The 225432-nt window shown below is 68.9% G+C and carries 207 protein-coding genes, 5 tRNA genes and 1 pseudogene (1 of these 213 cut by a window edge); 114 read left to right on the forward strand and 99 right to left on the reverse strand.

The annotated features are described in order from the left end of the window. Positions 1–82: 82 nt before the first annotated feature. From BLTE_RS13560 to BLTE_RS13570, 3 genes are all read right to left on the reverse strand, one after another. Positions 83–1306, reverse strand: a complete 1224-nt coding sequence (locus tag BLTE_RS13560) for an O-antigen ligase family protein (RefSeq protein WP_160140615.1) — start codon at positions 1304–1306, stop codon at positions 83–85. A 115-nt stretch (positions 1307–1421) separates the two neighbouring features. Continuing rightward, positions 1422–2735: a nucleotide sugar dehydrogenase gene (locus tag BLTE_RS13565; protein ID WP_126401200.1), complete on the reverse strand. Its 1314-nt coding sequence runs from the start codon at positions 2733–2735 to the stop codon at positions 1422–1424. Positions 2736–2765: 30 nt separating this feature from the next. Further along, complete coding sequence (locus BLTE_RS13570; RefSeq protein WP_126401201.1) at positions 2766–3917, reverse strand: glycosyltransferase family 4 protein; 1152 nt, start codon at positions 3915–3917, stop codon at positions 2766–2768. Between the two features lie 229 nt (positions 3918–4146). Here BLTE_RS13570 and BLTE_RS13575 point away from each other — a divergent pair, with 229 nt between their 5' ends. From BLTE_RS13575 to BLTE_RS13605, 7 genes are all read left to right on the forward strand, one after another. Further along, on the forward strand, positions 4147–5439 hold the full coding sequence (locus BLTE_RS13575; protein WP_126401202.1) for an isochorismate synthase: 1293 nt from the start codon (positions 4147–4149) through the stop codon (positions 5437–5439). Continuing rightward, a complete protein-coding gene (menD, locus tag BLTE_RS13580; protein WP_126401203.1) occupies positions 5436–7232 on the forward strand; it encodes a 2-succinyl-5-enolpyruvyl-6-hydroxy-3-cyclohexene-1-carboxylic-acid synthase in 1797 nt (598 codons plus the stop codon). Before BLTE_RS13575 ends, menD begins: the two co-directional genes overlap by 4 nt. After that, the gene (locus BLTE_RS13585; protein WP_126401204.1) at positions 7229–8017 is read left to right on the forward strand and encodes an alpha/beta fold hydrolase; all 789 of its coding nucleotides are present in this window, start codon (positions 7229–7231) and stop codon (positions 8015–8017) included. Before menD ends, BLTE_RS13585 begins: the two co-directional genes overlap by 4 nt. Beyond that, entirely contained in the window at positions 8017–8841 is an 825-nt protein-coding gene (gene menB, locus BLTE_RS13590; protein ID WP_126401205.1) for a 1,4-dihydroxy-2-naphthoyl-CoA synthase, read from the forward strand. The genes BLTE_RS13585 and menB overlap by 1 nt, the downstream gene beginning before the upstream one ends. 405 nt (positions 8842–9246) lie before the next feature. Next, positions 9247–10347, forward strand: coding sequence for an enolase C-terminal domain-like protein (locus BLTE_RS13595; protein WP_160140616.1), 1101 nt, complete (start codon positions 9247–9249; stop codon positions 10345–10347). Beyond that, positions 10344–11846 (forward strand): class I adenylate-forming enzyme family protein, encoded by a 1503-nt coding sequence (locus tag BLTE_RS13600; protein ID WP_126401207.1) that lies wholly within the window; start codon positions 10344–10346, stop codon positions 11844–11846. The genes BLTE_RS13595 and BLTE_RS13600 overlap by 4 nt, the downstream gene beginning before the upstream one ends. Positions 11847–12152: 306 nt before the next feature. After that, a tRNA-Thr gene (locus BLTE_RS13605) sits at positions 12153–12227 on the forward strand. Between the two features lie 118 nt (positions 12228–12345). On the opposite strand, the gene BLTE_RS13610 is transcribed toward BLTE_RS13605, so the two are convergent. From BLTE_RS13610 to BLTE_RS13620, 3 genes are all read right to left on the reverse strand, one after another. After that, positions 12346–12738, reverse strand: a complete 393-nt coding sequence (locus BLTE_RS13610) for a NifB/NifX family molybdenum-iron cluster-binding protein (RefSeq protein WP_126401208.1) — start codon at positions 12736–12738, stop codon at positions 12346–12348. Between the two features lie 210 nt (positions 12739–12948). After that, a complete protein-coding gene (locus tag BLTE_RS13615) occupies positions 12949–14145 on the reverse strand; it encodes an EAL domain-containing response regulator (RefSeq protein WP_126401209.1) in 1197 nt (398 codons plus the stop codon). Positions 14146–14294: 149 nt separating this feature from the next. Further along, on the reverse strand, positions 14295–14516 hold the full coding sequence (locus BLTE_RS13620) for an alkylphosphonate utilization protein (protein WP_126401210.1): 222 nt from the start codon (positions 14514–14516) through the stop codon (positions 14295–14297). Positions 14517–14878: 362 nt separating this feature from the next. On the opposite strand from BLTE_RS13620, the gene BLTE_RS13625 reads away from it, so the two are divergent. Continuing rightward, positions 14879–17662, forward strand: a complete 2784-nt coding sequence (locus tag BLTE_RS13625) for an endo alpha-1,4 polygalactosaminidase (protein WP_244600232.1) — start codon at positions 14879–14881, stop codon at positions 17660–17662. Between the two features lie 293 nt (positions 17663–17955). Here BLTE_RS13625 and BLTE_RS13630 read toward each other — a convergent pair. From BLTE_RS13630 to BLTE_RS13660, 8 genes and pseudogenes are all read right to left on the reverse strand, one after another. Beyond that, a tRNA-Val gene (locus BLTE_RS13630) sits at positions 17956–18030 on the reverse strand. A gap of 207 nt (positions 18031–18237) precedes the next feature. Next, a pseudogene (locus tag BLTE_RS18600) lies at positions 18238–18345 on the reverse strand (BRO-N domain-containing protein); the annotation flags it as partial. Positions 18346–18374: 29 nt separating this feature from the next. Next, positions 18375–18851 (reverse strand): BRO-N domain-containing protein, encoded by a 477-nt coding sequence (locus BLTE_RS18145; RefSeq protein ID WP_244599996.1) that lies wholly within the window; start codon positions 18849–18851, stop codon positions 18375–18377. A gap of 248 nt (positions 18852–19099) precedes the next feature. Continuing rightward, entirely contained in the window at positions 19100–20773 is a 1674-nt protein-coding gene (locus BLTE_RS13645; protein WP_197723237.1) for a DUF262 domain-containing protein, read from the reverse strand. Positions 20774–21537: 764 nt separating this feature from the next. Further along, entirely contained in the window at positions 21538–23490 is a 1953-nt protein-coding gene (locus BLTE_RS13650) for a DEAD/DEAH box helicase family protein (protein WP_126401215.1), read from the reverse strand. Positions 23491–23670: 180 nt separating this feature from the next. Beyond that, positions 23671–23799 carry a hypothetical protein gene (locus BLTE_RS18705; RefSeq protein WP_280177354.1) on the reverse strand — a complete coding sequence of 43 codons (129 nt, stop codon included), beginning with the start codon at positions 23797–23799 and terminating at the stop codon, positions 23671–23673. Positions 23800–24225: 426 nt separating this feature from the next. Next, the gene (locus BLTE_RS13655; RefSeq protein ID WP_126401216.1) at positions 24226–25482 is read right to left on the reverse strand and encodes a DUF4268 domain-containing protein; all 1257 of its coding nucleotides are present in this window, start codon (positions 25480–25482) and stop codon (positions 24226–24228) included. A 204-nt stretch (positions 25483–25686) separates the two neighbouring features. Continuing rightward, positions 25687–26319 carry a recombinase family protein gene (locus BLTE_RS13660; RefSeq protein ID WP_126401217.1) on the reverse strand — a complete coding sequence of 211 codons (633 nt, stop codon included), beginning with the start codon at positions 26317–26319 and terminating at the stop codon, positions 25687–25689. 613 nt (positions 26320–26932) lie between these two features. Between BLTE_RS13660 and BLTE_RS13665 the strand changes: the two genes are divergently transcribed. Further along, positions 26933–27124: a BRO-N domain-containing protein gene (locus tag BLTE_RS13665; protein WP_160140618.1), complete on the forward strand. Its 192-nt coding sequence runs from the start codon at positions 26933–26935 to the stop codon at positions 27122–27124. 694 nt (positions 27125–27818) lie between these two features. Here BLTE_RS13665 and BLTE_RS13670 read toward each other — a convergent pair. The 3 genes from BLTE_RS13670 to cpdR all read right to left on the reverse strand — a co-directional run bounded on the left by BLTE_RS13670 (position 27819) and on the right by cpdR (position 29501). Further along, a complete protein-coding gene (locus BLTE_RS13670; protein WP_126401219.1) occupies positions 27819–28841 on the reverse strand; it encodes a tyrosine-type recombinase/integrase in 1023 nt (340 codons plus the stop codon). A 143-nt stretch (positions 28842–28984) separates the two neighbouring features. After that, positions 28985–29059: transfer RNA gene (locus tag BLTE_RS13675), tRNA-Val, on the reverse strand. Positions 29060–29138: 79 nt separating this feature from the next. Beyond that, complete coding sequence (gene cpdR, locus BLTE_RS13680) at positions 29139–29501, reverse strand: cell cycle two-component system response regulator CpdR (RefSeq protein WP_126401220.1); 363 nt, start codon at positions 29499–29501, stop codon at positions 29139–29141. 273 nt (positions 29502–29774) lie between these two features. On the opposite strand from cpdR, the gene BLTE_RS13685 reads away from it, so the two are divergent. Next, positions 29775–30662 (forward strand): N-formylglutamate amidohydrolase, encoded by an 888-nt coding sequence (locus tag BLTE_RS13685; RefSeq protein ID WP_126401221.1) that lies wholly within the window; start codon positions 29775–29777, stop codon positions 30660–30662. 859 nt (positions 30663–31521) lie between these two features. Here the strand turns inward: BLTE_RS13685 and BLTE_RS13690 are convergent. Further along, on the reverse strand, positions 31522–32355 hold the full coding sequence (locus BLTE_RS13690; RefSeq protein WP_126401222.1) for a hypothetical protein: 834 nt from the start codon (positions 32353–32355) through the stop codon (positions 31522–31524). Next, on the reverse strand, positions 32352–32576 hold the full coding sequence (locus BLTE_RS13695; RefSeq protein ID WP_126401223.1) for a hypothetical protein: 225 nt from the start codon (positions 32574–32576) through the stop codon (positions 32352–32354). Before BLTE_RS13695 ends, BLTE_RS13690 begins: the two co-directional genes overlap by 4 nt. A 223-nt stretch (positions 32577–32799) precedes the next feature. Here BLTE_RS13695 and BLTE_RS13700 point away from each other — a divergent pair, with 223 nt between their 5' ends. Continuing rightward, on the forward strand, positions 32800–33858 hold the full coding sequence (locus BLTE_RS13700; protein ID WP_126401224.1) for a DUF2336 domain-containing protein: 1059 nt from the start codon (positions 32800–32802) through the stop codon (positions 33856–33858). A 6-nt stretch (positions 33859–33864) separates the two neighbouring features. Here BLTE_RS13700 and BLTE_RS13705 read toward each other — a convergent pair whose 3' ends face one another. The 3 genes from BLTE_RS13705 to BLTE_RS13715 are packed head-to-tail and all read right to left on the reverse strand — an operon-like array spanning position 33865 to position 36879. After that, a complete protein-coding gene (locus BLTE_RS13705) occupies positions 33865–34215 on the reverse strand; it encodes a DUF1491 family protein (protein WP_126401225.1) in 351 nt (116 codons plus the stop codon). Continuing rightward, the gene (locus BLTE_RS18605; protein ID WP_244599997.1) at positions 34212–35057 is read right to left on the reverse strand and encodes a peptidoglycan-binding domain-containing protein; all 846 of its coding nucleotides are present in this window, start codon (positions 35055–35057) and stop codon (positions 34212–34214) included. Before BLTE_RS18605 ends, BLTE_RS13705 begins: the two co-directional genes overlap by 4 nt. Next, on the reverse strand, positions 35050–36879 hold the full coding sequence (locus BLTE_RS13715; RefSeq protein WP_126401226.1) for a PAS domain-containing sensor histidine kinase: 1830 nt from the start codon (positions 36877–36879) through the stop codon (positions 35050–35052). Before BLTE_RS13715 ends, BLTE_RS18605 begins: the two co-directional genes overlap by 8 nt. Positions 36880–37280: 401 nt before the next feature. On the opposite strand from BLTE_RS13715, the gene BLTE_RS13720 reads away from it, so the two are divergent. Continuing rightward, complete coding sequence (locus BLTE_RS13720; RefSeq protein WP_126401227.1) at positions 37281–37682, forward strand: DUF5330 domain-containing protein; 402 nt, start codon at positions 37281–37283, stop codon at positions 37680–37682. Between the two features lie 87 nt (positions 37683–37769). After that, positions 37770–38189, forward strand: coding sequence for a SufE family protein (locus tag BLTE_RS13725; protein ID WP_126401228.1), 420 nt, complete (start codon positions 37770–37772; stop codon positions 38187–38189). A gap of 2 nt (positions 38190–38191) precedes the next feature. Here the strand turns inward: BLTE_RS13725 and BLTE_RS13730 are convergent, their stop codons facing one another. Then, positions 38192–38806, reverse strand: coding sequence for a DUF6456 domain-containing protein (locus BLTE_RS13730; RefSeq protein WP_244599998.1), 615 nt, complete (start codon positions 38804–38806; stop codon positions 38192–38194). Then, positions 38803–39249, reverse strand: coding sequence for a hypothetical protein (locus BLTE_RS13735; RefSeq protein ID WP_160140619.1), 447 nt, complete (start codon positions 39247–39249; stop codon positions 38803–38805). Before BLTE_RS13735 ends, BLTE_RS13730 begins: the two co-directional genes overlap by 4 nt. Before the next feature lie 350 nt (positions 39250–39599). Between BLTE_RS13735 and BLTE_RS13740 the strand changes: the two genes are divergently transcribed. Both BLTE_RS13740 and BLTE_RS13745 read left to right on the forward strand, forming a co-directional pair. After that, positions 39600–40556 carry an IS481 family transposase gene (locus BLTE_RS13740; RefSeq protein ID WP_126396489.1) on the forward strand — a complete coding sequence of 319 codons (957 nt, stop codon included), beginning with the start codon at positions 39600–39602 and terminating at the stop codon, positions 40554–40556. A gap of 121 nt (positions 40557–40677) precedes the next feature. Then, positions 40678–42042, forward strand: coding sequence for an esterase-like activity of phytase family protein (locus BLTE_RS13745; RefSeq protein WP_126401230.1), 1365 nt, complete (start codon positions 40678–40680; stop codon positions 42040–42042). Positions 42043–42265: 223 nt separating this feature from the next. Here the strand turns inward: BLTE_RS13745 and BLTE_RS13750 are convergent, their stop codons facing one another. After that, positions 42266–42877, reverse strand: a complete 612-nt coding sequence (locus tag BLTE_RS13750) for a hypothetical protein (protein ID WP_126401231.1) — start codon at positions 42875–42877, stop codon at positions 42266–42268. Positions 42878–43470: 593 nt separating this feature from the next. Here BLTE_RS13750 and BLTE_RS13755 point away from each other — a divergent pair. The 11 genes from BLTE_RS13755 to BLTE_RS13805 all read left to right on the forward strand — a co-directional run bounded on the left by BLTE_RS13755 (position 43471) and on the right by BLTE_RS13805 (position 52889). Next, on the forward strand, positions 43471–43728 hold the full coding sequence (locus BLTE_RS13755; RefSeq protein WP_126401232.1) for a DUF4212 domain-containing protein: 258 nt from the start codon (positions 43471–43473) through the stop codon (positions 43726–43728). Between the two features lie 11 nt (positions 43729–43739). After that, positions 43740–45719, forward strand: coding sequence for a sodium:solute symporter family protein (locus BLTE_RS13760; RefSeq protein ID WP_126401233.1), 1980 nt, complete (start codon positions 43740–43742; stop codon positions 45717–45719). Between the two features lie 186 nt (positions 45720–45905). After that, complete coding sequence (locus tag BLTE_RS13765) at positions 45906–46220, forward strand: YggT family protein (RefSeq protein WP_126401234.1); 315 nt, start codon at positions 45906–45908, stop codon at positions 46218–46220. 11 nt (positions 46221–46231) lie between these two features. After that, positions 46232–46555: a hypothetical protein gene (locus BLTE_RS13770; protein ID WP_126401235.1), complete on the forward strand. Its 324-nt coding sequence runs from the start codon at positions 46232–46234 to the stop codon at positions 46553–46555. A 668-nt stretch (positions 46556–47223) separates the two neighbouring features. After that, positions 47224–47595: a hypothetical protein gene (locus tag BLTE_RS13775; protein WP_126401236.1), complete on the forward strand. Its 372-nt coding sequence runs from the start codon at positions 47224–47226 to the stop codon at positions 47593–47595. 216 nt (positions 47596–47811) lie between these two features. Beyond that, positions 47812–48198, forward strand: a complete 387-nt coding sequence (locus BLTE_RS13780; RefSeq protein ID WP_126401237.1) for a hypothetical protein — start codon at positions 47812–47814, stop codon at positions 48196–48198. Beyond that, complete coding sequence (locus tag BLTE_RS13785; protein WP_126401238.1) at positions 48185–48433, forward strand: hypothetical protein; 249 nt, start codon at positions 48185–48187, stop codon at positions 48431–48433. Before BLTE_RS13780 ends, BLTE_RS13785 begins: the two co-directional genes overlap by 14 nt. Next, entirely contained in the window at positions 48433–48828 is a 396-nt protein-coding gene (locus BLTE_RS13790; RefSeq protein ID WP_126401239.1) for a magnetosome protein MamC family protein, read from the forward strand. The genes BLTE_RS13785 and BLTE_RS13790 overlap by 1 nt, the downstream gene beginning before the upstream one ends. Before the next feature lie 14 nt (positions 48829–48842). Next, on the forward strand, positions 48843–49505 hold the full coding sequence (locus tag BLTE_RS13795; protein ID WP_126401240.1) for a hypothetical protein: 663 nt from the start codon (positions 48843–48845) through the stop codon (positions 49503–49505). Positions 49506–49535: 30 nt separating this feature from the next. After that, positions 49536–51620, forward strand: coding sequence for a heavy metal translocating P-type ATPase (locus tag BLTE_RS13800; protein WP_126401241.1), 2085 nt, complete (start codon positions 49536–49538; stop codon positions 51618–51620). Between the two features lie 72 nt (positions 51621–51692). Further along, the gene (locus BLTE_RS13805) at positions 51693–52889 is read left to right on the forward strand and encodes an adenosylcobinamide amidohydrolase (RefSeq protein WP_126401242.1); all 1197 of its coding nucleotides are present in this window, start codon (positions 51693–51695) and stop codon (positions 52887–52889) included. A gap of 22 nt (positions 52890–52911) precedes the next feature. On the opposite strand, the gene BLTE_RS13810 is transcribed toward BLTE_RS13805, so the two are convergent. After that, entirely contained in the window at positions 52912–53577 is a 666-nt protein-coding gene (locus BLTE_RS13810; RefSeq protein ID WP_126401243.1) for a haloacid dehalogenase type II, read from the reverse strand. A gap of 291 nt (positions 53578–53868) precedes the next feature. Between BLTE_RS13810 and BLTE_RS13815 the strand changes: the two genes are divergently transcribed. Next, positions 53869–54093: a hypothetical protein gene (locus tag BLTE_RS13815; RefSeq protein ID WP_126401244.1), complete on the forward strand. Its 225-nt coding sequence runs from the start codon at positions 53869–53871 to the stop codon at positions 54091–54093. A 64-nt stretch (positions 54094–54157) separates the two neighbouring features. Here BLTE_RS13815 and BLTE_RS13820 read toward each other — a convergent pair whose 3' ends face one another. Further along, positions 54158–54577 carry a Ros/MucR family transcriptional regulator gene (locus tag BLTE_RS13820; RefSeq protein ID WP_126401245.1) on the reverse strand — a complete coding sequence of 140 codons (420 nt, stop codon included), beginning with the start codon at positions 54575–54577 and terminating at the stop codon, positions 54158–54160. Between the two features lie 402 nt (positions 54578–54979). Here BLTE_RS13820 and msrB point away from each other — a divergent pair, with 402 nt between their 5' ends. Both msrB and BLTE_RS13830 read left to right on the forward strand, forming a co-directional pair. Beyond that, positions 54980–55417, forward strand: coding sequence for a peptide-methionine (R)-S-oxide reductase MsrB (gene msrB, locus BLTE_RS13825; RefSeq protein ID WP_244599999.1), 438 nt, complete (start codon positions 54980–54982; stop codon positions 55415–55417). Continuing rightward, the gene (locus BLTE_RS13830; protein ID WP_126401246.1) at positions 55407–57527 is read left to right on the forward strand and encodes a S9 family peptidase; all 2121 of its coding nucleotides are present in this window, start codon (positions 55407–55409) and stop codon (positions 57525–57527) included. Before msrB ends, BLTE_RS13830 begins: the two co-directional genes overlap by 11 nt. Here the strand turns inward: BLTE_RS13830 and BLTE_RS18710 are convergent. Further along, positions 57515–59227, reverse strand: a complete 1713-nt coding sequence (locus BLTE_RS18710; protein ID WP_126401247.1) for a hypothetical protein — start codon at positions 59225–59227, stop codon at positions 57515–57517. The two genes, BLTE_RS13830 and BLTE_RS18710, sit on opposite strands and share 13 nt — an antisense overlap. 258 nt (positions 59228–59485) lie before the next feature. Between BLTE_RS18710 and BLTE_RS13840 the strand changes: the two genes are divergently transcribed. The 4 genes from BLTE_RS13840 (at position 59486) to BLTE_RS13855 (ending at position 63380) form a co-directional block, all read left to right on the forward strand. Next, positions 59486–60088 (forward strand): superoxide dismutase, encoded by a 603-nt coding sequence (locus BLTE_RS13840; RefSeq protein ID WP_126402214.1) that lies wholly within the window; start codon positions 59486–59488, stop codon positions 60086–60088. A 232-nt stretch (positions 60089–60320) separates the two neighbouring features. Further along, entirely contained in the window at positions 60321–62117 is a 1797-nt protein-coding gene (locus BLTE_RS13845) for a glycosyltransferase family 39 protein (protein ID WP_244600000.1), read from the forward strand. A gap of 245 nt (positions 62118–62362) precedes the next feature. Beyond that, positions 62363–63034 carry a Crp/Fnr family transcriptional regulator gene (locus BLTE_RS13850; protein ID WP_126401248.1) on the forward strand — a complete coding sequence of 224 codons (672 nt, stop codon included), beginning with the start codon at positions 62363–62365 and terminating at the stop codon, positions 63032–63034. Between the two features lie 151 nt (positions 63035–63185). Beyond that, complete coding sequence (locus BLTE_RS13855; RefSeq protein ID WP_126401249.1) at positions 63186–63380, forward strand: YgaP family membrane protein; 195 nt, start codon at positions 63186–63188, stop codon at positions 63378–63380. Positions 63381–63550: 170 nt separating this feature from the next. On the opposite strand, the gene BLTE_RS13860 is transcribed toward BLTE_RS13855, so the two are convergent. Then, positions 63551–65008: a 3'-5' exonuclease gene (locus BLTE_RS13860; protein ID WP_160140620.1), complete on the reverse strand. Its 1458-nt coding sequence runs from the start codon at positions 65006–65008 to the stop codon at positions 63551–63553. 111 nt (positions 65009–65119) lie between these two features. Between BLTE_RS13860 and BLTE_RS13865 the strand changes: the two genes are divergently transcribed. Then, complete coding sequence (locus BLTE_RS13865; protein WP_126401251.1) at positions 65120–67249, forward strand: DUF294 nucleotidyltransferase-like domain-containing protein; 2130 nt, start codon at positions 65120–65122, stop codon at positions 67247–67249. A 43-nt stretch (positions 67250–67292) separates the two neighbouring features. Here the strand turns inward: BLTE_RS13865 and BLTE_RS13870 are convergent, their stop codons facing one another. After that, positions 67293–68324, reverse strand: coding sequence for an SLAC1 anion channel family protein (locus BLTE_RS13870; protein ID WP_160140621.1), 1032 nt, complete (start codon positions 68322–68324; stop codon positions 67293–67295). Positions 68325–68691: 367 nt separating this feature from the next. Here BLTE_RS13870 and BLTE_RS13875 point away from each other — a divergent pair, with 367 nt between their 5' ends. Continuing rightward, the gene (locus tag BLTE_RS13875; protein ID WP_126401253.1) at positions 68692–69054 is read left to right on the forward strand and encodes an ArsR/SmtB family transcription factor; all 363 of its coding nucleotides are present in this window, start codon (positions 68692–68694) and stop codon (positions 69052–69054) included. 220 nt (positions 69055–69274) lie between these two features. After that, a complete protein-coding gene (locus BLTE_RS13880; protein WP_126401254.1) occupies positions 69275–70189 on the forward strand; it encodes a DMT family transporter in 915 nt (304 codons plus the stop codon). 45 nt (positions 70190–70234) lie between these two features. Here BLTE_RS13880 and BLTE_RS13885 read toward each other — a convergent pair whose 3' ends face one another. Both BLTE_RS13885 and BLTE_RS13890 read right to left on the reverse strand, forming a co-directional pair. Then, a complete protein-coding gene (locus tag BLTE_RS13885) occupies positions 70235–71440 on the reverse strand; it encodes a multidrug effflux MFS transporter (RefSeq protein WP_126401255.1) in 1206 nt (401 codons plus the stop codon). 150 nt (positions 71441–71590) lie between these two features. Further along, positions 71591–72361 (reverse strand): alpha/beta hydrolase, encoded by a 771-nt coding sequence (locus tag BLTE_RS13890; protein WP_126401256.1) that lies wholly within the window; start codon positions 72359–72361, stop codon positions 71591–71593. Between the two features lie 136 nt (positions 72362–72497). Here BLTE_RS13890 and BLTE_RS13895 point away from each other — a divergent pair, with 136 nt between their 5' ends. Both BLTE_RS13895 and infC read left to right on the forward strand, forming a co-directional pair. Beyond that, positions 72498–73727 (forward strand): glycosyltransferase family 4 protein, encoded by a 1230-nt coding sequence (locus BLTE_RS13895; RefSeq protein WP_160140622.1) that lies wholly within the window; start codon positions 72498–72500, stop codon positions 73725–73727. 139 nt (positions 73728–73866) lie between these two features. Then, entirely contained in the window at positions 73867–74394 is a 528-nt protein-coding gene (infC, locus tag BLTE_RS13900) for a translation initiation factor IF-3 (protein ID WP_126401258.1), read from the forward strand. A 203-nt stretch (positions 74395–74597) separates the two neighbouring features. On the opposite strand, the gene BLTE_RS13905 is transcribed toward infC, so the two are convergent. Next, positions 74598–74822, reverse strand: coding sequence for a hypothetical protein (locus BLTE_RS13905; protein WP_126401259.1), 225 nt, complete (start codon positions 74820–74822; stop codon positions 74598–74600). A 249-nt stretch (positions 74823–75071) separates the two neighbouring features. Here BLTE_RS13905 and rpmI point away from each other — a divergent pair, with 249 nt between their 5' ends. The 5 genes from rpmI (at position 75072) to pheT (ending at position 79922) form a co-directional block, all read left to right on the forward strand. Beyond that, positions 75072–75272 carry a 50S ribosomal protein L35 gene (rpmI, locus tag BLTE_RS13910; RefSeq protein ID WP_126401260.1) on the forward strand — a complete coding sequence of 67 codons (201 nt, stop codon included), beginning with the start codon at positions 75072–75074 and terminating at the stop codon, positions 75270–75272. A gap of 38 nt (positions 75273–75310) precedes the next feature. Further along, complete coding sequence (gene rplT, locus BLTE_RS13915; protein WP_126401261.1) at positions 75311–75676, forward strand: 50S ribosomal protein L20; 366 nt, start codon at positions 75311–75313, stop codon at positions 75674–75676. 172 nt (positions 75677–75848) lie between these two features. Beyond that, positions 75849–76952, forward strand: coding sequence for a phenylalanine--tRNA ligase subunit alpha (pheS, locus tag BLTE_RS13920; protein WP_126401262.1), 1104 nt, complete (start codon positions 75849–75851; stop codon positions 76950–76952). A gap of 46 nt (positions 76953–76998) precedes the next feature. Beyond that, positions 76999–77484 carry a hypothetical protein gene (locus BLTE_RS13925; protein ID WP_126401263.1) on the forward strand — a complete coding sequence of 162 codons (486 nt, stop codon included), beginning with the start codon at positions 76999–77001 and terminating at the stop codon, positions 77482–77484. Positions 77485–77513: 29 nt separating this feature from the next. Beyond that, a complete protein-coding gene (gene pheT / locus BLTE_RS13930) occupies positions 77514–79922 on the forward strand; it encodes a phenylalanine--tRNA ligase subunit beta (RefSeq protein ID WP_126401264.1) in 2409 nt (802 codons plus the stop codon). A gap of 32 nt (positions 79923–79954) precedes the next feature. Here the strand turns inward: pheT and BLTE_RS13935 are convergent, their stop codons facing one another. From BLTE_RS13935 to BLTE_RS13945, 3 genes are all read right to left on the reverse strand, one after another. Continuing rightward, positions 79955–80650 (reverse strand): TIGR04283 family arsenosugar biosynthesis glycosyltransferase, encoded by a 696-nt coding sequence (locus BLTE_RS13935; RefSeq protein WP_126401265.1) that lies wholly within the window; start codon positions 80648–80650, stop codon positions 79955–79957. Positions 80651–80723: 73 nt separating this feature from the next. Continuing rightward, positions 80724–81479, reverse strand: coding sequence for a transaldolase (locus BLTE_RS13940; RefSeq protein WP_126401266.1), 756 nt, complete (start codon positions 81477–81479; stop codon positions 80724–80726). Between the two features lie 37 nt (positions 81480–81516). Further along, complete coding sequence (locus tag BLTE_RS13945; RefSeq protein ID WP_126401267.1) at positions 81517–83352, reverse strand: ABC transporter ATP-binding protein; 1836 nt, start codon at positions 83350–83352, stop codon at positions 81517–81519. Positions 83353–83409: 57 nt separating this feature from the next. Between BLTE_RS13945 and BLTE_RS13950 the strand changes: the two genes are divergently transcribed. Then, positions 83410–84504, forward strand: coding sequence for a glycosyltransferase family 4 protein (locus BLTE_RS13950; RefSeq protein WP_126401268.1), 1095 nt, complete (start codon positions 83410–83412; stop codon positions 84502–84504). A 27-nt stretch (positions 84505–84531) separates the two neighbouring features. Here the strand turns inward: BLTE_RS13950 and BLTE_RS13955 are convergent, their stop codons facing one another. Next, positions 84532–85959: a flavin monoamine oxidase family protein gene (locus BLTE_RS13955; protein ID WP_160140623.1), complete on the reverse strand. Its 1428-nt coding sequence runs from the start codon at positions 85957–85959 to the stop codon at positions 84532–84534. A 98-nt stretch (positions 85960–86057) separates the two neighbouring features. Between BLTE_RS13955 and BLTE_RS13960 the strand changes: the two genes are divergently transcribed. Beyond that, the gene (locus tag BLTE_RS13960) at positions 86058–86780 is read left to right on the forward strand and encodes a sulfate transporter family protein (protein WP_244600001.1); all 723 of its coding nucleotides are present in this window, start codon (positions 86058–86060) and stop codon (positions 86778–86780) included. Positions 86781–86807: 27 nt separating this feature from the next. Here BLTE_RS13960 and dapE read toward each other — a convergent pair whose 3' ends face one another. The 3 genes from dapE to BLTE_RS13975 form a co-directional block, all read right to left on the reverse strand. Then, positions 86808–87965 (reverse strand): succinyl-diaminopimelate desuccinylase, encoded by a 1158-nt coding sequence (gene dapE, locus BLTE_RS13965; protein ID WP_126401270.1) that lies wholly within the window; start codon positions 87963–87965, stop codon positions 86808–86810. 169 nt (positions 87966–88134) lie between these two features. Continuing rightward, the gene (dapD, locus tag BLTE_RS13970; RefSeq protein WP_126401271.1) at positions 88135–88980 is read right to left on the reverse strand and encodes a 2,3,4,5-tetrahydropyridine-2,6-dicarboxylate N-succinyltransferase; all 846 of its coding nucleotides are present in this window, start codon (positions 88978–88980) and stop codon (positions 88135–88137) included. 40 nt (positions 88981–89020) lie between these two features. Continuing rightward, positions 89021–89752, reverse strand: coding sequence for a pyrimidine 5'-nucleotidase (locus tag BLTE_RS13975; protein WP_126401272.1), 732 nt, complete (start codon positions 89750–89752; stop codon positions 89021–89023). A 109-nt stretch (positions 89753–89861) separates the two neighbouring features. On the opposite strand from BLTE_RS13975, the gene argB reads away from it, so the two are divergent. Further along, positions 89862–90761 carry an acetylglutamate kinase gene (gene argB, locus BLTE_RS13980; RefSeq protein WP_126401273.1) on the forward strand — a complete coding sequence of 300 codons (900 nt, stop codon included), beginning with the start codon at positions 89862–89864 and terminating at the stop codon, positions 90759–90761. A 76-nt stretch (positions 90762–90837) separates the two neighbouring features. Here argB and BLTE_RS13985 read toward each other — a convergent pair whose 3' ends face one another. After that, on the reverse strand, positions 90838–91794 hold the full coding sequence (locus tag BLTE_RS13985; RefSeq protein WP_126400165.1) for an IS481 family transposase: 957 nt from the start codon (positions 91792–91794) through the stop codon (positions 90838–90840). 583 nt (positions 91795–92377) lie between these two features. On the opposite strand from BLTE_RS13985, the gene BLTE_RS13990 reads away from it, so the two are divergent. From BLTE_RS13990 to ptsN, 11 genes are all read left to right on the forward strand, one after another. After that, positions 92378–93172 carry a helix-turn-helix transcriptional regulator gene (locus BLTE_RS13990; protein WP_126401274.1) on the forward strand — a complete coding sequence of 265 codons (795 nt, stop codon included), beginning with the start codon at positions 92378–92380 and terminating at the stop codon, positions 93170–93172. A gap of 434 nt (positions 93173–93606) precedes the next feature. Next, complete coding sequence (locus tag BLTE_RS13995) at positions 93607–94386, forward strand: hypothetical protein (RefSeq protein ID WP_126401275.1); 780 nt, start codon at positions 93607–93609, stop codon at positions 94384–94386. A 333-nt stretch (positions 94387–94719) separates the two neighbouring features. Continuing rightward, complete coding sequence (gyrB, locus tag BLTE_RS14000) at positions 94720–97146, forward strand: DNA topoisomerase (ATP-hydrolyzing) subunit B (RefSeq protein ID WP_126401276.1); 2427 nt, start codon at positions 94720–94722, stop codon at positions 97144–97146. Between the two features lie 77 nt (positions 97147–97223). Next, complete coding sequence (locus BLTE_RS14005) at positions 97224–98093, forward strand: alpha/beta hydrolase (protein ID WP_126401277.1); 870 nt, start codon at positions 97224–97226, stop codon at positions 98091–98093. Between the two features lie 184 nt (positions 98094–98277). Further along, positions 98278–98892 (forward strand): ribonuclease D, encoded by a 615-nt coding sequence (locus BLTE_RS14010; RefSeq protein ID WP_126401278.1) that lies wholly within the window; start codon positions 98278–98280, stop codon positions 98890–98892. 240 nt (positions 98893–99132) lie between these two features. After that, on the forward strand, positions 99133–99852 hold the full coding sequence (gene lptC, locus BLTE_RS14015; protein ID WP_126401279.1) for an LPS export ABC transporter periplasmic protein LptC: 720 nt from the start codon (positions 99133–99135) through the stop codon (positions 99850–99852). Next, the gene (locus BLTE_RS14020; protein ID WP_126401280.1) at positions 99852–100613 is read left to right on the forward strand and encodes an LptA/OstA family protein; all 762 of its coding nucleotides are present in this window, start codon (positions 99852–99854) and stop codon (positions 100611–100613) included. Before lptC ends, BLTE_RS14020 begins: the two co-directional genes overlap by 1 nt. Positions 100614–100695: 82 nt before the next feature. Further along, positions 100696–101772 carry an LPS export ABC transporter ATP-binding protein gene (gene lptB, locus BLTE_RS14025; protein ID WP_126401281.1) on the forward strand — a complete coding sequence of 359 codons (1077 nt, stop codon included), beginning with the start codon at positions 100696–100698 and terminating at the stop codon, positions 101770–101772. A gap of 77 nt (positions 101773–101849) precedes the next feature. Continuing rightward, positions 101850–103385 carry an RNA polymerase factor sigma-54 gene (rpoN, locus tag BLTE_RS14030; RefSeq protein WP_126401282.1) on the forward strand — a complete coding sequence of 512 codons (1536 nt, stop codon included), beginning with the start codon at positions 101850–101852 and terminating at the stop codon, positions 103383–103385. A gap of 193 nt (positions 103386–103578) precedes the next feature. After that, positions 103579–104160, forward strand: coding sequence for a ribosome hibernation-promoting factor, HPF/YfiA family (hpf, locus tag BLTE_RS14035; RefSeq protein WP_126401283.1), 582 nt, complete (start codon positions 103579–103581; stop codon positions 104158–104160). A gap of 85 nt (positions 104161–104245) precedes the next feature. Continuing rightward, positions 104246–104707, forward strand: coding sequence for a PTS IIA-like nitrogen regulatory protein PtsN (ptsN, locus tag BLTE_RS14040; protein WP_126401284.1), 462 nt, complete (start codon positions 104246–104248; stop codon positions 104705–104707). Between the two features lie 28 nt (positions 104708–104735). Here the strand turns inward: ptsN and BLTE_RS14045 are convergent, their stop codons facing one another. From BLTE_RS14045 to BLTE_RS14055, 3 genes are all read right to left on the reverse strand, one after another. Then, positions 104736–105620 (reverse strand): S49 family peptidase, encoded by an 885-nt coding sequence (locus tag BLTE_RS14045; RefSeq protein ID WP_126401285.1) that lies wholly within the window; start codon positions 105618–105620, stop codon positions 104736–104738. Between the two features lie 58 nt (positions 105621–105678). Beyond that, positions 105679–106443, reverse strand: coding sequence for a tRNA1(Val) (adenine(37)-N6)-methyltransferase (locus BLTE_RS14050; RefSeq protein ID WP_126401286.1), 765 nt, complete (start codon positions 106441–106443; stop codon positions 105679–105681). A 174-nt stretch (positions 106444–106617) separates the two neighbouring features. After that, positions 106618–107202 carry a glycosyltransferase gene (locus BLTE_RS14055; protein ID WP_126401287.1) on the reverse strand — a complete coding sequence of 195 codons (585 nt, stop codon included), beginning with the start codon at positions 107200–107202 and terminating at the stop codon, positions 106618–106620. A 166-nt stretch (positions 107203–107368) separates the two neighbouring features. Between BLTE_RS14055 and BLTE_RS14060 the strand changes: the two genes are divergently transcribed. Together BLTE_RS14060 and BLTE_RS14065 are read left to right on the forward strand one after the other, a co-directional pair. Further along, positions 107369–108520 carry a PA0069 family radical SAM protein gene (locus BLTE_RS14060; protein ID WP_126401288.1) on the forward strand — a complete coding sequence of 384 codons (1152 nt, stop codon included), beginning with the start codon at positions 107369–107371 and terminating at the stop codon, positions 108518–108520. Positions 108521–108803: 283 nt separating this feature from the next. Then, positions 108804–109949 (forward strand): site-specific DNA-methyltransferase, encoded by a 1146-nt coding sequence (locus tag BLTE_RS14065; RefSeq protein ID WP_126401289.1) that lies wholly within the window; start codon positions 108804–108806, stop codon positions 109947–109949. A 107-nt stretch (positions 109950–110056) separates the two neighbouring features. On the opposite strand, the gene ccoG is transcribed toward BLTE_RS14065, so the two are convergent. Continuing rightward, positions 110057–111508 (reverse strand): cytochrome c oxidase accessory protein CcoG, encoded by a 1452-nt coding sequence (gene ccoG, locus BLTE_RS14070; RefSeq protein ID WP_126401290.1) that lies wholly within the window; start codon positions 111506–111508, stop codon positions 110057–110059. Positions 111509–111717: 209 nt separating this feature from the next. Here ccoG and BLTE_RS14075 point away from each other — a divergent pair, with 209 nt between their 5' ends. Then, entirely contained in the window at positions 111718–112299 is a 582-nt protein-coding gene (locus tag BLTE_RS14075; protein ID WP_126401291.1) for a DUF4142 domain-containing protein, read from the forward strand. 340 nt (positions 112300–112639) lie between these two features. Here BLTE_RS14075 and ccoP read toward each other — a convergent pair whose 3' ends face one another. Genes ccoP through ccoN form a run of 4 tightly spaced genes read right to left on the reverse strand, consistent with a single transcriptional unit; the run spans position 112640 to position 115951 of the window. Continuing rightward, positions 112640–113509 (reverse strand): cytochrome-c oxidase, cbb3-type subunit III, encoded by an 870-nt coding sequence (gene ccoP, locus BLTE_RS14080; RefSeq protein ID WP_126401292.1) that lies wholly within the window; start codon positions 113507–113509, stop codon positions 112640–112642. Between the two features lie 3 nt (positions 113510–113512). Further along, on the reverse strand, positions 113513–113665 hold the full coding sequence (locus BLTE_RS14085; RefSeq protein ID WP_126401293.1) for a cbb3-type cytochrome c oxidase subunit 3: 153 nt from the start codon (positions 113663–113665) through the stop codon (positions 113513–113515). 5 nt (positions 113666–113670) lie between these two features. Then, positions 113671–114405 (reverse strand): cytochrome-c oxidase, cbb3-type subunit II, encoded by a 735-nt coding sequence (gene ccoO / locus BLTE_RS14090; RefSeq protein ID WP_126401294.1) that lies wholly within the window; start codon positions 114403–114405, stop codon positions 113671–113673. 10 nt (positions 114406–114415) lie between these two features. Beyond that, positions 114416–115951 carry a cytochrome-c oxidase, cbb3-type subunit I gene (ccoN, locus tag BLTE_RS14095; protein WP_425290302.1) on the reverse strand — a complete coding sequence of 512 codons (1536 nt, stop codon included), beginning with the start codon at positions 115949–115951 and terminating at the stop codon, positions 114416–114418. A gap of 459 nt (positions 115952–116410) precedes the next feature. Here ccoN and hemN point away from each other — a divergent pair, with 459 nt between their 5' ends. Continuing rightward, positions 116411–117757 carry an oxygen-independent coproporphyrinogen III oxidase gene (gene hemN, locus BLTE_RS14100; RefSeq protein ID WP_126401296.1) on the forward strand — a complete coding sequence of 449 codons (1347 nt, stop codon included), beginning with the start codon at positions 116411–116413 and terminating at the stop codon, positions 117755–117757. 33 nt (positions 117758–117790) lie between these two features. On the opposite strand, the gene BLTE_RS14105 is transcribed toward hemN, so the two are convergent. After that, positions 117791–118402 carry an SCO family protein gene (locus BLTE_RS14105; RefSeq protein ID WP_126401297.1) on the reverse strand — a complete coding sequence of 204 codons (612 nt, stop codon included), beginning with the start codon at positions 118400–118402 and terminating at the stop codon, positions 117791–117793. Positions 118403–118421: 19 nt separating this feature from the next. Beyond that, on the reverse strand, positions 118422–118598 hold the full coding sequence (locus BLTE_RS18150) for a hypothetical protein (protein ID WP_160140624.1): 177 nt from the start codon (positions 118596–118598) through the stop codon (positions 118422–118424). A gap of 167 nt (positions 118599–118765) precedes the next feature. Here BLTE_RS18150 and BLTE_RS14110 point away from each other — a divergent pair, with 167 nt between their 5' ends. After that, a complete protein-coding gene (locus tag BLTE_RS14110; protein WP_126401298.1) occupies positions 118766–118963 on the forward strand; it encodes a hypothetical protein in 198 nt (65 codons plus the stop codon). 167 nt (positions 118964–119130) lie between these two features. Beyond that, positions 119131–119919, forward strand: a complete 789-nt coding sequence (locus tag BLTE_RS14115) for a LuxR family transcriptional regulator (RefSeq protein ID WP_160140625.1) — start codon at positions 119131–119133, stop codon at positions 119917–119919. 156 nt (positions 119920–120075) lie between these two features. On the opposite strand, the gene BLTE_RS14120 is transcribed toward BLTE_RS14115, so the two are convergent. Together BLTE_RS14120 and BLTE_RS14125 are read right to left on the reverse strand one after the other, a co-directional pair. Continuing rightward, positions 120076–120150, reverse strand: a tRNA-Gly gene (locus BLTE_RS14120). A gap of 230 nt (positions 120151–120380) precedes the next feature. Further along, positions 120381–121499, reverse strand: coding sequence for a 2'-deoxycytidine 5'-triphosphate deaminase (locus BLTE_RS14125; protein WP_126401300.1), 1119 nt, complete (start codon positions 121497–121499; stop codon positions 120381–120383). Positions 121500–121801: 302 nt separating this feature from the next. Here BLTE_RS14125 and BLTE_RS14130 point away from each other — a divergent pair, with 302 nt between their 5' ends. Then, positions 121802–122326, forward strand: a complete 525-nt coding sequence (locus tag BLTE_RS14130; protein ID WP_126401301.1) for a hypothetical protein — start codon at positions 121802–121804, stop codon at positions 122324–122326. Between the two features lie 281 nt (positions 122327–122607). Here the strand turns inward: BLTE_RS14130 and BLTE_RS14135 are convergent, their stop codons facing one another. Then, on the reverse strand, positions 122608–123783 hold the full coding sequence (locus BLTE_RS14135) for a polysaccharide biosynthesis/export family protein (protein WP_126401302.1): 1176 nt from the start codon (positions 123781–123783) through the stop codon (positions 122608–122610). A 545-nt stretch (positions 123784–124328) separates the two neighbouring features. Between BLTE_RS14135 and BLTE_RS14140 the strand changes: the two genes are divergently transcribed. Then, positions 124329–124901, forward strand: a complete 573-nt coding sequence (locus BLTE_RS14140) for a hypothetical protein (protein WP_126401303.1) — start codon at positions 124329–124331, stop codon at positions 124899–124901. On the opposite strand, the gene BLTE_RS14145 is transcribed toward BLTE_RS14140, so the two are convergent. The 5 genes from BLTE_RS14145 to BLTE_RS14165 all read right to left on the reverse strand — a co-directional run bounded on the left by BLTE_RS14145 (position 124895) and on the right by BLTE_RS14165 (position 133307). Beyond that, positions 124895–126361, reverse strand: a complete 1467-nt coding sequence (locus BLTE_RS14145; RefSeq protein ID WP_160140626.1) for an undecaprenyl-phosphate glucose phosphotransferase — start codon at positions 126359–126361, stop codon at positions 124895–124897. The two genes, BLTE_RS14140 and BLTE_RS14145, sit on opposite strands and share 7 nt — an antisense overlap. A gap of 448 nt (positions 126362–126809) precedes the next feature. Then, a complete protein-coding gene (locus BLTE_RS14150) occupies positions 126810–127922 on the reverse strand; it encodes an extracellular catalytic domain type 1 short-chain-length polyhydroxyalkanoate depolymerase (RefSeq protein WP_126401305.1) in 1113 nt (370 codons plus the stop codon). Between the two features lie 243 nt (positions 127923–128165). Continuing rightward, positions 128166–130568, reverse strand: coding sequence for a PAS domain-containing protein (locus BLTE_RS14155; protein ID WP_126401306.1), 2403 nt, complete (start codon positions 130566–130568; stop codon positions 128166–128168). 435 nt (positions 130569–131003) lie between these two features. Then, positions 131004–132815: an ABC-F family ATP-binding cassette domain-containing protein gene (locus BLTE_RS14160; RefSeq protein WP_126401307.1), complete on the reverse strand. Its 1812-nt coding sequence runs from the start codon at positions 132813–132815 to the stop codon at positions 131004–131006. A 3-nt stretch (positions 132816–132818) separates the two neighbouring features. Further along, complete coding sequence (locus BLTE_RS14165; protein WP_126401308.1) at positions 132819–133307, reverse strand: YaiI/YqxD family protein; 489 nt, start codon at positions 133305–133307, stop codon at positions 132819–132821. Between the two features lie 449 nt (positions 133308–133756). On the opposite strand from BLTE_RS14165, the gene panB reads away from it, so the two are divergent. The 5 genes from panB to der all read left to right on the forward strand — a co-directional run bounded on the left by panB (position 133757) and on the right by der (position 138085). Next, entirely contained in the window at positions 133757–134605 is an 849-nt protein-coding gene (gene panB, locus BLTE_RS14170; protein WP_126401309.1) for a 3-methyl-2-oxobutanoate hydroxymethyltransferase, read from the forward strand. 157 nt (positions 134606–134762) lie between these two features. Further along, positions 134763–135356 (forward strand): NnrU family protein, encoded by a 594-nt coding sequence (locus BLTE_RS14175; protein WP_126401310.1) that lies wholly within the window; start codon positions 134763–134765, stop codon positions 135354–135356. Between the two features lie 79 nt (positions 135357–135435). Beyond that, positions 135436–136167: a tetratricopeptide repeat protein gene (locus BLTE_RS14180; RefSeq protein WP_126401311.1), complete on the forward strand. Its 732-nt coding sequence runs from the start codon at positions 135436–135438 to the stop codon at positions 136165–136167. Between the two features lie 4 nt (positions 136168–136171). After that, a complete protein-coding gene (locus tag BLTE_RS14185) occupies positions 136172–136510 on the forward strand; it encodes a hypothetical protein (RefSeq protein WP_126401312.1) in 339 nt (112 codons plus the stop codon). 207 nt (positions 136511–136717) lie between these two features. Further along, positions 136718–138085, forward strand: a complete 1368-nt coding sequence (der, locus tag BLTE_RS14190; protein WP_126401313.1) for a ribosome biogenesis GTPase Der — start codon at positions 136718–136720, stop codon at positions 138083–138085. Between the two features lie 212 nt (positions 138086–138297). On the opposite strand, the gene BLTE_RS14195 is transcribed toward der, so the two are convergent. Further along, complete coding sequence (locus tag BLTE_RS14195) at positions 138298–139797, reverse strand: UbiD family decarboxylase (protein ID WP_244600002.1); 1500 nt, start codon at positions 139795–139797, stop codon at positions 138298–138300. A gap of 193 nt (positions 139798–139990) precedes the next feature. On the opposite strand from BLTE_RS14195, the gene ubiT reads away from it, so the two are divergent. The 8 genes from ubiT (at position 139991) to BLTE_RS14240 (ending at position 146262) form a co-directional block, all read left to right on the forward strand. After that, a complete protein-coding gene (ubiT, locus tag BLTE_RS14200) occupies positions 139991–140548 on the forward strand; it encodes a ubiquinone anaerobic biosynthesis accessory factor UbiT (RefSeq protein ID WP_126401315.1) in 558 nt (185 codons plus the stop codon). Then, the gene (gene ubiU, locus BLTE_RS14205) at positions 140545–141543 is read left to right on the forward strand and encodes a ubiquinone anaerobic biosynthesis protein UbiU (protein ID WP_126401316.1); all 999 of its coding nucleotides are present in this window, start codon (positions 140545–140547) and stop codon (positions 141541–141543) included. The genes ubiT and ubiU overlap by 4 nt, the downstream gene beginning before the upstream one ends. 26 nt (positions 141544–141569) lie before the next feature. Beyond that, entirely contained in the window at positions 141570–142475 is a 906-nt protein-coding gene (ubiV, locus tag BLTE_RS14210; RefSeq protein ID WP_126402217.1) for a ubiquinone anaerobic biosynthesis protein UbiV, read from the forward strand. Positions 142476–142618: 143 nt separating this feature from the next. Continuing rightward, complete coding sequence (locus BLTE_RS14215; protein ID WP_126401317.1) at positions 142619–142807, forward strand: type II toxin-antitoxin system HicA family toxin; 189 nt, start codon at positions 142619–142621, stop codon at positions 142805–142807. Continuing rightward, positions 142804–143229 (forward strand): type II toxin-antitoxin system HicB family antitoxin, encoded by a 426-nt coding sequence (locus tag BLTE_RS14220; protein WP_244600004.1) that lies wholly within the window; start codon positions 142804–142806, stop codon positions 143227–143229. The genes BLTE_RS14215 and BLTE_RS14220 overlap by 4 nt, the downstream gene beginning before the upstream one ends. Positions 143230–143409: 180 nt before the next feature. After that, the gene (locus BLTE_RS14225) at positions 143410–143970 is read left to right on the forward strand and encodes a sigma-70 family RNA polymerase sigma factor (protein ID WP_126401318.1); all 561 of its coding nucleotides are present in this window, start codon (positions 143410–143412) and stop codon (positions 143968–143970) included. After that, the gene (locus BLTE_RS14230; protein WP_126401319.1) at positions 143967–144635 is read left to right on the forward strand and encodes a hypothetical protein; all 669 of its coding nucleotides are present in this window, start codon (positions 143967–143969) and stop codon (positions 144633–144635) included. The genes BLTE_RS14225 and BLTE_RS14230 overlap by 4 nt, the downstream gene beginning before the upstream one ends. 73 nt (positions 144636–144708) lie before the next feature. Continuing rightward, on the forward strand, positions 144709–146262 hold the full coding sequence (locus tag BLTE_RS14240; protein WP_160140627.1) for a S8 family serine peptidase: 1554 nt from the start codon (positions 144709–144711) through the stop codon (positions 146260–146262). A 1-nt stretch (position 146263) separates the two neighbouring features. Here the strand turns inward: BLTE_RS14240 and folK are convergent, their stop codons facing one another. The 3 genes from folK to folP are packed head-to-tail and all read right to left on the reverse strand — an operon-like array spanning position 146264 to position 148015. After that, positions 146264–146767, reverse strand: coding sequence for a 2-amino-4-hydroxy-6-hydroxymethyldihydropteridine diphosphokinase (gene folK, locus BLTE_RS14245; protein WP_126401322.1), 504 nt, complete (start codon positions 146765–146767; stop codon positions 146264–146266). A gap of 1 nt (position 146768) precedes the next feature. Next, a complete protein-coding gene (folB, locus tag BLTE_RS14250; RefSeq protein ID WP_126401323.1) occupies positions 146769–147152 on the reverse strand; it encodes a dihydroneopterin aldolase in 384 nt (127 codons plus the stop codon). Further along, positions 147149–148015 carry a dihydropteroate synthase gene (gene folP, locus BLTE_RS14255; RefSeq protein WP_126401324.1) on the reverse strand — a complete coding sequence of 289 codons (867 nt, stop codon included), beginning with the start codon at positions 148013–148015 and terminating at the stop codon, positions 147149–147151. Before folP ends, folB begins: the two co-directional genes overlap by 4 nt. A 127-nt stretch (positions 148016–148142) precedes the next feature. Between folP and meaB the strand changes: the two genes are divergently transcribed. Beyond that, positions 148143–149144, forward strand: a complete 1002-nt coding sequence (gene meaB, locus BLTE_RS14260; protein WP_126401325.1) for a methylmalonyl Co-A mutase-associated GTPase MeaB — start codon at positions 148143–148145, stop codon at positions 149142–149144. 160 nt (positions 149145–149304) lie between these two features. On the opposite strand, the gene BLTE_RS14265 is transcribed toward meaB, so the two are convergent. Then, positions 149305–150423, reverse strand: a complete 1119-nt coding sequence (locus BLTE_RS14265; RefSeq protein WP_126401326.1) for a DUF2336 domain-containing protein — start codon at positions 150421–150423, stop codon at positions 149305–149307. Between the two features lie 334 nt (positions 150424–150757). Between BLTE_RS14265 and BLTE_RS14270 the strand changes: the two genes are divergently transcribed. The 5 genes from BLTE_RS14270 to BLTE_RS14290 all read left to right on the forward strand — a co-directional run bounded on the left by BLTE_RS14270 (position 150758) and on the right by BLTE_RS14290 (position 159540). Further along, positions 150758–151762 carry a Gfo/Idh/MocA family protein gene (locus BLTE_RS14270; RefSeq protein ID WP_126402219.1) on the forward strand — a complete coding sequence of 335 codons (1005 nt, stop codon included), beginning with the start codon at positions 150758–150760 and terminating at the stop codon, positions 151760–151762. Between the two features lie 167 nt (positions 151763–151929). Further along, positions 151930–153066 (forward strand): DegT/DnrJ/EryC1/StrS family aminotransferase, encoded by a 1137-nt coding sequence (locus BLTE_RS14275; RefSeq protein WP_425290276.1) that lies wholly within the window; start codon positions 151930–151932, stop codon positions 153064–153066. Between the two features lie 28 nt (positions 153067–153094). Then, the gene (murJ, locus tag BLTE_RS14280; protein WP_126401328.1) at positions 153095–154657 is read left to right on the forward strand and encodes a murein biosynthesis integral membrane protein MurJ; all 1563 of its coding nucleotides are present in this window, start codon (positions 153095–153097) and stop codon (positions 154655–154657) included. A gap of 381 nt (positions 154658–155038) precedes the next feature. Continuing rightward, a complete protein-coding gene (locus BLTE_RS14285; RefSeq protein ID WP_126401329.1) occupies positions 155039–156232 on the forward strand; it encodes an efflux RND transporter periplasmic adaptor subunit in 1194 nt (397 codons plus the stop codon). A gap of 134 nt (positions 156233–156366) precedes the next feature. After that, positions 156367–159540, forward strand: a complete 3174-nt coding sequence (locus BLTE_RS14290) for an efflux RND transporter permease subunit (protein WP_126401330.1) — start codon at positions 156367–156369, stop codon at positions 159538–159540. Between the two features lie 194 nt (positions 159541–159734). On the opposite strand, the gene BLTE_RS18155 is transcribed toward BLTE_RS14290, so the two are convergent. Next, a complete protein-coding gene (locus tag BLTE_RS18155; RefSeq protein WP_160140628.1) occupies positions 159735–159956 on the reverse strand; it encodes a DUF2283 domain-containing protein in 222 nt (73 codons plus the stop codon). A 130-nt stretch (positions 159957–160086) separates the two neighbouring features. Between BLTE_RS18155 and BLTE_RS14300 the strand changes: the two genes are divergently transcribed. After that, on the forward strand, positions 160087–160392 hold the full coding sequence (locus BLTE_RS14300; RefSeq protein ID WP_342211495.1) for a GIY-YIG nuclease family protein: 306 nt from the start codon (positions 160087–160089) through the stop codon (positions 160390–160392). Positions 160393–160471: 79 nt separating this feature from the next. On the opposite strand, the gene BLTE_RS14305 is transcribed toward BLTE_RS14300, so the two are convergent. Both BLTE_RS14305 and lepA read right to left on the reverse strand, forming a co-directional pair. Further along, the gene (locus BLTE_RS14305; RefSeq protein WP_126401332.1) at positions 160472–161344 is read right to left on the reverse strand and encodes a hypothetical protein; all 873 of its coding nucleotides are present in this window, start codon (positions 161342–161344) and stop codon (positions 160472–160474) included. 3 nt (positions 161345–161347) lie between these two features. Next, on the reverse strand, positions 161348–163153 hold the full coding sequence (gene lepA / locus BLTE_RS14310) for a translation elongation factor 4 (RefSeq protein ID WP_126401333.1): 1806 nt from the start codon (positions 163151–163153) through the stop codon (positions 161348–161350). Between the two features lie 134 nt (positions 163154–163287). On the opposite strand from lepA, the gene fmt reads away from it, so the two are divergent. Then, positions 163288–164202 (forward strand): methionyl-tRNA formyltransferase, encoded by a 915-nt coding sequence (gene fmt, locus BLTE_RS14315; protein WP_126402221.1) that lies wholly within the window; start codon positions 163288–163290, stop codon positions 164200–164202. 138 nt (positions 164203–164340) lie between these two features. On the opposite strand, the gene BLTE_RS14320 is transcribed toward fmt, so the two are convergent. Further along, the gene (locus BLTE_RS14320) at positions 164341–165540 is read right to left on the reverse strand and encodes a D-alanine--D-alanine ligase (RefSeq protein WP_126401334.1); all 1200 of its coding nucleotides are present in this window, start codon (positions 165538–165540) and stop codon (positions 164341–164343) included. 154 nt (positions 165541–165694) lie between these two features. Here BLTE_RS14320 and BLTE_RS14325 point away from each other — a divergent pair, with 154 nt between their 5' ends. From BLTE_RS14325 to BLTE_RS14335, 3 genes are read left to right on the forward strand one after another with little or no spacing between them, the layout of a single operon-like run. Then, the gene (locus BLTE_RS14325) at positions 165695–166501 is read left to right on the forward strand and encodes a M15 family metallopeptidase (protein ID WP_126401335.1); all 807 of its coding nucleotides are present in this window, start codon (positions 165695–165697) and stop codon (positions 166499–166501) included. A 14-nt stretch (positions 166502–166515) separates the two neighbouring features. Next, positions 166516–167304, forward strand: a complete 789-nt coding sequence (locus BLTE_RS14330) for an alpha/beta fold hydrolase (protein ID WP_160140629.1) — start codon at positions 166516–166518, stop codon at positions 167302–167304. Beyond that, a complete protein-coding gene (locus BLTE_RS14335) occupies positions 167292–168899 on the forward strand; it encodes a Mur ligase family protein (RefSeq protein WP_197723238.1) in 1608 nt (535 codons plus the stop codon). The genes BLTE_RS14330 and BLTE_RS14335 overlap by 13 nt, the downstream gene beginning before the upstream one ends. A 322-nt stretch (positions 168900–169221) precedes the next feature. Here BLTE_RS14335 and modA read toward each other — a convergent pair whose 3' ends face one another. The 6 genes from modA to BLTE_RS18160 form a co-directional block, all read right to left on the reverse strand. After that, entirely contained in the window at positions 169222–170178 is a 957-nt protein-coding gene (gene modA / locus BLTE_RS14340) for a molybdate ABC transporter substrate-binding protein (protein ID WP_126401337.1), read from the reverse strand. Positions 170179–170447: 269 nt separating this feature from the next. Further along, entirely contained in the window at positions 170448–171395 is a 948-nt protein-coding gene (gene mepA, locus BLTE_RS14345; protein WP_126401338.1) for a penicillin-insensitive murein endopeptidase, read from the reverse strand. 628 nt (positions 171396–172023) lie between these two features. After that, the gene (locus BLTE_RS18800) at positions 172024–172632 is read right to left on the reverse strand and encodes a YegP family protein (protein ID WP_197723239.1); all 609 of its coding nucleotides are present in this window, start codon (positions 172630–172632) and stop codon (positions 172024–172026) included. Between the two features lie 134 nt (positions 172633–172766). Beyond that, a complete protein-coding gene (locus tag BLTE_RS14355) occupies positions 172767–174269 on the reverse strand; it encodes a sensor histidine kinase (RefSeq protein WP_126401339.1) in 1503 nt (500 codons plus the stop codon). Between the two features lie 24 nt (positions 174270–174293). Then, on the reverse strand, positions 174294–175718 hold the full coding sequence (locus BLTE_RS14360) for a dihydrolipoyl dehydrogenase family protein (protein ID WP_126401340.1): 1425 nt from the start codon (positions 175716–175718) through the stop codon (positions 174294–174296). A 26-nt stretch (positions 175719–175744) separates the two neighbouring features. Beyond that, positions 175745–176548, reverse strand: coding sequence for a TVP38/TMEM64 family protein (locus BLTE_RS18160; RefSeq protein WP_160140630.1), 804 nt, complete (start codon positions 176546–176548; stop codon positions 175745–175747). Positions 176549–177125: 577 nt separating this feature from the next. Between BLTE_RS18160 and BLTE_RS14370 the strand changes: the two genes are divergently transcribed. Beyond that, a tRNA-Ala gene (locus tag BLTE_RS14370) sits at positions 177126–177201 on the forward strand. A gap of 229 nt (positions 177202–177430) precedes the next feature. On the opposite strand, the gene BLTE_RS14375 is transcribed toward BLTE_RS14370, so the two are convergent. After that, complete coding sequence (locus tag BLTE_RS14375; protein WP_126401342.1) at positions 177431–177886, reverse strand: hypothetical protein; 456 nt, start codon at positions 177884–177886, stop codon at positions 177431–177433. 312 nt (positions 177887–178198) lie between these two features. Between BLTE_RS14375 and BLTE_RS18165 the strand changes: the two genes are divergently transcribed. Further along, positions 178199–178363 (forward strand): hypothetical protein, encoded by a 165-nt coding sequence (locus BLTE_RS18165; RefSeq protein WP_160140631.1) that lies wholly within the window; start codon positions 178199–178201, stop codon positions 178361–178363. A gap of 176 nt (positions 178364–178539) precedes the next feature. Here BLTE_RS18165 and BLTE_RS14380 read toward each other — a convergent pair whose 3' ends face one another. Both BLTE_RS14380 and BLTE_RS18170 read right to left on the reverse strand, forming a co-directional pair. Then, entirely contained in the window at positions 178540–179616 is a 1077-nt protein-coding gene (locus tag BLTE_RS14380; RefSeq protein WP_160140632.1) for an AAA family ATPase, read from the reverse strand. Positions 179617–179821: 205 nt separating this feature from the next. Further along, positions 179822–179989, reverse strand: a complete 168-nt coding sequence (locus BLTE_RS18170; RefSeq protein WP_160140633.1) for a ribbon-helix-helix domain-containing protein — start codon at positions 179987–179989, stop codon at positions 179822–179824. Positions 179990–180056: 67 nt separating this feature from the next. On the opposite strand from BLTE_RS18170, the gene BLTE_RS14385 reads away from it, so the two are divergent. Together BLTE_RS14385 and BLTE_RS14390 are read left to right on the forward strand one after the other, a co-directional pair. Then, complete coding sequence (locus BLTE_RS14385; protein ID WP_126401344.1) at positions 180057–180380, forward strand: hypothetical protein; 324 nt, start codon at positions 180057–180059, stop codon at positions 180378–180380. 338 nt (positions 180381–180718) lie between these two features. Continuing rightward, the gene (locus tag BLTE_RS14390) at positions 180719–181270 is read left to right on the forward strand and encodes a recombinase family protein (protein ID WP_126401345.1); all 552 of its coding nucleotides are present in this window, start codon (positions 180719–180721) and stop codon (positions 181268–181270) included. A 98-nt stretch (positions 181271–181368) separates the two neighbouring features. Here the strand turns inward: BLTE_RS14390 and BLTE_RS14395 are convergent, their stop codons facing one another. From BLTE_RS14395 to BLTE_RS18715, 5 genes are all read right to left on the reverse strand, one after another. Next, positions 181369–182757, reverse strand: coding sequence for a hypothetical protein (locus BLTE_RS14395; protein WP_126401346.1), 1389 nt, complete (start codon positions 182755–182757; stop codon positions 181369–181371). A gap of 584 nt (positions 182758–183341) precedes the next feature. After that, a complete protein-coding gene (locus tag BLTE_RS14400) occupies positions 183342–183671 on the reverse strand; it encodes a hypothetical protein (RefSeq protein WP_126401347.1) in 330 nt (109 codons plus the stop codon). An 11-nt stretch (positions 183672–183682) separates the two neighbouring features. Further along, positions 183683–185089: a tyrosine-type recombinase/integrase gene (locus BLTE_RS14405; RefSeq protein WP_126401348.1), complete on the reverse strand. Its 1407-nt coding sequence runs from the start codon at positions 185087–185089 to the stop codon at positions 183683–183685. Between the two features lie 271 nt (positions 185090–185360). Beyond that, entirely contained in the window at positions 185361–186002 is a 642-nt protein-coding gene (locus BLTE_RS14410; RefSeq protein WP_126401349.1) for an NUDIX domain-containing protein, read from the reverse strand. 35 nt (positions 186003–186037) lie between these two features. Beyond that, positions 186038–187279: a GumC domain-containing protein gene (locus BLTE_RS18715; RefSeq protein WP_126401350.1), complete on the reverse strand. Its 1242-nt coding sequence runs from the start codon at positions 187277–187279 to the stop codon at positions 186038–186040. A gap of 274 nt (positions 187280–187553) precedes the next feature. On the opposite strand from BLTE_RS18715, the gene BLTE_RS14420 reads away from it, so the two are divergent. Both BLTE_RS14420 and BLTE_RS14425 read left to right on the forward strand, forming a co-directional pair. Continuing rightward, positions 187554–187982, forward strand: coding sequence for an Hsp20 family protein (locus BLTE_RS14420; RefSeq protein ID WP_126401351.1), 429 nt, complete (start codon positions 187554–187556; stop codon positions 187980–187982). Between the two features lie 30 nt (positions 187983–188012). Then, positions 188013–188285: a BQ00720 family protein gene (locus tag BLTE_RS14425; RefSeq protein WP_126401352.1), complete on the forward strand. Its 273-nt coding sequence runs from the start codon at positions 188013–188015 to the stop codon at positions 188283–188285. Between the two features lie 51 nt (positions 188286–188336). Here BLTE_RS14425 and BLTE_RS14430 read toward each other — a convergent pair whose 3' ends face one another. The 5 genes from BLTE_RS14430 to murJ (BLTE_RS14450) form a co-directional block, all read right to left on the reverse strand. Next, entirely contained in the window at positions 188337–189083 is a 747-nt protein-coding gene (locus tag BLTE_RS14430) for a glucose 1-dehydrogenase (RefSeq protein WP_126401353.1), read from the reverse strand. 215 nt (positions 189084–189298) lie between these two features. Next, positions 189299–189568, reverse strand: coding sequence for a glycine zipper domain-containing protein (locus BLTE_RS14435; RefSeq protein ID WP_244600005.1), 270 nt, complete (start codon positions 189566–189568; stop codon positions 189299–189301). Between the two features lie 281 nt (positions 189569–189849). Continuing rightward, a complete protein-coding gene (truA, locus tag BLTE_RS14440; protein ID WP_126401354.1) occupies positions 189850–190587 on the reverse strand; it encodes a tRNA pseudouridine(38-40) synthase TruA in 738 nt (245 codons plus the stop codon). Between the two features lie 304 nt (positions 190588–190891). After that, complete coding sequence (locus tag BLTE_RS14445) at positions 190892–192226, reverse strand: NAD(P)/FAD-dependent oxidoreductase (RefSeq protein ID WP_126401355.1); 1335 nt, start codon at positions 192224–192226, stop codon at positions 190892–190894. A gap of 381 nt (positions 192227–192607) precedes the next feature. Next, positions 192608–194167 carry a murein biosynthesis integral membrane protein MurJ gene (murJ, locus tag BLTE_RS14450; RefSeq protein ID WP_126401356.1) on the reverse strand — a complete coding sequence of 520 codons (1560 nt, stop codon included), beginning with the start codon at positions 194165–194167 and terminating at the stop codon, positions 192608–192610. A 135-nt stretch (positions 194168–194302) separates the two neighbouring features. Between murJ (BLTE_RS14450) and BLTE_RS14455 the strand changes: the two genes are divergently transcribed. The 8 genes from BLTE_RS14455 to BLTE_RS14490 all read left to right on the forward strand — a co-directional run bounded on the left by BLTE_RS14455 (position 194303) and on the right by BLTE_RS14490 (position 202451). Beyond that, positions 194303–195301, forward strand: coding sequence for an adenosine kinase (locus BLTE_RS14455; RefSeq protein ID WP_126401357.1), 999 nt, complete (start codon positions 194303–194305; stop codon positions 195299–195301). 384 nt (positions 195302–195685) lie between these two features. Continuing rightward, positions 195686–197608: a molecular chaperone DnaK gene (gene dnaK / locus BLTE_RS14460; RefSeq protein ID WP_126401358.1), complete on the forward strand. Its 1923-nt coding sequence runs from the start codon at positions 195686–195688 to the stop codon at positions 197606–197608. A 165-nt stretch (positions 197609–197773) separates the two neighbouring features. Then, a complete protein-coding gene (dnaJ, locus tag BLTE_RS14465; RefSeq protein ID WP_126402225.1) occupies positions 197774–198907 on the forward strand; it encodes a molecular chaperone DnaJ in 1134 nt (377 codons plus the stop codon). A gap of 88 nt (positions 198908–198995) precedes the next feature. After that, a complete protein-coding gene (locus tag BLTE_RS14470; protein ID WP_126401359.1) occupies positions 198996–199592 on the forward strand; it encodes a class I SAM-dependent methyltransferase in 597 nt (198 codons plus the stop codon). Between the two features lie 169 nt (positions 199593–199761). After that, positions 199762–200466, forward strand: coding sequence for an orotidine-5'-phosphate decarboxylase (gene pyrF / locus BLTE_RS14475; RefSeq protein WP_126401360.1), 705 nt, complete (start codon positions 199762–199764; stop codon positions 200464–200466). Between the two features lie 154 nt (positions 200467–200620). After that, a complete protein-coding gene (locus BLTE_RS14480) occupies positions 200621–200923 on the forward strand; it encodes a DUF1330 domain-containing protein (protein WP_126401361.1) in 303 nt (100 codons plus the stop codon). A gap of 70 nt (positions 200924–200993) precedes the next feature. Continuing rightward, positions 200994–201809 carry a 4-hydroxy-tetrahydrodipicolinate reductase gene (gene dapB, locus BLTE_RS14485; RefSeq protein ID WP_126401362.1) on the forward strand — a complete coding sequence of 272 codons (816 nt, stop codon included), beginning with the start codon at positions 200994–200996 and terminating at the stop codon, positions 201807–201809. 18 nt (positions 201810–201827) lie between these two features. Further along, a complete protein-coding gene (locus BLTE_RS14490) occupies positions 201828–202451 on the forward strand; it encodes a 2,3-bisphosphoglycerate-dependent phosphoglycerate mutase (protein WP_126401363.1) in 624 nt (207 codons plus the stop codon). A gap of 98 nt (positions 202452–202549) precedes the next feature. Here BLTE_RS14490 and BLTE_RS14495 read toward each other — a convergent pair whose 3' ends face one another. Beyond that, positions 202550–203455: a methylated-DNA--[protein]-cysteine S-methyltransferase gene (locus tag BLTE_RS14495; RefSeq protein WP_244600236.1), complete on the reverse strand. Its 906-nt coding sequence runs from the start codon at positions 203453–203455 to the stop codon at positions 202550–202552. A 131-nt stretch (positions 203456–203586) separates the two neighbouring features. Here BLTE_RS14495 and nth point away from each other — a divergent pair, with 131 nt between their 5' ends. After that, entirely contained in the window at positions 203587–204291 is a 705-nt protein-coding gene (gene nth, locus BLTE_RS14500; RefSeq protein WP_126401365.1) for an endonuclease III, read from the forward strand. A gap of 148 nt (positions 204292–204439) precedes the next feature. Here the strand turns inward: nth and BLTE_RS14505 are convergent, their stop codons facing one another. The 8 genes from BLTE_RS14505 to ubiE form a co-directional block, all read right to left on the reverse strand. After that, complete coding sequence (locus BLTE_RS14505; RefSeq protein WP_126401366.1) at positions 204440–205021, reverse strand: YqaA family protein; 582 nt, start codon at positions 205019–205021, stop codon at positions 204440–204442. Between the two features lie 149 nt (positions 205022–205170). Beyond that, positions 205171–205608, reverse strand: a complete 438-nt coding sequence (locus BLTE_RS14510) for an RrF2 family transcriptional regulator (RefSeq protein WP_126401367.1) — start codon at positions 205606–205608, stop codon at positions 205171–205173. A gap of 10 nt (positions 205609–205618) precedes the next feature. Then, positions 205619–206086 (reverse strand): dUTP diphosphatase, encoded by a 468-nt coding sequence (gene dut, locus BLTE_RS14515; RefSeq protein WP_126401368.1) that lies wholly within the window; start codon positions 206084–206086, stop codon positions 205619–205621. Then, positions 206083–207306 carry a bifunctional phosphopantothenoylcysteine decarboxylase/phosphopantothenate--cysteine ligase CoaBC gene (coaBC, locus tag BLTE_RS14520; protein WP_126401369.1) on the reverse strand — a complete coding sequence of 408 codons (1224 nt, stop codon included), beginning with the start codon at positions 207304–207306 and terminating at the stop codon, positions 206083–206085. Before coaBC ends, dut begins: the two co-directional genes overlap by 4 nt. 15 nt (positions 207307–207321) lie before the next feature. After that, positions 207322–207741, reverse strand: coding sequence for a type II toxin-antitoxin system VapC family toxin (locus tag BLTE_RS14525; protein WP_126401370.1), 420 nt, complete (start codon positions 207739–207741; stop codon positions 207322–207324). Beyond that, complete coding sequence (locus BLTE_RS14530; protein ID WP_425290277.1) at positions 207741–208067, reverse strand: FitA-like ribbon-helix-helix domain-containing protein; 327 nt, start codon at positions 208065–208067, stop codon at positions 207741–207743. Before BLTE_RS14530 ends, BLTE_RS14525 begins: the two co-directional genes overlap by 1 nt. A gap of 40 nt (positions 208068–208107) precedes the next feature. After that, the gene (gene ubiB / locus BLTE_RS14535; RefSeq protein ID WP_126401371.1) at positions 208108–209694 is read right to left on the reverse strand and encodes a 2-polyprenylphenol 6-hydroxylase; all 1587 of its coding nucleotides are present in this window, start codon (positions 209692–209694) and stop codon (positions 208108–208110) included. A 30-nt stretch (positions 209695–209724) separates the two neighbouring features. After that, entirely contained in the window at positions 209725–210501 is a 777-nt protein-coding gene (gene ubiE / locus BLTE_RS14540; RefSeq protein WP_126401372.1) for a bifunctional demethylmenaquinone methyltransferase/2-methoxy-6-polyprenyl-1,4-benzoquinol methylase UbiE, read from the reverse strand. A gap of 268 nt (positions 210502–210769) precedes the next feature. On the opposite strand from ubiE, the gene mutM reads away from it, so the two are divergent. Both mutM and BLTE_RS14550 read left to right on the forward strand, forming a co-directional pair. Further along, positions 210770–211648: a bifunctional DNA-formamidopyrimidine glycosylase/DNA-(apurinic or apyrimidinic site) lyase gene (gene mutM, locus BLTE_RS14545; protein ID WP_126401373.1), complete on the forward strand. Its 879-nt coding sequence runs from the start codon at positions 210770–210772 to the stop codon at positions 211646–211648. Between the two features lie 122 nt (positions 211649–211770). Next, positions 211771–212541, forward strand: coding sequence for an enoyl-CoA hydratase (locus BLTE_RS14550; protein ID WP_126401374.1), 771 nt, complete (start codon positions 211771–211773; stop codon positions 212539–212541). Between the two features lie 60 nt (positions 212542–212601). On the opposite strand, the gene BLTE_RS18265 is transcribed toward BLTE_RS14550, so the two are convergent. After that, positions 212602–212766, reverse strand: coding sequence for a hypothetical protein (locus tag BLTE_RS18265; protein WP_165439200.1), 165 nt, complete (start codon positions 212764–212766; stop codon positions 212602–212604). A 222-nt stretch (positions 212767–212988) separates the two neighbouring features. On the opposite strand from BLTE_RS18265, the gene BLTE_RS14555 reads away from it, so the two are divergent. The 5 genes from BLTE_RS14555 (at position 212989) to scpA (ending at position 217651) form a co-directional block, all read left to right on the forward strand. Next, positions 212989–213654, forward strand: coding sequence for a hypothetical protein (locus BLTE_RS14555; RefSeq protein ID WP_126401375.1), 666 nt, complete (start codon positions 212989–212991; stop codon positions 213652–213654). Between the two features lie 103 nt (positions 213655–213757). Then, a complete protein-coding gene (locus tag BLTE_RS14560; RefSeq protein WP_126401376.1) occupies positions 213758–214207 on the forward strand; it encodes a hypothetical protein in 450 nt (149 codons plus the stop codon). 78 nt (positions 214208–214285) lie between these two features. After that, entirely contained in the window at positions 214286–214636 is a 351-nt protein-coding gene (locus BLTE_RS14565; protein WP_126401377.1) for a hypothetical protein, read from the forward strand. A gap of 317 nt (positions 214637–214953) precedes the next feature. Beyond that, the gene (locus BLTE_RS14570; RefSeq protein WP_126402227.1) at positions 214954–215202 is read left to right on the forward strand and encodes a PilZ domain-containing protein; all 249 of its coding nucleotides are present in this window, start codon (positions 214954–214956) and stop codon (positions 215200–215202) included. Between the two features lie 283 nt (positions 215203–215485). Beyond that, complete coding sequence (scpA, locus tag BLTE_RS14575) at positions 215486–217651, forward strand: methylmalonyl-CoA mutase (protein ID WP_126401378.1); 2166 nt, start codon at positions 215486–215488, stop codon at positions 217649–217651. A gap of 56 nt (positions 217652–217707) precedes the next feature. On the opposite strand, the gene BLTE_RS14580 is transcribed toward scpA, so the two are convergent. Continuing rightward, positions 217708–219891: an SGNH/GDSL hydrolase family protein gene (locus BLTE_RS14580; protein WP_126401379.1), complete on the reverse strand. Its 2184-nt coding sequence runs from the start codon at positions 219889–219891 to the stop codon at positions 217708–217710. Positions 219892–220119: 228 nt separating this feature from the next. On the opposite strand from BLTE_RS14580, the gene BLTE_RS14585 reads away from it, so the two are divergent. From BLTE_RS14585 to BLTE_RS14595, 3 genes are all read left to right on the forward strand, one after another. Further along, entirely contained in the window at positions 220120–221736 is a 1617-nt protein-coding gene (locus BLTE_RS14585; RefSeq protein ID WP_126401380.1) for a helicase HerA-like domain-containing protein, read from the forward strand. Positions 221737–221908: 172 nt separating this feature from the next. Beyond that, complete coding sequence (locus BLTE_RS14590) at positions 221909–222385, forward strand: ANTAR domain-containing protein (RefSeq protein ID WP_126401381.1); 477 nt, start codon at positions 221909–221911, stop codon at positions 222383–222385. A gap of 151 nt (positions 222386–222536) precedes the next feature. Further along, positions 222537–223919 (forward strand): dipeptidase, encoded by a 1383-nt coding sequence (locus BLTE_RS14595; RefSeq protein WP_126401382.1) that lies wholly within the window; start codon positions 222537–222539, stop codon positions 223917–223919. Positions 223920–223943: 24 nt separating this feature from the next. Here BLTE_RS14595 and BLTE_RS14600 read toward each other — a convergent pair whose 3' ends face one another. Continuing rightward, positions 223944–225432: the 3' portion of a bifunctional diguanylate cyclase/phosphodiesterase gene (locus tag BLTE_RS14600; RefSeq protein WP_126401383.1), read on the reverse strand. 1190 nt of this gene lie beyond the right edge of the window; the window shows 1489 of its 2679 coding nt (coding positions 1191–2679); its start codon lies off the right edge, out of view; the stop codon is at positions 223944–223946.

Genomic DNA, 225432 nt, shown 5'->3' on the forward strand with positions numbered 1-225432 from the left:
CTTCTCCCCTCCCCCCATTTCTCCCCAACCAATAAACGCAGTGAATGGTGGGGAGGGGTCGGGGGTGGGGGGCTTCTTCTGTTCAGTCTGACCGGCCGGCCGGCAGCTCCATCTCCGCCACCGCCCGCATCCACACCGCGCCGAGCGCGATCGCCGCCAGCCACCAGATCTGCCACGCGCCGTGGCTGACATAGGCGATGGCGAACAGGCTGGCGAAGGTGGCGAGCGCAAAGCCGCGCGATGCGGTCGGCAGGCGGGCGATGCGGCCGGCGATCAGCACCAGCAGGATGGCGAGCAGCGCCGCCCCCACCGCGCCGAGTTCCACCCACACCTGCAGCACGGCATTGTGGGTGTGGCCGGCGCTGAGCGGGTTGAAACGCTCGGCCGGCAGAAGCTGGATCGGCCGGATGTCGGCGAAGTCGCGCGACGCCTGAATGCCATGGCCGGCGAACCAGCGGTCGGGCACCGCCTCGGCGAAACGGTGCCAGATCTGGATGCGCTCCCAGGCGCTGCGCTTGAGGATGCCGTGCATCGCCGCCGGCACCAGATCGCCCGCCCGCGCCATCAGCAGCGGCGTCGCCGCCACCAGCGCCACCATGGCGCCGGCGCTCGCCCACACCGCCCAGCGGCCGAACAGCCAGGCCAACCCCAGCGCCGCGCCGCCGGCCAGGACGCCGAGCACCGAGGCCTGCGCCTCCGACGACAGCGCCGCCGCCGCGACCAGCGCGACGAGGGCCGCCGCCAGCCACCGTTGGCCGCACAGCGCCAGCGCTGCCGCCGCCGGCCACGCCAGCACCGCCAGCGTGATGGCGGCGTGGTTGAGCCGGAATTCCTTCGACTTGGCGCCGATGAGCGCGCGGATCGGCGTGCCGAACCTGAGTTCGATCAGCGCCAGCACGGCGGCGAGCGCCACGCCGGCCACGAGCCACCGCCATCCGCCCCTGGGCAGCGCCGCCGGCACCGCGGCAAGGCCGAGAACGCCGGTCGCCGCCACCAGGGCGATCTGGCCGGCGACGCCGAGGCTGTAGCCGGGCCGAGGCGCCCAGGCCGTGCTCGTCAGGATCCAGGCGAGGAAGAGACCGAGCGCGAGGCCGAGCGGTGCGAAGGCCTCCGCCCGCAGCGCCTCGCCCAGCGCCGGCCCGCGCCCGGTCGCCGCCAGAATGCCGGCGGCGAGCGCGAAACCCAGCGGCGCGGTGATTTGGGTCGACTGGCTGGCAATGACCAGCAGCCCCGGCGCCAGCACGCCGAGAATGAGGGCCAGCACGATCGCCGACCGGCCTTCCAGGCTTGTTGCGGGCTGGATCATCTGCATTTCAGCTTGCTCGTCCTGATTCTTTACGTCTTCCGAGAAGCCGCGCGGCTCTTCTCTTCCCTCTCCCGCAAGAGCTTGCGCGCGCCCGGGTGGGAGAGGGAAGGCCCCGTCACAGCCGCCACAGATCGACATCGGCCGGCTGCGCCGCCGGATCGAGGCAGGATTTGACGTCCATCACCACGCCGGCCCCGTCGTGCAGCAGGCCGGCGACCATCGGCCAGCCCTGGGCGAGATAGTCGGCGTGGGCCACCGCCAGCACCACCGCCTCGGCCGGCGCCAAGTCCTCGAACGGCGTCAGGGCGATGCCGTATTCGTGCCCGGCCTCGGCCGGATCGGCGAACGGATCGTGCACCTGCACCTCGAGCCCGAACGCGGCAAGCCCGCGCACGATGTCGGCGACCTTCGAGTTGCGCAGGTCGGGCACGTTCTCCTTGAAGGTCAGGCCGAGCACGGTGACCCGGCCGTTCGCCACGCCGCGCCGCATCAGCAGGCGGGCGCATTCGCGGGCGATGCGCTCGCCCACGCCGTCATTGATGCGGCGGCCGGCGAGGATGACTTCGGGATGGTAGCCGGCGATCTCGGCGCGGTGGGTGAGGTAATAGGGATCGACGCCGATGCAGTGGCCGCCGACCAGCCCCGGCGTGAAGCGCAGGAAGTTCCATTTGGTGCCGGCCGCGGCCAGCACGTCGGCGGTGTCGATGTTCAAGTGGTGGAAGATCACCGACAGCTCGTTCATCAGCGCGATATTGAGGTCGCGCTGGGTGTTCTCGATCACCTTGGCGGCCTCGGCCACCTTGATGGTGGGCGCGCGGTGGACGCCGGCGGTGACCACCGCGCCATAGACGGCGGCAACGATGTCGAGCGTCCTGGCATCCTGGCCGGAGACCACCTTCCTGATGGTCTCGAACCGGTGCTCGCGGTCGCCGGGATTGATGCGCTCGGGACTGTAGCCGACCGTGAAATCGGCCGGCGCCGAAAGGCCCGAGACCCGCTCCAGGATCGGCAGGCAGTGCTCCTCGGTGGCGCCGGGATAGACCGTCGATTCATAGACGACGATGTCGCCGCGCTTGAGCACCCGGCCGACCGTCTCCGACGCCTTGCTCAGCGCCGTGAGATCCGGCCGGTGCGCCTCGTCGATCGGGGTCGGTACCGTGACGATGAAGAAGTCGCAGGCGGCCAGATGCTGCGGGTCGGCGGTGTAGGCCACGCGGGCGGCGGCGAGGTCGGCGGCCTCGACCTCGTTGGTGCGGTCGTGCCCAGCCTGCAGCTCGGCCACCCGCTCGGGATTGATGTCGAAGCCGACGGTCGGCTGGCCGGCGCGGCCGAACGCCACCGCCACCGGCAGCCCGACATAGCCCAGGCCGATGACGCCGATGCGGCGGCCATGGGCGGGCGGCGATTCCGCCGTTGCTGACACCGTCATGATTTCACCCAGCTCCCACCGGCGCGCCGCCTATGCCGCCCCCGCGCCCGGTCTATCAATCCTCGCGGGCTCCGCACACAACCTTTCGTAGAGGGAGACGATATCCCGGCCGACGCGCTCGGCCGAGAACTCCACCTCGGCGAGGCGCCGGCTCTCGGCGGCGAAACGGCGGCGCAGCGCGGCGTCGCCGGCCAGCCGGTCGATGGCGGCGGCCAGCGCCGCGGCATCGTCCACCGGAAAGGTCAAGGCGTTGACGCCGTCGCGCGCCACCTCGCGGCAGCCCGGCGCGTCGGTGGCGATCATCGCCCGGCCGCAGGCCGCGGCCTCCAGCAGGCTCAGCGGCAGCCCCTCGCGGCGCGACGCCAGCACGGCGATGTGCGCCTGCCGCCAGACGCTGGCGATGTCGCCGACATGGCCGAGCCACTGGATTCCAGGCTCGCCGGCCCAGGCTCCAAGCTCGGCCTCCGGGATGCTCGCCGGATTGGATGGATCGGGCGTGCCGGCCAGCAGCAGCCGCGGCGCCGATCCCGCCGCCCGCAGCCGGCGGTGGGCCTCGATCAGCGTGCGCACGCCCTTGTCCTCCAGCATCCGGCCGACATAGGCGAGCGTCACCTCGCCCGCGGGTTCCGGCAGCGGCTGGAAGCGGCGGACATCGACACCCGAGCCCGGCACCAGCACGATGCGGCCGTCATCCACCCCCATATCCAGCAGCAGCGCCCGGTCGTCCGGGTTCTGCACCAACGCCGCGGTCTCCGGGCGCGCCAGCAGTCGCGGCAGCAGCCACAGCAGCGCGCGCTTGGCCGGGCTCGCCTTCGACAGGAACACCGCGCCGAGCCCGGTGAGGGCGTTGACGGCGGGAAGCTTGAGCCCGGTCGCCGCCAGCGAGCCGATCACCACGCCCTGCAGCGCGACATGGTGGGCCAAAGCCGGGCGGATGCGGCGGTAGAGCGCGCGCACCGCGGCGACGCTGGCCAGCAGGTGGTCCGGCCGGGTGCTGCCGCGCTTGAGATCGACCGGGTGCAGCACGAAGCCCTCGGCCAGAATCGCCGGGCCGTGGCGGTCCACCCGGGTGATCACATGCACCTCGAAGCCCGCGACCTTCGCCGCCCGGGCCATCGGCAGCCGGTGCGAGACGAAGTACCAGTCTTCGGTGACGAGATAGACGAGGCGCGGTGTGGACATGCGGCAAGGTTGGGCGGCTTGGCACGGGATCCGGCCGCCGGGACGGCGGGGCAGCCTTTCGAGGCGCGCCCTTCATAGAAGGCTGGCCGGGGTCCGGCAAACGCCGTTTGCGTCGGCAACCCCGGCCGTGCCATGTCAGGGGCCGACCATGAGAGTTTCGCGCGGCCGCCAGGGATCGGCTCCGGCCCGGCCGCAAGGTTCACGAACGTCCTGCCCCGGCTGACTGCGCATGAGTGTCGCTCTTTCGTCGGAGTATCCGCTGCGGCTGCACAGCGCGGCGATCGAGATCGCGCCGCTGCCGCCCGAGCGCCTGCTGGCGCTGGCGGGCGAGCCGGCGGCGGCCTTCCTCGCCCCGGACGGCGAGGGAGGCGTGGGAGATTCCTGGGTCGGAATCGGCGCGGCGCATTGGCTGGGCGAGGCGCCCGACGCCGCCTCTGCGCTCTGGGCCGGCCTGCGCGACACCAGTCCGGACGCCCCGGCGCCGACCCTGCTCGGCGCCCTGCCGTTCCGCCCCGGCGAGACGCCCGACACGCTGTGGCAGGGGCTGATGCCGGGCGGGCTGATGCTGCCCGAGCGGCTCTATGTGCAGCGGGGCGGGCGGGCGTGGCTGCGGCTGACCCTGCCGGCGCACGAGGCGGGCTCGCTTGCGGCCCGGCTGGCCCGCGCCCGCGCCGCGCTGGCGGCGCTCGCCGCCGCCGAGACCGAGCCACTGCCGCCGCTCCAAGCTCTGGAGGAAGGCAACGCCCCCGGCCGCTATGCGCGGGCGGTGACCGAGGCGGTGGCGCGCATCCGGGCCGGCGAGTTGGTCAAGGTGGTGCTGGCGCGCCGCGCCGCGGTGGCGTTCGAGACGGCGCCGGAGCCGGCCGCGGTGCTGGCGCGGCTGTCGGCGCACCATCCCGGCAGCGTGCGCTACGCATGGCGCTGCGGCGGCAAGACCTGGCTCGGCGCCACCCCCGAATCGCTGGTGCGCCAGGACGGCCGCCGCCTGCGCACCGAGGCGCTGGCCGGCACCCGCACGCTGGAGCGGGCGGCCGAGCTTCTGACCTCGGTGAAGGAGCGCCACGAGCACGCCATCGTCGTCGATGCCGTCCGCCAGGCCATCGCGCCGCTGGTCGAGGGCCTGCCCGAGCCCTGCGATCCGGTGATCCGGCCGCTGCGGGGGCTCGCCCACCTGCACACGCCGATCGAGGCGACGCTGCGCGCCGACGCCGATTTCCTCAGCCTGGTGCGGGCGCTGCACCCGACGCCGGCCGTGTGCGGCCTGCCGACCGGCCGCGCCGCCGACCTGCTGGCGGCGCTGGAGCCCGAGCCGCGCGGCCTCTATGCCGGGCCGGTGGTGCGGATGTCGGCCGACGGCACCGGCCACGCGGTGGTGGCGCTGCGCGGCGCGGTGCTGGAGGGGCGCATCGCCACCGTGCCGGCCGGCGCCGGCATCGTCGAGGGCTCGGACGGCGAGGAGGAGCTGGCCGAGACCCGCACCAAGCAGCGCACCGTGCTCGACGCGTTCCGGGGCGGTTCGTGAGCGGCGACCTGCACACCGAATGGGCGCGGCTGTTCGCCGCCTCCCTGAAGGACAGCGGCGTCGGCCATGCGGTGATCAGCCCCGGCTCGCGCTCGACGCCGCTGGCGCTGGCCTTGGCGCGGGTGCTGCCGGCGACCGTGCTGCACGACGAGCGGGTGGCCGCCTTCTTCGCGCTCGGCCAGGGGCGGGCGAGCGGCCGGCCCTCGGTGGTGCTGGCCACCAGCGGCACCGCCCCGGGCCACTGGCTGCCGGCGGCGATGGAGGCGCGCGAGGCCGGCATTCCGCTGCTGCTGGTCTCGGCCGACCGGCCGTGGGAGGTGCAGGAGGCCCAGGCGTCGCAGACCGTCGACCAGATCCGGCTGTTCGGCGCCCACGCCCGCGCCTTCTTCGACCTCGGCCTGCCCGATGCCCACCCCGCCGCCCTGGCGGCCGTGCCGCGCATCGCCGCCCAGGCGGTGCTGGCGACCCGCTGGCCGCTGGCCGGCGCGGTGCACATCAATGCCCGCTTCCGCAAGCCGCTGGAGCCACTGCCGACCGACCGCGGCGAGCCGTGGCGGCCGAAGCTCGCAGCCATCGCCAAGGCCGGGGCGCCGCGCCTCTTCCCGCCCAAGCCCGCGCCCGATCCCGCGGCGGTGGCGCATCTGGTCGAGGCGGTGCGCGCCAACCCGCGCGGCGTGATGGTGGCCGGGCCGCTGCCGGCGCTCGACGCCCCCGCGATGCGCAAGGCGGTCGCGCGGTTCGTGAGGGCCAGCGGCTACACGCTGCTGGCCGAGGCGACGAGCCAGCTTCGCTTCGGGCTTGAGGCGGTCCGCCCGATCGGCGCGTTCGATGCGCTGCTGCGGGCACCCGATTTGCGCGCGGCGCTGCGGCCGGATCTCGCCATCGAGATCGGCGCGCCGGCGGTGTCCGCGCAGTGGCTGGCGTGGATCAGCGGCGCCGAGGCGCCACGCCGCATCGTGCTGCCCGGCGAGCGCCCGGCCGACCCGGCGGGCGGGGCCGCTGCCATGCTGCTCGGACCGATCGCGGCGCTGCTGGAGGCCGCCGCGGTAGACCTCGAAGCCGCACCGCCCGGGGCTGACACCGCCTCTGCCGCGTCCTGCTATGCCGCATCCTGGCAGGCCGCCGAAGCCGCCGCCTGGGCGGCGCGCGAGGCGGCGGCGGGGCCGCAGGACGGACCGCTCCACGAACATCATGTTGCACCCATGCTGCGCAGCATTCTGCAGCATGGCGGCACGCTGATGGTCGGCAATTCCAACCCCATCCGCGATCTCGACCACGATGTGCCGCCCGATGCCGCGCCGCTGGAAATCCTGCACCAGCGCGGCGCCGCGGGCATCGACGGGCTGGTTTCGGGCACGGCCGGCGCCCGCACCGTGCTCGACGGGCCGCTGGTTTTGCTGACCGGCGACGTCGCTCTGCTGCACGATGCCGGCGGGCTCGCGGCGGCCGCCGCCGTGGGCGGGCCGCTGGCTATTGTTGCGGTGCACAATGACGGCGGCCGCATCTTCGAGCGCCTGCCGCTCGGCCGCGATGCAGCGCTGGCTGACGACTGCGAGATGCTGTTCGTCGCCAGCCATGGCCGCGCCTTCGACGGCCTCGCCGCCACGTTCGGCCTGGGCTATGCCCGCGTCGAGACGGAAGAGGCGCTGCGCGATGCGGTGGCCGCGGCATTGGCCGGTGACCGGCCGGTGCTGATCGAGGCCCGCGTGGTTGCCGGCGGCAGCGCCACCCGCGCCGCGCTGCTCGCCGCCATGGCCAAGGCCGCCGTCGCCGCCGTGAGCGCGGCAAAATGATCCCCGGCCGCCACCCCGGCGCGCTGCACCCCGCCAAGGGCAAAGGCGGGGCGCCGCTGGTGCTGCTGCACGGCTTCCTCGGCAGTCCGGCGGCGTGGGACGATGTGCTGTCCGCGCTGCCCGACCACGGTGAGGCGTGGTGTCCCTGGCTGCCCGGCCACGGGCCGGCGGCGCCAACGCCTGCGAGCTTCGAGGCCACGGCGGACTGGATCGCCGCCGCGCTGCCAAAGGGCGCGATCCTTGCCGGCTATTCGCTGGGCGCCCGGCTCGCGCTCGGCGCGGCGCTCGCACCCTTGGCCGCCCGCCCGGATGCGCCCCGCGCCACCCTTCTCGTCAGCGGCCATGTCGGCCTCGCCACCCAACAGGAGCGCGTCGAGCGCGACGCGCTCGACGCAAAGCGCACGGCCGACCTGCGCCGCGACCTCGCATCCTTCGTCGCGGCCTGGGAGACGCTGCCGCTGTTCGCGAGCCAGCAACGCCTTCCCGCCGAGACATTGGGGCACCAGCGCGCGGCGCGGCTGGCGCACGACCCGGAATCGCTCGCCTGGGCGTTCGAGGTGGCGGGCCTCGCCCGCATGCCGGACTATCGCGCCGCCATCGCCGCCAGCCGGCGCCCCTTGTGCTTTCTCACCGGCGCGCGCGATACAAGGTTTTCCGCGCTCGCCGCCGCGCTGGTCCGGCCCCCGGTGGTGACCCACGACACCATCGCCGAGGCCGGCCACAATCTGCTGCTCGAGGCGCCGGCCGCCGTCGCGGCCGCGCTGCGCCATCTGATGGAGACGTGATGACTGATATCGTCTGGACCCCGGTCGACCACGGCTACACCGACATCGTCTATGAGAAGGCCGAGGGCATCGCCCGCGTCACCATCAACCGGCCGGAGGTGCGCAACGCCTTCCGGCCGCTGACCGTGCAGGAGATGCTGCACGCCTTCACCGACGCGCGCGACGATGCCGAGATCGGCGTGGTGATCCTGCGCGGGGCCGGCGATCTCGCCTTCTGCTCGGGCGGCGACCAGCGGGTGCGCGGCGAGGGCGGCTATGTCGGCGACGACGGCGTGCCGCGGCTCAACGTGCTCGACCTGCAGCGGCTGATCCGCACTTTGCCCAAGCCGGTAATCGCGTCGGTTGCCGGCTATGCGATCGGCGGCGGCCACGTGCTGCATTTGATCTGCGACCTCACGATCGCCGCCGACAATGCCCGCTTCGGCCAGACCGGGCCGAAGGTCGGCAGCTTCGATGGCGGCTATGGCGCGAGCTACATGGCGCGCATCGTCGGCCAGAAGAAGGCGCGCGAGATCTGGTTCCTGTGCCGGCAATATGACGCGCAGCAAGCGCTCGACATGGGCCTCGTCAACACCGTGGTGCCGCTGGCCGAGCTTGAGGCCGAGACCGTCAAGTGGGCGCGCGAAATTCTCGCCAATTCGCCGACCGCGCTGCGCTTCCTCAAGGCCGCCCTCAACGCCGATTGCGACGGCCAGGCCGGCCTGCAGGAACTCGCCGGCAGCGCCACGCTGTTGTTCTACCTCTCCGAGGAGGGCAAGGAGGGCAAGCAGGCGTTCCTGGAAAAGCGGCCGCCGGACTTCAAGAAATTCAAGCGGTTCCCGTAAGGGCATTCCGCGGACCCCCCACCCCCGACCCTCCCCACCGCTCGCGAAGCTCGCGGGGGGAGGGGAGAAAAGGGGCGCCTCTTCTCCCCTCCCCCCATGAACGCAGTGAATGGTGGGGAGGGGTCGGGGGTGGGGGGCTTCGAGGAGGCGAGGCGCAGCCCGAAACCAGAGATTGGCTGGGAAACCGTCTCGGTCGGCCACCGGAAACCCGACCCACCGGGGATGAAAACCCCTCGACGCCGGGAACTGTTGGAGCGGGGTTGGCCCGGACACTTTCGGTTCAGACGACGGGTGCCGGGGCGTTCCGCCCCCCACCCCCGACCCCTCCCCACCGCTCGCGAAGCTCGCGGGGGGAGGGGAGAAGAGGGGTTTCGACTGGAGCATGCTCCAACCGCGAGGGAGGCCATGGGCGTGCTGGTGCTCGATGTCGCCCCACCGTGCCGGCGCCCCGCCGGCACGCTGATGGTGCGCGGGGTGCCGCGCCCGCGCGAAGCGGTGCGGTTCTCGCTCCTCGACCGCGACGGGCTGACCGGCCGGGGCGAGGCGCTGCCGCTGCCCGGCTTCACCCCCGACAGCGCCGAGGCGGCCGCATGCGCGCTTGAGGCGGTGGCGGCCCGCGCGGCGGCGGCCGGCGGGCTCGCGGTGCCGGAGACCGGGGCCCCGGCCGAGCGGATCGCCGCGGCGCTCGCGCCATTCGACGCGCTGCTGGCCCCCTCGCCCAGCGCCCGCTTCGCCCTGGAATGCGCGCTGCTCGACATCCTCTCCCGCCGCGCCGGGCTCGCCGCCGCGGCGTGGCTCGCCAAGGGCCAGCCGCTGCAATGCGTGCCGGTGAGCGTGCTGCTGCCCGACGACGAAACGGCCATTGACGCCGCGGCCGAGGCCGCCGCCCGCGGCCACGGCGTGCTGAAGCTGAAGATCGCGCTGCCCCATCGCAGCCCGGCCGAGGAAGACGCGCATATCGCCGCGGTGCGGGCCGCCATCGAGGCCGTCCGCCCGGGATCGGTGCGCCTGCGGCTCGATGCCAATGGCGCCCTGCCCGCGAGCGAGGTGACGGCGCGGCTCGCCGCCCTTGCCCGCTTCGGCATCGAGATCGTCGAGGAGCCGTGCGCCGGCCCGGCGCTGCTCGCGCTGCCCGCTCTGCCGCTGCCCTGGGCGGCTGATGAGTCGCTGGCCGACCCCATGCTCGCCGAAAGACTCATGAATCTGCCGCCCAGCCGCGGCCCGGCGGCGCTGGTGCTGAAGCCCGCTTTGCTCGGCCTCTGCCGCTGCCTCGAACTGGCCGAGGCGGCAACCGCGCGCGGGCTCGGCCTGATCGTCACCCACGCCTTCGACGGCGATCTCGGCTTCGCCGCGGCGTGCGCGCTCGCCGCCGCCCTGCCGGCCGCGCCCTGGCCGTGCGGCCTCGCCCCGCACGCGGGGCTCAGCCACCCTTGGCCGGAGGGGCCGGTGCTGGCCGAGTCTTGCGGGATCGGGCTCGCCATTCCCGGCGTGGAGGCCGCACCATGACCGCGACCCTCGCCGACGTGCTGTTCGCCGCCGCCCGCGACGCGCCCGCAGCCCCGGCGCTGGTCGGCGAGGCCGGCACGCTCGGCTTCGGCGAGCTGGCGGCACGGGTCGCGGCGGTCGCCGCCGGCCTGCGGGCGATGGCCGCGCCCGATGAGCCGCCGCGCCCGCACGCGCTGGCGCTGCGGCCGGACCGCGACGACATCATCGCGCTCTTGGCCCATGCCGTGGCCGGCGTTCCCATCCTGCCGCTGCACCCGTCCCTTCCCGAGGCCGAGGCCCTGCGGCTCACCGAGGCCGCCGGGGCGCGGCGGCTGACAGTGGCCGAGGCGCTGGCCTCGGCCCGCCCGCCGGCACCGGAGGCGCACCCGCCCAACGGAACCGATGATCTGTTCCTGGTCGCCACCTCCGGCTCGTCCGGCGCGCCGAAGATCGCCCGCCTCGCCCATCGCGCGGTGCTGACGGCCGCATTCGCGCTCACCCGGCGCCTGCCGTTCGGGCCCGACGATCGTTGGATCCTGACGCTGCCGCTCGCCCATGTCGGTGGCCTGTCGGTGATTGCCCGCTGCCTCGCCGCCCGCCGCCCGATGGTGCTGGTGCCGCGCTTCTCGGAGGATGCGGTGCTTGCCGCCATCGCCCGGCACGGCGGCACGCGGCTGTCCGCCGTGCCGGTGATCGCCGACCGCCTGCTCGCCGCCGGCCGCGACGACCTGATCTCCCGCCTCAGCCTGATCATGCTCGGCGGTCAGGCGGCGCCTCTCGCGCTGCGCCGGGCGCTGCGGGAGGCCGGCGTGCCGGCGGTGGCGAGCTACGGCCTCACCGAAAGCTGCGCCGCCGCGGCTTGCGAATCGCCCGATGAGGCCGGGCTGCTCCTGCCGGGGTCGGGGTGCGCGCTCGACGGCGTCGCCATCACCATCGCCGATGAGGCGGGCTTGGGCGTGCCGGCCGGCGTGCCGGGGCGCATCCTGCTTGCGACCGAATCGCTGCTTTCCGGCTATCTCGGCCGGCCCGACCTCGCGGTGCGCGACGCTGCCGGCCGGTTCGATACCGGCGACCTCGGTTTCCTCGACGCGTCGGGGCGGCTGCATGTCGAGGGCCGCCGCGCCGAGACGATCGTCACCGGCGGCGAGAAGGTGGTGCCGGGCACGGTCGAGGCGATCCTGCGCGAGCACCCGGCCGTGCGCGAGGCGGTGGTGTTCGGTGTGCCCGATGCCCGCTGGGGTGCTATCGTCTGCGCCGCGGTCGAGCGGACGCCGGGCGGCAACGATCCGGCTCCGGTCGATTCGGCGCTCAGGGCTTCGGGGCTCAGGGATTCGGGGCTCAAGGATTTGGGGCTCGCCGCGGAAATCGCCGCACTTTGTGCCCGCGCCCTGCCGCCCTGGGCGCGGCCGCGCCGGCTGGCGGTGCTCGACCACCTGCCGCGCCTCGGCAACGGCAAGATCGACCGCCGCGCCGTGCCGGCGCTTGCGGCGCCGCTGCTGCGGCCGCTTCCACCGCCGTAAGCAGGCGATCCACCGCCGTAAGCAGGCGATCCGCCGCCGCAAGCGGGGAATCCGGCGCCGCAAGCGGGCGATCCGGCGCCGCAGTGCTGCCTTGAGCGGTCATTTCGGCTGCCAGAGCAGCTTGCACCGCCCCGCCCCTTGTGGCATCAGGAGCGCCGACGCGGCGCCCGGCGCGACGTGTCGTGCAGTTTCCGGCCGGTCCCTCCGGGACGCCGGAAACGGCTCGCCGAAAATCCGAACGCGAGTGGCGGATTTTCGGCGATCGGAATACGGCTCGAAGGCCTGATCGGCCGGAACCCGTATGATGCTGCCGTAGCTCAGTGGTAGAGCACTCCCTTGGTAAGGGAGAGGTCGACAGTTCAATCCTGTCCGGCAGCACCAGCCCGCTTCCCGAAAAATCGGCAGAAACGACTTCAGGATCCTTGGGATTGCAGGATCCTTGGACTTGCAGGATCCTTGGGCTTGCAGGATCCGCGGCTTGGCGGGTGCGTCCCGCGCCTCAGCGCCGCGAGAACAGATCGCGCAGCTTGCACAGAGTGGTGGTGATGTCGAAGCGCGGGTCGGGCAGCGCGTCGCCGGCAAGGATGCGGCTCAGCGCCTTTTCCGGGTCGGTCTCGCCGGTCAGCAGTACGTCGGCGCCGCGCGTCTTCATGTGGCGCAGGAAGCCGTCGCCGGCACTGCCGGCCACGATGATCTCGACGCCGTCCAGCGGGTGCGGCCCCGCGTCGTTGAAATAGTGGAACACTTGGTCCCCGGTCAGCTCGACGCGGGCGGGCCGGGGCAGCGGCGCGCCGTCGCGATGGCCCGACAGATCATAGAGCAGCCAGCAGGCCGCCTTCCCGGCATGGCCGCTGACCGTGGCCCAATCCCTGGTGGCGACGGCGATCTTCATGGCTCGGCATCCATCCCGGCGTGAGGCGCGTGCGGGCCGCACGCCACCACGCCCGGTTTTGGCACCGGCGAAGCGGTACGGTCAACCACACCCTCCCCGTCCCGCCTTCGCAGGTTCGCGCCACAGTGCATCGCAGAAGAACTCGGCTTTGGAGCAGCCTGGAGCGCCCGATCCGATGCGGCAGATCGGAGCGTGCTCGCGTGGCGCGCCTCAGCGGCAGCGGGCGTGCTGATCCGCGACCCAGGCGGCGAGTGCTGCGGCATCGAGCGGGCGCGAGAACATGCGTCCCTGCACCAGCGCGCAGCCGGCCTCGGCCAACCGGCCGAGCGTCAACGCGTCGTCGACGCCGTCGGCCACCAGCATGATGCGGAAATGCCGGGCCAGCAGGATGGCGGCCTTGGCCGCCTGCCAGGAGCAGTCGTCACAGGAACAGTCCTCGCACGAGCTCTTGCCGCAGGCGTCGGGCCGGTTGGCGGCAAGCAGGCTGCGGTCGAGCTTGACCTCGTCGAGCGGCAGGCGGGCCAACGCGCCCAGCGACGTGAGCCCGCCTCCGAACTGCGACAGGCCGATGCGCACGCCGCGGCGGCGCAGCCCGTCCAGTACGGCGCCGATGCGATCGGCCTGCACCATCGCCACGCCGGCAGGAATCTCCAGCACCAGGGTGGAGGGGGGAACGCCAGCGGCCGCCACGGCGGCGGCAACCCGCTCGGCGAACAACGGTTCCTCCAGCCAGGCCGGCGGCACCGGCACCGCGACGCGGAAGCCGCCATGGCGCCGCACCAGGGCGGCGCAGGCGGCAAGGGCGCTCTCCACCAGCGGCGAGATGCCGTCGCCGGCCGCGCCCGGCAGCACCTCGCACCCCACCGGCGCGCCGGTGACCAGATCGATCCGCGGCTGAAACAGGATTTGCGGCTCGGCCGGCGCCGGCGGCGCGCTGCCCGGCGCACCCGAAAGCTCGCTCTCCGGCGCCATCCCGGTCGGGATCGCCTGCACCAGCGCCTGACGCAGCTCGGCAAGGCTGAGCGGCTTCGGAATCGGCCCGCGCACGTCGAGGCCGAGCCGCCGGCCGACACGGACAGCCGGCGGCGGCATGGTCTCGCCGCTGCCGCTGATCACCACCACCGGGGTGTCGCCGAGCGCGCCGGCCATCGCCTTCAACGCCACGATGCCGTGGCGTTCGGCGAGCGAGAGGTCGAACACCACGCACGCCGGACGCCCCGCCTCCAGGCAGCGCAGCGCCTCCTCCAGCGTCGCCGCCCCGGCCGATACATAGCCGAGCTGGGCGCCGATGCGGCAGATGATGGTGCGCTGGACGAGATCGTCGTCGATCACCAGCAGGCGCGGCGCCGGCCGCGCGGCGGGGGCTGGGCAGGCGCCCGAGGCAAAGCGGGGCTGGGTATGCGGCATGGTGCGCGCTCCGGGCCGGCAGCGGTCCCGTCAAGGCGCTCCACGGCCGGTACACCGCCACATTAGATCCATACCTCCTAATGATTTCGGAAGGAGTTGGGCGGCTTCCGCGCGATCCTGCGAAAGCACACGGCCGGCGGCGCCCCCGCTCAGGCCTTCTTGAGGAACTCGGTCTTCAGCACGAGACCCTTGACCTGCTTGGTGTTGCACTCGATCTCGCCGGGATTGCCGGTCAGCCGGATGCCCTTGACCAGCGTGCCCCGCTTGATGGTCTCCGACGTGCCCTTGACCTTGAGATCCTTGATGACGGTGACGGAGTCGCCATCCGCAAGCTGGTTGCCGTTGCTGTCCCGGACGATCTCGTCGCTCATGTCTTTTCCTCGCAGGTTCTGTCCTCCAGGTCCCGGTCCTGGCGAACCCGACCTGACGATGCCGCGAGTGGTACGCCAGGAAACCTTGATCGGAAAAGGATTTTTCAGCGGCGGGCCGGCGGGGCTCCGCCTCTCCGGGCCGGATCTCGCGTGAAGCGCCGCCGGGTGCCCGCGAGAGGTGGGGCGCCCTCGACCCTGCGCATCACGGCGCGGGACGGGACGCGACCGACGGATGCCGTGACCGGATGGAGAAAATCGGCGGGTTTCTATGCAAATGCGATGATCGCCGGTCATCGCAAGAAAATATTTTTGATCTACAGACGCAAGATTGAAATTCCGCGTTCATTTTGAGGGTGAACCCAATGGCATTGACCGGCATATATGTTCTTCAGGACGTTTCTCCGACTGAGATCGCCGCTGCACCCGTCGACGTCAAGGTCGTCGAAACCTGCGATGATCACGGCACGGCCTTCACCGCCGAGCAGGTTGCGACAATGACCGCCGGCAGCGGGCTCGTCCTGGGCTATTTCAGCCTGGGCGAGGTGGAAGACTATCGCAGCTACTATTCGTCCATTCCGGAGACTGCGGTGGGGCCGGCCGACCCGCAATGGCCGGGCTGCTACGAGGTCGCCTACTGGACGGCGGACTGGCTGGAGGTCGCCAAGACCGAGGTCACCAAACTCATCGAGGCCGGCTATGACGGCGCCTATTTCGACGTCGTCGATGAGTATCAGACCGACTGGGCGCAGGCCAACGCCCCGGGCGGCGACGCCGCCGGGGCGATGAAGACCCTTGTCGAGGCGCTGTCGGCCTATGCCAAGTCCCTGGATGCGGACTTCCAGATCTGGGTCAATGGCGCCGAGGAACTGCTGACCGACGAGACCTATCTCGACGCCATCGACGGCATGCTCAAGGAGAATCTGTTCTACGATTTCGACGGCAGCTCGCAGATCTCCGCCGAAGATACCGAGTACATGCTCGAATATCTGCATCTCGCCACCGCTGCGGGCAAGCCGGTGATCGACATTGAATATGTCGCCGGCAACGCCGGCAAGATCGCCGACGTCTACGCCAAGGCCGCCGCGGCCGGGGTGGGAATCTATGTCGCCGAACTCGACCTGGCCGGGATCGACTATGCCGACAACCGGTTCAGCTCGTCGAACGACGATGTCCTCGACGGCCGCAACGGCGCCTTCACGCTGGCCGGCGGGCTCGGCGACGACACCTACATCACCGACGGCGGCGACACCCTCATCGAGGAGGCCGATGCCGGCACCGACACGGTGAAGGCGTCGGTGAGCTACGTGCTCGGCGCCAATCTCGAGAACCTGACGCTGATCGGCAATGCTGCGATCGACGGCACCGGCAACGACCTCGACAATGTCATCGCCGGCAATGCCGCGGCCACCCGCATCGATGGCGGCGCGGGCGCCGACGCCATGGCGGGCGGCGCAGGCAACGACACCTACATCGTCGACAATGCCGGCGACACCGTCACCGAACTCGCGAAGCAGGGCACCGATTTGGTGCTGGCGTCGGTGAGCTTCGCGCTCGGCGGCAATGTCGAAAATCTGGTGCTGACCGGCACGGGCAACATCAATGGCACCGGCAACGCCCTGGCCAACAGGATCACCGGCAACGACGGCAACAACCGGCTGGATGGCGGGGCTGGCGCCGACACCATGGCCGGCGGCCTGGGTGACGACCTTTATGTGGTCGACAACGCCAAGGACGTGGTGACGGAGCTCGCGGGCCAGGGCACCGACACGGTGGAGGCCAGCGTCAGCCACATGCTGGGCGCCAATCTGGAAAACCTCGTCCTGACCGGCAGCGCCGCCATCAAGGGCACGGGCAACGCGCTCGACAACACGATCACCGGCAATGACGGCGCCAATGTGCTCGACGGCGGGGCGGGCGCAGACGCGCTGGCCGGCGGCGCCGGCAACGACACCTATATCGTCGATAATCTCGGCGACACCGTGCGCGAAGCGGCGGGCGCCGGCACCGACACGGTGAAGGCATCGGTGAGCTTCACGCTCGGCGCCAATGTCGAGAATCTGACGCTGACCGGGAAGGCGGCGATCGACGGCAACGGCAACGGCCTCGACAATGTCATCACCGGCAATGCCGCGGCCAATGTCATCGAGGGCGGCGCCGGCAACGACACGCTGGCGGGCGGCGCGGGGATCGACACCGTCTCCTACGCCGATGCCGCGGGCGCGGTGACGGTGAGCCTTGCCATCACCACCGCGCAGGACACCGGCGGCGCCGGTACCGACAGGCTCGGCGGGTTCGAGAACATTCTCGGCTCGGCCTTCGCCGATACGCTGACCGGCGACAAGAAGGCCAACCGCATCGACGGCGGCGCCGGTGCCGACACGATGGCGGGCGGCGCCGGCAACGACACCTATGTCGTCGACAATGCCGGCGACACCGTCACCGAGCTTGCGAAGCAGGGCACCGACACCGTGCTGGCGTCGGTGAGCTTCATGCTCGGCGCCAATGTCGAGAACCTGACGCTGACCGGTTCAGGCAACATCAATGGCACCGGCAACGCCCTGGCCAACAAGATCACCGGCAATGACGGCAACAACCGGCTGGATGGCGGCGCGGGCGCCGACACCATGGCCGGCGGCCTGGGCGACGACCTTTATGTGGTCGACAACGCCAAGGACGTGGTGACGGAGCTGGTGGGCCAGGGCACCGACACGGTGGAGGCCAGCGTCAGCCACATGCTGGGCGCCAATCTGGAAAACCTTGTCCTGACGGGGACCGCCAACATCAACGGCACCGGCAACGCGCTCGACAACACGATCGCCGGCAATGCCGGCGCCAATTTGCTCAATGGCGGGGCGGGCAACGACACGCTGATCGGCGGCGGCGGGGCGGACATCCTGACCGGCAGCGCGGGGATGGATACGTTCGTGTTCGCGGCCGGGTTCGGCGCCGACAGGATCACCGACTTCACGGTCGGTGACGATGTGATCCGATTCGATTCGGATCTGTTCGCCGATTTTGACGCCGTGCTGGCGGCCGCAAGTCAGGTCGGGGCCGATACCGTCATCACCCTCGACGCGGACAACACGCTGACGCTGGCGAATGTGGAGACGTCGTCGCTCCTCCTCGCCAGCTTCGACTTCGCCTGACGATGCGGCCGGGGGCCGGCGAATCGTTTGACACAACAGCCGGCTCTTGGCCCTGTCCGCCGCCTCATGGCCGGGCTTGTCCCGGCCATCCACGTCTTTGTTCCAAAAGGCATTTCAAGTCGTGGATGCCCGCGACGAGCGCGGGCATCGGCGCCATCCCCGTTGTGACACCGGCGCGGCTGGCTTGCCCGCGCGCGGGCGCAACGCCATGGCGAGCCCCGGGGCAGCACGCTTCACCGTGCCCGACCCGTTGAGTCTTCTCGCGATTTTCCGGCTGAGGTTCAGGCAGGGAATGGTGGGCGCGACTGGGATCGAACCAGTGACCCCTACGATGTCAACGTAGTGCTCTCCCGCTGAGCTACGCGCCCGAACCGGACGGCCGATCACTCGATAACCCCTGTTAGATCAAGCGTTTACGAGAATCACGGTAGCCGCTCTCGGCGCCCGTGGCAAGCCGGTTGTCGCCGCAAGAGAGCGCAGAATGCCTCTCGAAACCTGCCGCCGCTGTGACACCAGTGTGACAGGAAGTGACAGAAGCCCCATCTGAACAACCTGAATTTTTCTGAGGTTGGCCGCTTGCGGATCGCCGGCAGAACCGTGCCGGTCACCCAGTCGCGGAGCTTCTTGGCCACCGGCTTGTCGCTGCGCATGATCAACGGATAGAGGCCGGGCTCGGAGATCAGCGAGACCGGGCCACCCTTGCCCGTAACCCCTACGTCAGACCGAGGGGTAAGGCGGCATGAACTCCGTCGTCCCTCGCGGATCTTCGAGCGGTCCTCGCCGGCCAGCATGTAGCCGCCGGTCTCGCGAACGCGGGCAGCACCTCGCGGGTCACCCAGTCCTGGAACGGCTTGGCCACCGGCTTCGTGCTGCGCATGACGAACTTGTAGAGACCACTCTCGGAAAGGAGCAGTGCTTGAGTCATCCCCTTCCCAGAGGAAATTCCTCTCGGCATCTGTCGCCGCTCATCCTCAGCCAGGAACGCGAAGTTGGAGCCGGCCTGGGCAATGCCTAGAACCCGGCGAACGTCGCCGGCCACGAACCACGGCTTGCCGTCGATACTCACGACCCGCACCTTGTGGGTCACGTTGAGCCCATCGATCAGGGCGTTGAAGTCGAATGTCAGCGGCCGAGCTAACCGCTTTTGTAACCCTGAGAAATTCTCAGGGAGGTCTTTGCGGGAGAGCATCCCAAGGACGGTTAAGCGCGGCAGGGACTCGCCCTGGAGGGTGCCGAGGTCTCGAGCGCCTCCGCCGCAAGAGCGCGGGCATCGCGGGTCGCCCACACCCACAGCGGGGGTGTGGGGCATTTTTGCGCCGCGCTGCACCCAGTGACGGATTCGGGGACGATTGCGGAATATCGCCTTTCAGGCTCGCATGGAGCAGTAACGGCGCATCTGGTGGCCGCCACGCCCTCCAATGCCCTCTGGCGATGCCGTCACTTAAAGCGTTCGAACAGCGCGCCCAGGCGCTCCGGAGGAACATCATTAACCTGATTGCCCTGCCGCTCTGGCCATTTCCCATTCCAATGGGAGGGTTGGTTTTGACCGAGTATCTCGAAAACAAAGATCGTCTTATCGTAGTACTGAACGCACTTTAGGTGAGAGTTCACGTAAGACTTTAGCGGCTCCGAGAGTGCGGAGCGTCCTACACGATTAGTTATGTCCTGAAACATATGATCAAGAGTCTTATTAGCATATTTCGCCTCGTGATCCACTCCGGTCACGTAAAATCCACCGAACGACAGCGGCTTGATACCGAAAATTTCCTGCACTCTCGCCGCAGTCTGTGCATTCTCAGCAACGCCGACGAGCACGTAGCCCTTGTGGCCCTTGCCAATATTAGCGATGGCAGCGCAGGTTTCCATGATCTTGTCGAATGAGCCTTCATCGAAGGTCGGGGACTGCTTGAGAGTATAAAAGCCCTGCTTAAAATCGTAGGCTGCTTGTTCAGTCAGCGAGTTAGTTAGCAGATTCTGGAACTTGGTGACCCAATGGACCTTTGCCGGATCCGGGTTCTTGTCTTCTTCGAAGAAGCCCTGGATCCAGCCGACTACTGAATCGACAGTCTTGCTGCGGTTCTCCGCGCCCCATCTGCCGCCGTCTTGAATGTCTATATTCCTCCCGCAATCCGTCAACCGCGCGATGAGGCCCGCGCTGTTTGACACCACCATGCTCTTCTTGACGATCAAGTCGTGAAGAGCGAGGAAGACGGCCTGAAAATAGCGGGGTACCGGGTTGCCGCCATTTCCGGAGGGAAAGATCAATCCGGAAAATGTCGTCTTGGCCTGTCCTAGCAGCAGGGCCAGGGCATCCTGCACACGTTGATAGTCAAAGTCGACGAGTTCCGGGCTTCGCTTTCTAATGGCCTGATCGATTGCGTCAAACCGCGCCTTGCTACTGCTCGTCATCGGAAATGATGCGCCGTAGTAGTCATCAAAGAGTTCCGTGCGTGAGGCCACGGGTTCGTCCGAGATCATGTAAGCAACGAGATCGGCGACCAATTCCTCGTCGCGGCTCTGACGCAGTTGTTCCTTCGTCAGGATTCCGTTGGCGACCCAGAAGACGCCGTCTGCGCTGATCCCGTAGTCAAGGTCCCTGTTCGTGATGCTGATCTTGCTCATCTCACTGAGAGGAAGCAGGTCGGAGTTCGAGGTATCGCCGCGCACTCGCGCAGAAATCTGCCGGACGCACTCTGCGAACGCATCGGTCGCACCTGCTGCCCGAAGCTCCTGCCGAGAGAGTTTGCGACCGCCGGAGTTGATGCGCCGGAAGACCTCCTCGACCGACTCGCCATGCGCTGCCTCGTAGATTGACAGCGGAACCGGGTAGGATGCGACCGCAAGGCATCGTTCCCGTTGGAGGATCGGTGTCTTTTGCTCGATCACATTGCGATCAAGTAAATCCTTCGTCGTAGCGAAAGTGTTCAGATCGAAGTAACCGCCATCAACCGCGAATTCGTTCCCGATGAACGATGTGATGGCGTTCATGCGTTGCATCCCATCAATGATCTCGAGCGTGCCGTCCTGCCGTCCTATAGGCTCGGCGAGCAAAATTATAGGGACGGGAAACCCTCTAATTATGGAGTCGATAAAGCTCTGCTTCTCCTCCATGGTCCAAATTAGCTTACGCTGATACCTCCTATTTACGACGTATTTGTCGTCCCGAAAGTTGATGAAGACCCTTTCCACTTGCTCGCCGCGGACAATGAGGTCCTGTTGTGTCGCTGCCATTTTGTCTTACCGCCCTAAGCCCATTCTTGCTGTCAGAAGTCATAAGGCACACGACATTAAATTCCAACTCAACCGTCAGAGTTTGGGTTTCCGTCATTGCATCCAGTGGCGGCGCAGAAGGGGCGCGGCTCAATTTCTCGACAAAGAACCTCTTCGTGGGGAACGTCACTTGTTGGGCCATCGCCGTCGAAATGACCGTCCTGGAACGCAAACTTGTCGCAGAAGCGATCTGTTACGCGAGCTACCTCCCACCATCCGCCCCACACCCTGACTACGGGTGGATTGCGCGGCCCGCCGGATGGGGTTTCGGACAAGGTGAGGATGTGGGCGGGATGGTCAGCCCTGCGGGTCTGGGGTCGAGCTTCGGTGCGCCGTCCGGGGCATCTTGCTGGTCTCGGCGTTGACGTGGACGGTGGCCCCGAAGGTGGCGCCGGGTTCGTCATCCTCCTCCCCGACACCATCCTCATGGCCGGCGCTCTTCTGGAGGCCCCGCCGGCTCCGACACCAGGACCTGGGCGGAACCGGCGGATCGCCAGAGAAGACGCCTCCAACATGGAAGGGATCAGCAAGAGGAGGGCGAGCCCCGAGGGCGAGCGTCGGCCAACTAATGCTCCTCCCCAAACGTCTCTAATAAAGGAGAGGCATTAATTGCGGACCAGCCGTCGTCCCTCGACTTGCCACCCGGCCTCGACGCATGCCCGATCCCGCGCCACCTGCCAAGACTTGTTGCTGAGGTTGACCTCCAGATCGGCCGTGATGACCTTCTTCAGGGCCACGAGGGTCACGCTGTCGGCGCCCTCGGGCAGGGCCGACAGGTAGGCGACGATGGCCAGCTTCACCGCCTCTGTCTTCATCCCCTCCTGTCCGGTCTCCGTCTCCCAGTCCTCGATGCGGAGGCCCGGCATCACGGAGGCCACGAGGTCGAGGGGCTCGCGGTCGTAGAGGATGAGGTGGGCGGTGGTGGGCGCGGCCTTGCCATCGAGCGTGGTCCGGCATGCCGCCCGGTTGACCGCCTGCAGCACCGAGTGGGCGATCTCGGAGTGCTGCGCCTCCCTGATCTCCGTCCCCGACACCGCCGCCGTCAGGTCGTCCCGCTGGCCGACGAGGGCGGCCCCGAGGTCGAGGTCGCTGCGGTACATGGCGCCGACGAGGAAGACGTGTCGGCACCGGACCCACTCGCTGGTGGCCGTCTCGCGGCCGAAGGTGGCCCACGAGAACCGCGGGAAGCCGTCCGGCAGCACCGCGTCCACGTCGATGCCCGCCGCCTTGAGGTCGGCCCTCAGCGTGGCGCCGATGTCCGGCTGTCGCTTGTGCGGCTTGTGGGTGAAGACGAGCACGGCCTCGTTCGTGGGGATGGACTTCACGGCCTTGACGATCTCCCGCGAGACGGTGCGCTGGTCCCGCGGCTTGGCGAACTCCCTCTCCATCGCCTCCCGCCCACCAGCCCGCTTCCACCAGCGGATGGTGACGTCGCCGTAGGTCTTGATGGTGCGGCCGGGGAACCAGTCGTCCGCCTTGATGGTCCTGTCGGCATCCACCAGCGTCCGGATTGGCGTCGAGGCGTCGAGGATCACGACGTTGTCGAGGTCGGTCGGCACCGCGAGGTCGTAGCGGATGACGCCGCCGTGGCCCTGGCGAACACCAAGCAGGCGCAGCGGCTCGCTCGCCATGTCGAGGAAGGTGCGGATCGGCTCGACGGTGACGATGTTCGGCAGCGCGGCCTTGAACGCGGTGCGGCCGTCCTCGTGCATCAGCGGCATGTGGATCGTTCGCGGCTTCGGCTTCGTCGATTTCGCCAACCGGCGCTGCTCGGCCTCGATGATCGCGACAGCCCGCTCCAGATAGTCGCGGAGCCGGGCGCGGTCCTCGTTCTCGGTGCCGGTGAGCGCGTCCCGCTTGAGCAGCCAGTCGACCGCCGGCAGCAGGCTCGCAAGCTCGACGCTCTGCGCCGCCGACACGATCAGCGACTCGTCCCAGACCACCACGGAGCGGCGCTTGCCGCGGAACCGGATGACGCTGGCATCGAGCCCGCCGCCCTTCACACGGGCATGGGTGACAAGGAGGATGCGGCGCTGGTCGTTGTCGTCGGTCGGCCGGCGGAGGTCGGTGGGGTCGGCGCGGTCGTAGCCCAGCGAGTGGACGAGGCCGACCTCGTCATCGGCAACGCCGACCTCCTTGAGCTGACGGCGAATGGCGACGAGTTCATCGACCTTGCTGGCGCAGATCAGCACCGAGTACGGCAACCTGGAGCGGACCAGCGTGGCGCACCAGCACACCAGCGCCAGGGTCTTGCCGGTGCCGCACGGCATGGCGACGGCGTATCGTCCGCGCTGCTCGCCATTGGCCTGGAGTGTGAAGCGGCTGATGAGCCGGGCGATGGCTTCCTCGTGCTCCACCGACAGCTTCGAGCCGAAGGCGGCGAGGCGCAGCTTGGTCAGCGTGATGGCCGGCGTGGTGAGGGTATCGAGGTCGACGAAGATGCCGCGCGGGGTGACGGCTGGCGCTGACGTGGGGTCGAACTCCGGCACGGTGAAGGTGGTGCCGAGCAGGTTGGATTTGATCTGCGACAGATCGGACGGGCGTGCTGTGACGAGCACGGGTGAGGTCTCCTTGTCCTTGGGAACGAAAAGGCCCCGCCCGGCGGCATGCCGAACGAGGCCGTGGTGATGGTGGTCGAGGTGGAGGGCGCCGGGCTCAGCCCAGGCACCGCGCCAAGGTGACGGCAGCGCCGAGGATCAGCAGCTCGGCCAGCGCCGGGTGCAGCGCGAAGGCCGGGATCATCGCGAGCCGCTCGCCTTGCGGGCTTCGTCGGCAGCGACCTGGAGCGCGTGGCGCAGGCAACCCGAGCGGTCGATGAACGGCTTCGTCACCCGCAGGTGCTCGTAGAGAGTCATCAAGTTGGCCATGTCGGTTTCGCTGGCCCGCAGGGTCAGGCGGTCGCCTTCGTGGGGCGGCCGGCGTCGAGGGGCCGACCTCGTCATCGTCGCCATCGAGCGGGCGGCTGGGCATGCGGCCGAAAGGGCAGCCGGGTGGTGTCCATGGGAATCTCCGTGGTTGGGCGCAGGCGGCCGAGGCGCCGGCTCTGCGCGAAGGGTTCGGGAATGGTGGTGATGCGGGCCAAGGTGGCGGGGGTGGTCGCGGTGGACCCGAGGCGTCACGTCAGCCGAACAAAGCAGAACAGGGGGTGGCAGGTGTGCGCGGCTTCAGGAAAAGCCGCGCAAGGATGCCAGGGCGCCCGCATTCTGTCTTCGTTCAATAGCGCGTAGGAACTGTCAGCCGCTGAATTATCATTCAGGGCTACTCTGAAACCAAAACATCTTGGTTTCCAGCTTTCAGGATTGGACGGCACCCGAGTTATCGGCAATCTCTCGAACGAGATTGGCGACACGCGGCCGAAAGGCATTGACGTACGAGTTGATGGCCTTCCGGAACCACTCCAATTGCTCCCGCCTGAAACGATCGTCCCGCAGCGGTCTGAACTCTTTAAAGCTGTACGGCTCTATCTTACCGGCGGCCGAAGTCGGCCATCCCATGGGAATACCAATCTCACGCTCAATCTGCTCACGCTCTTCGGCGAGCTTTCGCACAATCTCTTGCGCTAAAGGCGAGTTTTTTCTTGAGGCCAGAAACACACCCATTCGGCTCCCTGATTCGAGGAAATAGCAGGTGATCCAAATGTTTGAACGAGGCGCCAGGGGGAAGAAAATGTTGGCGGCGGCCCGAACGTTCGCAAGCGGCTGCTCTGCATCGTCCAGCCTCAGCCCATCCAACAGTTCCGTCCAGAACGCCTTCATCCACCGCTGGCGTTCGTCAAGCTCACGCGGCGCCTGCAAATCGGTTTCCGACTCCTCTGCATCTTCAGAGACAGCCAAGTCAGGCCGGGCGAGATCGATGACCGTGCGGTTCACGATCAGCGTCCTGGCGAGAACCCGCGGCTGGACGATCCGCCGCCCCTCTCCTAGATCGAACACCTGCGCCTCGACCAATCCGAAGGTGAACTGAAGCGCAGCTGTGTTCTGAATGTAGTCGGCGATCGCCTCGACGCCTTCGCGGATGCCGTCGCCGAGGACAAGGAGCATGACTCGCCCTTTGGCGAGGTTCAGGCTGACGTTGTCCGCGAATGCAGCCTCGTCTAGGTCGGGGTGTCCTTGGCCTCGAATGTGCTCGACGAGGTCGAAACCCTGCTCCCCTCTCGCTCGTGCCGCCTCACGCTGCAGGTCGCTGAAGGTCCAGCGCCGGATTGCGCGGGCATAGTCGATGATTTGCCCCACGACCTCGCGACGCGCCTCGGGATTCCGCCAAAGCTTGCATTCCACCAGCGTCGGCATGCCGAGCGGGTTCACAAACAGCGCGTCAGCGTAACCAGCGGCGCGAGTGTCCAGTTCGGTGCAGACCGGGATCAGCGGACCATAGGATGGGTCGATCTCCTGGAGCGGGATCGCCTCCGGATGGCGAAAAATAAGATCTCGGACCCAAGCCTCATCGTATCCGCCTGCTTGCTTGTTGGACTGAACGGAGATGGGAGGCAGTGTCCGGGAACCGTCCTCGTTGCTTACAAGGACGAGGGGGGCATGTTGCCGCGATGACATTCGCGCTACTCAACCTTCGCGGTCGGCCGGAAACCGCACTTGCAGCTTGGCCTCAATTTTTGGCATTCGTTGTCCAACATGTTTGGGGTTCTTTGGAAAGCTTGCACGAATCGCTTCCCATACCCGCTCGCGCCTCCATACGACGCTCTCACCCTGTGAGCGAGCCCAAGCATCTGGGCGTGAACGTACTCGTGGAGGAAGCCGTCACAGCCCCCAGGTGGCCAGCGCCGCCTCGGCCGCCGCCGGGTCGTCCTTGATGCGGTAGATGGCCTGCCGGCTGAGCCCGGTGGCCTTGGCGATGGCGGCAATGCCGACCGACTGGCCGAGCATGTCCTGCACCGCCGCCATCTGGGCGCGGGTGTAGCTCGGCTTGCGGCCGCGATAGCCGTCACCCTTGGCCCTGGCGTGCTCGATGCCAGCCCGCTGTGCCTCCCTGGTGGCCTCGGCCTGGGCCTGCGCGGTCGCCGCCATGAACGCGATCAACGCATCCCTGACGGCCTGCTGCATCGGGTCCTTGGTGGCGCCGTCGAAGGTCAGGCCGTTGATGACGGTGCGCACCACCACGCCGCGCCGCATGAACTCGCGGATGGTGTCGCAGACGTCGGCGTAGTTCCGCCCCAGGCGGTCGACCCAACGGACGACCAGCGTGTCGCCGGCTCGCAGCAGGTCGAACAGCCGGCGCCCTTCCGGCCGCTCCACCAGCCGGGTGCTGACGCCGGAGATGGCGTGATCGGCGACGACGTGGTCGAGGTGGAAGCCGGCGGCCTCGGCCTGGGAGCGCTGGTGGTCGAGGGTCTGATCGGCGGTGGAGACGCGGGCATAGAGGACGGTAGCCATGGTCGGTTCAAATGTCCGTTGAGGCGACGTCCGCAGGTTCGTCTGTCCGTAGGCCGAAGTCAACCCTTACGGACGCAGAAACGCCAGCATGACCGATCGTCCGTGAGGGTATACCTCAGCGGACATAACCTCCTCCTCGATGCCCTCCTCGAACGTGCCACCGTCCCATAAGAGGCCTTCTCTTTATGGACGGGTGGCACCTTCTGGAGGTCATCCACCCGTCGACGGGTGAGCGACCTCACGGCCACCCCAGTCATCGACGACTGACCTCAAGGGCTGCTGAGCACCCACCAACCTGACTGGTGGGTCGAGGTGTCCGTCTGGTCTGAGGAGGACGGGGAGGACGCGGCCACCTGAGGCCCCGCCCTCGACCTCGCCACATCCACGTCAGTCCACCAGCCGGCCGCCAGCCGGGGGCACGGGGGGAAGCCGCCGGCCGCGGAACCACGAGGGGGTGCTCGCGAATTTCTCCGGGGAATTTCCTTTGCGTACTGAGGAACCGCGCTATCGAAGGTGGCGGCCGACGAGAAGGATACCTGTCAGATCGTGACCTCTGGCTGATGAAAAGGGATGCGATCGGATCGCAACCCCTGGCGGACCTCAGAAGATGGTCGTGGCCGCCGACGTGTGCCGGGTGTTGGGGATCGTCCACGCCTACAAGGCCGTGGCACCCCTGCCGGCGGACGAGAAGAACCATCATCAGATGATGGGTGGTGGTAAGCTGGCCGCCATTATCTCCGAGCCCGGCCTCTACCGGCTCATCATGCGCAGCGACAAGCCGGTGGCCCGACCCTTCCAGGACTGAGTGGCCCGCGAGGTGCTGCCCGCGATCCGCGGGACCGGCGGCTACATGCTGGCCGGCGAGGATGAGAAGGGTAAGGATATGATCCCTACCCCTGGCGGACCGCAGAAGACGAGCGCCGCGTTCTCCTGAAGGGACGCCTCTTCGACAGGTGTCTCTTCACAGGTACCACCTCGAAGATCGCGGCCATCTCCGAGCCGGGCCTCTCCCAGCCGATCATGCGCAGCGACAAGCCGGTGGCCTACCGGGTGGCCGTGATGAGAAGGGGCTACATCACGTGTACACCCCTGGCGGGCCGCAGTGGATGAAAAGGAACTGAAACGAATTCAGACCCTCGGCGCGGACGAGCAAAGGCTCAATCGGATTGAGGGTATGCGGGATCGCCCCCGAACTGGTCTCCGAGTCGGGCCTCTACAAGCTCGTCATGCGCAGCGGCAAGCTTGAGAAGCTAAGGTGCTTCGCACCATGAGCCGAAGGCTCCTGGCGGAAGACCACGGGATCGCCAGCGATTGACTCCAAGATTCCCCAGGGCGGCCATTCATCCTTGACCGCCCAAATACTCCACCAACCGCCTGTGGCCGTCAGCGGCCAACCTCGCGAATCTGCGAGTCGTTGGGCGGGAAGCGAGGAGGAGGGGCCGGCATCCGGTGCCGACCCCAGGCGCATTTCAAGCGTCAACTACGCGGCCTGCAGGAAATCACCCTGCGACGCCAGCGAGCTTTTCCGCCACGCTCTCGGCCTTCAAGTGCGTGTAGCGGCTCAGCATCCGGGGATCGCGGTGGCCGCTGATGAGCGCCACCTCGGGGACGGTGAGTCCATATTCGAAGAACCGGGACACGGCTTCATGCCGCAGGTCGTGGAGGTGGAGGTCTGACAACCCGGCTCGCTCACGCAATCTGCCCCACGCCAACCGGACGGCATTCGTGGTGACGGGGAACACCCGGTCAGCGGTCTTGGGCGTCTCCCTCGGCCGCATCGGCATCGGGCGTATGGCTTCCAGCGTCTCGATGGCCTTGGGGGTCAGAGGGACGGTCCTGGGCAGGCCGTTCTTGGTCATGGGGAGGTAGACGGTGCGGGCGATCAGGTCCACGTCGCACCACCTCATCGACACCAGTTCGCCCCGGCGCATGCCAGTCTCGACGGCCAGGGTGACCAGCGGGCCGAGCCACCACACCCTCGTCTTCCCCAACGCCACGTCCAGCTTGTCGGGGTCGTCCTGGTTCAGCCTCCGGTCCCTCGGCAGCGGGTTCCTGGGCAACGTCACGGCCCTCAACGGGTTCACGGGAATCGGAAGGGACCACTCCTTTCGGGCGGTCTCGAAGCAATGACTGAGGATCGCGAACTCCCGGCGCACGGTGCTGGCCTTGACCTTCTGCAACCGCTCGTCCCGATACCGCGCGAAGCCCTGAGCGGTCGCGTTGGACAGGCTCGTGTCGGCCAGAGAGGTCCGCAGGAAAGCACGAAGGATGATGGTCTCGACGGCCGCGCCGCGTTTCCTCGGCACCACCTCTTCGAGGTACCGCTTCACGAGGTCCGAAATCGTGAGCCGTTTGATCGCTGACGGGTCGGCCACCAGCCCGTCCTTGTCGAGCTTGGTTTCGGTCTGCCTCGCCCAGGCCACCGCGTCGGCCTTCTGGTTGAAGGAGCGGGTGAGGAGGGGATGCCCCTGCCTCCGGACCTGCACCTGCCACTTGTCGCCGCGCTTGCGGATCGTCGCCATGTCATCCTCGCTGTGACACCAGTGTGACTGGCTTGTCTGCGAGGGGCTTTCGAGGCTGCAGAGGACTCACGGGACCGCACGCTTCACCGTGCCCGACCCGTTGAGTCTTCTCGCGATTTTCCGGCTGAGGTTCAGGCAGGGAATGGTGGGCGCGACTGGGATCGAACCAGTGACCCCTACGATGTCAACGTAGTGCTCTCCCGCTGAGCTACGCGCCCGAACCGGACGGCCGATCACTCGGCCGCGGGAGCAGGACCTATAATGACACTGGAGCGCCGCTGCAAGCGGGTCTGTGCATTACGCGGCCTGCAACATGCGCTGAACCTCGTTGACGAGGTCGCGCAGGTGGAACGGCTTCGACAGCACCTTGGCGTCGCGCGGCGCCCGCGAATCGGGATTCAGCGCCACCGCAGCGAAGCCGGTGATGAACATCACCTTGATGTCGGGATCGAGCTCGGTGGCGCGGCGCGCCAGCTCGATGCCGTCCATCTCCGGCATCACAATGTCGGTCAGAAGCAGTTCGAACGGCTCCTCACGCAACCGTTGATAGGCCGAAAGGCCATTGTCGAACGAAACCACCTCGTAGCCGGCATTCATCAGCGCCTTCACCAGAAAGCGCCGCATGTCGTTGTCGTCTTCGGCGAGCAAGATCTTGGACATCGCGCCCCGTCCTGGCATTGCGTTCCCTACATAAACGAACGTCTCGGTAAAAGGGAGGTTAGGGCCGCGCCGGAATCTCGCACAATCGTGCGGCGGCTGCGGCATGGCCGACCTGCCAGAAAGGAACTTGCCGGAAAGGACCTTGCCGGAAAGGGACCCGCCAGACTGGCCCCCGCCTGCAACGGACCGATCGCCCTGGCGGCGGCGCGGAAAGCCCTTGAGCGAGGGGGGCCGGCCGGTCAACAATGCTCCTTCGCCCAGGGGTCGAGCACCGTGACCGCGATCATCGCCGACATCGACCCGCCTTTCGACCTGATCGAGCCGGCCGCGCCCGCCGCGCCGGTGCTGTTCAGTTCGCCCCACAGCGGGCGCACCTACCCGCCCGATTTCCTCGCCAGCGTCCGGCTGTCGCTCGCCACGCTGCGCCGCTCCGAGGACAGCTTCGTCGACGAATTGTTCGAGGGGGCGCGGGCGCTGTCCATGCCGTTCCTGCGGGCGCATTTTCCGCGCTCCTTCATCGACCTCAACCGCGAGCCCTACGAGCTCGACCCGGCGATGTTCGACGGCCGGCTGCCGCCCTACGCCAATACCCGCTCGCTGCGGGTTGTCGGCGGGCTCGGCACCATCGCCCGCGTGGTCGGCGATGCCGTCGAGATCTATGACCGCCGCCTGCCGGTCGAGGCGGCGCTGGCGCGCATCGACGCCTATTACATGCCCTACCACCGCACGCTGCGCCGGGTGCTCAGCCGCCTGCACCGCCGGTTCGGCATCGCCGTGCTGATCGACTGCCACTCGATGCCGTCGAGCGCGGTGTGCCGCGAGGAGCGGCCGAAGGCCGACGTAGTGATCGGCGACCGCTACGGCACGAGCTGCTCGCCGCTGATCGTCGATCTGGTGGAGGGCACGCTGCGGGCGCTGGGCTACACCGTGGCACGCAACAAGCCCTATGCCGGGGGCTTCATCACCGAGCACTACGGCACCCCGGCCATGGGGCTGCACGCCATTCAGATCGAGATCAACCGGGCGCTCTATCTCGACGAGGCGCAGTTCCGCCCCTCGGAGCGCTTTGCGCGCATGCGCGCCGATATCGACGTGCTGGTGGGACGGCTCGCCGAGATGCCCTACCGCGACCTCGTCGCCTTTCCGGCGGCGGCGGAGTGATCCGCCAGCCGGCGCCGCGCCCCGCGGTCTGCAAACGCCCTTCCGAGACAAGGACTTCGCGCCGGGCCGGCGCGGGAGACGCGAATCGGTCTCAGCCGCAACGTTGCACCGCACCCGCGCGACCAACCACAAATCGGCGAATGCGTGCGATATCAGGCTTGCGGTTTTCGCATACGGCGCTATCAGTTTCGTGCGAGAGTGGTTCCGCTCGGCGGTCCGCTCGAGCGGGAGGCGTGCGCACAGAACAGGCCTGCAGAGCCGCAGTGGCGTCCGCCAAAAAGAAAGAGGCCGCCCCGTAAACGGAGCGGCCCAAGTCTAGGGAGGAAACGCCCAAGGAGGGCAGCGGTATTGCGACGCGACCGCAATACCGCGCTGCAACAATATGGCTGTGCGCCGCAAAAAAGGCAATCCCCCTGACGCATTTTTATCTAAGTGTCTATAACATAATGTTTTTTATAGCGCCTGAGGCGCTGGCGCGCCGTTCGGCCGCAACGGGAGCGGTAATTCAGAACCGCACCAGCGCTCCAAGACGCCGATCCGGGCCGTTCTCCGGCCGGGCAAACGGCTTTTCGGCCCCTCCCGAGGTCCGCACGCGGACGCAGCCCGTTTGGCGACGCAACCTGTTTGGCGACGTAACCCGTTTGGCGACGACAGACGCGCGGCAATGACGGGTGAGCGCAAACACAAGCGAGCGACAGTCCAGCGGCGTTCGCGAACCGATCGGCCGGAAACGTCTCGTACCCGGCCGCGAACGCGGACCGTTGGTTCCGGTCGCGGATTTTCGCGAAATCTCTGATTTCCCAAAAGAAAATCCGCGAGAGGCAACGGCCCCACGCGTCAGCGTCTGGGGCCGTTGGTCTCAGTCCTTGCGCACGATCGGCTTGTCCGAGCCCGGGAAATAGCCCTTGGTCTCGGGCGGCGGCACCGTCGGCGGCGGCTGGGTGATGAGCGCGAGCACCGGATCGGCGGCCCGCTCCTGCAGCGACTTGAGCGCGCGCTCGGCCTCCATGGCGATCGGCGCCGGCTGCGCCACCAGCAGGTTTTCCATAGCATCGCGGTAGATCGCGATGCGCTGGGCGAGGGCCGAGCGCACCGCGTCGATCAGCATCTTGTTCTCCTCGACACGCGCCATCACCTGCTCGCGCTGCATGTCGCTTACCGCCTGCACGAAGCGGAAGCTCTCGGTGCGGATGCGATCCATCTCGGCGACGTGGGCGGCGACCCGCACGAACGGGCCGATGCGGTCGCGGTCGGAGCGGATGTCGTCGATCAGCCGCTGCCAGCGGGCGGTGGTCGAGCGGAACTGGTAGGTCAGCAGCGCCTGGGTGTAGAGGCCCGGCGCCGGCTCCAGCGGGCCGTTGTTGGGCAGGATGCGCGGCGCCCGCAGCTCGGCCACCGGCAGGCTCAGGAACTTGAAGCCCTCGGGCGGGGCCAGATAGGCGTAGGCGCGGTCGCGCAGCTGGCGCTCGTCGTCGGTCATGGCGACCAGCGACACCGGCTCGCCGCGCACGGAGGCGAAGGCGCCGCCGACCACCGGCAGCACGTCGTCGCGGACGACATTGGGGCGCGGCCGGGCGAAATCGCCCTCAAGCTGGGCGCAACCGCCGGCCAGCGTGGCGATCAGGCCCGCGGCAGCGGCCGGGCGGCAACGAAACCGGATCATGAGCGCGCGGGTCATGGGTGAACGGGTCATGGCCGCGTCTGCCCCCAAACGCCGGCCTGGCTCGACGGCCGGCAATCGGCAGCCGGCATGCACGGGGCAGGGCCGCCCGCCTCGCCCAGGCGCTCGACGCGCACCGCCGGCAGGATCACCACCTCGGCGCCCGCGGCGCCGGCATTTGTGTCGCAGGCGCGCGCGCTATTCGGTGCCGGCGGCGAAAGCCGCTCCACCGGAAACCTGAGCACCGTGCCCATTCCCCTCTCCCCCATGGCCGTATCGACGTCCGTATCGGCGTCCGCCGTCGCGACCGGCCGGCTTCGATCGGGCCGATTAAGGGGCCGGTAAGGTTAACAGCCTGTTAAATGCTCGGCCGATAGGGTCGTCCCCGCCAGCACGCCGCCCGAGTCGCCCCGCCGACACGGCCGGCAAGGCCGCCTGCAGAGACGACGTGCAAAGACGACCCTTGAGCCGAGCTTCATGACGACCAGAACGCCCAATATTCGCGGCCTCATCACCCTCGCCCGGCAGGAGGGGGTCGACATTCGCCCAACGCTCGTGCGGGTGATCACCGATCTCTATGTCGGCGAGCCGGTCCACAGCGCGGCCGAGGTGGAGCGCTACACCGAACTGGCGCGCCACATGCTCGAAGCGGTCGACGAGGGCTCGCGAATCGCGGTGGCGATGAAGCTCGCGCGTTATCCGCAGGCGCCGCGCGAGATCCTGATGATGCTCGCCGTCGACACCATCGCGGTGGCCGAGCAGGTGCTGGCACGCGCGCATTTCGCCGAGGCCGATCTTCTCCAGCTCGCCGACATGCTCGACGATCAGCGCCGCCGGATCATCGCCAAGCGGCCGGACCTGCCGGCTTCGGTGGCGGAACACCTCGTCGCGCTGGAATATGGCCGCTCGCAGAGCGCCGCGCGAGACCCGCTCCGCCCCACACCAAGGCTCGACGCCGCCCCCGAACTCCAGCCCGATCTCTCCCAGCCGGATCCGGCCCAGCCCGCGGAGACCGCGGCGCCGCTGCCCTGGCTGCCGAGCCCGCCCGCCGCGGTGCCGGCCGGGCGGCGCGCGCCGCTGCCGCTGGCCAACCCGGCGGACTATGCGTTCGCCGCGGCCGAGCTGGAGCAGGCGGCGCTGCAGAAGCGCACCGACGACTTCATCGACGTGCTCGCCCGGGTGTTCGAGCTCGATCGCGGCAAGGCGGAGGAGATCGTCGCCGACCCCAGCGGCCAGCCGGTGGCCATCGCCTGCCGGGCGCTCGGCATGTCGAGCGACGCCTTCTCGCGCATCATGCTGTTTCTCGATCCCACGATCGGCCGCTCGGTAGCGCTGGTATTCCAGCTCGCCGAATATTACGGCCGGCTGTCGGTGGCCGAGGCGCGCGAGGTGACGGCGCTGTGGCGCGAATCGCGGCGCCCCGGCGGACGCCACATGCCGGCGACCTCGCCGGACGGCACCGGGCGCCACAGCTTCGAGCCGCGGCGCGGCGCGCCGTCCCTGCCGGCCGAAACCCGCACGACGCTACGGCGGTAAACCGCGTCAGCGCGGCACCAGCGGCTCCAGGAAGTGGCGGCCGGCGCGGTCCTCCACCGTCACGATCCACAGATCGGAATCGAAGCGCAGCTCGCGCGCCAGGATCGCGTCCGCCTCGGCGGCGGCGATGGTGTCGTCCGCGTGCAGCGGCGTGAAGGCGCGATCGGGCGCGGCCTCATCGAACGCGCTTTGCGGCGCCGGGCCATAGAGCGCGACGCGGCCGTCGAGCCGGTCGACCTCGACGAAGACGGCGCCGGCCTCCTCCGAGCCGCGGCGGCGCACCACGGCATAGGCGCCCTCGATCTGGCAGCGCCGCAGATAGGCCGAAACCCAGATCGCGCTCTTGAGGCGGCTCATTCGATCGGCATGCCGCTCACCGCGGCGAGCTCGCGCACCAGCCGGTCGCTGATCTCGCCGGTGACCGGCAGATTGCGGTCGCGCTCGAAGCGCTGGACGGCGGCGCGGGTCTCGCCGCCGGGGCGCCCGTCCGGCCGCACCGGCCCGTAGCCGAGGCGGGCCAGCGCCCGCTGGACGGCGACGGTGCGGGTGTCGACCACCGGCAGCGGCGGCCGCGGCGGCGGCTTGGTCTCGGCGTGTTTCAGCGCCGCCAGCAGCGCCTCGGTCGGCTCGCCCGATTCGTGCCAGCCCAGCGCCAGCTCGATGTCGCGGATCGCCGCCTCGGTCTTGGGGCCGAGCACGCCGTCCGGCGGCCCGTCATAGAGGCCGTGGCGCTGCAGCTCGCGCTGCAGGTCGGCGATGATCTGCTGGCGCGGCCTTGCGGCGGGCGTCGCCGCCGGCGGCGCCACCGACGCGGTGGCATTCAAGGCAACCGGCCGGGCCACCGGCAGCGGCGCCAAGCTGCCGGTCGCCTCGCCCTGGACGGCCTTTGCCGCCAGCGCCTTGGGGTCGAGCAGCTTCGACTCCAGACTTTTCGAGTCCTGCCCCTTCGCGGCGGCGCCGGACGCGACCTTCGACGCCTCCGCCTTGGGGGTGGCGGCGACGATCGGCGCCGGGTGCGGCCCGCTCTGCATCATCAGGGCGTTGACGGCGACCGCGCCGGACGCAACCGCGATCAGCGCCAGCCCCACGGCATCGGCCGGGCGCAGCCCGAGCGCCTCGCTCGCACGGCGCATCAAGCCGCGCTGGGTGTGCTCATCGGCCGGACTGCCCCAGCCTTCCTCGACCATTTCGCTACGCACGCTTGCGAATCTCCCTGGTCTCGTCGCCGGCTGCAGCATCCTCCTGGTGGGCGCGGCGCGGCAGCGGGGTGACCACGGCCGCGGACCGGGCCGGGTGGCGTGCCGACTCGCCGTCGCGCGGCAGCCGGACGGTGACCAGCGTACCCTCGCCCAGCCGGCTGGCGATTTCGAGGCGGCCGCCGTGCAGCTCGACAAGGCCCTTGACCACCGACAGGCCGAGCCCGCTGCCCTCGAACGGCCGGTCATAGGCCGAGCCGCACTGGAAGAACGGCGCGCCGAGGCGCGGCAGGTCGGCGGCGTCGATGCCGATGCCGGTGTCGGCGACCGCGAGGCACACGTCGCTGCCCTCGATCGCGGCGCGCACCGTCACCGTGCCGCCGGGCTTGGTGAACTTCACCGCATTGGAGATGAGGTTGATCAGGATCTGCTTCAGCGCGCGCCGGTCGGCGACGATCTCGGGCAGGTCGGCGTCGATCTCCGCCGACAGCGACAGCCCGGCCGCCTGCGCCTTCAGCGCCATCATCTCGCAGCAGCCCTCGACCACCGGCTTCAGCGCGAACGGCTCGGCCAGCACGTCGAATTTGCCCGATTCGATGCGCGAGACGTCGAGGATGCCGTTGACCACGCCGAGCAGGTGATGCCCCGATTCGTGGATCAAGCGGGCATAGTCGCCGCGCTTCTGTGCATCGAGCGGCATGCGGCGTTCATTGAGCAGGATCTCGGCAAAGCCGATGATGGCGTTGAGCGGCGTGCGCAGTTCGTGCGTCATGGTGGCGAGGAAGCGTGTCTTGGCGCGGTCGGCGCGTTCGGCCTCGCAGCGGGCGAGTTCGAGCGTCTCCTCCTGCCGCTTGCGCTCGGAGATGTCGCGGGTCACCGCCACCACCGGCCGGCGCGTGCCGTTCGGCACGCCGTCCTCGACCGGCCGGCAGCGCATCTCCACCCACACATGGCCGGCTTCGGCGAGGTCTTCGGCGCTGCCGCGCCGCAGGCGGAACTCGACCGCACCCGGCGCGCCCTCGGCGGTGGCGCGGCTCAGCGCGGAGAGATAGGCGGGCCTGTCGGCGACATGGACGCGGGCGAACAGGCCGTCGCCGGCAAGCTCGGACGGCGCAACGCCGAGCAGCGATTCGGCGGCCGGCGAGACGAAGGTGACGGCGCCGTTCGGCGCATGGCGGGTGACAAGGTCCGTCATGTGCTCGGCGAGCAGGCGGTAGCGCGCATCGTGGACGTGCTGCAGCCGCTCCACCGAGGCCATCAGTGCGCCGGAGCCGAGCGCCAGCAGGGTGCCGTAGACCACCACTGCCAGCACTGCGAACAGCATCAGCGCGCCTTGCGGCGATGCATCGGCCGGCGGTACGAGGCCGAGGGCGCCGGCTGCGAACAGGCCGAGCGCCGCGACAAGCGCGATCGCGCCCGCGCCGATCATCACCCGCCGGTTCCCAGACAGCGAGGCCTGCAGCGGGATCACCGCGAGCCACACCAGGGCCGGCGAGGCGGGGCCGCCGGTGGCCGAAGCGATGGTGAGGGCAAGGCCGGCATGGGCCGCGGCCGAGGCGAGATGGGCGGCAGCAAACCGGCCGCTCGCCGACAGGAACCACGCCAGTGCCAGCGGGCTCGCCAGCCAAGCGAGTGCTGCGACCGCCGCCGCATCGGGCGCGCCGCGGATTGCGAGATAGAGCGGAAACAGCGCCAGCGCCGCCACCCCGGCGCCGAGATGGCTGCCGATGAAGGCGCGATGGCGGGCCGCAGCCAGAGCGTCGGCACGGACACTCGGGTGCACGAGCCCGTCAATGTAGGTCCGGATCGGCTCGAACACCGGCACGCACGCAACTCCCCGCGCAGAAGCGCTTTCACGGGAGGCATCGTGACATCCGCCCCTTAAATGAAGCCTAAGCGGACGGCCCGGAAAGACTCTGGAAGCCCTAACGATGCGTTGAGGCTGGCGCTTTCGCGTTCATGGTGAATAACGGGTGAAGACTCCGCAGCCCTGCATCACCCATGCCCAGCCGGCCTCGCGCCATTTGCTGAGAGGCCGGCGGCCGAAACGGCGCAACTGCGATTCAAGTTCGCAGAAAACGCTCCGATGATTTGAACCGATTGCGCGGCGCAATGAAGAGCAAATCGAAACCAATCCCTGCTAGATCTTGGGCCTCGCCATCCGGGCGCGGGCCGTGTCGTTGCCCGGCCGGGTGCGCGGCGCGGACGGACAATCGGGGTTCCTGAATGGGGTTCCTGCTCAGAGCGACGTTGCTGCTGGTGGTGGTGCTGGCGCTGATCCCGACCGGCAGCGGCACGGACTCGCGCACCGGGGCGGTCGGGGCGGGCGATGCGATGTCGGCCGCCCAGGCCGCCATCGAGGACGCGCGGGGATTCTGCACCCGCCAGCCGGACGCCTGCGCGTTCGCCAGCCGCTTCGCCGCCACACTGACCGACAAGGCGGAGGCGGCCGCCAAGATGCTCTATGAGTTCCTGCGCGACCAGAGCGCCAACCGCGCCAACCCGGCGACCACCGGCAGCATCCGCGAATCGGCCGATGCCGGCAATGCCGACCACACGCTGGCGCCGAGCGAGCGCGGCGTGCCCTGGCACGCCCCGGATGCGCCGCCGCCGCGCCGGCACGAGTGATCGCACAAGGAAGGAACAGGCGGGCACAGCGGCCGGCACAACGGCAAATCGGTTCCCGCGGCGGCTGCGACGCTCTATATGTCGTGCATGACGCTTGATGAAATCACCGAGAATTTCGCGCTGCTCGACGACTGGGAAGACCGCTACCGGTATCTCATCGAGCTCGGACGGCTGATGCCGCCCTTCCCGGCCGAGGCCCGCACCGACGCCAACAAGGTGCAGGGCTGCGCCAGCCAGGTGTGGCTGTCGACGCGGATCGAGCCGGGGCCGGAGCCGATCCTCACCTTCACCGGCGACAGCGACGCCCACATCGTCAAGGGGCTGATCGCCGTGCTGGTGGCGCTCTATTCCGGACAGCCGGCGCGGGCGATCCTCGACACCGACGCCATCGAGCTGTTCGACCGTTTCGGCCTGCGCGAGCACCTGACGCCGCAGCGCTCCAACGGCCTGCGCTCGATGATCGAGCGCGTCCGCGCCGACGCCCGCGCCGCGCTGGCGGAAGCGTAGGATCACCCCGCTTCGGCCTCCGCGCTCCAGCTCCGCATGCGGCCGCGCGCCGGCCCGCGCGCCTCGCCGCTGAGGCCGTAGTGGCGGGCGAGCCGGTCGAGCGCCAGCCCCAGCACCACCTTGGCGGTGCGGGCGGGCCAGCCGCGCTCGCGCTCCACCGTCTCCAGCCCCTTGAGGAAGCAGCACACGTCGAGCAGGAGCCCGGCGACCTCGGGGCCGGCTGCCTCCAGCGCCCGCTCCAGCCGCGCCTTGGCCGCCACCACCGCCTCGGCGAACAGCGCCGGATCGCGGCTCTCGCCGCGGCGGCTCGCGCCCACCGACGCATCCCAACTGGCGGTGACGCGCGGCGTCATCTGCGCGCGGGTGAAGTCCGCCCGCAGCCGCTCGCCGGCCACGAACTGGTGCGGGGCGATCAGCGGCTGGCCGGCCTTGTCCCGGCGGCGGGCGAGCCAGGCGAGCGGGCTTTCCTCGGCATCGCGCAGCACCTCGGCGGCGATGCCGTCGACCTCCACCCGGTCCGCCACCAGCGCGCGGTGCTGCGCCAGGGATGGAGCCTTGGCGGCGGGCCGCGCTTCGGCAGCGCTCTTGCGGGAGCCCCTCTTGCGCGACGCGCTCATCGCCGCACCTCCAGGCCGAGCGAGGAGGCCAGCGCCAGGGCCCGGCGCTCCAACGCGTCGAACCCGCGATCGGTGGCGGCGTCCTCGCGCAGATCCTCGATGCGGGCGCAGGCGCGCTCGACCGTGCGCCGGTCGCGCCGGAACAGCGTCGCGGTGGCGGCGCGGTCGAAGCCGAACACCACATGCACCAGATAGATCGCACACTGGCGGGCGAGCACGATGTCGTGCGCGCCGCGCGGATGCTCCAGGGCGGCGGGCGAGACCCGGTGCAGGGAGGCGGCGAGCCAGGTGGCGATGAGATAGGCCGCCTGATGGTCGCGGCCGGTTTGGGGCGCGGCCGCGCCGGTGCGCCGGCCGGTTTGGGGCGCGGACGCCCCGGTGCGGCGGCCGGCTGGGGCGGTGCCCGCGCGCGGCGGATCGGCAGGGGTCGGGGCGATGGACACGACGGGCTCCTCTCCTAGGAATTTCGCCCTAGACTTATGCCCGGTTGCGCCCACGGGCGCAAGCAATCTTGGCGGCACACCGCCGGGGCACCCGCAAGCCCCTGTTTCGCCGACGCCTTCCGCATTGGCACACAATTCCTGGCCTAGGACTTTATGACCGGAACGGCCGCCCGCCCCGTCGCCGCGCCGGCCGCGTCATCGAACCGTCGCCGAACCGTCAGCGGCACGACATCCGGCGCGGCCAAGTCTCCCGCCTCCAAGCGCTAGATGTGGGCTTTCAGGAGGTTGTCCATTCGGCCCTGGCCGGGAACGCTGATGTCGCCAGACGTCAGTGATTCGCGGAGGACCGAATGGACACTCACAAGAATGCTCGCCTGACCCCGAAAGGTCGAGAGGTGATGGTGGGCGCCGTGGTGGATGGCGGACTGACCAATGCCGAGGCCGCGCGTCGCTACAACACCACGCCGAAGACGGTCGCCAAATGGGTCGGGCGCTTCCGCGCCGAGGGTGTCGATGGTTTGCGCGACCGCTCCTCCAGGCCGCTTTCATCGCCAGGCCAAACAGCGCCCGCCACGTGCGCTGCGGTCGAGGCGTTGCGCCGCCAGCGCTGCACCGGCAAGCAGATCGCGGCCGAGCTCGGCCTCTCGCCGGCCACCGTCAGCCGTATCCTGCGGCGGCGCGGCTTGAACAAGCTCAGCGCCCTGGAGCCGGCCGAACCGGTCCGGCGCTACGAACGCCAGCATCCCGGCGAGATCATTCACATCGACATCAAAAAGCTCGGCCGGTTCAACACGGTGGGCCACCGCATCACCGGCGATCGCAGCGGGCAAAGCAACAGCCGCGGGGTCGGCTGGGAGTGCCTGCATCTCGCCATCGACGATCATTCGCGGGTCGCCTACTCGGAAATCCTGCCCGACGAAAAGCGCCCGTCCTGTCTGCGCTTTCTGTTCAATGCACTGCGCTTCTTCAGGGCCCATGGCGTCAAGGTTCAGCGCGTGATGACCGACAACGGCGCCAGCTTCCGCTCCTTCCGCTATGCCAGGGCGCTGCGCCTACTCGAGATCAAGCACCTGCGCACCAAGCCGTATACGCCCAAGACCAACGGCAAGGCCGAGCGCTTCGTCCAAACGAGCTTGCGCGAATGGGCCTACGCCAAAGCTTATCTGCACTCCGATCAGCGCGCCGCAGAGCTGCCGATCTGGCTGCATCGCTACAATTGGCACAGGCCCCATGGTAGCTTGCAAGCCAAGACACCCATCAGCCGCCTCGGTCTGACCGAGGACAACCTGTTGAGGCTCCACAGCTAGAGCGTCATCCGATCTGACCGCATCAGATCGGACGCTCCAAGTGTTTGGTTTGTCGCATTTTCTTTCGCAAAACCGGCATCCACTTTTGCGGAAAATGCCCTAGGATGGAAAAGGATACGTCATGCGTCTGACGGCCTGCATCGTGGCGGCCTGCGCGCTCGCCACGCCCGCCGCTGCCCAGCAGCAGTTCCCGGCCACCCTCGCCGGCCACGCCCTCATTCCGGCCGCGGCCAGCTTCGCGCCGCCGGCCGACGCGCCGGCCGAGCTCGCCGTCTCCGGCAAGTTCGTCTCGCCCGACCGCCGCCGCGTCGACGAGACCGGCACGATCGCCGGCACCTCGTTCCTCTCCGCCCCCACCGCGCCGCGCAAGACCGGCTTCACCGTGCCGATCAAGGGCCAGCCGGTGCAGGGCTTCTCCGGCATCAAGACGATGGATGACGGCAGCTTCCTGGTGCTGACCGACAACGGCTTCGGCGCCAAGCGCGACTCGGCCGACGCCCTGCTGGTCGCCCACCGCGTGCGTCCGGACTGGGCGAGCGGCAAAATGGAGATCGCCGAGACGATCTTCCTGCGCGACCCCGACCGCAAGGTGCCGTTCCAGATCACGCTCGAAGGCACGCCGGCGCGCTATCTCACCGGCGCCGACTTCGACATCGAATCGATCCAGCCGATCGGCGACAAGCTGTGGTTCGGCGACGAGTTCGGCCCCTATCTGATCCGCACCGACAAGACCGGCAAGGTGGAAGCGGTGTTCGACACCATGGTGGACGGCAAGGTCGCCCGCTCGCCCGACCATTTCCAGGTGCTCACCCCGGCGGTGCCGGGCGGCAAGGTCGAGTTCACCGTGCGCCGCTCGCGCGGCTATGAGGGCATGGCCGCCTCGAAGGACGGCAAGTTCCTCTATCCGCTGCTCGAAGGCCCGCTGTGGGACGCGGCGGCCGGCGCCTGGGAGACCATCGACGGCAAGGCCGTGCTGCGCATCCTCGAATTCTCGACCGCCGAGAACAAGTGGACCGGCCGGTTCTGGTACTACCCGCTGGAGCTCGCCGGCAACAATATCGGCGACTTCAACATGATCGATCCGACGATGGGGCTGATCATCGAGCGCGACAATGGCGAGGGCGCCGAGGCCGAAGCCTGCCCGGAGGGCGCGCCGCGGCCGGACTGCTTCAACGTGCCGGCGCGCTTCAAGCGCGTCTACAAGATCGAGCTGTCGGATGCCACCGTCGGCAAGCCGGTGCGCAAGGTCGGCTACATCGATCTGATGGCGATCAAGGATCCCAAGGGGCTCGCCCGCCAGGGCGGCAGCGAGGGCACGCTCAGCTTTCCGTTCGTGACGATCGAGGATGTCGATCGCGTCGATGCCACCCACATCATCGTCGCCAACGACAACAATTTCCCCTACTCCGCCGGTCGCAAGCCGCAGGTGCAGGACGACAACGAGTTCGTGCTGCTGGAGGTGGGCGCGTTCCTCGCCGCGAAGTGATACGGTTTCCGGCTGATCAAGCCGTAAAGCGTATTCCGATCGCCGAAAATCCCGTTGCCGCGAATCTTTTGAGGACCTGGGATTTTCGGCGAGGCCGTTTCCGGTATCCCGAAGGGATCAACCGGAAACCGAATGGCGTCGCAAGCCCGCCCAACCGCTCCCGTCATCGCCGGGCCTGCCCGGCGATGACCACGGCGGGGCGCACGCGAGACGGCCGTCGGCATCACGCCCCGGCCGGCGCCAGTTCGGCCGCCAGCGCCGCGCAGTCGAAGTCGCGCACGAACTCGGCGTGCAGCGTGATCAGGCTGGTGCGCAGGTGATTGCGCACGATCAGCGAATCCTGCTGCTTGATGTCCGGGTGCATCGGCATCAGCTCGAAGATGCGCGGGCCGAAGGGCACCGAAATGTCCTTGACCGGCTTTGGCGGATGCAGCCCCACCGCGATGAGCGCGTCGTGCAGCGCGGCGCGCATCGCCCCCCACTCCGCGTCGCCGATGGCCGGATAGACCGGGTGGCGGTCGAACGCCTTGAGCGCACACGCGGCGACCGCCGGCGCCAGCGCGGCAGGTGCGGGCGCGAACGGGCGCAGCGCCCCCTCGACCATCTCGCCGACCAATTGCAGCCCGATCGGGAACGAGCGCCAGCGCGCCACGTCCAGCGCCGCGATGAACATCGGCTCCTGATAGATCACCTGCCAGTTGGTGCCGGCGCGGGCGCGCGAATATTCGTGGATGCCCTTCTGGATCAGGTGGGCGGCGCGGCTGTCGAGCCACGCCACCAGCGCCGCCCGGTCGGCGGCGGGCGGAGCCTTGCGGAACAGGTCGAACAGCGCCATCGGGCCGGGCCTCCTTGCGGGCGGACGGAACCGGGGACGAAACGTCATGCGGTTTCCGGTTGATCGCTTCGGAATGCCGGCAACAGCCTCACCAAAAGACCTTGATACGAAGGGGATCTCTTTCGGATACGAAGGGGATCTCTTTCGGCGACCGGCAGACGAAACGCCGGCCTGACCAGCCGGATTCCGTATCACCATGTCGCATTCATCCCGCACGCGGCAATAGGGCACGCCTCGCGGACGAGGCCGGTTGCGATGCGGGATCGGCGCGAGACCGCCGGCCCACCCGTCCGCCCCGGAGACAGCGTTGTCCGGCGTTTGCGCCCGCCCCAATTTCGCGCCGCCGATGCTGCAATGCAATAAACGCCAGCGATTTCAGCGGGTTCGGCGGGCGTCTCGGCAAATAGTAGCATAGGGAGGATTGCGCAGGCCTGCTAGGCTGCCGACAAGTCCCCTATGCAACCAATTCAAGCGGGACGCGTCGGGAAGCGCCACGGTCGGCTGGAAACACTCGGGTTCCGGCGGTCTTCCCGTTTGACTTTTTGTTGGCCGCGCCGTTGGCGGCTCACAGTCATCGAGGAGGAACCACGCCAATGTCCAACCCCAAAGAGGCCACCCACTGGCCGCGCACGGTCCGCCTGATGTGGATCATGCTCGCCCTGTGGGCGTTCTTTTCGTTCTTCATCCACTTCTTCGTCACGGCCCTGAACAAGATCGTGATCTTCGGCTTCCCGCTCGGCTTCTACATGGCCGCGCAGGGTTCGCTGATCGCCTTCGTGGTCATGCTGTTCTGGTTCGCCTACGCCCAGGACAAGATCGACCGCGACTGCGGCGTCGCCGAGGACGAGTGAGGAGAACCACCATGGCGACACAGACCCAGGGCACTTCGGACTTCACGGCCAATCTCGGCAAGATCTACGCCTTCTACACCGGCGGCTTCCTCGGCTTCGTGGTGATCCTTGCCATCCTCGAACAAGTGGGCGTTCCCAACAACGTCATCGGCTATCTGTTCGTGGCGCTGACCATCGGCGTCTACGCCTTCATCGGCATCATGTCCCGCACCATGCAGGTGTCGGAATATTACGTCGCCGGGCGGCGCGTGCCGGCCTTCTACAACGGCATGGCCACCGGCGCCGACTGGATGAGCGCGGCCTCCTTCATCGGCATGGCCGGCACGCTCTATCTGCTCGGCTATGACGGGCTCGGCTTCGTGCTGGGCTGGACCGGCGGCTACGTGCTGGTGGCGATCCTGGTCGGGCCGTACTTGCGCAAGTTCGGCTGCTACACCGTGCCGGACTTCTTCGCCTTCCGCTACAATGGGAACTTCGCGCGCTTCCTCGCCATCATCGTGCTGCTGTCGTGCTCGTTCACCTATGTGGTGGCGCAGATCGTCGGCACCGGCCTGATCGGTGCGCGCCTGCTGAACATGGACTTCACCGTCGCGGTCTATGTCGGTCTCGCCGGCATCCTGGTGTGCTCGATGCTCGGCGGCATGCGCGCGGTGACCTGGACCCAGGTCGCCCAGTACATCGTGCTGATCATCGCCTACATGATCCCGGTGGTGATCCTGTCGGCGCAGAAGTTCGGCCTGCCGCTGCCGCAGTTCACCTATGGCGAGGTGCTGCAGGCGATCACCGCCCGCGAGCAGGAGATGGTGCAGCAGGGCCTCGCCGTGGCCGGGCAGATCAAATCGCACATCCAGCCCTTCACCACCTATGACCCGGTCAACTTCTTCGGCCTGATCCTGTGCCTGATGATCGGCACCGCCTCGCTGCCGCACGTGTTGATGCGCTACTTCACCACGCCGTCGGTGCGCGAGGCGCGGCTGTCGGTGGCGTGGTCGCTGCTGTTCATCTTCATGCTCTACTTCACGGCGCCGGCCTATGCCGCCTTCGCCAAGCTGGAGGTCTATCAGGAGGTCATCGGCCGGGCGATCACCGACCTGCCGCAGTGGATCTACTCCTACGGCAAGGTCGGCCTGATCAATGTCTGCGGCGCGCAGGCGACCGACCCCGCCGCGGTGCTGGCGGCCTGCCAGAAGATCGCGGGCCATGCCGGCGTGCTCCGGTTCGGCGACTTCGCCATCCAGGCCGACGCCATCGTCATCTCGACGCCGGAAATCGCCGGCCTTCCCTACGTCGTCTCCGGCCTCGTCGCGGCCGGTGGCCTCGCCGCGGCGCTGTCGACCGCCGACGGCCTGCTGCTCGCCATCGCCAACGCGCTCAGCCACGACGTCTACTACAAGATGATCGACAAGAACGCGCCGACCGCGCGCCGGCTGATCATCGCCCGCACGCTGCTGATCGTCGTGGCCGTGCTCGCCGCCTACACCGCCTCGTTCCGCCCGGCCGACATCGTCGCCATGGTGGCCTGGGCGTTCTCGCTCGCCGCCGCCGGCATCTTCCCGGCGCTGGTGATGGGCATCTGGTGGAAGCGGACCTCGACCGTCGGCGCGCTCACCGGCATGATCGTCGGCTTCGGCCTGTGCCTCTATTATCTCGTCGGCACGCGCTACTTCGCCGGCTCGTTCTACGAGACGTGGAGCTTCCTGTCCTCGGCCACCCCGGCCCAGGTTGCGAAGTATGCCGAGCTCAAGGCGGCCTGGCTCGCCGCGCCCGACAATGCCGCGGCGTGGAAGGCCTACGACACCCTTGCCCAGGGCATCGCCAACTGGTGGGGCGTCAAGAACATCTCGGCGGCGCTGTTCAGCCTGCCGCTCGGCTTCCTGATCATCTGGGCGGTGTCGCTGATCACGCCCGGGCCGTCGGCCGAGATGCGGGCCTTCATCGACGAGATCCGCAAGCCGCGCGGCAAGACGATCTTCCAGGAGAAGACGGCCTGAGCCGAGTGAGCAGACGTTGCAGACGACTGGCGGGGTTCCTCGGAACCCCGCCTTCTTTTTTGGTGCCTTCGCCGCCGAGGCACCCAACGAACCGTGTCATACGAATCTCCGGCTTGATCCGCGGGATTCCCTGAAAAACACTGGCATATCCGCGCCGTTTCGGGACGGCGCCGCGGGGAGGCGACATTGACCACCGGGACGATCTTCGCCCACTGGTACTTTCATCTGCCGAACTTCATCCTGGCGGCGCTGTTCTACACGCTGCTCGGGCGGGTGCTGCTCGGTATCGTGGTGGATGCCGACTCGAAGAACTACATCTGGCGTTTCTTCTGCCGCGTCACCGACCCGGTGGTGAACGCGGTGGCGCTGGTGACGCCGCGCGCCGCCCCGCCCATCCTGGTGTGGCTGTTTTCGCTGGTGTGGCTGTTTCTCGCCCGTGTCGCGCTCTATTTCGCGCTCGCCACCTCCGGCCTGCTGCCGGTCCAGACACCGGGCGCCTGAGGGAGGCATCGATGCCGCGCAACGCCTATTTCGTCGCCATCGCCTTCTTCGGCACCATCAACGGCCTGTTCAACACCGGCGTCCTGTCCTTCGTGTTCTTCCACGTGCTGCTGCTGTCGCCGGCCATCCTGTTCGGCTCGGGCCCGCTCACCTTCATGTTTTCCTCGCTGATCACCGCCACCGCCACCATCATCGCCGCCGGCATCCCGGCCGCGATCTATGAGCGGGTGCGGGGGCAGGCCGACTCCGACGAGGTGTCGCTCCTGATCTGGATGGCCGGCACGGCGCTGCTGACGCTGCCGGCCATGGGGCGGTTCCTGACCATCGGCCTGTGAGGCGAAAGAGCGCGTAGAACGTAGGGCGCAATAGCGAAGCGTATTGCGCCATGCCGCTGCCGGCGCACTGTGGGTTCCCTTCCCCTCGCCGCTGATGCGGCTCGGCCGGGAACGACCGGCGGCGAAGCGAGATCCGGGGCGCCGGCGGGGAGAGATCGTCGTCCCGGCCAAGCGAAGCGCGAGCCGGGACCGTTCTCAGGATGGGATGCCTTTTTGCCGATGACGATCCCGGATCGTGCGGCTGACGCCGCTTGCCCGGGATGACGCCGACACAACCGGATCTCGCATTGCTCGCCCGGGGCGACAGTGTCCCCCGGTCGCCCCCGGCGAGCGTGGCGCAGCCACGCGAGGGAAGGGGGCCCAAAGGGAATGGCTCGTCGGAACGGCTTGGAGCAACTGTCCCGCCTCACCGCGCCGCTGGATCGCGCCTTGCGTGTCCGGCGGCGCGGCTTGTGGGTTCCCTTCCCCTCGCCGCTGACGCGGCTCGGCCGGGAACGACCGGCGGCGAGGCGAGACCAGAGGCGACAAACGCAGCCGAAGGGCGTAGCACGCGCAGTTCCGGCCCCCGATCACGAATGCGCGCCGCGACACCGCGTGCCTTGCTCCCGCCGCGCAATCGATTCACGCTCGCGCACCGTCCCTCCCCCTCCCCCCGCGCGAGGCCCCGCATGGACGAACTGCGCAAGCTTGCCTTCTTCACCGTGGCCAAGGGTACCGCGTTCGGCCTGCTGGCGATCTGCTGCGTGATGATGGGTTTCAGCTTCCTGCCGCGTCTGGCGCTGCAGGCCGGCGGCGTGATGGCGCTGGCGATGAGCATGATCCTGCTCGCCAAGGCCTGGAACATCTCCAAGGCCAACTACCGCAAGACCGAGATGTGGCTGCTGCTGCCCGATGACCGCCGCCCGCCCGAGACCCACGCCCGCTGGGCGGTGACCACCGTGCTGCGCGACGCCTACACCACCTTCGCCATGCGCTCGGCGGGGCTGGCCTCGGGCCTGCTGGCCGGCGCCCTGATGCTGCGGTTCGGCGGTTTCGATTGAGGAGCCCCGCGCTCGCGCGTTTGATCTGAATCAATGTGACGGCGCGCGGACGGTCCCATCCTTGACGCTGCGTGCAGGCAGCCATGCGCTTCGTCGCTCCGCCACCCGGTCCACGCATCCATCCGACAATCCGGCCCGGCCCTCCGGTTCCGCCGCCCTTCGGGCGGACGGGACGCCTGCGGACATCCGGCGCCGGCTTCGGCGAAGGGACCGGACATGGGTTGCGCGCACGGCTCCGACGGGGCTGCACTTGATGGCTTTGCTGCGCTCGCCGCGTCGCTGAAGCCGCTGCGCCGGCATCTCGATATCGCCCACCATGTGCGCGGACGCATCCGCCTGCGGCTTTCGCCCGCGGGGCTCGGCCTGCTCGGGCCCGGCCTCGCCCGGCGGCTGACCGACCATGCCGCCGCCACCCCGGCCATCCGCGGCGTGCGGGTCAATCCGGCTGCGCTGTCGGTGGTGATCGACTACGCCCCCGGCCTGATCGCCCCCGATCTGTGGGGCCGGCTGATCGCCGCCGGCGACGCCGAGTTCGACCAATTGGCCGGGATCGGGCGGCCGGCGGCCGGCACAGATTCGGGAGCGCGCAATGTCGCAGGATGATCTGTTCGAAGGCCTCGCCCGCGGCCTCCGGCGCGCCGGCCACATCGTCGACGAGCTGATGGACGAGCGCGGCCCCCGGCCGTTCCGGGGCGGCCGGGCGGCCGGCCTGCTCGACCGCCGGACGCTGGCGAACCGCCAATTCTGGACCGGCGCGGCGCTCGGCGCCGCCGCCATCCTCACCCTCGCCGCCATCGCCGGCCGGCGCGGCACGCCCGGCAAACAAGGAGAGCCCTGATGTCCCGCTTCAAGCATCTTCCCGGCGAGGTGATCGACGCCGCGCTGCGCTTCGGGGCGGTCGGCGCCGCGGTCAGCGGCGGCATCGTCGCCGGCCAGCAGGTCGCCGCCGTGCGCCGGGGCGAGTCGTCCTCGCAGCAGGCGGTCGCCCGCACGCTCGACGCCGCGGCGACCGGCGGCCTCGCCTCGGCGGTGGGCGGCGCGGCCGCCGCCGCCATAGGCGGCCATGGCGTCGCGCGGCTTGCCGCATTTCTGGCCGGCGCCGCCGTCGCCACCTGGGCGATGAGCCCGAAGGCCAAGCCGGACACGCCGAAACCTGCCGACACCATCGCCGATGCCGATGCCGACGCCCTCGCCGCGCCGGCCGAGGATGCGCCGGCCGCCCCTGCCCTTTGACCGGACGTTGACCCATGAGCGACAAGACCGACGACAAGACCCCGCAGCAGCCGGCGTGGGGCGGCGCACCTTTCGGACCTTATGGCGCCGGACCTTATGGTGCCGGCCCCTATCCCGGCCCCTACGGCGCCGGACCCTATGGCCCCGCCCCGTTCGGGCCTGCGGCCTATGGCCCCTACGGCCCCTATGTCCCGCCCGGCGGCGCGCCGGCGCCGGACGGGCACGCCGCGCCGCATGACGAGGCCGCCGACCATGCCCACGCGGCCTATTGGCCGGGCTGCCCGCCGGGTTTCGGGCCTGGGTTCGGACCGGGTTGGCACCGCGCCTGGGGACACCCGCCGGGCCATGGCCCGTGGGCCGGCCCATGGTGGCCGCACGGCGGCCCGGCGCCGGGGTGGGGTCCGGGCTGGGGAGCGCCGCCGCCCCGCCCGGCGGAAAAGGACGAGCCCTCGCTCTTCACCTCCGGGCTCGGCGTCCACAATGACGCGCTGATCAAGGGCGTGCTGATCGGCGCCGGCCTGACCTTCCTGTTCACCAATGAGACCGTGCAGAAGAACCTGATCGGCGCGGCGGTGAAGGTGTGGTCGACGCTGCAGGGCGGCGTCGAGGAGATGAAGGAACGCTTCCGCGACGCCGAGGCCGAGCTCGCCGCCGGCGAGGACGACCCCGCCAATTGAGCGCCGGGCCGTGCGCCCGGCCATGAGCCGATGACCGTCATAGCTCACGAAACCAGTGGCCGGCTGCGCCTGCGGCTCGACCGCAGTTCAGCCGATCTCTGGACCCGCAGCGCCGCGCGCGTCGAGGTGGTGCGCGGCGTCAAGGAGGTGCGGCTGAATGCGCCCTGCGCCTCGCTGATCGTCGCCTTCGACGGCACGGCCGACACGCGGCGCGCCATCCTCAAGGCGATCGACGAGCCGATCGCCGCCGACGCCGTGCCACCTGCCGAAGCAGATGGCCCGGACCTCGCCCAGGTGGTGATGTCCGGCGCGCTCATGGCGCTGGCCGCCGTGCTGCCGCCGCCGCTCAGGGGTCCGGTCACCGTGCTCAATGTCGCGGGCGTGGTGCTGCGCGGCATCAGGGCGGCGGCGCGGGACGGGCTGACGGTCGAGGTGCTGGACGCCGCCGCGATTTCGCTGCCCACCCTGCGCCGCGAATACCTCACCGCCAACTTCACCCGCTTCCTGCTCGATCTCGGCGGCTACATCGAGGCCTCCACCGCCCGCCGCTCCGACCATCTGCTGCGCGACCTGCTGCAGGCGCGGCCCGACACCGTGACCATCGAGACGCCCTCCGGCGAGGTGATCGAGCTGCCCTATGACGAGGTGGTGGAGGGCGCCCGGGTGGTGGTCGGCACCGGCGGACGGGTGCCGGTCGACGGCGTGGTCGCGGCGGGCGCGGCCTGGGTCAACGCCTCGGCGGTGACCGGCGAGAGCCTGCCGGTGCCGCGCGAGGCCGGCGATTCCGTGCTGTCGGGCTCGGTGGTCGAGGACGGCCGCCTCGTCATCGCCGCCGAGCGGGTGGGCGAGGCCACCACCACCGCCCGCATCTCGCGCTACATCCAGGAAGGGCTGGCCGATCCCTCCGGCATCCAGTCGGAGAGCCAGAAGATGGCCAACCGGCGGGTGCTGATCACGCTGGCCTCCGGCGCCGGGGTGTTCGCGCTCACCCGCGACTGGCGGCGGCTCGAATCGGTGTTCCTGGTCGACTATTCCTGCGCGGTGAAGTTCGGCACGCCGATCGCCATCAAGGCGGCGATGTTCCGCGCCGCCAAAGGCGGCTGCCTGATCAAGAGCGGCCGGTCGCTGGAGGCGGTGGCCGCCGTCGACACCGTGGTGTTCGACAAGACCGGCACGCTGACCCACAACACGCTGGAGGTGACCGACATCCACCGCCCGGCCGGGGCCGCGCTCGACGAGCCGGAGCTCTTGGCGCTGGTGGCCTCACTCGCCGAGCACACCTCCCATCCGGTCGCCGGCGCGGTGGTCGATCTCGCCAAGCGGCGCCACCTCGCCCATATCGGCCACGAGGAGGTGAGCTTCCTGGTCGGCCACGGCATCGGCTCCACCGTGTGCGGCCGCTCCATCCGCATCGGCTCGCGCCACTATCTCGAGGAGCACGAGGGCATCGGTTTCGAGGGCGTCGAGGCGCTGATCGACCGCCTCGCCCACGAGGGCAAGTCGATGCTGTTCGTCTCCGCCGACGGCGAGCTGATCGGGGTGATCGGACTGCGCGACCGGCTGCGCGCCGAGACGCCGGCGGTGCTGCGGCGGCTGCGGGCGCTGGGCATCAAGACGGTGGCGATGATCACCGGCGACCACGAGGCCAAGGCGCGCCAGATCGGCACGGCGCTCGGGCTCGACCTCGTATTCCACGACCAGAAGCCGGAGGACAAGGCCAGGGTGGTCGAAGCGCTGAAGGCGGAGGGGCGCACCGTCGCCTTCGTCGGCGACGGCGTCAATGACGGCCCGGCGCTGATGGCCGCCCATGTCGGCATCGCCATGCCGCGCGCCGCCGACATCGCCCGCGCCACCGCCGACATCGTGCTGCTGGAGGATTCGCTCGACGCCATCCCGATGCTGCGCGGCCTCGCCACCGAGACCATGGCGCTGATCCGCTCCAACTTCGCCGCCTCGGTGGCGATCAATTCGGCGATCATGGCCGGCGCGGCGCTGGGGCGGCTGTCGCCGGTCGCCACCGCCACGCTGCACAACGGCACCACCATCGCCATCCTGCTGCGGGCGCTGGCCTCGACCGGCGCCGGACGGGCGCGGCGCTCAACGCCTGTGCGGTGATGCGGGCGCAGCGGCGCCGAGGCCATTGTCCTGGCTCTTGCCCTGGCCGGCGCGGCGGCCGAATGTGGCGCCATGCTGATCGCCAGATTCTTCGGGGCGGCCGAGCTGCACCGCGACGACAAGCTCGCCAGCGTGCGCTTCCTCAAGCCGTTCCGCGTGCTCTCCACCTGCCATGCCAATGGCGGCTTCGCCGACCATCTCGACATGGTGTTCAACCACCAGAGCTGCGAGCCGGTGGGCCACATCATCCCGGCGCTGCACGAGGCCTACCACCAGCCGCAGCGCTACGTCGCCGGGCTGATCGCCGGCCACGGCCTGGAGGGTGCCGCCGCGGGCCTTGCCACCGCCGCCAACATCAACACGCTGGCGGTGGCCGAGGAGTCCTGTCGCGATCTGGCGGTGGTGGCGCTCGCCACCGCCGGGGTCGAGGGCGGGGCGGCGCGGGCCGGCGATCCGGCGTCCTATTACGAATATGACGGCCGCTTCGAGCTGCGCGGCGACATCGGACCCGCCACCCCCGGCACCATCAATCTCATCGTGCTCGTCAACACGCCGATGACCGCGGGCGCGCTGGTGCGGGCGGTGATGACCGCGACCGAGGCCAAGGCCGCGGTGCTGCAGGAGCTTTCGGTGCCCTCGCGCCAGTCGCCGTCGATCGCCACCGGCACCGGCACCGACCAGATCGCGGTGGCCGCACCCGCGGAGGGCACGAAGCCGCTGACCGGTGCCGGCCATCACTGCGCGCTGGGCGAGCTGATCGGCAAGGCGGTGATGGCGGCGATCCGCGAGGCGGTGGCGCGGCAGAACCTGCTGGTGCCGGCGCGCCAATGCGCGGTGAGCCGGCTGGTCGAGCGCTACGGCTACGACATCGAGCGGCTCGCCGAGGCGGTGGCCGCGCATCTGCCGGCCGATGTCGCGGCCATGCTGCGCGACAATCGCGACGTCATCGACCGCGACCCGCGCACGGTGGCGCTGGCAGCGGCACTGATCCATGTCCACGATCAGGTGCGCTGGGGCGTGCTGCCCGCCGCCTGCTGGCGCGAGAGCGCGGCCGATCTCGGCGCGGCGCTGGCCGTGGCGGTGGCCGGCGTGCCGGCGCGGCGTGAAGCCTATCGCGCGGCGCTGGCTGAACGGCTGGCCGGCGCGGCCGGCGACGGCCCGGCCGATGTGGTGGTGCAGGCGCTGGCGCTGGGCCTGCCCGACAAATGGACCCGCACCGCCGACATGCTGGCGGCGGTGGTGGCGCCGGATGCGGCAGGAGGGGCATGACGGCAGCGCGGACGGCCCTGCGTCAGTCCAGCAGCAGGTCCGGCAGGGCGTCGAGGCCGGACAACGTGGCGATCGGGTCGAGCCCGTCATATTCGGCCGGCGCGCCGGAGCGGTTGACCCACACCGGGCGGAAGCCGAACGCCGCCGCCCCGGCAATGTCCCAGCGGTTGGAGGAGACGAAGGCGATCTCCTCGCCGGCGACGCCGAGCGCCGCGGTGGCCAGCGCATAGACCTCCGGCCGCGGCTTGTAGAGCCGCACCGCATCGACCGACAGCACGTGGTCGAACCGATCGGCGAGCCCGGAGGCCGCCAGCGCGTCCGCCAGCATGTCCGGCGTGCCGTTCGACAGGATGGCGGTTGCGAGCCCGCCCGCCCGCAGCCGCGCCAGCATGCCGCCAACCTCGGGATAGGCGTCGAGGGTGCGGTAGGCCGCGAGCAGCCGGGGCTTGAGCGCGGGATCGACCCCGGTGAGGCCGAGCGCGGTGTCGAGCGCCTGTTCGGCCAGGTCCCAGAACGGCCGGTAGCGGCCCATCAGCGTCAGCGTCCAGGAATATTCCAGATGGCGCTGGCGCCACAGCGCCGACAGCTCGGCAGCGCGCGGACCGACCGCTGCATCGTGCCGGCGCACCGCCGCAGTGACGTCGAACAGCGTGCCATAGGCATCGAAAACCACCGCGCGCACCGGCATCCAGTCCTCCCCTGATGTCTGCCGATGGTGCCGCAACGTCGGCCATCGCGAAAGTGCCGGCGGCGACGCGGTCCCACGCTGGAAAGCAAGGCATGCATTTGACGAAGAACAGACTTGCTGCCTTTCCGGCGATCGGGCGGTCGCGGACATGTCGGGCGAACGCGCAAGGGCCGGCCGGCGGCGCCAAGGCCCGGCTGTTCCCGGCGAATCCGGCGCCGGCAGCCCATGCGACCAAGGAATTTATGCCCAGAACCCGCCGCCCGCCGCACACTCGCCGCAAGGAGGAGCGGCATGCGGGAACAGAGCACGCGGCGCGGCGCCATTCGCGCTTTTCGGACGGAAGATGTGGCGGCGCTGGCCGAGGCGCGGGTGGCGGCGCTCAATGCCTTCGGCGACCCGGCGGGTTGCGGCGCCCGCGCGTTGCGGGCGGAACGGCGCAACAGGGGCGGGAAAACTTACGATCTGCTGCGCCACCTCGGTCTGGTGCGGCGGCTGAGGCGTCAGGCGCCGACCTGACCCCCACAAACGAAACGGGCGGCCGCATGGCCGCCCGTCCTGAACCCAGTCGTACCGAGGAAGATCAGCGGCCCTTGCGGCGGCGCTGCTGGCCGAGGCCCATCTGCTTGGCCAGCGCCGAGCGCGCGGCGGCGTAGTTGGAGGCGACCATCGGATAGTCCGGCGGCAGGCCCCACTTCTCGCGATACTGCTCCGGCGTGAGGTTGTACTGCGTGCGCAGGTGGCGCTTGAGCGACTTGAACTTCTTGCCGTCTTCCAGGCAGATGATGAAATCGGCGGTGACCGACTTCTTGAGCGGCACGGCCGGCTTCAGCGGCTCGGCCGGCGCTTCGGTCTTGCCGCTCGAAACCTTCAGCAGGGCCGTGTACACGTCACTGATCAGGTTGGACAAATCACCCGAGGCCACCGAATTGTTGCTCACATAGGCGGAGACGATATCGGCGGCGAGTTCGATATAATTCGACGAGCTGGAACTGTCTGACATTTCCTCGGTGTCCTTCTAGTGCGAACCTCTGCGCGGACGCGGAGGCTCGCCCCATGATGGCAGCGCTTTCTCACCCCAACGCCCATTCTGCTGATGTGCGACGACAGGCGTCGAATCGAGCATCCTGTGTTCTGGTTCTTCTAAACTATATCTTCCGGCAACTTGCAAGGCGTTATTTCCGCCCAAGCACGATTGTGCTTTCGATATCCGCCCCCGCCAAGCTTTTTCCAATCGGCCATGGCCGGCGCAGGTGTAAAGCGTGGTAGTGGTGAACACTGAGTTCCGGCGTCAACCGGTTGCCGGCGTCACCGTCACGCCAACGTCACCGGCGCCTGCTTGCGCCACCGGCCGCACCGCCCCAATTCCTGATGGGGTATGGTGCGTGAAAAGAAGAGGCAAGCCATGACGATGACGAAGCCGGCGCCGGCCAGCCGCCCCCGCGTGGTCAAGAGCGACGCCGAGTGGCGGGCGATCCTCACGCCCGAACAGTACGAGGTCACCCGCCGTCACGGCACCGAGCAGGCGTGCTCGAGCCCGCTGAACGCGGAGAAGCGGGCCGGCACCTTCGCCTGCGTGTGCTGCGGCACGCCGCTGTTCCGCACCGGCACCAAGTTCGAGTCGGGCACCGGCTGGCCGAGCTTCTTCGAGCCGGTGGAGGGTGCCGTCACCGAGCACGACGACCGCTCCTGGTTCATGCACCGCACCGAGGTGCGCTGCGCCACCTGCGACGCCCATCTCGGCCACGTCTTCCCGGACGGGCCGCCACCGACCGGCCGCCGCTACTGCATCAATGGCGTGGCGCTGCGCTTCGAGCCCGAAGGCACCTCCGATGTGGCGTGAGGACACGGGGGGCGGCGCCCCGCGCGCGCCGGACGCGCCGCGCCGTCCGTCGGTGCGCAATCTGCACGGCCATGTGCTGGAGGACGATTACGCCTGGATGCGCGCCGCCAACTGGCAGGAGGTGCTGCGCGATCCGACGCGGCTCGACCCCGCCATCCGCGCCCATCTGGAGGCCGAGACCGCCTATGCCGAGGCAATGCTGGCCGGCGAGGCCGAACTGCGGAAAACGCTCGCCGCCGAGATGCGCGCCCGCATCAAGGAGGACGACGCGGCGGTGCCGACCCCCGACGGACCGTTCGCCTACTACACCCGCCACCGCGAGGGCGGGCAGCACCCGCTCATCTGCCGCACCGGGCGGGCGGGCGGGCCGGAGGAGCTGCTGCTCGACGGCGACACGCTGGCCGCCGGCAAGGCGTTCTTCCATCTCGGTGACTGGCGGCGCTCGCCGGACCACCGGCTCCTCGCCTATGCCGCCGACGAGACCGGCTCGGAGTTCGAGACGCTGCGCATCCGCGACCTCGCCACAGACGCCGACCTTGTTGATGCTGTGCCCGACATCGCCGGCGACATGACGTGGGCGAGCGCGGGCGACGCGCTCTATTATGTCCGACGCGACGCCCACCACCGGCCCTCGCGCGTCTTCCGCCACCGGCTCGGCGCCGACCCGGCCACCGACGAGCTGGTGTTCGAGGAGACCGATCCCGGCCTGTTCGTCGGCCTCGCCGAAACCCAGGCGCGCAGGCTGGCGCTGATCACCGTCGGCGACCACGAGACCTCGGTCGCCTATGCGCTCGATCTCGCCGACCCGCAGGCGCGCCCGCGCCTGCTCGCGCCGCGCCGCACCGGCGTGCGCTATTCGGCCGAGCACCATCCGGGGCGGCGGCTGTTCTATATCCTCACCAATGCGGACGGCGCCGAGGACTTCAAGGTGGTGGTGGCGCCCGAGGACGATCCCACGCCCGCCGCGTGGCGCGAGCTGGTGGCGCACCGGCCGGGCACGCTGATCCTCGACATCGCCCTGTTCGCCAACCACCTCGTGCGGCTGGAGCGCGAGGACGGGCTGCCGCGCCTCGTCGTGCGCGCGCTCGACAGCGGCGACGAGCACGCCATTGCTTTCAACGAGGAGGCCTATTCGCTGAGCCTTCATGCCGGCTACGAGTTCGACACCACGACGGTGCGCTTCGTCTATTCGTCGATGACGACGCCGGCCGAAACCTACGACTACGACATGGCGCGCCGCACCCGCGTGCTGCGCAAGCGCCAGGAAGTGCCCTCGGGCCACGACCCGGCCGCCTATGTCACCCGCCGCCTGCACGCAGCCGCGCCGGACGGCGAGAGCGTGCCGGTGACCGTGCTCTATCGCGCCGGCACCCCGCTCGACGGCTCGGCGCCCTGCCTGCTCTACGGCTATGGCGCCTACGGCATCTCGATGCCGGCGGGGTTCCAGACGGCGCGGCTGTCGCTGGTCGATCGCGGCTTCGTCTACGCCATCGCCCATGTGCGCGGCGGCACCGAGAAGGGCTGGCGCTGGTATCGCGAGGGCAAGCTCGACCGCAAGACCAACAGCTTCATCGACTTCATCGCCGCCGCCGAGCATTTGATCGCCCAAGGCTTCACGGCGAAGGGCCGCATTGTTGCCCATGGCGGCTCGGCCGGCGGACTCTTGATGGGCGCGGTCGCCAACATGGCGCCGGAGCTGTTCGCCGGCATCATCGCCGAGGTGCCGTTCGTCGACGTTCTGACCACCATGCTCGACGACACGCTGCCGCTGACGCCGCCGGAATGGCCGGAATGGGGCAACCCGATCGAGGACGCGCAGGCGTTCGCGACCATCCGCGCCTATTCGCCGCTCGACAATGTGGCGGCCCGCCCCTACCCGGCGATGCTGATCCTGTCCGGCCTCGCCGACCCGCGGGTGACCTATTGGGAGCCGGCGAAATGGGCGGCGAAACTGCGCGCCGCCACCATTTCGGGCCGGCCGATCCTGCTGCGCATGAACATGGACGCCGGCCACGCCGGCGCGGCCGGGCGCTTCGACCGCCTCGACGAGATCGCCTGGGCCTACGCCTTCGCGCTCAAGGCGGCGTCAGGCCGGGATCAGCCGGCCTGATCCCGGCCCTTCTGTTCGGCGCGCTTGTGCTCGACCCGCTCGACATGGTCGCGCAGCGCCTGGACCGAGGCGAAGCGCACCAGCCCCTCGGGCAGATCCGCCTCGATCGAGCCGTCGGCGTAGAGCGTGTAGGCCATGCCGCCGATCACCCCGGCCTTGAGGATGCGGCTCGATGCCGGATCCTCCAGCGAATCCGGCCCGGTCGCCGGCTGGCCGGGCAGCGGCGGCAGGGCGGCCGCGGCCGGCACGGGGGCAGCGGGCGGCGGCGCGGCGGGGCGTGACGGAGCGGGCGCAGGCTCGGGCTCGGGCATGCCGTCCGGCGTCAGGCCCTGGCCCCAGGCCTTCTGCCAAGCCGCCCGGAACGGATCGACCCGCTCCGGTTCCGGCTTCGGTTCCGCTCTGGGCTCCGCTTTCGGCTCGGGCTTCGGTTCCGGTTTGGCGGATTCGGGCTTCAGCGGCTCGGGCTTGGGCGGCAGCCGCGTGTCCGGCCGGAGTTCGGTTCGCAGCCGGAAGTCGGGCCGGGGGACCGGTTTCGACTCAGGCTTCATTTCGGGCTTGCCGGCGTCAGGCCCCGACCCCTCGGGCGCTGCAATGTCGGGCGCGCCAAGGTCAGTCGCGCCAAGATCAGGCGCGCCAAAATCCGGCTTGGCCGTGGGCTTGGGCTCGAGCTTGAATCCGAATCTCGGCTCGCCGAGAGGCTTGGCGTCTGGTTTCGGGACCGCCTTGGAGTCCTGCTTGAATTCTTGCCTGGATTCCTGTCTGGATTCCTGCCTCTGGTCCGGTCCGGCCTTCGGCTCCGCTGCGGCTTCGGCTCGGGCCTCAGGTCTCGGTTGGGGCGTCGCCAGCGATCTGGTCTCGCCCCGCGGCTCCGGCTCCGGCCGCGCCTCGGGGGCAGCCTCCCGCCGCAACCGGAACCCGAAGCCCGGCTTCGCCTCGGAGATCACCTCGAGACGGGATTGCGGCCCGGCATCGTCGCGCGCCGGCGGCGGCTCGGCCGGCGCTCGCGGCTGCGGTGCGAACAGCGACAGGTCCTCCTCGGGCTCCGGCTCGGGCACGCGCAGCGGCGGAATGCGCAGCGTCTCGGGCTGCAGCCGGGCCTGCGGCGAACGGCCCGCCATGTCGTGTCCCGCGGCCTCGCGCGGGTGGGCGGTCTCATCCGGCCGCTCGGCCAGGAAACGCGGCGGCAGGGCCGGCGGCGCCTGATCGGTCGCCTCGAAATCCTCCATCGTGAGGCCGGGCACCCGCGGCTGACGCGGCATCTGGCGCGGTGCCTCGCGCAGCGGCTCGCGTGGCAACTCCTGCGGCAGGGCACGGTCCTGTGGCAGGGGACGGGGCGGCTCGGGCGGCCGCTCGAACTCGGCGACGGGCGCCGGCATCGGCGGGTAGGGCTGAGCCTGCGCCGGCCCCTGCCCCGGTCTGGACGGGGCATGCGGCCGCGCCGCCGGCCGGGGGGCCGGCCGGCCGGCCGGCCCGGAGCCCGCGGCGGGCCGCGCCAGAAGATCCATGCGCGAGCCGATCGCCTCCAGCGCCGACAGGATGCTGCCGAGGCCGATGGCGAGAAGCCCCCCGGTCAGCCCCACCGTACCGGCGAGAATGAGGGTGTTGTCGAAGCCGAACGCCAGAAACGGCATTCCGCCTGCGATGGCCGCCAGTCCGCTGACGGCCAGGATCGTCCCCAGGACGATCAGAAAGATGGCCATGTCGACACCTTACCGCGCGCCTGCCGCGGCTCCGTAGAGTCATGATCCAAAATCGGCTGCGATTCCACAACCAGGCCGTTCGGTGCCGCCGTTGCCCCGGCGCGCCCGTCCCCTATCTAGATGATGTCCCAGCACCGTCTGGCCGACGGCAGGGTCACTCGACCCGGCAGCATCAACCTGTTCAAGAAGGTCTTCGCCATGTCGTTCACGGACCACTTAAGCAAGGTCTTCTCGAACCCGTTCAAGAGGGTCTCCACCATGTCGTTTTCGCTTCCGGACCTGCCTTACGCATATGATGCTCTCACCCCCTATATGAGCCGAGAGACGCTCGAATATCACCATGACAAGCATCATCTCGCGTATGTCAACAATGGCAACAACTTGTTGAAAGGCACGGAGTGGGAAGGCAAGCCCCTTGAGCAGGTGGTGGTCGGCTCGTTCGGCAAGAATACCGGCCTGTTCAACAATGCCGGCCAGCACTACAACCACCTGCACTTCTGGAAATGGATGAAGCCCAACGGCGGCGGCAAGATCCCCGGCCGACTGGAATCCAAGATCATCGCCGATTTCGGCTCTGTGGATAAGTTCAAGGAATTCTTCATCCAGGCCGGCGTCACCCAGTTCGGCTCCGGCTGGTGCTGGCTCGCGGTCAAGGACGGCGCGCTCGTGGTCTCCAAGACCCCGAACGGCGAAAACCCGCTGGTTCATGGTGCCCAGCCGATCCTCGGCTGCGATGTCTGGGAGCATTCCTACTACATCGACTATCGCAACCGCCGGCCGGACTACCTGAAGGCGTTCATCGACAACCTCGTCAACTGGGACTACGTGGACGAAATGTTCGAGGCCGCCCTCAAGAAATAAAAGAACTAATTACCATGTGCAGCGGCGGCCGGCGCCGCTGCAGCGCAGCGTCGAATTCCTTTCATGAACCTATGGCACCCACTGGCAAAGTTGCCGCAATCCTGGTCAATATGATCGGACTGGCGGCGGTCGGGCCGCGTAAGCCGCTTCCGTAACGGAGCGGGGACACCGGCCGCAAGCTTTTGGATCGGTCACGAAGTCCGGCACACGAAACCGTCGTGCCGGACTTCGCATGCGGGGCTGTAGGGTCACGATGTTCAAGCTGCGGGCGCGCCCGGAGTCCGGCGCGCAGACGACGTTCGGCGCGTCTATTTCGTCGGGGACGCGCATCCAATCCGGCGCACTCACGGCATCCGGCGCGCACATTGCCGACATTGCCGCACTGGCGCTGCTTGCCGCCCTGTCCGTGGTGGCGCTCCTGACCTTCCGCCATTACGGCCTGGGATGGGACGACTATACCCACGCCGAATATGGCGAACTGCTGCTCGCCTATTACACCTCGGGCTTCGAGGACACGCGGGCGCTGTCCTTCGTCAATCTCTATTATTACGGCGGCGGCTTCGACATGCTGTCGGCGATCGCGGCGCGCATCCTGCCGCTTGATCTGTTCGCCGCCCGCCGCCTGATGGGCGCCGTCGTCGGGCTGATCGGCCTTGCCATCACTTGGCGGCTCGGCCGCCGCCTCGGCGGTCCCAATGCCGGCCTCGCCGCGCTGGTGCTGCTCGCGCTCTGCCCGCTCTATTACGGCCACATGTTCATGAACGCGAAGGACGTCCCCTTCGCGGTGGCCAAGATCGGCCTGCTCTACGCGCTGGTGCGTGCCTTAGAGGAATATCCGAAGCCGTCCTGGAAGACGGTGGCGCTGGTCGGCCTGACGCTTGGCCTCACCATCGGCACCCGCGTGATGGGCGGCATCGCCGTGCTGTCGGTCGGGCTTGCCGGCATCGTGCTGCTGACGCTGGAGGCGCGGCGGACCAGCCTGAAGGCGGCCGCCCGCCAGTTCGCCGCCTTCACCGGCATCCTGAGCCTCGGCCTCGTGCTGGCCTATGGCGTGATGGGGCTCGTGTGGCCGTGGGCGATCGCCGAGCCGCTCAACCCGATCCGGGCGGTAATGTACTTCACCAAGTTCTGGGAAGTGCCCTGGCGCGAGCTCTATGAGGGCTCGGCGGTGCTGGTGCCGGAGATGCCGCGCGGCTACGTGCCGACGCTGTTCGCCGTCACCATGCCGGAGAGCTTCCTGGTGCTGGCGCTGCTCGGCATCGGGCTGGCGCTGCGCACACTGTTCCGCGCCGACGTGGCTCCCACCCGCCGCACCATCGAGATCCTGGTGCTCGGCGCCGCCCTGGTGCCGATCCTGGTGACGGTGGCGACCAAGCCGGCGATGTACAACGGCATCCGCCACTTCGTGTTCGTTACCCCGCCGCTGGCGGTTCTGGGCGGGCTGGCGGTGGCTTGGCTGATCGAGCGGCTGGCGCCGCGGCCCAGGCTGCGCGCCGCCACGCTCGGCGTGCTGGGCCTCGCAGCGTCGGTGACCGCCGTCGACATGGTGCGGCTGCACCCCTACCAGTACGCCCACTACAATCATGTCATCGGCGGGCTGCAGACCGCGGACCGCGAGTTCATGCTCGATTACTGGGGCCTCGCCTTCAAGCAGGCCGGCGAGGAGCTGCGCGCCGAGATCGACCGGAAGGGTCTGAAGCCGCCGAAGGGGCGGCGCTGGAAGGTGGCCACCTGCGGCCCGCACAATGCGGCGCGCATCGCGCTCGGCCCCGACTTCATCGTCACCTACGACACGCGCGGCGCCGATTTCGCGCTGATGCTCGGCGAATACTACTGCCAGCAACTGCCGCTGAAGCCGATGGTCGAGGTGAGCCGCGAGGGCGTGGTGTTCGCCTCGGTCTATGACGTGCGCAACGCCGACCCGCTGGCCAGCGTGTTCTCCACCCCGCCGATCCAGCCGGTCCCGCCCGGCCAGCAGCAGGCGGCGGGCACGGCGGCGATGCCGCGACCGGCCGTCACCGCCCCCTGAACGCGGACGGCACGGCTCCGAGGATAGGCTGACAACCCGACGGCCGAAGCGTCCGCTCCGGCTCGTCGGGTTGTCGCATTCCCGTTCGCAAATCTGGTTCCCAAAAGTCCGGCTGCCACAAGACTGGCTTCCAATCTTGCCGAGAATGCTCCGACGAGCCTCTTGAAGGCGCACGCCCGTTGAGGGCAGTGTGGGCCGGCGCGCCGGGTGCGGACGGCCGGGAACCGGCGCGCAGGGGGCGGCGCATGAACAGCCTGGCACGGATCGACTGGATCGCGAAGGTTCCGGGGCTCGACCGACTCGATGCCGAGGCGCGGGCGCTGGTCGCCGCGCGCACGCCGCTGGTGCAGGTGCCCAAGGGCGGCCACGCCTTCGCTGCCGGCACCGAATGCAATTCCTATCTGGTGGTGGTGAAGGGCTGCGTGCGCGTCCAGCTCATCGCCGAGAACGGCCGCGAGATCGTGCTCTACCGCGTCCGCTCGGGCGAGAGCTGCGTGCTCACCACCTCCTGCCTGATGACCCGCGCGCCCTACGGCGCCGAGGCCATCGCCGAAGACGACGTGACGGCGGCCGCCCTGCCGGGCGAGACCTTCCGCACCCTGCTCGCCAGTTCGGCGACCTTCCGCGACTTCGTGCTGGCGGCTTATGCCGACCGCGTCGCCGACCTGATCCTGACCATGGAAGATGCGGTGTTCCACCGCATCGACCGGCGGCTCGCCCGCATCCTGCTCGCCCGCAGCATGGCGGCGGTGACCGCCACCCACCAGGAGCTCGCCGCCGAGCTCGGCTCGGCCCGCGAGGTGGTGTCGCGCCAGCTCAAATCGTTCGAGAAGCAAGGGCTGGTGGCGCTCGCGCGCGGCCGCATCGACATCGTCGACCGCGCGCGGCTGGTCCGCCTTGCCGACGAGGCGGATTGAGCCGCCGCCCACTTTCCCCCCGTTTGTGACGTTTCCCGGCCGTTTGTGACAAGGTCACCGACGCTGCGGCGGCCATCGGTCATGGTGACGCCATGCCCGACGGGCACCGGCGTCCCCGGCCGGCCACCAAGTCACTTCTGGAGACTAGAGAATGACCACCAACGTTGGCGGGATCGACCGCGCGCTGCGCATCGTCGCCGGTATTGCCCTCATCGCCTTCGCGCTGCTGTCGGGCAACCAGTATGCCTGGATCGGCTGGATCGGCGTGGTGCCGCTCGCCACCGCCATGCTCGGCTGGTGCCCGGCCTATTCGATGATCGGCGTGTCGACCTGCTCGCGGCGCTGATGGCGCTTCATACGGTTTCCGGCATCCTGAAGGGATCGCCCGGAAACCGTATGACAAGCCCCTTCCGGAAGACGGTCCCGGCTCGGCGCCATGCGCCGTCCGGGACGACGTGAAACGGGGAGCGGTTCCGGCTCGCGGGCCTTCGGCCCCGCCCGGGACGACAAACGGCCTCACCACCCGACGCCGGGGGCCTGGGCTTGGCGCTGCTTCATCATGCGCTGCGAGATCTCCACCGCCTGACCGAACGTGCCGAGGCCGCGCGCCTCCAGCATCACCAGCAGTTTCACCCACAGCTTGGCGGTGGCGATGGCGTCGCCGAGCGCTGTGTGGCGGCCCTCGACATTGACGCCGAGCCGGTGGGCCATCGCCGACAGCGAATGGTCGGGCTGGTCGGGAAACACGTGGGCGGCGAGCAGCAGCGCGTCGAGCACCGGATTGTCGAAGGCGACGCCGGCCTCCTTCTCGCGCTTGGCCAGAAAGGCCATGTCGAAGGCGATGTTGTAGGCGACCAGCACCGCATCGCCGACGAAGGTCTTGAACGCCGGCAGCACCTCGTTCACCGGCGGCTGGCCGGCCACCATGTCCGCCGTGATGCCGTGAAACTTGATCGAGGCCTCGGGAATCGGCCGGCCGGGATCGATGAGCTGCGCATAGGTCTCGCCGGTCAGCAGCCGGCCATTGACCACCCGCACCGCGCCGATCGAGATCAGCTCGTCGCCGCCGTCGGGATTGAGGCCGGTGGTCTCGGTGTCGAACACCACGAACGGAATCTGGCGCAGCGGCGTCTCGGGCAGCGTGGTGCGCGCCGGCCTGAACAGGTCGAAATCGTAGAATTCCGGCCGCGGCGGGATCGGCTCGGGCGCGGCGGGCGCGGCCGCTCCCCCCTCCATGGTCTCGGTGAAGGTCAGCACATAGCCGGAGATCTCGCCATTGGGCTCGCGCACCAGGCCGAGCCGCGCCTTGAGCGAGACCTCGGACTCGACCATCGGCACCTCGCAGCGGCGGATGCGCAGCACCGGGTTGGCGTCGGAGGCCGAGCGGCGCAGCATCGCCACGGTCTTGCGGATCGGCTCCTCGGCGAGCACGCCGAACAGCGGCCGGTCGAGCCCGAGCCCGGCCGGCCGGTGCAGCAGCCGGCGCGCCGCCTGATTGTAGAGCAGGATGCGGTGGTCGAGATTGCACACCACCACGCCCTCGGCGAGATCGACCAGGATCGCCTCCAGCCGGCTCTTCTGCTCCTCGGCGCGCCGGGTGGCGAGCGCCACGGCCTCGCCGGTGGCCCGCCGCGCCGCTTCGAGCTGGCCGGTAAGACCTTCGATCAACTCCGGCAGCCGCCCCAGCGCATGCCCGGCGGGCAGCTCCAGCGCCCGCGGCTGCGGGTCGCTCTGCAGCAGCCGCAGGTCGCGGGTCAGCGCCTCCAGCGGCTGGATCAGCCGGGCGTGCAGCAGCCACCAGCCGGCCAGCCCGGCCAGGATGCCGCCGCCGGCGACCAGCGAGACATAGAGCCCGGCCTGTGCCGGCGGCGCGCCCGCCGCCTGGGCCACGGCGAGGATGGCCGCCGCCGCCACCACGGCGCCAACCAGCCCGATGCCGCCGACCACGGCCAGGACGAGCGTGTGCGGCTGCATCCCGTTCTCCTCGATCGTTTCCGTGCGGAAGATTGGTTCGGCCGGGACAATCGTACAAGGTCGCATTGAGACGAGTCGACGGTGCCGGCATATTGTTGCAGGGGAAACGGCATGCTCCAGACCAGCGCCACGCCGCTGATTGCGCTCGACGCGGTGGCCATCGACTGCGACGCCAGCGATGTCGAGCCGCGGCGCGCACGACTCTGCCGGATCGGCGCGGCGCGCATCCACGCCGGCCGGCTGGCCGACGACAGCCTCGACGAATCCCTGCCGGCCGCGGCGGACGACGGCGCCCTGCCCGACATGGCAGGCGTGGCCGGCCGGCTCGATGGATTCCTCGGCACGGCGGTGGTGATCGGCCACGAGGTCGGGTTCGACCTGGCGCTGCTGGGGCGCGAGTATGAGCGCGCGGGCCTCGCCCGCCAGCCGCCGCGGGTGCTGGACGTGCGGGCGCTGGCCGAGGTCGCCCGGCCCGACCTCGCCGGCTTCTCGCTCGACGTTCTGGCCGACTGGCTGGAGCTTGGCACGCCTCAGACCGCCACACCTCAGACCGCCACGCCTCAGCCCGCCACTTGGACGGCGCCGGAGCGGGCGCAGCTGATCGCCAGGATCTTCATCGCCCTGGTGCCGCATCTGCGCGAGGGCGGCATCCGCACCCTGGCCGAGGCCGAGCAGGCCTGCCGCGGCCTGCTCGGGGCCCGCGAAAGCGGCCGGCGCACCGTGGCGGAGGACGACGCAGCGGCCAGCCGCGTCGATGCCGAGCGCACCTTCGCCCAGCTCGACAGCTACCCCTACCGCCACCGTGTCGCCGAGGTGATGTCGTCGCCGCCGCTGTTCACCGCCGCCGACACGCCGGTGGCGGCGGCGCTGAAGGAGATCATCGAGCGGCGCATCTCGTCGCTGTTCGTCGCGCCGCCCGGCGCCGCGCCGGAGGACGGCCCGTTCGACGCCGAGACCGTGGGCATCGTCACCGAGCGCGATCTCGCCCGGGCGCTGGCCGAACACGGGACGGCGGTGCTGGCCATCTCGGTCAGCGCGATCATGAGCGCGCCGCTCGCGGCGGTGCCGGCCGAGGCGTTCGTCTACCGCGCCATCGGCCGCATGGATCGTCTCAGGGTGCGCCACCTGGGCGTGGTCGACGAGATCGGCCAGGTTGTCGGCGCGCTCTCGGCGCGCGATCTTCTACGCATGCGCGCGCGCGATGCCGTCTCACTGGGCGACGAGATCGACGAGGCGCCGGACGTGCCGGCGCTGGCCAAGGCGTGGGCGAAGATCGCCTCGGTGGCGGCGAGCCTGCTCGCCGAGGGCGTCGGCGCCCGCGACATCGCCGCGGTGATCTCGCGCGAGCTCGGCGCGCTCACCCGCCGCGCCGCGGTGCTGGCCGAGCAGACGATGAAGGCGCGCGGCCGTGGCAAGCCGCCCTGCCGCTACGCCGTGCTGGTGCTGGGCTCGGCCGGGCGCGGCGAAAGCCTGCTGGCGATGGACCAGGACAACGCCATCCTGTTCGCCCACGGCGCGCCGGACGGGCCGGAGGACCGCTGGTTCGCCGAGCTCGGCAGCGAGCTCGCCGACATCCTGCACGCCGCCGGGGTGCCGCTGTGCAAGGGCGGGGTGATGGCCAAGATGCCGGCCTGGCGCGGCAGCCTGGAGACCTGGCGCGAACGGGTGCGCCACTGGATCACCCGCTCGAGGCCGGAGGACCTGCTCTCGGTCGACATCTTCTTCGACCTGCGCTGCGTGCATGGCGATGCCCGCATGGCGCGCGACCTGTGGACCGAGGCCTTCGACGCCGCGCGCGGTCAGCTCGGCTTCGCCAAGCTCCTGGCCGAGGCCGGCGGCCACGCCCAGCCGGCGCTCGGCCTGTTCGGCGGCTTCAAGACCGAGGGCGGGCGCATCGACCTCAAGAAGACCGGGCTGTTCGCCATCGTCACCGCGGCGCGCTGCCTCGCCATACGCCATCATGTCGTCGAACGCTCGACCCCGGCGCGGCTGGCCGGGGTGCGGGCGCTCCGCATCGGCGGCGAGCGCGACCTCGACCAGCTCGCCGAGGCGCAGAGCGTGCTGCTCGAAGCCATCCTGCATCAGCAGATCGAGGACGTGCACTCCGGCCGCCGGCTCGGCAATGCGGTCGATCCCAACCGGCTCGATGCGGCGATGCGCGAGCGGCTGAAGGAGGCGCTGCGCGTCGTCGGCACCATCGACGATCTGGTCCGGACGCTGATGTTCGCCGCCGCGCGCTGAGAGTTTGTCTCCGGGGATCACGAAGGATCGCCCGGAGACCGCATCACTCCGGCACGCAGATTTTGCCCTGCGCCTGCGCCACCAACGTGCGCACCAGCAGGACGACAATCAGCACCAGGAGGAACACCCAGAGGCCGAGCCCGGCATAAACGACGCCGGGGATGCCGGCCTTGGCGCCATAGGTGAGCGTGGCGATGGTCAGCCCCGCCGAGGGGAAGGACAGCGCCCAGAACGGCACGCCGAACGGCGCCTTGACGATGCGGCCGGCGGCGGCGAACACCAGCAGGGCAAACGCGATGGTGGCGCCGTACAGCACCTGCGCCGCCGCATCCAGCCCGCCGGCAAGCTTGACATAGGCGATGAAGGCCACGGCCGGCGGCGCGATCAGGATCGCCAGCGTCGGCACCAGCTTGGGCGGCAGCGGCGCTTCGAACACGAAGCGGTGGATGACCATCGGCAGCAGCACCAGCCAGAACATGATGCCGGTGCCGAAGAACAGCCACGACACCGACAGATAGCCGAGTTCGACGCCGGCGATCGGCATCACCACATTGCCGACCGCCGGAATGAACCAGGCCGGATTGAGCGTGGCGACCGGAATGGTGCGCGGCCCCATCCAGTGCGACACCACGCCGACGAAGCCGACGGCGTGGCCGATGGCGGCGATGATCCACACCACCCGCGCCACGCCCGGCGCATGGGGCAGCAGCATGGTCGCCACCAGCGCCAGCGCGATGCTGGCGGCGGGGAAGAAGTTGATGCGCACATGGTGGTGCCATTCGCCGACCACCGCGCGCGGATAGCGCAGAAGCTTGATGAGATAGGCGAGGAAGATGAAGCTGCCCACCGCCAGCGTGACGCCGGCCGCCGCCAGCGCGATCCATTGCGCGGCGGCAGCGAGGCTGCCGTCCAGCACGCGCGCCGCCGCCTGACTCGCCAGCGTGGTGCCGGCAAGTCCCATCACCATGCCGAACAGCCCCACCGGCATGTGCGCCAGCGCACCCTCCTCGTGCGCCGGCGGCGCGTGGCGTGGCGCCGGCCCCTCGAATGCTTCGACCGCCTGCAGTTGCGACATGACCCGCTCCAGCTTCATGAAATGATACGGTTTCCGGGTGATCCCTTCGGGATGCCGGAAACGGTCCCGCCGAAAAATCCTTGATCGGATGAGGATTTTTCGGCGAACAGCATGCGGTTCTCCGGCCCTGCAGGCCGGAAACCGCATGCTACGGTTTCCGGGTGATTCCTTCGGGGCTCCGCACGCCGTCGGAGACATCCCCGCCTGCAATGTCTCTCGCAGGTTCGCCGGGTGGCGTCGGTGATCTTGTCACCGACCGCCCACGCGGGCGCTCCGGTCATGGATCGGTATTTGTTGCGTCTATTCACATGTGTAAATGTGTATTGATGTTGGGCGTCAGCGTGCCGCGCTCTGCGAAGGGGGTGTGATGACCGGCCCGGTTCCTTTCCGCAGCGACACGGGCGCAAGCGAGGCGACCCTCGACGTCGCCGAGCTGTTGCGGCACGCGCGCGACGCCAGCGAGTTCCTCAAGGCGCTGGCCCATGAATCGCGGCTGGTGATCCTGTGCCTTCTGGTCGACGGCGAGAAATCGGTGATGGAGCTGGCGGAGCTTCTGGGCGAGCGCCAGCCGGCGGTGTCGCAGCAGTTGGCGCGGCTCAAGGGCGAGCATCTGGTGCGCGCCCGGCGCGACGGCAAGCACATCTATTATTCGCTGGCACGCGACGAGGTGCGCGCGATGATCGTCGCCCTGCACGCGGCGTTCTGCGCGCCGTCCTGCCGCGGAACGTGAACGCACAGGCACGTGAATCTCCAGCGCGCGAACGCATCCCTGCCGCGCGTCTGCGGGCGTTCAGAACCGGCGGCCTGCGTGATTTGCTGGCCGTTTCCGCTCCGGTGAGTCGGACCGGCTCCGAGTCGCCGCCAAGTTCCTTGGCCATTTGTCCCCAGCCTGAGCGCCGCGCGTTCCGTTGCGATATGCCTGCCTCACCTCCTGCTCCGACCCCGCGGCCATGACGCTTCCCCTGAAGGGCATGCTGCTCAAGCTGCTGGCGGTGTTCTGTTTCACCGGCCTGTCGGGACTCGTGCGCCACATCGGCACGGCGGTGCCGGCCGGCGAGGTGGTGTGCTTCCGCGCCTTCTTCACCATCGTGCCGCTCCTGGCGTGGCTCGCCTATGAAGGCGAGTTGAAGACCGCACTGCGCACGCAGCATCCGCTTGGCCACTTCTTCCGCGGGCTCACCGGCATCTGCGCCATGTTCTTCATGTTCACCGGCCTCGCGCTGCTGCCGCTGGCCGAGGCCACGGCCATCAGCTTCGCGATGCCGCTGATCTCGGTGGCGTTCGCCGCGCTGTTCCTGAAGGAGAAGGTGCGGCTGTTCCGCTGGAGCGCGGTGGCGGTGGGGCTCGCGGGCGTGCTGATCATCCTGTGGCCGCGCTTCGGCGGAGGCGACCTCACCAGCACGGCGGCGATCGGCGCGCTGGCCTCGCTGATCGGCGCGGTGCTGTCGGCGGGCGCGGTGGTGCAGATCCGGCGGCTGACCTACACCGAGACCACCGGCGCCATCGTGTTCTATTTCGCCCTCTATTCGACGCTAATGGCGCTGGCGACCGCGCCGTTCGGCTGGGTGGTGCCCGACATCGAGACCACCGCCGCCCTGATCGCCACCGGCCTGCTCGGCGGGGTGGCGCAGATCCTGATGACGCAGAGCTACCGCTACGCCGACGCCTCGCTGCTCGCGCCGTTCGACTACACGGCGATCATCTGGGCGACGGCGCTGGGCTGGGTGGCGTTTCGCGAGGTGCCGGGGCCGATGGTGCTGGTGGGCGCAGCCATCGTCGTCGGTGCCGGGCTCGCGGTGATCTGGCGCGAACGCCGGCTCGGCCTCAAGCGCAGCCGCGAACGTCAGGCGGCGACGCCGGAATGATGCGAACGGCCATACAGCTCCCGGCCTGATCGGCCGGAAATCGTCTCACCCATGCTCGCGCTCGGCGAGGCGGTCGGTCCGCGTCATCACCCACAGCACGGCCGCCGCGACGCCGGCGGCGGCGATGGTGGCGGCCATCGGCAGCGGCGTCGACCCCAGTGAATGGCCGACCCACACGCCGACGCCGGCCGCGAACGTCATCTGGCAGAAGCCGACCAGCGAGGACGCCGCCCCCGCCCGGTCGGGAAACGGGATCAGCGCGCCGGCCACAGCGCTGGGGAAAGCAAGCCCGAACCCCAGCATGTAGACCACCATGGCGGCCACCAGCAGCGCCGGCTCGGCCGCGCCCACGGCCGCAACGCCCAGCATGGCGAGCCCACCCGTGGCGCTGGCGGCCGTGCCGAGCCCGACCGTGATGTCGATGCCGACCCGCGGATTGAGCCGCGTCGCCAACACCGTGCCGACAATGTAGCCGATGACGCCGATCGAGAACGCCACGCCGAAAGCGAACTGGGAGAAGCCGTAGAGGCCCTGCAGCACGAAGGACGAGCCCGAGATCCAGGCGAACATGCCGGCAAAGGTCGCCACCAGGATGCCGAGATAGCCGCGGAAGCCGCCATTGCGCAGGATGCCGCCGAAGATGCGCAGGATGACGAGCGGCGAGGGCACGTCCGGCGCCCGGCGCGCCAGCGTCTCGGGCAGGCCGGCCAGCACCCAGGCGCTGGCGGCCAAGCCATAGGCCAGCATGAAGCCGAAATTGGCGCGCCAGCCGAAAAATGTCTCCAGCGCTCCGCCCAGCACCGGCGCCACCGCCGGCACGAAGCCCATGATCGCCCCCATGCGGGCGAGCTCCAGGCCGGCGCGGTGGCCGGCATAGAAGTCGCGCACGATGGCGCGGCCGATCACCATTGGCGCGCAGGCGCCGATCGCCTGCACGAAGCGGCCGACGATCAGCAGCTCGATCGAGGTGGCCATGGCGCAGGCGGCGCTGGCCGCGACATAGATCGCCAGCCCCGCCAGCAGCACCGGCTTGCGGCCATAGCGGTCCGACAGCGGGCCATAGACGATCTGGCCGAGCGCGAAACCGACCATGAACAGCGACAGTGTGAGCTGCACCTCGGCGGCCGAGGTCTCCAGCGCCCCGGCGATCGACGGTAGCGACGGCAGATAAATATCGGTCGATAGCGCCGCCAGCGAGGTCAGAAGCGCGAGCAGCACGGTCGAGGCGACCGTGTCGGGGCGGATCGGCATGGCTGGCTCCGGTGGGGGCGGCGGACCCGCCCTCCTATCCGGCGCAGACGGGACTGTCGAGCGGCGGCGGGGTTTGCCGCACAATCACCGTCCGTCGTCCCGGGCACGGACCGAAGGCCAACGATCCGGGACGACGAGGCTGGGAGTCGTTCAGCCGCTCACATCGCCGATGGCGCGGACGATCAGCTCCAGATCCTCGGGGCGCGACAGGCGGTGGTCGCCATCCTTGATCAGGGTCAAGGTGGCGTCGTCCTGGGCGAGGCGCTCGACCAGCCGCATCGTGTGCTGCCAGGGCACGTCGGGATCGGCCATGCCCTGGAGGATGCGCACCGGGCAGCCGGTGCGCACCACGTCGCCGAGGATCAGATTGGCGCGGCCGTCCTCGATCAGCCCGCGGGTAATCGTGTAGGGCTTCTCGCCATAGTCGGTGGGCGCCTGCCACACGCCCGTCTCCAGCACCGCGCGCTGACCCTCGGGCGGCAGGCGCGGCCACATCAGCGCCTCGGTGAAGTCGGCGGCCGGAGCGATCAGCACCAGCCCCTTCAGCCGGCCCGGGGTGGCGAGCAGCGCGCGGGCGAGCAGCAGCGCGATCCAGCCGCCCATCGACGAGCCGACCACCACGGTCTCGCCGGGGCAGCAGGCGTCGAAGACGGCGCGCGCCTCCTCGGCCCAGCGCGAGATGGTGCCGTCCTCGAACCGGCCTTCGGATTCGCCGTGGCCGGAATAGTCGAACCGCACATAGGCACGGCCGGCACCGGCCGCCCAGCCGGCGAGATGGCTGGCCTTGGTGCCGGCCATCTCCGACATGAAGCCGCCGCACCACAGCACCGCAGGCCCGCGCCCCGGCAGGCTGCGCACCGCGATGGTGCGCGCCGCTGCACCGCTGCCGACAGCAAGCAATTGCAGATGTTCGCCGTCCATGTCACATCCCACTACGTCGTCACATCCCACCGTGTCGTACGGTTTCCGGTTGATCCCTCAGGGATACCGGAAACGATCACCGCCAAACGCCGCCGGCATGCCCGAGGAGGGGCACGGCCGCAAGAGGCTCAGGTTCATGCAGCAGCCCAACCCGACGCAACCCGGCCCGGCGGACCGCCTGACGGTGATGCAGATCATTCCCGCCCTGGAGTCGGGCGGGGCGGAGCTCGGCACCGTCCAGGTCGCCGAGGCCCTGTGCAAGGCCGGCCACCGGGCGCTGGTGGTGTCGCGCGGCGGCCGGATGGAGACGCCGATCCACGATTGCGGCAAGCTGATCCGGCTCGACGTCGCCTCCAAGAACCCGCTCACCATCATCGCCAACGGCGTGCGGCTGGCGCTGCTGGCCCGCCGGGAAGGGGTGGACGTGCTGCACGTGCGCTCGCGCGCGCCTTCCTGGAGCACGCTGATCGCCTCGAAGCTGACCGGCATCCCCTATATCGGCACCTACCACACCATCTATCGCGAGCAGAGCGGGCTGAAGAACCTCTACAATTCCGCCGTGGTGCGCGGCGCGCGGGTGATCGCGGTGGGCGACGAGACCGCCGCAGTCATGCGCCAGCGCTATCCGTTCCTGCCCGAGACGCGCATCGTCACCATCCACCGCGGCGTCGATCTCCAGGTGTTCGACCCCGCCGCGGTGACCGCCGAGCGCAAGGCGGCGCTGGCTGAGGCTTGGCGCCTGCCCGAAGGCGCGGAGGTGGCGCTGCTGCCCGGCCGCATCGTCCACCGCAAGGGCCACCACGTCTTCATCCGCGCCATCCACCGGCTGGTGGAGGGCGGCCGCGACGATCTCGTCGGCGTGTGCGCCGGCGACGACCAGGGCAAGAGCCGCTATCGCGACGAGATGGAGGCCCTGGTGGCGAGCCTCGGCCTCAATGACCATATCCGCTTCGTCGGCCACTGCGAGGACATGCCGGCGGCCTACGTGCTCTCGCGGGTGGCGGTGTCGGCGGCGGTGGAGAGCGAGGGCCTGCAGCGCGCCATCCTGGAGGCCCAGGCGATGGGCGTGCCGGTGGTGGTGTCCGACGTCGGCTCCGGCATCGAGGTTGTGCGGGCGATGCCGCGCGTGCCGGAGGGCGAGATCACCGGCTACAATGTCCAGGCCGGCGACCCCGAAGCCCTGGCCGAGGCGATCGACCGGGTGCTGCGGCTGGCGCCGGCCGATTATGACGCGCTGAGCGGACGGGCCAGCGCCTGGGCGCGCGGCAGCTTCTCGCACGAGGTGTTCACCGCCAAGACGCTGGCGCTCTACCGCGAGGTGGTGGACGAAGCCCGCGGGGCGAGCGCCGCCGCGCAAAAAGCTTAAGCAAAGGCCTTATCGAAGAATTGACTTCCCCTGGAATAGTCCCAATCTTACCGCTCCCCCGAACCGGACCGCGCGCCGCCGCGGCAACGCGGGCGGACTGCTTCAACAGCTAGAGGAGATACCTGCCATTCGCCGTCCGATGAAACCTTTGCCGGTCCCGCCCAAGGACGGGCCGCGCGTCAACCGCGAGATCCGCATCCGCGAAGTGCAGCTGATCGATCAGAACGGCGCAAACCTCGGGGTCACTCCGACCTTCGAGGCGCTGAAGCTGGCCGAGGAGGCCGGGCTCGATCTGGTCGAGGTGGCGCCCAATTCCAGCCCGCCGGTCTGCAAGATCCTCGACTACGGGAAATACAAGTTCCTTGAGCAGAAGAAGGCTGCCGAGGCGCGCAAGAACCAGAAGATCGTCGAGGTCAAGGAGATCAAGCTGCGGCCGGGCATCGACGACCACGACTACGACGTCAAGATGAAGGCCATGAAGCGCTTCTTCGAGGAGGGCGACAAGGTCAAGGTGACGCTGCGTTTCCGTGGCCGCGAGATGGCGCACCAGGATCTCGGTGCCAAGCTGCTCGATCGCGTCAAGGATGATGTCGGCCCCGTCGCCAAGGTCGAGCAGGACCCCAAGATGGAAGGCAAGCAGATGATCATGATCCTGGCGCCGCGCTGAGCGATTTGCCGTTAAGCGACTTGCCGCTGAACGGCGTGCCGTTCTGCGGTCTGGCCAGAACACGGCTTATCAGCTTCACGGCTCAAGAGCTTCACGGCTTCGGGATCACGGCGCCTTCACGCGACGCCGGATCACCCAACTCTCCCGCGCAGGCCCGGCCCCGTCCGGGCCTTTTGCGTGTCGCCCAGCCTCTTGCGTGACTCTCAGGGGTCAGTGCCGGGATTTGGCGCCGGACTTCTGCGAGACGACGGGCTGGAGCGCGCGGCCAGCCAGCGGATGAGCCGGGTTACGAGCGCCGTCAGCAGCACGGCCATCATCAGCGCCGCCGCCACATAGGTCTGGTCGGTACGGCCCGACAGTTCGACGAAGGCGAACGTGATCGCGGCGATCGCGAGGCCCTGGATGATCCGGATCAGGTACGGGTTCATGCGCCAACAGGACCATGCGGCCCGCGCGCTGTCCAGCCGGTTCCGCCGCGGCTGGTGACCCCGCGGAGCGGCCCGGTTGGCGGGCGGCCGGGCTCGCGCTGTTGCGCCGGCCGGACCCTTGGTGTAAGAGCCCGCTCTTCGAACCGCCCGGCCGTATGGGCTGCCGTGGCGGTTCCGGTTTGCTCACGCAACATCAAGAGCGTGGCCGGCCCTCTCTGGGGTCAGACTGCCGCGCGCATGGAGAGCTGAATGCCCAAGCTGAAGACCAAGTCAGGCGCAAAGAAGCGCTTCAAGATCACCGGAACGGGCAAGGTCAAATACACCCAGTCCGGCAAGCGCCACGGCATGATCAAGCGCACCAACAAGACCATCCGCGAGCATCGCGGCATGACGGTGCTGTTCAAGACCGACGGCGACAACATCAAGAAGTACTTCCTGCCCAACGGCTGATCGCCCGGGCTTTCCTGGATATCTGAAGGAGATCGGCCATGGCTCGCGTCAAGCGCGGCGTTACCGCCCATGCCAAGCACAAGAAGGTGCTGAAGGCTGCCAAGGGCTATTACGGGCGCCGCAAGAACACCATTCGCATCGCCAAGCAGGCGGTCGAGAAGGCGATGCAGTACGCCTATCGCGACCGCAAGAATCGCAAGCGGAACTTCCGCGCGCTGTGGATCCAGCGCATCAACGCCGCCGTGCGCGCGGCGGGCTTCGATCTGACCTATTCGCGATTTATCGACGGTCTCGGCAAGGCCGGGGTCGAGATCGATCGCAAGGTGCTGTCCGACCTCGCCATCCGCGAGCCGGAGGCGTTCAAGGCGCTGGCCGAGAAGGCCAAGGCCGCGCTCGCCGCCTGACGCACCTTTCCCCTCCCGAACAGGGAGGGGCCCCTGCCTTTCCGAGGCCGCCTGCCGGCGGGGATCAATATTCCCGCTCGGCCCGGCGCGGGCTCGCTTTCCCCTCGCTGGGCCGCATGCCAAGGTCGATTCGACCTTCAGGCGCCACCGACCGCCCGACCCGAGGGATGCCATGACCGACACCACCACTTCGCCTGACGCGCTCGCCTCGCTTGAGCGCACGATTCTTGACGCCGTCGCCGCTGCCGGCGACGAGGCGGCGCTGGAGACCGTCCGCGTCGCCGCACTCGGCAAGAAGGGCTCGGTGTCGGCGCTGCTCGCCTCACTCGGCAAGATGAGCCCCGAGGAGCGCAAGACGAAGGGCGCGCTGATCAATGGCGTCAAAGAGCGGGTCACCGCCGCCCTCGCCGAGCGCAAGGGCGCGCTGAAGGATGCCGCGCTCGCCCAGCGCCTCGCGGCCGAGCGGGTCGATGTCACGCTGCCGCTGCGCGAGCCGCCGACCGAGCAGGGCCGCATCCACCCCATCAGCCAGGTGATGGACGAGATCACCGCGATCTTCGCCGACATGGGCTTCTCGATCGCCGAGGGACCGGACATCGAGACCGACCATCACAATTTCACGGCCCTCAACTTCCCCGTCGGCCATCCGGCGCGGGAGATGCACGACACGTTCTTCTTCAATCCGAAGGAGGACGGCTCGCGCCTGCTGCTGCGCACCCACACCTCGCCGGTGCAGATCCGCACCATGCTGAGCCAGAAGCCGCCGATCCGGGTGGTGTGCCCCGGGCGCACCTATCGCTGCGATTCCGACCAGACCCACACGCCGATGTTTCATCAGGTCGAGGGGCTGGTGATCGACACCGAGAGCCACCTCGGCCACCTGAAATGGATCCTGGAGGAGTTCTGCAAGGCGTTCTTCGAGGTGAAGGACGTCAAGATGCGCTTCCGCCCGTCGTTCTTCCCCTTCACCGAGCCCTCGATGGAGGTCGACATCCAGTGCCGGCGCGGCAAGGACGAGATCCGGTTCGGCGAGGGCGAGGACTGGCTGGAGATCCTGGGCTGCGGCATGGTCCACCCCAACGTGCTCAGGAACTGCGGGCTCGACCCCGACGTGTACCAGGGCTTCGCCTGGGGCATGGGCATCGACCGCATCGCCATGCTGAAATACGGCCTGCCCGATCTGCGCGCCTTCTTCGAGGCCGACGTGCGCTGGCTGAAGCATTACGGCTTCCGCCCGCTCGATTTCCCGACGCTGGCAGGGGGCTTGAGCGCATAGGCTTTGAAGCCGCTGGTCTTGGAGGCCGCTAGTTTGGAGGCCGCCCGTGGGCGTGATCGACCTCATCGACGTGCTGGACGACCGGCTGAAATCCTTCCTGCTCAGGGGATGGGACGAGGCGGCATTGCAGCGCTTCCTGCGCAACATCCGCCGCAGCCACACCGAGCCGACGGCCCAGGGCGCCATCCGCCAAGCGGTCGATCAGATCGACGTGCAGGCCACCGGCATCCTCACCCACGTGTCGATGATGATCGCGGCGCTCGGGGTCACGGCGGCGTCCGACATCACCTCCGAGTTCCAGGAGACGGTGCTCTACGTCACCATCGTCTGCTACCTGTTCGTCGCCATCGTCTGCCTGCGCTGCATCCGTCCGCCGTCGGTGGAGCACGGCGACTATGAGGAGGACGATTACATCAACGAGCTGCTGCTCGAGCTGGTCTATGAGCGCGAGCTCAACCGCCGCGCCAACACCGCCGCCATCGCCCTGACGCTGTTCGTGTTTCTCTATCTGCCGTTTTCCGTTCTGACGTGAGGACGGCGGCTGCTGGCCGCCGAGGATCCATGAAATTCACCCTGTCCTGGCTGAAAGACCATCTCGACACCGACGCCCCGCTCGACAAGATCGTCGAGACGCTGACGCTCATCGGCCTTGAAGTGGAAGGCGTCGAGGACCCCGGCGCCAAGCTCAAGGGCTACGTCATCGCCCATGTGGTGGACGCCAAGCCCCACCCCAATGCCGACCGGCTGCAGGTGCTCACCGTCGAGGCCGGCCAGGGGCCGCTGCAGGTGGTGTGCGGCGCGCCCAATGCGCGCGCCGGCCTCAAGGGCGTGTTCTCGCCGCCCGGCACCTACATTCCCGGCAAGGGCATCACCTTGCAGGTCGGCTCGATCCGCGGCGTCGAGAGCTTCGGCATGATGTGCTCGGAAGCCGAGCTCGAGATCTCCGACGACCACAACGGCATCATCGAGCTTGCGGCCGATGCTCCCATCGGCGTGCCTTACGCGCAGTGGGCCGGGCTCGACGATCCGGTGATCGACGTGGCGGTGACGCCCAACCGCGCCGATGCGCTCGGCGTCCACGGTATCGCCCGCGACCTCGCCGCCGCAGATCTCGGCAAGCTCAAGGACCGCACGCCGAAGCAGGTCGCGGGCAAGTTCCCCTGCCCGGTGACCGTGACGCTCGATTTCGGCGCGACCGAGAGCCTGTGCCCGGCCTTTGCGCTGCGCCTCGTGCGGGGTGTCAAGAACGGCCCCTCCCCGGAGTGGCTGCAGGCGCGGCTGCGCGCCATCGGCCTTCGGCCGATCAACGCCCTGGTCGATATCACCAACTACATGACCTACGACCGCGGCCGGCCGCTGCACGTGTTCGACGCGGCCAAGGTCAAGGGCAATCTCGTGGTGCGCCGCGCCCGGACCGGCGAGAGCCTGCTCGCGCTCGACGGCAAGACCTACACGCTCGACGACACCATGTGTGTGATCGCCGACGATCATGGCGTCGAGTCGCTCGCCGGCATCATGGGCGGCGAGGTCTCGGGCTGCTCAGAGACCACCACCGACGTGCTGATCGAGTCGGCGCTGTGGAACGAGCTCAATATTGCCCAGACCGGCCGCCGGCTCGGCCTCAATTCGGATGCGCGCTACCGCTTCGAGCGCGGCGTCGATCCGGCCTTCTGCCTGCCGGGCCTGGAACTGGCGACGCAGATGGTGCTCGATCTGTGCGGCGGCGAGCCGTCCGAGGTGGTGGTGGCGGGCAAGGTGCCGGACGCCGACCGCGTCATCAATTTCCCGCTCGAAGAGGTGAAGCGCCTCGCCGGCGTCGAAATGAAGCCGATCCGCGTCGCCAACACGCTGCGGGCGCTGGGCTTCCACGTCGTCGGCCAGGGCGAGACGGTCAAGGTGGCGGTGCCGTCCTGGCGCGCCGATGTCGAGGGCAAGGCCGATCTGGTCGAGGAGGTGGTGCGCATCCTCGGTGTCGACAATGTGCCGTCCGTGCCGTTCCCGCGCGGATCCGAAGCGCGCCGGCCGGTGCTGACCACGCTGCAGCTTCGTACCCGCCGCGCCAAGCGGGCGCTGGCCGCCCGCGGCATGGCGGAGGCGGTAACGTGGTCGTTTGTCTCCAGGCTTGAGGCCGAAACCTTCGGCGGCGGCAAGCCGGAACTGGCGCTCGCCAACCCGATCGCGTCCGACCTGTCCGACATGCGGCCGAGCCTGATCCCCGGCCTTATCGCCAACGGCCAGCGCAATGCCGACCGCGGCACGCCGGACGTCGCGCTGTTCGAGGTCGGACAGGTGTTCGCGGGCGACCGTCCGCAGGACCAGAGCGTCGCCGCCGCCGGCATCCGCCGCGGCCTCGCCGGCACCGCCGGACCGGGCCGCCACTGGACCGGCACGGCCGCGCCCGGCGTGTTCGACGCCAAGGCCGATGCGCTGGCGGTGCTGGCCGCGGCCGGCGCGCCGATGGCAAGCCTGATCATCGAGGCCAAGGGACCCGACTGGTGCCACCCCGGCCGCTCGGGCACCATCAAGCTTGGGCCGAACGTGTTCGGCTGGTTCGGCGAGCTTCACCCCAAGGCGCTGGAGACGCTGGAAGTGGATGGCCCGGTCGCGGCCTTCGAGGTGATCCTCGACAAGATCCCCGAGCCGAAGGCCAAGCCGACGCGGGCCAAGCCGCTGCTCGAACTGTCGCCGTTCCAGCCGGTGGTGCGCGACTTCGCCTTCATCGTCGACAAGGCGGTGAAGGCCGGCGACCTGGTGCGCGCCGCCCAGAACGTGGACAAGAAGCTGATCACCGAGGTCGGCGTGTTCGACGTCTATGAGGGGCCGGGCGTCGGCGAGGGCAGGAAGTCGATCGCGGTGGCGGTGACCCTGCAGCCGCGCGAGAAGACGCTGACCGACGCCGAGATCGAGGCGGTGGCCGGCAAGATCGTCGCCGAGGTGACCAAGAAGACCGGGGCGACGCTCCGGGCGTGACTGACTGCGATCGCATGCGGCCGGAAACCGTATCAGGATTCCGGCCGCGGCGCGTAGCCGTACCAGCGGGCGAGGCGGTCGGGCGAGACCCCGCACCAGAAAAGAAACCGCAGGGTCCACATCAGCACGATGGTCCGCACCACGCCGCCGGCCTCCCAGCGGCGGCCGGAGGTGACCGCCCTGGCGCGGAGGCAAAGCGGCGGACCGAGCCGCCGGAGCCGTTTGGAGAGCGCGATGTCCTCCATCAGCGCGATGTCGGCGAAGCCGCCCGCGGCGTCATAGGCGGCGCGGGTGGCGAACATCGCCTGATCGCCGGTGGCGATGCCGGTGAGGCGCGAGCGCAGGTTCATCATCCGCGCCACCACCGCAAGCAGCGGGTGGCGGCCGGCGATGGCGACGTCGAAGCGGCCCCACACCCGGCCGCTTCGACAAAGCCCGTCCAGCACCAGCCGGTCGGCGGCCTCGGGGAGCACGGTGTCGGCATGCAGGAACAGCAGCACATCGCCGCGGGCGATGGCCACGCCCCGCTGCATCTGGGCGCCGCGGCCGCGCGGCGCGCCGATCACGTGGCTTGCCAGCGGCCGGGCGCGGGCAACGGTGTCATCGGTCGAGCCGCCATCGACCACGATCAGCTCGGCGCCGCGGTCCACCAGCGGCGAAAGCCGCGCCAAGGCGGCGGCGATGCCGGCCGCCTCGTTCAGCACGGGCACGATGATCGAGAGCGTCATCGCGCCCCCACCGCTCACAAGGTTTCCGGATGATCCCTGCGCGATCCCGGAACCAATCTCGCCGGAAACCGTCTCACGCCACGGCGGCGCGCTTGGCGGTGTTCAGGCTCAGCCCCGCCGCCGCCGTATCCTTGACGAACGCCTTGACCCCGTCGAGCGAGAGCTGCTCGGCCGTGCCGCCGAGGCCGGACAGCTTCTTCAGGATGTCGGCCGGCGCGGTGATGATGTGGCAGCCGATGCGGTCGGCCTCGATGACGTTCCACACCTCGCGGGTCGAGGCCCAGATCACCTCGATATTGTCGGTGCCGCGGGCGAGGCCCACCGCCAGCCGCATGGTCGGCATGTAGTCGAGACCGCAATCGGCGAGCCGGCCGGCGAACACCGAGACATAGGCCGGCGCGCCGCCGCGCAGCGCGTCGGTCGCCTTCGTCACCTGCTCGTCGGCGAAGATGACGGTGAAATTGATCTTGATGCCCTCGTGCGACAGCTTGTGGACGAGGTCGTAGAGCGGCTCGCCGCGCGAGGTGGTCACCGGCAGCTTGACGTAGACGTTCGGCCCCCAGGTGGCGATCAGCCGGGCCTGCTCTTCCATCTCGGCGATGTCGTCGGAGATCACCTCGAACGAGATCGAGTGGTTGGGCACCGCCGCCACCAGATCGCGGGCATAGGCTTCATAGTCGGTCACGCCCGCCTTGCGCAGCAGCGAGGGATTGGTGGTGAAGCCGGCGATGTGCGGCAGCTTGGCCATCTCGACGATCTGCGCCGTCTCGGCACCATCGGTGAACAGCTTCACCTTCAGGTCGGCAAGTGTGGTCACAGCCGTGGTCATGGGCGGGGCGTCCTTCCTGTGGGTTGCGCGGGCGCGATTATGACAGCGTCTGCGGATCGCGGAACTGGATGGCGTAGAGGTGGGCGTACTTGCCCTTGGCCGCCAGCAATTCGGCGTGGCGGCCGGCCTCGGCCACGCGGCCGGCCTCGACCACGCAGATGCGGTCGGCCGAAACGATGGTCTGCAGGCGGTGGGCGATGACGAGGGTGGTGCGTCCGCGCATCAGCCCCTCCAGCGCGCGCTGCACCTCGCGCTCGCTTTCGCTGTCGAGCGCGGCGGTGGCCTCGTCGAGCAGGATGATCGGCGCGTCCTTGAGGATGGCGCGGGCGATGGCGATGCGCTGGCGCTGGCCGCCGCTGAGCTGGGTGCCGAGCTCGCCGACCTGGGTGTCGTAACCCTTGGGGAAGCCCGTGATGAAGTCGTGGGCGTGGGCGGCCTTCGCCGCCGCCTCGATCTCGGCCTGGCTCGCGCCCCGGCGGCCGAAGGCGATGTTCTCGCCCACCGTGCCGGCGAACAGGAAGGTGTCCTGCGAGACGAAGGCGCAGGCATCGCGCAGCGAGCCGAGCGAGACCGCGGCGATGTCCTGGCCGTCGATGACGATGCGGCCGGCATCGACCGGCCAGAACCGCTGCACGAGGTTGACGATAGTGGTCTTGCCCGAGCCCGAGGGGCCAACCAAAGCGGTGGTGCGCCCCGGCTCGGCGACCATGGACAGGCCGCGCAGCACCGGCTCGTCCGGCCGGTAGCCGAACGTGACATTGTCGAACTCGATGCGGCCGCCCTTGACCTCCAGCGCCGGCCGCCCCGGCGGGTCGCTCTCGCCCGGCGCCACGTCGATGATGTCGAACAAGAGCTTGGTGCCGACCAGCGCGGCGGAGAGATCGACATTCAGCTTGGCCAGCCGCCGCGCCGGCTCGTAGGCGAGCAACAGCGCGGTGATGAAGGAGAAGAACTCGCCCGGCGTCTGGCCGCCCTTGATGACGCTGTGGCCGGCATACATGATCACCAGCGCAACCGCGATGCCGCCCAGCGTGTCCGACAGCGGCACCGGGCGGGAGGCGACATTGGCGATGCGGTTGGCGGCCTCCTCCACCTCGTGGACGTGGTGGACCATGCGCTGGCGCATCAGCGGCTCCAGCCGGAAGCTCTTGACCACGCGGATGCCCTGCACGGTCTCCTGCAGCGCCGACACCACGCCGACCGTGCCGGCGATCTCGCGCGGCACCACCTTCTTCACCCGCTTGACGAAGCCCTTCACCACGAAGGCGGCGATCGGCATCAGCACCAGCGCGATCAGCGACATCGCCGGATCCTGGACGACCATCACCACGATCAGGGCGACCAGCGTGAGCGTGTCGCGGCCGATCGAGGTGGCGAGCAGGTTCAGCACGTCGCGGGTGGAGGTGGCGCCCTTCTGGATACGCCCGACCAACTCACCCGAGGTCAGGTCGGCGAAGAAGCCGACGCCCTGGCTGAGAAGCCGGTCGAACGCCCGGGTCTGGGTCTCGGCGATGATGCGGTTGCCGATGTGGGCCAGCATCACCGCATGGCCCCAGCTTGCGAAGCCCTTGACCACGAAGATGACGATGACGGCACCCGACAGCCACCAGATCGCGGCGTAGTTGGCCTCGACGAAGATGCGGTTGATGACGTCGCGCATCAGCCAAGCGGCAAGCGCGGTCATCGCCGCCACCACCCCCATCAGAGCGAGCGCGACGAGATAGCCGCGAACATGCTGGCGGCCCTGGTCGAGCAGCAGGCGCCGGATCAGCGGCCAAGAGCTTGCATCAAGCTTGGGCTTGCCGGCGTTGGCGACGGGCTTGCCGGGGGCGGGATTTGCGGATTGCGGCGGCGTGGGCGAAGTTGCATGCATGGCGACGGGCTTCTAGCACGGATGGCAAGCCGTCCGGCAATTGGTTATGAGACGTCCATGCCCGATCCGCTGCGCGTCGCCATTGTCCTTCCGCGCCACATGAGGTTTTCGCGGCGCGGGGCGACCTCCATCGACCTCGTGGCCCACGACCTGCTGCTGTTCAGCCGGCACCGCGCCTCGTCGGTGGTGGTGGCCGAGCTGGTCGACGACCCGTTCGACGACGTGGCGGTGGTGCCGTTCGCCCGCTGGCCGTTCGAGCCGCACGCCGTGCTCGGCTGGCGCCTGGGCCGCCGGGTGGCGGTGCGGGGGGTGGATGTCGTGGTGGTCCACCAGCACCTGCCGACGGCCGCCGCGCTGACCCGGACCGTGGCGCCGGTGCCGGTGATCTTCCACACCCATGGCTGGCCGAAGCCGCCGAAGAATCCGTTCGACCGGGTGCGGCGCCGCCATCTTCTCAGCCGGTTCGCCGGCATCGTGCTGGTGTCGGAGGCCTGCCGCGCCGCCTTCGTCGAGGCCTGGGGATCCGACATCCCCTCCCACGCGGTGCCGAACGCCCTCGATCTGTCGACGTGGCGGCCGGCGGCCGAGCGCGAGCCCTTGATCGTCATGGCCGCCCGGCTGTCGCCGGAGAAGGGCCTGCTGGAGACCGCCCAGGCGCTGGCGAAGGTGCTGCCAGACCTGCCCGACGCGTGGCGGGCGGAACTGTTCGGCGCCATGGGCCACCGCCACCCCGACTATGCGGCGGCGGTCACCGCGGCGCTGGCTCCGCTCGGCGAGCGGGTGATGCTGCACGGCGACCGGCCGCACGCCGACGTGCAGGCTGCGTTCGAGCGGGCGGCGATCGCGCTGGTCCCCTCCAAGGTGCGCGAGGCGTTCGGCCGCACCGCGCTGGAGGCGTTTGCCGGTGGTGCCGCGGTGGCGGCAAGCCCGGTCGGCGGGCTGGCGGAGCTGATCGAGGGCTCCGCCCTGCCGCTGGCCGACGTCAGCGCCGACGCCATCGCCGACGCGATTCGCAAGCTTGCCGCCGACCCGGCGCTGCGCGCCGATCTCGCCGCCAAGGGACGCGAACGCGCCGCGAGCTTCGACATCCGCACCGCCGCCGCCAGCTATGACGGCCTGCTGGAAGCCGCCGCCGCCAGCCGCCGGCGCTGACCAAGCCCGATCCTTCGGATTCCGGATTCAATTGCGCCGGGGCACGTCGTCGCGTCGCGGCTGGCGGCGCTTGGGCGTCCGGCCCGGCTTGGCCGGGGCCAGCGGCGCGGGGCTCGCCGGCAGCGGGATGGCGACGCCGACCGCCCGCAGCGCCTGATCGGCGGCGCGTTCACCCGACAGCCAGGCGCCGCCGATGGTGCCCCACTGCGTCTCGTGGGTGGCTTCGCCGGCCAGGAAAAGCCGGTTGTCGATCGGCTGGGCGAGGGCGCGCCGCATCGGCTGGGCCCCGGGCGGGGCTGCCGAGCCCGCGCCCAGGATGGTCGGCTCCAGGCCCCATCTTGTCGCGAAGGTGCGGCCGATCGCCTTGCGGATGCCGGCGCCGTAATGGGCGGCCAGCGTGTCGGTGGCGAACGCCACCATGGCCGCAGCGCCGGCCTGCTCAAGTTCGCGGCCCGCCCGCCCGCCGATGCTGGCAACCGCAAGGTCGGTGCCGCCGACGCGCCCGCGCAGCGTCATCGCGGCGGGGCCTGGCACCTTGAACACCACGCGCTCGTCGTCGCGCAGCCGCAGCGGATTGCCGGCCAGCTCGATGCCGATGCGGTTGTAGCTGCCCAGCGTCAGGCGCTGGCAGGCGCTGGCGATCGCCGGCGGCAGTCCCGGCTTGAAGCGGATGGCGCCGCCCGCCAGCACCGCGGTCGACACGGTGAGCACGACGGTGCGGGCGCGGATGGTGCCGCGGGGCGTGGCGAGCGCAATCAGCCGGCCGGACCAGTCGATCTCGGTGACCGGCGTCGAATGCTGGATGGCGAGCGGCACCGCGGCGAGCGCCAGTATGGCGCCCACCCCCTGGCGACAGAACGCCTCCTCGTCGCGCTCCTCGGCGCGGGCGTAGTCGGCCGCCGACACCTCGTCGAGATCCTTCGATGAGAACGCCGGGCCGAGCAGGAACGACACGGTCGGCAGCCAGTCGCCGATGTCGGGCACGGCGCGGCCGGCGGCGATGTCGGTGCGCTGCTCGCCGGCGGTGACGATCGCCCGGTTGGCGCGGCTCAGCGCGCTGGCGAAATCCTCAGTGTCGGCGTCGCGGGCATCGCGCGAGCCGATGCGCACGCGCTGCAGGCGCAGCGCGGTGGTGGCGTCGAGCCCGTTGGCGCGGGCGACCCCGACCAGCGGATTGCGGCGCGGCCCCCACAGCCGGTCGGCCCCGAGGTCGAACGGCACGCCGAACGTGGCCGCGTCGGTCTGGGCCCGGCCCCCTGCCCGGTCGAGCGCCTCGAGCAGCGCATAGGTGCGGCCGTGCTCGGCGACGCGGCGCGCCGCGGCGAGACCGGCGGCGCCTGCGCCGACGATGGCGACGTCGACCTCGCCCGTCGCTGCGACCTGGCCGAGCGCACGCCCCGGCATTGCCGCCGCGGCTGCGCCGGCAACCAGAAAATGTCTGCGATTCATCAGCATGTCAGTTTCGGACGCTAGCACGCGGGCCTGCCGGTTGCACCCTTGCGGGCGCGGGCCCGCCGGCATACCTCATCGCGGTTTAGGGGGCTGGAACCGACATGAACCTGTTCGAGGCTGCGATCCGCGCGCTGCGCCAGACCCTCAGCCCGGCGCTGCGCGGCGTGCTGTGGAGATCGATCGGCCTGGCCACCGGCCTGCTGCTGATCGGCGCGGTGGCGCTGCACCGGTCGATGGTGTGGTTCGTCGATCGCGGCGCCGACTGGCTGCTGACGCTGTCGGGCGGCGGCTATGCCGGGCCGATCGGCGTGGCCGAAGGAGTGGTGGCGGTTCTGGCCGGGCTCGGCCTGTTCATCGCCTTCGTCTTCCTGGTGCCGCCGGTCACCGCGCTGGTGGCCAGCCTGTTCGCCGACGATGTCGCCGAGACGGTGGAGCGGCGGGACTACCCCCACCATCCGCCCGGCCGCGCTTTGCCGGTGTGGGTGGCGGTGTGGGAGGCGGCGAAGTTCTTCGGCGTGGTGCTGCTGGTCAATCTCGCCGCGTTGCCAACGCTGCTGATCGCCGGCATCGGCGTGGTGGTGTTCTTCCTCGCCAACACCTATCTGCTGGGGCGCGAATATTTTGAGATGGTGGCGATGCGGTTCCGCTCGCCCGAGGAGGCGCAGGCTCTGCGCCGCGCCCATGCCGGGCGGGTGTTCCTCGCCGGCCTGCCGATCGCGGCGCTGGTGTCGGTGCCGATCCTCAGCCTTATCACGCCGATCTTCGCCACCGTCTATATGGTGCACGTCCACAAGATCATCTCGGCCGAGCGCGGCGAGACGTGAGGCGCCCCCCTTGCTCGGGCAACCGCCTCAACCGGCGAAATAGCGCTCCAGGATGCGGCGGTAGATCGCGGTGAGCGCCTCAAGCTCGGCCACCGGCACCGCCTCGTCGATCTGGTGCATGGTGGTGCCGACCAGCCCAAGCTCGACCACCGGGCAGGCCGACTTGATGAAGCGCGCATCCGAGGTGCCGCCGCCGGTCGAGGGCTCCGGCCGCCGGCCGGTGACCTCGAACACCGCGTCCGAGACAAGCTGGGTGAACGGCCCGGACGGGGTGAGGAAGCATTCCGACACCGTGGGATCCCAGTCCACCCGCCAACGGCCGACCGGGGCGGCAACCCCGATCTCGGCCTCGATGTGGGCGCGCAGGCTGGCCGGGGTCCAGCGGTCGTTGAAGCGGATGTTGAAGCGCGCCTCGACCTTGGCCGGGATGACGTTGAAGGCCGGGTTGCCGGTGTCGACCGACACGAATTCCAGATTGGAGGGCTGGAACTGCGCGGTGCCGCCATCGAGCGGGCGGGCGTAGAGATGGGACAGGATGCGGGCGAGGCGCCGGATCGGATTGTCGGCGCGGTGGGGATAGGCGACGTGGCCCTGCGTGCCCTCCACCACCAGCGTCCCCGACAGCGAGCCGCGCCGGCCGACCTTCAGCGTGTCACCAAGCTCGGCCACCGAGGTCGGCTCGCCCAGCACGCAATGATCGAAGACAACGCCCCGCTCGCGCGTCCAGTCGAGCAGCTTCCGCGTGCCGTTGACCGCCGGGCCTTCCTCGTCGCCGGTGATGAGGAAGGAGAGGGTGCCGCCCGACTTGAGATCCCGCGCGGCGAGAAACGCGCTCGCGGCGGCGACCATGGCGGCGATGCCGCCTTTCATGTCGACCGCGCCGCGGCCGATGAGCCTGCCATCGATCACCTCGCCCGCGAATGGCGGCGCGCTCCAGGCTGCCGCGTCGCCGGGCGGCACCACGTCGGTGTGGCCGGCGAACACGAGGTGCGGGCGGCCCTCGCCAATGGTGGCGAACAGGTTCTCGACGTCCGGCGTGCCGGGGGCGGAGAAGGTGACGCGGTGCACGGCGAAGCCGAGCGGCGCGAGCGTGCGGGCGAGCAGATCGAGCGCGCCGCCCTCGGCCGGCGTGACCGATCGGCAGCGCACAAGGTCGCGGGCGAACGCCAGGGGGTCGACAGGCATGATGGAACCGGTGCGGAACGATCGTGGGGGACTTGCCGGGCACCCGGCAGGGGCGATGGTCCGCGGCCGTTCGGCTACGCACGCCGCGATGGTGCACGCAACACCGGCCGCCGGCCAGCCGGAGTGCCGGCCGATCAGGCGTCGAGCATCGGGTAACGGCTACCGCCCGTCAATCCCGCAACAAGTCGTTGATCGCGGTCTTCGAGCGCGTCCTTTCGTCCACCCGCTTGACGATCACCGCACAATAGAGCCCCGGCCCCGGCTCGCCGTTCGGCAGCGGCTTGCCGGGCATGGTGCCCGACACCACCACCGAATAGGGCGGCACCTCGCCCATGAACACCTCGCCGGTGGCGCGGTCGATGATCTTGGTCGAGGCGCCGAGATAGACGCCCATCGACAGCACCGACCCCTGGCGGACGATGACGCCCTCGGCTACCTCGGCGCGGGCGCCGATGAAGCAGTCGTCCTCGATGATCACCGGGCCGGCCTGCAGCGGCTCCAACACGCCGCCGATGCCGGCGCCGCCGGAGAGGTGCACCCGCTTGCCGATCTGGGCGCACGAGCCGACGGTGGCCCAGGTGTCGACCATCGTGCCCTCATCGACATGGGCGCCGAGATTGACGAAGGACGGCATCAGCACCACGCCCGGCGCGATGAAGGCCGAACGCCGCACCACGCAGTGCGGCACGGCGCGGAAGCCGGCGCTGCGGAACTCGGCCTCGCCCCAGCCGAGGAACTTCGAGGGCACCTTGTCCCACCAGGAGGCGCCGCCCGGGCCGCCGGCAATCGGCGCCATGTCGTTGAGCCGGAAGGACAGCAGCACCGCCTTCTTCAGCCACTGGTGCACCACCCATTTGCCGTCCGCCCCGCGCGAGGCGACGCGCGCCTTGCCCGAATCGAGCAGGTCGAGCGCGGCTTCCACCGCCTCGCGCACCTCGCCGGAGGTGTGGGGGCCGATGAGGGCGCGCTCTTCGAACGCGGCGTCGATGATGCTGGCAAGGTCGGTCATGGTCATGCTCCCGGATGGGGCGATCAATCACGACCGGCCTGAAGCGTCAACGTTCCACACCGCCCGGGGCGAGGCCGCCGAGGAAGCCGGCGAGGTCCGAGGTCACATGGTCGATATGGGGGTCGGCGTGCCCCTCCAGCTCCCACGCCTCGCGCTCGATCTCACGCGTCCCGTCCGGGGTCACCAGCACCGTGGTCATGCCCAGCGCGTGCGGGACTTCGAGGTTGCGGGCGAGATCCTCGAACATCGCGGCGCGGCCGGGGTCGATGCCGTGGCGGTCGAGGAAGCGGGCGTAGGTCTCGGGGCTCGGCTTGGGGATGAAGTCGGCGGCGATGATGTCGAACACGCCGTCGAAATGGTGGTCGAGTCCGAGCCGCTGCGTCACCGCCTCGGCGTGGGCGACCGAGCCGTTGGTGAGGATGAGCTTTTTTCCCGCAAGCCGCTCCAGCGCCGCGCCGAGCCTGGGGTCGGGCTGAAGCGGCGAATGGTCGATGTCGTGGACGTAGCTGAGGAACTCGTCGGGATCGAGCCCGTGATGGATCATCAGCCCGCGCATCGAGGTGCCGAAGCGGCGGTAATAGTCCTTCTGCAGCCGGAACGCCTCGTCATGGCTGAGGCCGAGGAAACCGGCGATGTAGGTCTTCATGCGCTGGTCGATCTGCGACCACAGATCGAGGTGCGGCGGATAGAGGGTATTGTCGAGGTCGAACACCCAGGTGTCGACGGCCTCGAAGCCGCGGGCGGCGCGTGGCGGGGCAGGATCGGGAACGGTGAGCATGTCGGTCAGACACTAGCAGCGCCCCGCGACGGTTGATAGACAGGGCGCGCCGGCCAGCGCCGGCAGAGCCCACCCCCGCCTCACCTTGAGACCAACGCGAAGTCCGATCATGGCCGAGATCGCCGTCCCCACCGATCCGCAGATGCAGGCCCGGGTGCTCGCCCAGGCGCTGCCCCACATGCAGCGCTATGACGACGCCACGGTGGTGGTGAAGTATGGCGGCCACGCCATGGGCGACGAGAATCTGGCGCGCGAATTCGCCCGCGACATCGTGCTGCTGGAGCAGGCCGGGGTGAACCCGGTGGTGGTGCATGGCGGCGGGCCGCAGATCCAATCGATGCTGACCCGGCTCGGCATCGAGAGCAAGTTTGCGGCGGGCCTGCGCATCACCGATGCGCCCACCGTCGAGATCGTCGAGATGGTGCTGGCCGGCTCGATCAACAAGCAGATCGTCGGCTTCATCAACGCCGCCGGCGGCAAGGCCATCGGCCTGTGCGGCAAGGACGGCAACATGGTCACTGCCCGCAAGGTGACGCGCACGGTGACCGATCCCGACTCAGCGATCGAGCAGGTGGTCGATCTCGGCTTCGTCGGCGAGCCGGAGACGGTGGACACCACCGTGCTCGACCGCATCATCGGCACCGAGATCATTCCCGTCTTGGCGCCGGTGGCGGCGGCGGCGAATGGCGGCACCTTCAACGTCAATGCCGACACCTTTGCCGGCGCGGTGGCCGGCGCGCTGAAGGCCAAGCGCCTGCTGTTCCTCACCGACGTGCCGGGCGTGCTCGACAAGTCGAAGACGCTGATCAAGGATCTGTCGGTGGCCGAGGCGCGCCGGCTGATCGCCGACGGCACCATTTCCGGCGGCATGATCCCCAAGGTCGAGACCTGCATCTTCGCGCTGGAGAAGGGCGTCGAAGGCGTGGTGATCCTCGACGGCAAGGCGCCGCACGCGGTGCTGATGGAACTGCTCACCGATTCCGGTGCCGGGACGCTGCTGCACCGGTGATGCGGTTTCCGGCTGACCTCGCCGGAAAACCGCATGGCATGCTCTGCGGGACCGCTCCCGCCCGAACGCCGCCCCCCTAGATGTGGAGCCTCAACAGGTTGTCCTCGGTCAGACCGAGGCGGCTGATGGGTGTCTTGGCTTGCAAGCTACCATGGGGCCTGTGCCAATTGTAGCGATGCAGCCAGATCGGCAGCTCTGCGGCGCGCTGATCGGAGTGCAGATAAGCTTTGGCGTAGGCCCATTCGCGCAAGCTCGTTTGGACGAAGCGCTCGGCCTTGCCGTTGGTCTTGGGCGTATACGGCTTGGTGCGCAGGTGCTTGATCTCGAGTAGGCGCAGCGCCCTGGCATAGCGGAAGGAGCGGAAGCTGGCGCCGTTGTCGGTCATCACGCGCTGAACCTTGACGCCATGGGCCCTGAAGAAGCGCAGTGCATTGAACAGAAAGCGCAGACAGGACGGGCGCTTTTCGTCGGGCAGGATTTCCGAGTAGGCGACCCGCGAATGATCGTCGATGGCGAGATGCAGGCACTCCCAGCCGACCCCGCGGCTGTTGCTTTGCCCGCTGCGATCGCCGGTGATGCGGTGGCCCACCGTGTTGAACCGGCCGAGCTTTTTGATGTCGATGTGAATGATCTCGCCGGGATGCTGGCGTTCGTAGCGCCGGACCGGTTCGGCCGGCTCCAGGGCGCTGAGCTTGTTCAAGCCGCGCCGCCGCAGGATACGGCTGACGGTGGCCGGCGAGAGGCCGAGCTCGGCCGCGATCTGCTTGCCGGTGCAGCGCTGGCGGCGCAACGCCTCGACCGCAGCGCACGTGGCGGGCGCTGTTTGGCCTGGCGATGAAAGCGGCCTGGAGGAGCGGTCGCGCAAACCATCGACACCCTCGGCGCGGAAGCGCCCGACCCATTTGGCGACCGTCTTCGGCGTGGTGTTGTAGCGACGCGCGGCCTCGGCATTGGTCAGTCCGCCATCCACCACGGCGCCCACCATCACCTCTCGACCTTTCGGGGTCAGGCGAGCATTCTTGTGAGTGTCCATTCGGTCCTCCGCGAATCACTGACGTCTGGCGACATCAGCGTTCCCGGCCAGGGCCGAATGGACAACCTCCTGAAAGCCCACACCTAGAGCGTGATCCGATCTGACTGCATCAGATCGGACGCTCTAAGCCTTTGGTTTGTCGCATTCTCTTTCGCAAAACCGGTGCCCACTTTTGCGGAGAATGCCCTAAGTCTTTGGTTTGTCGCATTTTCTTTCGCGCAACCGGTATCCACTTGTGCGGAAAATGCTCTAAGGCCGGCGTTCAGGCGCCCGGCTCGGCGAAGACCCCGGTTTCGCGCGCGGATTCGCCAGCGCGTTTGCCCTCTCCCGCCATCTCCATCGTTCGCCCGCCACCGATCGCGCCGCCACCGATCGCGCCGCCACTGCCGGCAGGTCGCGAGCGAGCCATGTTGAATCGGCGTTTCCCGCGCAAGGACGGAGGCTTAAGCGCGTGCTCGGCTGTAATTAGCGCGCAGGCCGCCGAGATTCCGCGCCGGGCACCTTGATTGTTCCCAGATCCGCCCGATAATCGGCCACAAAAGTTCAAGCGCGCTTCAGCGCGATCAGCGACATTTTAATCGTTTTGCATCGCAATATTTCCGTGTTTCACAATGTTTTTGACGTTGATTTTGCATTTTCCAGAGGACAACCTTGGGCAACCGGTCGCATGTCTAACTCCGATCCGCTTGCGCCGGTCCGACCGGACATGTCCAGCGAGGCGGCGCAACGTTTCCAGCGGCTGCTCGATCGGGTTGCCGCAAGTATCCGGTTCGAGATCTACGCTGTCGGCGGGGCGCCGGTCGCGTGGCGCAGCATCCGCAAAGGCACGCTCCTGGCCACCAACGTGCCGGACGATTTCCGCACCCGCTACATCGAGAACCGCGAATACGAGCGCGACCCGCTGATCGTGGTCCTGCGGGCCGCAAGCCGACCGGTTCGCACCGCCGACATCCGCGCCGCGGCCGAGGCCGAGCCGGCGCTGATGCCGAACTTCGTCGCCATCGGCGAGGCGCTGGGGACCGCCGTGGTGGCGGTTCCGTTGCGGTTCCGGGGGCGGCTCGGCGGCGGCGTGATCTTCCGGCGCCGCGAGCCCGAATTCACCGATGCCGAGGTGGAATATCTGGAGCTGGTGGCGCCGGCCCTGCACCTCGCCGCGCTCGATCTGCCGGCGGCCGCGCCCACCAACGACCTGACGGCACGCGAACGCGAATGCCTAGCCTGGACCTCGGTCGGCAAGACCGCCTGGGAAATCGGCAGCATTCTCGGCATTTCCGAGCACACCGCGGTGGCCCACCTGAATGCGGCGGTGCGCAAGCTCGGCGCCGCCTCCCGCGCCCATGCTGTCGCCGAGGCGCTTCGCCGCGGCCTGATCGAATAGACGATTGCCGAAGGACCGGCCGCGATCAGGGCCTGCCGCCCGCGGCGACCGCCGAGGCTGCGTCCGGAAACCATGGGAAAACCTTAAGGTCCGGCCGCGAACTTTATCGCCACGCGCGGGTTGCATGTCTGGCATGCTACGATACTATAACTCCCGCAAGTTGCATACCGATATTGGTCGTAACAGACGAACGTATCGTTTCCCGGCCGAAACCCGCTGAATACGCGCCCGAAGAAACTCCAGGGTGGTGTAATGTTACTAGAAATGGGAATGTTTCGACAGTCGGCTATCCGCCATCGTTCGCTTCAGGATAGCGGGTTGATTCGCGGCCGGTTCAGCGGGCAGGCGCGTGGGCGGAGTGACAGGGGATGCGCGCGGACTGTGGCGAGTCCGGAGTTCCGGACAGCGTAAATGGCGCGGCAGGAGACGCACGGGTGCTGTCGATGGTGAAGCCGGTGAGTGGTGCCGTGCCGCTGTCGCCGGGCCTCGTCGACGATGAGACGGTCAATGATGCCCTGGCCCAGGTGCTGGCCAGCGGTCGGCTGCGCAGCGCCGTGCAGTTGCGGCGCTTCCTCGCCTTCGTGGTCGAGGAGAGCCTGGCTGGCCGCGGCGACAAGCTGAAGGCCTACACCATCGCCACGCGCGCCCTCGGCCGGCCCAGCGATTTCGATCCGGGCAAGGACCCGATCGTGCGAGTGGAGGCGACGCGGCTGCGCGCCGCCCTCACCGCCTATTATGCCGACGAGGGCCGCGACGCCGCGCTGCGTTTCCACATGCTGCCGGGCTCGTACCGGCCGCTGGTCGAGACGCGCGAGGGGCTCGGCATCTCGGTCGAGGTGCCGGCGGCGGCATCGCCGGAGGCCGAGCCGGCCGAACCCGCGGTAACGGCGGCCGAAGCGCCCGCCGATGCGGAGCGCGACAAGCGGCTGGTCGTGTGGCTGGCCAGTGCCGCGCTTGCCGTCTCGGTGATCTGCACCAGCCTCGCCGGATTCGGCGTCTATATGCTGAACCAGCACATCATGGTGATCCATGGCGGGCCGAGCCTGACCGAAACCCTGCCGCTTCCCCCCTTTCTGGCGCCCGGCGCACCGGCGCCGACCGCCCCCGCGGCCAACGGCCCCACCGGCAGCGTTCCAGCGGCGGGAGCGCCCGCTGCCACCGCGTCTCCTGCCGCTGCGTCTCCTGCCGGCGCGCCCGCCCCCGCCAAGCGCTGACGGCACGCCCCACTGCAGGCCGCGCCGCCCGCCTTCGCCGCAGCCGGCGGGTTCGGGCCGGCGCGATCCTCGGACGTTGGAACCACACCGGATTTGTGGCGGACGGGGCGCCGATGCTGGGCCGCTGCGGCCGCACGCCGGCTGACGGGGCGTGCGCTCCATCGCCCGCGCCCGCCCGCAGGTGTGGCACAATGGCGGCATCCACTTTTGCGCAAAGCGCCCTAATCTTTTGAAAACGCCTGAAAAAGCACGCGCCGATTTCGCATGAATTCGCCCGCGCGACTGCCTATAGTCCGCCTGCCGATTCCTCGAAAGCCAGGACCGTTTACGTAAATGGTTGAGCCTGTCCGCAAGTCCGCGTCCGAAAGCGATTACGGTGCCGAGTCGATCACCGTGCTGCGCGGCCTCGATGCCGTGCGCAAGCGCCCCGGCATGTATATCGGCGACACCGACGACGGCTCGGGCCTGCACCACATGGTCTATGAGGTGGTCGACAACGCCATCGACGAGGCGCTGGCCGGCTTCGCGTCCCATGTGCGGGTGCGGCTCAATGCCGATGGCTCGGTGACGGTCACCGACGACGGCCGCGGCATCCCCACCGAGATCCACTCCGAGGAGGGTGTGTCGGCGGCCGAGGTCGTGATGACCCAGCTCCATGCCGGCGGCAAGTTCAACCAGAATTCCTACAAGGTCTCCGGCGGCCTGCACGGCGTCGGCGTGTCGGTGGTCAATGCGCTGTCGACGTGGCTCAGGCTGACCATCTGGCGCGACGGCCACGAGCATTTCATGGAGTTCCGCAACGGCGATCCGGTGGCGCCGCTGGCGGTGGTGGGCGAGGCCGGCGACAAGCGCGGCACCGAGGTCACCTTCCTGCCCTCCACCGAGACCTTCACCATGGTGGAGTTCGACTTCGCCACGCTGGAGCACCGGCTGCGCGAGCTGGCCTTCCTCAATTCCGGCGTTCGCATCGTGCTGGAGGACCTTCGCGGCCCCGAGCCGCGCAGCGAGGAGATGCACTACGACGGCGGCGTCGAGGCGTTCGTGCGCTATCTCGACCGCAACAAGACGCCTCTGGTGCCGGCGCCGATCATCTCCAAGTCCGAGCGCGACGGCATCACGGTCGAATGCGCGCTGTGGTGGAACGACGGCTACCACGAGTCCGTCCTGGTGTTCACCAACAACATCCCGCAGCGCGACGGCGGCACCCACCTCGCCGGCTTCCGCGCTGCGCTGACCCGCCATGTCACCGCCTACGCCGAATCCTCCGGCCTGACCAAGCGGGAGAAGGTGGATCTGACCGGCGACGACTGCCGCGAGGGGCTCACCGCGGTGCTGTCGGTGAAGGTGCCCGACCCCAAATTCTCCTCCCAGACCAAGGACAAGCTGGTGTCGTCCGAGGTCCGTCCGGTGGTCGAGAATCTGGTCGGCGAGGCGCTGTCGGTATGGTTCGAGGAGCACCCCGCCGAGGCCAAGTCGATCGTCGGCAAGGTGGTCGAGGCCGCCGCCGCCCGCGAGGCGGCGCGCAAGGCGCGCGAACTCACCCGCCGGAAGGGGCCGCTCGACATCTCCTCGCTGCCCGGCAAGCTCGCCGACTGCCAGGAGAAGGACCCGGCGAAATCCGAGCTGTTCATCGTCGAGGGCGACTCGGCCGGCGGCTCGGCCAAGCAGGGCCGCGACCGCGCCTTCCAGGCCGTCCTGCCGCTGCGCGGCAAGATTCTCAATGTCGAGCGGGCCCGCTTCGACAAGATGCTGTCGAGCCAGGAGATCGGCACGCTGATCACCGCGCTCGGCACCGGCATCGGCCGCGAGGAGTTCAACCCCGACAAGCTGCGCTACCACAAGATCATCATCATGACGGACGCCGACGTCGACGGCGCCCACATCCGCACGCTGCTGCTCACCTTCTTCTTCCGCCAGATGCCGGAATTGATCGAGCGCGGCCACCTCTTCATCGCCCAGCCGCCGCTCTACAAGGTCACCCGCGGCAAGAGCGAGCAGTACCTGAAGGACGAGCGCGCGCTCGAGGACTATCTGATCGATACCGGCCTTGACGAGACGACGCTGACGCTGGCCTCCGGCGAGGTGCGCGGTGGCGCCGATCTGCGGCGCGTGCTCGACGAGGCCCGCACCGTCCGCGCCATCCTGGCCGGCCTGCATCCGCGCTACGACCGTGCGGTGGTCGAGCAGGCGGCGATCGCCGGCGTGCTGACGCCGGCCGTGTTCGACGACGCCGAGAAGGCGGCGGAGGCCGCCAGCTACATCGCCCGCCGGCTCGACGTGCTGGCCGACGAGACCGAGCGCGGCTGGGAGGGCGAGTTCGCCGGCGGCACGTTCCGTTTCGCCCGCACCGTGCGCGGCGTGCGAGAGGTCGCGGCCATCGACGCCGCCCTGCTGTCGAGCGCCGACGCCCGCAAGCTCGACAGCCACGCCCAGACGCTGCAGGAGATCTATGCCCGGCCGGCGACGCTGACCCGCAAGGGCGACAGCCGCGCCATTTTCGGCCCCGTCGGCCTGTTCGAGGCGGTCACCGATACCGGCCGCAAGGGCATCGCGCTGCAGCGCTACAAAGGCCTCGGCGAGATGAACGCCGAGCAGTTGTGGGAGACCACGCTCGACCGCAACGTCCGCTCGCTGCTGCAGGTGAAGGTGAAGGAGACCGACGAGGCCGACGACATCTTCACCAAGCTGATGGGCGACGTCGTCGAGCCGCGCCGCGAATTCATCCAGGACAATGCGCTCTCCGCCAGCGTGGACGTGTGAGAAGGCTTCCGGCTCGCCGGGAACGCGCATGATCGCGCAGATCGGCGAAGGCCGGCGATGATCCGAGGGCGGTGCGCATGAAGATCGCTCTGCTGCTTCTGATCGTGCTGTTGATACCGGTGGGTCTCGTCGGCTCTCTCTATCTGACGCAGGACGGGCTCATCTATCCGCGCATCGTCAACGACGTGCCGCCGCCCAGCGCGGCAGCGGCACGCTTCGAGGCCGTGCATCTGTCCACGCCCGATGGTGCGGAGCTGACCGGCGTCGCGTTCCCGCCCGAGGGGCCGGAGCGGCCGGGCGTGGCGGCCGCGCCGCGCACCGTGCTGGTGCTCGCCTTCGGCGGCAACGCCCATGACGTGGTGGGCTTTGCCACCTTCCTCAAGAACACCGTGTTTCCGCAGCCGGGCGTCGCCGTGGCCGGCGTCAGCTATCGCGGCTATGCGAATGCGCTCGGCACCGCGAGCACCGGCGCGCCCTCGGAGCGCGCGCTCAAGGCCGACGCGCTGCTGGTCCATGACGCCATGGTCGAGCGGTTCAGGCCGGACGCGGTGGTGGCGATCGGCTATTCGCTCGGCTCGGCGGTGGCGACGTACCTTGCGAGCCAGCGTCCGCTGGCGGGGCTGGTGCTGGTGGCGCCGCCGGCCTCGATCCGCCGGCTGGCCCAGGAGCAGTATCCGCTCGTGCCGGTGTCGCTGCTGCTCAAGAGCCCGTGGGCGACCGAGGACATCCTGCCCGCTCTGACCCTGCCGGTCACCGCGCTCTACGCTCCGGCCGACGAGCTGGTGCCGGCCGCGCACATCGAGGTGCTGCGGCAGGCCAATCCGCGGATGACGGTGGTGGCGCTCGAGGATGCCAGCCACGGCACCATCCTCGACCATCCGCGCCTGCCCCAGGTGCTGCGCGACAGCCTCGCCGCCGCGCTCGCCGCGCCGGTGCCGGCGCGCTGACGCCCTTGCCTCGCTGGCGCCGGGCTGGTACACAGGCGCTGGCGAAGATTGAAATTCGCGTTTTCTATCAACATCATACGGCGCGCTGGCGACGCGCTTCCAGGATGCGCCCCATACGGTGCATCTCCATCCGCGCAGGAGCGGCCGTTCGGCACGTCGTCCTGTCGCGCATTGCGAGCCCGGCATGACCTTGCGCTTTCATCGCGGCGACCTGCCCGATCTGTCGCACTATGGCGCCTCCGTCGCCATCGATACCGAAACCATGGGGCTGATGCCGCACCGCGACCGGCTGTGCGTGGTGCAGCTTTCGCCGGGCGACGGTTCCGCCGACATCGTGCAGATTCCGCCCGGCGCGGCGCGGCCCGACAATCTGGTCCGCCTGCTGGCCGATCCCAAGGTGCTGAAGATCTTCCACTTCGCACGTTTCGACCTGGCGGTGCTGGAGCACGCCTTCGGCGTCATGCCGCAGCCGGTCTACTGCACCAAGATCGCCTCGCGCCTTACCCGCACCTATACCGACAAGCACGGGCTCAAGGACCTCGTGCGCGACATGCTGGGCATCGACGTGTCCAAGCAGCAGCAGAGCTCGGACTGGGGCGCCGACACCCTGACCGATCCGCAGATCGCCTATGCGGCAACCGACGTGCTGCATCTGCATGCGCTGAAGGACCGGCTCGACGGCCTGCTCGCCCGCGAGGGCCGCACCGCGCTGGCGCAGGCGTGTTTCGACTTCCTGCCGACACGCGCCCGCCTCGATCTCGCCGGCTGGCCGGACCAGGATATCTTCGCCCATTCCTGAGCGCACCTGAGCGTCGGCGTGCGGGACGTGCGGGCGACGGCGGCGCCGCAGTCGGCTATGGTGGCCGCGTCGAAGGTGGGTGATGCGGTTTCCGGCCGATCAGGCCTTCGAGCCGTATTCCGATCGCCGAAAATCCCGTTCCCGGACAAGGGGTTTTCGGCGAGGCTGTTTCCGGTATCCCGAAGGGATCAACCGGAAACCGAATGATCAGGCCGGCCGAGCGAGGCAGAACGCGTGACGATGTCCCAGACCGCAGGCTCGAGACGGTTGCCGCCGGGCCGGCAACTCGACGCCGTGTTCGACCAGCGCCGCGACATCGACGCGGTGTTCCGCACGGCGCTGCGCCACAGCCGCCGCGTGCGCATGCTGCGCGTGCTGGTGCCGCTGGTGGCGGTGGTGCTGATCCTGCTGCCGCTCGCCTATTCGGCCATCCGCTCGATCGCCATCACCGTGCCGCTGGGCGATTTCGGCCGGCTGGTGCTGTCGGGGTCGAAGCTGACCATGGAGGCGCCGCGGCTTGCCGGCTTCACCAAGGACAACCAGGCCTATGAGGTCACCGCCAAGCGGGCCCAGCAGGACGTCACACAGCCGCATCTGGTCGAGCTGGAGGAGATCCGGGCCAAGGTCGATCTGGCGGACAAGGGCCGCGCCGACCTGACCGCCGAGCACGGCCAGTTCGACGCCAAGACCGAGCTTCTGACCCTGAGCCGCGGCATCTTCCTCAAATCGAGCGAGGGCTATGAGGGCCGGCTGACGGAAGCGAAGATCGACGTGCGGGCCGGCACCATCGTCTCGAACAAGCCGGTCGAGCTGAAATTCCTGCAGGGCGACCTGCGGGCCGACAGCATGGATCTGCGCGACAAGGGCCAGATCGTGCGCTTCGAGGGCGGCGTGGTGCTGAACGTGATGCTGCCGCAATCGGCTGGCACGGCCGGGGAAGCTTCGGGAGCGCTCCGCTGATGCGCGGGTTCACATCTCTGGCCGGCGTTCCGCTGGCCCTTCTCGCCGCGCTTGCGGCCCTCACCCTGGCGCCGCCGGCCGGCGCGCAGCAGGGCAACGTGCCCAATGCGCTGCAGGGGTTCGCCAAGAATCGCGACAAGCCGGTGCGGATCGAGGCCGCGAGCCTCGAGGTGCGCGAGCGCGACAAGGCCGCGGTGTTCGCCGGCAATGTGGTGGTCCAGCAGGGCGATACCACCATGCGCTCCAAGCAGCTCGTGGTCCATTACGACCTCGATGCCGGCAAGGAGAAAGGCCCGGCGCAATCCCAGGGCCAGACGCAGGACAAATCCAAGTCCGCGAAGCCTTCGGCCACGGCGCAGCCGGCGGCCAAGGCCGGCGGCGAATCCGTCGCCCCGCGGCAGATCAAGCGGCTGGAGGCCACCGGCGGGGTGATCGTGTCGACCCAGGAGCAGACCGCCACCGGCGACACCGGCCTGTTCGAGATGGCCACCAATACCGTGACGCTGTCGGGCAATGTCGTGCTGACGCAGGGGCCGAACGTGCTGCGCGGCGAGCGCCTGATCGTCGACCTCAATTCCGGCGTCTCGCGCATCGAGGCCGGCAAGGGCGGCACCGGCCGCGTCCAGGGCCTGTTCGTGCCGGGCAGCGAGAAGTCCGGCAAGCAGGATGGCAAGCAGGAGACCAAGCCGCAATCGCCCGCCATTCCGCAGCCCCAGCCGCCGCGGGCGCCGACGCCGCTCGGCCCTGCGCGCGGCAATTGAGCCGCGGTTCCCGACATTGCGTCCGGCGGGCTGAACGCTTATGAGCGCGATTGGGGGCGACACCCCGAAGGGTGGGGCGCGCGTGCGTAATTTCATCGCGAGCCTGTTCCGGCGTCGGCGGCCTGGGCCCGACTGGCGCGGCGCGGAGCCGGCGGACACCTATTATGATGACGACCCGGCCGGACCGGAGAGTCCGCCCTGGTCGGATGCCGTGCCGATGCAGCTTCCGCGCGAGGCGTCCTATGGCCGGGCGCCGGAGGATGCGTTCTGGCCGCAGCCCGGCGACCCGTCCAGGGAGCCGTCCAGACCGAGAACCGGGGATGCGGCCGAAGCGCCGGCCAGGGCGCCCGCCAAGGCCCAACCCAAGACTCAAGCCAAAACCCAGACCAAGCCGCCCGCAAAGCGCAAGGCCGGCACCGATCCGCTGCCGGGGCTGGAGGGGATTCTGGCGGTCGACGCGGTGGAGAAGAGCTATCGCGGCCGCAAGGTGGTGCGCGGCGTCTCGCTCTATGTGCGCGAGGGCGAGGCGGTGGGCCTGCTCGGCCCCAACGGCGCCGGCAAGACCACGGTGTTCTACATGACCACCGGCCTGGTGAAGGCCGATGCCGGCCGCATCTTCCTGCACGGCTACGACATCACCGCCATGCCGATGTACCGGCGCGCCCGGCTCGGCATCGGCTATCTGCCGCAGGAGCCCTCGATTTTTCGCGGCCTCAATGTCGAGGACAACATCCGCGCGGTGCTGGAGGTGGTCGAGCCCAACCGCAGGAAGCGCGAGGAGGAACTCGACGCTCTGCTCGACGAGTTCGGCATCGCCCGGCTGCGCAAATCGCCCTCGATCGCGCTGTCGGGCGGCGAGCGCCGGCGCTGCGAGATCGCCCGGGCGCTGGCCACCCGGCCCTCCTTCATGCTGCTCGACGAGCCGTTCGCCGGCATCGACCCGATCGCGGTCGGCGACATCCAGGCGCTGGTGCGCCACCTCACCCGCCGCGGCATCGGCGTGCTGATCACCGACCACAATGTGCGCGAGACGCTGGGCCTGATCGACCGCGCCTACATCATCCACTCCGGCGAAGTGCTGATGGAGGGCTCGGCCGACGACATCGTGTCCAGTCCGGATGTCCGCAGGCTTTACCTTGGAGAGGAATTCAGGCTTTAAAGGAAGCGCCCAAGGAGCGGAAGCAAGGTTCGTACCAGACCCCTCCTCCTGTGTCGTGTTGAAGGCCGATAATCGCCATGGCGCTTTCGCAAAAGCTCGAACTTCGCCAGAGCCAGTCGCTGGTGATGACGCCGCAGCTCATGCAGGCGATCAAGCTTCTGCAACTCTCCCATCTCGACCTCTCCGCCTATGTCGACGCCGAGCTGGAACGCAACCCGCTGCTGGAGCGGGCGGAGGAGCCGGAATTCTCGACCCCCGCCGAGGCCGCAGGCGCCGAGCCCGAGCCGCCGCCCGCCCCCGAGGACCAGCGCGCCGGCGACTGGCTCGAATCCCCGCTTGGCTCGCGCGAGGCGATCGAGGCGCGGCTCGATACCGACCTCGGCAACGTGTTCCAGGATGACGGGCCGGCCGAACCTCACCACACCACCTCCGAGCCGGTGGGCTATTCGGAATGGGCCTCGGTCGGCGCCGGCGGCCGCCTCGAGGAGGATTCGGACCTCGACGCCTATGTCTCGGCCGCGACCTCGCTCGCCGACCACCTGTCCGAGCAGCTCGCGCTGGCCGAGCCGGACCCGCGGCGGCGGCTGATCGGCCAGTATCTCATCGACCTCGTCGACGAGGCCGGCTACCTCACCGCCGATCTCGCCGAGGTGGCGGCCAAGCTCGGCGCGCCCGAGGAGACGGTGGCGGACGTGCTGGCGGTGATCCAGACCTTCGAGCCCTCGGGCGTCGCCGCCCGCTCGCTGGCCGAATGCCTCGCTTTGCAGCTCAAGGACCGCGACCGCTTCGACCCGGCGATGGCCGCGCTGGTCGACAATCTGCCGCTCCTCGCCAAGCGCGACTTCGCCGCGCTCCGGAAACTGTGCGAAGTCGACGACGAGGACCTCGTCGACATGGTGGCCGAGCTGAAGCGGCTCGACCCCAAGCCGGGGCTCGCCTTCGGCGGCGGCCCGGTGACGCCGATCGTGCCGGACGTGTTCGTGCGTCCGGCGCCCGACGGCGGCTGGCAGGTCGATCTCAACACCGACACCCTGCCGCGCCTCCTGATCAACCAGAGCTATTTCGGCCGCGTCGCTCCGGCGGCCAAGGACGCCAAGGACAAGACCTTCCTCGCCGACTGCCTGCAGACCGCGACCTGGCTCACCCGCGCCCTCGACCAGCGGGCCAAGACCATCCTCAAGGTGGCGATGGAGATCACCCGCCAGCAGGACGCCTTCCTCGCCCACGGCGTGGAGCATTTGCGCCCGCTGGTGCTCAAGACCGTGGCCGACGCCATCTCGATGCATGAATCGACGGTGTCGCGCGTCACCTCCAACAAATACATGGCGACGCCGCGCGGCATCTTCGAGATGAAATACTTCTTCACCTCGGCGATCGCGGCGGCCGGCGGCGGCGATGCGCATTCGGCGGAGGCCGTGCGCCACCGAATCAAGCAGATGATCGACGCCGAGAGCGCCGCCGACGTGCTGTCCGACGACACCATCGTCAAGCGGCTGCGCGAGGCCGGCATCGACATCGCCCGGCGCACCGTCGCCAAGTATCGGGAAGGCATGCGCATTCCCTCCTCCGTCCAGCGCCGGCGCGAGAAGCAGAGCGCGGCCGCCGTATCGTGATGCGAAATCCCGTTTCCGAACCGGGATTCTCGCCGAGCCGGCTTCCGGGCTCCCGAAGGGATCGGCCGGAAACCGAATGACGAAGCTGCTGCGCAGGTTCACCCGGATTCCGCTGCCGCCAATTGTAGGCTAAATCACCTGTGGCCATCGGACTTCGTGCCCCGATGGCGTGGTGCCTTGGAGACAAACAAAAATGACATTGAGAGTGTCCGGCAAGAACCTCGACATCGGCGATGCCCTGCGCAGCCGCATCGAGGCGCGTATCGCCGAAGCGATCGACAAGTACTTCGACCGCGGCTGGTCCGGCCGCGCCATCGTCGAGCGCGAAGGCACCTTCTTCCGCACGGATTGCATCCTGCACCTGTCGTCGGGCGTCGAGTTGCAGTCGCATGCCACGGCGGCGGACGCCTACCAGAGCTGCGACCTCGCCTGCGAGCGCATCGAGAAGCGGCTGCGCCGCTACAAGCGCAAGCTGCGCGAGGAGCATGGCGGCGAGCGCTCGATGCCGATGGCGCCGATGTACCTGCTGCAGGCGCCGGCCGAGGACGAGGACGTCGAGGCCGAGACCGGGCCGGACGGCGATCACCCGGTGGTGGTGGCCGAGACCAAGACCGCGGTCGGCCAGCTCTCGGTGGCGGAAGCGGTGGTCGAGCTCGACATCACCGGCGCGCCGGTGGTGATCTTCCGCCATGCCACGTCGGGGCGGATCAACGTGGTCTACCGCCGACCGGATGGTAATATCGGATGGGTCGACCCTCCGGCGGAGCCCCATTGACCGTGGCCGGCGCCGCGCCTATCGTCCGCCGCCTTCGCAACCGGGGCGGTCATCGCGCCCCGCTTCCTGCACGACCGGGCCGGCCATGCCGCTGAGCGATCTCGTCGCACCGAACGCGGTGTATCCGTCGCTTCGGGTCAATTCCAAGAAGCAGGCGCTGCAGGAACTCGCCGAGCGGGCGGCCGAACTCACCGGCCGCTCGGAGCGGGAGATCTTCGAAACCCTCCTGCAGCGCGAGCGGCTGGGCTCGACCGGCGTCGGCAACGGCATCGCCATCCCGCACGGCAAGATGGCCAAGATGGACCGGCTGTTCGGCCTGTTCGCGCGGCTGGAGAAGCCGATCGACTTCGAGGCCCTCGACGGCGAACCGGTCGATCTCATCTTTCTGCTGCTGGCCCCCGAATCGGCAGGCGCCGACCACCTCAAGGCGCTCGCCCGCATCGCCCGCCTGCTGCGCGACCAGGACATCGCCCAGCGGCTGCGCGCCTCGCGCGACGCCCAGGCGCTCTATGTGGTGCTGACCCAGCCACAGACGACCACGGCGTGACGGACGCTTCGGTGTCCCGTCCGCCCGCTCACAGCCCGTAACGCGACCACAGCGCGCGCGCCTCGATCGCCGACACCAGATCGGCGGCGAGGCCGGCGCCCGGGGCCGCCGGGGCGGCGCTGAAGCCCGGCAGGCGGCGGCCGAACAGCGTGCGCTCGGCGGTGATCAGCGGCGTTGACACATCGTCGCCGAAGCGGGCGCGCAGCACCGTGCGGGCATCGCCGAAGCCATCGATCAGGCCGAACGCCTGGGCGCGCTCCGCTTCCCAGTATTCGCCGGTGAACAGCGCGTCGTCGGGCTCCTTCAGCCGCTCGCCGCGGCGCGCCTTCACCAGCGCGATGAACTTGGCGTGGATGGCGCGCTGGATGGTCTTCAGCCGCTCGACATCGTCGGGGTCTTCGGGCCGGAACGGATCGAGCATCGATTTGCGCTCGCCGGCGGTGTAGACGCGGCGCTCGACGCCGATCCTCTCCATCAGCCGGTCGAAGCCGAAGGTGGCGCCGATCACCCCGATCGAGCCGATGATCGAGGACGGGTCGGCGAAGATCTCGTCGCCGGCACAGGCGATCATGTAGCCGCCCGAGGCCGCGACATCCTCGACGAACACCAGCACCGGCAGGCCGGCGTCCTCGGCCAGCATGCGGATGCGGCGGTGGATCAGGTGCGACTGCACCGCCGAGCCGCCCGGCGAATTGATGACGATCGCCACCGCCTTGGCGTCGGCGACATCGAACGCCCGCTCCAGCATGCGCGCCACGCCGACCATGGTGATGCCCGGCGACAGCGGCGTGGAAAATCCGATCACCCCGGTGAGCCGCACCACCGGCACCACCGGAATCTCGGGCGGGCGCAGCGGCACGGGCAGATAGGGGCGCAGGCGTTGCAGCAGCCGGTTGGCGAGACTTGCAGTCATTGTCGATACATAAGGCCAAGGATGCGTCAGGCCAAGGGCGTGAGGTGTCGACGGCCGCTCAGGCCGGCAGAGCGGCGCCGGACCGCAGCACGGCGTCCGCCGCCTCGCTCGGCCGGCCCGCCACATCCGCCAGCACCAAAGCCGGCAACAGCGCCAGCGGCGTTCGCCGCCCCTTGCGGGCGCGCACCAGCACGCGGCTGGCCGGGGCGCCCGGCCGCGGATGCACCGGCACGATCTCGATCGCTCCCCAGCGCACGTCGAGGTCGGCCAGCACGCCGGCCAGCGCATCGGCCCGCTCGATCAGCGTCAGCGTGCCGCCGGGCGTCAGCAGCCGCAGCGCCGCGGCGATCCAGTCGCCGCGCGGCCGCTCCGGCAGATGGGCGCGGCGCTTGTCGGGATCGGGCGAGGCGGCGTGGCGGCCGGGATCGAGGAAGGGCGGGTTGCACAGCACCTGGTCGAAGCGGTCGGCCGGAAGCTCCGGCGGACCATTGGCGCGACCGATATCGCCAATGTCGGCGGCCGCCGCCGAAACCCGGTCGTCGAGGCCATTGCGGCGGGCATTCTCCGCCGCCAGCGCGGCGAGGCCCGGGTCGATCTCCACCAGCACCATCGACAGGCCCGGCACGCGGGCCGCCACCGCCAGTCCGGCGGTGCCGATGCCGGCGCCAAGATCGGCGGCCCGCTCGCCCGGCGCGGCGGGAACGGCGGCGGCGAGCAGGATGGCGTCATGACCGGCACGGTGGCCGCGCGCCGGCTGCAGCAGCCGGAGCCGGCCGCCGAGAACGGCGTCGTCGGTGAGTGCGGGCGGGGCGGACTCCAGCATCGTCGTGCCGATCTGATCGTGCCGCCGATGTAGCAGAAGCCGGTGTCGCGATCATCTGCCAGAGCATTTTCCGCAAAATTGGGAACCGGTTTTGCGAAAGAAAATGCGACGACTCGAAAACTTGGCGCGTCCGGTCTGACGTAGCCAGACCGGATCACGCCCCGAGAAAACGGATCAATCCCGGTCCTGCACGAAGGCGCGCGCCCGCAGCAGCGTCACCTTCCGGCCGAGCCGCCCGATGAGGCGGCGCGCCGCCGCCGGCCCCTCAGGGTGGCGGCCCACGGCATCATAGAGGCGGCGGTGGATCAACAGCCCCTGCTCCGGCCGCACCCGACCGGACAGCAGGCGGGCGATGGCGCTCGCCTGCTCGGCGAGGCGGGCCGCGGCGCCATCGGCGTCGATGGCATAGCGGAAGGCGGCGGCCGTGCGGTCGAGGGTGCCGCGCCGCTCGGCGGCGGCGATGAACGCCTCGGCGGCGCCGGTCCAGCCGTCCTCCAGCACCACGTCGGGCCGCAGGAACAGCAGCCACTGCGCGCGCGCCGCCGCCGCCGCCCGCTTCAGCCGGGCGCCGGGATCGGCCGGCCCCTCGATCAGCGTACAGCCGGCGGCGTCCGCCACCTTCAGCGTGTCGTCGCGCGAGCCGGCGTCGGCCACCACCACCTCCCGCACCACACCGGCCGACACCGCCGGCACCAGCGCCGCAAAGCACGGCACCAGCACGCGTTCGCTGTTGTCCGTCGGGATGATGACGCTGATCACGCTGCCCTCGCCTCCATGCTCCCGATTACCGCCCGAAGCGACAGGTGGCAAACCGCCCGCGCCTTGCGCAAGCGCAGAAATTGGGCGGCGGGCGGCGGCCCCGCCTAGGTCGGCGGAGCTACGACCATGTTCTTGTTTTGTTCGCCCGATTGCGATAGCGTTGATCATGGCTCGAATCGTCGGCAACCGCCCCCTCGCACCCGCCTGGAGCAATGACCGGGCGATCGACGGTGCCCGCGCCCAGCGCGCCAGCGTCGATGGCGAACGGCGGCGCGGCCGCGGCGCCGTCTCCAATGCGTCCGGCCGGTTCGAGCGCGAAATGCGCGTCGAGGCCGACGACGGCTGGCGCTCGCTGGAGGATCTGCCGCCCTTCGTCACCGAGGTCACCGAGGAGAAGGCGCGGCGCATCATCACCCGCAACGACTCGCCCGACATCGCCTTCGACCGCTCGATCAATCCCTATCGCGGCTGCGAGCACGGCTGCGTCTACTGCTTCGCGCGCCCGACCCACGCTTACATGGGCCTGTCGCCGGGGCTCGATTTCGAATCGAAGCTGTTCGCCAAGCCCGATGCCGCGACGCTGCTCGAGCGCGAGCTGACGGCGCCGGGCTATGAGCCCAAGACCCTGGCGCTCGGCACCAACACAGATCCCTATCAGCCGATCGAGCGGCGCTACCAGATCACCCGCGCGCTTCTCGAGGTGCTGGCGCGCGCCGACCACCCGGCCGCCATCGTCACCAAGTCGGCGCTGATCCGGCGCGACATCGACATCCTGGCACCGATGGCGGCGAAGGGGCTGGCCAAGGTGGCGATCTCGCTCACCACCATGGATGCAAGGCTCGCCCGCACCATGGAGCCACGGGCGCCGACGCCCGCTCTGCGGCTCGAAACCATCAAGGCGCTGGCGGAGGCCGGCATTCCAGTGGCGGTGATGGTGGCGCCGATCATCCCCGCCCTCAATGATGCCGAGATCGAGCGCATCCTCGATGCCGCCAAGGCCAATGGCGCGAGCGAGGCGGGCTATGTGATGCTGCGCCTGCCGCACGAGCTCAAGGATCTGTTCCGCGAGTGGCTGGTGCTGAATCATCCCGACCGCTATCGCCACGTGCTGTCGCTGGTGCGCGAGATGCGCGGCGGCAAGGACTATGACGCGACCTGGGGCAAGCGCGAGCGCGGCGAGGGCCCGTATGCCTGGATGATCGGCCGCCGGTTCGAGACCGCCTGCGCCCGGCTCGGCCTCAACCGCCGCTCCCTGAAGCTGCGCACCGACCTGTTCGTGCGGCCGGCACGCTGCGGCGAGCAGCTTTCGCTGTTCTGATCCGGTTTCCGGTCGATCTCTTCGGGATACCGGAAACGGTCTCCCTCTGACGCGCAGACTCGCGTCGTACGGTTTCCGGTTGGTCCCTTCGGGACGCCGGAAACGGTCTCGGCGAAAATCCCTCGTCCGATAGCGGGATTTTCGGCGATCGGGATGCGGCTCGAAGGCTTGATCAGCCGGAAACCGCATCACGCACGCGCAACACGACGGCTGAACGCTTTGTTTACCCTGCGGGCCGCATCCTGTGGACGTTGAGTCCGCGTTGCGTATCCCGAGTACGAGTATGCGTCAGTTGCGTCGCGGGGCGCCCAGTTCGGCGTCCCGCATCTCCCGCGAATCGCCGGCCGCCTTCGAGCGCCATCTCGACCGCATTCATGTCGGCGATTGCATTCCCATTCTCGCGGCGATGCCACCGGCCTCGGTCGATCTCGTCTTCGCCGATCCGCCCTACAATCTGCAGCTCGAAGGCGCGCTGAAGCGTCCCGACGAAAGCGTGGTCGATGCGGTCGACGACGACTGGGACAAGTTCGCCTCGTTCGAGGCGTACGACGCCTTCACCCGCGCCTGGCTGCTCGCGGCGAAGCGGGTGATGAAGCCCACCGCCACGCTGTGGGTCATCGGCTCCTATCACAACATCTTCCGGGTCGGCGCTGCTCTTCAGGATCTCGGATTCTGGATCCTGAACGATGTGGTGTGGCGCAAGACCAACCCGATGCCGAACTTCCGCGGCACCCGTTTCCAGAACGCACACGAGACGCTGATCTGGGCGGCGCGCGACAAGAACGCGCGCGGCTACACCTTCAATTACGAGGCGCTCAAGGCCGGCAACGAGGACACCCAGGTCCGCTCGGACTGGACGATCCCGCTGTGCACCGGCCCCGAACGGCTCAAGGACGAATCGGGGCGCAAGCTGCACCCGACCCAGAAGCCCGAGGCGCTCTTGGCGCGGGTGATGCTCGCCGCCTCCAAACCCGGCGACGTGGTGCTCGATCCGTTCTTCGGCTCCGGCACCACCGGCGCGGTGGCGCGCAAGCTCGGCCGCCACTTCGTCGGCATCGAGCGCGATGCGAATTACGCCGCCGCCGCCGAGGCGCGCATCGCCGCCGTCGATCCTCTGCCCGAGGCGACGCTGGCGCCGTTCGCCACCAAGCGTGACGCACCGCGCGTCGCCTTCGCCGCCATCGTCGAGCGCGGGCTGCTGCAGCCCGGCACCATGCTCACCGATGGCCGCAGCCGCTTCGTCGCGCGGGTGCGCGCCGACGGCACGCTCGAGCACAATGCCACGGTCGGCTCGATCCATCGCATCGGTGCGCTGGTTCAGGGCGCCGAGGCCTGCAATGGCTGGACCTTCTGGCACTTCAGCGACGGCGGCCGGCTGCGGCCGATCGACGAGCTGCGCGCCGTGGTGCGCGACGAATTGGCGGCGTGAGCGCGATTTCGGCCATCGGGGTCTGATCTCCGAGAACCGCACGATCAAACGCGAAGGGCGGCGCCGACATGCTCGGCGCCGCCCTTCGCGTTCAGCCGGAGACTCGCTCAGCGCGCGACGAAATGGTCGTGCACGCTGGCGCGGGCGCCGCTCTCGTCGACGATGCGGAACGTGACGTCAGACGAGCGCGCAAGGCCTGCTGTCGCATCGGCCGGCACCGTCACCAGCACCCGCAGCTCGCGCGTGGTGTCCGGGCCGATGGCGACGCGCGGCGCCTCGCCCACCGGCGTGTCGATGCCCACCACCTCGATGTGCGGCCGCGGCACGCCCTCCACCGCCAGCGTGAAGGTGCGCGGGTTCGGCTGCTTGTTGAGCAGCCGCACGGTGTAGCCGTTGCGCACCGCGCCGTCCGACAGCGCCACGAACAGCGGATTGCGGTCGTGCAGCACATTGAGGCTGGTGGTGGTGCGGGTGGCGAGCGACCACATCATCACCGCCGTGACCAGCACGATGGCGCCGACATAGATCAGCGTGCGCGGCCGCAGCGGCCGGTAGACCGGGGCTTCGCCGCGGGCGCGGCGCTGGCAGTTGTCGTCGGTGTCGTAGGCGATCAGGCCGGTCGGGCGGCCGACCTTTTCCATCACCCGGTCGCAGGCGTCGATGCACAGGCCGCACATGATGCAGTCGAGCTGCGCGCCCTTGCGGATGTCGATGCCGGTGGGACACACCGCCATGCACTGGCCGCAATCGACGCAATCGCCGGCCGGCTTGCCTTCGGCACGGAGCTTCTTCGCCTCCTTGACGTGGGCGCGCGGCTCGCCGCGATCGTAGCGATAGGTGACGTTGAGCGCCCATTCGTCGGTGAGCGCCGCCTGGATGCGCGGCCACGGGCACATATAGACGCACACCTGCTCGCGCATGAAGCCGGCCAGCGAGTAGGTGGTGAAGGTGAGGATGCCGATCCACACATAGGCGACGGTCGGCGCCTGTCCGGTGGCGATCTGCTTGATCAGGGTCGGCGCGTCGGCGAAGTAGAGAACCCAGGCGCCGCCGGTCCACCACGCGATCATCAGCCACAGCCAGTGCTTCAGCACGATCTCGCCGACCCGCCACGCGGTGATCGGCTCGTGGTCCTTCTTGATGCGCTCGCGCCGGTCGCCTTCCACCCAGCGCTCGATGCCGTAGAACAGATCCGTCCACACCGTCTGCGGGCAGAGATAGCCGCACCACAGCCGGCCGGCGACCGAGTTCATCAGGAACAGCACCAAGGCCGCCAGGATCAGCAGGCCGGTGATGTAGTAGACCTCCTGCGGCCAGATCTCGATGTCGAAGAAATAGAACCGCCGGCTGGGGAAATCGATCAGCACCGCCTGGTTCGGCGCGCCCGGCCCGCGGTCCCAGCGCACGAACGGCAGGAAATAGTAGACGCCGAGGCAGAAGGCCAACAGCCACCATTTGATCCTGCGGAAGGTGCCCTGGACGCTCTGCGGATAGATCTTCTTGTGCGGAACGTAGAGCGGAAGCTCGTCGACCGGATCGGGAGCCGCGTGCATGTTCATGTGGGCATCCTTGGGAGCATCCGTGCGGAGAAAGACCCCGGCAACGTGACGGATCCTGCGCCGCCAGATCTGGCGGCGAGCGCCGCGCGCACAGGCCTCTCGCGCGATCGTGATGCGAGAGCGGGGGGCCGGCTTGGGGAACCTCGCCGGCGTGTTTCGGTTAACCGGCCGGCTGCGGGGCAAGCACCGAAAGACCGAGGAGATCGTCCGTGAAGCCTTCTTCCGACCAATCGGTATCCCGACTGTCGCTGCGCGCCGCCACCGTCCTGTCGGCGGCCCTCGTCGCGGCCGTGACCGGTTCCCTCACGCCGGCCCGCGCCGATACGGTCAGATCCGCGCCCCTCGCCGAACCGACTCCGTCGTTCCGGCAGGAGGTGCTGTTCGGCTCGACCTTCAAGATCGCAGCGGCCCGGCTGGCGCTGGAGAAGTCGCAAAATCCGGCGGTGCGGCAATTGGCCGAGTCGGTGATCGCCGAACAGGTGCCGCTGCGCAACGAGCTGCTCGTCAACTCGCATCTTCTGCCGCCGACCCTGCCGGGCGGCGCCCAGGTGCCGGGCGGGACGAACTTCACCAGCCGCGACCGTGTCGCCATCCTGCAGCAGCTCAAGGACCTGGACGCGGCCGGCTTCGATGCGGCGTTCGGACCGCTGATGGCATCGGCCTACGATGCGACGCTGGTGCAGTTCACCAACTACGCGCTCTATGGCGACAATGGCCGCATGTACGTTTTCGCCAACCGGGCGCTGCCGAAGATCAAGGCGGCGTATCAGCGCGTGCGGGGCGCGAACTAGAGCGATCTCGGCAAAACCGGGAACCGGTTTTGCGAAAGAGAATGCGACAAACCAAGAACCTGGAGCGTCCGCTTGATCCAATCGGATCGGCGGACGCTCAAACGCGTTTCCCAAATCAGCAGAGTCCAAACCAGTGGAGCCCGGCGCCGCGCGCGACAGTGATGCACAGCAAGGCGCCGGTGTTTCCAGCCTGCCGCGTGTGAGCGGCTGACGCGGGAAGGACCGCTCAGGCTGAACGCGCCGCTCACGCACGGCCCACCCTTGCGGGCTGCGGCCTTCTCCCTGCCCCGCCGGCCGGTGCGGAACGGCGGCGTGGCGCCACGGCGCCCCGCCCGAAATGTCATTTGCCGCCGCCGAGTGCGTGCACATAGACCGTGAGTGCCTTGATGGTCGGTTCGTCCAGCCGGCTCTTCCACGTCGGCATCACGCCGGCCCGGGCGTTGGTGATGGTGGCGATGATGCTGTCGCGGTCGCCGCCATAGAGCCAGATCCTGTCGGTGAGATTGGGCGCGCCAAGCTCGGGATTGCCCTTGCCCTCATCGCCATGACACACCGCGCAATTGTCGGCGAAGAGCTGCTTGCCCTTGTCGAGGTCGGCGCCCGGCGTCTGGCCGGAGATCGACAGCACGAAGTCGGCAATCGTTCCGATCTCGTCCTTGGTCAGGATGGTGTCCTTGCCAAAGGCCGGCATGGTGTTCACGCGCGTGTCGGGATCGTCGCTGCGGACGCCGTGGGTAATGGTGAAGTGGATGGCATCGAGCGTGCCGCCCCACAGCCAGTCGTCGTCATTGAGGTTGGGATAGCCCTTCGAGCCGGTGGCGCCGAGCCCGTGGCAGGGAGCGCAATTGTCGCCGAAGGCGGCCTTGCCCTGGGCCATCGCGAACGCCAGCAGATCCGGCGACTTGCGGATGTCCTCCAGCGAGGCCTCGGCCAGTGCGCGGCCGGCTTCGCCGCGGCGCGCGGCCAGCGCGGCCATGTCCTGGGCCAGCGCGGCGCGCGAGGAATAGCCCAGCACGCCCTTGGTGTGGCTGGAGATCAGCGGCCATGCCGGATAGACGATCCAGTAGCCGATCGCCCACACGATGCAGGCATAGAAGATCCACAGCCACCAGCGCGGCAGCGGCGTGTTGAGCTCCTGGATGCCGTCCCATTCATGGCCGGTGGTGGCCATGCCGGTAACGGCGTCGATGTCCTTGTTCTCGGTGGCCATGGATCAATCCTCCCGGAACGGGATGTTCGCGGCATCGTCAAAGCGGGCGCGGTTCTTCGGCCACAGCGCATAGACGACGATGCCCAGGAAGATCGCGACGAAATAGACGAGGCCCCAAGTCTGGGCGAAGGCCGCAAACGCGGAATAGGTTTCCATGGCGTTCACCGGAAGTTGGCCTTGTTGTCGTAGAGTTTGAAGTCGACCAGCGTGCCGAGCATCTGCAGATAGGCGATCAGCGCGTCGCCCTCGCTGAGGCGGTCGGGATTGCGGTCGAAATCGCGCGCCACGGCTTTCGGGTAACGTGCCTGCAGGGCGGCGGCGGCCGGATCGTCCGGCATGGTCTGCGCCTTGAGATCGGCTTCCGCATTGGTGATCTGCTCGTCGCTGTAGGGCACGCCGAGCGCGCGCAGCGTCTGCATGTGTTCGGCGATGTCGCTCGCATTGAGCTCGTTGCGGAACAGGAACGGATAGCCCGGCATGATCGAGGCCGGCACGATGGCCCGCGGATTGATGAGGTGCTCGCGGTGCCACTCGTCGGAATACTTGCCGCCGACACGGGCGAGATCGGGGCCGGTGCGCTTGGAGCCCCACTGGAAGGGGTGGTCGTACATCGACTCCGCGGCCAGCGAATAATGACCGTACCGCTCGACCTCGTCGCGCAGCGGCCGAATTTGCTGCGAGTGGCAATTGTAGCAGCCTTCGCGGATGTAGATGTTGCGGCCGGCGAGTTCGAGCGGCGAATAGGGACGCATCCCCTCCACCTTCTCGATCGTGCTCTTGAGGTAGAACAGCGGGGCGATCTCGACGAGGCCACCGATGGCGACCACGAACAGGATGCCGAGCAGAAGAAGGATCGAGTTCTTCTCGAGAACCTGATGCTTGGCCCAGACGGACATGCGCGCCTCCTCACTCGGCCGGCTGGAGGGCGGGACGGGTGGTGGCCGGCACCTCGGCTTCGCCGTGGCGCACGGTCATCCACAGATTGTAGGCCATGATGACGCTGCCGATGACGAACAGCAGCCCGCCGATCGCCCGGATCACATAGAAGGGGTGCATCGCCTCGACGGTCTCGATGAACGAGTATTCGAGGAAGCCGAGCCCGGTGTAGGCCCGCCACATCAGGCCCTGCAGGATGCCCGCCACCCACATCGCGGTGATGTAGAGCACGATGCCGAGCGTCGCGATCCAGAAGTGCCAGTTGACCAGCTTCAGCGAATAGAGCTGCTTCTTGTTCCACAGCCACGGCACCAGACAGTAGAGGGTGCCGAACGACACGAAGCCGACCCAGCCCAGCGCGCCCGAATGCACGTGGCCGACGGTCCAATCGGTGTAGTGACTGAGCGAGTTGACCGCCTTGATCGACATCAGCGGCCCCTCGAAGGTCGACATGCCGTAGAAGGCGACCGACACCACCAGCATGCGCAGCACGGGGTCGGTGCGCAGCTTGTCCCAGGCGCCCGACAGCGTCATCAGCCCGTTGATCATGCCGCCCCAGGACGGCATCCACAGCATGATCGAGAAGGTCATGCCGAGCGTCTGCGCCCAGTCGGGCAGCGACGTGTAGTGGAGGTGGTGCGGGCCGGCCCAGATGTAGAGGAAGATCAGCGCCCAGAAGTGGATGATCGACAGCCGGTAGGAATAGACCGGCCGCTCGGCCCGCTTGGGCACGAAGTAGTACATCATCGCCAGGAAGCCGGCGGTGAGGAAGAAGCCCACCGCATTGTGGCCGTACCACCACTGAAACATCGCATCCTGCACGCCGGCCCAGGCGATGTAGGACTTGGTGCCGAGCCAGGACACCGGCAGCGTCGCGTTGTTGCCGAGGTGCAGCATCGCGATGGTGACGATGAACGCCAGATAGAACCAGTTGGCGACGTAGATGTGCGGCTCCTTGCGCTTCCACAGCGTCGCCAGGAACACCAGGAGATAGGCCACCCAGACGATGGTCAGCCACAGGTCGGCGTACCATTCGGGCTCGGCATATTCCTTGGATTGGGTGACGCCGAAGAGATAGCCGGTGCCGGCGACGAGAATGAAGAAGTTGTAGCCCAGCACCACGAACCACGGCGCCATGTCGCCGGCCAGCCGCGCCCGGCAGGTCTTCTGCACGACATAGAACGACGACGCGATCAGCGCGTTGCCGCCGAAGGCGAAAATCACCACCGAGGTGTGGAACGGACGGAGCCGGCCGAAATTGGTCCAGGGCAGATCGAGGTTCAGCGCCGGAAAGGCGAGCTGCCACGCCAGAATGTCGCCGACCAGGAAGCCGACGACGCCCCACACCACCGCGGCGACGGTGGCGAACTTGACCGGCCCCCAATTGTAATTGGGCTTGCCGTCGATCTCGGCGCGGAAGTCGCGCGTGCCGGAGGCGTAGCGGTTGAAGATCGCAGCCACCCCGCCGACCGCCGCCGCGGCGGCGAGCAGCGCATGGAAGGTCATCACCGAATCCGCGGTACTGGCCGCGACATAGATGCACAGCAGGAGGCCGGCCGAGAGTGCCAGCACGGCCCCTGCTTCGCCGAACGTGATGGATGAGCGGCTGGTTGCGACTGCCATTGTCTACCCCGTAGCCCCGGTCCGGCCTTGCCGGCCGATTGTTTCGACCGCGTCTGGTTGCATTATAGGGGGCTCCCGCGCGTCGGCATTGGAGCATATCAAAAATTTCGCCTGCGAATTATTCCTAATAAACAAAATCCGTCCGGTTTCACCCCTATTGTCGGCATATGCCCCATGCGCCTGCGCCCCAACTCGCGGCCGGGCCCCGAAGGCCTTGACCGATGAGGCAGGAACGCGCGACAGGAACAAGCGACGGATCGGGATGTTTCCGGAGGTGCTGTCCGGGACCTGTCCCGCTAGGTTGGCACCTTATCTTTGTTCCAGTGCGGTCGAGGGTTAAGCATGACCGATACGCCGATTCTGCTCGCCGAACGCACGGTCCCCCGCTACACGTCGTACCCGACCGCTCCGCACTTCTCGGCCGATGTCGGCCCGGATCAGTACGGCGGCTGGCTCGAGGCACTGCCGCCCGACGCCACGCTGTCGATCTATCTGCACGTGCCGTTCTGCGCGTCGATGTGCTGGTATTGCGGCTGCCACACCAAGGTGGTGCGGCGGCGCGAGCCGGTGGAAGCCTATGCCCGGCGCCTGGTGCGCGAGGTGGAGCTGATCGGCGAGCGGGCCGGCGGCCGGCGCGTCGTCCACATCCATTGGGGCGGCGGCACGCCCAACATGCTCGGCGGCGCCGAGATGCTGAAGGTCACCGAGGCGCTGAAGGCGGCATTCCGGTTCGACGCCATGACCGAGCACGCCGTCGAGCTTGATCCGCGTCAGGTGACTCCGGCGCTGGTGGAGACGCTGGCGAAGATGGGCGTCACCCGCGCCAGCCTCGGCGTGCAGGACTTCTCGGTCCATGTGCAGGAGGCCATCGGCCGGGTGCAGCCCTACAATGTCGTCGAGCAGGCGGTGGCGCTGCTGCGCGGCGTCGGCATCGACAAGCTCAATGTCGACCTGATGTACGGCCTGCCCAAGCAGACGCTGCGTGATGTGCGCCGCACCGTGCTGCTGGCCGAGGCGCTGAAGCCCAACCGGCTGGCGCTGTTCGGCTATGCCCACGTGCCGTGGTTCAAGTCGCACCAGAAGCTGATCCACGACACCGATCTGCCGAGCCCGGCCGACCGGCTGGAGCAGGCCGAGACCGCGCACGAGACGCTGGCCGGCGTCGGCTATGTGCCGATCGGCCTCGACCATTTCGCCCGGCCCGACGACGAGCTGGCGGTTGCCGCCCGCACCGGCCGGCTGCACCGCAATTTCCAGGGCTACACCACCGACGAGGCCGACGCGCTGCTCGGCATCGGCGCCTCGTCGATCGGCCGGGTGCCGCAGGGCTTCATCCAGAATGCGCCCGACATCGCCGGCTGGAGCCGGGCGATCGACGCCGGCACGCTCGCCACCGTGCGCGGCATCGCCGTGTCGGCCGACGACAAGCTGCGCGCCAGCATCATCGAGCGGCTGATGTGCGACTTCTCGGTCGATCTCGACAAGATCGCGGCCTCCGCCGGGGCCGACGACCTGACCTTCGGCGAGGAGCTGACGGCGCTGGCGCCGCTCGCCTCGCAGGGGCTGATCGAGATCGCCGGCCGCCACATCGCCGTCACCGAGGCCGGACGGCCGTTCGTGCGGCTCGCCGCGGCGGCGTTCGACACCTATCTCGCCAAGGGCAAGGCGCGCCACTCGCTGGCGGTATGATCCGGGTTCCGGGCCGGTCGCCCGCGAGCCACTTCAGAGGTACCGCCGCAGCTCCGCCGCGGCGGCATCGGCCGGCCGCTTGAGATCGAACGGCGCGACGAAGCGGCCCTCCTTGTCCAGCAGATAGACCACCGCGGTGTGGTCCATGGTGTAGCCGCCATCCTTCAGCGGCACCTTCCTGGCATAGACGCGATAGGCGCGCACGATCGCGGCCGTTGCCGCCGCATCGCCGCTGAGCCCGAGAATGCGCGGGTGGAAGGCGCCGATATAGCTCGCCAGCACCTGCGGCGTGTCGCGCTCGGGATCGACGCTGACGAACAGCGCCTGCACCTTCCCGGCGTCCGGCCCGAGCCGCTCCAGCACCTCCGAGACGTCGGCGAGCGTGGTCGGGCAGATGTCCGGGCAGTGGGTGAAGCCGAAGAACAGCAGCACCGGCATGCCCTTGAAGTCGGCCTCCGTCACGGTACGGCCGTCATGGGCGGTAAGGCGGAACGGCCCGCCGACCGCGGCGTCGGTGGGGGAGGACGTCCCGCTGCCGTTCAGCCACACCCCGGCGCCGATGCCGGCGGCGATGGCGACGAGAAAGAGGCCGACGAGAATCGCGATCGTGCGCGGCGGGAGGGAGCGTGTGGGTTCCAGGACCATGGGCGGCAGCCTCGACCGGTCAGAAGCAGGCGGCGATGCCGGCGGCGACCACCTCGAAGAACACCGCGCCGCCCTGGGTGGCCCACAACAGCCCGGCGGCGAAGGCCAGCGCGGCAATGGCGACGGCGATCGCGAGCGGCAGCCATCCCGGCCGGGCCGATGACGGTGAGGGCGTGGGCGCGCCGGTCTGCATCATTCAACTATGGGGGCCGCGTGCCGTTGCGTCCATATCTTCGCCGGTCGCGGGCCGCTTTGGCGAGATCCCCGTCGTTTACGCCGGGGGCAGTCCTGCCACCGGCGTTCCGGCCGGCTTTCCCGGTGCGGCCAAAGGTCGTAGCTGCATCCTCCGGGTTGGAGGAAACGATGCCGCACCGCGCTCTTGATCCAAGGTTGATCGGTCTTTCGGATCTCGGGGCGACCGACGAGGAGCGTCTGATCACGCAAATCGACAAGACGATCGAGCTTGCAGCAGGGCTGCTGGAGGACATGGAGCTGAGCGAGACGTCGATCGCCCTGCGCTACGCCCTGCTGCAGCTCCGGTTCGAGACCAGCCGTCAATAGCCGGCTGGGTGCACCGTTTCCGCGATCCCCATAAGGATCATCCGGAAGCCGGATTGCTGCGCCCTGCAACCGGAGCTCGCTGGGGACAGTGATCGGCCTGGTAGAATGGCGCCGCGCCTGCAAACCTCCGTTGTCCGCGCCGCCGCCCATGCTGTAGGATGCCGCCCTTGCGACAGCAGGGTGACGGCATGTTCGATGACGCCTTCGAAAGCTCGGTCAGCGAACTCAGGGAGGTGCGTTCGGAAGCCGCCCTGTTCGAGTTTCTCAAGCGCCTGATTGCGCGCTACGGTCTCCAGCACGCCGTCTATCACGCCATCACCCTGCCCACGGTTCAGCAGGCGAACCCCGTCACCATCCTGACCTATCCGGCGCAATGGGTGGAACGCTATGTCGGGCAGAACTATTTCTCGGTCGATCCGGTCATCAGTGCGTCAGCGACCAGCCTTTTACCGGTCGATTGGGCGGAGCTCGACCGGCGCGGCCCCGGCGCCAAGCAGGTCTTCGACGAGGCGGCGGAATTCGGCATCGGCCCTCATGGCCTGTCATTCCCGATCCGCGGCGTGAGCGGCGAGCGCGCCTTGTTCACGATCACCAGCGGCGTTGCCGATGCCGAATGGGCCAGACTGAAGCACGCCTATCTGCGGGACTTTCACGTCCTGTCCCACCTCATACATGACCGGGTTCTCGGCTTCGAGCGGTCGGAGAATACGATCCTGCGGTCGCTGTCGGCACGCGAGCGGCAGTGTCTGTGCTGGGCGGCAATGGGCAAGACCAACAAGGAGATTGCCCGCGAGTTGGACATTTCCGAGCGGGTGGTGCGCGCCTATTTCGAAAGCGCGCGGTTCAAGCTGAACTGCACCAACCGCGCACATCTGATCTCGCGGGCCTTCAATCTGAGGCTCATCGATCCGGAGATCGCGTCCGGCCGCACCACCATCTATGCGGAGGCGGTGTAAGACTTTCCGGCCCTGTTCCATTCGTGCCGAACCCGAGCGCGCGCCACGCCCCAACGGAATGCCACACCCGGCGGATGGCACGGTCGCGGCGGCACGCTCCCGCGGTTCGCGCCGGGCGATCGGCACACACCAGTTTGTCGGCAGGTTTGCTGGGTTTGGAGCGGGCGATGGGAATCGAACCCACGACACTCAGCTTGGGAAGCTGATGTTCTACCACTGAACTACGCCCGCAGCGCCGGCGACATTAGCGAGGAAGGGCCGTCCGGGGCAAGAGGCAGCGGCAGGCGGACGTTCGAAACAACGGGACAGCGGGGCTGCGGGGCAATGGCAATCGGGCCGGCGCCGTCGGCCGGCGGAGGCCAGATCGGCAAGGACCCGGCGAGCAAAGGCGCGCCTGACCTGGACCGGGCTTCCCGAGCGGGCGACGCCGGCCCCGCGCCATCCGGCCGGGGCAGACTCGGTCAGCCCGAGACCGTGTCCGCCTTGAAGTGCTTGGACAGCTTCAGCCCCTGGGCCTGATAGTTGGAGCCGAGGCCCGCGCCATAGAGCGTCTGCGGCGGCTCGGTGAGGCGCTCATAGATCAGCCGGCCGACGATCTGGCCGTCCTCCAGGATGAACGGCACCTCGCGCGAGCGCACCTCCAGCACCGCGCGGGCGCCCGCGCCGCCGGCCGCCGCCCAGCCGAAGCCGGGATCGAAGAAGCCGGCATAATGGACGCGGAACTCGCCGACCAGGGGATCGAACGGCACCATCTCGGCGGCAAAGGCGGGCGGCACCTGCACGGCCTCCTTGGAAGCCAGGATGTAGAACTCGTCGGGGTCGAGCACGAGACCAAGCTTGCCGACCCGCCGGATCGGCTCCCAGAAATCGAGCACGTCGCAGGCGGCGCGCTGGTCGACATCGACGAGGCCGGTGTGGCGCTTGGCGCGGTAGCCGACGATGCCGTCGCGCGGGGCGAGGTCGATCGACACCGCAATGCCGCCCGAGCCGAGGTCCGGCTCCGGCGTGTCGACGAGGCGGTGGGCGGCCTGCAGCCGCGCCAACTCGTCCCGGTCCAGCACCGCCGAGCCGACCCGGAAGCGCAATTGCGACAGGCGCGAGCCGGTGCGCACCAGGATAGGGAAGGTGCGCGGCGAGACCTCCAAATAGAGCGGGCCGGTGTAGCCGGCCGGAATCTGGTCGAAGGCGCGCATGCCGTCGGCGATCACCCGGGTGAACACGTCGAGCCGGCCGGTCGAGCTCTTGGGATTGGCGGCAGCGGCGACGGACGCCGGCAGCGCGAGATGCTCCAGCAATTCGACCAGATAGACGCAGCCGGTCTCCAGCACCGCGCCGGGCGCGAGATCGACCGCGTGCAGCGCCAATGCCTCAAGACGCCGGTGAACCTCAACGTCGCGGCCGGGCAGGAAGCTCGCCCGCACCCGCCACGCCCGCGCCCCCAGACGCAGATCAAGGCTCGCCGGCTGGATCTGGTCGGGCGCGATCGCTGTCGCCGCGCGCACGTGCCCGCCCTCGACCAGCGCAACGATGCGATGGCCGGGCAGGATGCCGCTCGCGGCATCGAAATGGCTCGGCTGCATGCGTCACCCCCCAACGGCCTCCATCTAGCACACGCGGCCGGACAGGGAACGGGGGGACGCGAGAGCGTCACGTCACCCGTTGGGGTCCTCCGTCCGGCGAACCCGTCAATGCGGCCGCAACCGGTTTCCGCTCCCGACAACCTGCGCGGTGTTTGACAACGCCGGTAACATCGCCTTGATGACGCCGCGAGCGGCACCTGCCGCTATTCGCGCCAGTTGTCCGCGCCAAGCCGGCTGCCGGCGACATCGCGGCAGGGTGCGCGACCTTGGACGAACCAGTTCGGAAGGCCGCCGAGACAGGAATGCGTTCCACCAGCACAGCAACCGACTGCACCCACCCGGAGGCCGCCCGACGGCTGAGCGAGCACCTGCTGGGCTCGCCGACGGCGACCGAGGGCCTGCTCGTGTGGTGCGAGGCGCGCGGCCTGTCGAGCGGCCCGATCACCGTGGTCCACCGCCGCCCGGCGACGCCGCCCGCGCTCGACGCCCAGGAGCAGGCCGAGCTGGCGCCGCAGACCGGCGAGCCGGTCGGCTACCGGTCGGTACTGCTGCTGCGCGGCGATCTGGTGCTGTCGGAGGCCGACAACTGGTTCCTGCCCCGCCGCCTGCCGGCGGCGATGGCGCGGGCGCTGGAGACCACCGACGTGCCGTTCGGCGCCATCGTCGCGCCGCTGCAGCCCTTCCGCCGCACCCTGCGGGTGGCGATCGCGTCCGACGCGCTCGATCCGGGCGTGGTGCTCGAACATCGCGCCGTGCTGCTCGACGCCCACGGGCGCCCGCTGGCGGTGGTGCGCGAGCGCTACCGCGCCGCCCTCATCGGGCAATAGGCCGAAGCGCACGGGCGGCCCTTCCCGAACGGCGAGACGGTCACGGCGAGATTGTCACGGCAGGGGAAGTGCCGTCGCGGACGTCGGCAGTATGCCGAAGGCAGCATGCCCTCTTCAGCAAAAACGCCGGCCTCGTGGCCGGCGTTCGCATGTCTTGATGAGCGCATGTCTCGATGGGCGCTGACGCGGAGATCACGCCGGGTGTCCGGAACTCCAACTCCTCGAATTATCGCATTCCCGTTCGCAAAACCGGTTCCCACTTTCGCGGAGAATGCTCGCGGTCACTGGCCCACGGTCTTGATCGCGTCGGCCTCCAGCACCGTGGTGATGTGCAGCCGCACGAACTGGAGGAACTTGGCCCACTCCACGCCCTCGGCGTTGGCGACGTAGATGATGTCCTTGTCGCGCAGCGGCACCTTGCGGGCGAGGAAGAAGCCGCCCGGATTGCGCAGGTTCAGCGAGTAGATCACCGGCACCTGATTGGTCTGCCACTTGGTCAGATCGGCGCCGATCCTCTCGGCCACCTCGCGCGATTCCAGCCGGTAGAGGAACACGTAGGACGGCTCGGCCCGGTCGTCGAGCAGACCGCCGGCCATGGCCATGCCCTCGGCGAGGTTCATCTGCTCCTTGTCGAACTTGAACTGGCCATTGGCGCCCGACGCGCCGAAAGCCATGAAGGCGGGCGCCTGCCGCGAAACGATCAGCGTGTCTTCCGGCTGTATATAGATGTTGTTCGACGGCTCCTTGATCAGCGTGCCGTAGCCGACCGAGGCCTCGCGGCCGCCACGCTGCAGGGTGATCCAGGTGTCGTAGTCCTGGCCCTTGGGGCCGCCGGCCCGCGCCAGGGCGTCGAGGATGCGGTCGCCGGCGCTGGTCAGCGGATACTTGATGGGCGAGTTGACCTCGCCGAGCACGCTGACCTGCGAGGAGCGCTGGTTGGTCACCGCCACCACCACCTGCGGATCGATCGCGCGGTCGCGCAGGCGCGCCTCAATGATGCCCTGCACTTCCGCCGGGCCGCGATTGGCCGCCGGGATGCGCCCGGCATAGGGTACCGAAATGAAGCCGGAGCGGTCCACCACCTGATCGGGAATGGTGACGAAGTTGCCGGGACGCACACTCGCCTCGGCCGGGATGAACAGGCCGCCCTGCTGGGCTTCGAAGATCGTCACCGACACGACGTCGCCGATGCCGATCGGGATTTCCGAGGGCGGCCGGCGATCCTTGAAGGTGCCGGCAAAGGTGCCGCTGCCGCGGGTTGACAGCACGGCCGCAACGTGTGCGTTCAATTCGATGAGGTCGTAAGGCAGGCCACTCTGGTCGCCAACGGCCTCCGACTTGACGTAGGCTCCGTTGGGACCGGCCGCCGGCAGCACGTAGCAGCCGCCGGCGAGAAGCGCGAACCCAAGAACCGCGACCAGCCGACCGGGCCGGGGATGCCGCCAATTGTTGGTCATGCGGGAGCCTCCGAAAAAGGTACGAGACACTTAGCGTTGCCCACGGATGCTGCCAAGCTTGTTTATGGTCATTTGCCACCTAACCTGCTGGAATCCCCGCGACTGTGGCACAATTACAACGTGGGTTGAGCATCCATTGGTTGTGGCGACAGCCCCAACCTGCGGCACCGGTCTGAATCGGTAGGGGATCTGCGCGGACGCCCCGGCGCCTTGCATCGGGCCGTGTTTTCGGCAACCCTTGGTTCAGGTGCATCCTCGCGCTGGGGCAGATGATACGGTAACCGCAAGACCTCTTCATGACCCTGGGGTAGACTTATCGAAATTTCCTGATCCAGGGGCTTGGAGACCCAGGGGGTTGGGGATTCAGGGGCTTGGGGGGAGGCTTTGGGAGGACTATCCAAGGCTTTGCGGACTCCGCACCCGGTATCGAAGGGGGAACCACACGGTTTCCGGCCGACCAGGCCGGAGGACGCAGAACGGTCTTCAAACGACGGTCTTCAAACCTGGACGGCGGCGGCATCTCCGCGTCCACCACCACGGATGCCATGATCGGGTTCCTCACCCCCGGCCGCGCCGCGGCCTGCAGTCTCGCAATGGTGCTGACCACGGCCGCGGCGACCCTTGCCCCGGCCGGCAGAACTCTGGCCGCAGAGGGCACTTGGCGGCTGCTGCGCACGCCCGATCCGCGCGGCGGCGCCGATCTGGTGAGCAGCGTCAAGATCGCCGACACGCTGCGCTCGGGGCCGGACTTCGCCGCGATGATGGTGCGCTGCGGCCATGGCGGCCTCGATGTGGTGCTGGCGCTGATCGTGCCGATCCCGCCGCGCGACCGGCCGCAGATCGAATGGCGGCTGGACGACCGCCCGCCGGTCAAGGCGAAGGCCGCCGTGCTGCTGCCGCCGACCACGGTGGGGCTGATGCCGGAGGACGCCGCAGTGTTCCTGCAGGCCGCCACCCGCGCCCGCCGCGCCGCCTTCCGCATTGTCAATGACGGCGCCGAGGTCACTGCCGGCGAGGTGGATCTCGGCGACTTCCCGGCGATGATCCAGGATCTGTCGGTGCAGTGCCGGCTGGCGTCGGAGTTCGGGTCCGCACCAGCGCCGCGGCCCGCTCAATAGGCGCAGGGTTTCAGCAGCACGCGGACGGTCGCCGCCAGGATGCGGATGTCGAGCCAGATCGACCAGTTGTTGATGTACCACAGGTCGTGCTCGACCCGGCGCTCCATCAGTGACAGATGCGGAGTCTCGCCACGATAGCCATTCACCTGCGCCCAGCCGGTGAGGCCCGGCTTCATGTGGTGGCGCAGGGCGTAGTTGGCGATGCGGCGGGTGTACTCGTTGTTGTGGGCGACGGCATGCGGCCGCGGCCCGACGATCGACATCTCGCCGGTCAGCACGTTCCACAGCTGCGGCAGCTCGTCGATGCTGGTGCGGCGCAGCCAGCGGCCGAGACGGGTGACACGAACGTCGTTGCGAACGGCCTGCCGGATCACCGCGCCGTCCTCGGCGGCGGTCATCGTGCGGAACTTCCAGATCCGGAACACCCGGCCGTTGAAGCCGTTGCGGCGCTGACGGAACAGCGCGGGCCCCGGTGAATCGAGCCGGATCAGCGCCGCCACGCCCAGCATCAGCGGCATCAGCGCCATCAGCAGGGCGGTTGCGGCAAGGATGTCGAAGGTCCGCTTCTGCAGCCGCTCGCCGAGACCGAGCGGTGCCCGCTGCACCTCGATCGAGGTGAGCGCCTTCCAACCGGAAGAGCGCGCCATGATGCCTTCGAGCGAGCGGTCGGCCAGCAGCCGCACCGGCAGCGGCACCCGCGCGAGCTCGTCGAGAACCGCGTGGATGCGCTGCTGGTCCTGCCAGGGCATGACCAGCAGGATCTCGTCGGCGGCGAGCTGCCGGCAGGTCTCGATCAGGAGATCGAGGGTGCGCCGCTCGACCTCGCCCAGCCCGGACCGTCCGGGCGACGCGGCTAGCAGAGTGAACGAGCTCACGACGTCGATCGCCCGCGTGTCGAGCCGTTCCTTGAGGTTGCGGCCGGCGAGTTCGTCCGGATCGGCAAGCACGACGACGCCGCGGCCGATCAGCCGCGTTCCGCCGCGCGACCGCGACAGCCGCCGGAACGTCAGGCGCAGCACGGCCAGCGCCGCCGGCACGACGGTGGCGAACACCAGCACGAAGCCGCGCGAATAGTCGGCGCCGGACTTCATCACGAAGGCGATCATGCTCATGGTGACGAGCGCCAGCACCCAGCTTCCCAGCGTCGCCATCAGCTCGTGCGACAGGCTCGCCCGCCCGCCGGGACCCTGGACGCGGCGCAAGCCCCGCATAAGCGCATAGAGAATCGCCGCGCAGACCGAGATGCCGGCGATCTCGTCATATTCGGGGGCGCTGCCCAGCACGAAGGCGGAGTAGGCCACGCCCGCGGCGAGGCCGAGCAGCACGATCGTCCCGAACTCGGCCAGATCCAGCAGGATGCGGGCCGCCGGCGCCGAGATCCGGAACGGGCTCGGCGTGCACCCGGTTGCAGCGTCGTCGATGAGCGCAAATCGCTGCGTGTGGTCGGATCTGCTCGACATGATCTCGATTTCCGGCCGCGATTGCGGGGCCCTTGGCATAGGCGCCACGCGGCAGACGTCAACGCATCTCATGTGCGCCTGGGGCTTGCCAGGGTGGATGGGAACGCATGCATGGGTGCCGCGCCATGCGGCATTCGGACGGAACTCGGCCGTCATGTGGCATCCGGCGCTTCTGCACCGAATCCGTCTTCCGGTTTCCAGCCGATAGGGCCTTCGAGCGGTCGTCCGACCGCCGAAGTTCCCGTTATCGAAAGGCTCCTGCAGAACCAGGGCTTTCGGCGGGACCGCTTCCGGAACCCCGCAGGAATCGGGAGGAAGCCGAATCATGCGGACTGCGACTGCCTAAGCTGGAGTTTGGAATTCGCCGCGCCAAAAGATCCCCTCTCCGAACAAAGGTTTTCGGCGAGTCCGTTTCGGGGGATCACGAAACGATGATCCGCAAACCGGATCACCGCCGCCACAGGCCGGCGGCGCGCAGCGCGCGGGCGATAGTGCCCGACACGCCGGGCAGCGCCTCAGGCGGCGGCGGGCGCTCGCCCGTCCTCGACGCCGGGTGCAGCGTCACCTCCCCGGTCAGGCCGAAGAACTTGGCGATGTGGAAACTCGAGGCGATGCCGACATCGAGCAAAAACGGGCCGGCGGCGCCGTGCGGCGCCTCGACGCCCTTGATCGCCAGCGGCGTGCCGTGGGCCATGCCCTCCACCAGCACATCCTCGATCATCACCTCGCCACCCGGACCGTGCCAAAGCCGGCGGGGGTGGCCGTCCAGCCGGTCGGTCGCGTCCGGCGCATCCGGCAGGCCGTGCAGGTCGGTCCACTGCTTGGTGATCTCGCCGGCATTGAGCGGCGCCACCACGTCGTCGGCGTCGCCGTGCCAGACTGCGACGCGGGGCCACGGTCCGCGGTGGCGGGAGGCCGCGCGCACCAGATCGCCCCAGTCACGCGCCGGGCGCGTGCGGCCGCCCTTCATCGCCTCCAGCGCCTGCGGCACGCCGTCGGCGCAGCCATAGGGCAGGCCGGCGATGACGGCCCCGGCGGCGAACACCTCGGGATAGGTGGCGAGCATCACGCTGGTCATGGCGCCGCCGGCCGACAGGCCGGTGACGAACACCCGCTGGCGGTCGAGGTCGTGATCGAGGATGATGCGCTCGACCATCTGGCGGATCGAGGCGCACTCGCCACGGTCACGCCGGATGTCGCTGGAACGGAACCAGTTGAAGCAGTTGCGCGGATTGTTGAGGCGGGTCTGCTCGGGCGCCAGCACCACGAAGCCGTAGCGGTCGGCCAGCGTCGACCAGCCGGCGCCGATGTCGTAGGCGGCGGCGTTCTGGGTGCAGCCGTGCAGCACCACCACCAGCCCGGGCCGCTCGGCGAGGCCCGCCGGAACGTGGACGAACATGCGCAGCCGGCCGGGATTGCTGCCGAAATCCCTGATCTCGACCAGCCGGCTGCCGGTCGGCAGCGGCGGGCGCGGCACCAGCGGCTGGCCGTCGAGCCCCAGCCATTTGCGGCGCTGGGCGGCGAGGCCGGCCGCCAGGTCTTCCAGTCCACGCAGCGGCATCGGGGTCTCCTGCTGTTCCAAGGCGGGCAACGGCGGGATGACGGAATAGTTTCGTTGCAGTGCAAAAAGAGCCTGCGCCGGCCAGATGCCGGCCGGGACGATCGCGCCGCCGACCAGCCTCCCCGCGGCCCCGACCGAGCGCTCCGCGACCGCAACACCAGTGTCGCTGAAAAACCCTTGATTTGGGAGGGATTTTTGGGTGGCCGGCAGAGGGGTCTCAGGCCCGACCGGCCGGAAGCCGCATCACGCCGCCGAACTGACCGGCGGCGACGGATCCGGGGCGCCTTCGGCCGGCAGCGGCGCGTCGATCGCCACCCGCAGACCGCCGCCGGAATAATCCACCTTCACCTCGGCGCGAAGCTGGCCGGGGAGAATCTTCTGCAGGAGCTGCGTGCCGAAACCGGCGTGCTTGGGCGCAGCCGGCGGCTGGCCGCCGGTCTCGACCCAATCGATCCTGAGCCGCCGTCCCGACGCGCCGGCCTCGACCCGCCACGTGACGTCGATGCGCCCGTCGGGCACCGAAAGGGCGCCGTATTTGGCGGAGTTGGTCACCAGCTCGTGCACCGCCAGGCCGAAGGTCACCACCGTTCCCGGCGGCATCAGCACCTGCGGGCCGTCGAAATGGAGCTGGTGGGCGCGGTCGGCATAGGGCTCGAATTCCAGCCGGAACAGGTCTGAGAGCTGGGCGCCCGCCCAGCCGCTGTCGATCAGCAGCGAGTGGGTGCGCCCGAGCGCCACCAGCCGCTCGCTGAACACCTCGCGGAACTCCTCCAGGCTGCGCACCGAGCGCAGGCTGATGCCGGCGATCGCCTGGGCGACGCTGAGGATGTTCTTCACCCGGTGGTGCAGCTCGCGGATGAGCAGCGCCTGGCGGTCGTGGGCGAGCTTGCGCTCGGTGATGTCGCCGGTGAAGCCGACCGCCTGCACGATGCCGGCAGCGTTGCGCACGCCTTCGGCGGCGCCGATCAGCCAGCGGGTCTGGCCGTCCGGCCGGACGACGCGGAACTCGGCGCGGAACAGCCCGCCCGGGGTGAACGCCTTGCGGAACTCGGCGGCGCAGCGGTCGCGGTCCTCCGGGTGGATGGCGGCGATGAAGTCGGCTTCCGTCGCAATCCTGGCGTCGGCGGGCAGGCCGAGCATCTCGGCCAGCGCCGGATCGTGCACGAAGCCGCCATCGACGACATCGAGCGCGAAGGCGGCGAGGCCGCCGGCCCGCAGCGCCACCCGCATGCGCGCCGACTCGGCGCGCTCGGCCGCCTCGGCGGCGACCAGATCGGTGACGTCGGCGGCGATTCCAGCGAAGCGCCCCGGCACATCCGCCACCGGAAAGCCGTGGTCGCGGATCCAGCGGATGCTGCCATCGGGGTGGATGATGCGGTACTGCAGGTCGCGGCCGGCGGCGATCATGCTCCAGCTGTCGCGCAGGCGCTCGCGGTCGTCCGGATGCACTGCCGCCGACCATTCGTTGGCATCGTGATAGAGCGCCTCGGCGCTGCGGCCCCACAGCCGCACATAGGCCGGGCTGACATAGATGAAGCGCCGGGCTTCCGGCTCGGCGATCCAGAACACGTCGCCGATGGCGGCGGCGATCTGTTCGAACCGCCGCTCGCTCTCCTGCAGCGACTGGACCAGATGATTGCGGTCGGCGAGGGTGGCCGCCAGCTTGCGGGCGGCGGCACGCTCCATCACCTGCGCCGCGCGTTCGCGGCGGGCGGTGCCGAAGGCGACCGCGCCGAGCACGCTGACGATGACGCCGCCTATGCCGAGCAGCATCACGCCCCAGGCCAGACGGGTGCGGAAGGGCGCGAGCACGTCGTCCTTCGACACCGCGGCGGCGACCACCAGCGGCGCGCGGTCGAGCCGGCGATAGGCCACCAGCAGCGGCACGCCGGCCGGCGACGTCGATTCTAGACGTCCCGCCGCCGCCTGCATCGCGCCCGGCGGAAGCAGGTGGCCGGGACCGGTCGGAGCGCCATTCTCCGGCAGCGGCCAGCGCATCACCACCGCGCCGTCGTTGTCATAGATGCCGATCGCCGCGTCCGGCCCGAGCGTCAGCCGCTCGAAGAACGACTTGAAATGGTCGGCGTGGATCGAGACCTGCACGACGCCGAGGAACGCGCCGTCCTTCACGATGGCGCGGTTGTAGCCGAAGAACCACACCCGGCTGAACTGGCCGAACATCAGCGGCGAGATCAATACGCGCGTGCCGCTATGCAGCCGCTGGAAATAATCGCTGTCGGCGAAGCTGGCGGCCGGCGGGACGGGGCGGAAGGAACTGGCGAGGACGTTGCCCTCGGCATCGAGGACCCACAGCGAGCCGATCTGCGGCACCGGCTCGAGGCGGTCGAGAAAGCGCGGCCAGCCTGGGCCGGTGACGTGGTCGAGGCCATCCCGGATCGCAGCATCGGCGACCTCGGCGGTGAGGATCTCGCTGATCTCGATCATCCGGCTCGCCTGCTCGGCGAGCACGTGGGCGGTGGTCTCGGCCTCGGACCAGCCCTTCTCCAGGGTGACGTCATAGTCGCGGTAGCCACCCAGGGCGAAGAAGGCCACGGCGACCGCCACCACGGCGATGACCGCGCCGAGCAGCCACACCTGGGCGGCCGAGGCAAATCTCTCCGCCGAGCGGAACCTCCGGATCTTCATCGCTTCCCCGCCCCCGGTTGCGACGCAACCGGCACCCCCTCCACTTAAAACTGTGACGGAAAACGAGCGCAATGGAAACTACATCTTTGGTTGCGGTAGTTCCTTATTAGAGGTTGCAATATCGCCAGGACAAGGCGTTCCGTGTGCGCGCTGGCGGCAATTGTGACCTTGAGGTTAATGCCGCGCCCAAATAATCCGGTAATCTCATTACTAGGGTTTGATCCAATTCTTTAACGTATGGGAAGTTTCTGCGTGAATTGCGCGAAATAACGAAAATTGTGCGCGTGGCGGGCAATAATCCGGAGCAAATTGCGCAATCCTGGGTTGCCGCGACGGGCCGGCACGGTGCCGCGCCGCACGCGTCCAACGCCCGTTCACCCAGAGCATTTCTCCGCTCAGGCTCGCTCCGCAAAGCCCGCGCCGGAAAGCTCGCCGTCAGGCGCCCTCGATCTCCTCGCGCAGGATCTCCAGCTCCAGCCAGGTCTCCTCCGCCTTGGCCAGCTCGGCATGGGCGGCGGCGAGCTTGTGGGAGACGTCGTCGAAGGTCTTGCGGTCCTTCGCGAACAGCGCCGGATCGTCGAGCTTCGCCTGCAGTTTGGCGATGGTGTCGTGGAGCTTCGCCATCTTCGCCGGCAACGTCTCCAGCGCGTGCTTCTCGTGGAAGCTCAGGCGGCGCTTGGCGGGGGTCGCCGGCTTCGGCCTCTCCTTGGGCACGGGCGCGTCCTTGCCCGCTGCCTTGGCGGCGGGGCGCGCGAGGTCGGCGCCGCGCTGGGCCAGCATGTCGGAATAGCCGCCGGCATATTCGACCCACCGCCCCTCGCCGTCCGGCGCGATCACGCCATTGACCACGCGGTCGAGGAAATCGCGGTCGTGGCTGACCAGCAGCACGGTGCCGGTGTAGTCGGCCAGCATCTCCTCCAGCACGTCGAGGGTTTCGAGGTCGAGGTCGTTGGTCGGCTCGTCGAGCACAAGGAGGTTCGAGGGCTTGGCCAGCACCTGTGCCAGCATCAGCCGGCCGCGCTCGCCGCCCGACAAGACGCCGACCGGGGTGCGCGCCTGCTCCGGCGTGAACAGGAAGTCCTTCATGTAGCCGATGACGTGACGCGGCTTGCCGCCCACCATCACCGAATCGCCGCGCCCGCCGGTCAGCGTGTCGGCGACGGTGGAGGTTGCGTCGAGACTGTCGCGGTGCTGGTCGAGCCGGGCGATCATCAGCCCGGACCCCAGCTTCACGGTGCCGGAATCGGGCGCGGCAATGCCGGTCAGCATCTCGATCAGCGTGGTCTTGCCGGCGCCGTTGGGGCCGACGATGCCGATGCGGTCGCCGCGGCGGATGCGGGTCGAGAACTCGGCGACGATCGGCCGGCCGTCATAGCTCCTGGCGATGCGCTCGGCCTCGATCACCAGCGTGCCGGAGGCATCCGCCTGCACCGCCGCAAGCTGCGCCTTGCCGGCGGACGCGCGATACTCCCGGCGCGACTGGCGGAGCGCGTGGAGGTTGGCAAGGCGGCGCTCGTTGCGCTTGCGCCGCGCGGTGACGCCATAGCGCAGCCAGTGCTCCTCGGCGACGATCTTGCGGTCGAGCTTGTGCTGGTCGCGCTCCTCCTCGGCCAGCACCTCATCGCGCCACGCCTCGAACGCGCCGAAGCCGCGCTCGATGCGGCGGGTGCGGCCGCGGTCGAGCCACACCGTGGCGTTCGACAGATTGGTGAGGAAGCGCCGGTCGTGGCTGATCAGCATCAGGGCGGCGCGGCTTGAAAGCAGCGTCGCCTCCAGCCACTCGATGGCGGCGAGATCGAGGTGGTTGGTCGGCTCGTCGAGCAGCAGGATGTCGGGGTCCGGCGCCAGGGTGCGGGCGATGGCCGCGCGGCGCGCCTCGCCGCCCGACACGGCGGCCGGGTTCTCGTCGCCATGCAGGCCGAGCTGTTCGAGCAGCAGCCGGGCGCGGTGCGGATCGTCGCCCGGCCCGAGCCCGGCCTCGACATAGGCCTGCACGCTCGGCGCATCGCCGAAATCGGGCTCCTGCGGCAGATAGCGCACGGTGGCGCCGGGCTGCAGGAAACGGGTGCCGCGGTCGGGCTCCATCAGCCCGGCGACGATGCGCAGCAGCGTCGACTTGCCCGAACCGTTGCGGCCGACGAGACACACCCGCTCGCCGGGCGCGAGCGACAGTTCGGCATCGTCGAGCAGCGGCGTGCCGCCGAAGGTGAGGCCGATATTGCGGAGCTGGAGCAGCGGCGGCGCCATGGATCAGGCTCGGGTGCGTTGCAGGCGTCGCAGGGTGCGGTCGAGCTCGGACAGGAAGGCCGAGCGGTCGCGCGGGGTGAAGGGCGGCGGGCCGGACGTCGCTTCGCCGGCCGAGCGCAGATCGGTCATCAGGTCGCGCATCGCCACCGCCATGCCGATCGAGTCCCTGGTGAACGGCCGGCCGTTGGGGGCGATCACCGCCGCGCCATTGGCGACGCAGCGGGCGGCGAGCGGGATATCGGCGGTGATCACCACCGCATCGGGGCCTGCACGCTCGGCGATCCAGTCGTCGGCGGCATCCGGGCCGTCGCCGACCACCACCCGCTCGATATCCGGGCTCGGCGGCACCCGCAGCGGGCTGTTGGCCACTACGACGACCGCGAGATTGAAGCGCTCGGCGACGCGATAGACCTCGTCCTTCACCGGACAGGCGTCGGCGTCGACAAGGATGCGCAAGGGATCGGTCTGTGCGGGCTGTGTGGTCTGTTCCATGGGCCGCAGCGTGATAGCGGCCCGGCGGCGGCGATGCAAAGGCGAAGGGCCGCCCTCGGGCGGCCCTTCCTTTGTCGAACCGGGACCGGCCGCTCAGGCCGTGCGGACCGCCGCCGAGGCGAGGATCCAGGCCGAATGCGCCGCCGGCCGCGGCGAGGGACAATGAGACACTGGATCACCTCCTTTCGGTTGTTGACGACGGAAAATATGTAGGGAGACTGCCCGGCTTTGCCACTGGCCGGCGTTCGGCCGCGCATTTCTCCCCCTCCCACGCGGGCTTCGCAGGATCACGAAGAGGATTACCAGAGCATTTTCCGCACAAGTGGATACCGGTTGCGCGAAAGAAAATGCGACAAACCAGAAACTTAGAGCGTCCGATCTGATGCAGTCAGATCGGACGCTCCAAGATCCCGCGCCAGCGATCAGAAGCCCGCCATCACGAGTCCGCCATGTCCGTTCACGCCTCCCTGTCGCCCGCGTCCGCCGAGGTCCGCCGCCTGAGCGCGCCCGACATCCGCTCCCGCAAGGGCGGCGAGCCGATCGTGGCGCTCACCGCCTACCACGCCCACACCGCCCGCATCGCCGATGCCTCCTGCGACGTCATCCTGGTCGGCGACTCGCTCGGCATGGTGATGCACGGGCTGGAATCGACCGTGCCGGTCACGCTCGACATGATGATCCTGCAGGCGCAGGCGGTGATGCGCGGCTCCAGGCGCGCGCTGGTGGTGGTCGACATGCCGTTCGGCAGCTACGAGGCCTCGCGCGAGGAGGCGTTCCACAGCTGCGTGCGGGTGATGAAGGAGACCGGCTGCGGCGCGGTGAAGCTGGAGGGCGGGCGCCGCATGGCCGAGACCATCCGCTTCCTGGTCGAGCGCGGCATTCCGGTGATGGCCCATATCGGCCTCACCCCGCAGTCGATCAATGTGCTGGGCGGCTTCCGCGCCCAGGGCCGCGAGGAGGCCGACTGGGGGCCGATCGAGGACGATGCCCGCGCGGTCGCCGAGGCCGGCGCCTTCGCCATGGTGATCGAGGCGGTGGCCGAGCCGCTCGCCCGCAAGATCACCGCCGAGGTGCCGTGCCCAACCATCGGGATTGGCGCCTCGCCGGCCTGCGACGGCCAGGTGCTGGTGATGGAGGACATGCTGGGCCTCACCCCGCGGGTGCCGAAATTCGTCAAGCGATTCGGCGACCTCGGGCCGGGCATCGCCGCGGCCATCGAGGCCTATGCCAGCGAGGTGCGCGCGCGCACCTTCCCCGGCCCCGAGCACACCTATGCGATGAAGAAGCCGGCGAAGTGAAGGGCGCGTCTGCCTCCTGCCGTCCCGGGCAAGCGGCCTCGCTCGCGCTCGACCGGAACGACGATGACACGATGAGTACCGGCGGGAATGGTTTTCGCCTATACCTGTGCCGCCGTTCCTGCCGCCTCTCCTGCCGCCCTCAGCCTGCGGATCTGCCATGACGCTGCTCGTTCTCGGCCTCGTGCTGTTCTTCGCCCCCCATCTGCTGCCGACCTTTCGGCCGCTGCGCGGGCGCCTCGTCGCCGCGCTCGGCGGCAATGAGAACGTCTACAAGGCCGTCCATGGCGCGGTGGTGATGACCGGCCTGGTGCTGATCGTCGTGGGCTTCGGCGACTATCGCGCAGCGGGCATGATCCCGGTGTGGACCCCGCCGGTGTGGACGCAGCATCTGGCGCTGACGCTGATGCTGCCCTCCTTCATCGTGTTCGCGGCCATGCCGCCGCGCCCGAGCCTGCTGCGCTACCGGATCAAGCATCCGATGCTGGCCGGCATCAAGATCTGGGCGCTCGCCCATCTTCTCGCCAATGGCGACCTCGGCTCGATCGCCCTGTTCGGCTCGTTCCTGGCGTTCGGCGTCTATGACCGCATCTCGGTCAAGCGCCGCGGCCTGAAGGTGCCGGACAACCCCGGCGGCTGGACCAGGGCCGACACCATTTCGGTGATCGCCGGCACGTTGCTGTGGCTCGCCTTCCTGTTCGGCGTGCACCATTGGCTGATCGGGGTGCCGGTGCTGCCCGGCGTCGGGGCTTGACCGGAACGGCCGGTTCTGCCACGGCCTCGCCACGACCCCAGCTTAAGGCCAGACGGCCGATCGGGAGTTCATTGGGCCGATGTCCGACATTTTCCAGGAAGTCGAGGAGGAAGTCCGCCGCGAGAAGCTGCGGGCGCTGTGGGACAAATATGGCGGCCTCGTGCTCGCCCTGGCTGTCGCCATCGTCATCGGGGTGGCGGGCTGGCGCGGCTGGGAGTGGTGGCAGCACCGCCAGGCCGAGGCCGCGGGCGTGCGCTTCGAGGCGGCGCTGCGGCTTGCCGCCGAGGGCAAGACGGCCGAGTCCGAGGCCGCGCTGGCCTCGCTTCAGGCCGAGGGGCCGGGCGGCTATGCCCTGCTGGCGCGCCTGACGCGCGCCGACGTGCTGTCGGCCACCGACAGGGCGGCGGCGGTCGCCGCCTACGACGCCATCGCCGCCGACACCGGCGCGCCGGCCCTGATCCGCGACCTCGCCCAGGTGCGGGCCGGGCTGCTCCTGATCGATGGCGCCCCGTACGCCGACATGAAATCGCGCCTGGAGCCGCTGGCCGCGGCCGAGGGCGCCTATCGCCACACCGCGCGCGAGCTGCTGGCCGCCTCGGCCTGGAAGGCCGGCGAGCGCCCCGAGGCCACGAAGTGGACCGACAGGCTGCTGAGCGATCCGCAGGCAAGCTCCAGCCTGCGGCTGCGCGGCGAGATCCTGCGCGAGCTTCTGTCCTCCGCCGGCGCGCCCAAGGCGGCCAAGGCTGAACCGGCCAAGGCCGAACCGGCCAAGACCGAGCCGGCAAAGACCGAACCGGCAAAGGCGAATTGAGACGATGATGCGCAGGCGATCATTTCCGGCGGTGCGTCTCGCGCTGCTCGTCGCCGCCACCCTGGCGGTGGCCGGCTGCGAGACGATGGAGAAGCTCAACCCGTTCGACGAGCGCAAGGCGCCGCTGCCCGGCGACCGCAAGCCGCTGTTTCCGGAAGGGGTGCCGGGCGTGAACTATGGCGAGCCGCCGCCCCAGCCGGCCAATGCCCCGCCGCCGGCGGTCGAGCAGCCGCCCGAGGCGGCGACCCAGGACGCGCCGGCCGCGGGCAAGACCAAGAAGCGCGCCAAGGCCAAGCAGCAGCAAGAACAGCAGCAGGAAGCGCCGCCGGCTTTGGAGGATTGAGGGCTGGGGCTGGTCCGCCTCCTTATTCCCTTTCCCGTCGCGGGAAGGGTGGCGAGGTCGAGCCGGGTAAGGGGTTTCTTCAGGCCACTCGATTTCACCCCTCACCCGCCTCGCGATCCTTGATCGCTCGGCACCCTCTCCCACAAGGGGAGAGGGAAGAGACTCCGAGACGGAGACCGTCTCAGCCAATTTCGTCAGGAAGCGCCGATGTTCACCCTCGCCATCGTCGGCCGGCCCAATGTCGGCAAGTCGACGCTGTTCAACCGGCTGGTCGGCAAGCGCCTTGCCCTGGTCGATGACCGGCCGGGCGTGACGCGCGACCGCCGCGAAGGCGAGGGCCGGCTGGGCGACCTCAGCTTCACCATCGTCGATACCGCCGGCCTCGAGGAGGCCGACACCGCGAGCCTGGAGGGGCGCATGCGCGCCCAGACCGAGGCGGCGATCCGCGACGCCGACGCCATCTTGTTCGTCATCGACGCCCGCGCCGGCCTGACGCCGACCGACCGCGCCTTCGCCGACCTGGTGCGCCGCGCCGGCCGGCCGGTGATCCTGATCGCCAACAAGAGCGAGGGCCGCAAGGGCGGCGCGGCCGCGGTGGAGGGCTTCGAACTCGGGCTCGGCACGCCGATTCCGCTGTCGGCTGAGCATGGCGAGGGCCTCTCGGACCTCTATGACGCCATTTGCGAGACCCTGCCGGACGCCACCCGTCTTCGCCCCGACGACGAGGAGGATGAGGCGGAGACCGGCGAGGCGCCCGATCCGTCCCGGCCGATCAAGGTGGCGGTGATCGGCCGGCCCAATGCCGGCAAATCGACCCTGATCAACGCGCTGCTCGGCGAGGACCGGCTGCTCACGGGGCCTGAGGCCGGCATCACCCGCGACGCCATCGCGGTGGACCTCAATTTCAACGGCCGCGCCTTCCAGGTGTGGGACACCGCCGGCCTGCGGCGGCGCGCCCGCATCGAGGACAAGCTGGAAAAACTGTCGGTGGCCGACGCGCTGCGCGCGGTGCGCTTCGCCGAGGTGGTGGTGGTGCTGATGGACGCCACCAAGCCGTTCGAGGAGCAGGACACCCGCATCGCCGATCTCGCTGTGCGCGAGGGCCGGGCGGTGGTGATCGGCTTCACCAAATGGGATCTGGTGCCGGCCAAGGCCGGCGCCATCAAGCGGCTGCGCGAGGACACCGACCACGCCCTGCCCCAGATCCGCGGCGTGCCGATCGCGGCGGTCTCCGCCCAGCAGGGCCAGGGGCTCGACCGGCTGATGGACGCGGTGGTCGCGGCCTACGCGGTGTGGAACAAGCGCGTCGCCACCGCCCGCATCAACCGCTGGCTGGAGGGCGTGCTGGAGCAGCACCCGCCGCCGGCGGTCAGCGGCCGGCGCATCAAGATCCGCTACGCGACGCAAGCCAAGGCGCGCCCGCCGAGCTTCGTGCTGTTCGGCACCCGGCTCGACGCCCTGCCGGAGAGCTACACGCGCTACCTCGTCAATTCGCTGCGCGAGACCTTCGAGCTGCCCGGCACGCCGATCCGCGTCACCTATCGCGAGCCGAAGAACCCCTACGACAAGGGGTGAGCGGGGGGCGCCGGTTGGGCGGGAGAGCCGTATCACGAGGATACGCCGTGCCGGAGCGGCCGCTGGATCTGTCGCGGCGCATCGGCCGGCCGGCGGCGTGGCGCGTGGGTTCCCTTCCCCTCGCCGCTTCGCGGCTCGGCCGGGAACGACCGGCGGCACGCCGCCCCGCCTCCAGCCTTGGCTGAAGCTTATGGCGGCGGCTTGAGAGCCCCCTACTTCAGACCCAGCTTTGCCCAAATCGCATCGACCACCGCCTCGGTGTCCGACGACATCTTCAGCACCCGGCCGTATTCGCGCTCGGTCTCGGTGCCGATCTTGGTGGTGGCGTCGATGCCGAGCTTGCCGCCGAGCCCGGCCTTGGGCGAGGCGAAGTCGAGATAGTCGATCGGCGTGTCGGTGAGCACCAGCAGGTCACGCGAGGGGTCGGAGCGGGTCGCCACCGCCCACATCACGTCCGACCAGTCGCGCGCCTTCACATCGGCATCCACCGCGATGATCAGCTTGGTCATGGTGAACTGCGGCAGCACGCTCCACAGCGCCATCATCAGCCGCCGCGCATGACCGGGATAGGATTTCTTGAACGCCACCACGGCGATGCGGTAGGAGCACGCCTCCGGCGGCAGCCAGACGTCGACGATCTCCGGGAACTGCCGTTTCACCACCGGAATGAACATCTCGTTCATCGCCGCCCCCATCACCGAGGGCTCGTCGGGCGCGCGGCCGGTGAAGGTGGAGAGATAGAGCGGCTTCGCCTTGCGGGTGATGGCGGTGACCCGCATCACCGGGAACTCCTCCACCGAATTGTAGTAGCCGGTATGGTCGCCGTAGGGGCCTTCCGGCGCGGTCTCGGTGGCCGACACCACGCCCTCGATCACGATCTCGGCATCGGCCGGCACCATCAGCGGCACGCTGACCGCCTTGGTCAGGCGCGGCCGTTCGCCGCGCACCAGCCCGGCGAAGGTGAGCTCAGAGATGCCCTCGGGCAGCGGCATCACCGCCGACAGCATGGTGCCTGGGTCGGTGCCGATCGCCAGCGCCACCGGCATGTCGCGCCCCTGCGCCTGCCAACGGCGGAAATGCTGGGCGCCGCCGCGCATGGAGAGCCAGCGCATGATCAGCCGGTCCGGCCCCAGCACCTGGACGCGGTAGACCCCAACATTGGCGTGGGTGGCCTCGAACTCGCCGGGCGGGCAGGTGATCACCAGCGGCCAGGTGATCAGCGGCGCCGGCTCGTCCGGCCAGCAGGTCTGCACCGGGATCTGGGTGACGTCGACGTCCGCCCCGGTGATCACCACCTCCTGCACCGGTGCCGAGGAGGTCTCGGCCGGGCGGGTGCGCAGCGCGGCGCGGGCGAGCGGCAGCCGATCTATCAGATCGCGCAACGAGTTCGGCGCCGAGGGGCTGCGCAGCTCGGCCAGGGCTTCGCCGAGCGGGCGCAGATCCTCCGGCCCGATGCCGAAGCCCAGCGCCACCCGCTCCACCGTGCCGAACAGGTTGGTCACCAGCGGAATGGTGGAGATGGTGCCGTCGGCGCGGATCGGGCGCTCGAACACCAGCACCGGCCCGCCCTTCTCGATCACCCGGCGGTGGATCTCGGTCACCGTATGGACGGTGGAGATCGGCTCCTTGATGCGGTGGAGCTGGCCCTTTCCCTCCAGGAAGGTCAGGAAGGCGGGCAGGTCGCGAAAGGGGGGCAGGCTGCGGATGGGCACGGGGTGATCCTCTGCGAAGACCTGAGGCCTTAGGCCGCGCGTTCGGGATTGGCAACTTGGTGCGCACAGGGCAATGCTGCCATGCCCGGTGAATCCCGTAATGGCGCGAAGGGATTGATCTGTGCCAAACCGCCCGCTGCCGTTTGCGGGTACACGTCCGCCCCACCCGCCAACCATCAGTGTGACAGAGCCCGTGACCGACCTCCCCGTTCTGCACCCCTTTGTCCGCCTGCTCGCCAGGCCGCTGCCGCTGACGCCGCTCGAATGGGGCGTCGCCGCCAGCCTGACGCGCGTGTTCGCCCGGCACACCGGCATGTTCGACCGCCTGGGCGAGAACGCCTTCAAGCGCTACGGCATCGAGCCGACCGACCTGCCCTTCGCGTTCATCCTGACGCCCGATCCGGCCGGCCCGCGCATCGAGGCGGTGCGCAGCCTGAAGGGGCATGATGTCGCGGCCCGCATCGCCGGCCCGTTCCTGGTGCTGCTCGACATGGTGCGCGGCCGGCTCGACGGCGACGCGCTGTTCTTCTCGCGCGACATCGTGGTCGAGGGCGACATGGAGGCGGTGGTGGCGCTGCGCAATGCGCTCGACGCCGAGGCGGTCGACATCGTCGTCGAGACCGCCCATGCCTTCGGCCCGGCCTCGGGCCTGGTGACGCACGGCGCCGACCTCGCCGAGCGCTTCGCCCGTACCTTCCTGGTCGCCGGCGGCGATCGCCAGGCGACACCCCCCCGGGAGAGCACGCCATGAGACCTGCCAAGGGATCGCTCGAACTCGTCTGCCCCGCCGGCACGCCCGCGGCGCTGGACGCCGCCGTCGCCGCCGGTGCCGACACCGTCTATTGCGGTTTCAATGACGAGACCAACGCCCGCAACTTCCCCGGCCTGAACTTCTCGCGCGCCGAGTTGGCCGACAGCATCGCCCGCGCCCATGCGCGCGGCTGCAACGTGCTGGTGGCGATCAACACCTTCCCGCGGGCCGGCGACATCGACCTGTGGCACCGCGCCATCGCCGACGCCGAAGCCGCGGGCGCCGACGCGGTGATCCTGGCCGATCTCGGCCTGCTCGCCCACGCCCGCGAGAAGCACCCCAATCTGCGCCTCCATTTGTCGGTGCAGGCGGCGGCGGCCAATCCGGACGCCATCCAGTTCTACGTCAAGCAGTTCGGCGTCGAGCGGGTGGTGCTGCCGCGCGTGGTCACCGTCGAGGAGATCGCCGCCATCCACCGCGAGATCACCTGCGAGACCGAGGTGTTCGTGTTCGGCGGCCTGTGCGTGATGGCCGAGGGGCGCTGCCTGCTCTCCAGCTATGCCACCGGCAAGTCGCCCAACATGCACGGCGCCTGCTCGCCGGCCGGCTGCATCTCCTACCGCGAGGAGGGCTCGACCTTCGTGTCGCGGCTGGGCGAGTTCACCATCAACCGGGTAACCAAGGGCGAGCCCGCGGCCTATCCGACGCTGTGCAAGGGCCGCTTCGTCATCGACGGCAAGGCCACGCACGTGTTCGAGGACCCGGCGAGCCTCGATGCCTCCCAGCTTCTGCCCGGCCTCAAGGCGGCCGGCGTCAAGGCGCTGAAGATCGAGGGCCGGCAGAGAAGCCGCGCCTATGCCGACGCGGTGGTGAAGGCGTTCCGCCAGGCGGTCGATGCGCTCGACCGCGGCCTGGAGATCCGCGCCGGGGCGCTCGCGGCCCTCACCGAGGGCGGCGCCACCACCGGCGGCGCCTACCGCAAGACGTGGCGCTGAGAGTTCCGCTCATGAGTACCAACACGATGAAGCTGTCCCTCGGGCCGGTGCTGTTCAACTGGCCCAACGACATCTGGAGCGATTTCTACGCCCGCGTCGCCGACGAGATGCCGGTCGAGCGCGTCTATGTCGGCGAGGTGGTGTGCTCCAAGCGCGAGCCGTTCCGCGAGCAGGCGATGGGTGAGGCGGTCGAGCGCCTGCAGCGCGCCGGCAAGGAGGTCGTGCTCTCCACCCTGGCGCTGGTCACCCTGCCGCGCGAACGCCACCGGGTGGTGGCGACCGCCGAGGACTGGACCGGTCTGGTCGAGGCCAACGACATCACCGCCGTCTCGGCGCTGGCCGGCCGGCCGTTCGCGGTCGGGCCGCTGGTCAATGTCTACAATGAAGGCACGATGCGCACGCTCGCCGGCTTCGGCGCCAAGACCGTGTGCCTGCCGCCGGAGCTGCCGCTGACCTCGATCGCGGTGATCGCCAAGGCGGCGGCCGGCCTCGACGTCGACACCGAGCTGTTCGCCTTCGGCCGGGTGCCGCTCGCGGTCTCGGCGCGCTGCTACCACGCCCGCGTCCACGGCCTGCACAAGGATTCCTGCCAGTTCATCTGCGCCCAGGATCTCGACGGCCTCGCCGTCGACACGCTGGACGGCGAGCGCTTCCTGGCGGTCAACGGCATCCAGACCATGTCGCAGACCTATGCCAACCTGCTGGCCGACGTGCCGGCGCTCAAGGCGGCGGGCGTCACCGCGCTGCGGCTGTCGCCGCACGCCTGCGACATGCTGGCGGTGGCCAAGCTCTTCCGCGAGGTCGCCGACGGCGCCCGCGACGGGGCGGAGGCCACCACCGCGCTGCAGGGGCTGATCGGCAACGCGCCGATGTCCAACGGCTTCCTGCACGCCATTCCAGGCGCCCGCTACCAGTTGCGCGCGCAGGCGTGAGACGGGTCGCCCGCTGAACCCGCGGCGACAGATCGATCTCCGAAATGGCCGGGCCTCGTCCCGGCCATTTTGCTTTTGCCTGACGCGCGGACGCATTCCACACTTGTGTTGACTTCAACACTTGTGTGGAACACTCTAATTTCGTGAACACGCAAGAGTTCCGAAAGTGGCTGGCTGCCCAGGGCTGCACCTTCGAGACCAAGAAGGGCGGCTCGGGACATCTCATCGTCCGCCGCGGCGACCGCAAATCCGAACTGCCGATGCACGGCGGGCGCAAGGAGCTCGGCACGGGCCTCGTCAACGCGATCAAGAAGCAGTTGGGGTTGAAATGATGCTCGAATACGGGATCAGGCTCACGCCCGACGACAACGGCACCCTTCTGGTGACCTGTCCGCAGCTTCCAATCGTCGCCACCTTCGGCGAGACCGAAGACGACGCCCGCCGGCACGCCGCCGAGGCGATCGAGACCGCCCTCGCCAGCATGATTGACGACGGCGAGCCGGTCCCCCGGCCCGTTCTTCAGGAAGATGTCACCATCCGCCTGCCGATGATGACCACGCTGAAGGTCAATCTCTATTGGGCGTTGGCGGATGCCGGCATCACTCGCGCCGAACTGGCGCGCCGACTGGGCTGGAAGCGCGAGTCGGTCGACCGGCTGTTCCGGCTCAACCACCGCTCCCGGCTGGAGCAGATCGAGGCGGCTTTCCAGGCGCTCGACCGCGCGCTGGAGGTCGAGGTCCGGCCGGCTGCGTGAGGCCGCCCGCAGGCCGTTTCGGCTGATGCAGCGTCGCACGTCCGCCTCTCGCCCCGGGGCAAAAAACGTCCCGGTTGCGACTTTGCGTGCACTCAAGCCCGTGCCAGATTGCGCTTCCGTGATTGAACCAAATCTGCGGCTCGCGCGTCCAACCTGCGAGCGGACGACATCGGAGCTTGCATGACGGCGAGTTCGGACGAGGCGCTCATCCTGAGGATCGCCAATGGCGACCGGATGGCCATGCAGGTGCTGTTCGCCCGGCATCAGGTCAAGGTGTTCCGGTTCGTCCTGCGGCTGATCGGCAACGAGGCCGCGGCGGAGGACGTGATCAGCGAGGTGTTTCTCGACGTGTGGCGTAATGCCGGCCGCTTCGAGGCGCGCTCCAGCGTCTCGACCTGGCTCTTGGCCATCGCCCGCAACAAGGCCTACTCGGCGCTGCGGCGCCCCAGGTCGGAAGAGCTGGACGAGGCCAAGGCCGAGACGATCGAGGATACCGGCGATGACCCCGAAGTCGCTGCCCAGAAACGGGACAAGAGCGAGCTGCTTCGCGACTGCATCCAGCGGCTGTCGGTGGATCATCGCGAAGTGATCGATCTGGTCTACTACCATGAGAAAACGATCGAGGAGGTCGCCGAGATCGTCGGAATTCCGGAGAGCACCGTCAAGACGCGCATGTTCTATGCGCGCCGGAAGCTCTCCGAAATGCTGCAGGCGGCCGGAATCGATAGGGGTTGGCCATGACCGGGTTGAAGGACGAGCGCGTCGCAATCGATGAGCTGTTGCCGTGGTACGCCACCGGCCGGCTTCCTGCCGCCGAGGCCGCCCGCGTCGAGGCCGCGCTTCGCGCCGACCCCGAGCTTGCGCGCCGGCTCGATCTGGTCCGCGACGAGTTCGGCGAGACCATCCGGCTCAATGAGCGGCTCGGCGCCCCGTCCACCCACGCGATCGAGACGCTGTTCGCCAAGATCGACGCCGAGCCGAAATATCCCCTGGCGACGCCGGGTGGTCTCGCCTCGCGCCTGTCGGAATGGCTGGCGGCGCTGGCGCCGCGCACGCTGGCGCTGGCGGTCACCGCCGCGGCGCTGGCGCTGGTGGTGCAGGCCGGCATCATCGGCTCGCTCTTGATCGAGGACCGGCCGGCGGGCTTTTCCACCGCGTCCGCCCCGACCGCCGAGCCGCAGGGCGGCAGCTTCGTCTTGGTCGGCTTCACCGAGACGGCCACCGCCGCCCAGGTGCTGGCGTTCCTGAAGGCCAATAATGCCGTCATCGTCGATGGTCCGCGCGCCGGCGGCCTGTTCAAGCTGCGCGTATCGGCCGAGCGGCTGCCGCCCGAGGATCTCGACAAGCGCGTCAAGCGCCTTGCCGCCGACCGCACGCTGGTGCGGCTGGCGGCACCGGTGCAGTAAATTCGCGTGGACCGACGCAACGTGTGACAGTGACGACCAGGGCAACGCGCGCCGAGACAGCGAGGAGATGGCGATGTCCCGACCCCGAATCCGTGCGCTTCGGCGCTCTGCCATTGTCGCCATCGCCGTGCTGGCCCTGATTGGCCGGGCCGGCGAGTCCGCCGCCCAGACCAACTACGAACGAGAGAATCCCTTCTCGGGCCGGTCCGGCGGCCACAGCGGCGGCAGCAATGCCACGGGCGTGGCGATCGGCATCGGCGCGGCCTTGGCGATCGGCGCCCTGATCGCCGCCTCCCAGTCCCAGGCGGCAACGCGGCCGGGCGGCGAGGAGGACGATTGGCGCGGCAATGTGCGAGACAATCCGCCGCCGCGCTCGTTCCATCACACGCCCACGCCGCCGCCCAATCCGCCCTCCCCGCCGTCGTCCGCCGCTCCGCCGCAGGCGCCGCGCTTCACCGTCGCCCGCGGCGAGACCCGGTTCGTGCCCAATGAGGTGCTGGTCGAGGTCGGCCGCGGCGTCACACCGGCCCAGATCGCGGGCATCGAGCGGCGGCTGAAGCTGGTCCGGCTGTCAGAGGAGACCTTCGTGCTGGCCGGCCGCACCCTCTATCGCTACCGCATTGCCGACGGCGCCAGCGTGCCGGCGGTGCTGGCGGCGCTGTCGCGCGAGCGGCGGGTCGCCTCCGCCCAGCCCAACTACCGTTTCAGCACCCCGCGCGCGACCTTCAAGCTGGCCGCGGCCGGCGGGTCCGCCGCGATCATCGACCCCTCGCTGCTCTATGCGCCGCGGGCGCTTCGCCTGCCGGAGGCGCATCAGGTGGCGCGCGGCGACAAGGTGCTGGTGGCATTGATCGATTCCGCCGTCGATCCGGCCCATCCGGAGCTTGCCGGGGCGCTCGCCAAGAGCCTCGATGTCACCGGCACCGACGGGACGGCGGCGCCGCACAGCCACGGCACCGGCATGGCCGGCGCGCTCGCCGCCCGCGCCCAGCTCGTCGGCGTCGCGCCTGGGGCCTCGCTCATCGCCATCACCGCCTTCCGGCCGGAGGGCGAGGGGGCCGGCGGCACCACCGTCACCGTGCTGCGGGGGCTCGATGTGGCGTTCGCGGAAGGCGCGCGGGTGGTCAATATGAGCTTCGCCGGCCCGAATGATGCGCTGCTGGGCCGGGCGCTGGCGGGCGCGCACGCGCGCGGCCTGATCCTGGTGGCGGCGGCCGGCAATGCCGGGCCGAAATCGCCGCCGCTCTATCCGGCGGCCGACCGCAACGTGATCGCCGTCACCGCCACCGACGCCGACGACAAGGTGTTCGATCAGGCCAATCGCGGCCGCCACGTCACCATCGCCGCGCCGGGCGTCGATGTGCTGGTACCGGGGCCGGAGGGCGCCTACGCCTTCACCTCGGGTACTTCGGTTGCCGCCGCCCATGTGTCGGGCGTGGTGGCGCTGATGCTGGAGCGCGACCCGACGCTCTCGGCCGACGCGGTGCGTGCCGCGCTCGCCGCCTCGGCGCGCGACCTCGGCCGCAAGGGCCGCGACGACGTCTATGGCGCGGGCGAGGCCGATGCCAACGCCGCCGTGCGGCAGTTCGACAAGCGCACCGCCACGCCCGCCGTGCCGCAAAGATAGTCTACCTGCCTCGCCGCACGATGCCGCCGGTATCGAGTTCGGCCAGCGCGTCGCCCACCCGCCGGCCGGCGATCACCCGGTCGGGAGCAATCTCGGCCAGCGGCACCAGCACGAAGGCGCGCTCGAACAGCCTCGGGTGCGGCAGCACGAGGCCCGGCTCGTCGAGGTTCAAATCGTCATAGGCGAGAATGTCGATGTCGATCGGCCGCGGCCCCCAGCGCGGCCCGGCCTCGCGCACCCGGCCGAGCCGGCGCTCGACGCCCAGCGCCGTCTCCAGCAGCGCCCGCGGCGTCAGCGTGGTTTCCACCAGCGCGCAGCGATTGACGAACATCGGCTGGTCGATGAGACCCCAGGGCGGCGTCAGCCAGTCGGAGGAGACGCGCAGAGGGCGCACGCCGCCCTCCGCCAGCAGCACCAGCGCCCGGTCGAGCGTCGCCGGCACGTCGCCGAGATTGCCGCCAAGCCCGAGGATCGCCTCGACGGACCGCGGCGGGCTCTCCGTCATGTCAGGACCGCGAGCGGCGGCGCACCAGCGTCACGCCGACATCGGCGAACACCGCTTCCAGCGGCGCGTTGGGCTTGTGCACGGTGACGCGCACGCCCTCGAGCTTGGCGAAGGCGGCGAGCAAAGCATCGGCCACCGCAGCGGCGGCGGCCTCCACCAGCTTGAAGCGCCGGCTGCAGAAGGCGTCGCGCGCCACCTCGACGATCGTGTCGTAGGAGGCGGTGTCCTCCAGCCGGTCGCCGGCTGCGGCGGTGGAAAGGTCGAGCTCCAGCACCAGATCGAGCACGAAGCGCTGGCCGAGCTTGGCCTCGAAGGCATGGCAGCCGTGGAAGGCGTGCAGCGTCAGGCCGGTGATGAACAGCCGGTCCCCGGCATGCCCGCTCATCGCGCGGCCTCGAGGGCAGCGGCCACCCGCAGCGCCTGCACCGTCTCGAACACGTCGTGCACCCGCACGATGCGCGCGCCCGCTGCCACCGCCGCCAGATTGGCGGCGAGCGAGCCGCCAAGCCGCCGCTCGACCGCAGCCGGCGACACCGCGTCGATGAAGCGCTTGCGCGACAGGCCGATCAGCAGCGGCCGGCCGAACACCGTGAATTCGGCGAGCCGGGCGATGGCGGTGAGGCTCTGGGCCGGCGTCTTGCCGAAGCCGATGCCGGGATCGAGCACGATGCACTCCGGCCGGATGCCGGCGCGCGCGGCGATCTCCAGCGAGCGGTCGAAGAAGCGCTCAATGTCGGTGACGATGTCGATGTCGGGCTCGACCGTCTCGCGGTTGTGCATCACCACCACCGGCACGCCGTGCTCGGCGGCGACGCGGGCCATGTCGGGGTCGCGCTGCAGGCCCCACACGTCGTTGAGCATGGCCGCGCCGGCCTCCAGCGCGCGGGCGGCCACCGCAGCCTTCATGGTGTCGACCGACACCGGAATGCCGAGGCCGACCGCCGCCGGCAGCACCGGGGCGAGCCGCGCCCATTCCGCCTCGGCCGAGACCGGCTGGGCATCGCCATAGGGGCGGGTGGATTCAGCGCCGATGTCGAGAATGTCGGCGCCCTCCGCCTGGATCGCGCGGGCGCGGGTGCTGGCGGCGTCGGGCGTATCGAACCGGCCGCCATCCGAGAATGAATCGGGCGTGACGTTGAGGATGCCCATCACCAGCGGCCGGCGCGCGGCGAGCGCGCGGTCGAACCAGGACGAGTCGGCCGCCCGAACCGGCGGCGCTGCGGAACCGGGAGGGCAAGCAAGCGACATGGCGCCGCTTTGCGGCTCCCTCGCGCCGAAGTCAAGCGGCCGATAAGGACGAGACTCGGCCGCTGCCGCGCCGCCGCCCAAGCACGCGCCGTTTCCACTTTTTCGGCGAATGCTCTAAGCGAAGGGCATGACGAACCTCGCCCGCTCATCCGAATCCGCCGGCATCGGCGCGCTGGTTTCCGGCGTGCGCGCCCGCAACCGCGCCGCGGTGGCCCGCGCCATCACGCTGGTCGAGTCCAAGAAGCCGGCCCATCAGGCCGAGGCGCGCGCGCTGCTGAAGGAGCTTCTGCCCTTCACCGGCCGGGCGATCCGGGTCGGCATCACCGGCGTGCCGGGCGTCGGCAAATCGACCACCATCGACGTACTGGGCAGCCACCTCACCGCCAAGGGCCACCGTGTCGCGGTGCTGGCGGTCGATCCGTCCTCGACCCGCACCGGCGGCTCGATCCTCGGCGACAAGACGCGCATGGTGAATCTGTCCGCCGACGACAACGCCTTCATCCGGCCCTCGCCCTCGGCCGGCACGCTGGGCGGCGTCGCCGCCAAGACCCGCGAGACCATGCTGGTGTGCGAGGCGGCGGACTACGACGTCATCCTGATCGAGACGGTGGGCATCGGCCAGTCGGAAACCGCGGTGGCCGACCTCACCGACACCTTCGTCGCGTTGATGCTGCCCGGTGCCGGCGACGAGCTGCAGGGCATCAAGAAGGGCCTCTTGGAGCTTGCCGACCTGATCGCCGTCAACAAGGCCGACGGCGACAATGTCGTGCGCGCCCGCGCCGCGGCGGCCGAGTACAAGGCGGCGCTGCACATCCTCACCCCGGCGTCGACGGTGTGGCAGCCGCCGGTGATCACCTATTCGGCGGCGACCGGCGATGGGATCGCGCTTCTGTGGTCGCACATCCTCGACCATCGGGCGAAGGCCGAGGCCGCCGGCGACCTGCAGGCGAAACGCCGGGCCCAGCAGGTCAAATGGATGTGGGCGATGGTCGACGACCGGCTGAAGGCGAAGATCCAGTCAGACCCCGCGGTGCGCGCCCGGGTGCCGGCGCTGGAGAAGGCGGTCGCCGAAGGCACCATGCCGGTGTCGCTCGCCGCCGAGGAGATCGCGGCGCTGCTGGGATTCTAGAGCGCTATCCGATCTGACCGCGTCATACGGTTTCCGGCTGATCAAGCCTTCGAGCCGTATTCCGATCGCCGAGAATCCCGTTATCGAGAATCTCTTGAGGACCTGGGGGGGTCGGCAAGACCGTTTCCGGTATCCCGAAGGGATCAACCACAAAGCCGTCTCACGCCGCGGACGGCGGGCGCACCGAGGGGTCGCGCACCTGCCAGAAGCGGATGATGCGGCCGGCGGTCTCGCGCGACATCTTGGTGTAGGCGTCGAACGCCTGGGCCAGCGCCGCCTCGGTGCTGCCGCGGTCGTCGCGCGCCCGCAGCACGTCGCGCAAAGCGAGCCAGCTGATGCCGTTGGCCTTGGCCACCACCACCAACGGATCGATCGTGTCGAGGTCGAACAGGCGCTTGGCCACGGCGAGGCCAAGGTCGCACATCAGACTGATGGTGGCGAGCACGTGGGCGGCCTGGCGGCGGCGAGCGAAATCGCGAAGCTGGCGCTCGTCGAGCCGGCCGTGGTCGCGCAGCGCCTGCACCTCCAGCATCGCCTGCGCCAGATCCGAGTCCTCGTCGAGCAGCAGCGCGGCGAAACGGTCGGCGGCGTCGTGGGCGGCGCGGCGGATGCGGCTGGCATCATGGAAGCAATGCGCCGCGTTGAGCTTGCGCACCACCGTCTCGGTGGCCTGGGCCAGCAGCGCCGGATAGCAGTCGTCGGGCAAATCCGGCCGGGTGCCGATCACCTCCTGCAGGTCGGAATCGCCCTTGGAACGGTCGATCAGCCGGTGGAAGCCGGCGCGGGAGAATCGGGCGCCGTCATTGGCCGCGACGACGCGGATAACCTCGTTATCGCCATGCTCCACCAGCGCGTCGGTGACGGCGGCGCCGAGCGTCTCGCGCCGGGCGATCGCCAGCATGTGCTCGCGGCCATGGTTCTCGACCACGCACACCAGATCCTCGTCGCGCAGCACCTGCGAATGCAGCAGCACCGGCTGGGCGACCTGGATGTCCGGATCGAGGGCGAGCCCGCGCACGATGCCGTGCGGCGCCTGCGGCAGGCGGGCGATCCGCTCCGACAATTCCGCCCGCGCCGCCGCCTCGATGTTGCTGACGAGACGCTGGAACACCGAATTGAACAGCGCGGCCTGTTCGTCGGTCAGGCTGGGCTCGGAAGAGATGAACAGGTCGGTCACGCTGCGCAGGGCATCGACGCGCTGGGTGTGGGAACTGCGGGTCAGCACCGAGTCGAGGTCGGCGAGCAGTGGAGCCTTGGCAGCGGACAATGACAGGGACATGGCACTCCACGCTGGATCGGAACTGGCTGGATCGGGACCGGCTAAATCGGGGCCGGTTGGATCGGACCTGGGTCAGCCAGCCACCCTAATCGCGGTCGCCGAATAAAGAGTTACCGTAATGCCAAGGAAGGGGTGATTCGCCTGTCGCCAGCGGACGTTAGGGCAGCGCGATTGCAACCGGCACAACTCGTCGGATGCATACGAAACCGGTAATGTGGCGCAACGAGTCGTGATCGCAAACGTGGCGAACCGGCCGGCTTCCTGTGTCGCGCCGCCGTTTCCAGCGTGTTAGATGCGCCAGAAGTCGGAAGTCATGTTCGAGGTCGAGAAGGTGATGGCGTCACAGACGGTGCGTCCGGACGGAGACCGGGTGCGAATCGGCGTGGTCGGCTGCGGCGTCATGGGGCGCAACCATGCGCGGGTGCTCTCGGAGATTGCCGCCGCCGATCTGGTGGCGATCGCCGATCCGGACCTCGCGGCCGCCGCGCCGATCGCCGCCCAGCTCGGCACCCAGGCGGTCGCCGACATCGAGGCGCTGATCGCGCTGGGCTGCGAGGCGCTGGTGATCGCCGCCCCCACCCACCTGCACCACACGCTGGCGACGCAGGCGATCGAGCGCGGCATACACGTCCTGATCGAGAAGCCGATCGCCTCCAACCCCGAGGAGGGGCGCGACCTGGTGCAGAAGGCGGCCCGCGCCGGCGTCACCCTGATGGTCGGCCATGTCGAGCGCTTCAATCAGGCGGTCCAGACGGTCAAGGAGGCGATCCGCGACGAGGACATCCTGTCGATCGCCATCACCCGCGTCGGGCCGTTCCCGCCGCGCATGTCGAATGTCGGCGTGGTGATCGATCTCGCCGTGCACGACATCGACCTGATCCGCTGGCTGACCGAATCCGACATCGTCGAGGTCCAGCCGCAGCTTTCCAACGCGGTGGCCGAGCGCGAGGACATCGCGCTGCTGCAGTTCCGCACCGCCTCGGGCGTGCTGGCGCACATCAACACCAACTGGCTCACCCCGTTCAAGGCGCGTCACATCCACGTCGCCACCCGCGACAAGTACGTCATCGGCGACCTGATCACCCGTCAGGTGACCGAATGTTCCGGCTACCGCCCCGACGGCAGCTATTCGATGCGCCATCTGCCGGTCGGCCACACCGAGCCGCTGCGTCTCGAGCTCAACAGCTTCCTGACGGCGCTGAGCAGCGGCACCTCGCCCGGCGTCACCGGCGAGGAGGGCGTGATCAGCCTCGACATCGCCATGCGCTGCCTCGCCGGCTCGTCGACCGCACCCGCGGTGTCCGACTTCGCCTCTGCCAAGGTGCGGCAGGCGCGCTGAGCGGGGCCGGTGCGCAGATCGGGCACCGGGCGGCCGGCATCAGCGGCAATTCCGCGCCGGTGCGCTTTTTTCGCAAGACAAGCGCGCCGGAAAAAGACGACAAACCAACAGGCTGGGCAGGTCGATTCGGGCGTCGGGTTCCTCTGTCCAGAACATGGATGCACGACATGACCGAGCCTGCCGCGATTCCCTTCATCGATCTCGGCGCCCAGCGCCGCCGCCTCGGCGCGGCCGTCGATCAGGCGGTGGCGCGGGTCATCGATCACGGCCAGTACATTCTCGGGCCGGAGGTGCGCGAGCTGGAGAGCCGGCTCGCCGCCTTCTGCGGCGCCAAGCACGCCTTGAGCTGCGCCTCGGGCACCGACGCGCTGATGCTGGTGCTGCTGGCGCAGGGCATCCGGCCGGGCGATGCGGTGTTCTGCCCCTCCTTCACCTTCTGCGCCACCGCCGAGGTGGTGGCGCTGGTGGGGGCGACGCCGCTGTTCGTCGATGTCGAGGCGGCGACCTTCAACATGAGCCCCCAGGGGCTTGAGCGCGGCATCGCCACCGCCAAGCGGCTGGGCCTCAAGCCGGCGCTGGTCATCCCGGTCGACCTGTTCGGCCTGCCGGCGGACTATGACGCGATCCTGCCGATCGCCGAGCGCCACGGCCTCAAGGTGCTGTCCGACGCCGCCCAGAGCTTCGGCGCCAGCCATCGCGGCCGCAAGGTCGGCACGTTCGGGCTTGCCACCGCCACCAGCTTCTTCCCGGCCAAGCCGCTCGGCTGCTATGGCGACGGCGGTGCCGTGTTCACCGACGACGACCAGCTGATCGAGGTGCTGCGCTCGCTGCGCGTCCACGGCATGGGGTCGGACAAATACGACAATGTCCGCCTCGGCATGACCGGGCGGCTCGACACCATCCAGGCGGCGGTGCTGCTCGAGAAGCTGAAGATCTTCGACGACGAGATCGCCGCCCGCGACCGCGCCGCCGCCGCCTACAATGCCGCGCTCAAGGACCTCGCCATCGTGCCGCGCGTGCCCGAGGGGCTCACCTCGGTGTGGGCGCAGTACACCCTGCGCCTGCGGCCCGGCCGGCGCGACAGGCTCGCCGCCGACCTGCGCCCGCAGGGAATCCCGACCGCGATCTATTATCCCAAGGCGCTGCACCAGCAGGTGGCCTACCGCCACTTCCCGGTCGCCGACGGCGGTCTGGCGGTGACCGAGAGGCTGGTCGACGAGGTGATCTCGCTGCCGATGCACGGCTATCTAGACGACGCGACGCAGGCGCGCATCATCGAGGCGGTGCGCCGGGCGCTGGCGTAACGGCATCCTGCAACGCTAGGCTCGCCGCATGCTCAAGGGCATCCTCTCCGTCGGCGGCTTCACGCTCCTCTCCCGCGTCACCGGCTTCGTGCGCGACGTGGTGCTGGCGGCCGTGCTTGGCGCCGGGCCGCTCAACGACGCCTTCCTGGTGGCGCTGCGCCTGCCCAACCATTTCCGCGCCATCTTCGCCGAGGGCGCGTTCAACGCCGCCTTCGTGCCGGCCTATGCGAGAGCCCGCGAGGAGGAGGGCGAGGAGGCGGCGCGCACCTTCGCCGGCCGCATCCTCACGTTGCTGGTGCTGGCGACCGGGCTCATCACCGCGCTGGCCATGGTGTTCACCCCGCAGGTGATCGACCTGCTGGCGCCGGGCTTTGCCGGCGATGCCGGCCGTTTCGATCTCGCGGTGGCGCTGACCCGCATCACCTTCCCCTATCTCGTGTTCATCTCCGTCGTCACCCTGCTTGGCGGCATGCTGAACGCGCACAAGCGCTTTGCCGCGGCGGCCGGCGCACCGATCCTGCTCAATGCCGCGATCGTCGCGGCGCTGGCCGCGGCCGCGCTGTTTCCGACCGCCGCCCACGCCGCGGCCTGGGGCGTGTTCGTTGCCGGCATCGCCGAACTCGCCCTCCTGATGGCCGATGCGCGCCGCGCCGGCATCCTGCCGCCCTTCCGCCGGCCGCGCTGGAACGGCGCGGTCGCCCGCTTCTTCAAGGCGCTGGGGCCGGCGACCATCGGCTCGATGGGCACGCAGATCGCGCTGTTCGCCGACACCATCATCGCCTCGCTGCTGCCGGTCGGGGCGCTGTCGGCGCTCTATTTCGCCGACCGCCTGCAGCAATTGCCGATCGGCGTCATCGGCATCGCCGCCGGCACCGTGCTGCTGCCGGAGATGTCGCGGCGGCTCGCGGTCGGCGACGAGGCGGGCGCCGCCGCGGCCCAGCGCCGGGTGATCGCCATCACGCTGCTCCTGGCGGTGCCGTGCCTCGCGGTGTTTCTGATCATCCCGCATCTGGTGATGAAGGCGCTGTTCGCGCGCGGTGCCTTCACCAATGCCGATGCGGTGGTGGCCGGCCAGACGCTCGCGGCCTACGCGACCGGCCTTCTGCCCTTCGTGGTGCTGCGGGCGTTCGTGGCGCCGTTCCATGCCCGGCGCGACACCTTCACGCCGATGGTGGCGGCGTTCGCCGGGGTGTTCGTCAATGTGGCGCTGAAGGTGGCGCTGATGGCGCCGCTGGCGCAGATCGGCCTCGCGCTCGGCACCGCGGCCGGCGCCTGGATCAATGTCGGCCTCCTCGCCGTGCTGGCGGTGCGCCGCGGCTTTCCCGGCCTCGACCGCGGCACGGTGGCGACCGCGGCTCGGATCTTCGCCGCCGGCGGCGCGCTGGCGCTGGTGCTGGTGTTCGCCGAGGCGCCGCTGCGCACCGCGCTCGCCGGCCTGCCGCTGCATGACGAGCTGACGCTGGTCGTGCTCGGGATCGTCGGTGCGCTGGTCTATATCGGCGTGGTGCTGGCGCTGTTCGGTCGGCGTCGGCTGCGGGCGCTGCTGGGGCGGCGGGCGGCGCCGTCCAGCCCCTCGATCACGGAAAGGTGACCGAAGGTCAGCCCCGATCGAACCGCATGGCCAGTTGCGGTAGAAACCGACCGGACGGGCCGTGACCCCTTTCGCGGGCTCGCCGGAAATCCTCTGTCCGGGCAGGGGGTTTTCGCAGCCTGGCACACCGCGGCCGGCCTGATCGTCCCGCCGCCGCCCGTTGCGGCGTGCCTGCTGGGCGGGCACGTTTCGCCTCGCCGGGGTGTCCGGCGCATCGGCCATCGCTGGCGTTGATGGATTGGCAGCAATAGATCGCGTTTGATTGTCGTCGCGTCCCGGTGCCATAGGAAGGTCAGGACGCCGTCAGGCATACTGTCTTGAATAGGCGCCGTCCGTCCTGCGCGATCAGGCATTCTTTCGGGCGGCGGCAGGGGAAGCCACATGCAATTCAGGAGCGCCGGCCCGCGCGGCCTCGGCATCGCCGTCTTGACTGTCGTCGCGGTCGGTCTACTCGCCGGCTGCGGCCAGAGCCCGCCGCCGGCAGCGCCGCCGGCACCCGCCGTCACCGTGGCCAATCCGGTGCGCAAGGTGGTCTCCGAGACCGACGAATTCGTCGGCCGCTTCATTGCGGTCGACGCGGTCGAGGTGCGGGCGCGGGTGTCGGGTTATCTCGACGCGGTGCATTTCACCGACGGTCAGCTCGTCAAGCAGGGCGACCTGCTGTTCACCATAGACCGGCGGCCGTTCGAGACGACGCTGGCCCAGGCCAAGGCCAATCTGGCCCAGGCCAAGGCCAACCTCGCCTTCACGGAGACCGACCTCAACCGCGCCCAGCAGCTGGTGCGCGACAAGACCATCACCGAGCAGACCTTCGACCAGCGGATCCAGGCCAAGCGGGTCGCCGAGGCCAATGTGGCGGCACAGGAAGCGGCGGTGCAGCAGGCCGAGCTCGACCTGACCTTCACCGAGCTGCGCGCCCCGGTCTCCGGCCGCATCGGCGACCGCCGGGTGTCGCCCGGCAACCTCGTCACCGGCGGCGTCACCGGGAACACCACGCTGCTCGCCACCATCGTCTCCACCGATCCGATCCGCTTCGAGTTCACCATCGATGAAGCCTCCTTCATCCGCTACCAGCGGCTGGCCAAGGAAGGGGTCGACAGCATCTCCAGCCGCGATCATCAGGCTCCGGTGCTGCTGCGGCTGATCGACGAGAAGGCGTTCAGCCACAAGGGCCGGATGGATTTCATCGACAATGTGGTCGACAAGAGTTCGGGCACCATTCGCGGCCGCGCCGAGTTCGACAATGCCGGCGGCCTGTTCACGCCCGGCGTGTTCGCCCGCATCCAGGTGCCGGCGGCCAAGCCCGGTGAGGCGCTGCTGGTGCCGGATGTCGCCATCGGCAGCGAGCAGGTCCGCAAGTTCGTCTATGTCGTCGGCGACGACAACGTGGCGAAGCCGAAATACGTCGTGCTCGGCCAGCTCGTCGACGGGCTGCGGGTGATCCGCGAGGGGCTGTCGCCCGATGACCGCGTGGTGGTCAACGGCGTCGCCCGCATCCGGCCGATGATGAAGGTGACGCCGCAGCCGCAGGGCGCACCCGCGCCCGGCCCGAGCGCCGCAGCCCCGGCCAAGTAATGCAGTTTCCGGCGGACCCGCCGGAAAGCTGCATTCCGATCGTCGAAAATCCCGTTCCCGAACAAGGGCTTTCGGCGAGATTGTTTCAGGGATCCCGAAGGGATCATCCGGAAACCGTATAAGGTTCCGCCCCCATGCGATTGTCCCATTTCTTCATCGACCGGCCGATCTTTGCCTCGGTGGTGTCGATCGTCTTCATCATCCTCGGCGGCGTGGCGTTCCTGCGCCTGCCGGTCGCGCAGTATCCGGAGATCGCACCGCCGGTGATCAACGTCACCGGCCAGTTTCCGGGCGCAAGCTCTGAAACGGTGGCCGCCACCGTGGTGGCGCCGATCGAGCAGCAGATCAACGGCGTGGAGGGGATGCTCTATATCTCCTCCAACTCCACCGCGGACGGCCGCTTCACCATCTCGGTGACGTTCGAGCTTGGCGTCAATCTCGACATCGCCCAGGTGCAGGTGCAGAATCGTGTCGCCATCGCGACGCCGCGTCTGCCGAGCCAAGTGCAGCAGATCGGCGTCACGGTCGCGAAAAGCTCGCCCAACATCCTGATGGTGGTGAACCTCTATTCGCCCGACAAGTCGCGCGACACGCTGTTCATCTCCAACTACGCCAACATCCAGATCAAGGACGTGCTCTCGCGCGTCGACGGCGTCGGCTCGATCACCGTGTTCGGCAGCCGCGACTACGCCATGCAGGTGTGGCTCGATCCCTACCGGCTGCAGTCGCTGAACCTGACGGCGGGCGACGTCACCGCCGCGCTTCAGGCGCAGAACATCCAGGTGGCGTCGGGCGTGCTCAACCAGCCGCCGGTGCCGAACCAGCTCGCCTTCCAGGTGGCGGTGCAGACGCTGGGCCGCCTCACCGAGCCCGAGCAGTTCGCCAACATCGTGGTCAAGCAGACCGAGAACGCCATCGTCCGCGTCAAGGACGTGGCGCGGGTGGAGCTGACGGCGCAGGACTACACCTCGACCTCCTATCTCGACCGCAACCCGTCCGTGGCGCTGGGCGTGTTCCAGCGGCCGGGCTCCAACGCGCTCACCACCGGCACGGCGATCATCAAGACGATGGATGAGCTCGCCAAGTCTTTCCCGCCGGGCATCAAGCACGCCATCATCTACAACCCCACCCAGTTCATCTCCGAATCCGTCAATGCGGTGATCGAGACCATGCTGGAGGCGGTGGTCCTGGTGGTGTTGGTGGTCGTCCTGTTCCTGCAGACCTGGCGGGCGGCGGTCATCCCGATCCTGGCGATTCCGATCTCGCTGATCGGCACCTTCTTCGTGATGAGTGCCGCCGGGTTCTCCCTCAACAATCTGTCGCTGTTCGGGCTGGTGCTGGCCATCGGCATCGTGGTCGACGACGCCATCGTGGTGGTGGAGAACGTCGAGCGCAACATCGCCGACGGGATGGAGCCGCACGCGGCGGCCCGCAAAACCATGGACGAGGTCGGCGCGGCCCTGGTCGCCATCGCGCTGGTGCTGTGCGCGGTGTTCATCCCCTCGATGTTCATCACCGGCATCTCGGGCCAGTTCTACAAGCAGTTCGCCCTCACCATCGCCAGCGCCACGGTGATCTCGCTGATCATCTCGCTGACGCTGTCGCCGGCGATGTGCGCGCTGCTGCTGAAGCCCCACGATCCGCGCCACCGCGACAAATGGTGGGAGAAGCCCATCCATGCCTTCTTCCGCGGCTTCAACTTCGGCTTCAACGGCTTGGCCCGCGGCTATTCCTGGGTGGTGGGCAAGGTGGTGCGCATTGCGGTGGTGATGCTGATCGCCTATGCCGGCATCATCGCCGCCGGCCTCAACTTCTTTGCGGACACGCCCAAGGGCTTCATTCCGCAGCAGGACCGCGGCTATCTGATCGTCGCCTCCCAGCTGCCGCCGGGCGCCGCCATCAGCCGTACCGACGAGGTGATGCGCCGTGCCGCCGACATGGTGCTGGAGACGCCGGGCGTCGGCCACGTCGTCAACATCGTCGGCTTCTCGGGGGCGACGTTCACCAACGCCCCCAACGCGGGCGCGATGTTCGTGATCCTGGAGCCGTTCGACCAGCGCAAGGGCGATCCGCGCAAGACGCCCGCCGCCATCCAGGGCGCGCTGTTCGGCAAGTTCGCGGCGATCCAGGATGCGTTCATGATCGTGGCATTGCCGCCGCCGGTCGACGGCATCGGCAACGCCGGCGGCTACCGCATGATGATCGAGGACCGCGACGGCCTCGGGCCGCAGGCGCTGCAGGGCGCGGTTTATGCGATGATGGGCAAGGCGGCGCAGACGCCGGGGCTGAAGCAGGTCTATTCGCTGTTCGAAACCTCGACGCCGCAGCTCTATCTCGACATCGACCGCACCAAGGCGCAGCTGCTCGGCGTCAATCTCGGCGACGCCTTCAACGCGCTGCAGATCTATATCGGCTCGTCCTACGTCAACGACCTCAATCTGTTCGGCCGCACCTTCCGGGTGCAGGCGCAGGCCGATGCGCCCTACCGGCTCGAACCGGACGACGTGCTCAAGCTCCGGGTGCGCAACAAGGCCGGCGAGATGGTGCCGTTCGGCTCGTTCACCACGGTGCGCGACATCTCCGGGCCCTACCGCACGCCGCGCTACAACATCTATCCGGCGGCCGAGCTCGACGGCGACACCCAGCCCGGCACGTCGCAGGGGCAGGCCATGGCGATCATGGAGAAGCTCGCCGCCGAAACGCTGCCGCCCGGCATCAGCTATGAGTGGACCGGCATCGCCTTCCAGCAGCAGCGCGCCGGAGACACCGCCACCTTCGCCTTCGTGCTGGGTGTGGTGTTCGTGTTCCTGGTGTTGGCGGCGCAGTACGAGAGCCTGACGCTGCCCTTGGCGGTGATCCTGATCGTGCCGATGTGTCTCGTCGCCGCGATCACCGGCATCCTGCTCAGGGGGATGGACAACAACATCCTGAGCCAGGTCGGCTTCGTGGTGCTGATCGCATTGGCGTCCAAGAACGCCATCCTGATCGTCGAGTTCGCCAAGCAACTAGAGGACCAGGGCCGCGATCGCTTCGCCGCGGCGGTGGAGGCGGCACGCCTGCGCCTGCGGCCGATCATCATGACGTCGCTCGCCTTCATCCTCGGCGTGGTCCCGCTGGCCTGGGCCACCGGTGCCGGTGCGGAACTGCGCCGCGCGCTCGGCACGGCGGTGTTCTCCGGCATGATCGGCGTCACCGTGTTCGGCCTCGTCTTCACGCCGGTGTTCTACGTGATCTGCCGCTGGATCGCCGGCTTCGGCGAGCGGCGGGCACGCCGCCGGGCGGAGGCCGAGGGCACAGCGGCCGGCTGAGGCGACGGCCCCGACAGTCGAAAAGTCTCCGGCCCGGCGGGCCGGAGACTTTTTTGTCGCGCGAACCTGCGCTGCCGGTCATTCCCGGCCGGGACGCGAATGGGGAATTGGTTCCCCTCCCTCACATCGCGATCGCGACGCGAGCCGGGGGCGACGGGGGCGACGGGGGCGGTGTCGGCAGCCGCGAAGATCGGTTATTCCGCCGCGTCGGAGCGGGGGGCCTTCGGAACCGGTGCGGCCAGCCAGTCTCCCGGTGCCAGCACGTGCTTGGCCGACAGGATTTCGCTGCCGAGGATGCGGCCCTCGGCATCGAAATCATAGATGAACGGCCCGGCTTCCTGGGTCTTGGCAATCTGACCTTGGCCGATACGCACATGGACCGCATCGGCCTCCGGATCGCAGGTGACGTCTGTCATGGCCGTCGCCTCGCGTTCCTGTCGAACATCGCGCTTATAATCCCACGCTCCAAAGGCTCGCGGCAAAGGCCGGCTCTCCCCGGTCGTTCCCGGCCGAGCCGCTTTAGCGGCGAGGGGAAGGGAACCCATCTTGAATGCAAGCGGGACGGCGATGTTCTTCGTCTACATGCTCGCCAGCAAACCCAATGGCACGCTTTATATCGGCGTGACGCGGAACCTCATCCGCCGCGTCCATGAGCACCGGATAAAGGCCGTGCCCGGCTTCACCGCCAAGTACGACGTCACCCGCCTCGTCCATGTCGAGACGTTCAATGATCCCGAAACCGCCATCACCCGCGAGAAGCAGCTCAAGGGCTGGAACCGGGCGTGGAAGATCAGGCTGATCGAGCGGGAGAACCCGGAGTGGCGGGATCTGTTCGATGAATTGGCCGGATGATGCTTGAATGGGCTGAAGGAAGATGGGTCCCCTTCCCTCGCATCGCTGTCGCGATGCTCGCCGGGGACGACGGGGGGCGTCAAACGGGAAGCTTCAGCTTGATGTAAGCAATGAACGAAGCGCAGGCAGAGACGAAGAACAACGCTTCCGGGAGACCTACGTTATCGTTTTCTTCAAATACGAGGGCGTGGCGGATACCTTTCTCGTCGCTTGAATAGGCATAGAGTTTTTCAAATGCTCCGCGCAACGCGGGATGGAAGTGGTCCCTGTCGAGCTTATTCAACGCGCGCGAGAGCACCGCGTTTGGGTCCCCGGTCACATCCCGTGCCGCGCTTTCGACAGCATGAATCGATTCGCGAACGACGCCTCGATAATCACCGCGATTGAGAGCGTCGAAGGCGGCCTGCAAGTGCGTCTTTGCTCCGAAAAATCTAGAATTAAAAATCTCTGCAACATTGGCCTTCAATGACTGAGCCTGCTGTTCATCGGCAACTGGCACAAACGTGCTAGACTGAATAATTAACCGATATGGTGAGAAAGGCCTATCGATAGCGTATGCAACATTTTCGGGAAACCCCTCTGGGCAATAATCGCTCCTCAAAAGAAACGTTAGCGTTCCAAATATGTCTATGTAGCTTCCTTTTGAAAATAATGATTTCCATCTTTCATAAAATTCCCCGTCGTTATCAAACTGATACTGGAACTCGTCGGCGAAGCGATATCTGTAATCAATATGCTCAGAAAGAAACCAGCTTAATGCTGGCTCATCAAGCTCATATCCCCCATAGCCCGCTTCTGAAATCAATTTGGCTGTTGTTCTGTAAAACGCATTCCACAATCCAGATCGAATTCTCTGATCCAATTCACCCCATTTCAAAATCGCTGGATACCGAGGCTGTCCCTCGGCTTCCGCAAACGATACTTTCGTGCGGTCCAAGGGCTCGTCCGTCATCTCTCACCCATCCACCTTCAGGGCGGCGATGAACGCCTCCTGCGGGATCTCGACCTTGCCGAACTGGCGCATGCGCTTCTTGCCTTCCTTCTGCTTGTCCAGCAGCTTGCGCTTGCGGGAGATGTCGCCGCCATAGCACTTGGCGGTGACGTCCTTGCGGAAGGCGCGCACAGTCTCTCGGGCGATGATCTTGCCGCCGATCGCCGCCTGGATCGGCACCTGGAACATGTGCGGCGGGATCAGCTCCTTCAGCTTCTCGCACATCGCCCGGCCGCGGCTTTCGGCGCGGGTGCGGTGGACCAGCATGGCCAGCGCGTCCACCGGCTCGGCATTGACCAGGATCTGCATCTTGACGAGATCGCCGGGGCGGTAGCCGGTGATGTGGTAGTCGAACGAGGCATAGCCGCGCGACACCGATTTCAGCCGGTCGTAGAAGTCGAACACCACCTCGTTGAGCGGCAGCGCATAGCGCACCATGGCGCGCGCGCCGACATAGGACAGGTCGATCTGCTCGCCGCGGCGGTCCTGGCAGAGCTTCAGCACGGCGCCGAGATAGTCGTCCGGCGTCATGATGGTGGCCTCGATCCACGGCTCGGCGATGTCCGACACCTTCACCGGGTCGGGCATGTCGGCCGGGTTGTGGAGCTCGATCTCCTCGCCATTGGTCAGCTTGATGCGGTAGACCACCGAGGGCGCGGTGGCGATCAGGTCGAGGTTGAACTCGCGCTCCAGCCGCTCCTGGATGATCTCGAGGTGCAGGAGGCCGAGGAAGCCGCAGCGGAAGCCGAAGCCGAGCGCGGCCGAGGTCTCCATCTCGTAGGTGAAGCTGGCGTCGTTGAGCCGGAGCTTGCCCATCGCCGCGCGCAGCGCCTCGAAGTCGGCGGCATCGACCGGGAACAGGCCGCAGAACACCACCGGCTGGGCCGGCTTGAAGCCCGGCAGCGGCAGCGCGGTCTGGCGCTTCTCGTCGGTGATGGTGTCGCCGACGCGGGTGTCGGCCACCTCCTTGATCGAGCCGGTGAGGAAGCCGATCTCGCCGGGGCCGAGGCCGTCGGTGTCCTTCATCTTGGGCGCGAACACGCCGACCTTGTCGACCTCGTAAGACGCGCCGGTGCCCATCATGCGGATCTTCTGGCCGCGCTTCAGCTCGCCGTCGATGATGCGCACCAGCACCACCACGCCGAGATAGGCGTCGTACCAGGAGTCGACGAGCAGCGCCTTGAGCGGGGCCGTGCGATCGCCCTTCGGCGGCGGCAGACGGTGGACGATTGCCTCCAGCACGTCCGGCACGCCGAGCCCGGTCTTGGCCGAGATCATCACGGCGTTCGAGGCATCGAGCCCGATCACGTCCTCGATCTGGGCCTTGACCTTGTCCGGCTCGGCCGCCGGCAGGTCGACCTTGTTCAGCACCGGCACGATCTCGTGGCCGGCGTCGAGGGCGTGGTAGACGTTGGCCAGCGTCTGGGCCTCCACCCCCTGCGAGGCATCGACCACCAGCAGCGAACCCTCGCAGGCGGCGAGCGAGCGGCTGACCTCATAGGCGAAGTCGACGTGGCCTGGGGTGTCGATGAGGTTGAGGATGTAGTCCTTGCCGTCCTTGGCCTTGTAGAGCAGGCGGACGGTGTTGGCCTTGATGGTGATGCCGCGCTCGCGCTCGATGTCCATCGAGTCGAGCACCTGCTCGACCATGTCGCGCTCGGCGAGCGTGCCGGTGAGCTGGATCAGCCGGTCCGACAGCGTGGATTTGCCATGGTCGATGTGGGCGACGATGGTGAAATTGCGGATGTTGTCGATCGGGGTCGCGGTCATGGCACGGGGGATAGCATCCGATTTGGCCGATTCAAAGCGCCGCGCAGTCCTGCCATGCGGGATTTGCCCTCGCGGCCGCCGGGGCGCATCCGGGCGCTTTTCCCGGCCGGAGCCAGAGGCTAGGAAAGGCCATGCTGAACATCGTCTTCATGGGCACGCCCGACTTTTCCGTGCCGACGCTGGCCGAGATCATCGGCCATGGCCACACCGTCAAGGCGGTCTATACCCGCGCCCCGGCGCCGGCCGGCCGCGGCATGGCGCTCACCAAAAGCCCGGTCCACCAGCTTGCCGACCGGTTCGGCATCCCCGTGCTGCACCCCAAGACGCTGCGCACCGAGGAGGCACAGGCGGTCTTCCGCGCCCACAATGCCGATGTCGCGGTGGTGGTGGCCTATGGGCTGATCCTCCCCAAGCCCGTGCTGGAGGCGCCGGTCCATGGCTGCCTCAACCTCCACGGCTCGATCCTGCCGCGCTGGCGCGGTGCTGCGCCGATCCAGCGCGCGGTGATGGCGGGCGACGCCGAAACCGGCGTGATGGTGATGAAGATGGACGAGGGGCTGGACACCGGCCCGGTGGCGATGGCCGAGCGCTTCCCGATCGGGCCGGACGACACCGCCGGCGACGTCCATGACCGCATGATGGCGCTCGGCGCCGACCTGATGGTGCGGGCGCTGGCGGCCCTCGAGCGCGGCGGGCTCGCCTTCACGCCGCAGGCCGAGCAGGGCGTCACCTACGCCAGGAAGATCGAGAAGGCCGAGACCCGCATCGACTGGTCGCGGCCGGCCCCAGAGGTCCACAATCACATCCGCGGCCTCGCCCCCTTCCCCGGCGCGTGGTTCGAGCTCGATGGGGTGCGGGTCAAGGTGCTGCGCTCGACCTTGGCCGAGGGAACCGGCGAGCCCGGCACCGCGCTCGACGACCGCCTCACCATCGCCTGCGGCACCGGCGCGGTGCGCCTGATCGACCTGCAGCGGGCCGGCAAGGCGCCGATGGCGGCCGACGCCTTCCTGCGCGGCACGCCGGTTTCTGCCGGCGCGAAGGTCGGCTGACGGCCGCCGATCCGTCCGCCTCGACCGGAAACCGCATAAGAGCATCCGCCGATCCGATTGGATCAAGCGGACGCTCCAAGTTCTTGAGTTGTCGCATTCTCTTCCGCAAAACCGGTTCCCACTTTTGCGGAGAATGCTCTAGCCGCGCGGGAACAGCCGGGCCTCGGGCAGCGTCGGGTCGGCCGGAATCTGGCGGGCGCGGTGCAGCGCCTGGGCCTCGTCGATCAGCTTCGACAGAAGCTCGGTGAACAGCATCGGCTCGGCCGCCGCCTCCCACAGAAAGAAGGCGAACGAGCCGGGGCAGGGATTGACCTCGTTGAGGAAGATCGCCCCGGTCTCGGCATTGCCGAGGAAGTCGATGCGCGGCGTGCCGGAGCCGCCGACGGTGTCGAAGGTCTGCTCGGCCCATTTGCGCAGCTTGGCCTCGAGGCCGTCCGGCAGCACCGGATTGATGTCGCGGGTGAGCGACAGCATGCCCTCGCTGCGCACGCCCGGCACCTTGGCGCCCTTGGGGCTGCCGGAGAGATATTTCTGCTTGAAGTCGAGCAGCTCGGCGGCGCGCTTCGGCCGCTCGATGGCCGAGGTCTGCACTCGGCCGTCGAAGCCGGCGACCGCGATATTGTACTCGACCAAATTCTCGACGAAGGGCTCGACGATCGCCTGATTGTCGAGCTTGAAGATCGGCGGCAGCACCGCCCGCAGCTCCTCGACATCGGCGACCTTGGCGACGCCGATCGACGAGCCGAGGTGCGCCGGCTTGACGATCAGCGGGAAGGCCAGCGCCCGGGTCAGCTCGGTCAGCGCCTCGATGGAGGGCAGAAGCCCGCTCGCCGGCCGCTCGATCACCTCGCAGGGAAGCTGGGGAATGCGGGTCTCGGCCAGGATGCGCTTGGTCGCCACCTTGTCCATCAGCACCGCCGAGGCCAGCGTGCGCATGCCGGCATAGGGCACGTTGGCGGTCTCGAACGCGCCCTGGATCTGGCCGTCCTCGCCGATCAGGCCGTGAAAGGCGGGCAGCGCCACGTCGAAGACGATCTCCTTGGCGCGCGAGAACAGCCCGCCCTTGTCCTTGGGCAGCAGCACGCCCTGGCCGAGATCGTTCGGCGTCAGGTCGAGCGTCACCTGGGTCAGCCGCTTCTCGGCCTCGGGGCCGGGCAGATAGAAGCTGCGCTCGCGCAAGGAGTCGCCGACGAACCAGCGCCCGGTGGTCGACACATAGACCGGGAACGCATCGAAGCGGCCCTGGTCCAGCGCATCCAGCGCCTGCAGCCCGGTGACGATCGACACGTCATGCTCGGGCGAGCGCCCGCCGAACAGAACCGCGACCCGCGTCCTCATGTCCAAAGCCCCCTAAACCGCAGCCCGGATGCGCTGCCGATCCCCGATTCCGCCGGAATCGGCGGTTGGGCGTTGAGAATCCCTTGGTCCAAAACGTCCTTTGGCCCAACGTTCCTTTGCTCAAGCCCGGCCGACGTCCTAAAACGCCAGCGTCATGGCAATAGTGAGTCCCGACCGGCTGAAAAGCCACCCCCTCGCCGGCCGTCCCGTGCCCCAGGCCGGGCGCGGCGCGATGGTGCGGGCCCGGCAGGTGCCGTTCGATGCCGGCGACGCCCGCGGCCGCGAGCCGCTGGTCGATGCCCGCGCCCACGGCCTGCAGGGCGAGAGCTATTATGCGATTCGCGACGGCCGCAACCCGCCCTACGGCACCCCGATCGCCGGCGCCATCCCGGACCTGCTCGTCCGGCGCGGCGTGGCGGAGGCGCTGGCGCGGGTGGAGCGGGCGCTGGCGCCCTACGGGCTCGCGCTGTGGCTCCACGACGGCTGGCGGCCGCTCGCCACCCAGCGCGGCCTGTGGGACTTCTACGAGCGCAAGGTGCGCCGTGGCCATCCCTCCTGGTCGGACATGCAGGTGACCCACGAGGTCTCGACCTTCATCGCCGATCCGCGCGGCTTCGACGAGAACGACCCCGGCACTTGGCCGCCGCACCTCACCGGCGGCGCGGTCGACGTGGCGCTGCGCGAGCGCGACAGCGGCATGCTGGTCGATTTCGGCGCCGGGTTCGACGAGGCCGGCCAGCGCAGCGAGACCGACTTCTTCGAGCGCGAGCTTGCCGCCGGGCGCATCGGGCCGGACGATCCGCGCCTCCTCGCCCGCCGCATCCTGACCCACGCCATGGCGGCCGAGGGCCTCACCAACTATCCCGAGGAATACTGGCACTTCGACCTCGGCACCCGGCTGTGGGCCGCGGTGCGCGGCGGCGGTGCCGCCGCCTTCTACCGGCCGGTGCTTCAGCCATGACGACGCGAGGCGCGATGACCAGCGAGACCGTGGCGATGGCCGGCGCGCCGGTCCATCTCGTCCATTCGGGCGAGGCCGGCGACGGCGGCCTGCATCTGATCTGGGCGCACGGCTGGGGTCATTCCGGGGCGACAATGGCGCCGCTCGCCGAAAGTGCCGCGCGCTGGGGCCGCTCCACATTGATCGACTTTCCCGGCTTCGGCTTAAGCCCGCCGCCGCCCGCGGTGTGGTCGACCGCCGATTATGCCGATGCCGTCGCCAGCTGGCTCGCCACCCTGCCGCCCGGCCGGCGGGTGTGGATCGGTCATTCGTTCGGCTGCCGCGTCGGCCTACAGCTCGCCGCCCGCCATCCGCAGGCCGTCGATGCGCTGTGCCTCGTCGCCGCCGCCGGTCTGAAGCGCCAGCGCTCGCCGTGGCAGCGGGCGCGGATGTGGCTCAAGGTGCGCGCCTTCAAGACGCTCAAGCTGTTCGTGCCGGAGGGGCCGGCGCGCGAGCGCCTGCGCGCCCGCTTCGGCAGCGCCGACTACGCCACTGCCGGCGCGATGCGCGCGATCTTCCTCGAAACGATCCGCGAGGACCTGACCGAGGCGGCGCGCGCGGTGCGCGTGCCGACCCTGCTGGTCTACGGCACCCTCGATGCCGATACGCCCCCCGAGATCGGCCAACGGCTGAACACCCTGATTCCCGGCTCCCGGCTCGTTCTGCTGGAGCGCCAGGACCACCACACCGTGCTGGGCCAGGCCCGGCCGCAAACCCTGTTCCAGATCCAAACCTTCCTGAAGGGGCTCGGATGGCTAGCCTGACCCTGATCGCTTCGCTGGTTGTTGCCGGCGCGTTCGCATTCTTCGCCTGGAAGCGGGCGTTGACCTATCTGCACGTGTTCCAGCAGGAGGAATATGACGGCGGACGCTTCCTCGGCTGGCTGTTCCACACCATCACCTTCGACATGCGCGCCAGCTCCGCGCTGGCGGTGCTGGGCATCGGGTTCGTGTCGGCCGAGGAGCCGGTGCTCATCGGCATCAGCCTTCTGCTCGGCGCCGTGACCTTCGTCTATTTCGGCTGGCAGGAGCCGGACCCGCGGCAGGTGGCCAAGAAGAAGCTGGTCGTCACCGCGCGCGCCCAGCGAATCCTGATCGCCAGCGGCGTGCTGATGGCGCCGATCGTCGCCACGCTCGTCATCTGGCAGGTGCCGCTCCTCGTCTGGATCGCGCCGGTGCAGCTGATCCCGTTCGTCCTCATTCTCGGCAATCTCGTGCTGATGCCGTTCGAGGCGCGCGAGCAGAAGCGGTTCTGGACCGAGGCGCACGACAAGCTGGAGAAGCTGAAGCCGACCGTCGTCGGCATCACCGGCTCGTTCGGCAAGACCTCGGTCAAGCACATCCTCGGCCACCTGCTGTCGATCCAGGCGCCGACCCTGGTGACGCCGGGCAGCGTCAACACGCCGATGGGCGTCGCCCGCATCGTGCGCGAGCAGCTTGCGCCCTATCACCGCTTCTTCGTGTGCGAGATGGGAGCCTACGGCCCGGGCTCGATCGCCCGGCTGTGCCGCCTCGCCCCGCCCGACCTCGCCCTCGTCACCGCCATCGGCCCGGCGCACTATGAGCGCTTCAAGTCGCTCGACACCGTGGCGAAAACCAAGTTCGAACTGGCGGCGGCGGCGCGCACGCGCGGCGGCACCACCGTCCTCGCCGGGCAGGTGCTGCCATTCGCGGCGGCGAAGGCGTTCCTCGGCGAGGGGACCGACAAGGTGATCGTCGTCGGGCCGGAGACCGACGCGCGGCTCAAGGTGCTCGCCACCCGCGAGAGCCGCGAAGGGGTGGAGGCCGACGTGGTGTGGGATGGCAAGACCTACGCCCTCAAGGCGCCGCTGCACGGCCTGCACCACGCCGGCAACATGGCGCTGGCGTTCGCCGCCGCCTGCGCGCTCGGCGCCAACCCGGACGACCTCGTCACCGCGCTCAAATCGACGCCGCAGATCGCTCACCGGCTGGAGGTCAACCCGCAGCCCGACGGCTCGATCGTCATCGACGACGCCTACAATTCCAACCCCGTGGGGTTCGCCGCGGCGTTGGCCTCGCTCGACCTGATCGTCGGCGCGGGCGGGCGGCGCATCCTGGTGACGCCCGGCATGGTCGAGCTCGGCGACATCCACCATGACGAGCACGCCAGACTCGGGGCGATTGCCGCCAACCATGTCGATGTGCTGCTGCCGGTGATCCCGGATCGCATCGAGGCGTTCGTCGACGCCTTCCGCCGCGCCGCGACGGACCGGCCGGTGATCCCGTGCGCCAATTTCGCCGAGGCGCTCGCATGGCTGAAGACCAATGTGCAGGCCGGCGACGTCGTGCTGTTCGAGAACGACCTGCCCGACCTCTACGAGCGCAGGCTGCGGCTGTGACGCGGCTTCCGGTGGGCCGTTTCCGCGATCCCGAAGGGGTCGACCGGAAACGGCATCAAACGGTTTCCGGCTGATCAAGGCGGAGAACCGTATTCCGATCGCCGAAAAGTCCATCCCAACTCAAGGATTTTTCGGCGAGACCGTTTCCGGTATCCCGAAGGGATCAACCGGAAACCGTATCAGACCTGAAACCGTCTCATACCAACGGCCGCGAACGCGGACCGTTGGTTCCGGTCGCGGATTTTCGCGAAATCTCTGATTTCCCAAAAGAAAATCCGCGAGAGTCAACGGCCCCACGCGTCAGCGTCTGGGGCCGTTGGTATCACTTCAGCGTCAGGTAGCCGGCCTTCTCGAAGGCCGCCCGGGCCGCCGCGCTCTGGATGAAATCCAGCAGCGCAGGGGCGCTGATGCCGGCGGTCGCGGTGAGCGCGCCCTCATAGACGATCGGCCGGTGGCTGGTCTCCGGAAAGATTCCGACCACCTTCACCGCCGGATCGGAGCGCGCATCGGAGACGAAGACGATGCCGAGCGGTGCCTCGCCGCGGCCGACCATGGCCACCGCCGCGCGCGAGGTCTCCACCGCCGTCAGGCAGGGCTCCGCATCGGCCCACAGGCCGAGGCTCTCCAGCGCCGCGCGCACCACCGCGCCCGGCATCGCCTGGGCGGCGCCGACGGCAATGCGTCCCTGCCCGGCCAAAGTCGACAGACGCGTGCCGGGGCCGAGCAGCACCTCGATGAGGCTGGAGTCCTTCGGGGCCACCAGCACCAGCCGGTTGGAGGCGAGGCTGCGCCGGCTCTCCGCCTTCACCAGCCGCCGCTCGACGGCGAGTTCCATCGCCCCGCGCACGTCGGAAATGAACAGGTCGGCGGCCCCGCCCTGGTCGAGCGTCTCGACCAGCGAATCGGATGGGCCATAGGTCACCGTCACCCGCAGGCCGCTCGCCGCCGTATAGAGACCGACGATGTCGTCGAGCGTAGGCCGCAGGGGGTCCGCCGCCAGCACGCTGAGCGGCCGGGCCGCCGGGCGCTCCTGACCGCCGTCGCGGGCCGGCTCCTGGTCGGGGGCTTGGCTGGGAGGCTGGCTGGGGGTCTGGCTGGGGGCTTGGCCGCCGCCGTTCGCCGGGGCCTGCCCCGGCGGGGTGGACGGGGTCCGGGGCGGGGTCTGGGCCCCCTCCTCCGCCTGCGGCCACCCGGGAAACGCCAGCAGCAACGTGGCCGCCGCGCCGGTCAGAACGATGCGGCGGGACGGGCGTCGGGCGGCGGATCGGTGGTCGGTCATCGCAGCGATCGCGTTGGCGGGTTCAGGCGGCTCTTAGCCAAGGTCCCGGCTGCTGCCAATAGCAGGTGGAGAGCCTCACGCACTATTGGGCGTTTTCCCGGCCTCTGTCTTCGCCTTTATCCTGGCTTCTCTCCCGCCTGGATTTCCTGCCCGGATTCTCGCCTGGATTCTCGCCCGGCCGCCCTGCCGTTTCGGGACCGAACCCGCCTCCTCGAACCGCACCCGGTCAGATCGGCCGGCAGCCGCGTCAGCCGCGCTCCCCCATGGCGCTATTTGGCAAACACCACGCTCCGGCACTCGGGCGGCAGATCGCCGAGCCGGATCGGCGGCGGCGGCGACGACGGCGGTTTGGGCTTTCGCGCATCGGCGCTGAACCACCAATCGAGCTCCTTGCCGCAGCCATCGCCGCCGGGAACCGCGGCCTGCTCACGGCAGTTCCTGGCGCCGGCCGGGCAGCGCAGCCGGATGTGGGTGTGATAATTGTGCCCCCACCACGGGCGCACCTTGGCGAGCCAGCCGCGATCCTTCGGGCTGCTGTCCTTACCGGCCTCGCGGCAAAGTGCCTTCTTGATCGCCGGATTGACCAGCACACGCGTCACCTCGGGCTGGGTGGCGAACAGGCGGATCAGCGCGCGATGCTGCGGCGTCCAGATGGCGGGATCGACGTCGTTCCAGTCGGCAGCGACGACATTGGTCGCGCTCATCGTCTCTCGGTCGGCACGCGACAGCGTGGTCTTCGGCATCGGCGTCAGCCAGATGTCGGCGTCGAGCCCGATCTGATGGCTGGCGTGGCCGGTGAGCATGGGGCCGCCACGCGGCTGCGACAGGTCGCCCACCAGAATGCCGGGCCAGCCGACCGCTGCAGGCACCTTGCGCGCAACGCGTTCCAGAAAGCCGATCAGCGACGGATGGCCCCAATTGCGGTTGCGCGACAGGCGCATCACCTGCCACGCCTCGCCATCGATCGGCAGCGCCACCGCACCGGCAATACAGCCCCGCGCAAAGCCGCCGATCACGCGCGCCGGCCCCGGCGCCGGACTGGTGGCGCGGCCGAACAGCTCCTTCGCGGCGAGCGACGGATCATAGGGATTGGACAGAGGCGGCAGCGGCACCGGGTCGAGCGTGCCCGGCGTCTGCGCGGCGGCCGGGCCGAATGCCGCCACAAGCACCGACGCGGCGACGAGCGCCGGGAGGAGAGCAACACGCGTCAGCACCATGCGGGCCTCGCTGACTGTCGTCCTTCAGGCCTGACCGGTTCCAGGTTCGGCAAGCCTCACGCCTATAAGCCTCACGCCTGCAAGTCTCACGCTTCGCAAGCTTCAAACTTGGCAAGCCTCAAACTTGGCAAGCTTCCGACTTGGCCAGTTTCAGGCTTGGCAACACCGCTGCCTGCCGGCACGGCGGGATCGCTGCGTGCCACCGCCGCCTCGAAATGGTCCCACCGCGACACGATCGCGGACACCAGCCTGCCGGAGGTCCGCGATCCCGGTGATGTCCGGCCGACCCGGCTGGATTTCGTAATCGCCGCGCCAGCCCGCGCCCGGGCGCAGAGCCCCATCCGGGCGCGAACCGGCGAAGTTTTCGGCCCCGCGGACATTTCGAACGCGTCGCCCGAAACCGCAGACGATGCGCGCCTCGGGGACCGATCGGCGATCGACTCTCTTCGCGCCGCCCTGACCAGCCGGCGCTTATCTGTCGCGGCCGCGCAACCCGGTATCGATCGCGCGGCGAAGAGAGGGCGCGCTGCACGTTCCGTTCGCGAACGGAACGCGGCTCATGCGCAGGCGTTCATCCACGTCCGATCCCGGCCGCGCGCGGCGCGATGCCGGGACGACGCGGCGACGTTCACGCCGTCGGCGCGGTCATCGGCGCGGCTTCGGGCGCAGGCGCGGCTTCCGGCGCCGGCACGGCCTTGGGCTTGCGGGCGCGCGTGACCTTCGGCTTCGTCGTCTTCGGCTTTCCGAGCTTCGGCTTCGCGGCCTTCGGCGCAGCAGCCTTTGCAGCGGTGGCCTTCGCGGTGGCGGCCTTGGGCGCCGCCGCCTTGGTGGCCGCTGCCTTGGTCGCAGTCGCCTTGGCGGTCCGGCCGGTGGTCTTGCGGCCCGCCGCCTTGGCGGCGGTGGCCTTCGGCGCGGCAGCCTTCGCAGCCTTGGCGGCCTTGGGCGCCTTGGCCTTCGCAGGCTTTGCAGCCTTGGCGGCCTTCGGCGCCTTCGTTGTCTTGCCGGCCTTCGCCTTCGTGGTCTTCGCGGCCTTGGCGGCCGTTTCCTTCGGCGCCTTGGTCGAATCCACGATCGCGGCGGTGGCGCCATTCTTGAGGATCGATTTGACGGCGTTCAGGGCCGACGCCTTTGCGGTGTAGCCTTCGCTCTGGAACAGCGTCTCGCCATTGCGCGCCTTGAAGCGCACGCGAAACTCGCCCTTGCGGTCTTTGGTGATCTCGAAGCTGTAGCCCGCCACGACAAATCCTCCTGCTAGGCTCGCCGCGCGACTCGACGCAGCGACTCAGCCTTTCGTCAATGCGCGCGACGCGTCAAGTGCAACAGCTCAAATTTGATGCCAACAGCTTAATTTATCTTTCGCGCGACCGCCGATCACGCGCGTACGCGCTCGGCGCGCGCCGCATCGAGGCTTGCCGTGCGGTCGGGAATGCTGATGCGGAAGGTCGCGCCGAGCGTGCCTTCGACAAGGCTGATGTCGCCGCCGTGCGCATGCACGAGCTCGGCGGATATGGCAAGGCCGAGCCCCGAGCCGCCGCTGCGCGTCGAGCCCTGGAACGCCTCAAACAGATGGGCGCGCGCCCTCGCCGGCACGCCGGGACCGGTGTCCGACACCTCGATGATGACGACGGCGCCCTCGCGCCGCGCGGCGAGGCGGACCTGATCGCGGGCCGGATCGTTCGGCGCGCGCTGCTCCAGCGCCTGCACGCTGTTGCGGACGAGGTTCACCAGAACGCGGAAGAGCTGATCGGGATCGGCATCCACCTCCAGCCCGCGGTCGATCGCCGCCGCCCAGCCGATCGCGCTGCCCGGCAGCAGCCCCACCGCCTCGCGAACCTCCTGGGCGAGCGGTGCCAGCGCGAAGCGCTGCCGTTCCGGCGGCTTCTCCTGCGCGCCGCCATAGGCGAGGGTCGCCTCGGCGAAGCCGATCGCGCGGTCGATGGCGCGGATCAGCATCGGCGCGAAGCGCTGCACCTCGGGGCTGTCGATCGCCGAAAGCCGATCGGACAGCAGATGGGCGGAAGCCATCATGTTGCGCAGGTCGTGATTGATCTTGGACACGGCGAGCCCGAGCGCGGCGAGCCGGTTCTTCGATTGCAGCGTGCTCTGCAACTGGCGCTGCATGGCCGCCAGCTCGTGCTCGGCCAGGCCGACCTCGTCGGTGCGCCTGGAGGGCACGATGATGCGGCTGGCATCCTCGGGATGGGCGCGGAACGCCGTCATGTTGGCGGCAAGCCGGCGGATCGGCCGCACGATCAGCCATATCAGCGCGAGATAGACCAGCGCCGCGGTGATGCCGGAGATCACCAGCGAAAGGATCAGGATGTTGCGCGAATAGATCAGCATCGCCGTGCGCAGCGGCCGCTCGTCGAGCACGATCTCGATGAAGCCGCCATCGGTCGGCGCCGGGCCGACCACCCGCAGGATGCGGTTGCGGCTGGCGGCGAGCGTCTCGAAGGCGTCCGTGATCGCGAGCCAGGGCGGGCCGCTGCGGGTGTCGATATGGACATCGACATCGGGCACCTTGCCGGCAATCGCCAGGAGGCGCCGGCTGTCGGGCATCTTGAGCGCCACTGCATGGGCGTTGACGCTGACCAGAAGGTCGTGCGTCAGGTCGGCGGGGATCGCGCCGTCGGGTGCTGCCGCCCACACCAGCGCCACCGTGCGCGCCGCCGCCAGCCGGTCGGACAGCCACGCCATGCGGAAATTGGCGATGGAGGGCACGAAGATCAGCACTTCCGCCACCATCACGAACACGATGGTGAGCAGAAGAAGCCGGCCCGACAATCCGGGGCCGGCGGATCGGAAGCCGGGCGCGGCGCCGTCAGATCCGGTCTTGTCGAGTCCGGTCTCTCTGTCGCTCTTGATATCGTTCATGGCCGGCGGCGAGCTGCTGCGGCATCATCCGAGCCCTTGCAGCACCCGGATGATGCCTTTCACCAGCCGACCGGTCAAACGCGGCGCGAAGAAGGCAATCGCCGCCCGCCGCGCGATTTCCGCCCGCGTCGGATAAGGCGCGATCAGTGCCGCGAAGCTGCGGATGTTCGCCCGCTGCGCCACCGCCAGCGCCCATGCGCCGATCATCTCGCCGGCATCGCGGCCGACGATCTCCACGCCCAGGATGCGGCCGCGCGCCGTCGTCACCACCTTGAGGAAACCCGCCGTGTCGCGCTCGGCCTCGGCGCGGTCGCTGGCGGAGAACGGCACGCGCACCACGCGCACGCCGCGGTGGCGCGATTGCGCATTCGCCTCGTCGAGCCCGACCTGAGCGACTTCCGGATCGGTGAAGGTGACGCGGGGAATGATGTCGGGATCGTAGTTCACCGGCAGGCGGAACAGGGCGCTGCGCACCACCAGACCGGCCTGCCAGCCGGCGGCGTGGGTGAACATGGCGCCGCCGATGACGTCGCCGATGGCATAGACGCGGCGGTTGGTGGTGCGCAGCCCGGCGTCCACTTGAATGCCTCGCGGCGAATGGGCGATGCCCGCTTGGTCGAGGCCGAGACCTTCGACATTCGGCCGGCGGCCGGCGGCGACGAGAAGATGCGAGGCCTCGAACGCAAAGCGCCGTCCCGCCTCCTCGACCTCGATTTCCACGCCATCCGCCACGCGGCGCACCGCGGCGACGCTCACCGGGCTTCGAATTTCGACGCCCTCGCGCCCGAGCGCAGCGAGCGCCACCTCGGCGCAGTCCGCCGCGTGCCCGGCGAGCGGGCGCGCCGTCTCCAGCACCGTCACCGCCGAGCCCAGCCGGCGGAACGCCTGCGCCAGCTCGCAGCCCACCGGCCCGCCGCCGATGATGGCGAGATGGCGCGGCAGCACGTCGAGAGACCAGATCGTATCGGTGGTGAGATGCGGCGTATCGGACAATCCCGCGATCGGCGGCAGCGCCGGCGACGATCCGGTGGCGATGACGAAGCGCCGCGCCGCGATCTCGGTCTCGCCCGCCGCCACAATGTCTGCGCCGACGAAGCGCGCGCCCGCGCGGATCACCGTGACGCCGAGCGCGGTGAACCGCTCCTCCGAATCGTTGGGCGCGATCGAAGCCTGCACGGTGCGCACGTGCGCCATCACCGCGCGGAAATCGACCGCGGGTTCGCCGGCCGCGATGCCGAACGTGCCGGCGGTGCGGATCGCCTGCGCCCGCTTCGCCGCCGCCAGCAACGCCTTCGACGGCACGCAGCCGGTGTTGAGGCAGTCGCCGCCCATCGCGTGGCGTTCGACCAGCACCACCGGCACGCCGAAGCCGGCAGCAGCGGCGGCGACCGACAGGCCGCCGGAGCCGGCACCGATGACGCAGAGATCGGGGGTGAGACGCGTTGCCATCGCGGTGCCGGGTCGGTTTGGCCGGATCAGCCCGGCCGCTTCGCCGCGTCCGGCCGGCGCGCGTGCCGCGCCAGGACCGGAAGCAGCGACAGCGCACCGAGCGCGACAAAACCGCCGATGAGTTCGGGGGTGAGGAAATCGGCGGCCGACAGCGTGACCTGGCAATCGGTGCCGCCGCGCGCCCGGCAGTCCTTGAGAGCGACCGCCTGATCCGCCAGCGGCTCGCCGAGCCCCGAGCCGATCACCGTGAACACCAGCGTTCCCGGCAGGATGCCGAGCAGCGTCGCGGCGACATAGGCCGACAGCCGCATGCCGGCGATCGCCGCCACCAGATTGACCATCCAGAACGGAAACGCCGGCACCAGCCGCAGGAACAAAAGATAGCTGAAGGCGTGCTGCCGGAAGCGCTCGGCAAGCCGCGCCGCACCGGGCCCGGCGGCGCGCACGAGATCGTCGCCGAGCGAGGTGCGCGCCAGCAGGAAGATCAGCGTGGCGCCGGTGGTGGCGGCAAAGGCGGACGCTGTGGTGCCCAGCGGCCAGCCGAACAGGAAACCGCCGGTCAGCGTCATCGCCGCCGCACCCGGCAGCGACAGCGCGACGATCGCGGCATAGACGGCGGCGAACACCGTGACCGACATCAGCGGGTGACGCGCCACGCTGTCGTCGATCCAGGCGTGATGGTCGACCAGCGCGGTGAAGGAGACATAGCGGTGGCCGCCGAACGCAAGGATCAGCGCCGATGCGGCAAGCACCAGGATGAACGGCAGACGGCGGCGCCAGCGGCGGAGCAGCGTCCCGCCACCCTCGGGTCCGCGCTCATCGATGCTCATCGGCAACCCAGGCGCGGCGTCATTGAACGGCTCCATCGTGCAGTGTGCGCCCCTCGCGCCAGATGACGCGCAGGCTCGCTCGGCAGAGCTGGGGGCGCTGTGCCGATTCGCTGGCAAGGTTCGTGTCTGGTTCGATCCAGGCCTGCGCGAATCTATAACAGGGTCATGCCGGCAAACGATGCGCCTGCGCGCCGCCTCACCGGCTTTTGAGGCGGTTCGGGCGCCCATTCGCGCCCTCTGGTTGTCGATAGCGCCCTGACCGCGCGATTGCGTGTACTGACGCGTCTTGCGGGCAACTCTTTCGGGTACGGAGCCGGTCTCGCCGAAAACCCTTGTTCGCCAACGGAATTTTCGGCGACCGGGCGTTCGCTCGGCGGCGCAGCCGGCCGGAAAGCGCATTCGGCGTGAATTTCGATGCGAAGGACGCTTGTGCTTGTCGTCGGTTTGTGGTTTCTCCGCCTCAGCGTCCGGCGAGTCACGCTCGACCGGAAGCGCCCGCATCGGTGACACATCCCATGGGGCCGCGGGGTCCGGGTCCGAAAGGCCTTGATCCGCAGGTTCCGCGCCGCTGCCAGGTGGGGCCATAGCTCAGTTGGGAGAGCGCTTGAATGGCATTCAAGAGGTCAGGGGTTCGACTCCCCTTGGCTCCACCAAATTTCTTTTGCTGGTAGATACCCCAGAAAATCCAAAGACTTAAGCGGGCAGCCCAACGGGCTGCGTACCCGGTAATGTACCCGAAGTGCGTACCCGGTTTGGTGGCGAGTCTGACGGGCGTGCCTGACGCTTTGACGCGACTCACAATGCGACACGTGAACCCCGGCTAGGCTAACGGACAACCGGCAGCTTCCGTTTCGTTAACGGGAGTGGCCGCAGTCCGGGCTGTCAGTCAGGTTCCGGAAGGTCGGTCGGCCAATAGCCCCGTCCTTCAATGTTCCTGAAGCGATCACTGAACCGCCACAAGATGGTTCCGAGGTTCTTAGACTTATCCTTGCCTGGAAGTAGCACTCCGCGCGACTCAATCGCAGTCACAAGCTCACCACGCGTCATAGGAATCCCCCGCTCTCCGAGAACCTCTCGGGCCAAGTCAGCGATTTGAGTGGGTGTTAAACCACTCCGCCTACGACGTTGTTTCGACTCCGCCTCCAGCAAAAACATTAACTGCGCACCCTCAGCTGGAGTTCCAGGGGGCTTTGATTTCAGGTCTTCATACAAGCGGATATAGCTCTCAACGGTGTTGAGCTGCCGCTTCATGATTTCGGCTTGCTGTTCGAGCGCACGCATCTGAGCGCGAAGTGTATCGCGCAGCTTCAGGGCGTCTTTGTACGAGCTGTCGTCCAACGTGAACCCCGGGGGCGTACCCATCAACCAACTCCAATATACGAGTGGCGACACACTCGCATAACACAAAACAGAGGAGAGGGTTAACGGAGTCCTTCCGAGGGGACTTGAGTTCCAACTCAAATTGCCCTAGGAGTCCAAAGACAAGAACGCCCCGACTCGCGGGGAGCGGGGCGTTCAAGAACTTCGACGTCAGGTCACGCGATCTGTCGTAGCGAAGACGCTCGCCGGATCTGACGCTTCATACGTGATGGCACCTCGTGTGTACGTCGGAGCCGGCGGGCGGTCAATAGCCAGATGAAAGGATTATCGATGGCCAAGACTGAGCCCCGCGACCCGCCGGACGACAGTTCCGGCTACGTTTTCCGTCCTTGGCGCAAGCTTCCGGACGGACGGATCCTCTGGGCAAGGGCCTATGGGCTGCGTGCGTGGAAGATCCCGATCGGCACCGACTACGACGACTCGTCGAGCAAGTGACGATATGACAAACGGGGCTGGGCCTTTATGGCCCGGCCTCTTCTTGGTTCACCATCATCGTCTAGAACAGCGATACGATGATGGCGATCTGGGCGGGCTTCCTACGGACGTGACACCTGCGGAGTGTCCCCGGGAGTAACTCACCGGAGACGATCTCTCGACATCACGAGGCCGCTTCAGTCGTCGCTATCGACGTCATCCGGGAGCGTTGCCGCTGTTGCCCGCTGTGTCATTGAAACGGCCTCCGTGGCGTCCTGGGCGTCGTCCGCAGACTTCGCCTTTCGCACCTCGCGAAAGATGCTGGCGGCCTCGTTCTTGTCGAGAAGCCCCATCCTCTCTGCCTTCTTGATGTCACCCGAGATAACGGACTGTGCGGTGCCCATTGCGGCGGCAAGATCGGCCTGTGATCCATATTCGCGGCTGCGGATCGCCTCCACGACATCTAGGAGCCGCTTCGGCGGGCCGGCTTCGTCCGCAAGTTCCCACCGGAGCAGATCGTTCTCGCTGACGAGTTTGATCCGCTTCATCTCGGCATCGGCACCGACGATTGAGCGGCCCTTCTCGAACATGAGGGCGAGCTCGACATTGCCCACGTCGTTCTCGTTAGCCCGCTGGACCTTAATGACGGAGTTCATGTTCTGGGTCATGCGGCTTGATCCGAGGTAGTCGCCACGCTTGCCGGCGTGGTGGACCACGACGACACCGATACGCTTGCTGCGGAGGCGGTTCAGGAACGGCTGCACCGGCAGCCACACCTCATCTTCCGAGATCGAGCCGCCGGTCACGAGAGAGCATAGGTTGTCGAGGAAGACGACGTCGGCTTGCTCTTGTTCGATAAGAAGTTCGTACCAAGCCTGCCCATCATCGTCGGCGAGGTCCGGGAGACCATTCTTAAGCCGGATGCCGGATACGAGGCGGAACTCTGGTGGCAGTTCGCCGCCCGAGAGGCGCCGGAGCCGGCCCTCGGTTTCCGCCGGGTCCATCTCGGCGTCGAAGTACAGGACACGCTTCGGCTCGGGGACCTGCCAGCCGAGAATCTCGCCGCCTTTCGAGATCGTCGTGGCCAAGGCATAGGACAGCATCGTCTTTCCGATGCCGGTCTTGCCGTACAGCATCGCCACATGACCAGCTGCAAGCCACGGCTCGATGATCGGCTCGGGGAGCTGAAATCCGCCGGCCAGAATGTCCGGTCCGGGTAGAACCAGGGGCAGGCCGTCGGTGGTCTTCATCAGGTCGCGGTCGATGAACGTCACGCGGGGATTCTCCATGTTCGTTGAGGCCGTCGAGGCGCACGCCCTCGCGGCCGCCGGACGATTGCTCGTGCCGGCGTTGGGTTGATCGTAGATGGTGCGATGATCCTTCCCGCCGTCGGGAGCAGCGGGAATCTTGATGAGCCAGCGCTTGTCGGAACACCGCCGGTGATCCCGGCGGCGTTCATATGATGGCGCGTTGGATCGCTTACTGCCGGCGCATGGTCATCGCCGTAAAGCGCAGGGCGTGCCGCACGCACGTCGACTGGTTGGCATGCTCGCCGCGGTCCCACAGCTTGTCGCGAATGGCCAGGAGCGCCTTCACGTCCTGTTGCGTGAGACGCACGGTAATGCGCGGATCAGCGGGGATCTTCACCGCGATCCTCCACGCTGGTGGGGAGTCGAGCGAGACCAAATTTCACTTGCATCGAAGACCATGCAAAATGGATTGCATCCGCCAGCGCTTCGTGAAGCGGCTGAACGTCGCCGCTTTCAAGGGCCTGGAGCTGCCGGAACTCCACGAGACGCTGAAAGTCGCCGGTGGTCAGATAGAGGTCGTCGTCCATGATTTCGGTTTCCGTTCATTGATGATGTTGGTGCTGGCCGCGACGGATCGTTCTCGAAGGACCGCTGTCCCGGGGTGCTCGGCTGTTCGCGAGGTGAGGAATCCGATCGCTGCGGTCGGCGCGGGTCAGGTGTCGTCAGCGCAAGCCGAGGCCGCGTTGGTGGCCACGGCATCGGGCGGTGCATGCGGCCTGGTTGTCTGACGAAAAGGAGCAGACAGTGGCGCGGACGCTCACGCCGCAAAGGAAGAAGTCCGTCTCCCTCCGCAACATGAACGCCGCGCCGTCGGCGACCGGCCGCCGCTCACTGTCGTGCGGTGCCGCCCGTCGGCCGATCCCTCGGGATCAGCGTGCCGGTCCCAAGGCGTTTTCTCCTTCAATAGAACGTAACAATCCGTCTGACTGGCGATCGGCGTCCATTGGAGTAGGGCCTATTGAGACGACCACGCCAGCGCTCAACGGCGTCCAATAGCATATAGCTTGACATTCTGGACGCTAACGACTCCAATGTCTGGATCCATTCGGACACCTGGAGCCGCGCCATGCTCATCGGATACGCCCGGACGTCGACCACCGAACAGGAGGCCGGGCTGGACGCCCAGCTTCGTGACCTGACCGCGGCCGGCTGCGAGCGGGTGTTCTCCGAACGGGTTTCATCGGTGGCGCCGCGGGCCGAGCTGGAGGCAGCACTGGCGTTCGTCCGCGATGGTGACACGCTGGTGGTGACCAAGCTCGACCGTCTCGCCCGGACCGTCACCAAGGCCTGGGAGGTCGTCGAGCGGCTGGAGGCCAAGGGCGTCGGCCTCCGCATCCTCAGCCTCGGTGGCGACACCGTCGACACCCGCAGCGCCACCGGGAAGCTGATCCTGACGATCTTCGCCGGCTTCGCCCAGTTCGAGCGCGAGATGATGCTGGAGCGACAGCGGGAGGGGATCACCAAGGCGAAGGCCGAAGGCCGCTACAAGGGCCGCAAGCCAACGGCACGGGCGAAGGCTGAGGAAGCCCGCCGGCTCCATGCCGAGGGCAAGACGATTACCGAGGTAGCGAAGGCACTCGGAATTGGCCGGGCAAGCGTTTACAGGGCCATAGCGTAAAGTGAGGCCCCAGCTCCGCGAACTGGCAGCAAAAGGTGACACTCACCCCGCGTTAAAGGCCATCATGTAACGCACTAATTTCATCCCTAATATAAATTTTAGGGTATTATATATAATATTGTGAAATTGAATAAATCGCTTATCATCTTAAATATACCGGCCACAGCTAATGGGGAGAAAGCTATTGATGTTATCGTAATAGAAATTGAAATTAATAATATTAAAAATATCGAGCGAGTGCGTCTAACGTTGGATGCCTCCAGTATGTCCCGACTAAACTGCATTTTAGTTGTCCAGCCCCTATGTGTCCACACCCAGGTAACTGTTGTAAATATAAAGCACAACCCAATCAATGACCCAAAATGCTCAGCAGCCAGATCGCTTAGGCGATTAAGTGCCGCAAAATGAGCCCGGTCTTCTGAGTTTATGCGTGGCTGGATTAGGATCGCGGCAATCGCAATCACGATTGCGAAAAAACTCAGAGTGAAAGAACGAATACCGGCTGCACGCGCAACATCAAGCGACTTCGTTCCCAGCTGAGTTTGTGAATGCGACAACAACTCTGATGCGCGCCCTTCCAGGGATTGCAGAAGTGCGTCATCGTTGAAATGGGGCATCTCGCTATATTTTTCGAGAAGCGCGGCTCGGCAGATTTCAGAAAAGCTTCTGCAGTAGGCATGAATTCCGATTGAACGATGGAAGGCGCCTGGGTCGGGGCACCGTTTCATTCTAATTATCGCGTAATGCAAAGAATAAATAATATTCTTCCGCCACTCTATGTCTCCAGGGCCCCTCTCCTGCAATATTAATATTGTGTCAGAATCAGCCCCATGGTGCTGATGTGCATGACAAATATCTCTAATAAAAAAATACGCCTGATCTGCGATCCATTTATCGAAGTCCTGGTCAAAATATTTCGCATAATCGACAGAAGCTAATCTTAGATCTGCGTCACGAAAATAAGGTTTAGAGAACCCAATCTCCCCAGTGCGCGTCAGCTTAAATTGTATTTTTATATCAGAGGTCTTGTCTAACTTGGAGAGCGCGTCTGCCATCCTTATCTGGGAGGCAGCTTGGCGATGGGGATCCGTCAAAAAACGAAGCTCGTTTAGTTCAGATATTGCTGGCCTAACAATAGAATTTCCAGAATTTTCAGCAATCCAATCTGACTTTGACTTGTAAATATAGATTGCTCCACGGAGTTCATCAGCACTACGCGGCCCCTCGACCGGATCAGCCGCAAAAACAAACCAGAACTCGCCGCTTATGCCACACAAATAATGAACTATGTCTTTGAAAAGGAGATCGCTCAGAAGCCTTTTCTGGCACGACAGTATAAATCTAAAATCTTTTGTTGAAACATTTGCATAATACGACTCGGCTGGATGTCTCGCCTCTCCAATATGCCTAAACGACAGACGCCCATTAACTGTGGGAATCCAGCCGATGTAGGGTAAGGTGACATCTGTAGCTTCAGCGGAAGACACGATTCAGCGTTTCATCAGAGAGGCGACCACAAATCTCAATCCGATTTTCTTTTTGTCTATAGATCATTCCTCCTCTAACCCGCCCATCAGGCACCCAATCATCGCTCGTTCGGGTTCTCCCCATTATCGCGTCAAGCTGAGTCCGAGCGCGAGCGGCGCTCTTTTTGCTTTCAGTGCGATCGGACCTGATTAAGCGCAGCGCGATGCTGAGTAAGGCTGCGGACAAGCAAAAACCTGCAGCCAAAATTATATATTGGAATGCTAGCACCGCAACCTCCAGTGCGAATCGCCGAAGTCAGGGTGAATCACGCGAGTCAAGGTGTAAAGCGTGGGAGTACCGAAAATGTGGAAAACTGGTCGTTGGCCGCACATACGGTAAACTGCAAGCTTCGGGGGCTTCCTGTCGCATACTGCATCCCGGAGAAGCAATCGCGTACATCACCAACGGCATAGCCTGACGCAGCGAGATCAGCGCCCCTCACTCCCATCGCGAAGGTGGGTAGAAGTGCGTGCGTCGACGGCGCGGAAAGCGGTGCCTCGGTTTTCGGGCAGGAAGGCCCGGGTACAGGGGGGAAGCTGGATGATCAGGACCACGATTGTGGCCCATGAATTTTTCCAGTGGAAAACCTCTCGGCGTGGAGGGTGTCTGTGGCTACCAAGCTGCTCAGTGCCGCAGCGATTTCTTCACAGAGCACCTGATGCTCGACGATTACGATGAGACGCGAATTCAAAGCAGGGCCGTTTGCCGCCACCTCAGCGGTGTTGCCTGTTCCTTGCACCCGCCTCCGCCTTTCTTTGCCGTAAGCTGGTAAACTAAGTTTTCGGTGCCGCCGCTCGCCAATTTCATTTCTCGCCATACTGCGCTTCGCGGCGAAGCGTCCGGATATCTCGCGAGCGATCATCGCCTTGTTCACCTCATGGAATTCTACTCGGCAGCGACAGCCATTTCCTCGGGCGGGCCGCAAGAATCCTCGGCCGGACCCGCCGGAAGGCTGACGGCCTCGACGCACACCCGAAGCTGCTCGAACTCCGGTCCGGCCGAATAGCGGCCGAGGGTCATTCCCGGCCGGGCATGCCCGACGACGGACGCGATGATGTGCTCTGCCTGCCCTGCCCGCTCCGCCTTGGTGATGAACCAGCGGCGGAAGGAGTGGAAATTGACGAGGGAGCGGCGACGCCCCGGCGCCTCGTCAGCGACCCCGACAGAGCGACGATAGGTGGTGAACGCGGTCGACGCCTTGAAGGATCGCTCGCGCTTTGACGTGGCCTTCTTCGGCGGCGGATATTCGGGGAACAGGTCGTCGGTGGGCGCCTTGCCCACGGTGCGCCGCGCGATGATCTCCTTCAGCGCCGAATGGATCGGCACGTAGCGCGGCTGCTTCTCCTTCTTCTGCGGCTTGAACTTGAAGGCGCCATCGGCGCAGTCGCCGATGCTCAGATCAACGATGGCATCCAGCCGGGCACCCGTCAGCGCCGCGATGCGCATCAGGTCGTGCATGGCCTGCGAGGCCGACCCCTGAAGCAACCGAGCCACCTCGGCGTCCGTGAAGCTGCGTTCCAGCTCGTTGTGCGGCGTCTTCGGCACCGGCAGCTTGAGGTCAGCCCACGGGTTTGTCTCGACGTGGCTGCGTTGCTTCAGCCACTTCCAATAGACGGACAGGCGATTGATGTACTTCTGAAGCGTCACCGGATGGCGGGAGCCGGCAACGGTGTGAAGTTCGTCCATGAATCGCGCCGCCACCTTGCCGGTGATGGCTTGCAGCATGGGGCTGACGCCCTTGTTCTTGCACCACGTCAGCAGGAACTTCATCGCCCGCTCGTCATCAGCCTTGGTGCGGCGCTTGACGGTGAGCTGGTCGAGGTAGGCTTGATGATGAAGCTCGATCGGCGTGGCCTCGCCCATTGCCATCTCGCGGAACGTCTCCGCCATCCTGAGCGCATTCGGATCATAGATCGGCACGGCGCGGTCGGCGTACTCGATGATCTCGATCGGCTCGCCCCGGATGTGGTCCACCTGTTCGTCGATCCAGTCGTCGATGCGCTCGATTTCCGAGGGCGTCACGGCCCGCGCCCGCTGCGCCGCGAGTTCGAGGGCTTCCCGGGTCATGCGGTGGCGGAGCGTGTTCGCGCCCTCGCGGTCGATCATGCCCTTCAACTCGGCGACGACCTGCCACTTCAGCGCGTTGGCGGTGGCCAAGCTGTCGGTGTGCAGCGGCCGCTTCAGGCGGGTTCCGAGCTTCTTGTGGAGGTGTCGTGGCACCGGAACGGTGACCCGCCACTTGCCGTCCTTCAGTTCGAGATAGCGGGTGTCAGCGGAGGAAGGTCGAGGCATGGAATCGTCAGTGCGTACCCGATCGTGCACCCGAAGTGCGTACCCGAGAGGCCCTGTTTTGTCTACCTATTCTGCGATATCAGGGGCTTAAAACCCCAGAATGGAGCCTCCCCTTGGCTCCACCAAAATCCACCTGATGTGACGATCCTCCCGATCCGATCCCGCCTCCCGATCCGATCCCGCGCTTGGCTGGACGACGCTCCGACCGGACGATCGTCTGGCGTGGCGAGTCGTCCGGCCCGCGTTTCGCTGTGCCGCCTCGTGGCAGCGCTCAACGCCCGGCCAGCCGGTCGAGCAGCCGGTCGAGCAGAAACTGCGACTTGACGTCCGGCATGCGGGCGAAGCGGTCCGGCCCGGCAAGCTCGGCGACCGGCACCTCGATGACGGTGATGAATTCGTGCTCATCGTCGCGGCCGCCGCCCTCGCCGCGGGTCGTGCCATCCACCTCGGCCAGGAAATAGGTCAGCCGCTCGGTGGAGACGCCGGGCATGCTCCACAGCGTGGCGATACGCTCCAGCGTGAGCGGCACGAGGCCGCATTCCTCCTCCAGCTCGCGCAGCGCGCAGGTCTCGGCGTCCTCGCCGGGCTCGACGCAGCCGGCGCAGGCCTCCAGCGTGTCGGACGCGCCCGAGGCGATCGCCACCGGCGCCCGGAACTGGCGCACCAGGAACACCGTGCCGCGCTGCGGATCGTAGGGCAGCACCGCCACCGCGTCGCCATGGTCCTCGATCTCGCGGGTGATCTCGCCGCCATCCGTCGTGGCGTAGCGGGCGATCAGGAAGCGCGCCCAGCCATCATGGACGCGCTCGGTGCGCAGCAGGCGGAAGCGGGATTCGGCGCGTCGGGGGTCGGCGACGACGTGGGTGTCGGCAACGTCAGACTCGGCAACTTCAGACTCGGTATTTTGGGCCATGCATGGGGCTCCGGTTCGAACCGTTGAAATAACGCCTATCGCCAGCGGCGTCCGCCAGCGGTGGCGAAGGCGGCGCCGACGCTGCAGCCGGCGGTGAGACCCAGCGCGAGCAGGGCGGCGGGCGGCAAGCCCTCGGGCCGCGCGGGCGGCACCGCGGCCGAGACCAGCCGGCCGGCCGGCCGCTCGACAGCGGGCGGGATTGCGGCTTCGGCGGCCTCGCGGCGGGCGAGGTCGAGCGCGGTGCGTGCGCGCTCGGCCGCCTGCTCCAGCGCCCGCAGCCGGGCAACCGCGTCGATCGCCGCAGTCAGGGCGGCGCGCTGGGTCTCGATCTCGGCCGACAGCGCCCGCTCGGCAGCCTCGGCGCGCGCCACATCCTGGCGGGCGGCGGCGGCAACGCGGGCGAATTCGCCGCGGATCTGGCCCTCGATCCGCCGTCGCTCGGCCCGCTGGGCCACCAGCCGCGGGTGGCGCGGCCCCAGCTCGGTGGCGGCGAGGCGCTCCAGCCGCTGGGCCTCGGCAAGTTCGCCGCGCAGCGACGCGATAATGGGCGAGCGCACCACCTCGGGCACGGTGTCGGGATCGGCGCCGGACGCGGCGAGCCGCTCGATCTGGGCGAGGCGAACCCGCTCCTCGGCGGTGCGCACCCGCGCCAGCGACAGGCGCGCCTGCAGGTCGGCAAGCTGGGACGGCTCGACGGCCGGGCCGCCGATGGCGGCGGCGATGCCGGTTTCGGCGCGGGCGCGGTCGAGCTGCGTCTCGGCCTCGCGCAGTGCCTGCGTCAGGCGGTCGAGCCGGTCCGCCACTGCCGTATCGGGCCGTGCCGGTGGCGGCGGGGCCGGCAGATCGGCAAGCGCCAGCAACGCCTGGGCCGCGGCATCGGCCAGCCGTGCCGTCTCTGTGGCCTCGTCGCCGGTGGCGGTGATCACCAGCCGCTCGCCGGTCCGCCGCGCGGCGAGGCGCGCCTGGAGGCGGGCCAGGGCCTCGGACCCTGACGCTTCGTCGGGCGCCAGCGCCCTGGCTGCAACCCGCAGCACCGGCTCGGAGGCCAGCGCGTCCTCGGCCAGCGCGGCGGCGGCCGGCGACGGCAGCGCGAGTTCGGCGCTGGCACGATAGCGCGGCGGCGCAAAGACCAGCACGGCCAGCGCGATCAGCACCCCGACCAGCCCGCACGCCAGCACGAGCGCAAGGCGCTGCAGCGCCACGCCGGACGGCCCCGGACCACCGCCCGAGGCGCCCCGGCCTGCCGTCTGTCCGCCCGCCTGCGCCACGAACGCCATGCTGCGACCCGTCCTTCTCCGGCCCGGCCGCCCCCGCCCGGTGCTCCCGGCGCCGGCCGGCCCGATGGCCATAGTCTTTAGCATACATGGCAATTTGACGCCGGCAGGCCGGCGTCGGCCGGCCGGGAAAAGCCACGCCCTTGCGGGGGGCGGCGCGGGTGTCCATATCTGCGACATGGCGCCCGGTTGTCCGCAGGATTGACCGGGCGGGCAGGCGGGGTGCCGCTCAAGGCGGGCCTCGCGGTCGAAGTCGCTTCACGAGGGCTTTGAGACCATGTCCCGTGTATCGTCCCTGTCGAGCCCCTTTCTGCTCGGCTTCGAAGAGATCGAGCGGGTTCTCGATCGCGTCAGCAAGGGCGCAGACGGCTATCCGCCGTACAATATCGAACGCCTGCCGCGCGATGCGGCGGGAGCGGATCGGCTGCGCATCGTGCTGGCGGTCGCCGGCTTCACGCGCGACCAGCTCGACGTGTCGCTGGAAGAGAACCAGCTCGTCATTCGTGGCCGGCAGGTCGATGCCGACGATGGCCGCGTCTATCTGCACCGCGGCATCGCGGCCCGGCAGTTCCAGCGTGCGTTCGTGCTGGCGGAGGGCATCGAGGTGCTCGGCGCGGATCTGAAGAATGGCCTTCTCACGGTCGATCTCGTTCGGCTGGAGCCGGAACGGATCGCGCGGCGAATTGCCATCGCTTCGGACGAGTGAACCGGTCTCGACAACGAACAGGAGTCGGGAATGACCAACGATACCGAAACAACCACGGAAACCGGCGCTCTGATGAGTGCGGAGGCGTTTGCGCTGCTCGGCGGCGGCCAGCTTGCCTATGTCAAGCCGATCCGCTCCGAAGACGTGAAGGCACTGTTTCCCAAGGCGCCGTCGATCGAGCCGGGCCTTATGCTGTTTGCGCTGCATGGCGCGGACGGCACGCCGATCATGCTCGCCGACTCGCGCGAGGCGGTGGTGGCCAACGCGATTCAGAACGAGCTGCAGGCCGTCAGCGTGCACTGACTGAAGACGAGAGCTCCGGCCGTTCCGCCGGAGTTCTCGCCGAACCCGCGGTCAAATGCACCGCCCGCCATCGACCTCCAGCACCACGCCGGTGAGGAAGGACGCCTCGTCCGAGCACAGAAACAGCGCGGCATTGGCGATGTCCTGCGGGCTCGACAGCCGGCCGAGCGGTACGCTGGCGATGAATTTGGCGCGCGTCTCGGGCGTATCCTGCCCCATGAAGCTGGCGAGCAGCGGCGTCTCGCCGACCACCGGCGCCAGCGCGCAGACCCGGATCCTCTGCGGCGCCAGCTCGATCGCCATCGATTTGGTGAGCGTGTGCACCGCGCCCTTCGTGCCGTTGTACCAAGTGAGGCCGGGCCGCGGCCGGATGGCGGCGGTCGAGCCGATATTGAGGATCATGCCCGATCCCTGGGCCTGGAACACCGGCACCACGGCGTGGGCGAACAGGAAGATCGACTTCACATTGACCGCGAACAGGCGGTCGAACTCGGCCTCGCCGACCTCCAGCATCGGCCGGTTGTGATGGGTGATGCCGGCATTGTTGACGACAATGTCGACCCGACCGAACGCGTTGCGGGTGTGCGCGATCGCCGCCTCGACATCGGCCGCCTTGGCGACGTCGGCGGCGACGGCGATGGCGGACGGACCGATCCGCTTCGCCACGGACTCGGCCGCGGAGGTGTTGATGTCGAGCACCGCCACCTTGGCGCCTTCGCGCGCGAAGGTCTCGGCGATCACCTTCCCGAAGCCCGATCCGCCGCCGGTGACGATGGCGGCCTTGTCACGCAGACGCATGAAACGCTCCCACATACGGTGTCGGTTGATCCACACGGATCCCGGAAACAGTCTCGCCGAAAATTCCTTGACCGAAAGGGGATTTTTCGGCGGCCCGGCCGACGGTTCCGGCTGATCCGCACCGACCCCGGAAACGGTCTCGCCGAGAATCCCGGTTCGAAACCGGAATTCTCGGCGAGCGGAATATGGCGTTCCGGCTTCCACCGGAAACCGTATCAGTTGCGGTAGCAGATCGTCCGCTGATAGCGCCGCGACCAGTAGCAGCGCTCCGGCGTGGTGGCCGCGCCGATCGCCGCACCCGCGACCGCGCCGATCGCGCCGCCGGCCAGCGCGCCGCCGCCGGTGCCGGTCGCCGCAGCGCCGATCGCCGCCCCGGTTCCGGCACCGATGAGGCCGCCGGCCACGGCGCGATCCCGCGACGAATACTGGCTGCATCCCCCCAGAGCCAGAGCGATGGCTGAAGCCACGAGAATCTTCTTCATCATCGTTCCCCTTTGTTGCCGTTCAGGTCCACACAGAACCGCAGTGCAGGATCAAATTTTTCCGATCGTGATCCTGCATCCAATCATCGCCGGCAATCCTTGCCATCAATTTTGTCGCGAACTTTGGCGCACCCATCGTTTCGATCCTTGGTTAAAATGTGTCGGCATCGCGTGGATGCACTTTCTGGTTTTGTCGCCGGCGATGTGTCCTTGAGGCCGGAGTCAGGCTCGCCCCCTTGAACTCGCGTACGCCAACTCGCCGACGCGCGATCCGGTTCCCGGTATCAATAGTCGACCGCTGTCAGATAGAGCCCGTCGGGCGGCGCCATCGGGCCGCAGCGGGCGCGTTCGCGGGCATCGAGCGCCGATTTGAGGTCATGGGGCGTCCACTTGCCCTGGCCGACCAGCACCAGCGAGCCGGTGATCGACCGAATCTGGTGGTGCAGGAAGGAGCGCGCCGAGGCCTCGATCGTCAGCTCCTCGCCGTCGCGGGCGACCGCAAGGCGGTCCAGCGTCTTGACCGGGCTCTTGGCCTGGCACTCGGCGGCGCGGAAGGTGGTGAAGTCGTGCCGGCCGACCAATAGCTGGGCGGCGGCGTGCATCGTCTCCGCATCGAGCGGGCGGATGACGTGCCAGGCGCGGGCCCGCAGCACGGTGAGCGGCGCCCGGCGATTGACGATGCGATAGCGATAGTGCCGCTGTCGCGCCGACAGGCGGGCATTGAAATCGTCGGCGACCCGCGCCGCGGCCAGCACCGCCACCGGGTGCGGGCGCAGATGCGCATTCAAGCCGTCGCGCAGCGTGTCCGGCCGCCAGTCGCGCGCAAGATCGAGATGGGCGACCTGCCCCAGCGCATGGACGCCGGCATCGGTGCGCCCGGCGCCGGTCGGCCGCACCCGCTCGCCCGACAGCGCGAACACCGCATCCGCCAGAACGCCCTGCACGCTGGTGCCGGCGGCCTGCACCTGCCAGCCGACGAACGGGGTGCCGTCATATTCGATGGTGAGGCAGAACCGAGGCATCGCGCCCTTCGCACGGTTTCCGGGCGACAAACTCGGGGCGGTCCTCGGGGCGGTCAACGCCGGTGAGCCGCGCTCCCTTCCCCTCTCCCCTTGCGGGAGAGGGTGCCGAGCGATCTTAAGATCGCGAGGCGGGTGAGGGGTGGGTTCTCAGGCCGGCCCCCTCCCCCGGCTCGACATCGCTTCGCTCGGTCTCTCCCCCCTCTCCCGCAAGGGGAGAGGGAAGAAAGAAGCCGCGCCGATCACGCTGCGCCGATCACCCGGAAACCGTATGGGCCCGGACACACCGTCCGGGCCGATGCCCGGATCAGGCGACCTCGCGGCTGTCCTGCCAGCGAAGGAACGCCACGGCCAGCGGCGTCGCCGCCTTGGCCAGCGACTGATAGGGCACCACGGTCGGCGGCCCGAACGGCAGAGCGATGTCCTGGTCGGGCGTTCCGGTGACGGCGCGCGCCAGTTCGCGGCCGACCGACAGCGCCAGCGCCACGCCGCGGCCATTGCAGCCGGTCCAGCCCACCGCATCGGGGCCGAGCCTGTGGAAGCGCGGGAAATGGTCGGGCGTCACCGCGATGCGGCCGTTCCAGACATAGTCGAAGCGCACGTCGTCGAACACGTCCGGGAACAGGCGCTGCAGGCGGCGGGTGATGTGGGTCTTCAGGTTCCAGGCGCCGCTGAGCGGGTTGGCGAGCGCGCCCCCGGTGACCAGACGGCCGCGGGCATCCCAGCGCATGAAATGCGGATCGAGATGGGTGTCGGTGAGCGCATGGCGGCGCGGCAGCACCGCCTGCTGCACCGAGGCGGGCATCGGCTCGGTGGCGATCTGCCACGACAGCACCGGCAGGATCTCGCGGCGGATATGGGTGGCCGGGGTGCCCATCAGCGAGGCGAACTCGCCAGTATAGGCGTTGGTGGCGAGGATCAGCGCGCGGGCGGTGATCCGGCCGCCCTTGGTGTCCACCACCCAGCGGTCCTCGTCGCGGCGGATGCCGTAGGCCGGCGAGTTGGCGTAGATGCGGCCGCGGGCGACCGTCACCGCCTGGGCGAGGCCGCGCGTCAGCGCCAGCGGATTGACGTGGCCGCCCGAGCGGTTCAGCCAGCCGCCGAACCACGCGTTCGAGCCGGTGAGCTGACGCACCTGATCGCTGGTCAGCAGTTCGACCGGGGCGCCCCGCTTCGCCCACTGCTCGACGCGGCTCTCGACCTGCCGCATGCGGCCGTCCGAGTGGGCCGGCTGGAGCCAGCCGGTCTGCTGGGCCTCGGCGGCGATGCCGAGGCGGGAGACGGTGTTGAACAGATGCTGGGCGCTGTTGCGCAGCAGGCCGACGAACCGCTCGCCAGCCTCGCCTTCGCGGGCGACGATGTCGTCGGGATCATGGAACGGGAGGGTGGGAATGACCTGCCCGTTGTTGCGGCCGGCGGCGCCCCAGCCGGGCTCGGCCGCCTCGATCACCGCCACGTTGTGGCCGGCCTCGGCGAGGTGAAGCGCCGCCGCCAGACCGGAAAGGCCGCCGCCCACGACGACGACATCCGCCTCGGCCTCGCCGTCAAGGGTGCGATAGGTGGGCCCGCCGGCCGTGACCGCCGCCCAGAGGGATTTCGGAAACGCCACGCCGGGGCGGGCTGCCTGTCGGTTCGCAGTCATCTGCCTCTGTCCACAAACTGTCCTGTGCTTACCAAGGCCGGGGGTCATGGTTCGCGGGTCATGAGCCGGGGATCATGCGGCGTGCTAGCACGTATTTCTTATCAACGGCATACCGATCTTTCGTGATCTTCCGCCCGCGGCGCCCAAATTCTCCGCACACCTGCTGCGGCCAGGAACTCGCGGGAGTCTCAAAGCGCTTCGCAACGCCCGCAATCGAGCCCTTCCCTCATGCGGCGACCGGCCACGAAACTGCGGCATGGCGGTCAACAAACCCTGCCCGAACGGGATCCGCCCGGCCGGAACCTGCCGGAACGGTCAAATATTAATGAATCCCCCGGCGACGACAACCTTGCGGCAGCCGGCGCGGCCGGTGACGCAGGCTCAGGTCCGCCCGCCGCGAAGGCCGGAAAGCCGCGCGAGGTCGAAGGCGCCCATCGCCTGGACGGCCGCGGCATAGACCGCGCCGCCGCAGCCGATGAGGGCCGCGAGCGCCAGCACCCGCGCCGCCGTGCCGCCCGCGAGAAGGCCCGCCGCCAGTTCCCGCACCAGGGCGAGGGCGAGCGCCATCAGCGCCGCGGCGGCAGCCACCTTGGCCAGCGTGCGCGGCGTCGCCGGATCGAGCCGCAGCCGGCCGCGCCGCGCCTCGATGGCGGCGAGGCTTGCCGCATTGACCCAGCCCGATGCGGCCATCGCCGCCGCCACACCGGCAGCGCCGAACGCCGGCAGGAGCAGCAGGCCACCGGCGACCGCCACGCCGAGCCCGGCGAGCGCGGTCATCATCGGCGTCGCGGTGTCGTTGTGGGCGTAAGAGCCGGCGGCGAACACCTTCTCCAGCACGTGGCCGGGCAGGCCGAAGGCCAGCGCCGCCAGCACCGCGGCGGTGGCGGCACTGTCCGCAGGCCCGAAGGCACCGCGCTCGAACAGGGTGCGGGCGATCGGGTCGGCCAGCAGCACCAGCCCGACTGCGGCCGGCAGCGCCAACCCGGCGGCGAACTCGATCGCCCGCGACTGGGCGCCGATCAGAGCCGCGCCATCGGCGGCACGGGCGTGGGCGGCGAGCACCGGCACCAGGACGCCGGCGGCGATGGCCGAGACGATGCCGAGCGGCAGCTCGTAGAGCCGGTCGGCATACCAGAGGTAGGAGGCCGCACCGGGCACGCCCGAGGCGATGGCCACCGCGGCGAAGAACTTGATCTGCGGAATGCCGGCGGCGATGAGCCCCGGCCCGGCGCGGCGGAAGAAGCGCCTTATGTCCGGCCCGGCATCGACGCTCGGCCGGTCGAGCGGCCGCGCCGGCAGCCGTGCGGCGGCAAGCCCGACCAAAGCGAGCTGAACGAGCCCGGCCACGAGCACCGCCAGCGCCAGCAGCGTGCCTGCCGCCGCGCTCTCGGCCAGGCCGGCGAAGAGCGCCGCCGCGAGGGCTGCGATCATCACCAGATTGAAGGCGATCGGCAGCGCGGCGGCGGCCCCCACCCGGCCATTGGCGTTGAGCACCCCGGCCAGCACCGCCACCAGCCCGGCCAGCACGACATAGCCGACCGTCCAACGCGCCCAATCGACGGCGAGCGCGAAGCGGGCGTCCTGCGGCGCGAAGCCCGGCGCGATCAGCCCGACCACCTGCGGCATGAGCAGGACAACGAGCGCCACGAGCCCCACGAGCAGCGCCGCCAATGTGCCGAACACCCGGGAGGTGAAGGCGCGGGCGGCGTCCGGCCCGGCCTCGGCCCTGAGCGTCAGCCACGCCGGCACGAAGGCGGCGTTCAGCGCGCCCTCGGCCAGCAGGCGGCGCGCGAGGTTGGGCAATTGGAAGGCGGCGACGAAGGCATCGGCGAGCGGCCCCGCCCCCAGCACCGCCGCCATCATCGCATCGCGCACGAAGCCGAGCACGCGCGAGACCAGCGTGGCGGCGCCGACGGACGAGACCTTGCGCAGGAGGGACATGCGATTCGCTTTCGCTGGACCCTAACCGGCGAAGATGAAGCCGTCATGGGGACCGGTGTTCCTGGGGAGCGGCGTTGCGCCGAGCCGGAGGCGATGCTAGGCCGCGGCCGCCCTTCTCAGCGCGGATCCCATCCCATGACCCTTCGCTACGACGTCCTCGGTCTCGGCAACGCCATCGTCGATGTGCTGTCGCGCTGCGAGGAGGACTTCCTCACCGCCCACACGATGGCCAAGGGCGCGATGACGCTGATCGACGAGGCCCGCGCCGAGGCGATCTATGCGGCGATGGGGCCGGCGATCGAGGTCTCCGGCGGCTCGGCCGCCAACACCATCGCCGGCATCGCCGCGCTCGGCGGCCGCGCCGCCTTCGCCGGCAAGGTGAAGGCGGACGGGCTCGGCGCCACCTTCCGCCACGACATCCGCTCGCTCGGCGTCGCCTTCGACACGCCGGCCGCCGCCGACGGCCCGGCCACCGCGCGCTGCTTCATCCTGGTGACGCCGGACGGCCAGCGCACCATGAACACCTATCTCGGCGCCGCCCAGGATCTGGCGCCCGGCGACATCGACCGCGACATGGTGGCGGCCTCGGCGGTGACCTATCTCGAAGGCTATCTGTGGGATCCGCCGAACGCCAAGGAGGCGTTCCGGGCGGCCGCCGCCTACGCCCATGAGGCAAAGCGCCACGTGGCGCTGACGCTGTCGGACGCGTTCTGTGTCGACCGCTGGCGCGACGAGTTCCTGCACCTGCTGCGCTCCGGCACCGTCGACATCGTGTTCGCCAACGAGGCCGAGCTGCACGCGCTCTACCAGACCGCCGACTTCGCCACCGCGCTGGCGGCGATCCGCCAGGACGCCAAGCTGGCGGTGGTGACGCGCAGCGAGAAGGGCGCGGTGGTGCTGAATGCCGCGGACCCGGTCGAGGTGCCGGCCATGCCGGTGGAGCGGGTGGTCGACACCACCGGCGCCGGCGACCTGTTCGCCGCCGGCTTCCTGCACGGCTTCGCCCGCGGCTTCGACCACGCCACCTCGGCCCGGCTCGGCGCGATGGCGGCGGCCGAGGTGATCTCGCACATGGGCGCGCGCCCCGAGGCGAACCTGCAGGCGCTGGCGGCGGAGACCGGCTTGCCGGTATGATGAGTCTCCGGCTCACCGCTTCGGGAGGCCGGAACCGATTTCGCCGAAAACCCCTTATTCGATAACGGGGTTTCCGGCGAGCCGACGACGGCGCGACGGCCTGATCGGCCGCAAGCCGTACGATCGTCCTGCCGTGCCGGGGCACATCGGCGCGGGAGCGCGGGCCGGGGGGCGCGACAGATATTCCGTGGCCGGAACGGTGGACGAACCGCCCCGGCGACGCCTCTTGTGGGCTTTACACCCGCTCCTTATATAGCCGCCGAACCCTTGAGGGGCCGCGCTTTGGTGGGCCGCGGCGGGGCGAAACGGCCGCTTCGCGACTTCACCAGCATCCGGGTGCTCATAAAGGCCCGGCCGGCCCGCTGCAGAAGGAAGGCTACCGCAATGTCGAAAGTCATCGGCATCGACCTCGGCACCACCAATTCCTGCGTCGCGGTCATGGAAGGCAAGACGCCGAAAGTGATCGAGAACGCTGAAGGCGCGCGCACCACGCCTTCGATCGTCGCCTTTACCGACGACGGCGAACGCCTCGTCGGCCAGCCGGCCAAGCGCCAGGCCGTCACCAATCCGGAGCGGACGTTCTTCGCGGTGAAGCGCCTGATCGGCCGCCGCTATGACGACCCGATGGTCGAGAAGGACAAGAAGCTCGTCCCCTACAAGATCGTGCGCGCTGGCAATGGCGACGCCTGGGTCGAGGCCGACGGCAAGAGCTATTCGCCCTCGCAGATCTCCGCCTTCACGCTGCAGAAGATGAAGGAGACCGCCGAGGCCTATCTCGGCGCCAAGGTCGACAAGGCGGTGATCACCGTTCCGGCCTACTTCAACGACGCCCAGCGTCAGGCCACCAAGGACGCCGGCAAGATCGCCGGCCTCGAAGTGCTGCGCATCATCAACGAGCCGACCGCGGCGGCGCTGGCCTACGGCCTTGAGAAGAAGGGCAACGGCACCATCGCCGTCTACGACCTCGGCGGCGGCACCTTCGACATCTCGATCCTCGAGATCGGCGACGGCGTGTTCGAGGTGAAGTCGACCAATGGCGACACCTTCCTCGGCGGCGAGGACTTCGACATGCGCCTCGTCGGCTATCTCGCCGATGAGTTCCAGAAGGAGCAGGGCATCGACCTGCGCCGCGACAAGCTGGCGCTGCAGCGCCTCAAGGAGGCCGCCGAGAAGGCCAAGATCGAGCTCTCCTCGACCTCGCAGACCGAGATCAACCTGCCGTTCATCACGGCCGACGCCTCGGGCCCGAAGCACCTGACCATGAAGCTCACCCGCGCCAAGTTCGAGGCGCTGGTCGACGACCTGATCCAGCAGACCGTCGAGCCGTGCCGGCGCGCCCTGAAGGATGCCGGCCTCACCGCCGGCGAGATCGACGAGGTGGTGCTGGTCGGCGGCATGACCCGCATGCCGAAGGTCCAGGAGGTGGTGAAGCAGTTCTTCGGCAAGGAGCCGCACAAGGGCGTCAACCCCGACGAGGTGGTGGCGATCGGCGCGGCGATCCAGGCCGGCGTGCTGCAGGGCGACGTGCGCGACGTGCTGCTGCTCGACGTGACCCCGCTGTCGCTGGGCATCGAGACGCTGGGCGGCGTGTTCACCCGCCTCATCGACCGCAACACCACAATCCCGACCAAGAAGAGCCAGGTGTTCTCGACCGCCGAGGACAACCAGAACGCGGTGACCATCCGCGTCTTCCAGGGCGAGCGCGAGATGGCGGCCGACAACAAGATGCTCGGCCAGTTCGACCTGATGGGCATTCCGCCGGCACCGCGCGGCATCCCGCAGATCGAGGTGACGTTCGACATCGACGCCAACGGCATCGTCAACGTCTCGGCCAAGGACAAGGGCACCGGCAAGGAGCAGCAGATCCGCATCCAGGCCTCGGGCGGCCTCTCCGACGCCGACATCGAGCGCATGGTCAAGGACGCCGAGTCGCACGCCGCCGAGGACAAGAAGCGGCGCGAGGCGGTGGAGGCCAAGAACCAGGCCGACGCGCTGGTCCACTCGACCGAGAAGTCGCTGGCCGACTACGGCTCCAAGGTGGCCGAGACCGACCGCAAGATGATCGAGGACGCGCTGGCCGACCTCAAGACCGCGCTCAAGGGCGACGACGCCGAGGCCATCAAGGCCAAGGCCAACACGCTGGCCCAGGTGTCAATGAAGCTCGGCGAGGCGATGTATGCCGCGAGCCAGGGCGATGCCGGCGGGCCGGGTGCGGGCGCCGGTGCCGGCGCAGGCAAGCAGGACGATGTGGTGGACGCCGAGTTCACCGAGGTCGACGACGACAAGAAGAACAAGAAGTCGGCCTGACCGCAGGAGACCGGACCATGGCCCCCGTCCTCGACGCCGGCATTCGGCTTCCAGGGGACGGGGGCCTTTCCCCGTTATCTGTCGCATTCGGCCGGCGCATCTCGAAAGGGGATGCGCCGTGCGCGTCCTTAAGGGGCGGTGCGCACCATGCATGGCACTGAAACCATGGCGAAGCGCGATTATTACGAAGTCCTGGGGGTGTCGCGCGAGGCGACGCATGTGGAGCTCAAGTCGGCGTTCCGCAAGCTGGCGATGAAATGGCACCCGGACCGCAACCCGACCGACACGGACGCCGAGCATCGCTTCAAGGAAATCAACGAAGCCTACGACATCCTGAAGGACGAGCAGAAGCGCGCCGCCTATGACCGCTTCGGCCACGCCGCCTTCGAGCACGGCGGGGGCGCGGGCGGGCCGGCCGGTTTCGGCTCGGACTTCGCCAACACGTTTGCCGACATCTTCGACGACCTGTTCGGGGTCGGCGGGCGGGCGCGCTCGCGCGCCCCGGGCCGGGAGCGCGGCGCCGATCTCCGCTACAATATGGAGATTACGCTCGACGAGGCGTTCAAGGGCAAGAGCGCCCAGATCCGCATCCCCACCACGGTCGCCTGCGAGGCGTGCTCGGGCTCGGGCGCAGCCCCCGGCACCAGCCCGGTGCCCTGCCGCACCTGCGGCGGCGCCGGCCGCATCCGCCACCAGCAGGGCTTCTTCACGCTGGAGCGCACCTGCCCGACCTGCCAGGGCCGCGGCACGGTGATCGAGGATCCCTGCCAGGCCTGCGGCGGCGCCGGGCGGGTGACGCGCGAGCGCACGCTGGCGGTCAACATCCCGGCCGGCGTCGAGGACGGCACCCGCATCCGCCTTGCCGGCGAGGGCGAGGCCGGCATGCGCGGCGGCCCGAACGGCGACCTCTACATCTTCCTGTCGATCCAGCCGCACCCGTTCTTCCAGCGCGAGGGCTCCGACCTCTACTGCCGGGTGCCGATCTCGATGGTCACCGCCGCGCTCGGCGGCGAGTTCCAGGTGCCGACCATCGACGGCGGCAAGACCAAGGTGAAGGTGCCCGAGGGCACCCAGTCCGGAAAGCGATTCCGCTTGCCGGGCAAGGGCATGCCGGTGCTGCGCTCGAAGGCCTCCGGCGACATGTACGTCCAGGTGGTGATCGAGACGCCGCAGAAGCTGTCCAAGCGTCAGAAGGAGCTGCTGCAGGAATTCGACCGCGCCTCCTCCAAGGAGAACCATCCGGAGTCCACCGGGTTTTTCGCCAAGGTGCGGGATTTCTTCGACGGGATGCGCGAATAGAGGGGCCTTGCGGGGCCCCTTGCCTTGACCGACCGAAACGCTCGGTTTAAGCCTTTCGTCGCCTCGCCGGGCCGTCCGGAAACCGGTCATGCTCCAGAGAAATTTCAACGCGAAGAAGCCGCTGCGCCTCGACGACGAGGTGCGCTTTCTCCAGTCGTGGTTCCAGCGTCCGCTGATCACCGGCGCGGTGGCCCCCTCCGGCCGGGCGCTGGCGCGCGCCATGGCCGAGCAGGTCGACCTGTCGCGGCCCGGGGCGGTGATCGAGCTCGGGCCCGGCACCGGCGCCGTCACCGAGGCGCTGATCGCCCGCGGCCTGTCGACCGAGCGGCTGGTGCTGGTGGAGTTCAACGACCAGTTCTGCCGCCTGCTGGCCCGCCGCTATCCGGCCGCCACCGTGGTGCAGGGCGACGCCTACGCGCTGACACGGGCGCTGCAGCACCAGCTCACCGAGCCGGCCGCGGCGGTGGTGTCGTCGCTGCCGCTATTCACCAAGCCGCTGCCGCAGCGGCTGTCGCTGCTCGATGCCGCCTTCCGGCTGATGCATCCGGGCGCGCCCTTCATCCAGTTCACCTATGCGGTGGTGCCGCCGATCCCCAAGCATGCCGGCGACTATTCCGCCCATGTGAGCCCGCGGATCTGGATGAACGTGCCGCCGGCACGGGTCTGGGTTTATCGCCGCGGCTGAGCTAGAGTTTGCCCGACGCCAGCAACGCGCGTCACCGGCCGGCGCGCGGCAGAAGCCTGCCGCCGGCGTGCAAGCGGCGACAGCGGCCGGCTTGCGTATCGGCCGCCGGAACTGGCATCGAATATCGGGCTCGAAGATCGGCATCCAAGCGGACAGGGAGCGAAGGTCCATGATCGTAGCGGCTCGCGAACGCCTCATCGTCGCGCTCGACGTTCCGACGGTCGGCGAGGCCGAGGCCCTGGTCGAGACGCTCGCCGAATCGGCGGTGTTCTACAAGATCGGCCTGGAGCTGGCGGTGGCCGGCGGCATCGAGTTCGCCGGCGAGTTGGCGGCGGCCGGCTATCACGTCTTTCTCGATCTCAAGCTGCACGACATCGGCAATACGGTGGAGCGCGCCACACGGCGCGCCGCCGAGCTCGGCGTGTCCTTCCTCACCGTCCACGCCTATCCCCAGACCATGCGCGCCGCCGTCGCCGGACGCGGCTCCTCCGACCTGCGGATTCTCGCGGTCACCGTGCTGACCTCGTGGGACGACAGCGATCTCGCCGCAGCCGGCATCCAGGGCTCGGTGGCCGAGACCGTGGCGCGCCAGGCCGCCCAGGCCCGCGAGATCGGCATCGACGGCATCGTCTGCTCGGCGGCGGAGGCGGCCGCGGTGCGGGCCATCGTCGGCCCCGACATGGCGCTGGTGACGCCGGGCATCCGCCCGGCGGGTGCTGCGCAGGGCGACCAGAAGCGGGTGGTGGGGCCGGCCGCCGCCGTGCGGGCGGGGGCGGACTACCTCGTCGTCGGCCGGCCGATCATCGCCGCGCCCGACCCCAAGCGGGCCGCCGACGCCATCGTCGGCGAGATCGCGGCGGCCGCCGCGATCTGAGGCCGCGCTTCCCTTTCGCCGTCCTCGGGCGCGCGGCGAGACCCCGCGACCGCCGCCAGGACAGAGGCACCCCCTTCTTCTCGCGATGCCGAATGCGAAGAATCCCGGCGCCCGGCCGGGACGACGAAACGGCACCAATCTATCGGAGACGACGATGGCCAAGGGCTACTGGATCGCGCGGGTCGAGGTGAAGGACCCGTCGCTCTATGACGAATACCGCAAGCGCAACGCCATCGCCTTCGCCAAGTTCGGCGGCCGGTTCATCGTGCGTGGCGGGCCGTTCGAGGGGATGGGCACCTCCAGGTCCCACAATGTGGTGCTGGAATTCCCCAGCATCGAGGCGGCGAAGGCCTGCTACGCCTCGCCCGAGTATCAGGACGCCAAGCAGTATCTGCTGCGCGGCTGCGAGGTCGATCTGGTGGTCATCGAGGGCTATGACGGGCCGCAGCCCGGCTGATCTGCCCTGAAGCGACTTGACTCCGCCGGGCGCGTCGCGACAGTCCCGGACGTCAAGGCGGGAGGATGCGATGGCCGATCTGCGGCTGGTGGTGGTGGGCGCCGGCGGGCGCATGGGGCGTGCGCTCATTCGAGCGATCGAGGAGGCCGACGGCGTGACGCTGACCGGCGCGGTCGAGCGTCCGGGATCGCCGGCGCTGGGGCGCGATGCCGGCGTGCTGGCCGGGCTGCCGGCGCTGGGCGTGCCGGTGCTGGACGAGCCGCAGGCGGCGTTCGAAGGGGCGGACGGGGTGCTCGACTTCACCTCGCCCGAATCGAGCCTGCTGCACGCCGCGCTCGCGGCCGAAGCCGGCCTGTTCCACGTCATCGGCTCCACCGGCTTCTCGGCCGAGGAGGAGGCGGCGCTGGCGGCGCTGGCCGCGCGCACCGCGCTGGTCAAGTCCGGCAATATGAGCCTCGGCGTCAATCTCCTGGCGGCGCTGGTGAAGCGCGCCGCGGCGACGCTGGGCGAGGATTTCGACATCGAGATCGTCGAGATGCATCACCGCATGAAGGTCGATGCGCCCTCGGGCACGGCGCTGCTGCTCGGCAAGGCGGCGGCCGCCGGCCGCGGCGTCGACCTCGACGAGCGGGCGGTGCGCGGCCGCGACGGCATCACCGGCGCCCGGCACGCGGGCGACATCGGCTTCGCCGCGCTGCGCGGCGGCACGGTGGTGGGCGACCATGACGTGATCTTCGCCGGCCCGGCCGAGCGCCTGATGCTCGGCCACCGGGCCGAGGACCGCATGATCTTCGCGCGCGGGGCGCTGCGCGCCGCCGCCTGGGCGCAGGGCAAGCCGCCCGGCCTCTATTCGATGGCCGACGTGCTCGGCCTCACCGACTTCTGACAGCGACAAGGATTCCCGATGAGCGAGCGTCTCCTCGTGCTCTGCCGCCATGGCCAGAGCGACTGGAACTTGAAGAACCTGTTCACCGGCTGGAAGGATCCCGGCCTCACCGAGTTGGGCGTCGAAGAGGCCAAGGCCGCCGGCCGCAAGCTGAAGAATCTCGGCCTCGCGTTCGACATCGCCTTCACCTCGGACCTGTCGCGCGCCCAGGAGACGCTCCGCCTCGCTTTGGCGGAGATCGGCCAGCCGGAGCTCGAGACCATCCGCGACTGGCGGCTGAACGAGCGCGACTATGGCGATCTCACCGGCCTCAACAAGGACGACGCCCGCAAGAAGTGGGGCGAGGAGCAGGTGCATATCTGGCGCCGCTCCTACGACATCGCGCCCCCCGGCGGCGAAAGCCTGAAGGACACCGTGGCCCGCACCCTGCCCTATTACGTGCAGGAGATCCTGCCGCAGGTGCTACGCGGCAAGCGCGTGCTGGTCTCGGCCCACGGCAATTCGCTGCGCGCGCTGGTGATGGTGCTGGAGCGGCTGACGCCGGAAGGCATCCTCAAGCGCGAACTCGCCACCGGCGTGCCGATCGTCTATCGCCTCAATGCCGATTCGACGGTCGAGAGCTGGCAGGATCTCGCGGGCTGATACGGTTTCCGGCTGATCGGCTCGGCCTCTTCTTCCCTCTCCCCTTGCGGGAGAGGGAAAGAGAGCGCGGCCTCCTGCAAGCGGTTGTTCCGAAGGGATCAACCGGAAACCATATGATCGACGCCTGCCGCGGCGGCGAGCCGCCCGGCCTCCCAGCCCAGCATCGCGCGCTTCCTGGTCAGGCCCCAATGATAGCCGGTGAGCGCGCCGCCCTGGCCCACCACCCGGTGGCAGGGCACGACGAAGGCGACCGGGTTTCGCCCCACCGCCGCGCCGACCGCGCGCACCGCGGCGGGCTGCCCGATCGCCGCGGCGACGTCGGCATAGGTGGCAGCGCGGCCAAGCGGAATCCGCGCCAGCGTCTCCCACACCCGAATCTGAAAATCGGTGCCGATCAGCACCACGCGCAGCGGCGCCTCCGGCCGCCACGCCGTGGCATCGAAGATGCGCCGGGCGAGCGGCGCGGTGCGTGCCGCATCCTCCACCAGATGCGCTGCTGGCCAGCGGGCGCGCATGTCGGCGAGGGCTGACGCCTCGCCGCCGGCATCGGCGAAGGCGAGGCCGGCGAGACCGCGGGCGGTGGCCATCACCAGCGCCGCGCCGAACGGCGAGGGATGGACGCCGTACCAGACCGTGGCGCCGGCCCCGCCCTGCTTCCACTCGCCCGGCGACATCGCCTCGAAGCTGACGAACAGGTCGTGCAGCCGCGAGGGGCCGGACAGGCCGAGGTCGAGGGCCGCGTCGAACACATTGCCGCTTGCGGCCAGCACGCGCCGGGCGTGGTCGAAGGTCACCGCCTGGAGAAACGCCTTCGGCGTCAGCCCGGCCCAGCGCCGGAACAGGGCGTTGAGCTGGCGCACGTCGAGCCCGGCGGCATCGGCGATCGCCTCCGTCTCGGGCTGGCTCTTCCAGGCTTCGCTGATGAAGGCGATGGCACGGCGCACCGCCTCGTAATCGGCGGGATCGACGGCGGGATCGGGAGCGGTCGGCACGCGGTCGAGCATGGCGGTCTCCGGGGCCATCCTGGGAGGGACCATCCTGGCAAGCACGCGGACGCCGCGCCACCCGATTTCGCCGCCGATTGGCCGGGCCGGCTTCAACCGCTATAGAGGGGCGCCGTTCCCCGGACCGCGACATGCCGCGCAAACCCGTCCTCAAAGCAGCCCCCGCTGCGCCTGCGAAGCCCGGCGCCGTGCGCCCGGACCGCATGAGCGCCGACGAGATCGCCGAGCTGTTCCGCCGCTTCGCCGCCGCCAATCCGGCGCCGACCACCGAGCTTCACTACACCAACCCGTTCACGCTGCTGGTGGCGGTGGTGCTGTCGGCGCAGGCGACCGATGCCGGCGTCAACAAGGCGACGCCCGCGCTGTTCGCCGCCGCCGACACGCCGGCCAAAATGGTGGCGCTGGGCGAGGACAAGGTGCGCGACCTGATCAAGACCATCGGGCTCTTCCGCACCAAGGCCAAGAACGTGGTGGCGCTGTCGGAACAGCTCGTCGCGCACCATGGCGGCGAGGTGCCGCGCGAGCGCGCAGCCCTGGAGGCGCTGCCGGGCGTCGGCCGCAAGACTGCGAACGTGGTGCTGAACACCGCCTTCGGCGAACCGACGATCGCCGTCGACACCCACCTGTTTAGGGTGTCGAACCGGCTCGGCCTCGCCCCCGGCAGGACGCCGCTGGCGGTTGAGGAGGAACTGCAGCGGGTGGTGCCGGACGCCTTCAAGCACAACGCCCACCACTGGCTGATCCTGCACGGGCGCTACGTCTGCAAGGCCCAGAAGCCGGACTGCCCGCGCTGCCTCGCGCGCGACCTCTGCCGGTTCCCCGACAAGACGGGGTGAGGATCGGGCTTGGGGCTTGCGGCCTCTTACGGTTTCCGGTTGATCCCTTCGGGATACCGGAAACGATCTCGCCGAAAAATCCTTGATCGGATGAGGATTTTTCGGCGATCGGAATACGGTTCTCCGGCCTGATCGGCCGGAAACCGTATCAGATCACCTTCGCGGCGATCACGAAGCCGGCCACCACGATCAGCGCCAGCACCGCCGTCACCAGCCCCAGCCGACGCTCAATGAACCCGCGCGCCTCGAGGCCCCACCGGTTGATCAGGAAAGCGAGGAAATAGAAGCGCAGACCGCGGGTGATCAGCGACAGCACGATGAAGGATGCGAGGTCGTAGCCGGAAAAGCCGGAGGCGATGGTCACCAGCTTGTAGGGGATCGGCGTCAGCCCCTTGATCAGGATGATCCAAGCGCCCCACTCGGCATAGGCGGCGCGGAAGGCCTCCAGCTTGTCGCCATAGCCGTAGAGCGACACGATCCACTGGCCGACCGAATCATAGAGCAGCGCGCCGATGGCGTAGCCGGCGATGCCGCCCAGCACCGAGGTGACGGTGCACACGAAGGCCAGGAACCACGCCCGGTCCGGCCGGGCGAGCGCCATCGGCACCAGCATCACGTCCGGCGGCACCGGGAAGAACGAGCTCTCGGCAAAGGATACAGCGCCCATGTACCAGGGCGCGGATTTCTTCTCGGAGAGAGCGATGACGGCGTCGTAGAGGCGGCGAAGCATGGCGGGCCAAATCGGGTGGGAACGGAGCGGCCCCGCGATACACCGGGCGGGCGGCGCCGGCTACCCTGCCGCCCGGCCCGCGCGCGCCTGATAGCGGCGATTCAAGACATCGGCGTGTCCGGCCGGTGGCACGTTCCGGGCCGCGGGCGTCAAATTGTGAAGTCCTCGCCGCTGCGGTCGCGGCCGAGACCCGCGGCCTCGGCCTGCCGGCAGAGGTCGTCCAGCGTGGTGGCGCTGAGCCGATCGCGGGCACCGGCCGCGGCCTCCGCCAGCACCGGCGTGACGATCCGCTCGATCAGCGCCGATGGCGGCAGGCCGTCGGGCTCGGCGCGCTCGGCGGCGGCCAGGATATCGGCGAGCCGGATGCGCCGGCGCTCGCGCGCCAGCGTGTAGCCGCCATGCGGGCCGCGCGTGGCGGCGAGAAAGCCTTCGCGCACCAACGCCTGCAGCAGGGGCTCGAGCGCGCGCGCCGGCAGGCCAAGCCGGGCGGCAACCGCCTTGCCGGGCACCGCGGCGCCGCGCGCATGGAGGGCCACGTCGAGCACGGCGGCAACCGCGAGATGGGCCCGGCGCGACAAGAGGCGCATGGCGGATCCTTCAGGCGCACCCGGAACCGACGCCGGTCGAGCCGAAGCCGCCGGCGCCGCGGACGGTAGCGGGGAGTTCATCGACCGGCACCAGCCGGGCCTGCGTCACCGCCGCCACAACAAGCTGGGCGATGCGGTCGCCGCGGGCGATGGTGAACGGCGCCGCGCCGAGATTGACCAGGATCACCGCCACCTCGCCGCGATAGTCGGAATCGATGGTGCCGGGCGCATTGAGCACGGTGACGCCATGCTTCAAAGCGAGCCCCGAGCGCGGGCGCACCTGGCCCTCGAAGCCGGGCGGAATCGCCATCTCGAGCCCGGTCGGCACGGCAATGCGGGCGCCGGGCTGCAACGTCAGCGGCGCATCAAGCGGCACGGCGGCGAGAAGGTCGAGCCCGGCCGCGCCCTCGGTGGCGTAGGCCGGCAGCGGCAAGCCCTCGGCGTGCGGCAAGCGGCGGACGGCAAGCTCGATCATCATGCACCCTCGCCCAACTGTGCCGCGATGCGCGCCACGAGGCGGCGCGCCACCTCGTCCTTGGACAGATCCGGCCAGCTCTCGACGCCCGCCGCCGACACCAGATGCACGCGATTGCGCTCGCCGCCCATCACGCCGGATTCGGGCGAGACGTCATTGGCGACGATGAGGTCGCAGCCTTTTCGCTTAAGCTTGGCCTTGGCGTGGTCGAGCACGTGCTCGGTCTCGGCGGCGAAGCCGATGACGAGCGGCGGCCGGCTTATGCTGCGCGAAATGGTGGCGAGGATGTCGGGGTTCTCGACCAGCGCCAGGGCCGGCGGGCCGTCGCCGGTCTTCTTGATCTTCTGGCCGGCATCGCGCGCGACGCGCCAATCGGCGACCGCCGCGGCGAACACCGCGGCATCGGCCGGCAGCGCCGCCTCGCAGGCGGCCAGCATCTCGCGGGCGGTCTCGATGTGGACGACATCGACGCCGTCGGGGTCGTCGAGCCGCACCGGCCCCGAGACCAGGGTGACGCGGGCGCCAGCGGCGGCGGCGGCGGCGGCGATGGCGTGGCCCTGTTTGCCCGAGGAATGATTGGCGATGTAGCGCACCGGGTCGATCGGCTCGCGGGTCGGACCGGAGGTGACCAGGATGTGCCGCCCCTTGAGCGGGCCGGGCTCTGGCGCGAGCTGCGCCATCACCGCCTCGACGATCTCCGGCGGCTCGACCATGCGGCCGAGCCCGCTCTCGCCGCGCTCGGCCATCGCGCCCATCGCCGGCCCCAGCACCGCGACGCCGCGCGCCTTGAGCGTCGCCACATTGGCCTGGGTGGCGGGGTGCGCCCACATCGACGGGTTCATCGCCGGCACGATGAGGATCGGCCGGTCGGTGGCGAGCAGCGCGGTCGAGGCGAGGTCGTTGGCGAGGCCCAGCGCCATTTTCGCGATGAAGTCGGCGGTGGCGGGGGCCACCACCACGAGGTCGCAGTCGCGCGCCAGCTTGATGTGGCCGACATCGTGCTCGTCGGTGAGGTCGAACAGTTCGCTAAACACCCGCTCCGCCGACAGCGTGCCGACGGTGAGCGGGGTGACGAATTCCGCCCCCGCCCTGGTGAGGATGCAGCGCACCAGAACGCCGCGCTCGCGCAGGCGGCGGATCGCCTCCAGCACCTTGTAGGCGGAGATGCCGCCGCCGATGACGAGGAGAACGCGCTTGGCGGGGGCGGAGGACGTGGCGGACACGGGGGAATTTCCGGGCTAGGCGGACCAGGGGTCGATGATGTCGAGGCCGACACCGTGGAAGTCTTTCACATTGCGGGTCACCATGGCCATGCCGTTGGCGCGAGCGATGGCAGCGATGCCGGCATCGAAGAGCGCAATCGGTCGGCCGAGCTTTCCCCGGCTGGTGAAAATGTCAACGTAATGGACCGCTGCCAGAGAATCGAATGCCAGGATTCGGCCGTGGAACCGATCCGAGAACATGATTCCCGCGCGTGCGGCCAGGACGTCGCGGCGCGCGCCGTGCGGCATCTTGGCGATGCCGAGCAGAATTTCACACTGGGTGAAGACCGCGATGAACAGGTCATTGCGGCTTATCGCATCGACCCACTCGAAGACCCGTGGCTCCGGCGCCGGGCGCATCAGCTCGGAGACCACATTGGTGTCGAGCACGAACATCAATCGAAGGTCGGCGGCTCGCGACCGGGTTCGCGCGGCGGCAGGTCGAGCTCGACACCCCCGAGCGGCGCAAACAGCCGATGAATGGCGGAGGCAAGGCCGGTCTCGGGCTCGGCCAGAGCGCGGGTCAGCAACTGCCGCGCCTCCTCCTCCATCGAGTGGCCGCGCTCGGCCGCGCGGCGGCGCAGCCGCGCCTTCACCCCGGCGTCAAGGCCGCGGATGGTCAGGCTGGCGGTGCGGCGCGCGCCGGCTTTCCCGGCAGTCGTCTTGCCGGCGGTCGTCTTGCCGGCGGCGCGCGATCTCGGTGTGGCGGACGTTTTCGGCATGCCGGAAGTATAGGCAGCGCCGGCAATGCCAGCAACGCCCTCACCCCAGCTTCAACACCAGCACGGCCAGGAGGGCGGCGAGCAGCGCGGCGATGATCCAGGCCGCCGCGGCGAGCGAGCGGTTGCCGCGCCCCTCGGCGCGGCCGATCGCCTCGACCGTCTCCGGCGCCAGCACGAAGCCGGCGCGGGTCAGTTCGTCGGCGCGGCGGGTGATGATTGCGGCCCGCGTGAGCAGGTCCGGCACCGCGCCGACGAAGCGGCCGACGCCGATCGCGCCTTCGGTGACGTCTTCCACCCGCCCGACCGGGCCGAGATTGCGGGCGATCCACTCCTTCACCACCGGCGCGGAGGCCGACCACATGTCGAATTTGGGGTCGAGCGCGCGGGCCACGCCCTCCACCACCACCATGCTCTTCTGCAGCAGCAGCAGCTCGGGCCGGGTGCGCATGCCGAACAGCGCGGTGATCTCGAACATCAGCGTGAGCAGCTTGGCCATCGAGATCTGGTCGGTCGAGCGGCCGTGGATCGGCTCGCCGATGGCCCGCACCGCCTGGGTGAAGGCCTCCACCGGATGGATGTCCGGCACGTAGCCGACCTCGAAATGGATTTCGGCGACGCGGCGGTAGTTGCGCACGATGAAGCCGTGCAGCACCTCGGCGAGGAAGCGCTGCTCGGTGTCGCCGAGCCGGCCCATGATGCCGAAATCGACGGCGACGATGCGGCCCTGCTCGTCGACGAACAGATTGCCGGGGTGCATGTCGCCGTGGAAGAAGCCGTCGCGCATGGCGTGGCGCAGGAAGCTCTGCATCAGCGCGCGGCTGATGGCCTTGAGGTCGTGGCCGGCGGCAAGGAGCGCCGCCTGATCGGACAGCTTGATGCCGTCGATCCATTCCTGCGTCAGCACGCTGCGGGCGGTGCGGTCCCAATCGACATCCGGCACGCGGAAATCGGCGTCCCCGGCGGTGTTCTCGGCCATTTCGGAGAGGGCGGCCGCCTCCAGGCGGAAGTCCATCTCCATGACCACCGAGCGGGCGAGCGTCTCGACGGCGGCGACGAGGCGCAGCCGCTCGCCTTCCTTGCTGTTGCGCTCGCCGAAGCGGGCGAGGAAGAAGAAGTCGTCGAGGTCGCGCTGGAAGCGCCGCTCGACGCCGGGGCGCAGCACCTTCACCGCCACCGCGCGGCGGCTGCCGTCCGGCAGCAGAACCGCGGCACGGTGGACCTGGGCGATGGACGCCGCGGCCACCGGCGGGCCGAACTCGACGAACAGCGTCTCGACCGGCGCGCCCAGCGCACTCTCGATCACCCGGCGCGCCTCGTCGGTGCCGAAGGGGGCCATCCGGTCCTGGAGGTTCTCCAGGTCGCGGGCGAGTGCCGCGCCGACGATGTCGGGCCGCGTCGCCAGGAACTGGCCGAACTTGACCCAGGACGGCCCAAGCCGGGTGAGCGCCGCCGACAGCCGCACGTCGGCGCCGCCGGCATTGCGGCGCTCGATCAGCCGTCCGAACGCGACGACGAAGCGCAGCACCGGCGGCAGCGACTGGGGATCGATGATGGCGAAGACGCCTTCGCGCGCGCAGATGAAGCCTGCGCGGGCGAGGCGGGCAAAATGGCCAATGGCACGCAACACGAGATCAGGGCTTTCAGAACAGATCGATCGTCAGATCTTCCAGGCGGAATGCAGCGCCACGACGCCGCCGGTCATCGGCGTCGCCGACACGCGCTCGAAGCCGGCCGCGGCGATCATGTCGGAGAACACGGCGCGGTTGGGGAAGCGGCGGATCGACTCGACGAGATACTCGTAGGGCTGGGCCTCGCCCACCACCATCCGGCCGATGCGCGGGATCAGATGGAAGGAATAGAAGTCGTAGATCTTGTCGAGGCCCGGCACGTCGACATTGGAGAATTCCAGGCACAGGAAGCGCGAGCCCGGCTTGAGCACCCGGTAGGCCTCGGCCAGCGCCCGGTCGATGCGCGGCACGTTGCGGATGGCGAAGGCGATGGTGTAGCCGTCGAACTCGCTGTTCCCGAACGGCAGTTCCTCGGCATTGCCCTCGACGAAGGTCACGCGGTCATCGATTCCGCGTTCGCGGGCGCGCTCCTCGCCGACCTTCAGCATCTCGGGATTGATGTCGCACACCGTGGAGGTGACGGCAGGCCCCGCCCCTTCGACCACCCGGAACGAAATGTCGCCGGTGCCGCCGCCGACGTCGACCAGCCGGAACGGCCGGCTCGACTTGGGCGCCGCCAGCGTGTTGACCATGGCGTCCTTCCACAGCCGGTGGAGGCCGCCGGACATCAGGTCGTTCATCAGGTCGTAGCGCCGGGCGACGGTGGCGAACACGTCGTCCACCAGCGCCTGCTTCTCGGCAAGCGGAACCTCTCTGAATCCGAAATGGGTCGCTTCCGTATCGCGAAGCGTATCGCCGCCGGCCATCTGTCCTACCACCCTGCTCGAAAAACCGTCCCTGCTCGAAGCGGCGCGGACCATAGCCCAGCGCCGCCCTGCGCGCTATCTCATTGGCGTCCATCGGGCAAGGATCGCCGCAACGGGAACGCCGCCCACCGCCGGCGGGAGAATCGCCAGGGATCCCAGCCCTTTGGGCCGGCGGGGCGCGGTTTCGCAGGGTCTGCCCTGCCGGTTTCGCATCAGCGTGCCTGCCCGCGTGCGGTGTTTCCCGCAAGCCTCGTTCCTGAAAGGTTCCATGCCCGAACTGCCCGAAGTCGAAACCGTGCGCCGCGGCCTGCAGCCGGTGCTGGAGGGTGCCCGCATCACCGCCGTCCGGCTGGGCCGGGCCGACCTGCGCCTGCCGTTTCCGCCCGGCTTCGCCCGCCGCCTCGCCGGCTGCCGCATCGATGCGCTGGGCCGCCGGGCGAAATACCTGCTGGCCGACCTCGACAGCGGCGAGGTGCTGGTGATGCACCTCGGCATGTCCGGCTCGTTCCGCATCGAGGCCGAAGCGGTGGGCATCTTCCACCATCCGCGCAACCGCGACCCGGCCCACGACCATGTGGTGTTCGAGCTCGCCTCGGGCGCCCGCGTCACCTACAACGACCCGCGCCGGTTCGGCCTGATGACCTTGGTCCCGCGCGCGGAGCTTGAGAGCCACAGGCTGTTCGCCGGCCTCGGGCCGGAGCCGCTCGGCAACGCCTTCTCGGCCGCGACGCTGGCCGAGGCCGCCCGCAACCGAACGACCAGCCTGAAAGCGCTGCTGCTCGACCAGCACGTGATTGCCGGGCTCGGCAACATCTATGTGTGCGAGGCGCTGCATCGGGCCGGCCTGTCGCCGCTCAATGCCGCCGCCACGCTGGCAAACGCATCCGGGGCGCCGACGGCTGCGGCAACGCGGCTCGCCGGGGCGGTGCGCGAGGTACTGGCCGAGGCGATCGCCGCCGGCGGCTCGTCGATCGCCGACCATGCCCGGCCGGACGGCAGCCTCGGCTATTTCCAGCACGCCTTCCGCGTCTATGACCGCGAGGGCGAGCCCTGCCCGCGCCCGCGCTGCCGCGGCATCGTGCGGCGCGAGGTGCAGGCGGGACGCTCCACCTTCTTCTGCCCGGCCTGCCAGCGCCCAAGCCGCTGAGGGCCTGCCGGCGAGGGTCTCTTGGCTTGCCTCACCGTCCCCCGACCAACGGACGAGACGCCGCGCGGTTGCGTGAGCGGTGCCATTCGGTAACCTCCCGGCAAACACCCCGGGAGGACCAGATGAGCTACGAGACCCTGATCGTCGAGACCCACGGCCGCGTGGGGCTGATCACGCTGAACCGGCCGCAGGCGCTGAACGCGCTGTGCGACCAGCTCACCAGCGAACTCGACGCGGCGCTGACGGCGTTCGATGCCGATCCCAATATCGGCTGCATGGTGCTCACCGGCTCGGCCAAGGCGTTCGCGGCCGGCGCCGACATCAAGGAGATGCAGTCGCGCCAGTTCCCGGCGACCTTCCTCGACGAGTTCCTCAACTGGGGCGCCATCGCCAAGAAGCGCAAGCCGATCGTCGCCGCCGTGGCCGGCTACGCGCTCGGCGGCGGCTGCGAGATCGCCATGATGTGCGACGTGATCATCGCCGCCGACAATGCCAAGTTCGGCCAGCCGGAGATCAAGCTTGGCGTGACGCCGGGCGCGGGCGGCACCCAGCGCCTCACCCGGCTGGTGGGCCGCGCCAAGGCGATGGATCTCTGCCTCACCGGCCGCATGATGGACGCGGCCGAGGCCGAGCGGGCGGGGCTGGTGTCGCGCGTGGTGCCGGCGGCGGAGCTTCTCACCGTGGCGCTGGATGTCGCCGCCACCATTGCCGCCATGCCGCTCGCCGCGGTGCTGGCGGTCAAGGAGTGCGTCAAGCGCGTCGACGAGGTGTCGCTGGAGGAGGGGCTGCTGTTCGAACGGCGGGCGTTCCATTCGATGTTCGCCACCGCCGACCAGAAGGAAGGCATGGCGGCCTTCGCCGAAAAGCGCGCAGCGCAGTTCCAGAACAGGTGAGGCGCTTCGGGCGGGCGAGCGGCCGGCGGCGTAAGCCGGTGCCCCGCCCGGGACGGTCGTCTACTCGCCGAGCATCATCTCGACGGCCGAGATCGCCCCTTCGAGATCGGCGATCTTGCGCAAGGTCTTGTCGCTCGGCAGCGTATCCGTCTGCGCGCACTGCAGCAGCAGTTCCCGCTGGGCTTGCTTGAGCCGATCGAGCAGCGCCTGCAACTGTTCGTTCATGGCATTCCACCTTTCGGGCGCCGGTCTCCGAGGCCTTTGCTCCGGAGACGGCGAAGAGGCGTCCGTACATGCAGCCGTTCGCCGCGGCAACAGCCTTCCCGCGCCCTTTCCAGTTAATTTCCGTGCACCAGATGGCCAATTGGGAATTGGCCGCCACGGCCCGGCGGTTCACACCAGCGCGGAGGCACATCGATGAGACGGCGCGGCGCAGGCGGAGTCCACTTGGTCAGCATCTTGACCGGCATCTTGGCCGGCGTCCTCGGGCTCGGCCTGTCGGCCGGCCTCAACCCAGGCGCGGCGCAGCAGGCGCCGATGTCGTTCTTCGTCACCAGCGCCGGCCTGGGCGATGGCGCCAATCTGGGCGGCCTCGAGGGGGCCGATGCCCATTGCCGCGCGCTGGCCAAGGCGGCCGGTGCGGCCGGCGAGACTTGGCGGGCGTATCTCAGCACCACCGCGCCGGGCGGCGCGGCCGGCATCAATGCCCGCGACCGCATCGGCAACGGGCCGTGGGTGAACGCCAAAGGCGTGGTGGTGGCGCGAAACCTCGACGAGCTGCATTCGCCCGCCGTCAACATCACCAAGGAGACGGCGCTGACCGAGACCGGCCAGACCGTCAGCGGCCGGGGCGATGCCGTCAATCTGCACGACATCCTCACCGGCTCCGACCCGCAGGGCCACTATTCGACCGCGGGCGGCGATACAACCTGCGGCAACTGGACGAAGAACGGCGAGGGCTCGGCGATCGTGGGCCACCACGACCGCATCGGCCTGACGGACTCCCGGCACATGACCTCGTGGAACTCCTCGCACGGCACCCGCGGCTGCAGTCAGGAGGCGCTGAAGGGCACCGGCGGCGCCGGCCTGTTCTATTGCTTCCTTGCCCAGTGAACGTGCGGCCGAGTGAGTTCCGGGGGTGAACCTTCGGCCGTCCGGACCTTCCCGGCTTCACGCCCGCCCTGGCGAAGGCAGCGTTCGCGCCTACATGAAGGACATGTCACCGCTGACCGCCCACTCCTGGTTCGCATCCTGGTATTCCTGGCGCGCCTCGCTTGAGGCGACCGTGGCCGGGGGGGTGTCGGGCGTCGGGCTGCTCACGCTGTTTGCCGCGATCCACGGCACGCATTTCGACGGCGCGACCCTGTTCTTCATGCTGGGCGTCGCGCTGCCGGTGGCGCTGGTGGTGGCGGCACCGGTCGGCTTCGTGATCCTGCCGCTCGCCCGGCTGCTGCTCGACCGGATCGAGGCCTACACCGCCGGCCGGCTGGTGATGGTGGGCGCCGCCTCCGGTTTCGTGCTGCCGCTCATGGTGGCGTGGCGTTTCCGCTCCGGCTTCGTCACCGGAAGCTGGATACTGACGATCATCTTCGTTCTGGCCGCCACCGCAGGCGGCGCCATCGGCGCGCTGGCCTTCCACGGCCGAATGGCGCGACACCGGCCTTGATACGGCCTACGGTTCTCAGGCCTGTGGGCCGGAAACCGTATGATCCAATCAGCCGAGCGCTGTTTTCGGGAGCACGGAATGCGTCTTCGCATCGCCCTTATCCTTGCCCTGTCGATGACCGCCGGTCCGGCGCCGGCTTCGGGCCCGCATGACGGGCAATGGGAAGTCGCGGTCGAGGTCCAGCGCGGCGCGTGCGACCAGGGCTTCGTCTTCCCGATCCAGGTGGAGGACGGCGCCATCCGCTATGTCGGCGAGATCGACATCACCGCCACCGGCAAGGTGGGCCGCGACGGGCGGCTCAATGTCCGCTTCACCCGTCAGGCGGAGTCGGTCAGCGTGTCGGGGCGGCTGACGGGCGGCAGCGGCAGCGGGGTGTGGACCGCGCCCTCGCGCGACTGCGCCGGCCGCTGGCAGGCGCGAAGGCTCTGACCGGCGCGGCTTGGCGCCGGCTCGTCCGCCAGCTCATGCGCCGGTTGCTCGGGCTGAAGCCCGTCTGCGAGGGCTCCGGCCGCACGCGCGAACATGTTGCGATGGTTAAGTTTACGTTCAAATAATACGGCATCCCGCCACCGCGCACAGCGCGAATTCCATGAAAATCTGCGTAAACCCTTGCGCTTCCCACACTCCGAAACGCGCAATTCCCGGTTCATTTGAAATTTACGATCGGCATGTAGGGTTGAAACCGAGCGAGCGATGGCGCGCTCGCCCATGATCTCTTTGCGCAGCAAGCAATTGTCAGGGTGCAGATGACCAACAATCGTACCTTTGTGCGGATCCAGACCGGCGGCCGCATTTCCACGACCGGAAAGATCTTCGCTGACTCGCGCAGCCCGACGATCGATTGCACGGTCATCGATCTCAGCGCGCGCGGCGCCTGCCTCGACGTGCATGGCACGGTTGAAATCCCCAAGCGCTTCACCTTCCTGCATGGCGGTCTCAAGAAGAGCTGCCGGATCCTGTGGCAGAAGGGCCGGCGGATCGGCGTGTCGTTCTGACGCCAAGTCGGCCACCTGAAGTCAAGTCGGCCGCCTGACGCCAATTCGGCCGCGCCGGCGCAGCCGCCGGGCCTCCAACTCGGAAAACGTCGAGGCCGCCGATCCGCTGCCAGCGGGCCGGCGGCCTCGAAGTGTTGATCTGCCGCGTCCCGGCGCCGCCCGCCCCACTGGCCTGCCGCCGCGGCATCCTGCATAATTGATTGACCTTGGTCGGACCCGCGCGCAGGCGGGTGCGACGTTTTGGCATGGACCGGTGCCATTCCCGCCATAGAGAAGCACGCACATGAGCCGCATTCCCGATTTCACCCGAGTTGCGTTCCAGGACGCCCCCCTGCCGGCCGTCGCGGCGACGGGCGAGCCGTGGCTGACGCCCGAGGGCATTCCGGTGAAGAGCGCCTACGGCCCTGCGGATCTGGCCGGGCTCGACTTCCTCGACACCTGGCCGGGCCTGCCGCCCTATGGGCGCGGGCCGTATCCGACCATGTACGTCAACCAGCCCTGGACGGTGCGCCAATACGCCGGCTTCTCGACGGCGGAGGACTCCAACGCCTTCTACCGCCGCAACCTCGCCGCCGGGCAGAAGGGCCTGTCGGTGGCGTTCGATCTCGCCACCCATCGCGGCTATGATTCGGACCATCCGCGCGTCTCGGGCGACGTCGGCATGGCGGGCGTGGCGATCGACTCGATCTACGACATGCGCACGCTGTTCGCCGGCATCCCGCTCGACCAGATGAGCGTGTCGATGACCATGAACGGCGCGGTGCTGCCGATCATGGCGCTCTACATCGTCGCGGCCGAGGAACAGGGCGTGCCGGCCGAGAAGCTCGCCGGCACCATCCAGAACGACATCCTCAAAGAGTTCATGGTGCGGAACACCTATATCTATCCGCCCCTGCCCTCGATGCGGATCATCTCCGACATCTTCGCCTTCACCTCGGCCAACATGCCGAAGTTCAACTCCATCTCGATCTCCGGCTACCACATGCAGGAGGCCGGGGCGACGCAGGATCTCGAACTGGCCTATACGCTGGCCGACGGCGTCGAATACATCCGCGCCGGGCTCGAAGCCGGGCTGACCGTGGATGCGTTCGCGCCGCGCCTGTCGTTCTTCTGGGCGATCGGCATGAACTTCTACATGGAAGTCGCCAAGATGCGGGCGGCGCGCCTGCTCTGGGCCAAGCTCGTCAAGCAGTTCAACCCGCAGAGCCTGAAGTCGCTCCCCTTGCGCACCCATTCGCAGACCTCCGGCTGGTCGCTCACCGCGCAGGACGTGTTCAACAACGTCATGCGCACCGCCATCGAGGCGATGGCGGCGACCCAGGGCCACACCCAGTCGCTGCACACCAATGCGCTCGACGAGGCCTTGGCGCTGCCGACCGACTTCTCCGCCCGCATCGCCCGCAACACCCAGCTGTTCCTGCAGCAGGAGAGCGGCACCACCCGCATCATCGATCCGTGGGGCGGCTCGTTCTATGTCGAGCGGCTGACCGCCGACCTGGCCAAGCGGGCGTGGGAGCACATCCAGGAGGTCGAGGCGCTGGGCGGCATGGCGAAGGCCATCGATGCCGGCATCCCCAAGCTGCGCATCGAGGAGGCGGCGGCCAAGACCCAGGCCCGCATCGATTCCGGCGCCCAGACCGTGCTTGGCGTCAACAAGTACCAGGTGGCCGACGAGAAGCCGATCGACGTGCGCAAGGTCGACAATTCGGCGGTGCGCACCATGCAGATCGACAAATTGAAGAGGCTGCGCGGCGAGCGCAACGAGGCGGCGGTGGCCTCGGCCCTCGACGCGCTGAGCCACGCCGCGTCCGACCGCGCGAAGGGCAATCTGCTGGCGCTGGCGGTCGAGGCCGCGCGGCAAAAGGCGACGGTGGGCGAAATCTCCGACGCCCTGGAGCGGGTGTGGGGCCGCCACCACGCCGAGATCCGGGCGATTTCCGGCGTCTACAAGCGCGAGGCCAAGAAGATGGACGACAAGATCGCCCGCATCCAGCGCCGGGTCGAGGCCTTCGAGGCCGAGGAGGGCCGGCGCCCGCGCATCCTGGTGGCCAAGGTCGGCCAGGACGGCCACGATCGTGGACAGAAGGTGATCGCGTCGGCCTTCGCCGACCTCGGGTTCGACGTCGATATCGGCCCGCTGTTCGCCACCCCGCAGGAGGCGGCGCGGCAGGCGGTGGAGAACGACGTCCACATCATCGGCGTGTCGTCGCTCGCCGCCGGCCACCTGACGCTGGTGCCGGAGGTGAAGGCGGCGCTGGCCGCCGAGGGCCGCAGCGACATCATGGTGGTGGTGGGCGGCGTCATCCCGCCGCAGGACTTCCCCGCGCTTTATGAGGCTGGCGCCGCGGCGATCTTCCCGCCCGGCACCGTGGTGGCCGACGCCGCCGAAAGCCTGCTGGAGAAGCTCGCCGCCCAGCTCGGCCATCTGCCCAAGCAGGCGGCGAAGTAATCGCGGCAGCGGCGCGGTCTTCCCTCTCCCCCAAGGGGAGAGGGAAGAAACACTCCTCACCGCGCGCCCGCCTGCTCGTTCTGCCGCTCCTCCAGCACCGTGCGGGCATGGCGCACCACATGGTCGGCGACCACGGCGTGGCCTTCCGCCGTGGGGTGGAAGGCGCCGCCATAGAGCGCGGCATAGACCGGCTGCAGCACATCGAAGGGCGAGATGTCCTCGCGGTGGGTGTTGGCGGTGAGAAACGCGTCGTTGGGCGTGTGGAACAGCCGCCAGCGCTTGCCATAGGGCAGCGCCGCCGCGGGCGAATAGGGCACGAACTCGCCGCTCGACAGCGACCGGCGCGGCACCGCCATCATCGCCTGATCGATCTGCAGGCGCTGCGGATCGCGCGCGCACAGGCCGCGCCGGCCGAAGGCGGCGAGGTGATCGCCGACCAGATGGAAGCCGGTGCCGGCGCCGGTGGCGAGATCGAGCGGACAATCCGCTCCCCTGGAACTGGTGATGCAGCCCAGGCGCTGCGCCAGCTTGGCATGGAACGCCGAGACCTCGCGCAGGCGCTGCCGGCTGAGCCGCAGATTGGGCGCGACGTCGAGGCCGAGCGCCGGAAGGCTGCCGCAGAGCTGGCCGGTCTCGTCGAACTGCAGCGGCTCGTAATGGGTCTGCACCACCCGCGCCGGGGCGACGCCGAAGCCGTCGCCCAGCGCCTGCTTCACCGCCTGCAGCCGCTCGTCGAGCGCTTCGAGATAAATGTCGGCGACGCTCGGCGGGAAGCGGATCTCGTGTCCGACCCACACCGCGATCGGCGCAACGTCGGCGGCGCTCTCGGTCACCGAATAGAGCGCGAGCGAGGAGAAGCCGACGTCATTGCCGCCGATCGACAGCAGCACGAGATCGATCGGCCGCTTCAGCGCCGCGCGCGCGCACCAGCTCAGGGTCACCGGCTCGACGCCGATCTCGGGCGAGCCGCGCCGGAACACCGGCAGGCGGTAGGTCGCGCGCTCCGAGCGCGGCCCGGCGCACATCAGCTCGGCGAGCTGGTCGAACTGCGGCGGCACGCGGGCGCCGCCCGGCTCGGAGAAGCCCTCGCGCGCCGCACGCGGCAGGAACAGGCCGTCGGTGACCTCCGAGCCGGTGCAGGCGAGGCTGATCAGCGTCACCGCGCGACGGCGGTTCTCCAGCGCGAGCTCGAGGCCGACCCGCATCGGATAGCCATAGAGCGAGCGGTGGCAGTCCGGGCTCAGCCAGCGGGCGCCGGCCCGCTCGAAGGCACGGTTGAACTCACGCGAGGCGAGGCGGAAGGCGGCGTCGCGGTCCTCGTCCTCCATCCGGCGGCGCGGCAGGGTCTTGGGATCGAAATCCGGCGCCACCGACGCCAGCCCGAAGGTCTGGACCGGCGCGAGCTTCTTCTTCAGCGCCGCGATGTCGTCGCGCAGCAGCGTCGGGTCGTAGACCATCTCGCGCCGGGCGCTGAACACCACCGGCCGGTCGGGATTGCTGTCGCCGGAGGCGAACGAATCACCCAGCGCGACGATCAGCAGATCCTCCACCACCACGTCGGGATCGGCGAGCACCTGCCCGGTCGGCAGCGTCACCGACACCGACACGCCCGACTCCGCGGCATCGGGCGAATAGGGCACGCGGGCGATCACCAGCGGCACCTTGCAGGCCTGCCGGCGAGTCTCGACCCGGCCGCCGGGGCGGCGCGGCTGCCACGTCCAGGTGCAGGCGCCCTTGGGCTCGGCGGAATTGGCTTCGGCGGAATTGACCTCGGCGAGGCGCGCCGGCGACAACCGCACCTGCACGGTGTGCGCCTCGGGCAGGACGTAGCTCTCCGTCGCCGTGCCCCACGAATACTGGCGCTCGCAGGTCTGGCCGTAGCGGCGCGGGCGGACGTCGCGATCGTAGCAGGTGTCTTCGAACACCTGCGCCGCCCAGCCGAGACGCGACGCCTCGTAGCGCGCCCGGGCGGTCGCCTCGCAGGTGGCGGGGGTCGTCGGGTTGGCGCAGTCGGGGTCGTTGAGCCGGCGCTCGGTGCGCCAGACGATATCGGCCGGCAGCCGCGCCGTGCCCTTCACCGCATTGAAGGCGCGTTCGTGCAGCGCGAAGGCCGCGGGCTTGCGGAACAGGCGGAACGGATTTTCCACCTCCCACACCAGATCGCCCGCTGCGGAAGCGGGCGCCATGTGCGCCAGCGCGCAGGCCAGCGTCAGACACAGCGAAGAGACGGATAGACGCATGCGATACCTTCCGGCTGGTCCGCGATCGGCGGTCTCGGGACAGGTTCCCGCGGCCGCCGCTTGCCGCCGGCCCTATGGGAACCCGGCGGGCGGAGCCTATCGCGGTCTTGATCGTGAGGCGACCCTCGGCCTCACCACAGCTTCACCGTCCCGCTCGTCCTTTGGGGACGCTTGGAAACCGGCCGTCCCCGCGCCTATATCCTGAGGTCGGAAAACGAGGGGGACGGCATGGCCGGCGATACCGAGGACAGGATCTTCATCGGCCGGAGCGTGCCGGCGAAGGGCGACAAGGCGGCCGACCAGTATCTGACGCTGAAGTTCGGCAACCGCCACGGCCTCGTCACCGGCGCCACCGGCACCGGCAAGACGGTGTCGCTGCAGGTGCTGGCCGAGGGCTTCTCGCGCGCCGGCACGGCAGTGTTCGCCGCCGACATCAAGGGCGACCTTTCCGGCATCGCAGCACAGGGCGAGCCGAAGGACTTCCTGGTCGAGCGCGCCAAGGCGGTCGGCCTCGACGGCGGCTGGCAGCCCGACGAGTTCCCGGTGACGTTCTGGGACCTGTTCGGCGAGCAGGGCCACCCGATCCGCGCCACCATATCGGAGGTCGGCCCGCTGCTGCTGGCGCGGCTGATGGACCTCAACGACACCCAGGAGGGCGTGCTCAACATCGCCTTCCGGGTGGCGGACGATGACGGCCTGCTGCTGCTCGACCTGAAGGATCTGCGGGCGCTGCTCGGCCATATCGCCGAGCGGGCGGGTGAACTCACCACCGAATACGGCAACGTCACCAAGCAGAGCATCGGCGCCATTCAGCGCCAGCTGCTGGTGCTGGAGAACCAGGGCGGCGCCAAGTTCTTCGGCGAACCGGCGCTGTCGATCAAGGACCTCATCCGCAAGGACCGCGACGGCCGCGGCATGATCAACCTGCTCGCCGCCGACCGGCTGATGAACTCGCCGCGGCTCTACGCCACATTCCTGCTGTGGCTGCTGTCCGAACTGTTCGAGGAACTGCCGGAGGTCGGCGATCCCGATACGCCCAAGCTGGTGTTCTTCTTCGACGAGGCGCACCTTTTGTTCGACGACGCGCCCAAGGCGCTGCTCGACAAGATCGAGCAGGTGGTGCGGCTGATCCGCTCCAAGGGCGTCGGCGTCTATTTCGTCACCCAGAACCCGCTCGACGTGCCGGAGAGCGTGCTGGCACAGCTCGGCAACCGGGTGCAGCACGCGCTGCGCGCCTTCACTCCGCGCGACCAGAAGGCGGTACGCACCGCGGCCGAGACCTTCCGGCCCAACCCCAAGCTCGACACCGCCCAGGTGATCATGGAGATGGGCAAGGGCGAGGCGCTGGTATCGATGCTGGAGGGCAATGGCGTGCCCGGGATCGTGCAGCGGACGCTGATCCGGCCGCCGGCCGGGCGCATCGGCCCGATCACGGCGCAGGAACGGGCGGCGATCCTCGGCCGCAGCCTGCTGCGCGGCAAGTACGACACGGCGATCGATTCCGAATCCGCCTATGAGGTGCTGAAGGGGCGGGCCGGCGAGCGCGCGGCCGAGCGCAATGGCGGCCGGTCCGGCGCGCCCACCAGCGTCCCCTCCGGTCCTTGGGGCGGCCAGCCGGCCCCGCAACAGCCAAGCGAGGCGCCCTCTTCCGGCGGAGGACTGGGCGGCATTCTCGACAGCATCTTCGGCGGCGGTAAGCCGGGACCGCGCGGCGGCCGCCCGGCGGGCCGCGCCAGTGTCACGGAAGTTGTAGCCAAGCAGGTGGCCCGTTCGGTGGCCAGCCAGGTCGGCACCCAATTGGGCAAGGCCATCCTGCGGGGCGTGCTGGGCGGCATGCGACGTTAACGCGGCGCGATTACCGTTAAGGCTGCCTAATTGCGGCGCAAGCATAACAGTTGCGCACAACCTCCCGGCTGGGTAAGAAGGGGCTGCGGCATTCCGCGTCGGTACCGTGCCTGCAGGGCGGGGCCACGCGGAACCCCAGCCCCTGGCGCCCTGCGACGAAACCGACTCGACGATGAAACTGATCCTGTCCGCCCACGTGCTCGTGGTCGACCCCGACCCCCAGACCCGGCACGAGACCGGCGAAGCGTTGCGCTTGCTCGGAATCCAGCGGATCACCGAGGTGGGAACCCTTGAAGAGGCCAGCGCGGCTTTCGACGCCGCGCGGGTCGATGTCGCCGTCGTCAGCGGCGTCGGCGGCCCCGATGGCGAGCCGCTCGCCGGCCAGCCGCGCCAGTTTCCAGCGGCACCAGGACGCGATCTCAACGCGCCGTCGATTCTCCTGCTCGCCGACCCGGTGCGCAGCGACATCCGCGCCGCCAACGCCGCCGGCTACGATGCCGTGGTGCCGCTGCCGCTGGTCCCGCGCACGCTCTACCGGCGGATCGGCTCGCTGATGCAGCGGGCGCGCCGGCAGGAGCGGACACGCCCGCCGGCCGGCTTCCCCGGCGGCCCGGTGATGCTGCCGGCCGCGGCCGAAGCCAAGGAATGAAGCTAAGGAATGATGCGGTTTCCGGCCCACGCGGCCGGATTTTCGTATGACAGCTTCAATGATTTGCGAGCGGCGCCCGGCCGGCGCGCCGCAAAATGACGTGGTCCGCAAAATTCGGTATAGGGTCGGGCGACATCACCGGAGCCGCCTGATGCCGGACATCAACCGTATCCTCGACGCCGTCGACTGCGAACTCGACCGCAGCCTGGAGCGCCTGTTCGCGCTCCTGCGAATCGCCTCGATCTCCACCGACCCGCTGCATGCCGGCGAGTGCCGCCGCGCCGCCGAGTGGATCGCCGCCGACCTGACCGACCTCGGCTTCGAGGCGAGCGTGCGCGAGACCGGCGGCCACCCGGCGGTGATCGGCAAGCACCTCGACGGCAGCCGCCACCGCGTGCTGTTCTACGGCCACTACGACGTGCAGCCGGTCGATCCGCTGTCGCTGTGGGAAACCGCGCCGTTCGAGCCGCGCATCACCACCGGCCGGACCGGCACCCAGCACATCGTCGCCCGCGGCGCCAGCGACGACAAGGGTCAGATCATGACCTTCATCGAGGCCTGCCGCGCCTACAAGATCGCCACCGGCACGCTGCCGATCGGCGTCACCATGCTGATCGAGGGCGAGGAGGAGATGGGCTCCAAGCACCTGCCCGCCTTCGTCGAGGCTCATCGCGACGAGCTTGCCGCCGACGTCGCGCTGGTATGCGACACCGGCATGTGGGACCGGGCGACGCCCGCCATCACCCTGTCGCTGCGCGGTCTGGTCTATGAGGAGGTGCGCGTCCGCTGCGCCGACCGCGACCTGCATTCCGGCCTGTTCGGCGGGGCTGCGCGCAATCCCATCCACGTGCTGTCCGCCATCCTCGCCGCCCTGCACGACGAGACCGGCCGCATCACCCTTCCCGGCTTCTATGACGGGGTGGCGGAGCTGCCGGCCGACGTGCGCGACGAATATGCGCGGCTCAATCTGACGCCGGAGGGCTTCCTCGGTCAGGTCGGCCTCAAGGTGCCGGCCGGCGAGCGCGACCGGCTCCTGATCGAGCAGATTTCGACCCGGCCGACCTGCGACGTCAATGGCATCTGGGGCGGCTACGCCGGCGAGGGCACCAAGACCGTCATCCCCGCCGAGGCCTCGGCGAAGGTGTCGTTCCGGCTGGTCGGCGCGCAGGATCCGGCCAAGGTGCGCGATGCGTTCCACGCCTTCGTGCGCGCCCGGATCCCGGAGGATTGCCGCGTCGAATTCATCTCGCACAAGGGCTCGCCGGCCGTCAGCGTGCCATTCGACCACCCCAAGCTCGAATGCGCCCGCGCCGCACTCGCCGACGAATGGGGCAAGCCGGCGGTGCGCATCGGCTCGGGCGGCTCGATCCCGATCATCGGCGACTTCAAGCGGGTGCTGGGGCTCGATTCGCTGATGATCGGCTTCGCGCTGGAGGACGACCGCGTCCATTCGCCCAATGAGAAGTACGACCTCACGTCCTTCCACAAGGGCATCCGCTCATGGGTGCGCATCCTGCACGCGCTGGCGCAGTAAGGTTCCGCCTCGCCCGGGCCGCGTTCAGGCTGCAGCACCCGCCTGCTTCGCCGCGGCCGGGCGCGAGAAGTCGAGGTCGGCGGCCGGCGCCGGGCGTCCGAACAGATAACCCTGGCAGAAATCGACGCCGGCCCCGCGCAGCAGTTCGAGCTGCGCATGGCTCTCGACGCCTTCGGCGATGGTCGCCACGCCCAGGCAGCGGGTCAAAGTGATGACCGAGGCGATCACCGCCGCGCAATCGGCGCGCTTGGTCATGTTCATGGTGAAGGAGCGGTCGATCTTCACCTTGTCGAACGGGAAGGTGGTCAGATAGCTCAGCGACGAGTAGCCGGTGCCGAAATCGTCCAGCGCGATCGACACGCCGAGCTCCTTCATCCGCCGGACGGTGGCGATATTGTCCTCCGCGCCGGTGAGAAACACGTTCTCGGTGATCTCGATCTCCAGCCGGCGGGCCGGAAGTCCGGAATCCGCCAGGGCCTGCCGGATCATCGCCACCGGATCGGCGCGGCGGAACTGGACCGGCGACAGATTGACCGCCACCACCGTATCGTCCGGCCACCCGCGCGCCTCGACGCAGGCGCGGCGCAGCACCCATTGGCCGATCTGCTCGATCAGGCCCGACTCCTCGGCAAACGGAATGAATTCGAGCGGCGGCACCAGCCCGCGGCGCGGGTGGCGCCAGCGCACCAGCGCCTCGGCGCCGCAGACACGGCGCGTGCGGGCGTCGATGATCGCCTGATAGTGCAGCTCGAACTCGCCATTGGCGATGGCGTGGCGCAGCTCGCTGTCCAGCCGCTGGCGGGCGTCGGCCACCTCCATCAGCCCGTCATCATAGACGCTGTAGCCGTTGCGGCCTTCGCCCTTCACCCGGTACATCGCCAGATCGGCATTGCGGATCAGCTTGTCGGCCTCGACGCCGTGCTCGGGCGCCAAGGCGATGCCGATGCTGACGCTGACCGTCACCTCCTGGCCGCCGAGATCGTAGGGCGCCGACAGGCAGGCGATCAGCCGTCCGCTGAACGCGGTCGCCGCGTCGAGCTGATTGTCGGCGCCGACCTGGATGATGGCGAATTCGTCGCCGCCGAAGCGGGCCAGGATGTCGGTCTCGCGCAGCGTCGCCTTCAGCCGCTCGGCGGTTTGCTTCAGCAGCATGTCGCCGGCCAGATGGCCGAGCGTGTCGTTGACCTGCTTGAAGCGGTCGAGATCGAGCAGCAGCACCGTGAAGGTTTCGCCGAACCGGCGCTGGCGCGCGGCCGCCTCCTCGATCTTCTCGGAGAAAGCAGCGCGGTTGAACAGGCCGGTCAGGAGATCGTGCCGCGCCATGTAGGCGATCTGGGTTTCGCTGCGGTGGCGGTCGGTGATGTCCTCGTGGGTGGTCATCCAGCCGCCATCGGCCATGCGCTGGCAGCGGATGTGGATGGCGCGCCCGTCCGGCAGAAGCTGCACCTCGGCGGGATTGCCCGCGAGATCGGCGAAATAGTTGCGCGGCGGCGCGCCGGCGTGCGTGCCGTTG

It is taken from the genome of Blastochloris tepida, from assembly GCF_003966715.1.
Classification (GTDB): Bacteria; Pseudomonadota; Alphaproteobacteria; order Rhizobiales; family Xanthobacteraceae; genus Blastochloris; species Blastochloris tepida.

Bases quoted from the DNA above. Each gene is read 5' to 3' on its own strand.
- pheS (WP_126401262.1), top strand. From the start codon at position 75,849: ATGACCGACACCACCACTTCGCCTGACGCGCTCGCCTCGCTTGAGCGC.
- BLTE_RS13820 (WP_126401245.1), bottom strand. From the start codon at position 54,577: ATGTCAGACAGTTCCAGCTCGTCGAATTATATCGAACTCGCCGCCGAT.
- BLTE_RS13700 (WP_126401224.1), top strand. From the start codon at position 32,800: ATGACGACCAGAACGCCCAATATTCGCGGCCTCATCACCCTCGCCCGG.
- BLTE_RS14050 (WP_126401286.1), bottom strand. From the start codon at position 106,443: ATGCTGGAGTCCGCCCCGCCCGCACTCACCGACGACGCCGTTCTCGGC.
- murJ (WP_126401356.1), bottom strand. From the start codon at position 194,167: ATGTCCCTCCTGCGCAAGGTCTCGTCCGTCGGCGCCGCCACGCTGGTC.
- BLTE_RS13890 (WP_126401256.1), bottom strand. From the start codon at position 72,361: ATGGACGGCGAACATCTGCAATTGCTTGCTGTCGGCAGCGGTGCAGCG.
- BLTE_RS14325 (WP_126401335.1), top strand. From the start codon at position 165,695: ATGGCAATAGTGAGTCCCGACCGGCTGAAAAGCCACCCCCTCGCCGGC.
- BLTE_RS14590 (WP_126401381.1), top strand. From the start codon at position 221,909: ATGAAACTGATCCTGTCCGCCCACGTGCTCGTGGTCGACCCCGACCCC.
- pyrF (WP_126401360.1), top strand. From the start codon at position 199,762: ATGATCGTAGCGGCTCGCGAACGCCTCATCGTCGCGCTCGACGTTCCG.
- BLTE_RS13725 (WP_126401228.1), top strand. From the start codon at position 37,770: ATGACGCTTGATGAAATCACCGAGAATTTCGCGCTGCTCGACGACTGG.
- BLTE_RS14005 (WP_126401277.1), top strand. From the start codon at position 97,224: ATGAAGATCGCTCTGCTGCTTCTGATCGTGCTGTTGATACCGGTGGGT.
- menB (WP_126401205.1), top strand. From the start codon at position 8,017: ATGACTGATATCGTCTGGACCCCGGTCGACCACGGCTACACCGACATC.
- ccoG (WP_126401290.1), bottom strand. From the start codon at position 111,508: ATGAACATGCACGCGGCTCCCGATCCGGTCGACGAGCTTCCGCTCTAC.
- folB (WP_126401323.1), bottom strand. From the start codon at position 147,152: ATGAGCGGGCATGCCGGGGACCGGCTGTTCATCACCGGCCTGACGCTG.
- truA (WP_126401354.1), bottom strand. From the start codon at position 190,587: ATGCCTCGGTTCTGCCTCACCATCGAATATGACGGCACCCCGTTCGTC.
- BLTE_RS13560 (WP_160140615.1), bottom strand. From the start codon at position 1,306: ATGATCCAGCCCGCAACAAGCCTGGAAGGCCGGTCGGCGATCGTGCTG.
- cpdR (WP_126401220.1), bottom strand. From the start codon at position 29,501: ATGTCCAAGATCTTGCTCGCCGAAGACGACAACGACATGCGGCGCTTT.
- gyrB (WP_126401276.1), top strand. From the start codon at position 94,720: ATGGTTGAGCCTGTCCGCAAGTCCGCGTCCGAAAGCGATTACGGTGCC.
- BLTE_RS18165 (WP_160140631.1), top strand. From the start codon at position 178,199: ATGGCCAAGACTGAGCCCCGCGACCCGCCGGACGACAGTTCCGGCTAC.
- dapB (WP_126401362.1), top strand. From the start codon at position 200,994: ATGGCCGATCTGCGGCTGGTGGTGGTGGGCGCCGGCGGGCGCATGGGG.
- BLTE_RS13570 (WP_126401201.1), bottom strand. From the start codon at position 3,917: ATGTCCACACCGCGCCTCGTCTATCTCGTCACCGAAGACTGGTACTTC.
- BLTE_RS14085 (WP_126401293.1), bottom strand. From the start codon at position 113,665: ATGGAAACCTATTCCGCGTTTGCGGCCTTCGCCCAGACTTGGGGCCTC.
- BLTE_RS13790 (WP_126401239.1), top strand. From the start codon at position 48,433: ATGTCCCGCTTCAAGCATCTTCCCGGCGAGGTGATCGACGCCGCGCTG.
- panB (WP_126401309.1), top strand. From the start codon at position 133,757: ATGTCCGTTCACGCCTCCCTGTCGCCCGCGTCCGCCGAGGTCCGCCGC.
- rpoN (WP_126401282.1), top strand. From the start codon at position 101,850: ATGGCGCTTTCGCAAAAGCTCGAACTTCGCCAGAGCCAGTCGCTGGTG.
- BLTE_RS13565 (WP_126401200.1), bottom strand. From the start codon at position 2,735: ATGACGGTGTCAGCAACGGCGGAATCGCCGCCCGCCCATGGCCGCCGC.
- BLTE_RS18145 (WP_244599996.1), bottom strand. From the start codon at position 18,851: ATGCTCTCCCGCAAAGACCTCCCTGAGAATTTCTCAGGGTTACAAAAG.
- BLTE_RS13950 (WP_126401268.1), top strand. From the start codon at position 83,410: ATGCCCGATCCGCTGCGCGTCGCCATTGTCCTTCCGCGCCACATGAGG.
- BLTE_RS14565 (WP_126401377.1), top strand. From the start codon at position 214,286: ATGCGTCTTCGCATCGCCCTTATCCTTGCCCTGTCGATGACCGCCGGT.
- pheT (WP_126401264.1), top strand. From the start codon at position 77,514: ATGAAATTCACCCTGTCCTGGCTGAAAGACCATCTCGACACCGACGCC.
- BLTE_RS13660 (WP_126401217.1), bottom strand. From the start codon at position 26,319: ATGGCTACCGTCCTCTATGCCCGCGTCTCCACCGCCGATCAGACCCTC.
- BLTE_RS13625 (WP_244600232.1), top strand. From the start codon at position 14,879: ATGGCATTGACCGGCATATATGTTCTTCAGGACGTTTCTCCGACTGAG.
- BLTE_RS14425 (WP_126401352.1), top strand. From the start codon at position 188,013: ATGACCAACGATACCGAAACAACCACGGAAACCGGCGCTCTGATGAGT.
- BLTE_RS18155 (WP_160140628.1), bottom strand. From the start codon at position 159,956: ATGACAGACGTCACCTGCGATCCGGAGGCCGATGCGGTCCATGTGCGT.
- BLTE_RS14265 (WP_126401326.1), bottom strand. From the start codon at position 150,423: ATGTCCCTGTCATTGTCCGCTGCCAAGGCTCCACTGCTCGCCGACCTC.
- BLTE_RS13705 (WP_126401225.1), bottom strand. From the start codon at position 34,215: ATGAGCCGCCTCAAGAGCGCGATCTGGGTTTCGGCCTATCTGCGGCGC.
- BLTE_RS14595 (WP_126401382.1), top strand. From the start codon at position 222,537: ATGCCGGACATCAACCGTATCCTCGACGCCGTCGACTGCGAACTCGAC.
- BLTE_RS13815 (WP_126401244.1), top strand. From the start codon at position 53,869: ATGCGGGAACAGAGCACGCGGCGCGGCGCCATTCGCGCTTTTCGGACG.
- BLTE_RS14290 (WP_126401330.1), top strand. From the start codon at position 156,367: ATGCGATTGTCCCATTTCTTCATCGACCGGCCGATCTTTGCCTCGGTG.
- BLTE_RS18715 (WP_126401350.1), bottom strand. From the start codon at position 187,279: ATGGCGTTCGTGGCGCAGGCGGGCGGACAGACGGCAGGCCGGGGCGCC.
- BLTE_RS13795 (WP_126401240.1), top strand. From the start codon at position 48,843: ATGAGCGACAAGACCGACGACAAGACCCCGCAGCAGCCGGCGTGGGGC.
- BLTE_RS14285 (WP_126401329.1), top strand. From the start codon at position 155,039: ATGCAATTCAGGAGCGCCGGCCCGCGCGGCCTCGGCATCGCCGTCTTG.
- folK (WP_126401322.1), bottom strand. From the start codon at position 146,767: ATGACGGAGAGCCCGCCGCGGTCCGTCGAGGCGATCCTCGGGCTTGGC.
- BLTE_RS14420 (WP_126401351.1), top strand. From the start codon at position 187,554: ATGTCCCGTGTATCGTCCCTGTCGAGCCCCTTTCTGCTCGGCTTCGAA.
- BLTE_RS14390 (WP_126401345.1), top strand. From the start codon at position 180,719: ATGCTCATCGGATACGCCCGGACGTCGACCACCGAACAGGAGGCCGGG.
- murJ (WP_126401328.1), top strand. From the start codon at position 153,095: ATGCTCAAGGGCATCCTCTCCGTCGGCGGCTTCACGCTCCTCTCCCGC.
- hemN (WP_126401296.1), top strand. From the start codon at position 116,411: ATGACCGATACGCCGATTCTGCTCGCCGAACGCACGGTCCCCCGCTAC.
- BLTE_RS13760 (WP_126401233.1), top strand. From the start codon at position 43,740: ATGGCGACACAGACCCAGGGCACTTCGGACTTCACGGCCAATCTCGGC.
- BLTE_RS14580 (WP_126401379.1), bottom strand. From the start codon at position 219,891: ATGCGTCTATCCGTCTCTTCGCTGTGTCTGACGCTGGCCTGCGCGCTG.
- BLTE_RS13855 (WP_126401249.1), top strand. From the start codon at position 63,186: ATGACCACCAACGTTGGCGGGATCGACCGCGCGCTGCGCATCGTCGCC.
- BLTE_RS13615 (WP_126401209.1), bottom strand. From the start codon at position 14,145: ATGCCGCATACCCAGCCCCGCTTTGCCTCGGGCGCCTGCCCAGCCCCC.
- lptC (WP_126401279.1), top strand. From the start codon at position 99,133: ATGTCCCAGACCGCAGGCTCGAGACGGTTGCCGCCGGGCCGGCAACTC.
- BLTE_RS13865 (WP_126401251.1), top strand. From the start codon at position 65,120: ATGCTCCAGACCAGCGCCACGCCGCTGATTGCGCTCGACGCGGTGGCC.
- mepA (WP_126401338.1), bottom strand. From the start codon at position 171,395: ATGGTGCTGACGCGTGTTGCTCTCCTCCCGGCGCTCGTCGCCGCGTCG.
- rplT (WP_126401261.1), top strand. From the start codon at position 75,311: ATGGCTCGCGTCAAGCGCGGCGTTACCGCCCATGCCAAGCACAAGAAG.
- ubiU (WP_126401316.1), top strand. From the start codon at position 140,545: ATGAGACCTGCCAAGGGATCGCTCGAACTCGTCTGCCCCGCCGGCACG.
- BLTE_RS14305 (WP_126401332.1), bottom strand. From the start codon at position 161,344: ATGACGGACGAGCCCTTGGACCGCACGAAAGTATCGTTTGCGGAAGCC.
- BLTE_RS13690 (WP_126401222.1), bottom strand. From the start codon at position 32,355: ATGACCCGTTCACCCATGACCCGCGCGCTCATGATCCGGTTTCGTTGC.
- BLTE_RS13620 (WP_126401210.1), bottom strand. From the start codon at position 14,516: ATGAGCGACGAGATCGTCCGGGACAGCAACGGCAACCAGCTTGCGGAT.
- BLTE_RS14550 (WP_126401374.1), top strand. From the start codon at position 211,771: ATGAGCTACGAGACCCTGATCGTCGAGACCCACGGCCGCGTGGGGCTG.
- BLTE_RS13850 (WP_126401248.1), top strand. From the start codon at position 62,363: ATGAACAGCCTGGCACGGATCGACTGGATCGCGAAGGTTCCGGGGCTC.
- BLTE_RS14560 (WP_126401376.1), top strand. From the start codon at position 213,758: ATGTCACCGCTGACCGCCCACTCCTGGTTCGCATCCTGGTATTCCTGG.
- BLTE_RS14105 (WP_126401297.1), bottom strand. From the start codon at position 118,402: ATGGTCCTGGAACCCACACGCTCCCTCCCGCCGCGCACGATCGCGATT.
- ubiE (WP_126401372.1), bottom strand. From the start codon at position 210,501: ATGGCCGGCGGCGATACGCTTCGCGATACGGAAGCGACCCATTTCGGA.
- BLTE_RS14330 (WP_160140629.1), top strand. From the start codon at position 166,516: ATGACCAGCGAGACCGTGGCGATGGCCGGCGCGCCGGTCCATCTCGTC.
- BLTE_RS18705 (WP_280177354.1), bottom strand. From the start codon at position 23,799: ATGGCCAACTTGATGACTCTCTACGAGCACCTGCGGGTGACGAAGCCG.
- BLTE_RS13870 (WP_160140621.1), bottom strand. From the start codon at position 68,324: ATGTCGCAACTGCAGGCGGTCGAAGCATTCGAGGGGCCGGCGCCACGC.
- BLTE_RS13960 (WP_244600001.1), top strand. From the start codon at position 86,058: ATGAACCTGTTCGAGGCTGCGATCCGCGCGCTGCGCCAGACCCTCAGC.
- BLTE_RS14185 (WP_126401312.1), top strand. From the start codon at position 136,172: ATGATGCGCAGGCGATCATTTCCGGCGGTGCGTCTCGCGCTGCTCGTC.
- BLTE_RS18160 (WP_160140630.1), bottom strand. From the start codon at position 176,548: ATGAGCATCGATGAGCGCGGACCCGAGGGTGGCGGGACGCTGCTCCGC.
- msrB (WP_244599999.1), top strand. From the start codon at position 54,980: ATGACGATGACGAAGCCGGCGCCGGCCAGCCGCCCCCGCGTGGTCAAG.
- BLTE_RS14165 (WP_126401308.1), bottom strand. From the start codon at position 133,307: ATGGAACAGACCACACAGCCCGCACAGACCGATCCCTTGCGCATCCTT.
- BLTE_RS14240 (WP_160140627.1), top strand. From the start codon at position 144,709: ATGTCCCGACCCCGAATCCGTGCGCTTCGGCGCTCTGCCATTGTCGCC.
- BLTE_RS13905 (WP_126401259.1), bottom strand. From the start codon at position 74,822: ATGAACCCGTACCTGATCCGGATCATCCAGGGCCTCGCGATCGCCGCG.
- ptsN (WP_126401284.1), top strand. From the start codon at position 104,246: ATGCCGCTGAGCGATCTCGTCGCACCGAACGCGGTGTATCCGTCGCTT.
- BLTE_RS13670 (WP_126401219.1), bottom strand. From the start codon at position 28,841: ATGGCGACGATCCGCAAGCGCGGCGACAAGTGGCAGGTGCAGGTCCGG.
- BLTE_RS13585 (WP_126401204.1), top strand. From the start codon at position 7,229: ATGATCCCCGGCCGCCACCCCGGCGCGCTGCACCCCGCCAAGGGCAAA.
- BLTE_RS14480 (WP_126401361.1), top strand. From the start codon at position 200,621: ATGGCCAAGGGCTACTGGATCGCGCGGGTCGAGGTGAAGGACCCGTCG.
- BLTE_RS14435 (WP_244600005.1), bottom strand. From the start codon at position 189,568: ATGATGAAGAAGATTCTCGTGGCTTCAGCCATCGCTCTGGCTCTGGGG.
- dnaK (WP_126401358.1), top strand. From the start codon at position 195,686: ATGTCGAAAGTCATCGGCATCGACCTCGGCACCACCAATTCCTGCGTC.
- BLTE_RS14530 (WP_425290277.1), bottom strand. From the start codon at position 208,067: ATGCCGAAAACGTCCGCCACACCGAGATCGCGCGCCGCCGGCAAGACG.
- BLTE_RS13775 (WP_126401236.1), top strand. From the start codon at position 47,224: ATGGACGAACTGCGCAAGCTTGCCTTCTTCACCGTGGCCAAGGGTACC.
- folP (WP_126401324.1), bottom strand. From the start codon at position 148,015: ATGTCGCTTGCTTGCCCTCCCGGTTCCGCAGCGCCGCCGGTTCGGGCG.
- BLTE_RS14180 (WP_126401311.1), top strand. From the start codon at position 135,436: ATGTCCGACATTTTCCAGGAAGTCGAGGAGGAAGTCCGCCGCGAGAAG.
- BLTE_RS14150 (WP_126401305.1), bottom strand. From the start codon at position 127,922: ATGCCGCTGCGTGGACTGGAAGACCTGGCGGCCGGCCTCGCCGCCCAG.
- hpf (WP_126401283.1), top strand. From the start codon at position 103,579: ATGACATTGAGAGTGTCCGGCAAGAACCTCGACATCGGCGATGCCCTG.
- BLTE_RS13880 (WP_126401254.1), top strand. From the start codon at position 69,275: ATGACGCTTCCCCTGAAGGGCATGCTGCTCAAGCTGCTGGCGGTGTTC.
- BLTE_RS14160 (WP_126401307.1), bottom strand. From the start codon at position 132,815: ATGGCGCCGCCGCTGCTCCAGCTCCGCAATATCGGCCTCACCTTCGGC.
- BLTE_RS14570 (WP_126402227.1), top strand. From the start codon at position 214,954: ATGACCAACAATCGTACCTTTGTGCGGATCCAGACCGGCGGCCGCATT.
- BLTE_RS14585 (WP_126401380.1), top strand. From the start codon at position 220,120: ATGGCCGGCGATACCGAGGACAGGATCTTCATCGGCCGGAGCGTGCCG.
- BLTE_RS13575 (WP_126401202.1), top strand. From the start codon at position 4,147: ATGAGTGTCGCTCTTTCGTCGGAGTATCCGCTGCGGCTGCACAGCGCG.
- BLTE_RS13730 (WP_244599998.1), bottom strand. From the start codon at position 38,806: ATGAGCGCGTCGCGCAAGAGGGGCTCCCGCAAGAGCGCTGCCGAAGCG.
- BLTE_RS13800 (WP_126401241.1), top strand. From the start codon at position 49,536: ATGACCGTCATAGCTCACGAAACCAGTGGCCGGCTGCGCCTGCGGCTC.
- BLTE_RS14490 (WP_126401363.1), top strand. From the start codon at position 201,828: ATGAGCGAGCGTCTCCTCGTGCTCTGCCGCCATGGCCAGAGCGACTGG.
- BLTE_RS14455 (WP_126401357.1), top strand. From the start codon at position 194,303: ATGACCCTTCGCTACGACGTCCTCGGTCTCGGCAACGCCATCGTCGAT.
- BLTE_RS13895 (WP_160140622.1), top strand. From the start codon at position 72,498: ATGCAGCAGCCCAACCCGACGCAACCCGGCCCGGCGGACCGCCTGACG.
- BLTE_RS13655 (WP_126401216.1), bottom strand. From the start codon at position 25,482: ATGTCATCGCGGCAACATGCCCCCCTCGTCCTTGTAAGCAACGAGGAC.
- BLTE_RS13720 (WP_126401227.1), top strand. From the start codon at position 37,281: ATGGGGTTCCTGCTCAGAGCGACGTTGCTGCTGGTGGTGGTGCTGGCG.
- BLTE_RS14130 (WP_126401301.1), top strand. From the start codon at position 121,802: ATGCGTTCCACCAGCACAGCAACCGACTGCACCCACCCGGAGGCCGCC.
- BLTE_RS14140 (WP_126401303.1), top strand. From the start codon at position 124,329: ATGATCGGGTTCCTCACCCCCGGCCGCGCCGCGGCCTGCAGTCTCGCA.
- BLTE_RS13645 (WP_197723237.1), bottom strand. From the start codon at position 20,773: ATGGAGGAGAAGCAGAGCTTTATCGACTCCATAATTAGAGGGTTTCCC.
- BLTE_RS13610 (WP_126401208.1), bottom strand. From the start codon at position 12,738: ATGAAGATCGCCGTCGCCACCAGGGATTGGGCCACGGTCAGCGGCCAT.
- dapE (WP_126401270.1), bottom strand. From the start codon at position 87,965: ATGCCTGTCGACCCCCTGGCGTTCGCCCGCGACCTTGTGCGCTGCCGA.
- BLTE_RS14060 (WP_126401288.1), top strand. From the start codon at position 107,369: ATGGCTCGAATCGTCGGCAACCGCCCCCTCGCACCCGCCTGGAGCAAT.
- BLTE_RS14335 (WP_197723238.1), top strand. From the start codon at position 167,292: ATGGCTAGCCTGACCCTGATCGCTTCGCTGGTTGTTGCCGGCGCGTTC.
- dut (WP_126401368.1), bottom strand. From the start codon at position 206,086: ATGATGATCGAGCTTGCCGTCCGCCGCTTGCCGCACGCCGAGGGCTTG.
- BLTE_RS14405 (WP_126401348.1), bottom strand. From the start codon at position 185,089: ATGCCTCGACCTTCCTCCGCTGACACCCGCTATCTCGAACTGAAGGAC.
- BLTE_RS13600 (WP_126401207.1), top strand. From the start codon at position 10,344: ATGACCGCGACCCTCGCCGACGTGCTGTTCGCCGCCGCCCGCGACGCG.
- BLTE_RS14110 (WP_126401298.1), top strand. From the start codon at position 118,766: ATGCCGCACCGCGCTCTTGATCCAAGGTTGATCGGTCTTTCGGATCTC.
- BLTE_RS14410 (WP_126401349.1), bottom strand. From the start codon at position 186,002: ATGGCCCAAAATACCGAGTCTGAAGTTGCCGAGTCTGACGTTGCCGAC.
- BLTE_RS14020 (WP_126401280.1), top strand. From the start codon at position 99,852: ATGCGCGGGTTCACATCTCTGGCCGGCGTTCCGCTGGCCCTTCTCGCC.
- BLTE_RS13595 (WP_160140616.1), top strand. From the start codon at position 9,247: ATGGGCGTGCTGGTGCTCGATGTCGCCCCACCGTGCCGGCGCCCCGCC.
- BLTE_RS18265 (WP_165439200.1), bottom strand. From the start codon at position 212,766: ATGAACGAACAGTTGCAGGCGCTGCTCGATCGGCTCAAGCAAGCCCAG.
- BLTE_RS13755 (WP_126401232.1), top strand. From the start codon at position 43,471: ATGTCCAACCCCAAAGAGGCCACCCACTGGCCGCGCACGGTCCGCCTG.
- BLTE_RS13740 (WP_126396489.1), top strand. From the start codon at position 39,600: ATGGACACTCACAAGAATGCTCGCCTGACCCCGAAAGGTCGAGAGGTG.
- BLTE_RS13770 (WP_126401235.1), top strand. From the start codon at position 46,232: ATGCCGCGCAACGCCTATTTCGTCGCCATCGCCTTCTTCGGCACCATC.
- BLTE_RS14505 (WP_126401366.1), bottom strand. From the start codon at position 205,021: ATGCTTCGCCGCCTCTACGACGCCGTCATCGCTCTCTCCGAGAAGAAA.
- BLTE_RS13875 (WP_126401253.1), top strand. From the start codon at position 68,692: ATGACCGGCCCGGTTCCTTTCCGCAGCGACACGGGCGCAAGCGAGGCG.
- BLTE_RS18150 (WP_160140624.1), bottom strand. From the start codon at position 118,598: ATGATGCAGACCGGCGCGCCCACGCCCTCACCGTCATCGGCCCGGCCG.
- nth (WP_126401365.1), top strand. From the start codon at position 203,587: ATGCCGCGCAAACCCGTCCTCAAAGCAGCCCCCGCTGCGCCTGCGAAG.
- rpmI (WP_126401260.1), top strand. From the start codon at position 75,072: ATGCCCAAGCTGAAGACCAAGTCAGGCGCAAAGAAGCGCTTCAAGATC.
- ubiV (WP_126402217.1), top strand. From the start codon at position 141,570: ATGAAGCTGTCCCTCGGGCCGGTGCTGTTCAACTGGCCCAACGACATC.
- BLTE_RS14320 (WP_126401334.1), bottom strand. From the start codon at position 165,540: ATGAGGACGCGGGTCGCGGTTCTGTTCGGCGGGCGCTCGCCCGAGCAT.
- BLTE_RS13745 (WP_126401230.1), top strand. From the start codon at position 40,678: ATGCGTCTGACGGCCTGCATCGTGGCGGCCTGCGCGCTCGCCACGCCC.
- BLTE_RS13945 (WP_126401267.1), bottom strand. From the start codon at position 83,352: ATGCATGCAACTTCGCCCACGCCGCCGCAATCCGCAAATCCCGCCCCC.
- BLTE_RS14445 (WP_126401355.1), bottom strand. From the start codon at position 192,226: ATGACTGCGAACCGACAGGCAGCCCGCCCCGGCGTGGCGTTTCCGAAA.
- ccoP (WP_126401292.1), bottom strand. From the start codon at position 113,509: ATGGCCACCGAGAACAAGGACATCGACGCCGTTACCGGCATGGCCACC.
- BLTE_RS13935 (WP_126401265.1), bottom strand. From the start codon at position 80,650: ATGACGCTCTCGATCATCGTGCCCGTGCTGAACGAGGCGGCCGGCATC.
- BLTE_RS14225 (WP_126401318.1), top strand. From the start codon at position 143,410: ATGACGGCGAGTTCGGACGAGGCGCTCATCCTGAGGATCGCCAATGGC.
- BLTE_RS14275 (WP_425290276.1), top strand. From the start codon at position 151,930: ATGACCGAGCCTGCCGCGATTCCCTTCATCGATCTCGGCGCCCAGCGC.
- dnaJ (WP_126402225.1), top strand. From the start codon at position 197,774: ATGGCGAAGCGCGATTATTACGAAGTCCTGGGGGTGTCGCGCGAGGCG.
- infC (WP_126401258.1), top strand. From the start codon at position 73,867: ATGAAACCTTTGCCGGTCCCGCCCAAGGACGGGCCGCGCGTCAACCGC.
- BLTE_RS13940 (WP_126401266.1), bottom strand. From the start codon at position 81,479: ATGACCACGGCTGTGACCACACTTGCCGACCTGAAGGTGAAGCTGTTC.
- BLTE_RS14525 (WP_126401370.1), bottom strand. From the start codon at position 207,741: ATGTTCGTGCTCGACACCAATGTGGTCTCCGAGCTGATGCGCCCGGCG.
- BLTE_RS14145 (WP_160140626.1), bottom strand. From the start codon at position 126,361: ATGTCGAGCAGATCCGACCACACGCAGCGATTTGCGCTCATCGACGAC.
- BLTE_RS13805 (WP_126401242.1), top strand. From the start codon at position 51,693: ATGCTGATCGCCAGATTCTTCGGGGCGGCCGAGCTGCACCGCGACGAC.
- BLTE_RS13780 (WP_126401237.1), top strand. From the start codon at position 47,812: ATGGGTTGCGCGCACGGCTCCGACGGGGCTGCACTTGATGGCTTTGCT.
- scpA (WP_126401378.1), top strand. From the start codon at position 215,486: ATGAGCCGCATTCCCGATTTCACCCGAGTTGCGTTCCAGGACGCCCCC.
- BLTE_RS14430 (WP_126401353.1), bottom strand. From the start codon at position 189,083: ATGCGTCTGCGTGACAAGGCCGCCATCGTCACCGGCGGCGGATCGGGC.
- BLTE_RS14065 (WP_126401289.1), top strand. From the start codon at position 108,804: ATGCGTCAGTTGCGTCGCGGGGCGCCCAGTTCGGCGTCCCGCATCTCC.
- BLTE_RS13785 (WP_126401238.1), top strand. From the start codon at position 48,185: ATGTCGCAGGATGATCTGTTCGAAGGCCTCGCCCGCGGCCTCCGGCGC.
- BLTE_RS13695 (WP_126401223.1), bottom strand. From the start codon at position 32,576: ATGGGCACGGTGCTCAGGTTTCCGGTGGAGCGGCTTTCGCCGCCGGCA.
- argB (WP_126401273.1), top strand. From the start codon at position 89,862: ATGGCCGAGATCGCCGTCCCCACCGATCCGCAGATGCAGGCCCGGGTG.
- BLTE_RS14360 (WP_126401340.1), bottom strand. From the start codon at position 175,718: ATGGCAACGCGTCTCACCCCCGATCTCTGCGTCATCGGTGCCGGCTCC.
- BLTE_RS14135 (WP_126401302.1), bottom strand. From the start codon at position 123,783: ATGACCAACAATTGGCGGCATCCCCGGCCCGGTCGGCTGGTCGCGGTT.
- BLTE_RS14220 (WP_244600004.1), top strand. From the start codon at position 142,804: ATGATGCTCGAATACGGGATCAGGCTCACGCCCGACGACAACGGCACC.
- mutM (WP_126401373.1), top strand. From the start codon at position 210,770: ATGCCCGAACTGCCCGAAGTCGAAACCGTGCGCCGCGGCCTGCAGCCG.
- BLTE_RS14175 (WP_126401310.1), top strand. From the start codon at position 134,763: ATGACGCTGCTCGTTCTCGGCCTCGTGCTGTTCTTCGCCCCCCATCTG.
- BLTE_RS14045 (WP_126401285.1), bottom strand. From the start codon at position 105,620: ATGACTGCAAGTCTCGCCAACCGGCTGCTGCAACGCCTGCGCCCCTAT.
- ccoO (WP_126401294.1), bottom strand. From the start codon at position 114,405: ATGTCCGTCTGGGCCAAGCATCAGGTTCTCGAGAAGAACTCGATCCTT.
- BLTE_RS14510 (WP_126401367.1), bottom strand. From the start codon at position 205,608: ATGCGCCTCTTGTCGCGCCGGGCCCATCTCGCGGTTGCCGCCGTGCTC.
- BLTE_RS13975 (WP_126401272.1), bottom strand. From the start codon at position 89,752: ATGCTCACCGTTCCCGATCCTGCCCCGCCACGCGCCGCCCGCGGCTTC.
- BLTE_RS14125 (WP_126401300.1), bottom strand. From the start codon at position 121,499: ATGCAGCCGAGCCATTTCGATGCCGCGAGCGGCATCCTGCCCGGCCAT.
- BLTE_RS14385 (WP_126401344.1), top strand. From the start codon at position 180,057: ATGGATTGCATCCGCCAGCGCTTCGTGAAGCGGCTGAACGTCGCCGCT.
- der (WP_126401313.1), top strand. From the start codon at position 136,718: ATGTTCACCCTCGCCATCGTCGGCCGGCCCAATGTCGGCAAGTCGACG.
- BLTE_RS14270 (WP_126402219.1), top strand. From the start codon at position 150,758: ATGGCGTCACAGACGGTGCGTCCGGACGGAGACCGGGTGCGAATCGGC.
- BLTE_RS14495 (WP_244600236.1), bottom strand. From the start codon at position 203,455: ATGCTCGACCGCGTGCCGACCGCTCCCGATCCCGCCGTCGATCCCGCC.
- BLTE_RS14155 (WP_126401306.1), bottom strand. From the start codon at position 130,568: ATGAAGATCCGGAGGTTCCGCTCGGCGGAGAGATTTGCCTCGGCCGCC.
- BLTE_RS13860 (WP_160140620.1), bottom strand. From the start codon at position 65,008: ATGCAGCCGCACACGCTCGTCCTGGCCGTGGTCGGCGGCATCGGGCTG.
- modA (WP_126401337.1), bottom strand. From the start codon at position 170,178: ATGACCGACCACCGATCCGCCGCCCGACGCCCGTCCCGCCGCATCGTT.
- BLTE_RS14010 (WP_126401278.1), top strand. From the start codon at position 98,278: ATGACCTTGCGCTTTCATCGCGGCGACCTGCCCGATCTGTCGCACTAT.
- dapD (WP_126401271.1), bottom strand. From the start codon at position 88,980: ATGACCATGACCGACCTTGCCAGCATCATCGACGCCGCGTTCGAAGAG.
- lepA (WP_126401333.1), bottom strand. From the start codon at position 163,153: ATGACCGCGACCCCGATCGACAACATCCGCAATTTCACCATCGTCGCC.
- BLTE_RS13845 (WP_244600000.1), top strand. From the start codon at position 60,321: ATGCGGGGCTGTAGGGTCACGATGTTCAAGCTGCGGGCGCGCCCGGAG.
- BLTE_RS14355 (WP_126401339.1), bottom strand. From the start codon at position 174,269: ATGAACGATATCAAGAGCGACAGAGAGACCGGACTCGACAAGACCGGA.
- BLTE_RS13750 (WP_126401231.1), bottom strand. From the start codon at position 42,877: ATGGCGCTGTTCGACCTGTTCCGCAAGGCTCCGCCCGCCGCCGACCGG.
- BLTE_RS18710 (WP_126401247.1), bottom strand. From the start codon at position 59,227: ATGGCCATCTTTCTGATCGTCCTGGGGACGATCCTGGCCGTCAGCGGA.
- BLTE_RS14230 (WP_126401319.1), top strand. From the start codon at position 143,967: ATGACCGGGTTGAAGGACGAGCGCGTCGCAATCGATGAGCTGTTGCCG.
- BLTE_RS13810 (WP_126401243.1), bottom strand. From the start codon at position 53,577: ATGCCGGTGCGCGCGGTGGTTTTCGATGCCTATGGCACGCTGTTCGAC.
- BLTE_RS14470 (WP_126401359.1), top strand. From the start codon at position 198,996: ATGCTCCAGAGAAATTTCAACGCGAAGAAGCCGCTGCGCCTCGACGAC.
- meaB (WP_126401325.1), top strand. From the start codon at position 148,143: ATGACGAACCTCGCCCGCTCATCCGAATCCGCCGGCATCGGCGCGCTG.
- BLTE_RS13840 (WP_126402214.1), top strand. From the start codon at position 59,486: ATGTCGTTTTCGCTTCCGGACCTGCCTTACGCATATGATGCTCTCACC.
- ccoN (WP_425290302.1), bottom strand. From the start codon at position 115,951: ATGACCTTCCATGCGCTGCTCGCCGCCGCGGCGGCGGTCGGCGGGGTG.
- BLTE_RS13955 (WP_160140623.1), bottom strand. From the start codon at position 85,959: ATGCTGATGAATCGCAGACATTTTCTGGTTGCCGGCGCAGCCGCGGCG.
- BLTE_RS13830 (WP_126401246.1), top strand. From the start codon at position 55,407: ATGTGGCGTGAGGACACGGGGGGCGGCGCCCCGCGCGCGCCGGACGCG.
- BLTE_RS13885 (WP_126401255.1), bottom strand. From the start codon at position 71,440: ATGCCGATCCGCCCCGACACGGTCGCCTCGACCGTGCTGCTCGCGCTT.
- BLTE_RS13985 (WP_126400165.1), bottom strand. From the start codon at position 91,794: ATGGACACTCACAAGAATGCTCGCCTGACCCCGAAAGGTCGAGAGGTG.